We start from the raw sequence: 230686 nt of genomic DNA, 5'->3' as shown, positions 1-230686 counted from the left end.
TTTTTTGTATCTGTAGTAGTCCGAGGATATCCACCTGAAACCAGCGTCTATTGGTATACGAATTGGTATACGCTAAGATGTATACCAATAAACGTATACCAATTACAGGGAAGAACCTTGCATGGCGCGGACTACACGCCCCCTCACCCACACCGAAGTACAAAAAGCAAAAGCCATAGATAAAGACCTAACTCTCCATGATGGTGATGGCTTATTTTTGTTAGTCAAAACCACTGGCAAGAAAATTTGGCGTTTCCGCTATCAGCTTCCTAACAGTAGTAAACGCACTATGATCAGCCTCGGCGCTTACCCTGCTCTATCCCTTGCTGATGCCAGAGAGATACGCGCAGAGAAACTAGCGATGTTAGTCCGAGGAACAGATCCCCAAGCAAGGGCTGGTGAAGAAGCTGAAAAGCTCCAGATAGCGGAGGAAAGTATTTTTGTGAATGTCGCCCGCAAATGGTTCGAGTTGAAAGAAAGCCACGTTAGCGCAGCCCATGCGAAAGATATTTGGCGTTCTATCGAAAAAGACATCTTACCCAGCATCGAAAATATTCCCGTCCAAGAACTCAAAGCACGTACACTAATTCAGGTATTAGAGCCAATCAAAGCACGTGGGGCATTAGAGACGGTCAGGCGATTGGTGCAACGTATAAACGAGATAATGATTTATGCGGTCAATGTAGGTTTGATTGATGCCAACCCAGCATCAGGCATTGGTAATGCGTTTGAAAGGCCTAAAAAGCAGCATATGCCCACCATAAGGCCAGAAGAACTCCCCAAGTTAATGCGTACTATTTCAATGAGCAATCTCTCGATACCAACCCGCTGCCTACTTGAGTGGCAATTATTGACACTAATACGCCCAGCTGAGGCATCAGCGACAGCATGGTCAGAGATTGATATCGATAAAAGAGAATGGTGTATCCCTGCCGAACGCATGAAAGCTAAACGAGATCACATAGTTCCCCTTTCAGATCAGGCATTATATATTCTTGAAATAATGCAACCTATAAGCGGAAATCGTAAGCATGCTTTTCCCAGTCGAAATGACCCAAAGAAACCGATGAACAGCCAAACAGCCAACGCTGCATTAAAACGTATCGGCTATGGCGGCAAACTGGTCGCTCATGGTTTACGTTCTATCGCTAGTACTGCTATGAATGAGGCTGGATTTAATGCTGATATAATTGAGGCAGCACTTGCTCACAGTGATAAAAATGAGGTTAGAAGAGCATATAATCGTTCGACTTACCTACTACATAGACGTGAGCTCATGGAATGGTGGGGAACGTATGTTTACAGAAATCAAGCGACTTAATGAACAGGAGAGTTTAGATAATGTCTACATTTCTTGATACTAAAACAAGTATGATAGTTTATGCATTAGAGAAAAGCTTAGGCTCTTATATAAAAAGAGATAATGGTAGTAGAAATGTAGATTTACTCCAAGAGCATTTTGATGCTAGATCGGCAGAGGAGATAGAAAAAGGCAGAGGTGTAATAAATAACACTTCAGCTCTAATTGAAGCTAGTTATATAAGTGATATATTTAATTATGCATTAATAATATCAAAAGGTTCTAGTGATTATGAAAAACTAAATGAGCTAAAAGATTTTTGCATTAAGATCAACTTATTCTTTATTAGAAACCAAATAAGTCATCCGAGCAGAACCTTCCATGACCATTATTGGTACTGTGCTGCTGCAATCGCATCTCACCCGATGATTGAAGCTCTGCAACTTAACCTAGTGCAAGAGTCATTTTATGCCGCTTTGAGTGGCCAACTGAAAGAACCGCCAGAAGAATGGTTAAAACAAGTTAGCTGGGAGATTGAAAATAATCTCCCAGAAAAATTTGATCATGATATAACATCGTTAATAGGTCGAAAAAACGAGAAAAAAGAAGTATTAAAAGCCATAAATAACAAAAGAATTAATTTCATTGCAATAGTTGCGCCCGGCGGAGTTGGTAAAACAGCTTTAGCATTAGACTTTTTAAAAGAATTAAGCTTATCCCCTGATGCTCGAAATGAGTTTGGTCGTATTTGTTATGTAACACTAAAGAAACATCACTTAACTGTTGATGGTATCAAAGAACTTGAAAATGTAGATTCCATCATTGAAATAAAGAAAGAGATTTTATACTTTCTTGAACCTGAGAGTAACTTATCTGATGATGGAATTGACAGTTTATTCGAAAATACGATAGAAAAGCAAAATAGTAGTAATATTCTCCTATGTATAGATAATCTAGAAACTCTATTACGTGACGGACCAGAGGAATTTATTAGATTCCAATATAGCTTGCCAAGTAATTTTAAAGTAATGGTTACCAGCCGAGTAATGGTTGACGGAGCTTACCCTATCATATTAAAAGAACTTCAGTCATCAGGAGCAGAACATTTAGCTCGGTCTTACTCTGATAAAAAAGGGATGATGAATATAACTCATCAAGAACTAGTAAAAATAGCAAAATTCTCACATTATAACCCTTTGGCAATACGATTAACTATTGACGCAGTCCATTCAGGGGTTCCAGTACCAGATTCAATCGAGAAAGCAAAGAAAGACATAGCTGCATTCTCTTATAATAATTTAATAGAAACACTATCTGACGAAGCTGTACTTATTCTTGAATGCCTATTTATTAGTGGAAGTGTTTCCCGAAACTATTTATCGCATTTTCTAGAAATGGACCAAGATTTGAGTGCCAGAGCAATAAAAGAGCTAGCTAATACATCTCTGATTTCTCGATCTAGCTCATCAAATGGAGAGGATCTATTTTCGCTTAGTGAATCAGTCAAAGAGCTTCTGATGCTGAATCCTAGGAATACAGCAGCACGTTCTCAATTAGCCGAAAAAGAAAGAAAACAGAGACAATCTTTATTACATTTACAAAAATTCCAGACAGATAAAGAAATCCATAAATTTGATTATAGGTACATACCTCATAGCTGCCCTGAATCACTACAGATTTTAATAAATGAAACAAACAGAATCTTAGTTCCAAAGAATCCAAACAGAGATAAAATAATATTAAGCTATGAGAAATTTAGAACATTGCAACAAATCTATAACAAGGAAGCTATTTTTTTAAGGACATACTCAAGGTTACTCGCTGCACTGGGGGATTATCCAACAGCTATAAGCACCATCAAATCGGCAATTAAACTTGAGGAGGAAAATCCTTTAAATAAATTAACCCTTGTTTATTTCTTTAAAGATTGGGGTGACTTTATTGAAGCTCAGAATACTGCACAAGAATTAATAAATGAAGGATTTGATGATCCAGATAAATCAGGAAGTATTTTTTCAGCGACAATAACAAAAGAGTATCTTGGAGTTCATTTATATGGAAAAGAGTATAGTGATGTAATCGAATATACAAATGATTGGAAAAAGTCTAATCATATACAAGAAGTTAGTTACTTTAGAGTTGCTGCTTTAAAAAGAAGCATAGAAAATACATACAAGATAGATCTAGGTAATGTAATAACTCATTTGAGAGAAATAATTTACATAACTGAATTTATATTTAATAATTATGAGCTAAATGAGCGCCTAGCTGATGAAGGTATAAAAGCTATATATTTAGTTGAAAATATAATTACCGAAGGTGTTTTTTATCCACAAGAATTCATTAATGACATGATTTTATTCGCTGAAAAAAATCTATCTGAAATGACAAAATACTCTAAATCATTTAACATGAAAAGTAAGGATGTAATTAAAATAATACGTACATTTATGATGTATAAAACACCTAACAATCCATTCAAAGAGAAAAAATGGATGGATTTTACAGATGCTGAAAATCAAATTGACTTCGAGTTGAAAACATGGGAAAGAAACGGATATATAATTGTTGAGATTTATAATGATCTAACAATTGATAAAGGTTTTGTTTTTGCTAAGAAAAATGATGGAGAAGAATTTCTAATCCATATTGATAGCTGTATAAATATAAATAAAAGTAAATGGACTGAATTTAAGAAAGGAAGAAAATTGGCCATTAAATTTACTAAAACCAAAAAAGGTTTTGCTTCTAGCGAAACTCATCAGGTTTAGTTGCCAAATGATATAGCCATGTCCAGCGCGCAATGGTCCCCCGCCTACGCGCGCTGACTTTGTCATGCACTTTTCATGCATGACATAGAGAGTCTACAAGCCCTTGTGGCGCGGTGTTTCAGGTGTTTTGATGCCGGGGCGTTGCATGCAAAATCATGCACTATATGCATGCAGTGCTCTTTTTGGCAGGCTAGCCAGAGAAAAAGCCCTTAAACGGCAAGAGCGAAGTGGTGATAGTCGGAGAAAAAACCCGCCTTGAGAGATTACAGGCGAGGTAGATTTATTAATGAATTCGCGCGTTAGAGCCGTAGCGATTTAATATTTTCCGCTCTGGTAGAATAACCGTTGGTATTACTTCAGGTTCTTTAATCGGAGGTCGAGTAATAATTCTGTCAACACTCTCAACCGATTTAAAGGTGCAAGAACATTCTATATTTTGGCACTGATAATAGGCCTCTTTTGTCTGCTCTGATAAATATCGACTAGAGCGCGTATGAGATGCATGTTTACATACCGGACAACGCATCATAATTATTGCTCCCCAGTTGGATTGAGTTTCTTCCTTTTTGCCTTAATTGCTTCAGTTAGCCGTGTTCGTGTTATCGGACTATTGTTCAAATCAGAATCCACGTAACCCGGTTGTGGCCGCTCTATGGTCAGTTCAGCCAGAATGGTCTCTTTTGCCATGTTTAAGGGATACAGGGTGGCGACGGCAGTGGCGGCAGTAATGAGTAGACCCAGCATACGCTCTGGTGATTCATTACCGTAAATCTCGTTAACGACCATTTTAATTTTTACCGCTCGCATGAGTTCTGGTGACAAGGTATTCAACGCAGCTATCATTTCCTCTTTAGCGTAAGCCATTAGAGCTTCCCGATGGGCATCTTTATAAGGTTTTGCTGACGCGCACAGTTCCAGCAGGACTTGACTCTTATCCAACTCCAACTCTTCAATCAGGTGCCCGAATTCCTGTGCCAGCTCCCGCTGTGAAATCCGGCGGATATGTTCGGTTTGCAGTTCCTCGGTCATTTCACCGCGCAGGCTGCGAAACAATTTTCTCCAAGTGCCGTCAGCCTGTTGACTCTGGTTTTCGGCGTCGCGCTGCTTTTGCTGACTGCGGGTAATGGAGGCAATAATTTCTTCGTAGGTTTTTTCATTTTTCAGGTGTTGCGCTTTTGCCGCTTTAAAACTTTCAAGGGCGGGTGTAACTGGGTGTGGGGTTGTTTGGCTCATCTAGTTATAACTCCGTCTCAGTCAAGGTGGAGTCATTTTGCAAGCTCTCACACAACGTCTCAATCAATGCTCGTTGTACCATTTCCCATACAACACATGCTCTATATCAGCCTAAACAAGGCCATAAAAATAATAGTTCTATCAAAACTGTTCACTACTCTTCACTTTAAGAAAAAAGTATTAATAATCAATAAATAAAAGGGTGAGCAGTTCATTTAAAACTATTCACCAAGTGTTCACTACTGTTCACTGGGTTAAAAAGAGCCTTTTCTCTGGCTAGCTTAAAAAGCAGGCAAAACCCTCACTATTGTGTTCAAGTACCCTCACTCTTTTTAGAGCATTTTAATATCAATCAATGCCTTTTAATTCTTTTTATCGCTAATGCCTCAGTATGAAAAAACACCCTTTTCACACATATACCCGAATACACCCACATACACCCGGAACGGCAAATACAGTCATTTTTACACGTATTCGTAGTGGTGAATCACACAACAATGGCTTGTTGCATCAGGTAAAAATATTCTCACAATAGGGGGCTACCCAACTGAATCCCAGCAAACCCGGCGGTATATGGCCGGACAATAACAAGGTAGCTTTACATGCTTGCAATGACACAACAGGCTTTATCCAATGCACCGCCCCCAATGGCAACACACTACCCGCGTGACCGCTTTATGCGTCTGCCGGAAGTGATTAACACCACCGCTTTATCCCGCTCGACTATCTATGAATTGATTAGCCGTGATCACTTCCCCGCACAGATTTCCCTCGGCGGTAAGAACGTCGCATGGCTGGCCTCTGAGATTGAGGGCTGGATGGCAGAGCGTATTGCTAACCGTCAGGGGGTATCAGCATGATCACCCTAAAAATCGGCGAGCAATTTTTCACTCTGAATGAGGGCGACGTGCAATACATCGCTGAGGCGTTTCAGATTGCACAGCAACAACCCGGCCTTGCTTTACCCAAGTACCGCAGCCAGCTAAACGGCGTGGTGCAAGTGATGTCGGGCAATACGCCGAGTACGCCAGCACAGGCCAATTTCTACTCCCGTGCTCCTACTCAGCCCAAGCCTGATATTCAGACTGATTGTTAAACCGATGACATTCATCCCGCAAAAAGGGCTTTTCTCTGGCTTGCATTTTTTGCAGGCCTTGCGTTATAGTCGCCGTGCTGTCGCAAAATCGGCAGCCGGGCGTAGGAACCCGTGTTTAACAAAGGCGACACAACACGCGCCAGGCGTGTTTTTTTATGTCGTGGCCTCGGCCTACCAGTTTTTTGCACAGTGGTTTCTACACCGCTGTCGCTATCAAGCAATGGTGGCTCAGGCGGGGCAGCCTTCGGGCTGGCCGGTTTCCTTTGTTGCCGGTATTCCTACCCCCGTCTGGGCTACCACCCATGAGTGTAGGAACTCCAGTGGTAGCTGTAACCAGCTAACAAAGGAGGCCATGATTATGGCTACGACCCTATCGTCACAATACCCGCAATTTATCTATCTGTTTGCTGCTGTTCGCCGTACAGAATTAACGGCGCGTCCCTGCATGCTGCGTACTACCGCCAGCAGTGAGAAGAATGCCCGCCTGTGTTTAACCCGTGACTACATCCTGTCGTTTGCTGGCCGTCTGCCACTGGGGGAAGTCGCATGAATACCCTTGCCGCCCGTTATGACTGTGATACACAGTACAGCATCCCTCACGCCGATTTCTTACGCCTCCAGCATGCACACAATGTCGGTGTGACATTCCTCGATATGCTGGAAACGCAAAGCAGCCTGTTGCACGGCATTACCCCACCGTCGCCTGAATCGTTCGCCTCAATGGTGGCGCTACTGACTGACCAACTCGGACAGGTAATGAACACCTGCGAATCACAAATCTTATCCCGCATGGAGGCACCTATCGCATGAATACCCTAAATCAATCCTGTTTGCCCGTTGAAGTCCGTACCGCTGTTTATCGCCGTGCGTTAGCCCATGCCTATCTGGATACCTGCGTGTCTCACGGGGTACGCCTTGGTTACTCGCTGGATGAATTGCAAATGGCGATTGCGATGGATATTGAGGGCTACTATGTGCGCCGGCATGGGCCAGAGGCCGGTATGGATATGGCCTGCACCATGCTCAGTGACATGGTACAGCCGGATATTCTGCTGGCTCCGCCGCGCCTGACGGTATTGGGGCAAAAAATGATGGATGAACTGTGCCAAGCGCAGATAACCACAACCAGTCAAACCACCCTGCACTGAGGAGAAACAGAGAATGACAACATTAATCGTTTCACACACCTCACATGCAGCCACCGGCCAGTGGCCGGTATTGCTGCCCGCGCTCGGTATTAACATCACCGCTGGCGGTCGGGCGCAGCCCTGCCCAATGTGTGGCGGTAAAGACCGTTTTCGCTTTGATAACCTGCAAGGGCGTGGCACATGGTTTTGTAACCAGTGCGGCGGCGGTGATGGCCTGAATCTGGTTGAAAAGGTGCTGGCGGTCACTCCCAAGGAAGCCGCCTGCAAAGTGGCCGAGGTGTTAGGGGAACCACTATCCCAGCCATTACCGGCACACAATGCCGGGCAGGAAGCGCAGGAGAAAGCGCAGGCACGGCAGCGGGCCGCAGAACAGGCCAGACAGTTACTGACTGTCGCCCAATCACTGGCCGAGAATGCCTATCTGACCGCCAAAGGCTGGCCGGAGTTGGAGACGCTGACATTACACGGTCAATCGTTGCATGTGGGCGGTATTACCTATCAACCCGGCGACCTGTTATTCCCCCTGACCGACAACACCGGTGAGGTAGTCAACATCCAGTTGATTAACGCCAACGGTGACAAGCGCACACTGGCCGGAGGACAGGTGAAAGCCGCCTGTCATTTCTTAGCCGGACAGGATAATACCGTTATCTGGCTGACCGAGGGCTATGCTACCGGCCTAACGGTGCATCACCTGACCGGGGAAAGTGTGTGTGTTGCGCTCAGTGCGAACAATCTGCCCGCGCTGGCGCAACAGTTGCGGACTCACTACCCGGATGCACTGCTATTGCTGGCCGCCGATAATGACGAGAACGGCACCGGCCAGACCCGCGCAACCGAGGCCGCCCAAATGAGCGGCGGTAAGCTGGCGTTGCCGCCGGTTGTCGGTGACTGGAACGACGTTTATCAGCAGCAAGGCAAACTGGCTACCCTGACCCAGTTACAGGCATTCAATCAGCCGCAACAGCCTAGCCCGTTCGATACGCTCAGTGATGCCGACCTGAAAGCCATGAGCGCCAGTGAAAAGGCCGAACTATTAGCAGAGCACTATCAACACTTGTTGGCCGTGCCACAGGTGGGTGAAGACCTGTGCCGTTATGAGAACGGGGCGTGGCAGGTGCTGCCGTATCGGGTACTCAGCCGGGAAATTGCCGCCTTGTTCCATAAAATCCGCGCCCCGTTCTCAGCATCCGGGATAAACAGCGTACTCGATACGCTCAAGCTGATGGTGCCACAAATGGGAACACCCGCTCGGCACTTGATAGGTTTTCGTAACGGGGTATTTGATACCACTACCGGCCAGTTCAGCGCACACCAGAAAACGCACTGGCTACGCACGGTAAACAGTGTCGATTACACCCCGCCCAAAGCCGGGGAAAATCTGTCTGACCATGCCCCGCACTTTTGGCGCTGGTTAACGCGGGCCGCCGGGCAACAACACGAGAAACAGGCGCGTATTCTCGCGGCGCTTTATATGGTGTTGGCGAACCGCTATGACTGGCAACTGTTCCTCGAAGTAACCGGGCCGGGCGGCAGTGGTAAAAGCGTGATGGCCTCCATTGCCAGCTTGCTGGCCGGTAAAGACAATACCACCTCAGCTACTATCGATACGCTGGAGTCATCGCGGGAACGTGCTTCTGTGGTGGGCTTCTCTCTGATTATCCTGCCAGACCAAGAGCGCTGGAGCGGTGACGGTGCGGGTATTAAAGCCATCACTGGCGGTGATGCTGTCGCCATAGACCCAAAATACCGTGATGCCTATTCCACTCATATTCCGGCGGTGATTCTGGCCGTCAATAATAACCCGATGCAGTTCAGTGACCGCAGCGGCGGCGTCTCCCGTCGCCGGGTTATCCTGCCGTTCCCGGAAGTTATCCCGGCCAATGAGCGCGATCCGCTATTACTGGCGAAAATTACCGGTGAGCTGGCGGTGATTGTGCGCCACCTGATGCAACGTTTTACCGTTCCCAATGAAGCACGTGTGTTACTCGAAGCACAGCAGAACTCGGATGAAGCACTGGAAATTAAACGCGGTGCTGACCCGCTGGTTGATTTTTGTGGTTATCTGCTGGCGGTTAATGCGCCCAATGGCCTGTATATGGGGAATGCTAATATTATCCCGGCCAACCCGCGTAAATACCTGTATCACGCTTACCTGTCATTTATGGAGGCGCGCGGCCATCAACGGCCAATGAGCCTGACCGCATTCGGGCGCGCTGTGCCACAGACCTTGAGCGAATATGAAATAGCCTTGTTGAAACGTAAGACCAATCAGGGGATGCAAACCAATCTGATATTAAGTGAAGACTGCGAAGCCGACTGGCTGCCTAAATGTGAGGCATATTGAATAAACAGCATCACGATCGTTTCTACCGATCAATATGCTGTTATTGATCTGCCTAACCCATTGGACGCTATCAGTTACGACGCTTATAGTTGCGTTGTACAAACCTCATACATCCAACACCGGGGAGCAATGTATCAGTGTGTACTCGGGCCTGCTTGCAGGCCTTTCTTTTATCCCCAATTCTGCCCCACAACTCTTGGCACCTCAAAACAATCACACCGGCCTAGGCCGGTGTTTTTGTATTCAATGGCCGACTGTTCACAGCAAGTGACTAGTTAGGATAAACTCGTCACTAACTCATCACCACTTAATCTATTGTATTTAAATGATTAAATTCAAAAGTGAACAGTGTGAACAGTTTTTCTATAAATCTTTTTTTTCGCAAACAGGCATGTAAAAGACCAATATCAAATCGCATTTCTTATTTGCTCGGAAATGACCAACAAAACCCATGACTTCAAGTAATTGGTATACGCTTAGGTATACGAAACAAAGTTGAATTCAATTTTTACCAATAAAAACAATAGATTGATTAATCTATTCAGCGTCCCCCAGCACCAAATTCTTGGTTGATGGTTACCAGAACCATCCAACGAAGTCCTAGAAGCCCTGCGGGCTTTTTTGTGACTTCAATTTGTCCCGCGAAATCTGAAGCCAACTAATTAAATCCAAACCTTTTAGGCACCTCGTAAAGCATTATTGTTTATGAGGTGCCTAAAATTTTGGAAACTCGGCAATGGCAAGGCAAACAAAACCTCTTGCCGTTAAGGGGATCGAATCAGCCAAACCAAAGGAAGCGGACTACTATAACGGTCAACTAAAACGGAGTATTTACACTTATTGTCATTTGTTATGACTTAATCATAAAGTGAAATACCCATAGCAATTATCCGTAAGCAATCTCATGACTTAATAATTTAACCGATAAGCGCATGAACTGAAATTCAACAATCGAGATACGATCCCAAACGGTAACCACGATCGGCAATAATTTGTTTTAAAATCGGGGAGGTTAGGACTTCCAGCTCAGTTAGTCGTTGGTAGCAATAACTGCTAGCCATCAGAATTTTGTCGATAAACGCTGGGTGGCACATCACCTCAACAGAATTAATCGCATTCTCGTCAGCGACGTCCAACAGTTGCAAAAATGACTGTTCCGTCAAATCTTTGCCATAAAAACCAGCATCAAACCATTCAGTGCTGCGGGGGTTGTTAAGCACAATCTTTTGCTGTTGCACCGCATGGCGATCAATACGTAATGGCAGTGACTTTTCGTGGGCAAAAGATTCAATCAGCGGATAAATCTGAGGCAACATATGGACATGGTGATGGCTATCAATATGCGTGGGGGGACGGCCAAAAACAGCGATAAATTTATCAAACTGCGCGACCAGCTCTTGGACAATTTCATCCAGATTTAATTCACCCGTTTCGGCCCGCTCCCATAGCCATTTACCCAGTTCTCCCTCTGCATCAACCAAAGACGGCATAGCCGTTAAAGGCCGGCCATAAGTTAGAACAAAGTGCATACCCACTGGCAACAATGGGTTCTGCGTGCTGAGTTCTGCGGCATGATAAATATCCGCGCAATTTATCATCGCTGTAGTTGATGAGACAATACCATGCCGAAATGCTTCAATGATCCCGTAACTTTGACCTTTGCATAGACCAAAATCATCTGCATTAACAATAAGTAACTTTTCCATTGAGCGTGCCTTGTGGGTCTATTCCGGTAGCAATTATCTGACCGGAGACTAATCGGATAAACCCTCTCTGACGCAATTGAATTTCTTACGATAATTTCCTGGCGTAAAAGAGGTCAATTTCTTGAAGTTTTTGATAAATAACGTGGTATCGCTGTATCCCGCTTCAAAGGCAATGTCCGAGACAAAATAATTCGTCACCTCAAGCTGCGTTTTGGCAAAATTGATTCTAATTTCATTAATAATTTGCATCGGTGTTTTCTGGTAATAACGCCGGGTTGCACGAGTCAGATACTCTTGAGTTTTGCCCGAAAGTTGAATCATATTCACCAGCGCTTTTTCACCAAACATCGATTTATCGTGCATTTTGTCGATGCTGGTTTTTAGCCATAGCGGAATATCGTCATTGACCTCAGTCTCTTTATAATGACTGATGCGGTTAGTGACATAAAAGGTCAGTAACTCGACCAATTCTGTCAACTCGTCTTCCCTAAAGTGCGGTGTAGAAATAGCTGATTCAATATAAGAAAGAAAATCACCTTTCAGGCGGTAGGCTTGCGAGGCAACAATAGGTCTGGAGAGCAGATGAAAATAATGCTCTTCAAAGAAAGACTTTCTGATCCCCACATTTAAAATTCGCGTGGCACCAAAGTCGTAAAAACTTTGATGATGGGAGCCCATGGGGATAAAAACGAAATCACCGCGTTCTAAAAAGACACGCTTGCCATTGATTTCCTGATAACACATACCGGTTAATATCAGTGTATATTCATAGTAATCGTGCTGATGTAAACCAGTCGCACTCTCCGTTTTGTTATAAATAAACAGATGGAATTCTTTTCCGTTAAAAAAGTCTTTTTCACGTACTAATCTGACTTCCATCTTATTTACCTTCACTCTCTTATTTAAAACAACGGATAGATTGGTGTGGATCAGCTGAGCTTTTGATGTAATTCAATCAGCTCTGCAATTAATTCTCGGGCTAACATTGCATTCATCAAATGATCCTGAGCATGTACCAATACTAGAGTGACACGGGTTTTCCCCTCACCTTGGTCAGTTTCAATAAGCCGAGTCTGTACCAGATGCGCCTCATTCAATGCTGCACGAGATTGCGCCATCAGCTCTTCTGCTTGGGCAAAATCACCTGTTTTGGCATGTTTCAACGCTTTATAGGCCAAACTCCGCGCCTGACCGGCGTTAATAATTAACCCCATGACCACATCTTCTAGTTCATCAGTAGGTTGCGCTTCATCAACGATTTTGTCTAAATCAAACATACTGTTGTTACTCCGTAAATTAATACTGTTAATTAAAGCCGTTTTGCCTTGCGACATCTGCAAACCAATAACCACTTTTCTTTATCATCCGCGACTGATCCACGATATTCAACCGTACTAATCCATAGCGGTTTTTATAAGCATTGAGCCAAGACCAGCAATCAATAAACGTCCACAGGTGGTAACCTTTGCAATTACTGCCCTCTTGTAACGCACGATGTAACCATTTTAAGTGCTCGCGAATAAACTCAATGCGATATTCATCATCAACCTGACCTGACGGGGTAATAAATTGCTCTTCCCCCTCAACACCCATGCCATTTTCAGAGATATAACATGGGATATTGCCATAATTCTGTTTCAGGTCTGTCAGGATGTCATACAGGCCTTTTTCATAAATTTCCCAGCCACGATGTGGGTTCACTTTCCGCCCTGGCATCTCATAGAAACTAAACAAGTCTTCCGGCGTTTTCACCTGCCCCCGAGGGGTTGGAATATCTTTCGCCTTAACTCTTCTTGGCTGGTAATAGTTAACCCCTAATAAATCGACAATGCCATTGGCAATAAGCTGGCAGTCACCAGATTCAATATGTGGTAACAAATCGTGCTCGCGCAGCAATGCTATCAACTCATCCGGATAAACACCTTTCGTGACAGGGTCAAGAAAGCTGCGGTTAAGTAGCAAATCTGCGCAGTTAGCGGCCGATTTGTCAGCAATACTGTCAGAGCGAGGATACGTCGGGGTGAGATTCAAAATGATGCCAATATCGCCGCCCAGCATTAGTTCTCGATATTTTTCAACGGCTTTGGCGTGCGCTAGTACACTATGGTAGGCCACGGTCACCGCGCGGCTAAAATCCACCACACAAGGATAATGTAAGTCACTCAGGTAGCCCGCTTCGACCGGCACAACTGGCTCGTTAAAGGTAAACCAGTGTTTTACCCGGTCACCAAACAGGGTAAAACAGATTTTGGCATAGCGAGCATAAGCATCCACTACCGCGCGGCTTTCCCACCCCCCTTTCTCTTGCATACACAGTGGCATATCAAAATGGTAGAGGTTGATAAACGGTGTGATGCCATTCGCTAATAAAGAATCAATTACCGCGTTATAAAAGGTGACGGCTTTAGGGTTAAGCTCACCGTCACCACTTGGAATCAGTCTCGACCATGAAATCGATGTCCTGAAAGTATTATGTCCTAATGCTTTTAACAGCAAAATGTCCTGCTGATAATTATCGTAAAAGGTGGAGGTGTTTTCCGGGCCAATTTGACCATGAAAACGTTCTGGAGCAATATCATACCAATAATCGAAAATATTTTGGCTCTTACCATCCTGCAATGACGCCCCTTCAGATTGGGTTGCAGAAGTGGCACTACCCCACCAAAAACTCTCGGGAAATTGATATTTCATTCCAGCCTCCAACCTCGTACGTTAAATGGGTTTTACAATTAGAATTTCAAGCTATCAGCTATTTCTTCTTCGCTTTGAACTTCACGATCTATTTCGTTTTGTGCTTTATTGGCAATAATCACAAACGGCAGATAAATCATTGTTGCAATGCCGAGGTTGAACAAACTTAATAGCATTGCAGCGATACTGCCGTTGGTGTTAAAGAAAGCCCCCAACCCGACAGGCATTGTCCACGGAGCAATATTGGTAATTGGCGGAATAAAACCGGTGTAATACGCAATGGAAGTGATGATGGCTAATACCGGTTGAACCAGAATAAACGGAATGAAGAACAGCGGGTTCATAATAACCGGTAAACCAAACAGAATCGGTTCGTTAATTTGGAAAATACTTGCCGGTGCCCCCAGTTTTGCCACCTGACGATAATCTTCACGGCGGGAACCAATAAAGATAGCAATAACCAGACCAAGTGTTGCCCCAGTGCCGCCGAGGAAGATATAAGAATCAACAAAAGGTTTAGCCCACATATGGAATTCTTTGCCAGCAGCCAATGCCGCAGCAACTGAGCCATATTGGGTATAAGTTGCCACGTTTTCCAACGCAAACGGCATCATAATGCCACTTTCCAGCGCAGATAATGCCATCGCGCCGTGTATCCCGAAGAACCACAGCAGTGAGGAACACATCACATACACCCAACCCACAACACTGCCCATTTTAGATAACGGAGCTGAAATGGTGTCCATAATGATCTGGTGGAAGTTGGTGCCATGCAACCCAAGGGCATAAGCAATCACGCCCATGAAAGAGAGGATGATAAAACCAGGAATCAATGCAGAGAAAGAACGAGAAACTGAAGTCGGCACACTATCAGGTAGACGGATAACCCAGTTGCGGCGCACGATGAAAGCGAACACCTCTGCAACCACCAAGCCGATGATAATACCGGAAATAATATTCGCGCCGCCCAACCAGTTAGCACCCACCGCATAAGCATCGCCCACACTGTATGGGGTCACGGTCATAAAGGCAGCAATCGCCAACAGTGCCGAAGCCAGAGGATCGACTCTTTTCTCTTCAGCCAAGGCCATACTGATAAAGAATGGCGTCATTAACGACATGATTCCAAGGGTACCGTTATAAACATTGCCACCTATTGCTTTAAAACCATTGAGCGTGGTGATGGTATCCGCATCCAAACGGATACCCATAGAGAAAAAGAATGACCCTTCACCAAAGCTTAAGAAAACGTTATTTATAAGGACAAACATGGCCCCTGTTAGGGTTAACGGCATCAAACGGATAAACCCATTTTTGATAGCATTAATATGTTGCTGTTTGCCAATTTTAATGGCGAAGGGCAATATGGCCCTTTCCAGTGAATTAATAAATGCGCTCACAGTGCTCCCCTTATTGTTTTGCTTTTTTTATTGCGGCAACAGCAGCTTTTAATACCCCTAAACCATCAACTTTTCCGTACAGAATTGAATCAATCACTTCGACGGGTTTGTTAGGGAACATTTTGGTGACCTCGGGCAACATGTAAGCAATCTGCGGCCCTAATAGGATCACATCTGCTTCAGTGCCATGCTGTGCTGCCAGCGCTTCCGGGTAAGCATTGATTATCACTGGCACTTCATACTTCTCTGCTTGCACTTTCATTTTGGAAACCAGTAACGATGTAGACATACCAGCAGAGCAAAATAGATAAATTTTTTTCTTTTCCATACCCAACACCTTTTGATGTTCAAAAGACACAAGTTATTCATATGCCAGTGCAATGGTGAATTCCCTTTATCTGAACTTTATCGTGCCCCTTGCCCAGCTCCATTGTTTCTGGTTGTCGGCAGTATACGGAGTTGACAGCCAATACAGTAATCCTAGCACAAGCATAATCGTCTCTAATTGACTTTCCACATTGATAGCCTTCACATTTCTTAGTTATTACAATGTGATGGTTATCGCAAAATGATTATTTTTTTGCTCGGCGAATTAAGTTTAATTCATTTGTATTTCAGGTGGTTAGTTTTTATTGAAGGATTTTGGAACAACAAGGGATAGCGATAAAATCTATTGAAACCTATAAAAAGATAAATTAGGGAATCTTATTGGTTTGATAATCGTTTCATCCAGACTTTCTCACTTTTAGCCTGAGTTCACCCCGTCAGCTTTATTCGTGAAGCGAAGTGCATAGCCACTATTCTCTTCTCCACACACGGTTTAGAGGCAAAAATAGCCGATTTCTACTTAATACTCTAAAGTTAACAGGTGTTTGCATATTTATGGAGTGGCTAATGACGTTATTAGGATATAAAACACCAACTTCTCGACTGCCTTTGCAGGTATTAAAATTCCTCATACTCAGTGTGTTTATCTCGACACCAGTGATAGCAGCCCCTCCCACCACAGTGACCGTCGCTGAACTGCAAGATGGGCTGGATCATCCCTGGTCCCTGGCATTTTTGCCGGAAAATGGAGGGATTTTAATCACTGAGCGTTCCGGGCAGTTACGATTATGGCAGCAAGGAAAAGCGCTATCAGAGCCCTTAAAAGGGGTGCCTGCGGTGTATGCCAAAGGGCAAGGTGGCTTACTTGAAGTGGCATTATCACCGAAGTTTGCTCAAGATAGGCGCATTTATCTCAGTTTTGCCGAAGAGGGAAAGGATGGGAAAGCCGGTACAGCAGTCGGCTATGGTCGCCTTAATCCGCAAGGAACTGCCATTGAAAACTTCACTGTCTTTTTCCGCCAACAACCCAAATTATCAACTGGCAACCATTTTGGCGGTAAATTAGCTTTTGATGAACAAAACCATCTCTTTATCACCCTAGGTGAAAATAATCAGCGCCTGACAGCTCAGGATTTGAGCTTGCATCAAGGTAAAGTTGTCCGTCTAACCCTCGACGGTAAGGTATCAAAAGATAATCCCTTTACTAATAAGTCACCGGCAAAACCAGAAATCTGGTCCTACGGCCATCGCAATCCGCAAGGGCTGGCACTTAACCCATGGAGTGGCGTGATGTGGTCTAATGAACATGGGCCGAAAGGTGGCGATGAAATAAATATCCCCGAGGCTGGAAAAAACTACGGCTGGCCATTAGCAACGCATGGCGTGAATTATTCTGGTTTGCCGATCCCTGAAGCCAAAGGTACGCATCTTGATGGGACTGAACAGCCCGCTTATTACTGGGAAAAATCGCCAGGTATCAGTGGGATGGCATTTTATAATGCCGCTCGATTCCCAGCCTGGCAACACTCACTATTCATTGGAGCATTAGCGCAAAAAGAGTTAATTCGCTTGCAACTGGATGGCGATAAAGTCATTGCCGAAGAGCGCCTGCTGGGTTCGCGCGGCGAACGAATCCGCGATGTGCGCATCGGACCTGACGGCTATGTTTATCTGTTGACGGACGAGAGCGATGGTAAGTTACTAAAAGTCGGCCTTGCGACTAATCCATAATTTCCCAATATATCTCCGACAAAAAGCCGGAAAATCTTCCGGCTTTTACATGATTACTGTCAGTGACGAGTTATAACAAATTAACGATCCGAAGAAGCCTGCCACAAATTGAGCTGCCCATCGGCAACATGCTGATCAATCGCACGTAATTCTTCTGCACTGAAGTTCAGATGACCCAAGGCGGCGCAGTTTTCCTCCAATTGCTCTGGGCGGCTAGCACCAATTAAAACCGATGTAACGCGATTATCTTTCAACAACCAACTTAATGCCATCTGCGCCAAAGACTGCCCACGTTGTTCAGCTAATTCATTCAACAATTTGATGCTGCGCAGATTTGCCTGTGACAGCATATTTTCTTTCAGCGATCCGCCTGCTTCTTTCTTCATTCGGGAATCATCCGGAATACCATTGAGATATTTTCCAGTTAATAATCCCTGTGCTAGAGGTGTAAAAGCGATACAGCCGACACCCTGTTTATCCAAAGTATCTAATAGGTTTGTCTGCTCAACCCAGCGGTTGAGAATATTATATGAGGGCTGATGGATAAGCAGAGGGACTTTCCATTCTTGCAATAACTCCGCCATTTTGGCAGTCCGCTCAGAAGAATAGGAGGAAATTCCGACATACAGAGCTTTACCGCTTTGTACTGCCTGCGCTAATGCTGATGCAGTTTCTTCCATCGGCGTATTTTCATCAACACGGTGGGAATAGAATATATCCACATAATCCAACCCCAGACGTTTTAAACTTTGATCTAAGCTGGCAAGCAGATATTTCCGCGAACTACCGGCACCATAAGGACCGGGCCACATGTTATAACCAGCTTTAGTCGAGATTATCAATTCATCACGATAAGGTTTGAAGTCGTCTTGCAACAACTTACCGAAATTTTGTTCTGCCGACCCCGGTGGTGGCCCGTAATTATTGGCTAAATCGAAATGGGTAATTCCCAGATCAAAAGCTTTACGCAGTAATGTACGTTGTGATTCTAATGTATTGTTAAAGCTAAAGTTATGCCAAAGTCCAAGTGACAGTGCCGGAAGCTGCAAGCCACTTTTTCCACAAAAGCGATATTGCATTTGGTTATATCGGGAAGGATCTGCGTTGTAAGGCATGATGGCTTCTATCTCCATTTATTGTATTTTTGAAACAGCATTCCTATTTTAACCCTATCTTCTACCACTGCAAGCACCCCGCCCTTTCTGCATCAAATCTTACTCTATAATTCATATATCCGAATGCTGCCATGGCTTATTTGTACTACAATTATTGCCACTCTAATGAATAACTATGGAGGGTTTTTTATGACTGCAATCGATGTCATGTGGGTTGGGCTAGGTGGTGGGATCGGCTCACTATTACGATGGTGGATAGGGCTCGGTGTCGGCAAAATATATAAAGGTAATTTCCCCCTCGGCACTTTTCTAATTAATATTTCGGGGGCATTTGTGATTGGTTATCTGAGCATTCTTTTTAGTGTCGACTGGCGCGATCGCTATGGTGACCTCATGAATGCAGCCGTGTTAACCGGTATTTTAGGCGGCTATACCACTTTCAGTAGCATGCAATTAGATGCGGCAAAACTGTCTACAACCCGAGGCAGAGCTATTGCTGCTGGATATCTGATTATCTCTGTATTAGTCGGTTTAGCGGCAGCCGCGTTTGGTGCATGGCTGGCTTATTAGTCAGAGGACTAATTTATTAATCGGAGAGAATTGTTATGCCGAATCTTATTATTTTAGTTTTTGTTGGTGGTGCTTTTGGTGCCATGTGTCGTGAGTTTATTATGTTATCAGTACCGCGACTGGCCGATGGCTTCCCGATGGATATCTTTGCAGCCAATATCATCGCCGCATTTTTATTAGGGCTAGCCACCTCCTTCTTTAAAAACGGTAAAATTAACCAATATGTCCATTTGATGGTGGGTACCGGCATCATGGGTGGCCTGTCGACATTTTCCAGTTTCGTATTTGGTGCCGTCGAAATGATGAAAACCCCCAGTGGCATTCTAGTGTCAATCTGTTATTTGGTTGCTAGTTTAATCGTTGGTTTTATCGCTGTTGAATTGGGTTTAATGGTCGGCCCCAAAGAAAAACCTAAAGATCCACAAACCACCACAGAATAAGAAAGTGTAGGGATATTTTGAGGTATAAAAACACCCTCATCATGAGGGTGTTTTTATGCGTATTTGCTGATAATCCAATAGCGTTAATCTAATTTCTGACAATTACCAAAGAACATTTCGGTAATAAGAGAGTTATTAATCGTATCGCCATTTAAGGTCCTGACCAGCAGTTCACTCCCCAATAATGGCAGTGAGAACACCATATCAGGGTTAACCCGTTTCACTTTCTTCATATTCTGTGTTTCATTGACTAATGCCAGTGTTTTCGTCCCTTCACCAGCAATTTCTTTCGCTGCCAAAATAGTAAAGGTGTTGTCGGCATCATTGTTGCACAATGCAATAATATATTTTGCCTTGGCGGCACCAGCCAGTTTCAGTGTTTCTACTGAAGAGGGATCTCCCTCGATAACATCCGCATGTGGAGGAAAACTGTGTTGGCTACCTACCGAGCAAACAACAGTGACATCATCACCTCGGTCACGCAGGCCATTATAGACATTGAGTGCCAAAGAATTGGAACCGACAATAATAAAATGATTTTTACGTTCCACGTGATAGATCCTACCTTTAACAATGCGTTTAATATTATTACTGATTATCGGGCCGGCAATAGAAGCAATCGAAGTAGCAAAGACTGTAATACCAGCAATAATCACCGTAAGAGTGAACATTCTCGCCACAGTGGTATGCGGAATAATATCCCCGAAGCCCACTGTTGACATACAAACAATCGCGAAATAGAACGCAGTAGGTAAATCGGTCACTGCCGGTGCGAACTCATCGCCCATGTAAAGTGTACCCAGCATGCTATAGACGATTAATGAACAAATACTCGCGATCGCAAAAAATGTTGCACTGCCGAGACTGTAATGATCAAACTCACGCCAATAAAATAGCAGCGCAACAACGACAATAAGGGAATAAGTCGTCAGTTTATTCTGATCTTTTAGAATAAAGATATTGATAGCAACGAGAGTAAACAACAATAATACCGTAAGAAACCATGCAGTACGGATTTTCATCGCGACTGAAAATGCCATTAATATCAATAGCAACCCAATCATAAACCTTGGAATTTCCAATAATTCGAGAAAACTTAGCGCCTCCTTCCAAGTACTGAAATTGCTCATCGCATCTGTTGAATGAGATAGTGCCCGGAAAAGCACAGGGCTTAACACCAAATACCCATTAATGGCGACCAAAATAGCCAATAAAAGTGGTATTGATACTTTAGTTTTAATTTCCTGTAATATTTTCATCAATAGAGTGACTAAAATTGTTATAGGTGAATCAAGTATAGATAAAAAATGATAAAAATCATGGTCAAATATGATTATTTTTGACCAAAATCAAATGATAATTCGGTTATCCTTATAAAGACAACATCACTCTGGTCATTTTACATTTTGTAAAGTTATCCATACTCAATAATGAGTAAAATAATAATCCTATAGTTGGCATTAATCCCATTTTGGTTAATAATATACAGGTTCATTGGCATATCGGAAATGCCAATGTTCGTAGACTTGAGTGATATCTATCACCCTTAATTTAAGTGTCTTAAATATTCCATCATATTTAACAGATAAATAAGGAAATAAGCATGTCCTACAAATCACTTCGTAATATTGCATTGACTGGTTTATTACTTTCCGCTGCCGCCACAAGTTTTGCAGCAACCACTAGCACAACAGCGACTACCCCGAGTGATATGACCTGCAAAGAGTTCCTGGATCTGAATCCTAAGTCATTTACTCCTGTCGTTTATTGGGTAATAAATGATGATACTCAATATAAGAAAGGTGATTATGTTGACTTGCACGAGACTGACACTATCGTGACACCGAAAGTGGTCGAAGTCTGCAAGAAAGCACCTGAAAGCAAACTCTCTGAAATTAAACAGGATATTTTAGGTTTTGCTAAAAAACACATGTAATCTGTAAATGTTTATCTTATAAAAAAGGCGCTTGATAAGCGCCTTTTTATTTTATTAAATTATAACTAACGAGTAATACTTAATTTATCATAACCACGAACATAATAATTAACCGCAGAAATTATCCAGCACAGGATAAACATACCAATAATCCAGTAACCTATCTCACCTAAGTTTTCACTGATATTATTTATTGGTGTCCAAAAGCCACCGGTCAAATTAAGTTTATCTGCAATTAACCCTAATGCTTCAATCCCACCAATGAAGAATGCGATGATAACTGAAGCTGCCGTGATAGTAATGTTGTAATACAATTTACGTACTGGTTTAGAAAAAGCCCAGCCATATGCGCCAATCATAACAAAGTTATCAAGTGAGTCGATCAATGCCATCCCGGAAGCAAATAAAATAGGGAAGACCATAATTGACCATAAATTCATACCGTGGGTGGCACTTGCAGCTGAGATTCCTAAGGAAGGTGCGAATAAGCGGGGAAATTCTTCTCGGCTGACTCAGTCATTTCATTTCTTCATGTTTGAGCCGATTTTTTCTCCCGTAAATGCCTTGAATCAGCCTATTTAGACCGTTTCTTCGCCATTTAAGGCGTTATCCCCAGTTTTTAGTGAGATCTCTCCCACTGACGTATCATTTGGTCCGCCCGAAACAGGTTGGCCAGCGTGAATAACATCGCCAGTTGGTTATCGTTTTTCAGCAACCCCTTGTATCTGGCTTTCACGAAGCCGAACTGTCGCTTGATGATGCGAAATGGGTGCTCCACCCTGGCCCGGATGCTGGCTTTCATGTATTCGATGTTGATGGCCGTTTTGTTCTTGCGTGGATGCTGTTTCAAGGTTCTTACCTTGCCGGGGCGCTCGGCGATCAGCCAGTCCACATCCACCTCGGCCAGCTCCTCGCGCTGTGGCGCCCCTTGGTAGCCGGCATCGGCTGAGACAAATTGCTCCTCTCCATGCAGCAGATTACCCAGCTGATTGAGGTCATGCTCGTTGGCCGCGGTGGTGACTAGGCTGTGGGTCAGGCCACTCTTGGCATCGACACCAATGTGGGCCTTCATGCCAAAGTGCCACTGATTGCCTTTCTTGGTCTGATGCATCTCCGGATCGCGTTGCTGCTCTTTGTTCTTGGTCGAGCTGGGTGCCTCAATGATGGTGGCATCGACCAAGGTGCCTTGAGTCATCATGACGCCTGCTTCGGCCAGCCAGCGATTGATGGTCTTGAACAATTGGCGGGCCAGTTGATGCTGCTCCAGCAGGTGGCGGAAATTCATGATGGTGGTGCGGTCCGGCAAGGCGCTATCCAGGGATAACCGGGCAAACAGACGCATGGAGGCGATTTCGTACAGAGCATCTTCCATCGCGCCATCGCTCAGGTTGTACCAATGCTGCATGCAGTGAATGCGTAGCATGGTTTCCAGCGGATAAGGTCGCCGGCCATTACCAGCCTTGGGGTAAAACGGCTCGATGACTTCCACCATGTTTTGCCATGGCAGAATCTGCTCCATGCGGGACAAGAAAATCTCTTTTCTGGTCTGACGGCGCTTACTGCTGAATTCACTGTCGGCGAAGGTAAGTTGATGACTCATGATGAACCCTGTTCCATGGCTCCAGATGACAAACATGATCTCATATCAGGGACTTGTTCGCACCTTCCCTAATACTCCAATTTCAGTCGCGGTATCAAAACCCAGGCCAAATAAAAATCCCACCGGGTACATATGCCAGCTTTTACTCACCATATTAAATACACGTTTGAATATTCTGGCGAGAAAACCACCATTATTCGTCACCAGCAGGTCAAGCTCTTCGTCTTTATAGACATGCCCCGCTTTGACCTGTTTGAATTTTTTATAGACTGAAATCAGGATGGTTAAATTAAGGAAGCCAAATAACAATAAAAACAGAGATGAGACTAATGTTCCAATCAAACCTCCCGTTTCATGGAACCATGCCATATTATTTTTAAATGCCATCGCGGTCGCGGCGATGGCAAGTGACGCTAATATGACAATGGTGGAATGTCCAAGGGAGAAGAATGTTCCCACTGCAATCGGGGTTTTCCCCTGCTGCATAAGTTTGCGGGTAACATTATCAATGGCCGCAATATGGTCGGCGTCAACAGCATGACGTAAACCAAAGCTATAAGCCAGGAATGCCATTCCCATCAACACCGCATTATCATTAAATTCAGTAAAAGCCCAAAGCCATGCCAGCCCATTAACAACCAGTAATCCTATCAATAAATAAATAGCACGACGTTTAGTTTGCTGGTTGCCAAACGCGCTACGTTTCTCTATTCCAGTTGTCATGTTGGTGCTCCAGAATAAAATCGTTATTGTCTATGTGCTGGCATTACATCTTTATTCGGAACCAGGAACAACCATGAAGCGAGAACAAAAGGCATCGTTAATGTAGGAATACCAATAGGGGATAAGAATATATTTAGCGCACCCTGTACGATGACCGTAAAAATAACCCCGATGATGGTATAAGCCAGCACACGCCAACTGGGTTTATTAAATGTTGAACCTAAAGCAATCGCTGTTAATACCGCACTGAATGCATAAAGTCCGGCATCAATACTGCTAGGATTTGCCCCAAGAAACATAGCGGTGAGAAGTGCCAAGAGCGTTCCCCCCAGTGCAAAAATCGCCGCCCAAAGCGATTCAACCGCAAGCCCGATGACAAAAAGAATACCGCCAATCAAACTGCTGAATAAGAATACCTGCGAAATACCATTAAACATGCTGACGACAATATTGCCACCAGCCGCCACGGCACTCGCGTCTAAAACGAGTGGATGGGGAAGTGCTGGCGTCGGTAATCCACTGCTATGCAAACCGGCAAAGGCGTAGCTGGCCAGTAATATCATCCAAGTGGTGAGAACAAAAGGTGCTGTTAACGCCGCGACTTTCCAGGTTTTTAAAATATCCGCGATGCAGGCCATAACAATGACCGACACGATACTGCCCAAAACAATACAGGCCCAGACCACTGGCGTGGCAACCAAAAATGTCGGTAATGCCGTCCCCACCAAACAGCCGTTATAACCGTATAATCCTGAGCGCCATGATTTACGGTCGCGCATGGTTAACCCGGTGAGTGTGGCCACTACAGTTCCTAGCACACAACCATAGGCCACCGCCGGATTTCCCTCACCAAAGGCTCCGACAAATATCGCGATAAAGAAGAATAACCCGGTTAGAGGGTTATTCTGGAACATGACTTGAGCACAGCCGCGCAGCGTTGTATCGATAAATTCAATGAAAACATTTGAAGCACTCAGTTGTGCCCAGCCGGATTGATTGCCCGTTTTCGCATTCATTATTTTACCCTTCTAACTTGAAGCCGCAGCTGTGTTAGCTGCTCTCATGTGTAGTTGCACTTACTGATTGTTACAGCGATGCTTTGCTGCAACACCGTATGACATTGAGCAACACCTTAGCGCCATAAGAATTTTTCTGGCAATGTCACACCGAGAATCTCCTCACGCGCTATTTTCCAGAACTGTCGGATTTCATCCTTAACACCCGCACTGTCAATGCCCAAGGCTTTAAATACCAGACCGCAATCATTGGGTAAGCGCGTCGCGCCACTGGCAATCCCCCCTTTCATATCAAAGTGGGCGGGTACCCGCGCCAGAATGCGGTCATGGTGCTCTTTGGGGGTTAATAAGATGACATTGCCAAATGCGTCAAATGATTGCATTACCCCAATGGCATCAAGACTTTCTGTCTTCGGTTCCAGCACATACTTTTCAACAAATAGCTCTTTACCGGCCAAATTGTGCGCAGCCACTCTGGATGAATAAACATCAAAACCAAAGCGTTCGTCCGCATGGTGATATTTACGCCCAGACATCAGCACCTCCGAATAAATCGCAGTCGCCGTAGGATGAATATTAATGGTGGTATCAGTAATAAAGCGCGAATTACGGTGTGGAATAAGGGGGTCTGGCATAAACTCCAGATAGCCGCCCTCTTCTATGGTGAAATTCTGTATCTGCGACGCATAGTTCGCATTCATCATATGGACTTTGGTCGCCGACTGGGTGGTGACATGGGCACAAGCGCCCGCCTCCACAATCACATCAGTGGCCAGCCGGTCCCCTTGTAAAATGCACCCCGACGTCGAAATCATGGTTACACAAGGCAATTCGGGCATTTCTTCATCCCAATACAGCGCCTTTTGCACCATTGATGGCACGCGTCTTTCCATTTCTGCCAAAATACTGCGATGCTCGCGTTTGGCGAATCTTAGTTTGAGATAGCCGCTTTTCCCTATGGCTCCGCTACGCATTTGCGCCGGTTCATCTTGATATTCCGCTAATTCCGGCGCGTTAACACCTAATGCGTGAGCGCGAACCCGTGAAGGAGTTTCCACGATATTCTGGCTCTGCGATGTCATGCATGTTCTCCTTGCGGCTCAACATGGGTAAATAGGAAATCGCGCATAATCATATTGACCAACTCTTCAATACCCTGACCGGTTTTGCAGTTGGTCAGAATATAAGGCCGCTCGCCACGAACCACTTTGGTATCACTTTCCATCACATCCAGGCTGGCGCCCACATAGGGTGCGAGGTCAATTTTGTTAATAACCAGAATGTCGGCCTGAACCAAACCAGGGCCATTTTTACGCGGGATTTTTTCCCCTTCCGCTACATCGATAACATAGATATAGAAGTCGGCCAGTGCCGGGCTGAAGGTCAATGTCAGGTTATCACCGCCACTTTCAATCATTATCAGGTCGCTATCAGGGAAGCGCTCTTCCATCTCCTCCACTGCGGCAATATTCATGCTCGGGTCTTCACGCACTGCGGTATGCGGGCAAGCCCCCGTTTCTACCCCTAGGATCTTCTCTTCATCCAGAATACCTTTAAGGGTGCGTTTCACCTGTTTGGCATCCTCGGTGGTGACGATGTCATTGGTAATGATCAGTGGCTTAATACCCCGGTTGATCAGAATCGGGGTGATCACTTCGATAATGGCGGTTTTACCTGAACCTACCGGGCCACCAATACCAATGCGGGTAATCTTTTTGCGTTTATCGGTTGAATGGCTATTCACGGGGTAATCCTCTTAGTTTTATCTGATATTGGCTAGGTACTTGGCGAATAAAATGTATGTGATTAACAAACCCGCCCAGCACTCAGAATTCATTTTTATCGATCAGTTACTAAAGAGGCGAACGTGTGCTTTCACATGCACCGCCGCCAACACATCCACAATAGGCACATACGAAGACATCTGCTCAATATCACCAATTTCGGCGATATCACAGAATGTCTCGATGTCGTGGTTTAATTCAAACAAGATATGCTGTGTATCGAAATGAGTAACGCGCATCAAACGCATGGCTGCACTTAATATCGTCATCGCCACACCATATTGGTGCATCACCACCACTTCCCGCTGCCCAATCCCCTGCGCGGCCATGACCACCGCCTGAGTGACCGGATAGGTCCCCGCGGTATTGCCGTTTTTTATCTGCGCCAGCCACCAGCTAATCAGAGGATGTTCCACTACATGGATTGACATCTCCGCCAGTTTTTTCCCCATTCGGGTAGCCATCAGGCGGCTTTCTTCATTTAACTTGCGATTATTCACGGCCCAATCGGCACGGATGATACCGTCGCGATCATCGGCCATCACTGCCCGGTGGGCAGCAACAACCCCCATTCCATCACAACTGGCGGCCTGCTTTAACGCCGTAAAAACAAAGCCTTTTAGCGTCGGCACGTCATGCACAACGCCAGTTTGAATGGCGGATTCCACACCATTAGAAAACGTAAAGGCCCCGACCGGCAGTACGGAATCACCAAATTGCATGATACGAATGAGATCTGATGCATTCATTGCGCTGCCTCCCTGCGTGAATCAGTGTTTATGGTCGTGGTCGTGGTCGTGATCGCCGTGGCTATGACTGTGGTCATGGCTATGCGAATGCCCGTCACCGTGGGAATGAATCGCGTGAACATGTAAGCCGGAACCATGGGGTTCATCTAATGGACTGGCGACATGAACATGAGTATCGGTATCTTCAGCCCCGCCAAACAACAGTCGAGCTTCAGAATTACTGAGCAGCGGTAGAATTTCCGCGCCCTTAACAAAACGGAAAGGCAAATGCTGGAAACCATGAGTTCTCATGACAGAATCCATCATGGTGGTTGCCACCGTCAGAGGGACATACACCTCATTATTTTTTGTTACCGCCTTCCAGTGCTGGTTGCCCAAAGCATGCCCCAGCTCAAAGCAGGTTTTAATCAATTCATCCGGTGAGCGGCTTTTCAGCTCACTCAGGTCAATCACCATGACATCACGTAAGTTTATCTGTACCACCACGGCGACACGGTTTTTTTCATCCCATGTCAGCACATCACCATCAGCAAGAACAACGTGTCGGTCGAGCGAAATACCGAGATCCAACCCCTGAGAACTGAGTTTACGGCAGCGGCTTTTTTGCGCTTCCCTTTGATCCAAAACCAAAAGATCAAAAGTGGCGTCTTTGAGCTTCTCCTGCCAAACCGGATCTTTCTTCACATTGCCAAGAATGTGCTCTATCAAAATCATGTTATTGACTCCTTGCCTCTATTTTTGGCAAAAGCCAGTTTGCCCACAGTAATGAAATCCGTTTCTATGCCACTCATCCCTGTGATTGTTCGTAGCGCATCCTTGAGCCAAGTGACACTTACCATGGGCAAGCTGAAGACTTAATAAACTGAGTCTGTTAAATGAATACGCGCCCAGACTCCGTTATTAACCAAACCCTTTACTAACTAAGTCCTTTACTAACCAAAGAAATAGCGTTGGTTCATTGACGCGGTCTCAATAGGCTCGCAGGTGGCATGTACGCCATCTACTTTCACCGCAAAGGTTTCAGGGTCCACTTCAATGTTTGGCGTTTGGTCATTGCGTACCAAGTCATGTTTGGAAATGGTACGACAGTTTTTAACCGCCATAACTTGCCGCTCTAACCCTGCTTTTTCCTTCACGCCATCATCAAGTGCGGCCTGAGAAACGAAGGTGACGCAGGTGTCTTGCATGGTTTTACCCATGGCACCAAACATTGGGCGATAGAACACCGGTTGTGGTGTCGGTAATGATGCGTTCGGGTCACCCATTGCAGCCCAGTTGATCATGCCGCCTTTGATAACCAGTTTAGGTTTCGCACCGAAGAAACGCGGATCCCACAGTACCAGGTCGGCCATTTTGCCGATTTCGACAGAACCGATAACATGGCTAACACCTTGTGCAATCGCGGGGTTAATGGTGATTTTTGCCACATAACGCAGAACACGGAAGTTATCATTACCTGGCGCATCTTCTGGCAATTTGCCGCGTGATGCTTTCATCGCGTTTGCCGTTTGCATCACACGTAACCAGTTTTCTCCTACGCGCCCCATAGCTTGTGAGTCACTGGAGAACATAGAGATAACCCCCATATCGTGCAGAACGTTCTCTGCCGCGATAGTTTCTGGGCGCACACGGCTTTCGGCGAAGGAGACGTCCGCAGGCACATTCGGGTTGAGGTTGTGACACACCATAATCATGTCAAACAGTTCGGCTTGACTGTTAACACCGTATGGCAGGGTTGGGTTGGTCGAACTGGGTAATACGTTAGGTTGGCTGGCGACGCGAATGATGTCTGGCGCATGGCCACCACCTGCACCTTCAGTATGGAAGGTGTGAATAGTGCGGCCTTCGAAGGCATCAATGGTATCTTCTACATAGCCACATTCGTTCAGACTGTCGGTATGCACAGAAACCTGAATATCCAATTCATCTGCCATCCGCAATGAATGGCGCAGGGCGTTAGCCGTCGCACCCCAGTCCTCGTGAACTTTAAACCCGACGACACCGGCGATCGCTTGTTCTAACAATGGGCCTCGGCCGTAAGAGTTACCTTTGCCCAGAATACCGATGTTGACAGGTAAACCTTCGACTGAGCGCAGCATCTGGCGAATGTTCCATGGGCCGGGTGTTACCGTCGTCCCGTTGGTGCCATCGGTTGGCCCAATCCCGCCACCGAAGAAGGTTGCCACGCCATTAGATAATGCATGATAAGCCTGTTGCGGAGAGATCAAATGAATATGGCTATCAATACCCGCTGCGGTCAGAATTAAATGTTCACCGGAGATAGCATCGGTACTTACGCCAACGACCATTCCGGGTGTCACGCCATCCATCACACCTGGGTTACCACTTTTGCCGATACCGGCAATTTTGCCATCACGGATACCAACGTCAGCTTTGATAACCCCTAAGCGGGCATCAACAATGGTGACGTTAGTAATCACCAAATCCAGTACGCCATTATCACGAGTCAGTTGGTTATTTGCCCCCATCCCGTCACGTAATGACTTACCTCCCCCATAAACTGACTCTTCACCATATCCACGCAGGTCTTTTTCGATTTCGATAAACAGATTGGTATCACCCAAGCGGATTTTATCGCCAGTCGTTGGGCCGAATAGACCCGCGTATTCTTGCCGAGAAATTTGAGGCATCTGTCGCTCCTTTCTTTTTCCGGTGCGTGTAACCGTTTATACCCTTCATCTTTCAAATTATAGGTGTGTTGGCTCTCGCTCCCCCGAATCACTTACCTGTGTAAGTTCACCGAGACTCTTTCGTTTGCCGCCTTCCTGCATCTTGAAACCGATTGGGTATCGCTAATTACACGTATGCGAATTTTGATGATTTTTATTGAGATAAGGTGTCATTTAGACGATTTAAAACCACGCTCTGCCGCACGGCGGATAGCTTCTAGCTTATCCGGGCGTTCGCTATTAGGAACCACGCCTTCACCGGTCCAACCATCCACCAGGTTGTTAAAGCCATACAGTGTTTGCTTGCCACCAAAAGGTATCAGCGGAACTTCGGTTTCATCACCAGGTTCAAAACGGATTGCGGTTGTTGAAGAGATATTCAGCCTTTTGCCAAACGCCGCAGCACGGTCAAACTCCAGTGCGCGGTTAACTTCAAAGAAGTGGAAATGTGAACCCACCTGAATTGGCCGGTCACCGGTATTACGGACTTTCACTTTGGTAACGGGTTTATTTTCATTAAAGGTGATTGGGGTATCAGCTAAAATGCAACCACCGAGTGGGGTATTTTGTTCTGCATTATCTTTAGTGCTTTTCTTCGCGCTCATGCTTTAATCCTCTGCAATATTCAGTTCAGGTTTTACTCGCATGTTGCCGTCACTCATTTAATTGGGTCGTGTACTGTGACCAAACGGCTGCCGTCAGTAAAAATTGCTTCGACCTGAACATTCGGAATCAGATCAGCTACCCCGTCCATCACATCATCTTTAGTGAGAACTTTACTGGCTTCTTTCATCACATCTTCTACGGATTTGCCATCTCTGGCCCCTTCCATTGCAGTCACTGTGATAATAGAAACGGCTTCCGGATAATTGAGTTTCAAGCCACGCGCTTTGCGTTTGAACGCCACATCAGACAGCGTGTAGATCATGAGCTTTTCAACTTCTCTTGGGGTGAGCTGCATAAGCCCTCCTGTGTCATGTTAAGAAAGTGAAAGTGAGAAAAACAACCTACTAGCCCTATAACTAGCCTTGTTTATAAAGGGTTATCCCTTGTTATTACTGATAAAAATTGTTTTTTTGATGCTTGCTAATGAGAACATTTCAGAATTTAAGCGCATCCTCCTGTCTATCTTGTTAGATTCTTCGTTTGAATTCTGATTTAACATTTTAATTACCATCAATCTGCTGTCAGATATTTTTTCTACCATCTTCAATATCGAAAAAATCATTGAAGACAATAGGGCTTCAGCCCCATAGCAGATGACTGCAATTAGGAGATAAAGACGATATCCCATTGAATTTATTTGTATGATATTTTTTTCAGGTAGGTATTTTTTACCGCGTTTAGTTATCTCAAGCAATAAAGAAAGAGTATTCATTAATATTTTTTTACTAAAATAGATAAGAGCCACTGTATTTACACACAGTGAAAAATACATAGAAAAACCAATTAACCGTTTGCGTTCTATAGCTAATGTCATAGCTACTGAATCCCTGTATTTAACACCCATTTATAGTCTATTTTTTTGTAGCAGAGATGCCTGTAAATCAATAAATTGCTATAAAAAAACCACCTCTAATCAATATAGACCAAAACCTGAAAAATTCATCATTAATTGCAAATTTAAGATAAATGACTATGTGAAACATGACAAAAAACAATTATAAACATATAAATCAATGAGTTAATCTAATTATCTTATGAGCTTACATTTGACAAGAATAACGTTTTTGAGGAGGGTTTTTCGCGATATTTTATGTTAAAAAAATAAGACAAAAGGTGAGTGATGTAAATCACAAGAAAAGACAACCCCGTAAAATGAGGGTATGAAAAAACATCCAGAAATTATTATCATATCTAGAGTTAAAGTTAAATTCATCACAAATGAATATTTATAGACACATCATATCAAGTGGCAAAACTTATCAATCTGTAGAAGTTATGACTATTTTCCTATCTGATAGATATTTACTATTTGTCATTTTAAAATAACATGATCTTAATCAAGATATTTATAACTTAAAATCCATTAAAGCCCCAATACCCGATGGTAAATTATCACGCCACATTATTACTCCATTGTTAAGATCCTATGTATTCCTTATTATTCACCCTGTTTTTATCATTGCTAATCCGAGATGAGGCTTGACCAGACGGTGGTGGATAAAGAGGCTTTATACTCTCTCTTTCCGGGATCCAGATACGCGAACACACCTTTTCTAATAAGGATTTATTGTGACTGAAAACAATTAATCCCAATGGCCGCCTGACAGACTCCTCCAATAAGACTTGCCAAATTTGTGCTTGAATGTGCGCATCCAGTTGCGCGGTGACTTCATCAGCAATCAAATAGCGAGTTCGAGGGTCTAAAGCCCGCAACAGAGCAATACGCGCTAATTCTCCCCCGGATAATTCATCAGGGCGGCGTTTTAGCCAATCAGGATTAACAACCATCCGCTCAAGCCACTGGGCATCGGGGCGCCAGGCATCATGCAAACTTTCCCCGGTTGTCCGGTAAGGATTGAAGCTTTGTTCGGGATGCTGGGGCACCAATTGAATGGGGCAATAGCCTTTTTTAGCCAGCGGCGCACCGTCTATTAAAATTTGCCCTGATGTTGCCGACTGCCATTGCGCTAACACCCGCCCCAAGGTCGTTTTGCCAAAACCACTGGGCGCTGAAATCCCCAATCGCTCTCCCGGCGTCAACGAAAATGAGACACAATCCCACAGACATTTCCCGCCTTGTTCAATGGTCAGGTTGTCGACACTAAACATATTCTGCCACCTCCATCGGCGACATCGGCTGGCTGACAAACTGCTGTTCCGGCAAGGCCGCCCACAATGATTGTAACCACGGGCTACCTCCGTTATTTTTCAGCTCATCAGCGCTCAATGTTTCGTGCAATTCACCTTTATGTAACACCGCAATTTTGTCGGCAAACCGCGCCGCCAGCGCCAAGTCATGTGTGACCCATAAAATACCGCGCCCTTGCTGACAAAAGGCGCGCAAATGAGTCAGTAACTGGCAGGCATGCTCGTCATCCAGCCATGAAGTCACTTCATCCGCTAAAATATAGCGGGCATTGGTCAAGGTAGCACAGCTGGTCAGCACGCGTTTTGCCATACCACCGGAGAGTTGCCGGGGAAAATCATGGACTAAGCCCGGCGCAAGATTGTAGGTTTGCAACTGCATCGCGACATCTTCGAGCCGTAGCTTAACACCGCTGAGTTGCGCCGCTCGGGTCATTTGCGAACCCACTTTTATCAAAGGATTCAGGGCACTAACCCCTTGCGGGACATAACATAAGGTTTTGCCACGCCGCTCGATTTTATCTTGGGCACACAAGACTTCTCCATCGAGGATAATCTCGCCATGGCAGCGCATATTTTCCGGCAATAATCCCAGTACACTTTGCAGTAATAAACTCTTACCTTCACCACTGCCACCGACAAGTGCGACCAATTCTCCCGGATTCACCTCCAAAGAAATATTGCTCAGTAAGGGATGCCAAGTTTTTCGACCTAGCCAGCGATAATGGGCAACATCAATGGCAAACCTTGAAAATTTCAACATCAGGCTATCCTCACCCAGAGTTGTTGTAGTGACCGGGCAAACTGGTCAAATATCAGGACCAACCCGACCAAAATCAGGCCGGGGAAAAATGCCAGCCACCATGCTCCACTGCTCAGATAACGCAGGGCATCTGCCAATAAAATCCCCAACGACGGCTCATGAGGTGACAACCCAAATCCCAGAAAACTGAGCGCCGCACTGTGTAACACCGCATGGGGGAACATCAGCAGCGTTCCCACAATCCATTGTGGTAGTAATAACGGTAGCAGATGATGACGCCAACGGTAAAAATTGCTGTTACCTAACCGGTGCGAGAGCATCACATAGTCGGTCTCACGGATACGTAAAATCTCGGCCCGTAAAATCAAGGCAAGTTTTGGCCAGTGAGTGAGTGCCACCGCCAGGATCACACCGTTTTTTCCTCCCCCTAATGTGAAACAAATCAGCACCAACAACAATAAATGCGGTAAGGCCAGCATACTGTCAATTAACCCGCGAATCAGATAATCCAACGTTTTATTGACTGAACATAAGCTGGCGGTAAGCATCGCCAGCACCCCGCTGGCAAAAGCCGCAACCAAGCCAATTTGTAAGCTGGTGGTCATTCCCTGAAAACAGCGCAACCACAGGTCGCGACCTAAACTGTCTGTACCAAACCAATAGGCCACTGACGGAGGTTGGCGGCGAGCCATTAAATCCATTGGAATTTCAATTGGATATATCGCCCAGCCGTAGATAACCAAAATGGATAATAGTGCCAATGAAACGAAAAGTCGGAACAAAGCCCGGTTTGGGTTATAAGTCATAATTGTCGCGCAGCCCCCCTATTCAAGCGGTGTAACAGTGCGTTGGCAATACTATTACCGCAAAAGACCAAGACGGCGCAAAACATCACAATCCCCATCAATAACGGAATATCGCCGTGCAACCCGGCATCAATGGTGGCCTGTCCCAACCCAGGGTAAGCAAAAACTTTCTCTGCTAATAAAGACCCGCCCAATAATTCGCCCACTGAGGCAAATTGCAGACACAGCGCCGGCGTAATGGCATGGCGCAAGATATGGAAATTAACCAATGGCCATCCTTTATCCCCCTGCGCTTGCGCGTAGCGAATAAACTCACTGTTCATCACTTCAGCCACTCGGGCACGGGTATGCAAAGCAATATTCCCGACGCCTAGTAATCCTAACGCTAACATCGGCAGGATGAGATGATGCAGCTTGTCACTCCAGCTGGCCGTTTCCGCGTTACTCCCGGGAGTCCATGCACAGCAAATAGGAGCCCAATTCAGTTTCACTGCAAATAATGACAAGAGTAATAAACCAATCCAGAAAGTCGGCAATGACGCCAATAAATATGACAAGCTTGAAATCACCCGATCCGGCCAACGATTAAGATAGCGGCCCGCCGTCAAGCCCATCAATAACCCGACTATGCCCGAGAATAACCATGCCGAAAATAGCAATGCGAATGAGGTAGCAAAACGTTCACCAATGACTTGTGACACTGGCGCGTTGTACAGCATCGAGTAACCGAAATCCCCTTGTAAAACTTGGGTAAACCAGTGCAAAAAACGCTGCCATAAAGGTAAATCCAGCCCCCAACGAGCGGCAATCAGTGGATATTGCTCCGGTGGTACGTGTAGCAAATCACTGCCGATATAGGCGCGTATCGGGTCAACTGGCGAGAAACTCAGTAGCGTGAACGTGCCTACTGCTGTCACCAGCAGCAGGCAAGCTAAACGCAGGGTAAATAGCGAAACCCCTTTCATTACTGACAGGTCCATTTCCAGCTATCGAGGCTATTAAGCAGTGACCAAGACCCGTGAATCTCTGGCGCTCCCTTACCTAAATCGACACAATTATTGGCCAGATAAGTATGCTGTATATTCAGCAGCCATGCCCAGGCAGCATCACCTTGGATTCCGGCACCGGTCGTCCCATCCCAGTCCACTTTCTGCCAGAATGGCACTGCTTGCTGCCAAGTTGGAGCATCCAGCGCTTGCTGCAAATGTTTATCAACAACAGGGTTCTGGTAGTAGCCCGGATTATAATATTCCACACCGGCGGCTTTGCTGCTGTAGTGGTGATAAAGCTCCATCGGGTCTAGGCTACCCCAGCCAAATAGGGTTGGATTGGCGTGCATATTACGCTCTACGGTTTCCCAGCTACCGGATTTCAAATCAACCTCAATTCCAATCGGTTTAAGCATGGAACGTATTGCTTGTGCCAAATCACGGCGAGTGGTATCTCCGCTGGTATACCAAAGTGTGATTTTGGCAGGAACACCATTTTTCTCTCTAATACCCGCGCTGTTCAGCTTCCAGCCCGCCTGCTCCAATATTTGTTTGGCTTTTTCAATATCACCGTCTTTGATAGCGGAGTTCGGGTTATTCCATGGCAGCCCCTGCACCCCGGTATAAGCAGGAATGGCATGGCCCTCCATGATTTGGTCAGCTAAAAGTTGGCGGTTGATGGCATAGTTAATGGCGCGGCGAATCGCAACATCGGCGGTAACATCATTCCCAATCGGGTAGCCGTGCATATCCTTTTTGCCTGCCGGAGTGGTCGGGAACACAATGCCCCGGTTTTCCACACTCGGTCTGACCCATAACTTCATGTTATTCACAGCGCCAACCGCCATAGACGGAGGAATGCGAACTACGCCTAATTGCCCACTTTGGGCCGCAGCAAATGCACTGTCTTCGTCAAGGAAGACAAAAATTAGTTTGTCGAAATCATTTTTATTGCCCGCATAGTAAGGGTTTGCTTCGACAATCATTTGTTGACCCGGCTGGAAACTGACTAAGCGGTACGGGCCGGCACCAATAGGTTTTTGCGCATAGGTTTTAGCATCGTATTTATCTGCTGAAACAATACCCAGTGAGCCTAACACGTTCACAAAGGTGCTTTGTGGCGCTTTTAGTTGAATACGAACATTGAGGGGGTCAATTTCTTCTGCACTGAGGAAGTTCCCCATATCGACCTTGCCGCCGCTGGCAGCCGCATTATTGTAGGTAAATACCACATCTTTGGCAGTCAAAGGGGAGCCGTCAGAAAACTTGAGGTCAGGTTTGAGTGTCAGAGTCCAGGTTTTACCGTCGTCACTGGTTTTATAATCACTAAGCAAAAAACCATTCCAGCTGAGATCTTCGTTTTGTTTGAGTAGAGGGCTATGCAGCAGCAGATAACTGCCATGACTCCACCCTAACATAGGGTCAAAACCCTCGGTCGGCTCATCACCGATAGCCAATTGTAGTGTGTGAGTTGCAGCACTGACTGGAACAGAAAAAGCACTTAATAGAGCGGCTGTTAGCAAGGTATTTCGGAGCCATAGACGTTTAGACATGAATCATCCTTTGATAAATTAGCTAGCGAATATAAGGCAATGCCTGTCAGACAAAGATTCAATAAGTAATTAAGCGTAGCACTAAACATTAACATGGGTAATACGTATCTTGTTTAGCATTAATGACTGATTTTCTCTTCACATATTAGGGTTTTAAAGTGCTTATGTGATAAATGTCAGATTTAGATGAGGCAAATCAAAAAAAACCAAGATAGAAATAAAATTCATTATAAATAAAATTGATCTACATCTATAAAAGTCGCAAAAAATAGAAAGATTAAAATAGCAGAAATAATCTTTATTATGCGACTTAACAACAAGATTTGCCTATTAGTTCTTGGCTACCAAGAGACTTGGCCTATTGGTTAGGCTGCTTATTAGTTAGTGATATTTAATCAGGATACAGGATGATATTTTAAACCCGTTGATTATGATTATTTTTATAAATAATCATAAAGAGCAAAAAATAATAAGATAGCCCTAACAACATATGATTATCCGCTGATTGAAACCTATCATAACAGGAGAGAGAAGAGAGTGATTAGGTAGACATTCCTGAATATAGGAATGTCTTTAATGACCAATATAAAATTGATTATTTTTTATTCGCCACCCAACATCGAACGTAAAATAGCGCCAGCATCGTTAGGGGAGAGTTTCAATATTTGGCTATACATATCGATGGCCATATCACAGATTTTTTCGCGATCGACTTCAGGAGCCGCAGGGTTCACAAACATCTGCAAATCATGACCATATTGCTGCTGCAATTTTCCCACGATAGCATTGAGCTTATTCTCATACTCTTGATTTTCTGGCTTTATTAATCCTCCCGTAGAGGAGGTAAACAAGCTATTAATCGAATCCAAATCTCGCATAAGCAGCTCTTTAGGTAAAACTTTAGTGGCATTAACCCCGCCATTCACTTGCGGGAACAACGCCTTAAAACAGAGATGTTCACTACGATTATTAGTCTGATAATAACGCAGCTCATCCAAGATAACATTCATATAATCGATAACATTTTTATCGGGTGCATGCCGGATCCGTTGCACAGTTAACTCTGCGATAGACTGTTTCATTTCATCAATCCGTTGCTGCTCAGAGTGCCCTTCTTTCTTTGACTTGAGGAAGTTATCGATCAGCTGTGTATAAAGAGTCGGCTCTTGCTGTTTCAGGGTTTGGAACACAGGGAAGCTCTCGAGTGATTGTTCTATTTGTGCTCGATCATTCCCACGTAATCCATTCGGATTAATATATTGGTAATAAATAATATTCCCAGCAATAATGGGAATAATAACCCATAAAATGGCACCAATCTTGCCCAATTTATTTCGGTTACGTAATCCTGTTGTGATAACGCCCAAAATCGCAGCAATACCCGCAGATATCAAAACCTCCATCCAATTCACAACCTACTCCTTTATGTTATAAATATTAAAATAGTGAAACTATTTAGCAGTGACTTATATTAAAAATATTAATATACCGCAAATACCTCGAAATCAGAGCTAGTGACTGAAAAATTTGCTGGGGTTTAATACGTCATTTCGTAAAAATAATCACTAAATGGCAGCTCATAAATGGCATGAGTACTGTCTAATAATGGCGAAAGGATCCTGGACTCACAGCGTTCAGAGTCTTCAGTTGGGTATTCGCGCTGGCAGTAACCCCGAGGGCTATCAATAAAACCCATTTTAGGCGTCCGTTTAAGCACCAAAACTTTACCTTCGCTAACATCCGTCTGCGGTTCAATGAAAAAAAAGCTGAGCTGAGATACGAACGCAGTGATGCCAATAGCCACCACGACTACCCACAGATAAACAGAGCGCATACAGAATTCCTGTAATGAATAAAACCGCTAATACTCTACCAGCTAATTCACCTTCAGTGCCAAGAATAATAGCAAGTGATAACCACCAGCCCTATCGCACCGAGTCATATTTATAACAATAAATTAACCCTTGGGCTGGAGATACCATATTCACTGGTTGCAAGACTCTTTTTTTGCAAGTTGCCCGTTTAGCTTCGCGATATAGTTGATTAAAAGTTCTCCATTCACATGGCATATTAATGAGGAAGCAATAAATGAGTAATGCACTGGGTATATCCCATTCAATCCACAGCAAAATAGCGCTGTTTAACCACTTGAGTAGCCAATCCAAGCAAAGTGATACCAAGCCCGCTGGTTCCAAACTTGCTCATAAACTGATCGGCTTGAGTAATACAATTACACCTCAGCCGAGTGCGGTTAAAAAAATAACATTTCATTCCATACAAAAAAATAATACCTCACCGAAAGTGAGTCTCTTCAAAACAGATAATAAAGAGAAAGCACTCAGTTCTGTGGCAAAGATGATGATAAATAAAATAATGGCCGGTTTGCCCCAGATTAAAGGGCAAACCGCTGTAGATCGTTACGCCCTTGCTCTCAATCAATATCAAAGACATACAAATAAAATAGAGGCGGTAAAAATTAGCACAGCAATGCCAACCATTCCTCGTGCTGAAAACACCGTACTGCCGCCATCACCGCCTATAGCCGCTGTAAAGCTTAACCTTGATGTAAAATCGGGAGGCATTCCATTGCCGCCGCCGCTACCATTGGATCCAGTTGTAACCCAATATGTGAGGCAAGAGGTAAAACCGGCCAGTCGACAAGAACTTGAGCAAAAGGCAGCAGAGCAACGAAGTAAGACGGCGAAGAAAGATCCGGTGAAAAACCCATACAGAAGTGAGAATTCTGAATCAGTCATAGCCGAACTCAAACAGCGGCTTGCAGCACGTAATATGCAGGGCTAACAATGCAATATAAATCAAAGCCCTAAGTCATAGACTTAGGGCACCACCAGCCAGTGTAGTTATCCAGCGTGATACTTTTAAATATGACACCCGCAGCTCACCGCATCCCCGGTTTTATTAACAGTATCACTCATGGGTAGCCCCTCATCACGCCAGCCTGTCACTCCACCAATCATCTCTTTAACCGCATACCCCAGTTGACTTAGATTGACCGCAGCGCGATAGACACCATTACAGTGTGGTCCCGCGCAATAAATCACAAATAACGTATTCATTGAGTAATGAGCGAGCAAAGAGGCATCCATCAATAGGTGAGGAATATTGATAGCGCCGGGCACATGTGCCAATGCAAATGCCGCCTCGTTGCGCACATCTACCAACACAAAGTCTACTGTTCCCTGCTGCTGGCAGTAGTAAACATCCGAGCAATCAGTTTCAAATGCCAAACGCTGAGAAAAGTGCTGCAATGCCTGTTCAGGAGACGCGGGGGGAATCTGGCTAACAATACTGCTCATATGTTTTCTCCATTAAATATTCTGAAGAATCACTTTATGAAATGGAGTTAGCTCATTACAGTGGCGGATATGACAATAAACCACTGAGATACGCCAATGACTCATTCCGCTCCCCCTAAACTTCACCAAGGGGTGAAACAAGATCCCGGTTTGGTCGCTACCTTGGCTTATGATGGCCTCTGCCTATTTGAATTTGGTATTGCGCAGGAAATATTCGGTCTAGCTCGCCCGGAGTTTGATTTCCCCTGGTATCAACATCAGGTGGTCGCAGTGGATAAGCACATTTCCACAGCCAATGGCAGCCTCCATATTCACGTTGATGCAGGGATAGCACTGCTGGAACAGGCCAAAACCATTGTAATCCCCGGCTGGAGCAGCCCTGAGACTCCTCCCTCCGCCGCCCTTGTTGATGCGCTACAGCAAGCAATCACACGAGGTACACGCATAATTACCATTTGTTCAGGTGTCTTTGTGCTGGCAGCAGCTGGGTTATTGCACGGCAAAAGCGCCACCACTCATTGGCGCTATACCGATTATTTGGCGCAACGCTACCCCGAGATTCATGTCGATCCGAATGTGCTGTATGTCGATGAGGGGCAAATTATCACCTCGGCGGGTAGTAGCGCCGGAATAGATGCCTGTTTGCATCTCATCACCCGCGATTTTGGCACTCACATCGCCAACCAGGTGGCTCGACGATTAGTCATGGCCCCGCAACGCCGTGGTGGGCAACAGCAATTTATTCCCGCGCCCGTCGCCAAAGAAAACCACCGCGATATGGCAAAACTGATGGAACAGGTGCGCGGGCAATTGGGACAGAATTGGACAGTTAGTCAGATGGCGGCAAAGTTAGCGCTCAGTGAAAGAACCTTTTTACGGCATTTTTGCGCAGCTACGGGTCAAGCGCCAAAAATCTGGTTACAACACGAAAGAATGCATAAAGCGAAGGAATTACTGGAGCAAGATAACATCAATATGGCGGGAATAGCTGAATATTGCGGGTTTCAGACTATTGAAGGTTTTAGGAACGCGTTTCGTCAGATAGTGGGTATTACACCCGCAGTATATCGTCGACAGTTTAAATATAATTAACAGAAAATATTTTCGTGAATACTCATTTATGGCTAACAGTAGAAAACAAAAAACCCCGCCATGGCGAGGTTTTTAGGATGTTGGTCATTTTATTAAATACAATTTAATGCAAATAATATCATTGATGATTTCATTGTCTGCTCCGGCTTATGCCATCATCGCGATCACAACTATTCTAATCAATTATTTGACCAACAATAAATCTGGCCTAAACCAAATTTAATGACAGCGAAAAACTCATTGCAGCAGTATTAATTACAGCGCAACTACGTTTACAGCTGAAGGGCCTTTCTGGCCTTGCTCGATGCTGAACTCTACGTTCTGGCCTTCATCAAGAGTTTTGTAATCATTACCCTGGATTGCAGAGAAATGTACGAATACATCTTTGCTGCCATCTGCAGGAGAAATAAAACCAAAACCTTTACCAGCATCAAACCATTTTACTAAACCAGTCATTTTAGTAGACATAGAGGTATTTCCTTCATTATTTTGTGCCAACGAGTGGCAATTGAGGTCTGCTTATCAAGAGTTACTTATGGGGGCACTAAAGAAGGAAATTCGTCGGAGAAGTGATGTCTAAAAATATCGCTTTAACTAGGAACTGCTTTACTTAAATGGCTTACATAAATAGGTCTGTGCTACAAACCGATGACGTCATTAACGCATGCTGAGATATTAATAGCAAGGCTTATTTATTTCGTGCATTAATAAATGATAAAAACAAATTATGATAAAACTCGCTGTTGTGGCAGCCTGCATCTGCAATGAAAGACACACTCTAGCAGATGAGCTTATGCTCAGATTTCGCTATACTGCCACTGAAAATCGGAAGCCGTGATAAAGGAAAAGCAATGACAATGCGTGAGCTTGAAGTGAAGTTTCTTAATGCAATGAGTGAGTTGCAATCAACTTTTGAGAAGCAGCACCAGACATGGCAGGCAAGTTACAATGCACTGCAACATGAGCTGGAGCAGTCAAAAGCGCGGGAAACAGCATTGCGTGCGAAAAATGATATGCTGCTGAGAAAACTCAATACAGCGAACACTTTGCCCGAGCAACATTCGCTGGTCAGGCAGATCAAAATGCTTGGCGCACACCTTGATGCACTGGCAAAAGATGCCGCCGCGTTTAATCATCATCTGAATAATCAGCAGAAAAATAGCGATAATTTCAGTGGCGATAATCAGTAAGTACTTCGTTTATTTATCAAAATCGGCGATTTAACAGCCAGATAATTTTACGTTGTCAATTTCACCTTTTATGGCGCAAAGAAACATTACATGACGTGGATAATTATTGCTGTTTTGATCGTGGTTTTTATTGTGGGTTATCGTGTATTGACGTCAGATACCCGCAAGGCCGTGGATACACTGGCTAATTTACTGAAGATAAAACCAATTTATATTGAATCAATGCTGCAAGAGATGGGGCAGCGCCAAACACAAATGTTTATTCGCTCCACCAGCAATGGTTATGCTGAAGATGTCAGAAAAGCGGCTTATCTGGTATTTATCTACCAAACCTTTATCAAAGATCCTTCCGATGAAAATGTGATGCAATGGCGAAATACGCTAATTCGCTCGCATATCTCCCCAATGCTAACAGCCGAACATACTGAAGCAGCTTTGTTCTATTTCGCTGAACTGGATTTAGATGCCTTTGAATTAGCGCAATTTCGCCGCAATTATAATCTGCAATTTAACCAACAAGCGGATGCCGTATTGCATTGAAAATGGCATTACGGCGCAATGAAATTAATTGTGGCGGGGGGTGAGCAAATTTACGGGAACATACTGTTCAGGTAGCGCAATAACATTTCTCTTGAGCTAAATCCGTGAGCAATACCGTAGCGGTCTTCTGTTTCTCCGGCGAGATAAAGCGGAAACTCAACATACTTATCACTGATACGAAGTGTTGCCGTGGGTGTAGCAAACAATAAACTCTTATCTTTTTGCGCCGGGTGGATAACCAATGCTGTCCTGCCCATGCGGGCTTCCCGGTTGACATACACGTAATGCCCCGCTTTCCGATAACCGTAAGCCTGATCAACCGTATAATCCCGATCAAAACCGGCATTCTCCAGGACCTTAGCCACTTCATCTGGCCGTAAATACATTTATTTCCCCTCTTTTTAGCTACTATTGAGCGACCTTACCGTAATAAATAAGGGAAACCACGTCTTTATTGGCTCAAAGTGACTATTTCGGAATAGTCTACATGCTATCAAGCCGAGCGGCGTTATCCCGGTGCTGTTGCTGCGGCGATAACCGTAAGGTGAGCAACACACCGATAAACTTTCCTGCTGAATCAGATATGTATAATAAATATTCGTGGCTTATTCTTCCGTGCCCGCTGACCGCTTACGTTCACGCCACAGTGACGGTGTCATGCCCTTAACCCGCATAAACTCACGATTAAAATTGGATTTAGTTTGAAACCCTGCCTCCAGCATAATATCGACCACCGGAATCTCCGTCGTCACTAATAGCTGCGCCGCCTGTTCAATCCGCAACTGATTGACATATTGCGAAACATTTTGCCCAGTTTGTTGATTAATCGCCTGTGACACTTTGCGCGCGGGGACGCCCACTTTGCGTGCCAATTTTGATAAGTTGAGTTGGCTGTCCAGATATAACTTATTGTGTTTTAAGGTTGATAAAATAATAGTGAACAATTCATCCAGCGGTTCACTCTCCGGCTTATTTTCCAACTGGATTTGCGCTTCGATAATAGGTTCTTTTCGATGAGCGCTGGTGAACAGCGTGTAATACATAACCAATGTAATCAATAAATTACTGGCACTGACTATCTTTCCAGCTTGATTCCCGGCAAAAAAGGCATAATCCACGCTGATAATAATGTCACCCAACCCAGAACCCATGAGTAAGATAGCTAGCAGCAACCATAAACGGTAACTGAGCCAACTTTTTTCTAATGAAACCTGCTGTAAGCGGTCCTCACCTGGGCGCAAATAAAGCAGTATCGCAATGCCATATGACAGATAGCTGATAATCACAATAGCATCGAGCCACTGTGGTGCCAGCCACACACAAATTACGGTGCCAATAGGCGCTAAGCTGTGTTTCCACCATGAGCTGACGCCCACCCTCTCTTTCGTAGCACTCAATAAAGCTAAATAGGTTAATGGCGGGATAGTCATGGCAACTATAGGTTGCAGGCCATTAAACAGTGTTACGTGATAACCATATCGCAAACCAATCAGTGCGCTTTGTATGGCACAAATCAGCAATAGTTGCAGCAGGAAGCCCCCCTGCTTTTCGGTTTTAATGAAATATAGAAACAGGCCAAAACATAATAGAGACAGCAAAAAAGAGACGGGAATTAGCGGCATATACCTTTGCCTTAACAAATAGATATCGTGAATAGCTGTTTTGCAGTGTAGACAGCCAGATGATTGAAAACAAGCAAGATCAGGGACTGGATCGTGATCGAGGTCGCGGCAATTTTCATCCCCAACTAAGGTGGCGAGAAGCTCAATCAATCAGGATGTTACACAATGAAAAAACTGTTTTTATCTCTCAGCCTTTTGCTGTTTTTTCCACTCACCAGTTATAGTTGGCAAACAGCAATCACTCACATTTCCTTCAATGATCTCCAACGCCATCGCCAACTTGATAGCGTGATTTATTACCCTACAGCTGAGCAGGGAAAAACGCATCTGCTGGGCGATAATGCTGTTTTCCAAGGTATTTCTGTTTTACCGGATGCCCCCCTTGCTAAGGGGCAATTTCCTCTACTGATACTTAGCCATGGCAGCGGGGGTAACAATACCAGTCTGGCGTGGCTGGCTGATAAGCTGGTGCAGCAAGGTATGGTGGTCATTGCGGCTAATCATCCAGGCAGCACCACCGGGGACTCAATCCCTGGGCAATCGGCTCAGTTATGGTTACAGACTGAAGATATCTCTTTTATCATCAGCGACTTACTGCCAGACCCACACTGGAAATCAGCATTAGATAAACAGCCGATTGGCGTTATTGGTCATTCAAAAGGCGGCTACAGTGCTATGGCGGCGTTAGGTGCCACACTTTCATTTCCGCGCTTTATTACCGGCTGCCAGCAACAACCTGATCAACCTAACTGCCAGTTTTACACCCGCGCCGACGTAAAACTCAATCAGTTATCTGCGGTGAAATTTGAAGGTAATTATGCAGATAAACGTCTGGATTTCGCGATTGCCCTAGACCCAGGAATGATTCCTTTTTATCAAAATAACAGCTTGCTGCACTTAAGTGGACCACTACTACTGATTAACGCCCATTATTTTATTTCGCCAAATGAGTCACTGAATCTGGGCGGGGAAACTTGGGTAAAACAACTGAATCAACCTGACATCACCGCCGTGACATTAGCCAATAGTGGACATTTTGATTTCTTGCCAATATGTAAACCGGCGGCGGGTGAGATTCTGGCGGCAGAAGGCGAAGCTTTTATCTGCGCGACGCCAGCAGTAGAAAGAGGAAAGTTACATCAACAAACAGTACAACAAATAATAACGTTCCTCCATCAGCAGCACATTTTGCACTGATGCTAGATGACCGAATCGGTGAGAAACAGCGCGCAGGCAAGCAATACACCACACAGAGTCATCACACTGAAAATCAGTTCGAACAGATAGCGATTTAACATGATGATTAGCCTATAAAAAAACACCCGGTATTAACCGGGTGTCTGGAATTGGCTAGACTGTGCGGTGCGCTGTGGCCCGCATTCCGGCGTTATTATGCAGCTGGAGCAGTTGCAGATTTTTTAGCGGCTTTATGATGTTTTTTAGCAGCTTGTGCTTTTTGAACTGGCGCTTTTTTCACGTGTTTTTTAGCAGCCTGTGCTTTTTGAACTGGTGCTTTTTTCACTTGTTTTTTAGCAGCCTGCGCTTTTTGAACTGGTGCTTTTTTCACTTGTTTCTTAGCAGCCTGTGCTTTTTGAACTGGTGCTTTTTTCACTTGTTTCTTAGCGGCTTGTGCTTTTTGCTCGGTAGTTTGTTTAGTTGCTTTGTGTTTTTTATGATGAGTTGCTTTAGCCGGTGCAGCTTTTTCTACAGCTGGAGCAGCAGTAGTGCTGGTTGCAGCTGGTGCTGCTGTAGCGGCCGCAGTTGTTTCAGCAGCGAAAGCAACAGAAGACAGACCCATGGTTGCAGCAACGATCAGCGCTAATACTTTTTTCATTTTAAAATCCTCAGAGTTTGTTTCGCTAAGCCCCCGGTGGGGCCGTTGAAAGAATCATAGAGGAATGGATTTTCTCTTTCCGTGAGTCATTGGTTTCGTTGAGTAACCAAATGTACAAAGTCATAGTGATTATTATTTGCACTATTCAATTAGGGATATATCCATTTACAATCAGCCCCTATCAAGCTGGCGTATCATGGTGCGAAGCCCGTTACGCTAAATACGCGACTCATGCTTTTTCGCCGCAGTCGGCTAAGTCCCTGATTCGGATTACTCCTGAAGCTACTTCACCGGCGCTGTGATGGTCTATGCTTAACGCTCATCACATAAAACGGAGAGTCAAATGTTCAAGAAATCAGAAAAAGTAGAAAGAGATCTCGATCAGGACGTGACCCTTCTGGCGGATACTCTCGACGATGTATTGCGCTCATCAGGTGACAAAACAAAAGAGGAACTCGCCAAAGTGCGCCACAATGCCGAAGGGGTATTACGCGATGCTCGAGCGCGTTTTAGCGGCTCGACCAGCTTGAAACAACATGCACGTGATGTTGCCGGTAATGCCGATAATTATGTGCACGACAAACCCTGGCAAGGCGTCGGTATCGGTGCCGCAATAGGTCTTGTTCTGGGTGTGCTACTCGCGCGCCGCTAAAAGTTATAACCAATAATAGTTCTAGCCGTTCCCCCCTCAATTGCTGTGTCTACTGTTGATTTATCGGTGGCCCAAGTGCGAGCAATATTCACTGTGGGCCACTTTTTTATCACAGCAATCATTTTATCGCGCCAAACCCATTTTCAGTTTGCCGATAAAATGACTTTTGCCAGCTTTGCTACCTGCTGATCTGCTTCCATTTCAGAGGTGAAATTGGTAAACCCCATCAGCAATGCATTGTCCTCTCTTCCTTTTTTTTCCAATAGCCAATCTGATACAGCTTCAATGGCCAGCCCTTCGTTTTGTGCTCGCGCCGCCACGATATTGTCAGAAAAACGCCGGTCCAATTGGGCTAACAACTGTATTCCTCCCGCCTGCTGTTCAACCTCCACAACTCCCGTCAGTTGGCGCATTAGGCTGGCTGACAGCATTTCACGGCGCTCAGCATATAAATGGCGCATACGTTTCAGATGACGATAAAAGTGCCCTTGGCCAATAAATTCCGCCACACTGGCCTGTATTAATGGCGGACTGGCGCAACTGCGCAATTGGCAGCGATGATTAAAAACAGCCACCAGCTCAGGCGGCACCACCAGATAAGCCAGCCTCAGGGCCGGAAACATTACTTTACTGAATGTTCCGGCATAGAGTACCCGCCCGTGTCTATCCAGACTTTTCAAGGGGGGAAGTGGTCGCCCGTGATAGCGAAACTCACTGTCATAATCATCTTCAATAATCCATGACTGCTGTTGCTCAGCCCACTCCAATAGCGCAATGCGCCGCGCTAAACTGAGCGCGATCCCCAGCGGGCTTTGATGTGCTGGGGTAATGATAGCAAAGCGTGCATTCGGGCAATCATTAATAGCCGCCATCACATCCATACCATCACTGTCTACATTAACGGGACACGGGATAAGGCCAGCCTCACGGATCAATTGCTGAGTTGCGGGATAACCGGGGTTTTCTAACCAACCAATATCCCCCGGCTTCAATACTGTATTGACCACTAAATCCAATAAAGACTGATAACCGGAACAAATAAATACCTGCTCAGGCTGGCAACTGAACCCGCGAGAAAGCTGCAAATAGTGGGCAATTGACTCACGTAAAGCCGGTAATCCGGCAGCGGGAGGATGCCCAAGTGAAGTGGCGGTGAGGTTATGCAACTGTTTAGCCATGATCCGCCCCCACTGTGCCCGTGGGAAAGCATCCAGCGCGGGCAGCCCCAATTGAAAGGGCCGCGCCATCATACGTTCCGCTGATAAAGAATGATTAACCACAATGGGTTGTTTATGTTTGTCGGCCATATTCAAGGGCAATAGAGGCGCATCAAGCAGTTGCGCGGAAACATAAGTTCCCCCCTGCCCACGGCTTTGCAAGAAACCTTCGGCAATCAATTGGCCGTAAGCATTTTCCACGGTTCCGCGCGCCACACCAACTTCGCTGGCCAACACCCTCACCGACGGCAAGCGCGTATCAGGTAACAAGGTTCCCTGGACGATCGCCTCTTTTATACGCTGATAAATCTGGCGATACACCGGCTCCTTATGTTGGCGATCCAACTTAAGTAGATGTGAAAAGAGCTTCATTATGATGGCCCATTAAAAAAAGTCATTTATGGCCCTATAGTATAGGCCATGGTGTTGCTAGAGTAGCTCATTATTGAATGGGTAAACATCACAGGTACATATCATGGTTGAACAACGTCTCTTTTATTCTGAACTTTCCCCGGCCACTTACAAAGCACTGGTGAGTGCCTCTCTGACCCTGGATAAAAGTTCATTGCCAAAGGCATTGATAGAAATGATTTTTATGCGGGTTTCGCAGATTAATGGCTGCGCATTTTGCCTAAATATGCATGGCAAATCCTTGCGGGACAGCGGTTTAAGCAATGCCAAAATAGACATGATCGCCGGGTGGCGGGTCAGCAGTGCATTCAGCGAAGCAGAAAGAGCGGTATTGGATTGGGCAGAAGCGGTCACTTACATCAATACCAGTGGCACACCAGATAGCACTTTCGATGCATTAAAAGCACATTTTACAGATACCGAAATTTCTGACTTAACATTTGCCATCAGCATTATGAATGCATTTAACCGGTTAGCTGTCAGCATGCGCCAGTAAGCAGCCCTTGGTTATCGGGCAAGAAAAATATTTTCCCTCCCCTTTACTGCCAGAATCTACCGCCAGCCCTGTGCTGGCGGACTTGTCTCTGAATCGTGCATTCCTTGCGGCCAAATAACTACATGTAGTGTGGTTGAATTATATAAACACTAGATATAGTATTTAATTTATCACCTGCGAGAATGAAATCGGGGCTGATAATCAGGGGCAGATGGTCGAGACTCACTAACAATCTGCTAAATCCGCCTTTTCTTACGATATCCCCTAAATAATTCCAGTTGCAGCGGCCTTGCAAAGGCGAGGCCCATGAGCGGGCCGAGTCACGAACGCAGCCAACACATAGGCAACTTGAAGTATGACGGGCAAAAAGGTAAATGCGAATCATGAGTATTATTATTTACAGTAAACCCAACTGTGTCCAGTGCAACGCAACCTACCGTGCGCTAGATAAGCAAGGTATTGCTTATCAGGTTGTTGATTTAACTGAAGATTCACAAGCTTTAAATCACGTGAAATCTCTTGGTTATCAGCAGGTTCCTGTGATTATTGCAGGTGATGAGCATTGGTCTGGCTTCCGTCCTGACAAAATAAATGCGCTGGTTCAGGCCGTCGGCGCCTGATGAGGGCACAGAAATGAATCCGCTGGTGTATTTTTCCAGCTCTTCGGAGAACACCCATCGTTTTGTCGGGAAGCTGGAGCTCCCGGCAATACGTATCCCCATTGCTGGTGCGCGGGAAAAACTACGGCTGGAACAGCCCTATATTTTGTTAGTACCCAGTTATGGCGGGGGCAGCCCCGTCGGGGCCGTGCCCATTCAGGTGATTAGATTTCTGAATGACCCCCATAACCGTTCATTGATTCGCGGAGTCATTGCTGCGGGTAACACTAATTTTGGCGACGCCTATTGCCTGGCGGGGAAAATTATTTCCCAAAAATGCCAGGTTCCTTATCTGTATCGCTTTGAACTACTGGGTACAGCAGAAGATGTGGCAAACGTGCGCAAGGGAGTAACAGAATTTTGGCAACAACAGAACTGAGAATCACCGACCCATCCAACAGTGAACTGGACTATCACTCACTGAATGCGATGTTGAACCTCTATGATGCCGACGGGCGCATCCAGTTTGATAAAGACCGGCTGGCGGCACGGCAATATTTCTTGCAACACGTGAATCAAAACACCGTGTTCTTCCATAATTTACAGGAAAAACTCGATTATTTGGTTGAAGAGGGATATTACGAAAAAGAGGTGCTGGAGGGGTATGATTTCAGCTTTATCAAGAGTTTATTCCAACAAGCCTACAGCAAAAAGTTTCGTTTCCCTACTTTCCTTGGCGCATTTAAATACTACACCAGCTATACCCTGAAAACCTTTGATGGTAAACGCTATCTGGAACGCTATGAAGATAGGGTTTGCATGGTTGCCCTGACATTAGCTGCCGGTAATCAGCAAGTTGCACGGGATTTGGTGGAAGAAATCATTTCTGGCCGCTTCCAACCCGCCACCCCCACATTTCTCAATTGCGGCAAAAAACAGCGGGGCGAACTGGTCTCCTGCTTCCTGCTGCGCATCGAAGACAATATGGAATCCATTGGCCGTTCCATTAATTCAGCACTGCAATTATCGAAACGTGGCGGCGGAGTCGCTTTCCTGCTGACCAATATCCGCGAAGTCGGCGCGCCGATTAAGCGCATTGAAAATCAGTCATCTGGCGTAATACCCATTATGAAAATGCTGGAAGATGCTTTTTCCTATGCCAATCAACTCGGCGCACGACAAGGTGCAGGAGCGGTATATCTCCATGCTCATCATCCGGATATTTTGCGTTTTCTTGATACTAAACGCGAAAATGCCGATGAAAAAATACGGATTAAAACCCTGTCTCTTGGGGTCGTTATCCCAGATATCACTTTTGAGTTGGCGAAGAATAATGAGGAAATGTACCTGTTTTCTCCTTATGACGTAGAACAGGTATACGGCGTCCCCATGTCTGAAATCAGTATCAGCGAAAAATATCGTGAGATGGTTGACGACAAGCGCATCCGAAAAAGCAAAATCAAAGCGCGTGAGTTCTTCCAGATTCTGGCAGAGATCCAGTTTGAATCCGGCTACCCCTATATGATGTTTGAAGATACGGTTAACCGGGCAAACCCGATCAAAGGCCGGATCAATATGAGTAACCTGTGCTCAGAGATCTTGCAGGTTAATTCACCAACTGAATACAACGACGACCTTAGCTATCGCCATATTGGCAAGGATATCTCCTGTAACCTTGGTTCGCTGAATATCGCCCAAACCATGGATTCACCAGACTTTGGCAAATCGATTGAAACCGCCATTCGTGGGCTAACTGCAGTCTCTGATATGAGCAATATTCGCTCGGTGCCATCAATTGAAAAAGGCAATCAGGAATCCCATGCTATCGGCCTTGGGCAAATGAATTTACACGGCTATCTGGCGCGCGAACGTATTTTTTACGGCTCAGAAGAAGCGCTGGATTTTACCAATATCTACTTCTACACCGTGGCGTATCACGCCATTCGCGCCTCCAACCAGTTGGCGATAGAACGCGGTAGTCACTTTAAAGGCTTCGACCAATCCACTTATGCGTCGGGTCACTATTTCACCAAATATATAGAACAGAGCTGGCAACCTAAGACCGCCAAAGTTCAAGAACTGTTTGATAAGTCGAGGATTTACATCCCAAACCAACAAGATTGGGCGGCTTTACGCCAGTCCGTGATGGAACACGGGATTTATAATCAGAACTTGCAAGCCGTACCGCCTACCGGCTCGATTTCGTATATCAATCACTCGACATCCAGCATCCACCCGATTGTCTCTCCGATTGAAATCCGCAAAGAAGGCAAGATTGGCCGAGTGTATTATCCCGCACCTTATATGACTAACGATAATCTTGAGTATTATCAGGATGCTTATCAGATAGGGCCGGAGAAAATCATCGATACCTATGCCGAAGCTACCCAGCATGTGGATCAGGGGCTGTCACTGACACTGTTCTTCCGTGATACCGCCAGTACCCGCGATATCAACAAAGCACAGATATATGCCTGGAAAAAAGGGATTAAAACTATTTATTACATCCGACTGCGTCAGATGGCGCTCGAGGGCACGGAAGTTGAAGGGTGTGTTTCCTGCTCGCTGTAATACGCACCACTGAATGAACAGAATCGGGTTAATAAGGAAGTCAGCTATGAATGCAATAAAAACGACAAAACACGTCAGCGCCATCAATTGGAATAAAATTGAAGACGATAAAGACTTGGAAGTATGGAACCGTTTGACTGCTAACTTTTGGTTGCCGGAAAAAGTCCCGCTATCAAATGATATTTCCTCTTGGGCCAAGCTAACCGCCGCTGAGCAACAACTGACTATTCGAGTTTTTACTGGCCTGACCCTGCTGGATACAATCCAAAATACACTGGGTGCCCCGGCGCTAATTAAAGACGCGATTACCCCGCATGAAGAAGCGGTATTTTCAAATATCAGCTTTATGGAAGCGGTGCATGCGCGCTCTTATAGCTCTATATTCTCTACTCTTTGTATGACATCGGATGTAGATGAGGCCTACCGCTGGAGTGAAGAGAATGGCCCACTTCAAAAGAAAGCCGATATTATCCTCCAGCATTATAATAATGACGACCCACTAAAGAAGAAGATTGCCAGCGTATTTCTGGAATCATTTCTATTCTATTCTGGATTCTATTTGCCCATGTATTGGTCCAGCCGAGCCAGATTAACCAATACTGCAGACCTTATTCGGTTAATTATTCGTGATGAGGCAGTACACGGGTATTATATCGGCTATAAATTCCAGAAAGGATTAGAAAAAGTTGATAATACGCGCCGACAGGAAATAAAGAATTTCGCCTTCGATTTGTTGCAGGACTTATATGACAATGAAGTGCATTATACTGAGAGCCTTTATGATGGGGTTGGTTGGACTGAAGATGTCAAAAAATTCCTTCATTATAATGCGAATAAAGCACTCATGAATTTAGGTTATGAAGCCTTATTCCCTGCTAGTCAGGCCAATGTCAATCCCGCTATTTTGGCGGCATTATCGCCCAATGCGGATGAGAATCACGATTTTTTCTCCGGCTCAGGATCATCATATGTGATAGGCAAAGCGGTCAATACTGAGGACGAAGACTGGGATTTCTAAACTTTACTGACCTGTATAACCTCCCCCTTTTCGATGACATGACAAAGGGGGCTTCTCTCCTGCTGGTGAGCATAGCAGGCTGAGCAGCCTCAGCCGTCAAAATCTAAATTTTCATTGGCTCCCTATTTGGCTACAGGCCAGAGTATCAGGGGGATCCGGCGTTATCATCGAAGGAAATACACCCCTTAATAATATTGGAAATATATTGCTGATATATGGGCAATATTCACACTATTAACTCCCCAATTAGCAATTAGGTTCATTAGCGATATTAGGCAACTCATCAAAATAAAAAAACCACAATATTAACGTAACTAAATTAGCCCGTTTAAAAGTTATATATTGAGATGAAGACTATTGCAAACTTGACTATAAGAACATTGAGGGTTGTCTCAGATTCTCATTGTGTTAGGGTATATGGCGCTCTATTTTTTCATCAGGATAACATCGATCGAATAAACATAATTAAAAATTAACAGAGGAATACACCAGCTGCATGGCAATTAAACTCGAAGTAAAGAACTTATATAAAATATTTGGTGAGCATCCAGAACGTGCCTTTAAACTACTTGAATCAGGTAAGAATAAAGAGCAAATATTTGCCAAAACTGGTTTGTCCGTTGGCGTTAAAGATGCCAATCTGGCCATTGAAGAAGGCGAGATATTCGTCATCATGGGGTTATCCGGTTCCGGTAAATCCACCCTGGTACGCCTTCTCAATCGTCTGATAGAACCTACTCGTGGTGAAGTGCTGATCGACGGCGAAGATATTGCCAAAATATCTGACAGTGCCCTGCGCACTGTGCGCCGTAATAAGATAAGCATGGTCTTCCAATCCTTTGCATTAATGCCCCATTTGAATGTGCTCGATAACACTGCATTCGGTATGGAATTGGCCGGCGTGCCGCAACAGGAACGTCACGAAAAAGCCTTGGAAGCATTACGCCAAGTGAGTCTGGAAAGTTACGCGCACTCTTATCCCGACGAGTTATCCGGTGGGATGCGTCAGCGCGTGGGTTTAGCCCGCGCCATGGCAAATAACCCCGATATCTTATTAATGGATGAGGCCTTTTCAGCGCTCGACCCGTTAATCCGTACTGAAATGCAAGATGAATTGGTCAAGTTACAGGCCAAACATCAGCGCACTATTGTCTTTATCTCTCATGATCTGGATGAAGCCATGCGTATTGGTGACCGCATCGCCATCATGCAAGGTGGCGAAGTGGTGCAAGTCGGGACTCCGGATGAAATCCTTAATAATCCGGCTAACGATTATGTGCGCACTTTCTTCCGTGGCGTCGACATCAGCCACGTCTTCAGTGCCAAAGATATCGCGCGCCGTCGCCCGGTATCCTTGATCCGTAAAACACCGGGTTTCGGCCCTCGTTCGGCGTTAAAACTGCTTCAAGATGAAGACCGCGATTACGGCTACGTGCTGGAACGCGGGCAGAAGTTTATTGGCGTGGTATCGATAGATTCACTGAAAAAAGCATTGGCAGAGAACCAATCACTGGACAGCGCCTTATTGGCTGACCCAGCACCCGTTCCTGCCGACATGCCCCTCAGTGAGTTGATTTCACTGGTGGCACAGGCTCCGTGCGCGGTTCCTGTGGTCGGTGAGGACAACAGCTATATCGGTATTATTTCCAAAGCCATGCTTTTGCAGGCCTTAGATAAGGAGACGCCAAATGAGTGATCAAATCCAAAGCGGCACCCCCGTAGACAGTAACCCGTGGGCAACGGATGCGGTAACATCAGCCGCACCCGCAGCGACAGACACCGCCCCTCAGACTTTATCAGCCGCCGCTGACCCGTGGGGAGCAAGCATGGCCGAGGGTAGCCATGCCGCAAGCACTGCCGGCCATGAGGTTACCTCTCAGGCCGTTCAGAGCCAAGCCGCACAAAGTACCGATTGGCTAAATAGCGCTCCGGCAGCCGCTCCTGAACATTTCAGCCTGATGGACCCGTTCCACACCACTTGGCTACCACTGGATTCTTGGGTCACCCACGGCATTGACTGGGTAGTGCTGCATTTCCGCCCACTGTTCCAAGGTATTCGTGTACCCGTTGATTTTATTCTCAGCGGTTTCCAGCACTTATTGTTGGGGATGCCCGCGCCGGTAGCGATTCTGGTGTTTGCGCTGATCGCGTGGCAGTTCTCAACCTTAGGGATGGGAGTGGCAACATTGGTGTCACTGATTGCCATTGGTGCTATCGGCGCATGGTCGCAAGCCATGGTGACACTGGCGCTGGTTCTGACCTCGCTATTCTTTTGTATCCTAATCGGGCTACCGCTCGGCATATGGTTGGCCCGAAGTAATAACGCCGCACGAATCATTCGGCCATTACTGGACGCGATGCAAACCACTCCCGCATTCGTCTATCTGGTGCCTATCGTCATGTTATTCGGTATTGGTAATGTCCCAGGAGTCGTGGTGACCATTATCTTTGCCCTGCCGCCGATCGTTCGCCTGACCATTTTGGGTATCAAACAGGTGCCGGAAGATCTCATCGAAGCTGCGGAATCCTTCGGGGCTAATCCACGCCAGATGCTATTTAAGGTGCAATTACCGCTGGCGATGCCCACCATCATGGCCGGTGTCAACCAGACCTTAATGCTCGCACTGTCGATGGTTGTTATTGCGTCAATGATTGCCGTTGGCGGCTTAGGTCAGATGGTATTGCGTGGTATTGGCCGCCTTGATATGGGGCTAGCAGCAGTCGGTGGGGTCGGTATCGTGATTCTGGCGATTATCCTTGACCGTCTGACTCAATCATTAGGCCGTGACCGCCGCAGCAAAGGCGTTGGTCGCTGGTATACCACTGGCCCTATTGGGCTTATGACCAAACCATTTCTAAATACCAAGTAATTTCAAATAATTACGCTCAATTTTAAACGTAATTGTCACCGACGGTTTGAACATGGGCAGCACTGCCCTTGTTCAAACTGGCAAGTAAAATAGCTTAAAAAGGAAAAACTATGCGCACGACAGGAATCTGGGCCTTGGCCCTCACCACACTGATCAGCACTCAGTTATCCGCCGCAGAATTACCGGGCAAAGGCGTCACTGTCCAACCACTGCAAAGCACCATTTCGGAAGAAACCTTCCAGACCTCGCTGGTCAATAAAGCACTGGAGAAACTCGGTTACGACGTCCAGCCGACCAAGGAAGTTGACTACAATGTCGCCTATTCTTCTATTGCCGCAGGGGATGCCACTTATCTGGCGGTTAACTGGGAACCGCTGCATAACGACCAATATAATGCCGCTGGCGGCGATGCCAAATTCTACCGTCAGGGTAACTATATTGAAGGGCTGGCACAGGGGTATTTGATCGACAAAAAAACTGCCGATAAGTACCATATCACCAATATCGAGCAGCTAAAAGATCCGAAAATCGCCAAATTGTTTGATGCCAATAATGATGGCAAAGCCGACCTCACCGGTTGTAACCCTGGTTGGGGTTGTGAAGCGCCCATTAACCATCAAATTCAAGCTTATGGTTTGAGTGACACAGTGACCCATAATCAGGGTAATTATGCCGCGATGATTGCCGACACCATCACTCGCTACAAAGAAGGCAAGCCAATCCTGTATTACACGTGGACGCCGTATTGGGTCAGTGATGTGCTGGTTCCCGGCCGCGATGTTGTCTGGTTGCAGGTGCCGTTCTCTTCCCTGCCGGATAAAACCATTGACACCAAACTTTCCAACGGCGCGAACTACGGCTTCCCACCCAGTGTGATGCATATTGTTGCCAACAAAAAATGGGCCGAAGCTAACCCAGCAGCCGCGAAACTGTTCTCTATCATGAAATTATCAATTAATGATGTGAATGCTCAGAACATGCGGATGCATGCTGGCGAATCTTCAGATGCGGATATCGAACGTCATGTAAATGGCTGGATCCAAGCGCATCAGGCGACCTTTGATGGTTGGGTAAAAACTGCCGCAGAAGTGGGTAATACTAAAGCTGCACAGTAAATTCAATGGCTTTGCTGATGTGTTACTTGAGGGGGTGACATTTTGTGCCCCCGAAGCATCAAGAGCTATGAGTATCCCTAAAGTCATTGGCGTTGCAGGGAGTCGGCAAGCGAATTCATTCCAATGAGCTTGCTCAAGTCAGCGATTTGGCTAAGTGATTGCAGCTAGCGGCCTTGTGGCTTCAAGTACGAAGGGGAAATAAATACAACGAAGCCCTGAGTTATTACTAACTCAGGGCTTCTGAATGTTGGCGGTGCGGACGGGACTCGAACCCGCGACCCCCGGCGTGACAGGCCGGTATTCTAACCGACTGAACTACCGCACCACGCTGCTGTTCCGGTTAAGAACGAGTCGAATATTACGTATACAATCCAATCTCGTCAACACTTTTTCCTGTAAAATAAGCCGTTTGCGCAGTTTTTTATCTGGAAATCGTATTATTCCGCGTCGGTGTGCTCTTGTGTCTCGTGAGGCATCCGCCACAAGCAACTCCCGCCCTTCTTCATCACTAAATCCAGGCGTGACTCATGGGCAGCTATCTCATCCTCAGCAGCATAAATTATTTTCAATCCGGATGCTGGCCGAGTAATACGTTGGATATCTTCTGAAGATTCATTCTGTGACTGATCACCTTCCATTGAAAAAGAAAGTGACGTCTGGCCGCCAGTCATCGCCAGATAAACTTCCGACAGAATTTCGGCATCGAGTAATGCGCCGTGCAATGTTCGCTTAGTATTATCTATCTGGTAGCGGTCACACAGTGCATCGAGGTTATTTCGCTTGCCGGGGAACAGGCGGCGCGCCAGCAACAAGCTATCTGTAATAGTACAGAAGGTTTCAGTTTTCGGGATGTCCTGCTGTAACATCCGGAATTCATAATCCATAAAGCCGATATCAAACGCCGCGTTATGGATGACTAATTCAGCGCCACGAATAAACTCGAGAAACTCCGGGGTGATATCCGCAAATGTGGGTTTATCCGCCAAAAACTCATCGCTAATACCATGAATACCATAGGCTTCCGGATCGACCAGCCGATCAGGTTTGATATAAACATGAAAGTTTCTGCCGGTCAGGCGACGGTTGATCACTTCAACTGCGCCGATTTCAATAATCTTATGGCCTTCATAATGAACGCCCAGCTTATTCATACCGGTGGTTTCAGTATCCAGAACAATTTGTCTGGTGGGGGTAACTTGCATATTGCCAGTGCTCATAGCGCTCGTTTATGTCAGACTTAACGTTTAATGAAACAGATAGGAAGAGTCTACCAGAGATGACTAAACAGGTAGAAATTTTCACCGACGGATCTTGCCTTGGCAATCCTGGCCCCGGTGGTTACGGCGCAATTTTGCGCTACAAGCAACATGAAAAAACCTTTAGCGCTGGCTATTTCCTGACGACAAACAACCGCATGGAGCTCATGGCCGCTATCGTGGCACTTGAGGCTTTGACCTCACCTTGCGAAGTCACACTCAGCACTGACAGCCAATATGTGCGCCAAGGTATTACTCAGTGGATTCATAACTGGAAAAAGCGCGGCTGGAAAACCACTGACCGCAAACCGGTGCGTAATGTTGATTTATGGCAACGTCTGGATCTGGCTATCCAAACCCACACCATTCAATGGGAATGGGTAAAAGGCCATGCGGGTCACCCAGAAAACGAACGTTGCGATGAACTGGCCCGCGAAGGCGCTAACTCACCGACGTTAGAAGATACCGGTTATAACCCCGACTAACCCTTCAGACTTGACGTTGCGGTAGCGTCAAGGTTGATCGCGATAACTTTTCGTCGCCCCAACAGCTCGGCTGAACCACGGTTTACGCGCACCGAACTTCATTGGATTAAACGTCAATGGGATAGTGCGCTTACGGGCAACAATCAAGCTAACACAACCCAATGCTGGCAGATGGGTGCTGATAAAGCGCCCACCTTCTTTATGCCACGGCAACACGTGAAAACGCGATAAATGTAATACTTCATAATTCAATAAGCTCAGCCAATCCAACAGGCGCATTTGAGTAAACATGCGGCTAACATGGGGCTGTCGCTGGCGTAATAGCGGCACCAACTTCCCAGCACCTAATATACTCATTGGATTAAAATTACTGATAACCAGCCAGCCGTCATCAATAAGCACACGATCCACCTCACGTAAAATACGGTGCGGATCAGCAGCATAGGCTAAAGTATGAGACAACAGGCAAGCATCTACAGATTTCTCAGCAAAAGGTAACTGATATGGGCTGGCAAATACTTGCATATTTTTGCCCCTCTCCCCCACATTAACCTGGTGGGAGATAGCACATTTATCGCTAGCGATTTCAGCGCTCAAGTGACCTATTTTCAATAAGTGAAAACCAAAGAATTTCGGCCACCAGGGCTGCAACTGCTGCTCAATCGCCGCACGATAATACTCTCCCCAAGGTAACTCAGCCCAAGATGCGGGCACATCGATTTTTTGGCGTGTCTGCGCTGGTTTCATGTTTTAACATCTTCTTTCAAACTATTGCCAATAAAAGAGGTATCTAATGAATCTTATCAGTATTCCGGCATTTCAAGACAATTACATTTGGCTATTGGCCGATGCACAAAAACACTGTGTCATTGTTGATCCCGGTGAATCAGCTCCCGTGCTCACAGCATTGAGTCAAGGTCAGTACCTTCCGCAGGCCATATTATTAACCCATCACCATAACGATCACGTCGGGGGAGTTGCTGATTTGCGCCGCCATTACCCAGACATTCCCGTTTATGGACCGCAAGAAACTGCCAATAAAGGGGCGACAATCATTGTAAATGGGGGTGATAACCTGACAATTGGCACTCAAAATTACCGTGTTATGGCCGTCCCAGGGCATACTCTTGGACATATCGCATACTACAGCGAACCTTATCTTTTCTGCGGTGACACGCTATTCTCCGCAGGTTGCGGCAGACTATTTGAAGGCACTCCAGCGCAAATGTACACGTCAATTCAACAGCTCGCACAACTCCCTGACGAAACCTTAATTTGTAGCGCGCATGAATATACTCTCGCAAATCTTAAGTTTGCCCGTTTTATTCTGCCCTCAGATCAAGACATTGCCACATATCAACAGAAAATCATGCAATTACGAGCAAAAAACCAACCTAGCTTGCCCGTAAAATTGCAAACTGAGCGAAAAATTAATGTTTTTTTACGATGCAATGACATTGATTTACAAAGAAAAATAGGAGTAATCTCACCACCAGACTCACTTGTCTCAGTTTTTTCCGAATTACGGGCGCAGAAAGACCGCTTCTGAGCTTTTAGTTGTGTTTTTTATCGAAGCAAAGTATGATTGCTCGTCTTTTAAGCAACTACATTGACACACACATGAAGACCAAAGCGATATTTCTCGCCTCAGTCTTGCTTGTTGGGTGCCAGACGTCCAAGGTGGGCGTTCAGGCTCCTGTACAGCATGCACAGAGTTTGTCTTCGGCAGGTCAAGAAAGTGAAGCAGGAGAGTACACAAATAGCGCCCGAGAGGGCAGCGCGCGATGGCTTGATAGTGAGAGTGGCCTCGCGCAGCAAGATTTGTGGAACTTCATTAGCGACGAGCTGAAGATGAAGGTTCCGGAAAATTCTCGGATCCGTGACCAGAAGCAAAAGTACTTAAAAAATAAGAGCTATCTCCACGATGTAACATTACGGGCAGAGCCGTACATGTACCTGATAGTCGAGCAAATTAAGAAACGTAAGATGCCGATGGAATTGGTACTGCTACCCATAGTGGAGAGCGCTTTTGACCCACACGCGACATCATCCGCCAACGCCGCAGGGCTGTGGCAGATAGTGCCAAGTACCGGTCGAAATTATGGCTTGAAACAAAACCAATGGTATGACGGCCGCAGAGACGTGGTTGCTTCTACCAAAGCAGCGCTTGATATGATGGAGCGCCTGAACAAGATGTTTGACGGTGACTGGTTGTTAACAGTCGCTGCTTATAACAGCGGTGAAGGCAGAGTCATGCAAGCGGTGAAAGCAAATAAGGCAAAGGGTAAACCGACGAACTTTTGGGCATTGTCGCTTCCTCGTGAAACGTCAATTTATGTTCCAAAAATGCTGGCCTTGGGTGACTTAATCAAGAACAGCAAAAAGTACGGTATAAACTTGCCGGATACTGACAAAGACCGTGCACTAGCGCGAGTTGATGTTGGTCAGCAGATAGAGCTAACTCAGGCGGCTGAGATGGCGGGGATGTCACTGACAAAGTTGAAATCCTTTAACTCTGGGTATAAGCGCAATGTAACGGCACCAGCTGGACACGGTCCTCGTTATATCATGTTGCCGAAAGCCCATGCTGAGCAGCTTAAAGATTCATTGGCAGATACTGACATTGCCGCCGTTCAGCCAACCAAGTTGGCACAGAACAGCACAAAATCAGCATCAAGTTCGCAGTATAAAGTTCGCCCCGGCGATACCTTATCTACGATTGCCAAGCGGTTGAATATCAAGACCAGCGATTTGCAGAGTTGGAACAACTTACGTGCCAAGAGCACCTTAAAAGTTGGGCAAACCCTGCAACTGGCAAGCAATACAACCAGCAGCAACAGCATCACCTATCAGGTTCGTAAAGGTGATTCGTTTGCCAGTATTGCCAAGCGTCACGGTGTAAACACCGACGATGTGATGCGATGGAATTCGGTAGTCAGCAAAGCTAATAAATTGTTGCCAGGTTTGAAATTGACGCTGTTCGTTAACGGCAAATCAACCCCGGACGCATAAAGTCAGAATCGCATTATAAAGCTGTTAAAAAGCACCCTTTGGGGTGCTTTTTTTATGGCTGAAACTCAACCAGTAGTGGATTGTGATCGGAGGCGCGAGTCACTAATACCGAGGCGTCTGCCAGTGTAAGACCGCGGTAAAACACAAAATCGAGAGGCTTGCCAAAAGCCCGGCTACGATTATCTGTGTGAAATTCAACTTCCTCCAGGCCAGAACCCTGTGCAAAGCGTTGCAAAGCATTAACCCGCTGACGACTCCAGGCATTGAAATCCCCAGCCAAAATAACGGGTCCACGGTGCAGAGCAATTTGTTCACCGATCGGCTCTAACTGTTTACTGTAAACATCGACACCAAGACTAAAATTCACGGCGTGAATGTTCACAACCATCAATAAACGACCATCGTGTATGGGATAAACAGTGATTAATGCTGACTTAGATAAGCGCAGCAGCGGCTCTCGCTCTCGTAATGGGCAACAGTAAACTGGATGGGTAGCAGCTAACGTCATCACGCCTGAGGGGTGCTGAGGAAGCGCAAAAGCAGGGACCTGATCCGCCGCCTGATAGTGGGACGTAGCAAATCTCACCAGCTCAGGTGTTGTTTGTGCTTCTTGCAGTAACATCAGTTGAGCATCACGCCCAAACTCTTTGAGCACAGACAGCCATTCAGCCCGCTGCTGCTTAAAGATGTTCCACACCATCACACGCAGAAATTCTGTTGTCGGCAATGGTGCGCCGGGCGGTAGCCCTTGCCCCAATTGTTTAGCGGAGCCTGGGAAAATCTGTTCAACCGGTTGACCTGCAACATACCGCATTGCATATGTTCGTTTCGGCACTTTGATGGCCTATTCCTTATTCGAAATCACTGTGGCTTGTAAGATAACTGCAGTGGTCGTTCAGTGATTATACGCTCAGATGTTCCCGTCAGTAATGTCTTTTACCCACGTCGTACTTCCGATATTGAGATACACCGGGATAGATTCAATCTATCTTATTCATAATGCACTAATAAGGCTTCTATAAACAAAAAAGCCCGCAATGTGGGCTAAAAATGAAAATTTTAAACCTCAGATAATTACCCCTAATACAATCCCTACATTAAATGCCGCAATATTCAAACCAGACGCGACAGAAACACCCAGTTGTTCGGCTATAGTCGGCAACAAACTCCGTGGTGCCAATAGCAAATGCACTGATGGTCAACGCCAGTAAAGCGCATGGTTTTATCTACTCCAGAAAGCAGTCAATTTGATAGCGGCTATTATGGGCCTATGCTTAAATGACAAAAATGCTCAAAATATTTTTGCGGGAAATGGCTACGGCAGAGAATGAATGACTAGACAACCAATTGAATCCTAAATGATTATTTCGTATTGATGTGGCGATGCCGTAGTTCTACATATTCTCGCCCCCTGATGGCTGAATTTCGTCAGCGCTATCTAAAAAACCACCTCATATGAGGTGGCTTAATCGGTGGCGAAAACTATTAGTCCCACTTTGGTGCTAAACCATCAGGGCTGACTAACCGCTCATCACTATCCAGAGTAGCAATTATCGCCATCTCCTCCGCGCTCAAATGTAAATCCTGAGCCAATAGGTTACTGGCTAAATTAGCCACTTTAGTTGATGAAGGAATTACGCTGTAACCCAATTGCATCGCCCAACTTAAAATGACCTGGGCAGGAGTTGCACCATGTTGCTCAGCAATAGTCTTGATGACAGGCTCTTCTAATGCTTTACCATAAGCCAGCGTCATATAGGAGGTGATTACAATGCCATTTTCCTTTGCAAAATCAACAACTTTACGATTTTGCAATAATGGTGATAATTCAATTTGGTTAGTTGCAATTGCCTCAGCACCCACTGCTGCTATAGCCTGTTTCATTAAATCAATAGTGAAGTTAGAGATACCAATCTGACGAGTTAGCCCCAGTTCTTTGGCTTTCATTAATTCAGACATAAACTCAGCAACCGAGACTTCATCATTTGGTGATGGCCAGTGAATCAATGTTAAATCTACATAATCAGTTTTCAGCTTCTGTAAGCTCTCTAACAGACTCGGAATTAATTTCCCATGAGCCAAATTCGCAATCCAAATCTTGGTCGTGATGAACAGTTCATCGCGTTTTACACCACTTTCCGCAATAGCCTGGCCCACTGCTGCTTCATTTTCATATATTTGTGCTGTATCGATAGCACGATAACCCAATTTCAATGCCTGGCTAACTGAATCTATAACGATTTGATCTTGAAGGCGAAAAGTTCCAAGACCGAATGCAGGTATACTCATCATAATTCCTCATTTCTGATAATAGTTTTGTCTTTAGATGTAATTAACAATTTTCATTCAGCCGTACAGATAGGCCTGGTGAAAAACTGAGTTGATTATGACAAGAGTTTTATCGACAAAAAATGGTGCATTAGGCACAATACTTCTGATTAAAAATCAAATATAGTGTCAAAAAGTGCTAAATATATTCAATAAGTTGAGCCAGCAAGGTTAACAATAAATTAAGTATTTAATGACTAAGATAACAAAGTGCCTGGAAATGGAGAATCTCGGGAGGGTAAGTAAGACTAAGGAGGAAAGTTATTAATAATACTAAACTACGAATGCAAAAAAGCCCCGAATCAGAGATTCAGGGCTTTTGCAATAAGTGGCGGAACGGACGGGGCTCGAACCCGCGACCCCCTGCGTGACAGGCAGGTATTCTAACCAACTGAACTACCGCTCCACCGATTCTTTTACGTGTATCATCCTGATACCTACCCTTAAAGGGCCAGCACTCCTCGCTGTGCAAAACCGCCTTTGGCGATTTTGTCAGTCACCAGATGTGCCTGGCAGTGTCCTACTCTCGCATGGGGAGACCCCACACTACCATCGGCGCTACGGCGTTTCACTTCTGAGTTCGGCATGGGATCAGGTGGGTCCACCGCGCTATGGCCGCCAGGCAAATTCTGTTTCAATTAACCCGCTATACGATTATTTTACCGTATAGCCAGCCAATCCAATCTCGGAACGTCGCTGAAAATTTCTCTCAAATCACCAAAACACCTTCGGTGTTGTAAGGTTAAGCCTCACGGATCATTAGTACTGGTTAGCTCAATGCATCGCTGCACTTACACACCCAGCCTATCAACGTCATAGTCTTTAACGTTCCTTCAGGGGGCTTAAAGCCCCAGGGAAGACTCATCTCGAGGCAAGTTTCCCGCTTAGATGCTTTCAGCGGTTATCTCTTCCGAATTTAGCTACCGGGCAATGCCATTGGCATGACAACCCGAACACCAGTGATTCGTCCACTCCGGTCCTCTCGTACTAGGAGCAGCCCCTCTCAATCTTCCAACGCCCACGGCAGATAGGGACCGAACTGTCTCACGACGTTCTAAACCCAGCTCGCGTACCACTTTAAATGGCGAACAGCCATACCCTTGGGACCTACTTCAGCCCCAGGATGTGATGAGCCGACATCGAGGTGCCAAACACCGCCGTCGATATGAACTCTTGGGCGGTATCAGCCTGTTATCCCCGGAGTACCTTTTATCCGTTGAGCGATGGCCCTTCCATTCAGAACCACCGGATCACTAAGACCTACTTTCGTACCTGCTCGAGCCGTCACTCTCGCAGTCAAGCTAGCTTATGCCTTTGCACTAACCTCACGATGTCCGACCGTGATTAGCTAACCTTCGTGCTCCTCCGTTACTCTTTGGGAGGAGACCGCCCCAGTCAAACTACCCACCAGACACTGTCCTCACCCCGGATTACGGGGCCGAGTTAGAACATCAAACATTAAAGGGTGGTATTTCAAGGTTGGCTCCACGCAGACTGGCGTCCACGCTTCGATGCCTCCCACCTATCCTACACATCAAGGCTCAATGTTCAGTGTCAAGCTATAGTAAAGGTTCACGGGGTCTTTCCGTCTTGCCGCGGGTACACTGCATCTTCACAGCGAGTTCAATTTCACTGAGTCTCGGGTGGAGACAGCCTGGCCATCATTACGCCATTCGTGCAGGTCGGAACTTACCCGACAAGGAATTTCGCTACCTTAGGACCGTTATAGTTACGGCCGCCGTTTACTGGGGCTTCGATCAAGAGCTTCGCCTTGCGGCTGACCCCATCAATTAACCTTCCAGCACCGGGCAGGCGTCACACCGTATACGTCCACTTTCGTGTTTGCACAGTGCTGTGTTTTTATTAAACAGTTGCAGCCAGCTGGTATCTGCGACTGGCTTCGGCGCCGAGAGCAAGTCTCTTTACCTAATGCCAGCGTGCCTTCTCCCGAAGTTACGGCACCATTTTGCCTAGTTCCTTCACCCGAGTTCTCTCAAGCGCCTGAGTATTCTCTACCTGACCACCTGTGTCGGTTTGGGGTACGATTTAATGTTACCTGATGCTTAGAGGCTTTTCCTGGAAGCTTGGCATCAACTACTTCACCACCGTAGTGGCTCGTCATCACACCTCAGCGTTGATAAGCAACCGGATTTACCAAGTCACTCCGCCTACATGCTTAAACCGGGACAACCGTCGCCCGGCTAGCCTAGCCTTCTCCGTCCCCCCTTCGCAGTAACACCAAGTACAGGAATATTAACCTGTTTCCCATCGACTACGCTTTTCAGCCTCGCCTTAGGGGTCGACTCACCCTGCCCCGATTAACGTTGGACAGGAACCCTTGGTCTTCCGGCGTGCGGGCTTTTCACCCGCATTATCGTTACTTATGTCAGCATTCGCACTTCTGATACCTCCAGCAACCCTCACAGGTCACCTTCAACGGCTTACAGAACGCTCCCCTACCCAACAACACCTAAGTGTCGCTGCCGCAGCTTCGGTGCATGGTTTAGCCCCGTTACATCTTCCGCGCAGGCCGACTCGACCAGTGAGCTATTACGCTTTCTTTAAATGATGGCTGCTTCTAAGCCAACATCCTGGCTGTCTATGCCTTCCCACATCGTTTCCCACTTAACCATGACTTTGGGACCTTAGCTGGCGGTCTGGGTTGTTTCCCTCTTCACGACGGACGTTAGCACCCGCCGTGTGTCTCCCGTGATAACATTCTTCGGTATTCGGAGTTTGCATCGGTTTGGTAAGTCGGGATGACCCCCTAGCCGAAACAGTGCTCTACCCCCGAAGATGAGTTCACGAGGCGCTACCTAAATAGCTTTCGGGGAGAACCAGCTATCTCCCGGTTTGATTGGCCTTTCACCCCCAGCCACAAGTCATCCGCTAATTTTTCAACATTAGTCGGTTCGGTCCTCCAGTTAGTGTTACCCAACCTTCAACCTGCCCATGGCTAGATCACCGGGTTTCGGGTCTATACCTTGCAACTAGACGCCCAGTTAAGACTCGGTTTCCCTACGGCTCCCCTATTCGGTTAACCTTGCTACAAAATATAAGTCGCTGACCCATTATACAAAAGGTACGCAGTCACACCACGAAGGTGCTCCCACTGCTTGTACGTACACGGTTTCAGGTTCTATTTCACTCCCCCTCGCCGGGGTTCTTTTCGCCTTTCCCTCACGGTACTGGTTCACTATCGGTCAGTCAGGAGTATTTAGCCTTGGAGGATGGTCCCCCCCATATTCAGACAGGATGTCACGTGTCCCGCCCTACTCATCGAGTTCACAGCAAGTGTGTTTTTGTGTACGGGAGTATCACCCTGTACCCTGCGACTTTCCAGACGCTTCCACTAACACACAAACTGATTCAGACTCTGGGCTCCTCCCCGTTCGCTCGCCGCTACTGGGGGAATCTCGGTTGATTTCTTTTCCTCGGGGTACTTAGATGTTTCAGTTCCCCCGGTTCGCCTTGCATGGCTATGTATTCACCATGCAATAGTGCAACGAATTGCACTGGGTTTCCCCCATTCGGGTATCGTCGGTTGTAACGGTTCATATCACCTTACCGACGCTTTTCGCAGATTAGCACGCCCTTCATCGCCTCTGACTGCCTAGGCATCCACCGTGTACGCTTAGTCGCTTAACCTCACAACCCGAAGGTGTCTTTACAGACATCGTCGTATTGCGATCATTTGAGAGACTCTAATACAGGTTAATCCTTATCTCAGTACTTCTACGGAGAGATAAGTTTCAGCTGTATTGTTTCAATTTTCAGCTTGTTCCAGATTGTTAAAGAGCAATATCTTAAACACGACTCGTTAAAGTCATCTTTAAGATATTTTCAGTTCATAAAGAACCGGTGATAATGTCTTTCACACATTATCGGAGTGGCGTCCCCAAGGGGATTCGAACCCCTGTTACAGCCGTGAAAGGGCAGTGTCCTAGGCCTCTAGACGATGGGGACACAAAAATCCGATTAAATCATTCAACTTAATCGTTTTTGCATCAGCATGAGTCGAAACTCACAACATCAACAGGTGCTCTTGCTCGTTTACATTCATCAGACAATCTGTGTGGACACTGCGCAATGCGTATCGTTAGGTAAGGAGGTGATCCAACCGCAGGTTCCCCTACGGTTACCTTGTTACGACTTCACCCCAGTCATGAATCACAAAGTGGTAAGCGCCCTCCCGAAGGTTAAGCTACCTACTTCTTTTGCAACCCACTCCCATGGTGTGACGGGCGGTGTGTACAAGGCCCGGGAACGTATTCACCGTAGCATTCTGATCTACGATTACTAGCGATTCCGACTTCATGGAGTCGAGTTGCAGACTCCAATCCGGACTACGACAGACTTTATGTGGTCCGCTTGCTCTCGCGAGTTCGCTTCACTTTGTATCTGCCATTGTAGCACGTGTGTAGCCCTACTCGTAAGGGCCATGATGACTTGACGTCATCCCCACCTTCCTCCGGTTTATCACCGGCAGTCTCCTTTGAGTTCCCACCATTACGTGCTGGCAACAAAGGATAAGGGTTGCGCTCGTTGCGGGACTTAACCCAACATTTCACAACACGAGCTGACGACAGCCATGCAGCACCTGTCTCACAGTTCCCGAAGGCACTAAAGCATCTCTGCTAAATTCTGTGGATGTCAAGAGTAGGTAAGGTTCTTCGCGTTGCATCGAATTAAACCACATGCTCCACCGCTTGTGCGGGCCCCCGTCAATTCATTTGAGTTTTAACCTTGCGGCCGTACTCCCCAGGCGGTCGACTTAACGCGTTAGCTCCGGAAGCCACGCCTCAAGGGCACAACCTCCAAGTCGACATCGTTTACAGCGTGGACTACCAGGGTATCTAATCCTGTTTGCTCCCCACGCTTTCGCACCTGAGCGTCAGTCTTTGTCCAGGGGGCCGCCTTCGCCACCGGTATTCCTCCAGATCTCTACGCATTTCACCGCTACACCTGGAATTCTACCCCCCCTCTACAAGACTCTAGCTTGCCAGTTTCAAATGCAGTTCCCACGTTAAGCGCGGGGATTTCACATCTGACTTAACAAACCGCCTGCGTGCGCTTTACGCCCAGTAATTCCGATTAACGCTTGCACCCTCCGTATTACCGCGGCTGCTGGCACGGAGTTAGCCGGTGCTTCTTCTGCGAGTAACGTCAATCACTGCAGTTATTAACCACAATGCCTTCCTCCTCGCTGAAAGTGCTTTACAACCCGAAGGCCTTCTTCACACACGCGGCATGGCTGCATCAGGCTTGCGCCCATTGTGCAATATTCCCCACTGCTGCCTCCCGTAGGAGTCTGGACCGTGTCTCAGTTCCAGTGTGGCTGGTCATCCTCTCAGACCAGCTAGGGATCGTCGCCTAGGTGAGCCGTTACCCCACCTACTAGCTAATCCCATCTGGGCACATCCGATGGCGTGAGGCCCTAAGGTCCCCCCACTTTGCTCTTGCGAGGTCATGCGGTATTAGCTACCGTTTCCAGTAGTTATCCCCCTCCATCAGGCAGTTTCCCAGACATTACTCACCCGTCCGCCGCTCGCCGGCAAAGTAGTAAACTACTTCCCGCTGCCGCTCGACTTGCATGTGTTAGGCCTGCCGCCAGCGTTCAATCTGAGCCATGATCAAACTCTTCAATTTAAGATTTGTTTGATTTGCTATGAGTTAACATAGCGATGCTCAAAGATTACTTTCTGCAAATATGCATTCGAACCGAAGTTCAAATGTGTACTGCTTTGGTCACTCTTCAAGACTTTGATATTGCTTCTGCCTGCCGAAACAGGCTTCGATATCGTCTTGCGAGTGCCCACACAGATTGTCTGATAAATTGTTAAAGAGCGTTCGTTACCCGTTTGCCTTGCGGCGAATCTTACGGTAACGCGGGAGGCAGATAATACGCTTTCCCGCTGAAGAGTCAAGAGTTTATTTGTTTTCTTTCGAAGTCAAAGTCTATCTTTTCTCTTCCTGACCCGGCGAAGTATGTTTCGTTGTTCCCGGTCAGTGGAGGCGCATTATAGGGAGTTCCTGACAGCCTGCAACCCCTAATTTGAAAAAACTTTTCAACCGCTCACTATTGCGGCAAAAATGCAAAATACGGTGAAAAAGACAACAAAAAGGGGACGATTTCTCGCCCCCTCAAGGATTTATCATTATTGTTTGGCAATGATATGCCCATTTTCCACATCAAGAGTCACTGGGACTCCCGGTATTAATTTGCCGGAAAGTATCTGTTGCGCCAGCGGATTCTCGATTTCCTGCTGGATAGCGCGTTTCAATGGCCGCGCACCATAAACAGGATCGAAACCGGTTTCACCCAAGAACTCCAGCGCAGGCTGAGTAATAGTGACCTGATAGCCACGTTCTTCCAGCCGTTTGTACAACCGTTCCAGTTGGATGCTGGCAATTGAAGCCAGATGCGCTCGGCCCAGTGGATGGAAGACAACAACCTCATCTATACGGTTGATAAATTCAGGGCGGAAGTGATGAGTAACGACTTCCATCACCATTTCCTTCATTTCGGTATAACTTCTTTCACCAAAACGTTCCTGAATCAAATCTGAACCGAGGTTAGAGGTCATGATGACCACCGTATTACGGAAGTCCACTGTTCTGCCCTGCCCGTCAGTCAAACGACCGTCATCCAACACCTGTAAAAGAATGTTGAATACATCCGGATGCGCTTTTTCTACCTCATCGAGCAAAATGACAGAATAAGGACGACGGCGCACAGCTTCTGTCAGGTAACCCCCTTCTTCATAACCTACGTAACCTGGAGGCGCACCAACCAACCGAGAAACGGAGTGTTTTTCCATAAACTCGGACATATCAATACGCACCATGGCATCGTCACTGTCGAACAAGAAGGTTGCTAGCGCTTTACACAACTCGGTTTTACCAACCCCTGTTGGCCCTAAGAATAGGAAGGAACCAATTGGGCGGTTCGGATCTGATAACCCAGCGCGACTACGGCGGATAGCATTGGATACGGCTTCAACAGCTTCATCCTGCCCAATCACGCGTTTATGCAGGTCCTGCTCCATGCGCAGCAACTTATCACGCTCACTTTCCAGCATGCGCGATACCGGAATGCCGGTCCAGCGCGCCAGCACTTCAGCAATCTCGGCTTCCGTCACGCGGTTACGCAGCAACTTCATGGTTTTTCCTTCAAGCGCCGTTGCTGCCGCCAGCTGTTTTTCCAGCTCAGGAATTTTACCGTACTGAAGTTCTGACATCCGTGCTAAATCACCCACACGACGAGCTTGCTCTAAGGTGATTTTGGCTTGTTCCAGTTCCGTTTTAATATTCTGAGTGCCAGTGAGAGAAGCTTTCTCTGCTTTCCACTCTTCTTCCAGCTCTGAATATTCGCGTTCTTTCTGCTCTAACTCTGTATTGAGCATTTCCAGACGCTTTTTGCTGGCATCATCAGATTCTTTCTTCAATGCCTGCTGTTCCAGTTTCAATTGGATAATCCGCCGCTCGAGGCGATCCAATGATTCCGGTTTTGAATCCATCTGCATACGGATACTAGAACCGGCCTCGTCAATAAGGTCGATAGCTTTATCCGGTAACTGGCGATCCGAAATATAGCGGTGCGACAGTGTTGCCGCAGCCACAATTGCCGGGTCAGTTATCTGCACATGGTGATGCAGTTCATAACGCTCTTTCAGCCCGCGCAAAATGGCAATAGTGTCTTCAACAGTCGGCTCCGCCACATACACTTTCTGGAAACGCCGCTCTAGCGCCGCATCCTTCTCTATATATTGGCGGTACTCATCGAGTGTTGTTGCACCAACGCAATGCAATTCACCGCGCGCTAATGCAGGTTTCAGCATGTTGCCGGCATCCATCGCCCCGTCGCCTTTCCCGGCCCCGACCATGGTATGCAATTCATCAATGAACAAGATCACACTGCCTTCTTGTTTTGATAAATCATTCAACACGCCTTTCAAGCGCTCTTCAAACTCACCGCGATACTTCGCACCCGCAATCAGTGCACCCATATCTAATGAAAGCACACGTTTATGCTTCAGGCCTTCCGGCACTTCGCCGTTCACGATTCGTTGTGCCAGACCTTCAACAATGGCTGTTTTACCGACACCAGGCTCACCAATTAACACCGGGTTATTTTTGGTCCGGCGTTGTAACACCTGAATAGTGCGGCGAATTTCTTCATCACGGCCAATAACCGGATCGAGCTTGCCTTGTTCCGCCCGCTCAGTCAGGTCGATAGTGAATTTTTTCAATGCCTGGCGCTGGTCTTCAGCTCCTTGGTCATCAACTTTGTCACCACCACGCATATCTTCAATTGCCTTATTTATTTTATCTTTTGTTGCACCTGCGGCCTTTAACATGTCAGTTAATGTACCGCGGTCTTCAAGTACTGCCAGAACGAACAGCTCTGAAGAGATAAATTTATCTGCACGTTTTTGCGCCAATTTGTCGCAAAGATTCAGTACACGAACCAGCTCATTTGATGGTTGAACATCACCACCGGTCCCTTCAACTTGTGGAAGCCGACCTAATGCTTGCTCAATGTCGCTGCGCAAACTGGCGACATTAATCCCCGCCGAGGTCAACAATGGGCGAACCGTCCCCCCATCCTGATTGAGCAGTGCGCTCATCAAATGTAACGGTTCAATAAATTGGTTGTCGCGCCCAAGAGCTAAAGATTGGGCATCGGCGAGGGCTAACTGGAATTTGCTAGTAAGACGATCCAGACGCATAACACCTCCAATATTGGTCAAAATTGCTACTGGAGATTAGATGAGGTCATCCCTCAAATTTTCAAGGTTATTTCGACACTATATTTAAAGTAAAACGTTATGCGCCAGCGGATCGTCCTAATTCAATAGGTTATATCAGCCAGATTAAACTTGCCATACGTCCAGTGATTCCATCGCGCCGATAAGAGAAAAAATGTTGTTTTTCAGTCACTGTGCAGTGATCGCCACCATATATAGCGTGAATACCAGCGGCCTGTAGCCGCAATCGAGCTAATAAATAGATGTCGGCGAGATATTTAGAGCCGGAAGGAGTGAACGCAGCCGCGGATTGTGCGTCAATTTGGATAAATGCCTGTTTAACGTCTTCACCCACTTCGAACTGCTGCGGGCCAATTGCTGGACCTAACCAGGCAATAATAGAACGAGGGCCAGCATTGAACTGAGCTAATGTTTGCTCCAGAACTCCGGCACAAAGGCCACGCCACCCTGCATGGGCGGCGGCCACTTCATCACCGGCTGACGAGCAAAACAGCACTGGCAAGCAATCTGCTGTCATTACCGCACAAACTTGCCCAGCGACGCGGCTATAAACAGCATCCGCCTGTACATCAGAAACAATCTTACCATCCAAATGCAGGACACGCGTGCCGTGCACCTGCTCTAGCCAGACCGGCATTTGCGGCAATTCCGCTTGTTCCACTAAATATTGACGATTGGCGGCCACACTGGCGGCGGTATCCCCCACATGAGTGCCAAGATTTAATGAATCATAAGGGAATTCGCTGATACCACCATGACGGGTGGTGCTGCATGCCTTGACACGAGCAGGCGCTGGCCAATCGGGAAGTATCAGCTTGTTCATTACCAATCCATCTGATCTTTGAATTCTTCGGTATCTGCCTTCAGTGCATTAATCAGCTCAACCATATCTTCTGGTAATGCTGCATGCCATTCCATTTGAATGCCACTGATTGGGTGATACAAACGCAGCATAGTTGCATGCAGCGCCTGGCGATCAAAACCACGTAAAATAGAAATAAAGGAGTCAGATGCGCCGCGTGGCGGACGTGGGCGGCCACCATAAAGCTGATCACCCACCAGCGGATGGTTGATATGGGACATATGCACACGAATTTGGTGCGTACGACCGGTTTCTAAGCGCAGGCGCAAGCGAGTATGGGCACGGAAATGCTCCATAATCCGGTAATGAGTTGTCGCCGGTTTACCCATCGGGTGTACAGCCATATGTGTGCGCTTGGTAGAATGGCGAGAAATAGGCTCGTCAACTCTGCCGCCTGCGGTCATATTGCCGATGGCCACCGCTTCATATTCACGGGTGATTTCGCGTGCTTGCAGTGCTTCAACCAAACGAGTTTGTGCTGGAACGGTTTTCGCCACGACCATCAAGCCCGTGGTATCTTTATCCAGACGATGTACGATACCCGCACGTGGGACATCCATGATTTCTGGGTAATAATAGAGCAATGCATTCAGAACTGTGCCATCAGGGTTACCGGCGCCAGGATGAACGACTAAACCGCGGGGTTTATTAATAACTAAAATATCGTTATCTTCATAAACGATATCCAGTGGGATTTCTTGAGGCGCCCAGCGGGCATCTTCCTCAATTTGCGCGTCAATTGCGACGAGCTCGCCACCCAACACTTTTTCTTTAGGCTTGTTAATTGTTTTACCGTTGACTGTGACCCTATCTTCCAAGATCCATTCTTTTATGCGAGATCTTGAATAATCAGGGAACAATTCGGCCAAAGCCTGATCTAACCGTTGACCGAGTTGTGATTCGGCCACCGTTGCGCTGAGTTGTACTTGTTGTGCCATATGCAGCTTCTTGTTCGTTAACGTTGGGTTTTGACGGCGATGCCGTTTAATATAATGTGCTATTGTATCTAGATCTTTGTCGGGAGCTTAACGGACAGTCTCCCGGAATAACACTTCGAGGATAATCAAAACGTCATGACGCGTATGAAATATCTGGTGGCTGCCGCCACGTTGAGCCTGGTGCTGACCGGTTGCTCCAGTAACAAGGACGTGGTTCCCGATAACCCGCCTTCTGAGCTCTATGCTACCGCTCAGCAAAAACTGCAGGACGGTAACTTTAAGGGAGCAATTACGCAACTAGAAGCGTTAGATAACCGCTATCCTTTCGGGCCTTACTCCCAACAAGTTCAGCTTGATTTGATTTATGCGTATTATAAATCTGCTGATCTGCCGTTGGCGCAAGCCTCAATCGATCGCTTTATGCGCCTCAATCCCACACATCCTAACATCGATTACGTATTATATATGCGTGGTTTGACTGACATGGCTCTGGATGACAGCGCATTGCAAGGCTTCTTCGGGATTGATCGTTCAGACCGCGATCCGCAACATGCTAAGGCCGCATTCCGCGATTTTAACCAGTTGATTCAAAGCTATCCGAACAGCCAATACGCAACTGACGCGCAAAAACGTCTGATGTTCCTGAAAGATCGTCTGGCCAAGCATGAACTGGCCGTGGCGCAATATTACACTAAACGAGGCGCTTACGTCGCGGTAGTTAACCGTGTAGAACAAATGCTGAGAGATTATCCTGATACTCAAGCAACTCGTGCTGCGTTGCCATTGATGGAAAATGCTTACAAGCAATTGCAACTGAATGCTCAAGCAGACAAAGTTGCCAAGATAATCGCGGCGAACCCAGCCTAATATTGTCTAAGATAATAAAATAACAAACGGCAGCTCAGGCTGCCGTTTTCAATTCTGCCTTTTAGCCATAAATCGACGTGATTCATGCTTTCAGACTATCGCGCTGGTATCCGAACTAAAACACAAAAATAATGCGCTTTTTCACCATATCCAGACGATATAACTTATCAATAATGCGGCATTCTGGCCAATGATTCAAGCCCTCAGCACCTATTCCTGACGTTAAATCACAGTTCCCACGACCTTTGCAAAAGGTGACAAAAATAAGTGATCTTGATCATACATTTTGTGAAAAAGAGAGGTATGCTGAAGTTATCCAAGATGGAGTAGACAGAGAGGTAAGTCATATGACAGTCAACATCACCAGTAAACAAATGGATATTACCCCAGCAATCCGTAAGCATGTCGAAGACCGTCTCACCAAACTGGATAAATGGCAGGCCCAGTTGATAAACCCACATATTGTACTGTCCAAAGATCCACAAGGATTTGTTGCAGATGCAACCATCAGTACACCAATGGGCCCCTTGGTTGCCAGTGCCAAACATGATGATATGTATGCTGCAATTAATGAACTGATCACCAAACTAGAACGCCAATTAAATAAAGTGCAACACAAAGGTGAAGCTCGTCGAGCAGCAAGCAGTGTTAAAGAAGCTAATCTGGAGTCAGTAGATGTAGAGGAAGAAGAATCCGAGCAGGAACAATAGCCGGCAATCCATCTCATTTCGGATCTAACGCGCCTTTGGGCGCGTTTTTTATTGACAGCAATTCAGACTGGCGGTTAGTTTAGAGGCTGTTTATTTTGGCTATAACATATCGTCCCGGTCAGCATCAAAAAATAGGTAACCAACAACGATGATCAATAAAGTGTTTTTCTTCGCATTCTTTTTTACCTTCCCCTGATTGGGAGGCGTTTCGTCGTGTGATAAAGAATGCGAAGACGAACAATAAAGCCTCCCAAGCGGGAGGCTTTTTTTATGCATAAATACCCGTCATACTTCAAGTTGCATGTGTGTTGGCATCCTTGGCTCTCCCCAGTCACTTACTAATGTAAGCTTCTAGGGATTCGCTTAGTTACAGCCTTTCTGCGACTCGAATTATTTAGGGTGTAATCATTCAGGAAGATAATTAAGGCAAATCCCTATGAGCGATAATCCATTACTGGTGCTACGTGAGCGCATCAGCGCACTAGATTTAAAACTGCTGGCCTTGCTGGCGGAGCGGCGTGAATTGGCAGTGGAGGTTGCTAAAGCAAAGCAACTCCATCATCGCCCAATTCGTGATAAAGAACGTGAGCGTGATTTGCTGGATGCGCTCATCACTGCCGCCAAACCCTATGATCTTGATGGATTCTATATCACCCGCCTGTTCCAACTGATTATCGAAGATTCAGTATTAACGCAGCAGGCACTGTTACAGCATCAGTTAAATCAAACCGCTAAGCATTCTGCTCGTATCGCCTTCCTGGGGCCGAAAGGTTCTTACTCACATTTAGCCGCGCGCCAATATGCAGCTCGTCACTTTGAGCACCTGATTGAATGTGGTTGCCAAAAATTCCAGGATATTTTTACTCAGGTAGAAACCGGCCAGGCGGATTACGCCGTATTACCCATAGAGAACACCAGCTCAGGTTCTATCAATGACGTATATGATTTGCTGCAACACACCAGCTTGTCAATTGTCGGGGAAATAACCAATCCTATCGACCACTGCGTGCTGATCGCCACCGAAACTGATTTAAGCCAAATCAAAACAGTCTATAGCCACCCACAGCCTTTCCAACAATGCAGCCAGTTTATTAACCGTTTCCCTCATTGGAAAATCGAATATTGCGAAAGCACTGCTGCGGCAATGGAGAAAGTGGCACAGTTGAACTCACCAGAGGCGGCTGCATTAGGCAGTGAAGCCGGTGGCGCGCTTTATAACTTACAAGTGTTGGAACACAATCTGGCAAATCAGCAGCAAAATATCACCCGCTTTATTATTCTTGCCCGTAAAGCCATTGATGTCTCTGATCAGATACCGGCAAAAACCACCTTAATTATGGCGACAGGCCAGCAGTCTGGGGCATTGGTTGAGGCGCTACTCGTGCTGAGAGATAACGGAATCATCATGACGAAGCTTGAATCACGGCCAATTAATGGCAATCCGTGGGAAGAGATGTTTTATCTAGATGTACAGGCCAACTTGCGTTCGGAATCTATGCAAAAAGCCTTGGCAGGCCTGACGCAGATAACCCGGTCATTAAAAGTATTGGGTTGTTACCCGAGTGAGAACGTAGTTCCGGTCAACCCGAGTTAGCCTTTCAGTATTTGTCGCTAAGCGTAAGAATAGAGAGCAAAAAGTCACCCCGACACTGTCGGGATGACTTTTTAAAATAAAACGGATTTACTGCCGGTTGTCGTTCGCCTGCCGCAGTAACGAACGGCTCTCCACCAAGAAGCGCTCGGCATAATCGCCAAACCAATGCTCCACTTTCTGGAAACTTTGCACAAAGGCTTGTTTGTCACTTTGCTCCAGCAAAGTAATCGCTTCACCAAAACGTTTGTAATAGCGTTTAATCAGCGCCAGATTGTCTTCCGATGACATAATAATATCGGCGTAAAGCTGCGGATCTTGCGCAAATAGCCGCCCCACCATCGCCAATTCCAGCCGATAAATGGGTGAAGATAGCGCCAGCAGTTGCTCCAACTGCACATTTTCTTCTGCTAAATGTAATCCGTATGCAAAAGTCGCAAAGTGGCGTAATGCTTGAATAAACGCCATATTCTGGTCATGTTCAACAGCACTAATACGATGCAATCGCGCGCCCCATACCTGCAACTGCTCTAGCAGCCACTGATATGCTTGTGGGGAGCGGCCATCACAATACACGACCACTTGCTTTGCCAGACTACCGACATCTGGCCCAAACATTGGATGTAAGCCGACAACCGGCCCTTCATGGGCGGCAAGCATAGCTTGCAACGGTTTATTTTTGACTGAAGCCAGATCCAGCAAAATGCAATCTGCCGGTAATTTTGGCAAACGGGCTATCACTTCTTCAGTGATATGAATCGGCACACTGACAATCACCATTCCGGCATCTGCCAGAATAGATTCAGCCTGTGGCCAGTCCTCTTGTTCCAGCGTTTTGACCTGATAACCGGACAGTGTGAGCATTCGGCTAAATAATCGCCCCATCTGCCCCTCACCCCCGATGATAACGACCGGGCGCAATTGTGGACATAGCGTCTTAAACCCTTTGTCATTCTCGCTGGTATAAGACTCTCGCATTATCCGGCGCAGCACATCTTCAATCAAATCAGGTGGCACACCAAGAGCCTCGGCCTCCTGCCGGCGTGAGGCCAACATCAAAGCCTCGCGGTCTGGAACATAAATAGGCAAACCGTAGCGGCTTTTAACTTCACCTACTTCTGCAACCAGATGCAAGCGCTTAGCCAGCAAGTCCAGCAATGCTTTATCGACTTCATCAATTTGATCGCGCAAAGCGGTCAGTTCAGCCACCATACTTACTTTTCCTCTGCAGTCCGTGCCGCCAGCGCTGAACGTAATTCCTGGTGCATACCACGTAACAAGGTTTCGGTACTTTCCCAATCAATACAAGCATCAGTGACTGAAACACCGTAGCGCATATCAGTACGTGGCTGCTCAGATGATTGATTCCCTTCATAGATGTTACTTTCCAGCATCACACCAGTGATAGAACGATTGCCAGCCTTGATCTGTTCAACAACAGATTCAGCGACCGCAGTCTGGCGACGGTAGTCTTTGTTCGAATTACCATGACTGCAATCTATCATTAAGGATGGAACGAGTCCCGCATCCTGCATCTGTTTTTCACACTGAGCAACATCTTGTGCACTGTAGTTAGGGGTTTTACCACCACGTAAAATCACATGGCCGTGTGGATTACCCTGAGTTTGCAGTAAGCAAACCTGACCTGACTGGTTAATCCCCATGAAACGATGTGGCATAGCAGCCGCACGCATCGCATTGATTGCCGTACCTAAACTACCGTCAGTGCCATTTTTAAACCCAACTGGCATAGATAAACCTGAAGCCATTTCACGGTGAGTTTGTGACTCAGTCGTACGAGCACCGATGGCCGACCAACTGAATAAATCACCTAAGTATTGTGGGCTGTTCGGGTCTAAAGCTTCCGTCGCCAGAGGCAGCCCCATGCCCACTAAATCCAATAACAATTGACGAGCAATATGTAATCCTCTTTCTACATCAAAAGAGCCATCCATTGCCGGGTCATTAATCAGGCCTTTCCAACCAACAGTCGTTCTCGGTTTTTCAAAATAGACACGCATGACGATATACAGGCTGTCACTCAATTGTGCAGAAAGAGTTTTCAAACGACGCGCATAATCCAGAGCAGCATCCACATCGTGGATAGAACATGGGCCACAGACAACCAACAGGCGGGGATCTCGCCCCTGAATAATATCAGCAATAGTTTTGCGGGCAGTTTCAATTGCATACTGATCATTATTGCTCAATGGAAACTGTTTTTTCAGTTCTTCCGGCGTTATCAATACTTGTTCGGCACTGATATGGACATTATTGAGCGCATCTTTTTGCATGATCATATTCTTTACCTATCTCTGTTTATCGGATGTCATTTAGCGTGTTTATCGTTTGAGGTCTCCACAATACCACGACGTGTAAACTTTTCAATCCATATGTGTAAATAAATAATTACCAGTCAATTTGACGGCATATTCTTGTCTGACTTTTGCGGTAAGTCGCAGTTTCTGCAGATGGCCCCAACCTCTCTTGGAGGCCATGATAAAATGCGGAAAATTTGTGGAGGCCGTATGTTAAGAGTCATCATCGTCGACGATGAACAACCCGCGCGTGAAGATTTACGCGAAAGATTAAGTGAAGAACATGACATAGAGATCGTCGCCGAATGCAGCAACGCACTGGAAGCCATCCCCTCTATTCAGCGCCTGCAGCCCGATGTAATATTTCTCGATATCCAAATGCCGAGAATTAATGGCCTGGAATTAGCTTCAATGCTGAACCCGGAAAATATGCCGCATATCGTTTTTGTCACCGCTTACGATGAGTATGCAATCCGAGCCTTTGAAGAACATGCCTTTGACTATCTGTTAAAACCTCTCGACCATCAACGTTTAGCAAAAACGTTAATACGCTTAAGAAGAGGCCTTGGTGTAAATAATAATTTACACAAAATAACAGAGCCAATGCTGCGCCATATTCCCTGCTCTGGTCACAATCGTATTTTCTTGCTGAAAATTGAGGAAGTCGAATATCTCAGTTCAGAGTTAAGTGGTGTGCATGTTGTCGGAACCGTGCAATCAGGCTATACCCAGCTATCACTCAAAACTCTGGAAGAGAAAACCCCTTTTATTCGCTGCCATCGGCAATACATGGTCAATACCGAACAGTTGGGCGAGATACAACTTATGGATAACGGTTCTGCCGAAGTGATTACCCGTAGTGGTAAACATATCCCCGTGAGTCGCCGTTACTTAAAATCTCTAAAAGAGAAATTAGGAATTAACTGAATGATGCAACAAAGTTGATATATTGCTCCGATGAGTGACGATCTTGTTGATTATTTTGATGAGCAATCCGAATTAACCATTAATAAAGATAACCGACAATTAATTAAATCAAAACAATATTCACACATTAACTTTACAATTAAATTGTGAATTCTAAAATACCTGTATAATTCCACTTTAATTAATTATAAAAGTCCAATCTGATATAAAAATAGAGGCAGATCTCAGATTTGATTAGTTACATAACTGAACAATATAGCCTTGATATTAGCAAGGTTTTATCAATGCAACATTAGGCTCTGATAGATAAAACGAATAAGAGCCCTGTTCATTGCTTAAAACAGCCAATATCCAACCGAATTTTATTCATGTTGGAAGCAAGGTAACGTTATGATAACACTACAATTTATAATTATAATTCTCTGCCTATTAGTTGGTACTCGCTATGGTGGCATGGGGCTGGGGTTAATAAGTGGTATTGGTTTATTTATCCTAACCTTTATCTTTGGTCTCGAACCAGGAAAACCACCTGTTGATGTAATGCTGACAATATTAGCCGTTATTGGTTGTGCTGCTGTATTACAAACTGCCGGTGGGTTAAATGTCATGATGCAATTCGCTGAGCGATTATTACGGCGACATCCTCAGCATATTACGCTACTAGCACCATTCACAACTTGGTCATTAACCTTTCTATGCGGTACTGGGCATGTTGTTTACACCATGTTCCCTATTATTTCCGATATTGCCATTAAAAAAGGTATTCGCCCGGAACGACCAATGGCGGTGGCCTCCGTTGCTTCACAAATGGCAATTACAGCGTCCCCTGTATCGGTTGCGGTAGTGTCATTAGTGTCAATTATTGGTGCAAATCACGGTATAGGCCATGCTTATAGCATTCTGGAGATTCTGGCTGTATCCGTTCCGGCTTCTTTAGTTGGGGTGCTGATGGCCGCATTATGGAGCTTACGCCGCGGTAAAGATCTGGATAAAGACCCTGATTTCCAGGAGAGAATCAAAGATCCTGAACAGCGCGATTTTATCTATGGCTCAACCGACACATTGTTAAATCAGGTTTTCCCGAAACAAGCTTATTGGTCAACTTGGATATTTTTCGCTGCTATCGCACTGGTGGTATTACTGGGTGCATTTGCCGACCTGCGCCCCGCTTTCGAAGTTAAAGGGAAAATGCAGTCATTATCAATGAACCTGGTTATTCAGATGATGATGCTGATTGCCGGTGCAGTCATTCTTATTGGTTGTAAAGTTAAACCCAGCGATATCTCTAACGGTGCGGTATTCAAAGCTGGCATGGTTGCCATCTTCTCAGTATTCGGTGTTGCCTGGATGAGTGATACCTTCTTCCAAGCCCACATGGGTGATTTGAAACTCGTATTGGAAGATGTGGTAAAAGGCCATCCCTGGACCTATGCCATTGTTCTGTTCTTAGTATCAAAACTGGTCAATAGCCAGGCAGCAGCGCTGACCGCAATCGCCCCAATGGGATTACAGTTGGGCGTTGATCCGAAAATGCTGATTGCATTCTTCCCAGCAGCTTACGGCTACTTTGTTCTGCCGACCTACCCAAGTGATCTTGCTTGCATCGGTTTTGACCGCTCTGGCACCACCAAGATTGGTAAATTTATTATTAATCATAGTTTTATCATTCCAGGACTTATCGGTGTTATCTGTTCGTGCATCACCGGTTACCTGCTCGTAACGACTTTTATGTAATAAATTGAGTAAGACCCATACCGAGGGCCAGAACTCTTCTGGCCCTTTTAATTTCTTCCTTTCGCCAGAATTCAAATACATATTCTTTTCTATTTATGACCTTTTAAGAATGAACTCATCAAAAAAAACCTCTTATTATAATTAATTATTCAATCTGAAATATCTTATGAGCAAGTGGGATCACAACTGCTACAATGCGTGCCGCATCACAAAAATCACCCTTTTCACCATGGACCTATTATGTTTTCTTTGCGTCATACCAGGGCGTTGCCGTTTTATATCAGCACACTCGCTTTATCCCTAATCAGCACCTCAGCGCTTGCTGACGCGACTGTTTTTACAGCCTTAGACGATCCAGCCACAGCCAAAAAGAGCTTCGATGGTACCGTAGAGGCAGGTTATACCGCACAATCAGGCAATACGACCAATTCAACATTGACCGCTAACTCAACGCTAACTTGGTTCCAGCCTAACACTGCGTATAGCTTGTGGGGAGCGGCTCGGAATACCAGCGCTAACGAGCAGCGCTCTTCTGAGCGTTACCAGCTAGGTGGCCGTACTCGCTATAATCTGACAGATAGAAACTATCTGTTTGGGCAAGCCAGTTGGTTGAATGACCGTTATAATGGTTTTGATTCCCGGTCTGTTTTGACCACCGGTTATGGTCGCCAGATTATGACCACACCATTGCACAATCTGCGGGTGGAATTTGGTCCCGGTGTTCGCCATGATGAGTTTTATGAAGGTGGCCGTGCGACAAAAGCATTGGCCTATGCAGGTGGTAACTATACTTACCAACTGACCGACAATACCGTTTTCAGTGAAGGTGTTTCAGCACTGGCAAACGAAGAAACCACATTGAACTCAGAAACAGCATTGAGCGTCGCTATCAATAAAAGCTTCGCATTGCGTTTAGCCTATGTGGCGACCTATAACACCAAGCCACCGGCCAGCGCACCAAAAAACACTGACACCACAACATCAGTGACTCTGGTTTACGGTTTGTAAGTATCTATAGCGTGGTGTGATGCCACGCTAATTCCCTCGACTACCCTTTCTATTTCCTTCGGTGCTGCGATCTATACCGCTATTATGTTTCTATTAACATAAAAAAAGGGGTTAGCACATGGCTAACCCCTTCATAACTATTAACTTTTGGATGAAGCCTGAGCTTATCTTAGTTAGTACGGTTAAGACGCTCTTTGATACGAGCAGACTTACCAGTACGCTCACGCAGATAGTACAGTTTCGCTTGACGAACGGCACCACGACGTTTAACAGTAATGCTGTCGATTACTGGGGAGTGAGTTTGGAATACACGCTCAACACCTTCGCCGTTGGAAATTTTACGAACGGTGAACGCAGAATGCAGACCGCGGTTACGAATAGCGATAACCACGCCCTCGAATGCCTGCAGACGCTTTTTAGAACCTTCAACAACCCATACCTTCACTTCCACGGAATCACCCGGACGGAATGCAGGCACGTCTTGCTTCATCTGCTCTTGTTCGATTTGCTTGATAATATTGCTCATAATAAGTCTCTTACCCTAGGTAAACTGATATATCAGGAAGTTGGCACGCGGCACAACATTCCTTTCATAGTTCTGTTGCTTCAGGGCTTGTGTTCGCGTTGGAACTCAGCCAGCAACACCATTTGCTCGTCAGTCAGAGCTAGGCTTTCTAGAAGTTCAGGTCTTCTAAGCCAGGTACGGCCCAGCGACTGCTTTAAGCGCCAGCGACGAATCTCGGCATGGTTACCCGACAGTAAGACTGGCGGTACCTCCATCCCTTCTAACACCTCAGGACGAGTGTAGTGTGGGCAATCTAGCAATCCATCAACAAAGGAATCCTCCTCTGCTGAGGCCTGATGACCCAGCACGCCCGGAATAAAACGGGATACTGAATCTATCAGAGTCATTGCCGGCAGCTCGCCACCGCTGAGGACGTAATCTCCAATTGACCATTCTTCATCAATTTCGGTTTTGATTACGCGCTCATCAACTCCTTCGTACCGACCACACACCAGAATCATCTTCTGATTAGTCGCCAGTTCGCAAACACCCTGTTGGTCCAGTTTGCGCCCTTGAGGTGACAGATAAATCACCTTTGCTCCCTCGCCTGCCGCTGCTTTTGCTGCATGAATGGCTTCCCTTAGCGGTTGCACCATCATCAACATTCCCGGGCCACCGCCATATGGGCGGTCATCCACGGTACGATGCCGATCGTAGGTAAAGTCACGAGGACTCCAACACTGCACGCTCAGCAGGCCATTTTTTACTGCCCGGCCAGTTACCCCGTAATCGGTTATTGCGCGGAACATCTCAGGAAACAGGCTAATAACACCAATCCACATTGTTTTGTTCCGCTCATCTTTGCCGTTTAATTCGGAGGTCAAAAACCAGGATCCCAATCTACTTCAACACGTTGAGCAGTGAGATCGACATTCTTGATAACCTGCCCATGAAGAAACGGGACCAACCGCTCCTTCATACCGAATGCATCTTTCAGGTTTGCTTTCACTACCATCACATCGTTAGAACCGGTTTCCATCATATCGATGATTTTACCCAGTTCGTAACCCGCGGTTGTTACTACCTGACAGCCCATAAGGTCTTTCCAGTAGTAATCATCCTCTTCCAGTTCAGGCAGTTGTTGGGAATCGACGACAATTTCGCAATTAGTCAGTAGATTCGCAGCATCCCGATCATCAACACCTTTGACCTTAATGATCAGATCCTGACTGTGGCGCTTCCAGTCTTCCAACTCGACATGCTGCCACTTACCACCCTGCTGGATAAACCACGGCTGGTAATCAAAAATGCTTTCGGCGTTCTCGGTGGATGAAAATACTCTGAGCCAACCGCGAATGCCGTAAGTTGAACCCATTTTACCGAGAACAATCGGTTGTTCGGGAACCACTGGATTGAGTTGCTTGCTCATAATAACCACCACCGCGACAGATTAAGCTGCTTTCTTAGCGTCTTTGATCAGCGCAGATACGCGATCAGAAACTGTTGCACCCAGGCCAACCCAATGTTCGATACGGTCCAGGTCCAAACGCAGAGCTTCAGCCTGACCAGATGCGATCGGGTTAAAGAAGCCTACACGTTCGATGAAACGACCGTCACGAGCATTACGGCTGTCGGTCACTACTACTTGATAGAACGGACGCTTTTTAGCGCCGCCACGAGCCAAACGAATTGTTACCATAACATCCTCTTTAGTTAATAAAACAACTGGACCCCATCGGGGAACGGGGTCCAGTTGCAATATAAAAAGCCCGAAAATTTTACTCATTTTGGCGCAAAAAGCAATCTAAAGCGTAGATTCCTGTGCGCTAGTTTTGTAATGAGCACAATTTTCTTCGTTTACCGCTGTTTTCAGCGGGAAATCTTTACTCATATCGCGCCGGTTAACATCACAGTGCGAAATGACATTTAACGGCCTGGGAAACCCGGTGGCATCATACCTTTCATGCCACGCATCATTTTGGCCAAACCGCCATTTTTCATTTTCTTCATCATGCGCTGCATTTCGTCGAACTGCTTGAGTAAGCGGTTAACATCCTGCACTTGCACACCAGAACCGGTGGCGATACGGCGTTTGCGCGAACCTTTAATGATTTCTGGCTTAGCGCGCTCTTTCAGCGTCATCGAGTTGATGATAGCCTCCATCCGCACGGTTACCTTGTCATCCATCTGCGATTTTACATTCTCTGGCAACTGACCTGCGCCCGGCATTTTACTTAGCATGCTGGCCATACCGCCCATATTGCGCATTTGCTTCAACTGATCAAGGAAGTCATTGAGGTCAAAACCATCGCCTTTTTTCAGTTTGGTGGCCAGTTTTTCGGCCTGCGCGCGGTCAACTTTGCTCTCAATGTCTTCAATCAGGGAGAGAACGTCGCCCATCCCCAGAATACGTGACGCCACGCGATCTGGATGGAACGGCTCGAGCGCTTCAGTTTTCTCACCGACACCAAGGAATTTAATTGGCTTGCCGGTGATATGGCGGATAGATAACGCAGCACCGCCACGAGCATCACCATCAACTTTGGTCAGTACAACACCCGTGAGGGGTAATGCTTCGTTGAAAGCTTTAGCTGTATTCGCGGCATCCTGACCCGTCATGGCATCGACGACAAACAGTGTTTCAACCGGATTAATCGCGGCATGAATCTGTTTGATCTCATCCATCATCGCTTCGTCGACGTGTAAACGACCGGCGGTATCGACAATCAGCACATCGTAAAACTTAAGCTTCGCCTGTTGCAGAGCACGATTAACAATATCAATCGGTTTTTCTTGCACATCAGACGGGAAGAAATCAATGCTAACCTGTTGTGCCAGCGTTTCTAACTGCTTGATCGCCGCAGGGCGATAAACGTCAGCAGAAACCACCAGCACTTTTTTCTTCTGTTTTTCTTTAAGGAACTTACCCAGCTTGGCCACGCTGGTGGTTTTACCAGCACCTTGCAAGCCGGCCATTAACACTACTGCTGGCGGTTGTGCTGCCAGATTCAGTTCGTTATTGACCTCGCCCATTGCGGCAATAAGTTCATTTTTAACGATTTTGACGAATTCCTGCCCTGGCGTAAGGCTTTTATTCACCTCATGCCCGACAGCGCGCTCTTTTACCCGGTTGATAAAGTCACGAACAACCGGCAGAGCTACGTCAGCTTCCAGTAACGCCATACGCACTTCACGCAGCGTTTCTTTAATATTTTCTTCTGTCAGCCGGCCACGGCCGCTGATATTGCGCAGTGTGCGCGACAATCGATCAGTTAAGTTCTCAAACATTGTCTCATACTCAACGTGGAAACAGGCCGCTCTGGCGACACAATGGGGGGATTATAACACGAAGCTTAAACGATCTCTGCCCTCACATCGGAGAACGGTTGGAGAGGGACGCGCTCGACGCTATACTGGCTATCTAATTCACTTAGCCGATGCCCATATAACGCTATGCCCGTGTTCTCTATTTTGGCTTTGATCGCATATTCGCTCAGCTTGGGCTTGATTGTCCCAAGTCTGGTGCAGAAAAATAGTGCTTACCGGCGGTTAGCGCTGGTTTCTGCCGTCGTAGCGCTAGTGTGCCATGCTATTGCTCTGAAGCATCAGATTTTTGATGTCGGCGGAGGGCAAAACCTCACTTTATTGAATATCGGCTCCATTGTCGGGCTGATGATCTGCACAATCATGACTATCGTCGCCTCAAGAGGCCGTGGCTGGTTCTTACTGCCGATTGTCTACAGCTTTGCCATGATTAATTTGGCGCTGGCCAGTTTGCTACCGGGTGAGTTTATTACCCATTTAGAAGCCAGCCCTGCTATTTTTGTCCACATTGGACTTGCCCTGTTTGCTTACGCCACACTCATCATCGCAGCACTGTATGCCCTGCAACTGGCTTGGCTCGATTACCAGTTAAAGAATAAAAAAGTCACCTTTAATGCTGATATGCCGCCCTTAATGAGCATTGAACGTAAAATGTTTCATATCACCCAAATTGGGGTGGTTTTGCTGACATTAACACTGTGTACTGGCCTGCTTTATATGGACGATATCTTCAGTAAAGAAAACGTCCATAAAGCTGTGTTATCGATCATGGCCTGGTTTGTCTACATTGTTTTATTGTGGGGCCATTATCATGAAGGCTGGCGCGGGCGTAGAGTCATTTGGTTCAGTTTTGCAGGGGCATTTTTGCTGACTCTGGCCTACTTTGGCAGCCGTCTGCTACAGGAAATCATGATCTCTTAGCCGTCATTACAATCATCCGCACATAGCCCTGTTGAATCCGCAGGGCTTTTATCGTTACTAAGGAACACTGTGTTGGATCACGTCTCAACTAGCACGCTTATCATCATTCTGGTCATTATGGTCGTGGTTTCGGCTTATTTTTCAGCTTCAGAAACCGGCATGATGACACTCAACCGCTACCGCCTACGCCACTTGTCCAAACAGGGTAATCGTGCCGCGCGCCGAGTTGAAAAGTTATTGCGCCGCCCTGATCGCCTAATAAGTTTGGTATTAATCGGCAACAATCTGGTCAATATTCTAGCTTCGGCGCTCGCGACAATTGTTGGTATCCGGCTCTATGGCAACGCGGGGGTCGCCATAGCCACCGGCGTATTAACTTTTGTGGTCCTCATTTTTTCTGAGGTAATGCCGAAAACCATCGCCGCCCTTTATCCTGAGCGTGTTGCCTTCCCCAGCAGTGTTTTACTGGCCCCGTTGCAAAAAATCATGCTGCCGCTGGTGTGGTTACTCAATATCATTACCCGCGGGCTAATGCGCCTGTGCGGTATTCGCGGCAATGTGCGCCGCAGTGATGCCGTTAGCCAAGATGAATTACGCAGTATCGTGAATGAATCCCACTCACAAATTTCTCGTCGTAACCAAGATATGTTGATCTCAGTGCTGGATCTGGAGAAAGTCACCGTCAGCGATATTATGGTGCCGCGTAATGAGGTGGTAGGGATTGATATCAATGATGATTGGAAATCAATCATGCGCCAGCTAACTCACTCGCCACATGGCCGAATTGTGTTGTACCGCCAATCCTTAGACGACGCCATTGGCATGTTGCGCGTGCGAGAAGCCTATCGGCTGATGACGGAGAAAAAAGAATTCAACAAAGAGAATCTGTTACGCGCCGCCGATGAAATTTATTTTATTCCCGAAGGTACGCCATTAAATGTGCAGTTAGTGAAATTCCAGCGCAATAAAGAGAAAGTCGGCATGATTGTCGACGAGTATGGTGATATTCAAGGGTTAGTGACAGTCGAAGATATTCTGGAAGAAATTGTGGGGGATTTCACTACGTCAATGTCCCCGACACTTGCCGAAGAGGTCAATCCGCAGAGTGACGGGTCAGTCCTGATTGATGGCAGCGCCAGTGTCCGTGAGCTGAACAAAGCATTCAACTGGTCGCTTCCTGTAGATGCCCGTACTATCAATGGCATGCTATTGGAAGAGCTTGAAGATATTCCGCAGGTAGATGCTCAGGTTCGTGTTGGAAATTATCTGATTGACGTGCTGGATGTGCAAGAAAATATGATTAAGCGTGTACGAGTCACACCTATTCTGCCCGATAACCGCCCCAGCTAGTCGTCCTTTCCTGCATTTAGGGTGGGCCATAAAAAAGACGCTTTTCAGCGTCTTTTTGCATTTATCTACTCAATATCAGAATTCAATGACTGAAACTAAATGTGGAGCTCAGTCAGTTTTTCTTTCGGTAATGCCAACTCTTCGTTGTGGTTGATGCGCACACCCCGGTCAATAATACCCTTGGCGATTTCCTGCGCTTCTTCCAGCGAGTGCATATGATAAGTTCCGCACTGATATTCATTCAGCTCAGGAATTTTGCGCTGATCTGTCACTTTCAGCACATCAGCCATAGCGGCTTTCCATGCATCAGCAACTCGCTGCTCATCCGGCGTGCCAATCAAGCTCATGTAAAAACCGGTACGGCATCCCATTGGGGAGATATCGATAATCTCAACACCATTACCATTGAGATGGTTGCGCATAAAACCAGCAAAAAGATGTTCCAGAGTATGGATTCCCTTCTCTGGCATCACTTCTTTATTTGGCACACAGAAACGCAAATCAAACACCGTTATCTCGTCGCCATGAGGGGTTTTCATCGTCTTAGCAACGCGCACAGCGGGTGCTTTCATAATGGTATGGTCTACGGTAAAGCTATCCAATAATGGCATTTAGTCACCTCCTCATAAAAAAATAATTTTTTATTCGATCTTTTTTTGCAACCCGTGAAACTTTTTTCTATCTCGCGCGTCTTAATATGTGAAAGACGCGCATTTGTTATCATCATCCCTGTTATCAGAGATGTTAATTTGGCCACAGCAATGTGGCCTTTTCTTTTTATTGGCCACCGTGAAGCACTAAATACTCTTCAAAGCTTAGCTTATCTTTGAGTTCTATCTCGCGTTGACGCACCCAAGAGGCCGCTCCCTCTTCGGATAATTGCTCTTCAGTGAGTAACTCCAAAGGTTCACTTTGAAGCATTTCTCTGTAGCGCTCGGCCAGCTCAAGGCCAACACCACCAATACCACCTTCTTTCATCGCTTGCAAAATACGCGCAGAGAACGTCAAACTTGGGTCATCAAAGAACGCGACAAGTTTGTCACAAACCTGTTGATATTCAGTGCTCTCTTTACCATCTAATACTTCGGCAACACGGCGTAAGTCTGCAAACAAGTCTTTACCCACTTTTTCCAGCGGTTCACGCGTATCGTTACATCCCATACCGATAGTCTGCCCCGGTTTACGCCCTTCCAAAATGACCCGATTCCAGTTTTTACGGGTACACAGCAATTCGTCACTGCTCATTTCAGGCGCATCCGCCAACACACACCAAATCAAGAATAGATCAAGAAAACGCGCTTGCACGGCATCTACACCAATCGGTGAGAATGGGTTAATGTCCAAGGAACGTACTTCAATATATTCAATACCACCGCGCAGCAAAGCATCAGATGGTGATTCGCCGGCTTGGGTAACTCGCTTAGGCCGAATCGGAGCATAGAGCTCATTTTCTATCTGTAACACATTGGTATTCAGTTGCAGATGACGGTCACCGTCTTTTAGCCCTAATGCCGCATATTCTTCTGATGGCGTTTGAATTGCGCGTTTCAGAGCAGCAACATAGGTGTGCAGGTCATTAAACGTAATGCCCAAATTGCTTTGTGATTTATTGGTATAACCCAAATCACTCAAGCGCAATGAGGTGGCATATGGCAAATAACACATTCCTTTGTCATTGCGCTCAAACGGCAATGCCGTCTCACGCCCTTGCAGGAATGATGAGCAAATGGCCGGCGAAGCACCGAACAGATATGGGATAACCCAGCCAAAACGATAATAATTGCGGATTAGACGGAAATAACCTGCTGAAATCTCTTCCTTGCCACTTTTTTCATCGGTCACACCGGCCCATGCCTGCCAAAACTCCAGCGGCAAAGAGAAGTTATAGTGCACACCAGAAATCGTTTGCATCAAAGCACCGTAACGGTTTTTTAATCCTTCACGATAAAGTGTCTTGAAGCGGCCAATATTAGAAGAGCCATATTTAGCCAGCTCGATATCCTGCTCAGCACCAATAAAGCAAGGCATGCTAAGTGGCCACATGCGCTCATCGCCCAGTTTACGTGCGGTATAGCGGTGGATATCACGCAAAAAAGTCAGCAGATGGTCGATATCGCCATCAACAGGAGTAATGAATTCCAGCAATGCCTCAGCAAAGTCGGTGGTAATCCACTGATGTGTCAGTGCAGCACCCAATGACTCTGGATGGCCCGTCGAGGCTAATTGGCCATCGGCAGTCACTCTCAATGTTTCCCGCTCGATACCGCGGCGGATACCTTTTAGGGCTTTAGGGTGCGCTTCCAACCAAGTTAGCGCGTGTGATACATCCGGGATCAAATCGACCTCCCGCTCTTGAAAACCATAACTCGCCAGCATACTGAAACTGCATAGATGTGACTACGTAAGTTTGTCACATTCTTTACTGCCACCAGGCAATCCCTTGTAACGTAATTACCGTTAACACGATATAACGCAATGCTTTTCCCAGACACAGAAAAAAAGCCACAAGACCCCAAGGCATACGCAACCAGCCTGCCAACACACACATCAAATCGCCCACGACCGGTAGCCAGCTCAATAACAAAGCAGCCGGGCCAAAACGCTGAAGCCAGCCAAGAGCTGTGCTCATCCCACGTTGTGGTTTTAGTTCCGGTAATAAACGGCCAATAACAACATTAGTTAGCCCCCCAAGGGTATTCCCAATGGTAGCAGACAACACCAGCATCATGGCCGGCGCACTGCTTGCCGTTAAGAGGGTGACTAACAGAATTTCAGAATTTCCGGGTAAGAGCGTCGCGCTGAGAAAGCTACTCCCAAATAATGATGCAACAGCTAGCGTACTACTCACAGTAGGCGCACATCAACTATTGCCATATTCGCCCTTTTGGCCGCCTCAACACCAAAATCAGCATCTTCAAAGACCACGCACTTGTGTGCGGGCACACCGAGTAATTGTGCGCAGCGCAGGAATGTCTCCGGCTCTGGCTTATGCTTGGTGACATCATCAGCGCCGACAATAACGTCAAAATAGTCACGTAAGCCCAAATGGCGTAAAAGCAGCTCAGCCATGGCGTGCTCGCTTCCGGTACCCACAGCCATAGGTTTACGCCCATGATAACTTTTAACCACGTCTATGAGCGGCAGAGGCTTCACATTATCCAACAACATAGATTTAAACAGTTCAGTTTTCTCAGCGGCCAGTAAATGGGGATCCAGGTCTAATTGATGATTAGCAATAATTACGCGAGCAATCTGCCACGTCGGCGCACCATTCAAAGCCACCAAAGCTTGCTCGTCAAATGCCATGCCATAGGGCGTAAGCACTTGGCGCCAGGCCTGACGATGCGTGGGCTCAGTGTCCAGGATGGTGCCATCCATATCAAAAATTAAGCCTTCATAGCGATCGTACATCGTGACCCCGCGACCAAGGAGAAAATGAAAAGCTACTTTATCGCAAACTAACCAAATTGTCGCTCACTCTATAATCAACTGAATTTACTGGAAAAAATACCATTTCCAATAGGAAATAATGCTATCCAGCATAGTAAAAATCTGCGATTTGGGGGGAGCAAGATATGAGGACTAAAACATTCGAATGGCCGAATAGCACAAACCTAAAAGCAGAAAACCCCGCCGTAGCGAGGTTTCTTAATATGGTGCACCCAGGAAGATTCGAACTTCCGACCGCTCGGTTCGTAGCCGAGTACTCTATCCAGCTGAGCTATGGGTGCAGTTTTGTATTGCTAATTTTACGGGGACGTTTCAACAAGTGAAACTTAACAACAAGATTGATGACCTAGAAGATGGTGCACCCAGGAAGATTCGAACTTCCGACCGCTCGGTTCGTAGCCGAGTACTCTATCCAGCTGAGCTATGGGTGCAATTAATTCTTTGACACTACCTGATGTTCATTTGACTATTTCACCATACTGCAAAATATGGTGCACCCAGGAAGATTCGAACTTCCGACCGCTCGGTTCGTAGCCGAGTACTCTATCCAGCTGAGCTATGGGTGCATAGTAAATGGCGGTGAGGGAGGGATTCGAACCCTCGATACAGCTTTTGACCGTATACTCCCTTAGCAGGGGAGCGCCTTCAGCCTCTCGGCCACCTCACCATACGCTTCTTTCGAATTGTACCTAACTTGCTTTTGAAGAAGCTCATCGGCACTGCGTGGCGCACATATTACTTTCCCGCACTTATAAGTCAAACAATTTTTCCCAACTCACGTTCATTTGCACAATTCACACGCAACATGACCAGTTTGACGTCAAAAAGAGTGTTTTATCAACAGGCAAGACAGTGTTAATTACGCCATCCCCACAGGGCAAGAAAAAAGAAATAATCCTGATTGCTCAATTAAATTAGTCGCGGACAGAAAATTATGACGGGAATAAGAACACAGAGAGGGATAAATGGCGAAATACGAGAGGAATAAACAGCAGTAGCGCCTCGTGTAACACGAGACGCTTCTTCAAAATCAGTAAGTCGTCGGTTGAGACTTTTCTGCTTGGATGCGCTGGTAGATTTCTTCACGGTGAACAGAAACTTCTTTCGGAGCATTTACACCAATTCGAACTTGGTTGCCTTTAACCCCTAATACAGTAACCGTAACCTCATCGCCAATCATGAGTGTTTCACCAACTCGACGAGTCAGAATAAGCATTCTTTGCTCCTTGAAAAATTAAAAGAGTCGGGTCTCTCAGTTTCCCCGCCATTATCCATCATACACCGTGAAAACGTAAGCCATCACATTCACATAAAATGTAAGTAGCTTGGTCAAGTCTCTAACTAATACAAGTTTAGCTGAAGCAAATAACTTTGCGTTTAACTTTGTTTTCGAACTATGACAGGAAAATTGAAAAACGCCATACCCAACATAGAGATATGGCGTATTGATTTAATAGATAATTACTTACTTATAATCGAGATGCAACCCATGCTTCAACACTTGCTAATGCTGACGGCAATGCTTGCACATCGGTACCGCCCGCCTGAGCCATATCCGGGCGTCCACCGCCTTTACCACCAACTTGCTGAGCAATATCAGCGATTAACTCACCTGCTTTTACTTTGCCAGTGAGGTCTTTAGTGACACCAACAATAAGGCTGACCTTATCTTCTGCTGTCGTTGCCAGCACAATAATAGCGGAGCCCAGTTGATTTTTAAGATCATCAACCATCGTACGCAACATTTTTGGCTCAACGTTATCCAACTGACTAACGAGAAGTTTCACACCATTGACCAATTTAGCATTGGACGATAATGAGGCACTTTCCTGAGCAGCTTGCTGAGCTTTTAATTGCTGGAGTTCACGCTCAAGCATTTTACTGCGATCCAATACCGCGCGGACTTTATCTGCCAGATTATGGGTATCACCTTTAACCAGATGAGCAACATCCTGAAGCAGATCATTTTCCTGATGCAACAGTGCAATAGCCCCTTCGCCTGTTACAGCTTCAATACGGCGAATCCCAGCGGCAGTTCCTGATTCAGATAAAATGCGGAACAGACCAATATCACCGGTACGGCTGGCATGGATACCACCACATAGCTCGGTTGAGAAATCCCCCATGGTCAAAACTCGCACCTGGTCATCATATTTCTCGCCAAACAGAGCCATTGCACCTTTTTCTTTCGCCGCATCCAACTCCATAACTTCAGTTTGGACTGGCATATTACGGCGAATCTGCTCGTTAACCAGGTCCTCGACCTGACGAATTTGTTCTGGCTTCATTGCTTCAAAATGAGAGAAATCAAAACGCAGATATTTATCATTAACTAACGAGCCTTTCTGAGCAACATGGTCGCCCAATGTCTTACGCAATGCGGCGTGCAATAAATGAGTTGCTGAGTGATTCAAACGAATACGGTTACGCCGCGCAACATCAACTTGAGCATCAATACTGTGATTAACCCGCAATGTTCCATGAGTCAATTGCCCAAGATGGCCGATAGCCTGACCATATTTCTGCGTATCACTCACAGCAAAAGTAGCGGTCGCATTTTTCAGCTCGCCTCTATCGCCAACCTGCCCACCCGATTCTCCGTAGAATGGCGTTTGATTCAGTACGACAACAGCTTCTTCACCTTCGTGAATCTCATCCACAGCTTCGCCATTACGGAACAGCGCGGTGACAGTGGCCTGTTGGTGGACATGGTCATAGCCAGAGAACTGGCTTGCGCTATCAACACGAATCAGGCTGTTATAATCCGCACCAAAGCCACTGGATTCACGAGCACGACGGCGCTGAGCTTCCATTGCTTGCTCAAAACCAGCCTCGTCTACTTTCAGATTACGCTCACGACAAACATCAGCGGTTAAATCAACGGGGAAACCGTAGGTGTCGTACAGGCGGAAAGCTGTCTCACCATCAAGAGTATCACCTGTTAATTTGCTAAGTTCTTCATCCAATAGTGCCAGGCCGCGCTCTAATGTCCGCGCGAACTGCTCCTCTTCAGTTTTCAGAACTTGCTCAACCATGGCCTGTTGTTGTTTCAACTCATCGGCAGCAGAGCCCATAACAGCAATCAGCGGAGCAACCAGTTTGTAGAAGAAGGTCTCTTTCGCGCCCAGCATGTTGCCATGTCGGATAGCACGACGAATGATACGGCGTAAAACATAGCCACGATTTTCATTCGAGGGAATAACACCATCTGAGATAAGGAAAGCACAAGAACGGATATGGTCGGCAATAACTCGCAACGACTTGCTAGAAAGATCAGTCGCACCAGTAACTTCCGCTACCGCTTTAATCAAATCGCGGAACAGGTCAATCTCATAGTTGGAGTTAACATGTTGTAACACCGCAGCAATACGTTCAAGCCCCATGCCGGTATCAACCGATGGCTTAGGCAATGGCAGCATAGTGCCATCAGACTGGCGGTTGAACTGCATGAAGACGATGTTCCAGATCTCAATATAACGATCGCCGTCTTCTTCTGCCGACCCTGGAGGGCCGCCCCAAATATGGTCACCGTGGTCAAAGAAAATTTCTGTACATGGGCCACAAGGGCCAGTATCACCCATTTGCCAGAAATTATCTGATGCAAAGGCACTGCCTTTATTGTCACCAATGCGAATAATACGCTCACGAGGGATACCAATATCATTGGCCCAGATCTCATAAGCCTCGTCATCGGTTTCGTAAATGGTTACCCAGAGTCTTTCTTTCGGTAGATTAAACCACTGTTCGCCAGTTAATAACTCCCAAGCGAAACTGATGGCATCATGTTTGAAGTAATCGCCGAAGCTAAAATTACCTAACATTTCGAAGAAGGTATGATGACGCGCGGTGTAGCCTACGTTCTCAAGGTCATTATGCTTACCACCTGCTCGCACACAGCGCTGAGAGGTCGTCGCACGGGAGTATGCCCGTTTATCCAAACCTAAGAAAACATCCTTAAACTGGTTCATCCCGGCATTGGTAAACAACAGCGTAGGGTCATTATTGGGGACCAAAGAGCTGCTTGATACAACCTGATGTCCCTTGCTATGGAAGAAATCGAGAAACGCTTGACGAATCTCAGCGGTGCTCTTGCTCATAATTGTCCCGGAAACAAGCTAAAAGAATAGCCCGCAAGCAAATTGTATTACATAAAACGGTAACACAATGGGTAAGCTCACGAACAAAAAGTGGGACTAAGATAAATTTTCTTCGAGGGGAAGTAAAATCCTGTGTGCATTCATTCGACAAAATCATTGTAAATCGACTGAATTTCCTCCTGGAAGAAACCACGATACATAAGATAGCGCTGAACTTTGGCTTTCTCTTTCCATTCAACTGGTAAAATTTCACTAAATTTACGCTGCGCGACTTCTTTTGCGAGCAAGCACCAATCTATTTCACTGATTTCAAAAGCAGCTTGAATGAGCTCTTTATCAACACCCTTTTGCATCAATTCAGAACGGATACGCTGTGCACCATATCCTTTACGGCTCCGACTATTAATGTAGCTGGTAGCAAAGCGGGCATCATCCAGCCAATTATGTTGGTAGCAATAAGTAATCACCTGCTCAATAACTTTCGGATCAATATCTGCGACGGGTTCTCCATCCCCATTGCCTGTGCGCTTTCCCCAGTGACCTTTTGCCGAAAATGGCTGTAATGCAAGCTTACGACGTAATTCAGATTCACTATGGTCACGTTGAGAGAGGAGCCTCATGGCACGGCTTAGTAGGTCATTCATACATAAATCCCCTTATTGCATGAAGCCTCAAAGGTGTTAGCTTCATTCATTACTCGGCCCATCCTTGAGTTGGACCTCTACCAGACCGCTGCTTGCTGTCTTATGGCAACTCCAATCATGCCGAAATGAACGTAAATTGAAGAACCTATACACCACTGTTTACTAAAACGGCCCACTAATAAGTGAGCCGTTTGTTAACTGCTTAATTTGCTAACTAAATTTATGATCGTGTAAATTAAAACTCTTCACTGGTTTCATCTGTTTCATCAGCAAATGCTGCTGTTGCAACAGGTTGTTCGCCATTACCACCATTGAGGAGCATTTCACGTAATTTTTTATCCAACTCAGCCGCAACTGCTGGGTTTTCTTTTAAGTAGTTACTGGCATTCGCTTTGCCCTGACCAATCTTGTCACCGTTATAGCTATACCAAGCACCTGCTTTCTCAATCAGTTTATGCTTAACACCTAAATCAACAAGTTCGCCATTAATATTGATACCTTCACCATAGAGGATCTGGAATTCAGCTTGTTTAAATGGTGCTGCAATTTTGTTTTTCACTACTTTAACGCGAGTTTCGCTACCAACAACCACATCACCTTCTTTTACTGCACCAATACGACGGATATCCAAACGTACGGATGCATAAAATTTAAGGGCATTACCGCCAGTTGTGGTTTCAGGGTTACCAAACATGACACCAATTTTCATACGAATCTGGTTAATGAAGATCAACAAGGTATTAGCGTTCTTCAGGTTACCCGCCAATTTACGCATGGCTTGGCTCATCATACGTGCTGCAAGCCCCATGTGAGAATCACCGATTTCACCCTCAATTTCAGCTTTTGGTGTCAGTGCAGCTACGGAGTCAACGATGATGACATCAACAGCGCCAGAGCGAGTCAGTGCGTCACAGATCTCCAGTGCTTGTTCGCCAGTATCTGGCTGGGAACACAGCAGATTATCAATATCTACACCTAATTTTTTAGCATAAATTGGATCAAGAGCATGCTCAGCATCGATAAAGGCGCAGGTTTTACCTGCACGCTGTGCAGCAGCAATAACCTGTAAGGTCAGTGTTGTTTTACCGGATGATTCTGGGCCATAAATCTCAACAATACGCCCCATTGGCAGGCCACCCGCCCCCAATGCAATATCAAGAGAAAGGGAACCGGTAGAGATGGTTTCAACATCCATTGAGCGGTCTTCGCCAAGACGCATGATAGAGCCTTTGCCGAATTGTTTTTCAATTTGGCCCAGTGCTGCTGCTAACGCCTTTTGTTTATTCTCATCAATAGCCATTTTTACTCCCTCTCTGGGATGCCGGGTTGCCCCTGTCATCACCACTGAATGTTGTTTTTGTGCAGGAAATTACCACTAATTATACTGTACAATCATACAGTATCAAGACTAATTTTGCAGAAAATTATCTAATAGCGTTTGTAGTGCGAAAACAGCCGCTTGCAGCCTCACAGCATCACGATCGCCGTAAAAAAGTTGATGACTGACCAAAACCTGACCTTCATGTGATGCAAAAGCAAACCATACCGTTCCAACCGGTTTCTCTGCGGTCCCCCCATCAGGCCCAGCCACGCCACTTATAGATACCGCAAAGTCCGCGTTTGCTTCTCGCAATGCACCCAATGCCATTTCTCGAACTACGGCCTCACTGACTGCGCCATGCTTTACCAACGTGCTTTCTTTTACACCCAGTAAATCGTGTTTTGCCGCATTACTGTATGTCACAAAGCCCCGGTCGAAATAGGCTGAGCTGCCTGCGATATCAGTCAAGGCCTTGGCCACCCATCCCCCCGTACAAGACTCAGCACAGGTAATCCAGGCCGCACGCTCTTTTAGCTTATTACCTACCGCAGTACTGAGCTGACGTAATTGTATCTCGCACATTATTGCCCCTACTCGAATGAAATCTGCCGCTACCGATAGTAGCACTTCTTTAGGCCGTAACGACAACAGCTGTTAGTTATGCGAAGCGCCCCGCAAGGTGTCATGAAAAAAAGCACATTGCCCTACAAAGCTTTACCTCAGGGACTCAGCTGTTAGTATCAAAATAAAGAAGATGCGGCTGGCAACATCTGTCGTACCGGTAATTTATCCGGGATGATGAACTAAGGACGTGGCAGTGAAAAAAATTCTTAACGCCTTCTTCCCTCTTTATAGCGCCACCGTGCTGATGCTATTGGGTTCAGGTTTATTGACCACTTATATCTCGTTACGGTTGACCGCCATCCATGTCTCTGGCGCATTAATTGGGGCAATCATTGCCGCAAACTATATTGGTTTGGTTATCGGAGGTAAGGTAGGCCATTTCCTGATTGCTCGAGTGGGGCATATCCGTGCCTATGTGGCCTGTGCGGGTATCATTACGGCGGCGGTACTAAGTCATGGGTTGACTGAATACATCCCCGCCTGGGTGGTCTTACGCTTGATTATTGGCCTCTGCATGATGTGCCAATTTATGGTGCTGGAAAGCTGGCTTAATGATCAAGCTGAGTCTAACCAGCGCGGCACTGTATTTGGCTTTTATATGGCCGCGACCTATGCGGGTATGGCATTGGGTCAAGTGGTATTGATGCTTCAACCCGAGTTGGGTCTGAGCACACTCATGATTATTGCTTTGTTTTTTGCTCTTTGCCTGGTGCCAGTTGCACTGACGACTCGCAGTAATGCCCAACAGATGTCACCAGCCCCTATGGAGCTGAAATTCTTTATCAGTTCGATCCCCAAAATACTGGCATCGACATTAGTTATTGGCATGATTGTCGGGTCGTTTTATGGGCTGGCACCGGTCTATGCCAGTTTGCAATCGCTTTCCACAAAAGAAACTGGCCTGTTCATGGCGCTGTCTATCTTTGCCGGTTTGGTCGCCCAGCTCCCACTCAGTTGGTTATCTGATCGTTATAACCGCACACTGTTACTCCGAATTAACGCATTATTATTAGCATTAACAGCCCTCCCATTGGCGCTAGTGCCCCATATATCGTTCCATTTTTTATTGGGCTTGGGCTTTATCGTTAGTATGTTGCAATTTACGCTTTATCCGTTGGTCGTTGCGTTAGCCAATGACCTGATTGCGCCAGAAAGAAGAGTTTCTTTAGCAGCGTGTTTACTGATGTCATTCGGGGTCGGTGCCAGTATCGGCCCACTTGCCGTGGGTGCATTAATTGCGCCGCTGGGAGGCAATATTCTGTATGCGTTCTTCTCTCTCTGTGGTTTAAGTCTGATAGCATTCAGCAGAACTGTAAAACAGGATCAAGATGAGTTTGTTAATGACGCTCCGGTGCCACATATGGCAATACCTGACAGTTTGGTCAGTTCCCCACTGTCACCAGCGCTAAACCCCAGTTTTGATGAACAGTTGATCCACGACATTATGCCGCCACCAGATCAATCCGAAGCAGAAGAAAAAGAACTCGTGGAAACTCCCTCAGAGGATGAGTCTCAACCGCAGTAATAGCTAGGTGTCTTTGTTCATTACTGGCTCAAAAAGGCTATAGCTCGGTACTGCTTGTTATTTATTCGGCTTTGAATAAAAATACCAGCATCAGGTATTTAGCGGGATGGAACCATGTCGAGACAAGATGAACAACGGTTGCTGGTGAAAATAGCTACGCTGTATTACACCGAAGGCATGAAGCAATCTGAAATTGCTGACAGCCTGCATTTATCTCAGTCTTTTGTCTCACGTGCGATAACCCGCAGTGTCAAAGAGGGCGTGGTTAAAATCAGTGTTATCCAACCGCCTAACATGTTTATTGGCATCGAATCGCGGATCCAAAAGCACTATGGAATTGACCAGGCTATTGTGGTCGATATCTCTGACGACGCCAGTTCGGCCCAGATAAAACAGGCAATCGGTTCTGCCGCAGCTCACTATATGCAAACCAGTATTCGCCCTAATGATATGGTGGGTATTTCTTCATGGAGCAGCACTATTCGGGCAATGGTTGATAACCTTCATCCGCTTAACGTCAAAACCAGTGGTGTCATCCAATTATTGGGGGGGGTCGGCCCCAACGGGAATGTGCAGGCCACATTGTTAACGCAATCTCTGGCAAATATTTTGAATTGTCCGGCCTACTTGCTGCCTGCGCAAAGCATCGAGCGCTCGACCGAAGATCGCGCCCGCCTGATATCCAGCGGCGAAGTTGCTGATGTAGTGAATAAATTTGCTGAAGTTGACCTCGCATTAGTCGGTATTGGCGATCTGGAGCCATCACAATTATTGAAAAATTCTGGTAACTATTACCATGAAGAAATGCTGAAATTACTGGCGGAACGTGGTGCGGTGGGCGATTTATGTTTGCATTATTTTGATGCGGCCGGCAATGCCGTGCTCTGCGACGAAGAGGATCCGGTGATTGGCATGTCATTGCCGCAATTGCGGGCTTGTCCACGGGTAGTGGCACTGGCGGGTGGCGTGGGCAAAAGTGCCGCCATTCGCGGCGCGCTGACAGGTAATTATATTGACGTATTAATTACCGACAGAATTACCGCTGAGACATTACTGTAGCCATATGATTAACCGCACCGTCCTTGGTGCGGTATGACATGAAAGCCCTACTTAGCATGCCAGTAGCAATCAACACCCAGATATTTGCTGAATGCTTCTTGTAGAACTTTAGCTGTAGCCGAATGATTCATCGCCACATGATGCTCAAAACCATTGTTACAGATATGCGTAAGTAAACTTTCCAACTGCGGCACTTCCACCACAGCACGGCAGCCAACTGTATCCAGCTCATCACTGACAGAGCGCCCTTCTCCAACATAGGCCCGAACCTGACCGGTAAAATCATCGGAAGAGAGACGGAAATAGGTCAGTGGCCCAGACTTCATACGGCCATGTACCGCACCGCAGGTATTCTCACAACCCACTGTTGTTCCGATAATATCTGCGGTACCCATGGTTGAGCTTTCCAAACTTTCGCTGGCAAAGTTACCGCAATGGAATAGCACACATTTATCTCGCTCTTCGCCAAAATTATTGTTCCAGTCAGCAATTGAGGCTGGAGCCAGCGAGCAACTCGCCAGCGCGTACATTGATAGCGCGCCCATCACATCCACTTCACAAGCACTTGGCATTAATTGTCCGGACATCACACTCATAATGGAGCAGACGTTGATCCCCAGATTCTGTTGCAGCGAAGTCCAGCACTGCATTGCGGTGGTATCAATATCATTGGCAATAATCCACTCACTGATAACCACGAACAATTTTGCCATTTTGTGGAGTTTATCTTGCGGGATGGCACTGGTGTCACCATTAGCTTTTAATAACGCCAATTTTTCGTCGACACGAATATCATTATCACTGAGGTTAGCCACGCGGAAAAACACTTCGGATAAATCCAGGGTTTCAACCGTAATCCCCAAATTCTCTAATAATTTTTCGCTGTAACGCACAGTATTAAAGTTAGTCGGGCGCGCACCAATAGCCCCGACTCGCACCCGTTTCATGGCATGAACCACACGGCACAGCTGTACAAACTGTTCAACATCACGGCTGAATATATCACTGTTCAGGCTGCAAACATGCTGCTGAGTCAATGTGAAGGGAATGCCATATTGGCGCAGGTTATTACACAGTGAGATTTTACCGCAGAAGCTATCACGCCGTGTCGCCAGCCCCATTTTGTCTAGGGCATCTTCTTCAGCCTGCACCAGCACCGGCACTTTCAGGCCAGAAAGACGAATTGCATCGGAAACACTCTTTTCATCGCCAAAGTTAGGCAGAATCACGACCACACCGTGGATTTCTTCGCTGTGTTTACGGAATAACTCGGCGCACACTTTAGCATCACGCCAGTTTTCTACCCCACCGAGTGGCGTTTGCTCTTCATTAAGCATGATGATATTGATGCCTAAGCGGTCAAACAGCGCTTGGGCATCGCGGCGCGCGTCTGCGACCAAATAGCTTGGGAAGAAACCCCGGTTGCCGATAATCACCGCGAAAGTTAACTTACGAGGTATTGCTGACATATGCTTACTCCTAGTGTGGGTTATTTCGGCTGAAAACGCGCGCGCGCGATGGCCGTTTGCCAGAGGCTATAGTTATCTTGCATCTCCGCACTTTGAGCGCGCGGTTCGATGTATTCCACTTCGCGAGGGAGTGCGGCCAATTGCTGGCTATCGTGCCACCAGCCAAGGGTTTTCCCTCCTAAATAGGCCGCACCCAATGCCGACACTTCTGCGGTATGGTTGCGTATCAGAGTGCGCTGCAACAGGTCGGCTTGGAATTGCATCAGCCAGCGGTTACTGGTGGCACCACCATCAACCCGCAGCCGCTCAAGGCGGTGATGACCCGCCTTTTCCATCGCAAAAAAGACATCTGCAATTTGATAAGCGACAGACTCTAACCCAGCGCGGGCCAGTGCTGCCGGTGTGGTGGCATCCGTCAGACCGCAGAACAAACCGCGCGCCTGGCTATCCCAATAAGGTGCGCCCAAACCTGATAATGCCGGGACAAAATAAACACCTTGATTACCCGCCTGGCTTTGCGCCATTTCAGTTAGGCGGGCCAAATCAGTGATTCCCAACATGCGCGAAACCCACGCCACACCCGAGCCGGTGTGAGTGATATTGCCTTCGAGGGCATAACGTAACTCGCCATCATGCCAGGCAATAGTGGTACTCAGGCCGTGACTCTGCGCACTGGCTTGTTTCAGTGTGGTCATCAGAGAAGAACCCGTGCCATAAGTGGCCTTAATTTCGCCCGCACGATCACCGCCCTGCCCATAAAGGGCGGCATGTGAATCACCAATTTGAGCGACAATCGGCACCCCCTGACTTAAGCCAATGATACCGGTATTGCCGGTATGTCCATGGACAGCTGCCGAGGGTAAAACTGCGGGCAGGCAAAGGCTCGGAATGCCAAATAATGCCAACAGGTCAGGGTCCCATTGCCCGGAATGAATATTGAATAGCTGAGTACGCGACGCGTTGGAAAAATCAGTCGAGAAACTTTGGCCGCCACTGAGCTGCCAGGTGAGCCAGCAATCGATAGTGCCAACACACAATTCACCATGGGCTGCGCGCTCAACACCTTGGGGAATTTCCGCTAGCATGCCGTGGATTTTAGCCGCAGGGAACAAGGGATCAATTTGCAAACCCGTGCGTTCGGCAATCATTGCCGCTTCGGGTAACTGACTTAGCGCCTGACAGAAAACCTCCGAGCGCCGGCATTGCCAACTCACAACTCGAGTCAGTGGAATACCAGTGTCCCGCTCCCAGATAAGCACTGATTCGCGCTGGTTACTGATAGCAATACCGGCAACCCGCGCCCCAACCAATTGACTCAGACAATCTTCGATGGCCAGAGAAACCGCCTGCCAGATAGCCAACGGGTCCTGTTCGGCCCAGCCGGGCTTTGGATGCTCGAGTTGGAGTGGTACCGAAGCTTTTGCCCGTATCTGCCCGGCAGTATCCACCGCGATAGCCTTGGCATTGGTCGTACCTTCATCAATGGCCAAAATAATCGGTGTCGATACCGCCTGTCTGCTCGGCGTTAACATGCTCAGTGTCAACATAATAGTTACTCTCCCCGGCAAAACCGCAGAGCACGAGCCACAATGCCTGCTGCATCAAAACCATGATAGGCGCGCATATCCGCCCTATCGGCAGCAATCGCATATCCGCCATCAGGAATGCCTAATCTCACCAGAGGAATACCGCTGCCCGCTTCGGACAGCACTTCAGCGACCAGACTCCCGACACCGCCATTAATATTGTGCTCTTCGATGGTAATCACCCGCTGACTGTTTTGAAGGATAGCTAACAGCTGCTGAGTATCACATGGGCGAATTGAAGAAACATTGACCACCGCAGCAGAAACATTGCTGTCTGCTAGTATTGCCGCCGCGCTGACAGCCTCATGAACTGTAGAACCCATCGATACCAGAGTAATATCCCGCCCTTCCTGTAAAACATCAATTTGACCGGGGACGAACTGGTAGTGTTCGTCATGAAGTTGTGGCAAAGATTTACCGTCCAGACGGATATAAACTGGCCCGATATGCGCCAGAGCATAATCAATTATCTGACGGCACTCTTGCGGGTCTGAGGGCGCATAGATTTCAATATTGCCAAAGCCGCGCAGGATGGCGATATCATCGATGCAATGATGAGTACTCGCCAGTGGCCCATAGCTGGCCCCGGAGTTAAGACCAAATAGTTTTACATTGCTGTTGTTGTAGCAAACATCAATTTTGAGCTGTTCATTGGAGCGCGAAATCAGGAATGGCGCAGCATTACAGGTCACTGCCACTTTCCCGCCCATGGATAACCCCACCGCAGTGCCGACCATCGCTTGTTCGGCAATACCGACATTGACCACTCGGTCGGGGAAGCGGGTGATAAATGGCCCAATTTTCGCCGTCGAAGTCGAATCGGCGACCACAGGCACCAGATCCACGCCGTTATCCACTGCTTTAATAAACTGCTCAACCATCACTGAAGCCAAATGTTCTGCGTTACTCATCATTTAATTCCTCCAGTGCCAGATCAATTTCAGCACCTTTCGGCACCCGGTGGTGCCACTCCACACGCCCTTGAATAAAGGAGATTCCGGCCCCTTTTTCGGTGTTAGCAATCACCACATTGGGTTTACCGTTTTGTTGCAGCCCTTCCAGTGTTTCCACCACCGATTGCATATCATTCCCCTGACATTCAGTGACTTGCAGACCAAATGCCTGCCACTTATCCGCCAGCGGATCGGTATTCATAATCGATTTAGTGGTACCCGCCAGTTGGAGTTTATTTTTGTCATTAATGATTATCAGGTTGTCTAGCTGATAGTGAGCAGCCACTAATGCCGCTTCCCAGTTACTGCCTTCAGCCAGTTCACCGTCGCCGGTCAAAACGAATACCCGCCGTTTGCTATTAGAACGTTTGGCCGCCAGGGCAATTCCCACCGCAACCGGTAAGCCGTGGCCTAACGCGCCGGTATTTAATTCAATGCCCGGCGTTTTATGTTTGACGGGGTGCCCCGGCAGATGGGAGTTGGCATGTTGATAAGTCGCCAACCATTCTTCTGGGAAATAGCCCGCTTCAGCCAGGCAGCAGTAATAGCCGCCCACCGCGTGACCTTTGGACTGCACATAAATATCGCGCTCGGGATCTGTGAGCCGGTCTGGCGCACAATTTAGGATGCGGAAATAGAGTGCTGTCAGAATCTCTACTTGCGAAAGATCAGCGCCGGTGTGCCCCCCTGCGGGGCTGTTCGCGTTAAGCAGAACTATCCGGCGGCGGATAGCCCGTGCCTTTTTCACCAGCTCATCGACTGACAGTGAATACGGATTCATGACATTACCTCTCTTAATTTTATCGATAAATGAATTTTTACTCATTACCGAATATTTATTCCTGATGGTGCTAAAAAATAGCTTTCATCAAGCCTGTCCGGAAATCTCCCTCCGGCGTGACATCTTTCGTGTTCAGTGTCTGACAGGCTGCATCTGCCTGATTAGACTGTTCTTTATGCTTGTTCGCTCTTCTCGATTTGCGGCACCGCAGTAGCCTTTTGCGAAACAATCGCGGCCTTGTGCTGCATCCGGTTTTGCATCTGGTCGATAATGACCGCCACAATAATCACGATACCTTTGATAACCATTTGCCAGAATTCGCTGACCCCCATCATCACCAAACCGTCAGCCAGAATGCCGATAACAAATGCGCCAATCAGCGTACCGAGAATGGTGCCGCGCCCCCCGGCCAAAGAAGTCCCCCCCAGTACCACGGCAGCAATAGCATTCATCTCAAAACCACTGCCATTGGCCGGATGACTGGCGACCAATTGAGCAGAAACAATTATCCCGGCAATCGCAGCGCAGAAACCCGAGATGGTGTACACCCACACTTTGACTTGCCGGACTTTGACACCTGAAAGCTCGGCGGCCCTTTCGTTATCACCAATGGCATAGACATGGCGGCCAAACGGCAATCGGCGGGCAACATAGGCAATAACCAGTGCCAAAATGAACATAATCCAGATGGCAATTGGTAAGCCCAGTAACGTGCCAGACCCCAGCAAATCAAAACCGGTATTCCCCAACTGTGGATTCCCTTGCAAACCAGGGAAAGTTTCACCGCCGGAAATCAGCATTGCCGCACCTCGAACCACATACATGGTGCCAAGAGTGCAGATGAACGGGGCGACGTTATAGCGGGTAATTATCCAACCATTTACCGCGCCAATAAGTGCTCCGATAATCAATACCACCGGAACCACCACCCAAACACTGGGGAAGATGGCAATACCAAACATCGGTAAAACAATACCTTGAGTAATCATCCAGCCAGCAATCATGCCGCATAACCCCAATGTCGCCCCGATGGAAAGGTCAATCCCGGCGGTGATAATGACAAACGTGATGCCCAGAGCGAGGAAGGCATTGATCGCGATATGCTTCACCATAATGATCAAGCTACCGGTCGCCAAAAACCCCGGAACCATCACAGAGAAGAAACCCAGGATCAGGAACAGGGCAATAAAGGTGCGCATCTTTAGCAGAAGCAGCAGCATATTTTCCCGTGACCACGACGACCCACCGGGCTGGTGACTCGCCAACGCAGTGCCAGTTGTTGCTTTCATCATTCAAACCCTTGTGCGCTTGCCGTAACCAATGCCGATTCACTGGCCGACTGACGAGAAACATTTGCGGTCAGTTTGCCGTTCGACATCACCAGAATGCGGTCTGATACCGCCATGATTTCTTTCAGATCTGAGGTGGAAAACAGAATCGCGATCCCCTGTTCAGAGAGTTTCACCATCATTTCAAACACATCCGCTTTCGCGCCAACATCAATACCCCGAGTCGGTTCATCCAGTAGTAAAATGTTCGGGCTGGTCAGTAATGAACGGCCAATCACCACTTTTTGCTGATTACCGCCGCTAAGCGCTTGAATTTCCACGTCCGGTGATGAAACTTTGATAGACAAATCGCCAATAACTGACGCGACCACCTGCGACTCGCTCTCCTGCCAGATAGCGAAGCTGTGTTTTAACCGACGCCATAAGCTGGAAATAGTCAGGTTATTGGCAACAGATGACACCGGGAAAATGCCCGTTTTTTTACGATCTTCCGGCACTAAACTCATGCCAAGGCGGATGCGTTCTGCGGTTGAAGTTTTGGCACTGATTGCAGTGTCATTGAGCCGAATTGCCCCGAGATAGCTCTGTTGAGTGCCTAACAGACACTCAAACAACTCAGTTCGTCCCGCCCCCATCAACCCATAAATACCGACGATTTCACCAGCACACACCTGTAGCGAGACTTGATTTACCACCGCATTACCGGACTCATTGATTAAAGTGACGTTATCCACTTCCATCATTGGTGCCCCGAAAGTCCGGCCCGGATGAAGGAAGCTGGAAACCGGGTCACTGCCCAGCATTTCACGTACAATCCACGGCACATCAATGTCTTTAACGGCAGCTTCGGCCTGGAAACGACCATCGCGCAGAATGGTGATGTAATCACCAATCGCCATCAACTCTTCCAATCGATGCGAAATGTAGACGATAGAAACCCCTTGGCGAGTCAGTTCGCGAATCACCCGGAACAGAATGTCGACTTCAGTTTTACTCAGAGCGGAGGTCGGTTCGTCCAGAATCAAAATGTCTGCCTGCTCAGCCAAAGCCTTAGCAATTTCAATCAATTGCTGCTGACCGACTTTCAGGTTTGACACCATTTCCTTCGGTGAAATGGCCTGGTCAAGGCGTACCATAAGTTGCTCAGCAATCAGTTCCTGTGCTGCCTGATTAATGGGCTTCAATCCTTGCTGAATCTCACGGCCCAGAAAAATATTTTCCGCGACATTGAGATTTTCTGACAGATTCAACTCCTGATGCACCATGCCAATACCGAGCGCGGCGGCCTCACGAGTATTGGCAATTGTTACCGGCTGCTCATTAAGGTAGATCTGTCCGGAAGTCGGTTGCTGCACACCAGCCAGAATCTTCATTAATGTTGATTTTCCGGCACCATTTTCCCCAATAATCACATTTACTTTGCCGCGATAAACATTATAACTGACGGCATCTAACGCCAATGTGCCGGGAAAACGCATCGAAATGTCCTCAGCACGCATGACGATGTCAGGTCTGTGGTCCATTAGTGAGTCTCCTTATTCAAACTGAGCGGCACAGCATTATTCAGACCGCCAGGAGCTAATGTCACCGCAGCCAATACCTCGACTTGCTGGCCGACCCAACTGGCATCGGGTTTGGCCACATCCTGCAAAGCACGTTTGCTTAGCGCCTTGGAAAGTTGGGCATATTGCACTTGGTTTTTAAAATCCTCGAAGCGGATAAAAGTCGAGGCATCACGAATGGCATTACCTTTGACGATAGGCCCCAATTGCAGCACTTGTTCATCACCCTCCACTGCGATTTTCATCGTGCCTTCCCGCCCTTCTGTTTCTACCGCCATCACTTTGCCGTTAAAACGGACAAAATAACTTTTGCTGTTTTTCCCTGCTGCTGGCTGACTTTGTTGCTTCACTTGTTGCCAACTGAGCGCATTGCTGCTGGCAAATGGCATCACTTTGCTCACCCAAATGGTGGAGGCGACTTTGTCCGATGGCTGGTTATAGTCACTGACGACCGCATTTGGATCGACCGGCAGAATCGGTTTGCCGTTTTCATCCAAATCCACCACAGTACACGCCACCAGCACTGTGCTGATAACCAACAAACCGCCTGCTTTCGATAGGGCACTGAACCACATACTGCCTCCTGTCAGGAGGGGCTGATACGCCCCTCATTGCCTTTTAACACGCGAGCTAGCCAACCGCGCTAAAGGCATTACTCTTTCAGCGCAAAGACATTCAGGTTTTTGGCATTGTTTTCATCAATCAATACGCAGTCCATCAGCTGTTTTTCTTCTTGCCCGGTGGAGCCGGTTTTCAGATATTTATCAGCTTGAACCACTGCCATCTGGGCTTGAGCCCACCCCGGCTGGAGTACGGTGGCTTTGATATTGCCTTTGTTGATGATGGAATCACGCACATAGTCACTGCCGTCAAAGCCCACCACAATCACATCATTACGGCCTGCGGCTTTTAACGCGGCTTCAGCCCCTAATGCCATGGTGTCATTACCTGAAATCACCCCAGTGATATCCGGGTTAGCCTGCAAAATGGACTCCATGCGGTTGAAAGCTTCAGTCTGGCTCCAGTTTGCAGTCTGCTGAGCAACCATCTTCATGTCGCTATGTTCGTCGATTACGTCGTGATAACCCTGTGAACGTACGTGTGCGTTGGTATCTGATTCGCGGCCCAATAATTCAACATATTTCCCTTTGCCCCCCATCAGGACGACAAACTTCTCAGCACCCAGTTGTGCTCCCTGATAGTTGTTGGACACAATTTGCGACACCGCAATGCCGGTTTCATTGATTTCACGGTCAATCAGGAAGGTGGGAATACCTGCTGCTTTGGCTTTTTTCAATGGCCCAATCGTGGCATCAGAACCTGCGTTATCCAGGATAATTGCCTTGGCTTTACGCGCAATGGCGGTTTCCAACAATTGGTTCTGTTTATTCACATCATCATCATGAGAAGCGACCAGCACGGTGTATCCCAGCTCCGTCGCTTTCGCTTTGGCACCTTCGGCTTCCGCCTTGAAAAACGGGTTATCGTGGGAGGGGGTGATAATGGCGATCAGGCCGTTACTGGCAGCACCAGCAACACCCGCCATTGAGATCAATGCTGCGGTAAGACAGGATTTCAGTAGGGTATTTTTCATTATTTTTCTCCGCATTGAATATATATTCACTATTAAATTTATATTCAACCTAATAATACAAACGCCCTACGGCTTGTCCAATATGAGAGCAAGGAAAATAGAAGCCGGTCACAAATTAGTCTATGGGGGAGGCAATATCTTTACTGACTTGGTTTTTTGATGCTAAGTCCGCTCAACTACTGGCTGAGTCAAATCAAGCTTTAGCAATGGAAAAGCGCTGATGACATCAGTCGCAAGCTGGATAAAATCAGAGGGAATACGGCAAGTGGGCGCGGCCACATTATGACATGTGTCGCGCCCAAGATTTTCAGATGTGATTAATCAAAAATCAGAGAAATTCACTTTTGATTCATTAAGTTGTATGACGAGCAATATTGGCAAAAAAGTGATACTTAGGATTGAGTAAATAATGAAATGCTGACTCAGCGATACAACTTAACCACTGCTGGAGTCACCTGTAATTCATGCTGCCAATGGGTCAGTGTTAAGGTCGCTAACTGGGCCAGCCCCTGATAGAACGGATGCGCGGCATCGGATTGCAGTAAATCCAGATAGCGGTAAGCCCAAGTGAGTAAGTGTTCCGCCAGCAAATCCGGTAACTTTTCGGGTTGGTTTTCGGCCAACCACGCCACCATCATCAGCAATAAACCGAATTGATCTTCCGGTTCTTCTGTATCCAGGGTGACTTCCACGTGCTGCTCGGCCATCCAATTCCGTAGTTTTAGGGTTGAATCCCCGAACAGCACATTTTCTTTATCCAGGTAGACTGACCCCCAAGGTGGGGCGGGCAAAGCGTAAGGGCCAATAAATAGCCGCTGCCAAGCCTCTTCCCGTGTTTCCTGTGCAGCCGATTGCGCCAGTAAAGCGGCAATCGGGGCCAGTTTCTCTTCACGCCCATAAGGCCATTGTGCCACCCAAGAGCCACTGCTCAGTTGCGCCACAATATCACTGCATGCCGGGCTGTCTGGCTCACAATAAAACAGCGCGCCGAGCACCCGACCAGTGAGCGCAATATCTTGATAAGCAATATTTTTTTCAACCATTAAATATTATCCTGAATAATAGCGGGTTCAGATTGAGACGGCGTGAGTCAAGCCATTCTGAGCACGCCCAGAATGGCAAAACACAACAATCGTCAGGATATAAATTACCCGCCGACTGCCATTCCTACCGTCATATGCAGCCCATAAAATACGGCTCGGCCAATTAATTCACCGACAATAACCAATAGCATGGCAAAAATCATCCCGAGAGTCATTGGCATGCGGCCACGGATTAGCGGGCAAATCCAGCACCCTAACCCCAACACCAACAGCACCAAGCGCCAGACCATCAACATGCCGTAGTTAGGAATGAGTTCGGATGCTTGCTGTACCGAGCTGTAAATTATCGACAAACTCGCCGCCTGCATAATGACACTGGCGATACTGATAATCAGCGCCAATACACTAATCATCGGCAATTGCAGCATTGCTCGGCCATTAATATCAGCTAATTGCAGTAGCAAGTAACCCAACATTGGCCCGCCGATAAAGACCGTCAATACGAAGCCCAGCGGCGTGTAGAGATTATCCCAAGTGGGCACCGTATCAATGGAGTAAACCCGACACATGGCGTAGACAAATACCACGCCCAGCACCATGGCTATCACCAACCAGATCTTACCCAGCACTGCGGGCAGCTTACCCAAAACTGCCAGCAACCAGTAGAAACCGGCCACAGCAAAGAACAGTGAACCGGCTGCTATCTCATTACTCAGCGCCGACTCTCCGACCCGATTTAATGAGTTGAAAGCCCGCATCGGCGAGCCTAAATGCAGTGTCGAGGCAATAAAAGCCAACGCCATCAGCACCCATAAGACAAACATGCTGCGGTGAACTCGTTGTTGCTGGCCGCGACTCAAATCGCCAAATATCAGTGCCAATCCGAGGACAATAAAGCCCCCAACCACGCACTGCCCCAGAACCGTAAAGACCATTAATGGCCATTCATGCCATCCCATGCCCATGTTATACCTCCTTCGGATTTGCCAGATGACCGGTGGTATCTCTGACCGGGCGACTGTTGGCATTTGGTTTCACGACGATATTCGGTAATGTGAAGTGAGCGGCGGGCAGTGGCGCAATTTCGGCCAATTCCCCATATTTTTCGCGCAGTTCATCGATAGGGGCCATATCCAATGCCCGCAGCGGGCAGGAATCGACACAAATCGGTTTTTTGCCAGCGGCAACCCTTTCATAGCAGCCGTCACACTTGGTCATATGCCCTTTGGTTTCGTCATATTGCGGCGCACCGTAAGGACAAGCCATATGGCAGTAGCGGCAACCAATACAAATATCCTCATTTACCACCACAAAACCATCATCGCGCTTATGCATCGCGCCAGTCGGGCATACTTTGGTGCAGGCGGGGTCACTACAGTGGTTGCAAGCAATAGAGAGATAGTAAGCAAACACATTCTGGTGCCATGCGCCGTTATCCTGTTGCCAATCGCCTCCGGCGTATTCGTAAATGCGCCGAAAACTGACATCGGTTGATAAGTTTTTGAAATCCTTGCAGGCCAGTTCGCAAGTTTTACACCCCGTGCACCGGCTGGAGTCGATGTAAAAACCATATTGCGTCATCAGTTAGCTCCTTAAGCCTTGGTTACTTGAACGAGGTTGGTATGGGATGGATTCCCTTTCGCCAACGGAGAGGGGCGCTGCGTGGTCAACACGTTAATACTGCCCGCCCGGTCAATACGTTTCTCATCAGGGCTGTACCAAGCCCCTTCCCCCAGAGCCACCACTCCCGGCATCATGCGCGGGGTCACTTTGGCATTAATCTGAACTTCGCCACGGCCATTAAATATCCGCACGATATCGCCATTGTTGATGTCGCGTTCTCTGGCATCTATTGGGTTAATCCACATTTCCTGACGGCAGGACGCCTTTAGCACATCGACATTGCCGTAAGTAGAGTGAGTTCGGGCTTTATAATGGAAACCCGTAAGTTGCAGCGGATATGTCTGGTTAAGCGGGTCGTCAAAACTCTCGAAACCAGCGGCATATACCGGCAGCGGATCAATCACATCATCTGACTGCAATTCCCACGTGGCGGCAATGTGTGCCAATTCAGCAGAGTAAATCTCGATTTTGCCCGATGGGGTGGTTAACGGGTTGGCGACCGGATCGGCCCGGAATTCTTTATAGGCGACATGGTGCCCTGCCGGGTCGCGTTTTTTGAAGATGCCCTGCTCGCGGAACTCCTCGAATGATGGCAACTCAGGAATGGCCTGCTGCGATTGCTGATAGAGATGGCGCAGCCAGCCCTCTTGGGTGCGCCCTTCGGTAAATTGCTGTTCAACCCCCATGCGTTTTGCCAGCTCAGTGGTCATTTCATAGATGTTTTTGCACTCAAAGCGCGGTTTGATGACCTGATCAGCAAAAATTACATACGCCATGTTGCCACTGGACGCATCCAGACAGAAATCCATTTGCTCCGAAGCAGTACAGTCCGGCAGGATAATATCGGCATACTTAGCTGACGAGGTCATGTGGTTATCAATGACCACAATCATTTCGCATTTCTTATCATCTTGCAGAATGTCATGGGTGCGATTGATTTCCGCATGCTGATTAATCAAGCAGTTACTCGCGTAATTCCAGATAAACTTGATGGGCACATCCAGCTTATCTTTGCCCCTTACGCCATCACGGGTGGCGGTCATTTCAGGGCCGCGCTCAATGGCATCCGTCCACAAGAACATCGAAATACTGGTTTTAACCGGGTTTTCCAGAGTTGGCATGCGGACGAACGGCAGACCATAGGAACCTTCGCGAGCACCTGAATTGCCGCCATTGATGCCAACATTGCCGGTCAGAATAGCCAGCATCGCAATAGCGCGACTCGTGTTTTCGCCATTGGCATGGCGTTGTGGCCCCCATCCCTGCGCGATATAGGCGGGCTTGACTGAGCCAATTTCCCGCCCCAATTTAATGATTTTTGCCGCTGGGATCCCGGTAATGGCCTCCGCCCATTGCGGCGTTTTAGCTGTTTTATCTGCACCTTGCCCTAAAATATAGGCCTTATAATGGCCATTTTTCGGTGCGCCTTCTGGCAAGGTTTTCTCGTCATAGCCGACGCAATATTTATCAAGGAATGGCTGATCCACCAGATTCTCGGTGATCATCACATAAGCCAGTGCAGAGGCGAGTGCAGCATCTGTCCCTGGCCGCAGTGGGATCCATTCATCCTCACGCCCCGCAGCGGTATCTGTATATCGCGGGTCAATAACAATCATCTTGGCATTGGATTTCTCCCGCGCCTGTTCCAGATAATAAGTGACACCGCCGCCGCTCATCCGGGTTTCACCAGGGTTGTTACCAAACAACACCACCAACTTACTATTTTCAATATCTGATGGGCTATTGCCGTCGGCCCAGCCGCCATAGGTGTAATTCAAACCCGCGGCAATCTGCGCGGTGCTGTAGTCGCCATAATGATTGAGATAACCACCACAGCAATTCATCAGCCGCGCCAATAAGGTTGAACCCGGTGGCCAAGAGCGGGTCATGGTGCCGCCCAACGTGCCTGTGCCGTAATTCAGATAGATGGCTTCGTTACCATATTCCTTGATGATGTTTTGCATGCTGGCGGCGAGAGTATCAAAAGCTTCCTCCCATGAAATACGTTGGAACTTGCCCTCGCCACGTGCGCCCACACGTTTCATCGGATATTTCAATCGGTCGGGGTTGTACACCCGGCGGCGCATGGAGCGGCCCCGTAAACAAGCACGCACCTGATGCAAACCGTCGAACTGGTCGTCCCCGGTATTGTCAGTTTCAACATATTTAATTTCACCATCAACCACATGCATACGTAATGGACAGCGGCTACCGCAGTTAACGGTGCAAGCACTCCAGATCACTTTGCCATCGCTGGCATTGCTTGGATTAATGGCGGATTGAACAGCTCGGGCGGTACGGGAAAACGGCAGCGAGAACGCCCCGGTTGCCACGGCAAGACCGCCGACCAGTGTGGTTTGGACCAGTTTTCGGCGCGTGACTTCTGCCGTTAACAGTCGGGATTCATTGGTCTCTTTCATAAGATTCCCACTTGGTTGCATTCCAGAAAATGGAGGACATCGCATTGGATGACATCCGATTAATTCAAAAAAATGAGTAATTCAGCGGGAAGGAGAAGTTGAGGCGGAGCGCGAGGCCCAGTAACAGCAGTTGTTATAGTTAGGATAATAAATATACCGTCCCGCGCAGTAACCCTACCTCTTTTGGGTAGAGCGGGAGTTGTTTGGCATCAATAAAGTCATGGGGATTAAAACCGCCCCATGACTTTCTGGTGGATTTGTGACAAGTAACCGTTTTGTTCAACAGGCTTGATGATAAAGCGCCATAATTTCATCAACCGAGGTTTCCCGTGGGTTCCCCCCCGTACAGACATCAGCCAATGCTGCTACTGCCAGCGCGGGAATATCGTCAGCCCGCATCCCGACATTGCTCAGGGCTGCGGGAATGCCAATATCACGATTTAGTGCAAATACTGCCTGGACAGTTTGCTCACGGACTTGTTCCAGTGGCGCATTCAGTGCATTTTCCAGCCCCATAGCCAAGGCAATCTGACGGAAACGCTCACCGGTAAAAGTGGCGTTATAGCGCATGATATAAGGTAATAAAATGGCATTGGCTACGCCATGTGGCATGTTATAAAACGCCCCGAGCGGGTGAGCCATACCGTGCACTAACCCAAGGCCCACATTCGAAAAGCCCATACCGGCAATATACTGCCCGAGTGCCATATCCTCAGTCGCAGCGGCATCCCCTTTTACTGATGCCCGCAAGGAACGGCTGATAACCTCAATGGCCTTGAGATGCAAAGTATCAGTCAGTTCCCACGCGCCTTTCGTCAAATAACCTTCAATAGCATGAGTCAAAGCATCCACACCGGTAGCCGCTTTCAGCGCTGCGGGCATGCTGTCCATCATATCTGCGTCAATAAATGCCACGGCTGGAATGGCATGAGGGTCGACACAGACAAACTTGCGCCGCCGCTCTTCGTCAGTAATCACATAGTTAATGGTCACTTCCGCGGCCGTCCCCGCAGTCGTTGGGATAGCCAAAATCGGTACGCCAGGTTTACGTGTATCGGCGACCCCTTCCAAGCTGCGCACATCGGCAAACTCAGGGTTATTGATAATGATACCAATAGCTTTACAGGTATCTTGCGGTGAACCGCCCCCCAGAGCTATCAGATAATCCGCCCCACTTTGACGAAAAGCAGCGACCCCTTGTTGCACAATACTGATGGTCGGATTGGGTTTAACCGCATCAAAAACAGCGAAATCCAGGCCAGCCTGTGCCAAACAACTCGTTAGGCGGGTTGCCACGCCACATTCGAGCAATATTTTATCTGTAACCACTAATGCTTTTTGGTAACCCCGCCGTGTGACTTCATCGGTCAGAGCCCCTAGTGAACCACGACCAAACCACGCCGTTTCATTTAAAATCATTCTGTTCATGATTGATTCCTCAGTGTTTTAATCCAGCGGCTATTTTTGCCCACCAGTTACTCTTCGACCCGCAAACCGTAGGTTTTGAATTTCTCCAATACCACACTGATTTCTTCTTTGGATAACACCGGCACTTCGTCAACAATCGGCAAAATAGCCAGCAGCAGTGTCGCCAAAACCTCCACTTCATGAGCTAGCCACAGTGCTTTTGGCAGATTTTCTTCACACGCTATCAGCCCGTGATGTTGCAAAAGCGTGGCTTTACGGTTTTTCATCGCCACCGCAACATGCTCTGAAAGTGCTTTGGTGCCAAAAGTGGCATAAGGCGCACAAGGAATATCATCGCCACCCGCGGCGGCAATCATGTAATGAATGGCAGGAATCGGGCGATTGAGAATAGAAACAGCCGTGCAGTGAACAGAATGATTGTGTACTACCGCATTGGCATCAGGTCGGGTTTGATAAACCGCCTGATGAAAGCGCCATTCACTGGACGGGACTTTACCCACTTCGTGATGGCCGTCCGCATCAATATAAACAATGTGCGATTCGGTCAGTTTGTCGTAGGCAATACCCGATGGCGTAATCAGAAATCCATCCTGATAGCGCACACTAACATTGCCAGCGGTGCCATGGTTAAGGCCTAAGCGGGTCATTTCCAGGCAAGTATTAATAATATCGCGCGCCAATGCTTCTTTCTTCATTTTTTCCTCTCTTAGGATGCAACTACCTAAATATAAAACGCATTAAATAATGGATGTGAGCTAACAAACGTTAATGATGAATATGCGATATATTTTTCGCTTATTTAATTAAAGTAAAAAATAAAGCATACAAAAACGTGAACCCGATCATGACTATTCATCACTTTGTGGCAATTTAACTCTTATTTACTTTTATAAAATGTCCGTTTGAAAAACCAATATGATTAAACGGTCAAATCCATTACCCACCAGATAAATATATCCATTTCCAATGTGAATTGACCGTTTGTGTCGGAAATAAAAAAATCGGTCATTACGGTTGTGTGTTTGAAACACAATTCATTTCAAACGGTCATGAATTGTTTTTATTTAAAGTGACTATCATCACAAAATATTAGCATTGAGTTACCAATGTGATTCAGCTCATACTTTTTGGTGATTTTTACCTTATAAAGAACAGGACTTAACGCAATGAATATATTTTGTTTTCCACTCTAACGGTTTATGTCAGTCAGAGAAAAATATCATTCATTAAATAAAAGACTTCCGTCGAACATTCCGTATTTCAAGACGAGTAGAATAAGTGCAACATCTGACGAGGGCATCATGGGAAATATTTTAATACAAACAGATAGCACCAAAATTTCCGCCTCGGTAACTGACGAGTCGGCAAATAAAAAAAGATATCTGATTCCTTTCGCACTGCTGTGCTCACTGTTCTTCCTTTGGGCAGTAGCAAACAACTTGAATGATATTTTATTACCACAGTTTCAGCAGGCATTTACTCTGACCAATTTCCAGGCCGGGCTGATTCAATCCTCTTTCTATTTTGGTTACTTTTTGATTCCCATTCCCGCTGGGATCTTAATGAAAAGATTCAGCTATAAAGCAGGGATCATTACCGGGCTACTGTTCTACGCCTTTGGCGCTGCCTTATTCTGGCCTGCCGCTGAAACAATGAATTACACCTTGTTTTTAATCGGTTTATTCATCATTGCCGCAGGTTTAGGCTGCCTTGAAACTGCCGCCAATCCCTTTGTGACAGTATTGGGGCCGGAGAAAACTGGCCATTTCCGTATCAATCTGGCGCAGACTTTTAACTCCTTTGGTGCCATTATCGCCGTAGTATTCGGGCAAAGTTTAATCCTCTCTAATGTCCCCCATCAGACACAGGAAGTATTAGATAAATTGTCTGTTGAGGACTTGAATAGCTATCACCATAGTTTGGTCAAAGCCGTACAATTACCTTATTTGATTATTGTGGCAGTAGTTATTTTTGTTGCGCTATTAATTCTTATCACCCGTTTCCCTACAATAAAAAGTGAATCTAACGATACACAAAACGGCTCTTTCTTTGCATCACTACCGCGCTTATTAAAAATAACTCACTGGCGCTGGGCAGTATTAGCACAATTTTGTTATGTTGGTGCACAAACCGCATGTTGGAGTTATTTAATTCGTTACGCCATTGAAGAGTTGCCAGATGTTACACCGGGATACGCAGCAAATTATTTAACGGCCACCATGGTATGTTTCTTTATTGGACGATTCAGCGGGACCTGGTTAATTACCCGCTTCGCGCCTGAGAAAGTATTAGCCGCCTATGCTTTAATCTCAATGCTACTTTGTATTATTTCAGCCGCCTTTGGCGGGCACATTGGGTTATTAGCACTGACATTATGCAGTATGTTTATGTCAATACAGTATCCAACTATATTTTCTCTGGGCATTAAGAATCTAAATCAAGACACCAAATATGGCGCATCCATTATTGTGATGACTATTGTTGGTGGCGGTATTGTAACACCGATTATGGGGCTGGCCAGTGATGCTGCGGGAAATATCCCGACAGCAGAACTTATTCCGGCACTGTGTTTCGCTATTATCTTTATTTTCGCCAAGTTCAAAACTGTACCTACGAATTAAATTCGCGGTGAACTGATAAATTAAATTTGCTACAGAACATAAGGATCTATTATGAAAAAGACAATTCAATTACCAAAGATTGGTATTCGTCCGGTTATTGATGGCCGCAGAATGGGTGTGCGTGAATCCCTGGAAGAGCAAACCATGAAGATGGCTCGCGCCACCGCAGAATTCCTGCAAGAAGTGGTCCGCCATCCTTGTGGAACCCCGGTTGAGTGCGTCATTGCTGACACCTGCATTGCCGGAATGGCAGAGTCTGCCGCCTGTGATGATAAATTCAGCGCACAGAATATCGGGCTGACTATCACCGTGACACCGTGCTGGTGCTACGGCAGCGAAACGATTGATATGGACCCGTTCCGCCCGAAAGCAATTTGGGGCTTTAATGGTACCGAACGCCCTGGCGCGGTTTATCTGGCGGCTGCATTAGCAGCACATAATCAGAAAGGGCTGCCCGCCTTCTCTATTTACGGCCATGACGTACAAGATGCCAATGACACCCGCATCCCTGCCGATGTGCAAGAAAAACTGCTGCGTTTTGCCCGTGCGGGGTTGGCTGTCGCCAGCTTGAAAGGCAAAAGCTACCTCTCACTGGGTGGAGTATCGATGGGGATCGCCGGTTCCATCGTTGACCATAATTTCTTTGAATCTTGGTTAGGGATGAAAGTGCAAGCGGTTGATATGACTGAACTACGCCGCCGTATCGATCACAAAATCTATGATGAACAAGAACTGGAATTGGCGCTGTCATGGGCTGATAACAACTTCAAATTTGGCCCAGATAAAAATGCCGAGCAATATCGCCGCTCACCACAAAGTAGCCGCGCAGTGCTGCGTGAAAGCCTGCAAATGGCCATTTGTATCCGCGATATGATGCAAGGCAATTCAAAACTGGCCGCCAAAGGTTTTGGTGAAGAAGCATTGGGTTATAACGCTATTGCAGCCGGTTTCCAGGGGCAGCGCCATTGGACGGATCAATACCCGAACGGTGATACCGCCGAAGCACTATTGAACAGTTCATTTGACTGGAACGGAGTGCGAAAACCTATGGTTATCGCCACCGAAAATGACAGTTTGAACGGCGTGGCAATGCTGTTTGGCCATACCCTGACCGGCACCGCACAAATCTTTGCTGATGTTCGCACTTATTGGTCGCCAGAAGCCGTACAGCGCGTGACAGGACACCAACTTGAGGGCGTGGCCGAGCACGGTATTATCCACCTAATTAACTCGGGTTCTGCTGCATTGGATGGCACTTGTTGCCAAAACGATGCACAGGGTAAACCAACCATCAAACCACACTGGCAAGTCAGTCAGCAGGAAGCCGATGCCTGCCTGGCGGCAACTGAATGGTGCCCAGCGATTCATGAATACTTCCGTGGCGGCGGCTTCTCTTCTCGCTTCCTGACCCGTGGGGGCGTGCCATTTACCATGAGCCGCATCAATCTGATTAAGGGTATAGGGCCGGTATTACAAATTGCCGAAGGCTGGAGTGTTGAATTGCCAAAATCAGTACATGACACTCTGGATAAACGTACTGATTCAAGCTGGCCAACCACCTGGTTTGCGCCACGTTTGACCGGTAAAGGGCCATTCAGTGATGTGTATTCAGTGATGGCGAATTGGGGGGCTAACCACGGTGTTCTGACCATCGGCCATGTAGGCGCAGACTTAATTACATTGGCGTCAATGCTGCGTATTCCGGTTTGTATGCATAACGTGGAAGAGGAAAGTGTATACCGGCCAACGGCTTGGGGCGCGCACGGTATGGATATCGAAGGGCAGGATTATCGCGCTTGCCAGAATTACGGCCCGTTATATAAAAAATAATGTGATGGTTGAGAAGGGCCGCAGGGAAGCGCTCTTCTCAGGCGGCTAATAATATCAAACCAAGGGGAAAACACCCCTTGGTGCGAGTGACAGGAGCCTTTATGAAGCGCGATGTGGTCATCGTTTTAGATTGCGGCGCAACCAACATCCGGGCGATCGCGGTTGACCCTCAAGGTGTCGTGGTTGCTAAAGCCGTGCTACCCAACCACAGCCAGCCTGACCCGACCAATCCGCAATGGCAATTGTGGCCGTTGGACGGCATTTTGCACAGTTTTGTACAGTGCTGCCGCCAGTTACTGCCGCAGATCCATCAATGCAGGATTCACGCGGTGACCGTGACCACCTTTGGTGTGGACGGGGCCTTAGTGGACGCCAGCGGTAACATGCTGTACCCGATTATTAGTTGGAAGTGCCCGCGTACAGTGGCAGTAATGGAAGATATCTCTCGCTATATGTCTGCCGGGGAATTACAGCAGATATCCGGCATTGGTCAGTTCAGTTTTAACACATTATATAAACTTATCTGGCTACAAGAGAATCGGCCGGACTTAGTCGAGCAGGCGCACGCCTGGCTGTTTATTTCATCATTGATTAACCAGCGCCTCACCGGGGAATTTACCACTGACCGCACCATGGCGGGCACCAGCCAACTGCTGGATGTGAAACACGAGCAATTTAGCGGCGAGATTTTACAAAAAATAGGTATTCAGGCCGATTTATTCCCACCCATGGTCGCCGCAGGTGAAATTATTGGTCAGTTATTACCGGATATTGCTGCTGATTTGGGGCTGCCGGCGGGTTTACCGGTAGTTTCTGCCGGTCACGATACACAATTTGCTTTATTTGGCTCCGGGGCGGATTTAGACCAACCGGTGCTGTCATCCGGAACTTGGGAAATCCTGATGGTCCGCACGCCAAATGTGAATACCGTCCTATTGCCACAATTTGCCGGTTCAACTTGCGAACTGGACAGTTGCCCGCGCTTATTTAACCCAGGGTTGCAGTGGCTGGCCTCAGGGGTGTTGGAATGGGTTCGCCAACTGTACTGGCGCGATGATGCCTGTGCCAATGTTTACCAACAAATGATTGCTGAGGCGACGGACATAGCACCAGGTGCTGACGGCGTGCGCATGGATTGTAATTTGCTGGGAAACGCGCGCCATCAGTTGTCCGGCGGCTGGCAAGGGGTATCGCTGTCAAGTGGTCGGGGGCACTTTTACCGCTCCGCATTAGAGGGCCTTGCCTGGCAATTGAAAAATAATCTGGCGGTGCTGGAAAGGATTGGTGAGTTCCGGACTCGGGAATTACTGCTGGTCGGTGGCGGTAGCCGCAATGCTCTGTGGAACCAGATCAAAGCCGACGTGCTCAATCTGCCCATTAAAGTCATTGATGAATCTGAAACAACAGTGCTGGGGGCGGCACTCTTTGCCTGGTATGCGACGGGTTACTACACCAGCGCCGAAGAAGCTCGCGCTCAGGTCAATTATCACTATCAATATTATCAACCGGGCGAGCAGCAACCACTTTATCAGGCGCTCACAGTAAATCCGGAACCGATAACTGAATCCATTGCCTTGAAAGGAGAATGTCATGCTTAAAACCATCTCGCCGCTGCTATCACCACAATTGCTAAAAACATTGGCAGAAATGGGCCACGGTGATGAAATTATTTTCTCTGATGCCCATTTTCCCGCCCATGCCATTGGTAAAAACGGCGGGCCGCAAGTGATTCATGCCGATGGGCTATCCGTCAGCGCCTTATTGGAGGCCACTATTCCTTTATTCGAATTAGACAGTTACGCCCCACCACTGGTGATGATGGCGGCAGTCGACGGTGACACGCTGGATGCTTCAGTTGAAGAACGCTATTTACACGCACTCTTCGGCACAGAAAAAACCCTGCCCGTTGAGCGCATTGACCGCTATGCCTTTTACCAACGCGCCGAACAAGCATTTGCGATCGTCATCACAGGGGAGACCGCCAAGTATGGCAATATTCTGTTAAAGAAGGGGGTAACGCCTGTTTTTTAAATTGATGATCACGTAACCTCACGCCTTTAGCCATGTATTTCGTGCTGGTATTCGTCAGACATGAAATACATGGCTTTGCTGATGGAGAGGATCATGAAAGCGTCCCGTCACCAGGAAATACTGCAACACATCAAACAGCATGAAACACTGACGACGGCAGACCTGGCAAACTTACTCGCGGTCAGTCAGGAAACTATTCGCCGTGACCTGAATGAGTTACAAGCGCAGGGATTGATCATCCGTCAGCACGGACGAGCTAAAAGCATTAAACGCGCCACCAAAGACAGCGGCGATCCTTTCACTACGCGCCTGAAAAGTCACCTGTCCAGCAAAGCCAGCATTGCCGCGCATGCTTTGTCTTTAATTGAAAGTGGAATGGTGATTGCGCTGGATGCCAGCTCAACCTGTTGGTATTTAGCCAAAAAACTCCCGGATATCGATATCACCGTGTTTACCAACAGTGTGCGGATTTGTCAGGAATTGGCGAAACATCAAAATATCGAGCTGATCAGTGCCGGGGGGCGGCTACAGCGAAAATATGCCTGTTATGTTAATCCAGCACTTTTTTCGCTATTAAAAACCCTCGAAATTGACCTGTTTATCTTCTCATGTGAGGGCATTGATACTGATGGCATTATGTGGGATTCCAATCCATTTAATGCCGAATTCAAAACCATGCTGCTCAAGCGCGCCACACAATCCATTTTACTGATCGACAAAAGTAAGATGTGCAGAACTGGGGAAGTGAAAATCGGTACACTTGATGATGTTGAGCAAGTTATATCGAATGTGGATGCTGAGTAACTCACCGGAGGCGTAGACAGCATATTTACGCCTCCATGTAGTCATTACTGGCCGTAATAAGCTTTAGCGCCATGTTTACGCAGATAATGTTTATCCAACAAAGTTTGCTGCATGTCGGCCACCGCCGGTTCAAGCTGATGAGTGAAGAGATTCATATACGCTATTTCCTCCAGCACCACCGCGTTATGCACGGCATTATCCGCATTACTGCCCCAGGCAAATGGGCCATGGCCATTGACCAATACCGCCGGAATTTGTACCGCGCTCAAGGCAAGATTGGCAAAAGTTTCGACAATGACATTGCCAGTTTCATGCTCATAATCTCCGGCAATTTCCTCATCCGTCATCAGGCGAGTGCAAGGAATGGGGCCATAGAAATAGTCGGCATGAGTTGTGCCTAATGCCGAGAGTGACTTACCGGCTTGTGCCCAAATAGTGGCGTGGCGGGAATGAGTGTGGACAATGCCGCCAATATCCGCGAATGCACGATATAGCACCAGATGAGTATCAGTATCGGAAGAGGGTTTTTTATTGCCTTCCACCACCTTGCCAGTGGCCAAATCCACCACCACCATGTCATTAACACTCATTACATCATATTCAACACCGGAAGGTTTAATTACCACCAATCCGCGCTCGCGATCAATACCACTGACATTCCCCCAGGTAAAAGTCACGAGCTTATATTTCGGTAACGCTAAATTAGCGTCAAAAACCTGTTGTTTTAACTGTTCTAACATGATGCCACCTCATGAAATAATATTCAGCACGGCAATTAACAATCAGAAAAACTGGCCTCATTTCATCATAATTATTAAGCAGCCGAATTTAAACAAGCAACGCGTTATAAAAATTTTTCATTGGTAATTGAACTCATTAATCAGAAAAGTCATTAATTAAAAACAATTATTAACTGAAAATCTTCATTCAAACACCATTATTTGCCGGGGAGTCATATATTCCAAACATAATACCCGGATGCAAACTAACCTAACCTTATTTATGGCTAAATTAAAGAGGATGGAAGGCCAACTCATTATCAATCAGAAGAATTCAATCAGATTCGGGCAAATTCGGTCATACTGCTAATGCCCGAGTTTGTGTTTTTATTACCAGCCTTGACTATTTTCAGGGTGAAGAAGTCCTTTATATGAGATTAAAATCACATTTATAGTGAAATTTAAAGCAACATCAAATCAGATTATGCTGCGAAAATCACATTAACTCAAAGCAAAACACCACTTAAAGCAATACTTGAATTCAGTCACTGTATAAACAGCAGATAAATACCAATATAGCAGCATGAATGTTACAGGTGCTTTTTAGCTTTAAGCACGAAGACAAATGTTGAGGTAAACATGTTACAAGCCGAACGCTATAAAATCATTTGTAACCATGTGCAGCAACAAGGCTCGGCGCTGGTGACTGAGTTATCTGTCTTATGCCAGGTCTCGCAAGAAACCATTCGTCGCGATCTGACAGTGCTAGAAAAAAAGCAAAAACTGATCCGTAGCTTTGGGGGGGCAGTGGCACTGGATGGCCCTGACCTTTCCATCATTGATATCAAAGAGACTCACTACAGCCTTAATGCTATTGACAGAGCCGAGTCATTCCGCAAGCGTACGGAGGAACATCCTGATATTAAAATGAAAATTGCTAAAGCCGCATTACAATTCATTCATCCGGGTGACTGTATTTTATTGGATAACAGTAGCTCTTGCTGGTTTTTGGCGCGGCAGATACCGGATATTGAAATTACCGTCGTCACCAATTCAGTGAAGATTATTCAAGCTCTGGCCTGCCGTGATAAAGTTCGAATTATTGGCATTGGTGGTGAGTACTCGGCCCGCCATGATGATTTCCATGGCCCCGTGGCAGAAAATGCTATACGCAACTTCCAGATAAATACCTTTTTCTTTTCTTGTCAGGGTATTAATCAGGAAAGTGGCGTGCGCGACGGAAACGATATTAATGCGAAATTAAAGCAAGTCATGTTACAAGTCTCGGGGCAAAAAATATTATTGGCAGACTCCAGTAAATTTGACCAATACGCTTTTTGTAAAATATGCATGTTAGATGATGTCGATATTCTTATTACTAACCGATTAAGTTCACAAAATTATCGTAGCGATAATCCCAAATTAAATATCATTGAATCAGATAAGTAACAAAATTATTCATCGGAATAATAGCGTCAACACCAGAGAAATAGTCACACAATAAGAATAAGCCAAGTTGCCTTATATATTTAATATAAGGCTGGATGTCTTGATGCTTACCAATGGTTCTTTTAGAGGATTTAATAATGAAAAAGTTAATCTTACCCTGCTTAATAACCGCATTATTTGCTTCCCACGCAGCCTGGGCTGATGACAGTAAAGTTCCACAAAAAGCCAATAAGCCATTCACGATGGGCGTTGTGGTCAAAGTGGGGGGTATTCCTTGGTTCAATGTGATGGAACAGGGCATTAAAGAAGAAGGTCAGGCCTTGGGCGTCAATGCCTGGCAGGTCGGGCCAACCACCGCAGACCCTGCGGAGCAAGTCCGTGCAATTGAAGACTTAATTGCCAAAAAAGTCGATGTCATTGGTGTTGTTCCGAATGATGCCAAAGTGCTGGAACCGGTGCTGAAACGCGCTCAGGAAGCAGGAATTAAAGTTATCACTCATGAATCACCAGGCCAAATCAATGCAGACTGGGATTTTGAATTGCTCGACACCCAAAGCATGGGTGCTAACCATATGAAAGATATGGCGAAATGCATGGGTGAAGAGGGCAAATATGCCATGTTCGTTGGTAGCCTGACAGTGCCATTGGTCAATGAGTGGGCTGATGCCGCTATTGCTTACCAAAAAGCACATTACCCGAAAATGGTCCTGGTTGAAGACCGTTTCGGCGTAGCAGAGTCAGTGGATGATTCCATGCGCACAGCTAATGACTTGCTATCTAAACATAAAGATCTGAAAGGCATTATGTCATTCGGTTCACAAGGCCCGATTGGTGCTGGCCGAGCCATTGATAAACGTAAGAAAAACGACACCACTTGCGTATTCGGAACCTTCACTCCGGGCCAGGGGATCAAGTTGTTAGAGAAAGGCGCTATTGACGGTGGTTATATTTCCAACCCAATGGTAGCCGGTAAGGTCTTCGTACAAGTCGCCACCGCCATGATGAACGGCGAACCCATCAAAGATGGCGTCAAACTGGGTGATATGGGTGAAATCAAAACCAAGGGGAACACTATCCTCAGTGATAACCCGGAAAAACTGGATGTAGAAAACACCAAACGTCTGGTCAAGCTGGGGCTGTAAGTCACACAATACGCTAAAAAAGTATCGCCGGGTACTAACCTGCCCGGCTCTTATTTCGGCCCGCTGTCTTAAGGCCGTTTTCCGGGGAACTGCACGATGACTTATATTTCTGATGCTGATAAAGGAGTGCCGCTTATCACGCTGAAAGAGCTATCAAAAAGCTTTGGCGGACATCAGGCACTTAAAAATATCACTCTGACGTTGAATAAAGGCGAAGTGCACTGTTTGGCCGGTGCCAATGGCTGCGGCAAAAGTACGCTAATAAAAACTATCAGTGGCGTATATGCCCCTGATGACGGTAGTGAAATTATTATCGACGATAAATCACACTCGCGTTTAACCCCAGATCGCGCCCGCGATTTAGGTGTGCAAGTTATCTATCAGGACTTGTCGCTGTTCCCTAACCTGACCGTTGCGGAAAACATTGCCTTTGAATACAACCTGAAAGGTTACTTCGGTTGGTTCAGCAAGACCAAAATCAGACAGAAAGCCTGCCAGATTTTACAAGAACTGGCATTTACCATCGACCCTGATGCGCTGGTGCAAAACTTACCTATTGCACAACGCCAGCAAGTCGCCATCTGCCGCGCGCTGGTTGCTGATGCCCGGTTGGTGATTATGGATGAGCCGACCGCGTCTTTGACTCGAACGGAAGTGAATCAGTTGCTGCGCACGGTGAATTATCTGCGCGACAAGAACATCACCGTGGTGTTTGTCAGCCATCGGCTGGATGAAGTGAAAGAGATTTCAGACCGCATTACTGTCATTCGTGATGGTGAGAAAGTCGGTACCTGGCCGGCGAGTGAACTGTCTGTGGGGCGAATTACTGAGCTAATGACCGGCTTAACTATTACCCACGAACAGAAATTACCGAATGCCGAACTGGGCAAAGTGGTACTGCAACTCAATAACCTCAGCCGCAAAGGGCAGTTTGAAAATATTTCCTTGAGTTTGCATCGCGGTGAGGTTTTGGGATTGTGCGGTTTACTCGGCTCCGGGCGAACTGAGCTGGCCTTAAGCCTATTTGGCATCACTCACCCTGATAGTGGCGAGATTGCTATTGATGGCAACCGGGTTCACATCAAAGACAATACCCGCGCCATTGAGTTGGGTATCGGCTATGTCTCTGAAGATCGCCTGACACTCGGTGCAGTGCTGCCGCAATCAGTCGCCGACAACATGATGCTGTCAATTTTGCAACGCATTCGCACCCCGCTCTATCTGATTGATGAGACTAAAAAAGAGGCCTTGGTACAAGAGTGGGTAAAAGATTTAGACATCAAAGTGACCAACCCGGATAACCCGCTGTCGACCTTATCCGGCGGTAATCAGCAAAAAGTGGTGCTGGCGAAATGGATTCTAACCAAGCCGAAAGTATTAATTCTTGATTCCCCGACCGTGGGTGTCGATATCGGCGCGAAAGACAGTATTTATAAACTGATTCACCGCCTGTCTGGCGTGGGCATCTCAGTGCTGCTTATCTCCGACGAAGTACCCGAAGCCTATTACAACTGTGACCGTATCCTGCATATGAAGCAGGGACGCATCGTCAATGAATTGATCCCAAATCAAATGACTGAACAACAGCTTGCGGAGGCCATCAATGCCTAATATCAGCAGACTCAAACCGCAATCCGTTGAAGGATGGCTGGCCTGGGTTATCGTCATTATGCTGGCCCTGTTCTCCCTGCTTAGCAGTGAGTTTTTGTCGATACAAAACCTACTGGACCTGACGGAAAGCTATGCCGTTACTGGCGTCTTTGCTTTGGGCCTTTTCGTGGTGCTGGTCACTGGCGGTATTGATATCTCCTTTGCTGCCGTGGCCTCGGTAGTGCAATACGTGGTGGCATCCTTGCTGCTCAATGATGTGATTGCCAGCCCGGTCTTGTGCTTGGTTATTGCCGTCTCCATCGGAATATTGCTTGGATTCGTTAATGCGGTACTTATTTACTACCTGAATATTGTTTCCATCATTATCACCATAAGTATGCAATCACTACTGTTTGGCATGCTGATGTGGATAACCAATGGTCACAGTATTTATGACTTACCGGACTGGTGGATAACCCAGCGCTCCATTCTGCCCTTTACCTTTAATGGCGAGAGTTATCAGATTGGTTTGCCACTGGTCATCATGCTCGCCATCGCCCTGCTCACCTGGCTACTACTGAATAAAACTCATATCGGCCGACAATTGTATGCCGTCGGCGGCAGCCCGGAATCTGCGCGCCGCATCGGCATTCGTGTGTCACTGATTTACCTGTTCGCCTATGGCTATTTAGGAGCAACAGCAGCCATCGGCGGCATGTTACAGACCTATCGGATGAGTGAAGTGGTGCCAAGCGCGCTGGTGGGCGGCGAATTAGATGTTCTGGCCGCAGCAGTCTTAGGCAGAGCCAGTTTGTCCGGTGGCCGTGGCTCGGTGATTGGCACACTGATGGGCGTCTTCCTGATTGGTATCCTGAAAAATGGCCTCAACCTGATCGGCGTTTCCAGTTATTTCGTCAACATTGTGATTGGCGTGGTTATCGTCGCCGCCATTTGCGTCACCCATTACAAAAAACGCAAAGAAACTGATGTTGGCTTTGTCTGACAGGGGCATTTTATGAAAAAGAATACGTTTTTCCATATTGACGGCACCATCTCTGGCTTACTGAGTATTTGCGCCCTGGCAACACTGGCGTTCAGTTTGGCGATGCCCGGCCGCTTCTTTACCGAAAATACCTTTTTAAGCATTGCTTTCCAGTTGCCGGAGCTGGGGCTGCTGACCTTTGCCATGTTTGTGCCCATGCTCAGTGGCGGGCTAAATCTGTCCATCATCGGCACGGCTAACCTCACTGGGCTGTTTATGGCCTGGCTGCTTATCCAATATGTTCCTGCCGATGCCAGCACCGCGACTCAACTGATGTGGCTGGTCATTGCCCTGCTGGGGGCCGCGATGATTGCCGTCATTATAGGAACATTGACCGGGTTGATGATTTCCCGCATCGGCGCTCACCCGATTCTGGTGACATTAGGCAGCATGACCATTATCAGCGGGATTGGCGTTTATCTGACTAAAGGGGCGGCACTCAGTGGTATGCCGCCGATTGTCCGCAGTATGGGGTCTGAGGTGGTGATGGGCATTCCTATCCCCATGATTATTTTTGTCGTCGCCTCACTGGTACTGGCGCTGATATTAGGCAAAACCCGGCTGGGGAAAACCATTTATATGTGTGGCAGCAACATCAACGCCACCTGGTTCAGTGGCATCCGCACTGACCGCGTGATGATTGCCATCTACTCCATTTCCAGCCTGTTATGTGTGTTGGCTGGCTTGATTATGATGTCGCGTTTTAACTCAGCGCGCATGGGATATGGCGACTCTTATCTGTTACTGACCGTGTTGGCTATTGTTCTGGGCGGCACCAACCCATTCGGCGGTGTAGGGAAAGTCAGCCATGTATTTTGTGCGCTGCTGGTGTTGCAGGTCATTGCTACCGGACTGAGTCTGCTGGGCGTCAGCCTGCACTTCAATCTGGCGGTTTGGGGGATAACACTTATCTTCGCACTGGCCTTTAAGTTCTTTAAAGAGAAATGGAAAGCAAAACGCGCCATGAAACATAACCGATTGAAACACTTTAGTAAGATTGCAATAGGGAAAACAGAATAATGCGAATTCACCCATTAGGAATCTATGAAAAAGCGCTGCCGGCGGGCACCAGTTGGGTTGAAAAGCTGGCTGTAGCGAAATCCTGCGGTTTCGACTTTGTCGAGATGTCTGTTGATGAAAGTGACGAACGGCTGGCGCGGTTGAATTGGAGCCGCGAGGAGCGCATGGCCGTTATCACCGCCATCCAGCAAACAGGGGTGAGAATTCCCACACTTTGCTTGTCAGCACATCGCCGCTATCCGTTTGGCAGCCGTGATGCCCAGACCCGTGAGCAAGCACGCACTATCATGTTGCAGGCCATTCGGTTGGCGCAAGACCTTGGTATCCGCACCATTCAATTGGCCGGTTATGACGTTTATTACGAACCACAAGACAGCGAAACCATAATCCGTTTTGAAGAGGGCATGGCGTGGGCAGCACAACAAGCAGCGGCGGCCCAAGTGATGTGCGCGGTAGAAATCATGGACACCCAGTTTATGAACTCCATCAGCAAGTGGAAGGCGCTGGACAGTAAAATTGGCTCGCCATGGTTTACCGTGTATCCCGATATTGGCAACCTCACCGCATGGGGTAATGAAGTGGATTCAGAACTGGCGAGTGGCATTGACCGCATTGCAGCCATCCATCTGAAAGATACTTTTGCTGTTACCGCAGATTGTCCGGGGCAATTTCGTGATGTGCCTTTCGGCGAGGGCTGTGTCGACTTTGTTAATCTGTTTAAAACCCTGCGGCGTCTGAACTATCGCGGTACATTTTTGATTGAAATGTGGACTGAGAAATCGGCCGAACCTTTGTTAGAAATCATTCACGCCCGCCACTGGATTGAAGACAAAATGCGCCTGGCGGGCTGGGATCACAATGCTTTACCGGCTACGCGCTAAGGAGCCATCATGAGCCACTATTTTCTCGGCATTGATCTTGGCGGCACGGTAACCAAAGCCGGGGTTTACACCGCCGAGGGCCGCGAGATGGCGGTGACAGAACAGGCGCTACCGGTGCTTAGCCCACAAGCAGGATTTTGTGAGCGCAATATGGAAGCGCTGTGGGCGGCGACTTGCCAGGTTATCCGCCAAACACTCAGTGATGCACAAGCTGTGGCTGGCGTATCAGCTGAACATATTCATGGCATCAGTTTTTCTGCTCACGGCAAAGGGCTGTATCTGGTGGATAAACAAGGCCAGCCAGTGCGCCATGGCATTGTTTCCTCCGATTCGCGCGCGCAAGCTTTGGTCAGTCGCTGGCAAAAAGAGGGCAAAGCTAATCAGGCTTATGAACTCAGTTTGCAACAATTGTGGCCGTCACATCCGGCGGCTCTGCTGCGCTGGCTCAAAGAGAATGAGCCGGAAAACTATCATCGCAGCGGTTATGTGTTAATGGCGCATGATTATATCCGCTACCGCCTAACGGGTGAGTTCACCACCGAAGAAACTAATATCTCTGGTAGCAATCTTTATAATCAATACAGCGGCAGTTTTGACCCGCAGTTGATGAAAATCTTCGCCATTGAAGAGGTCGCCGAGAAAACGGCCCCCATTATCGGTTCGGCAGATTTGGCCGGATATGTCAGCCAACAAGCCGCACAAGATTGCGGCTTAAAAAGCGGGACTCCGGTGTTCGGCGGCATGTTTGATGTGGTCGGCGCGGCATTAACCTCTGGCTTACATGACAGCCACCAGCTCAGTGCAGTGGCGGGAACTTGGTCAATTGCCACCCGAGTATTCGAGGGTATTCAGCCATCCGACTACCCTTATGTTTGGGGGAAATATTGCATCCCCGGCACCTATTTTGTCCACGAAGGCAGCCCAACTTCCGCCAGTAATCTGGCTTGGTTTGTGAAGCAATTCTTACCAGATTTACCAAACAGCTATCAGACACTGAATCAATGGGCAGAATTAGGTTATGAAAAGTCGGAAGATATTCTGTTTTTCCCGTGGCTGTACGGCTCCAATCACAGCGCCAATCTCAGCGGCGGCCTGCTAGGGCTCAGTGGGCACCACACGACTCAGGATATTGTTTGCGCGATTTATCAGGGAATTGTCTTTTCACATCTGTTGCATCAGGACAAAATTCTGGCGCTGGGTGATAACACTGACTGCATTCGCTTTACCGGTGGCCCGACTCATTCCGCCATCTGGATGCAAATGTTTTGTGATGCCAGTAATTTGCCATTGGAAATTGTTGATATTCAGCAATCTGGCTGCCGAGCTGCGGCCCTGTGCGCGGCGGTAGGAAGCGGCTATTACCGCGGTTTTGAGCAAGCCATTGCCGCCAGCCCGCCGCCTATCACTCGCCTGCTACCCAATGCTGAAAAGCATCAGATACTCAGAGCGCGTTTTGACAAATTTAAGCGCGTCGCCAAGGCTCTCAGTACAGCCATGTAACGGCGAGACATGCGGAGTTTAGCGATGAAAAGCGCTGTTATTGCAGTGTAATATACTGGCGGTCGGCCAGTGTCCCACCATCATCCTGTCAGAGCCATCGATAAGTGCGGAAAATGAGACCCACCCTTTATAAAGAGGGTGGGGCCGTCGCCTCGCACTGACAATCTATAGTAAAATCCTTGTTAAAGTCATATCCCTAAAGAAATGGGTGCGCGGCTAACGGCTCTGCAACTTCAATTCGAAGGGGATAGTAAAAAAATATCGACTTGGTTCCGCTAACGATTGTTTCTGTTATCGAACACTTTCGCTAACTGATGTTGAATGTGAGAAAAATATGTCAAACAAACCGTTCCACTATCAGGATCCCTTCCCGTTAAAGGAAGACGATACTGAGTATTACCTTGTCAGTAATAATCATGTCTCGGTAGCACAGTTTGAAGGCCACGACATTCTTAAAGTCGAGCCAGAAGCCCTGACCCTCCTCGCCCAACATGCTTTCCACGACGCCTCATTCCTGCTCCGCCCCGCTCACCAAAAACAAGTTGCCGCGATTTTGGATGACCCGGAAGCCAGCGAAAATGACAAATATGTTGCTCTGCAATTCCTACGCAATTCGGAAATCTCAGCCAAAGGGATTTTACCGACCTGCCAGGATACCGGCACCGCCATTATCGTTGGGAAAAAAGGCCAACGCGTCTGGACTGGCGGTAACGATGCTGAAGCCCTGTCACGCGGCGTGTATAACACTTTTATTGAAGATAACCTGCGCTACTCGCAAAACGCGGCGCTGGATATGTACAAAGAAGTGAACACCGGCACCAATCTGCCCGCGCAAATCGACCTTTACAGCACTGAAGGTGAGGATTACAAATTCCTGTTTGTCACCAAAGGCGGCGGTTCAGCAAATAAAACCTATCTGTATCAGGAAACCAAAGCGCTGTTGTCACCGGGTAAGTTGAAAGACTATCTGGTGGAGAAAATGCGCACCTTGGGTACAGCGGCCTGCCCGCCCTACCATATTGCTTTTGTTATCGGCGGCACCTCGGCTGAAAGCACCCTCAAAACCGTCAAATTGGCCTCGACCAAATATTATGATGGCCTGCCGACACAAGGGAATGAGCACGGGCAAGCTTTCCGTGATATCGCGCTGGAGCAAGAGCTGCTGGAAGCTGCACAAGACTTGGGCCTTGGCGCGCAATTTGGTGGCAAATACTTTGCTCATGATGTTCGCGTTGTGCGTCTGCCTCGCCACGGCGCATCCTGCCCGGTCGGAATGGGCGTTTCCTGCTCTGCTGACCGAAATATCAAAGGCAAAATTAACCGCAAAGGTATCTGGCTGGAAAAACTGGAGCAAAACCCAGGCAAATATATTCCCGAGCATTTGCGCCAGAGCAACGAAGGCAAAGTGGTTAAAATCAACCTTAACCGCCCAATGGCCGATATCTTAAAAGAGCTGTCGCAGTACCCGGTTTCTACCCGTCTGTCATTGACCGGCACTATTATTGTTGGCCGTGATATTGCCCACGCCAAGCTAAAAGAGCGGCTGGATAATGGCGAAGGTTTGCCGCAATACATTAAAGACCATCCAATCTACTACGCGGGGCCAGCCAAAACCCCAGAAGGTTATGCTTCTGGTTCACTTGGCCCAACCACCGCAGGGCGCATGGACTCGTATGTTGATCTGCTGCAATCCCATGGCGGCAGCATGATCATGCTGGCGAAAGGCAACCGTAGCCAGCAAGTGACCGATGCCTGTCACAAACACGGCGGCTTCTATTTAGGCAGTATCGGCGGCCCGGCCGCAGTCTTAGCGCAAAATAGCATCAAGAGCCTGGAGTGTGTGGAATATCCTGAATTGGGTATGGAAGCCATCTGGAAAATTGAAGTGGAAGACTTCCCGGCCTTTATCTTGGTAGATGATAAAGGTAATGATTTCTTCCAGCAGATTCAGGCCTCGAAATGTAACCGCTGCGGTTAATCTCAATGCCCCTCCGGTGTCCTCACCGGAGGGGCGTGACTAATAAATTTTTGAATATTTTTTAAGCACTCCACTGGTGCAATTAATTAACCTCGTTTGCCCGCTCCCGTCATGCCTTTCCCGACGATTTTGCCCTTTCCCCTTTTTTCACCCACTGTCAGCGCCAATGATCAGTTGCCAAATCAATGAGCTATTTTTGTGCAACTGAAAGCCCCGATTTAGTGCAACATTTTTCAATTTTACTATTTGATTTTTATTGAAAATTCTTCGTTGACAATAACGCGAATTGCTTTTTATAGTGACCCTGACTTCTCCGCAAGAACGCCAACGTTGTCGGCTTGTGGTTATGGCAATAGAGCCCTCGCAATGTCTTTCAGACTTTGCCGGGCTTTTTTTTTGGCTTTTTTTCAGACCTACCTTTTAACCAATGCCAGGGGTACTTATGTTCATCACAAAATGGTCCAAAATAAAGTGTCATCACACCACACTCTCAATCGCGCTGGCCGCTGCATTTGCCGTGACTTACTCAGGGATGTCGATGGCGGCAGAAAATCCGGTAAAAATTGGTTTGCTGGAAGATGCATCCGGTAACTTTGCCTTGCCGGTTATCCCCAAAATTCATGCCACAGAACTTGCTGTAGAAGAAATTAATGCCAAAGGCGGCATACTCGGACGCCAAATCGAATTGGTTAAATACGATACGCAATCTGATAACACCCGTTTTCAACAAATGGCCCGCCGCTTAATTAAAAATGACAAAGTGGATGTAATATTCGGGGCATTTTCCAGTGCTTCACGCGAAGCTATCCGCCCCATTATGGATCGCGAAAAACAACTTTATTGGTATAACAATCAGTACGAAGGCGGCGTCTGCGACTCCAATGTTTTCGTCACTGGTGCCGTGCCTGAACAACAGTTCTCAACCTTGATTCCGTGGATGATGGAGAAGTACGGCAAAAAAGTTTACACCATCGCCGCCGACTATAATTTCGGGCAAATCTCGGCTGAATGGGTGCGTAAAATTGTGGAAGAGAATGGCGGCACCATGGTGGGCGAGGAGTTTATCCCGCTGAGTGTCTCGCAATTTGGCCAAACCATTCAAAACATCCAAAAAGCCAAACCTGATTTCGTGATGACCTTGTTGGTTGGGGCCAACCAATCCTCTTATTACGAGCAACAAGCCGCAGCAAAACTCAATTTGCCGATGGGTAGCTCCGTCAATGTTGGCCAAGCCTATGAACACAAACGCTTTAAAGCGCCAGCACTGAAAGATATGTATATCACCGCTAACTACATTGAAGAGGTGGATACCCCAGCCAGCAATGACTTCAAACAGCGCTTCCACGCCAAATTCCCGAATGAGCCTTACATCAATCAGGAAGCGGCCAATGCTTATGACGCGGTTTATCTCTACAAAGCCGCCGTAGAAAAAGCAGGTAGCACTGATATGGAGGCGGTGCGTAAGTCACTGGAAAGCGGTGATATTTGTACAGATGGCCCTTCAGGGAAGGTCTGTATCGATCCAAAAAGCCACCATTTGAGCCACACCATCTATCTGGCCCATGTGAAAGATGACCACTCGATTGAAATCCCGAAAGTGTGGACGGACATCAAACCGTATTGGTTGGGTGAAGCCGGTTGTAACTTGCCGGTGAAGCCGGATAACAGCCAGTACACGCCGTCATCTCCGCCGAAAAAAGCCTAAATTTGGCGACTTTGGAGGGAAGTGACCGCCGGTGGCGAGCTTCCCTGTGTTCTCCATTTTCAATGGTGTCATTCAGGACACTCGGGATTGCCAAACGATGTTAACGCTATCCTTTCTTTATTCGGTGATTTATCAGTTTGGCGATAACTTCGCCTATCTGGTGCTGGCAGCACTGGGGCTGGCGGTTATTTTCGGCATGATGGGCGTGATCAATCTGGCACACGGCGAATTCATTATGTGTGGTGCTTATGTCACCATCCTGATGAATAAAGCGGGCCTGCCACTGCCTTTCGCCATGCTGGCCGGAACCTTGGCAGCGGCGTTCTTCGGCGGAGTGGTCGAGCGCTTGGTCGTACGCCATCTCTATGGCCGTTTATATGATTCGGTCGTGGCAACCTGGGCTATCAGTCTGATTGTTCAGCAAAGTATGTTACTAATTGCCGGCCCATCATTGGAGGGGTTGTCTACCCCGTTCGGCTCTTTCACCCTCGGTGAATACTCTTTTGCCACTTATCGCGCTTTGCTGCCCTTCTTCGCTATTGCCATCTTAATGGTGCTCTATTGGCTGTTCTTCCACACCAATTACGGCGTCTGCGCCAGAGCCACCATTCAAAACGCCCGTATGGCCTCCTGCCTGGGGTTAGAAACTGACCGTATTTATACACTGACATTCGCGCTAGGCGCAGGGCTGGCCGGATTGGCAGGAGCCATTTATGCCCCAACATTGACCGCGGTTCCCACTATGGGCAGCAGTTTTATTGTTCAAGCCTTTGTTTCCGTGGTGGTTGGTGGTGCAAATGTTCTTGTTGGCACCATTCCTGCAGCGATTGCATTAGGCGCGATACAAACGGGGCTGAACTCCTGGTATGGGCAACTAGCCGGGCAAATTGGCTTACTGGTCACCGCCGTATTGGTTATCCGCTTATTGCCAAACGGTGTTGGCAGCCTATTTACCCGTAACCGCTAGGAGCTGAATGTGACAACGACTTCTCTTAATTTATCGACGGCAAAGCAGCGCTCGCCGTCCACAACTCGTCTGGCGGCACTGCTTATTCTGGCGGGCGCACTCGCACTGCCGTTAGTCGTCGATAGTGCCATGATAGGCGATTTCTCCTACTTCCTACTGTGGACTTTCTGTGCTATCGGATTGGCTGCAATGTGGGGGCATGGCGGTATTTTATCTTTCGGGCAAACCGCGTTCTTCGGCCTTGCCGGTTACACCTACGGCGTGATGACGCTGAATTTTGGCGATGGCGTGCTCTCCACTTGGTCGGGTTTAGTCATGGCACTGCTGGTCGCGGCCACCGTGGCAGCGGCATTGGGGTATCTGATGTTTTACGGCGGGGTGACCGGTATTTTTATCGGTATTGTGACCCTGTCCTTCACCTTGGTATTGGAAACCTTTATGTCGCAAACCGCAGGCCCGCAATGGGCTATCGGCAGCGCGCGACTGAATGGTTTCAATGGTATGTCAGGTATGCCGCCGCTCTCCCTGCCGTGGTTTGACGGTAAATTGCTGGCACTGGAGGGCAATGCCTTTTATTACCTGATTATCCTGCTGCTTGCCGGTGTTTATTGGGGTGTTCGGCGGCTATTGCGCTCTAATTTTGGCCTGACACTGGCCTCTATCCGTGAGAATCCGCGTCGGGCAGAAATGCTCGGTATTGATATCCGCCGCTATCAATTATTGGTGTTCGTGCTCGGCGGTGTGCTCTCCGGCTTATCGGGCGCGCTGTATACCTTGTGGGGTTCTTATATTACGCCGTCCTCGATGGGGCTAACTGCCGCGGCTATGCCGGTTATCTGGGTGGCGACCGCTGGGCGTAAGAATATTTTCGGCACCGTGGTTATTACCGCTCTGCTGGTGTGGTTATCTCAATGGTTGGCAATCTATGGCAGCGAATACGCCATGATCCTGCTAGGGGCCATTCTGCTGTTTGTGGTGCTGGCCGCACCCAATGGTTTATTACCTTGGCTGGCAGAAAAAATCAGCCGTTTGTCTGCGCCACGTCGGAAAAAAGGGGAATCGCTATGAGTCAGGTAGCACAAGATTTGATCCTCGAAACCCGTGGCCTGAGCAAGCGCTTCGGTGGCATTCAGGTTATCAATCAAGTTGATTTACAAATACGTCGCGGTGAAGTGCGCTGTGTCATTGGCCCGAATGGCGCAGGTAAAAGCACCTTTTTCAAATTACTGACTGGCGAACATACACCAAGCGATGGGGATATTCGCTTTTTCAATCGACGGCTGAATACCTTAGCGCCCTTCCAGCGCATTCGGATGGGCATGAGCATTAAATTTCAGATCCCCGGCATCTTCCCTGAACTGACGGTTGAACAACATTTGCAGTTGTCACTCAGTCACTTACGGCCTGAAGTTCGCTCACAAGCGGCCAGTGTCGATGAGCTACTCGAGCGCTTTAAGCTCAGCGCTGAATACCACCAACTGGCCGGTAATTTGTCTCACGGCAAAAAACAGTGGCTGGAAATTGCCATGGCGGTGTCACTGCAACCCACTTTGTTGATGCTCGATGAACCCGTTGCGGGCTTATCTATCGATGAAACCTATCTCACTGGCGAGCTGATTAAGCAGATGCAAAGTGACGGACTGACACTGATGGTGGTGGAGCACGACATGACATTCGTGCGCCAAATTGCCTCACAGGTCACCGTCCTCCATGGTGGGCAAGTTTTTGCTGATGGCAATGCTGCTGAGGTGCTGGCGCGTGAGGATGTCGCGGATATCTATTTGGGGAAAGCGGTATGAATAACGTGGTTTTACAAATAGAGGGTCTGACCGGCGGTTATGGCGGCGGGCAAGTGCTCAATGGTGTCACGCTGCAACTGCATGCGGCGGAAGTGTTGGGTCTGATTGGCCGCAATGGGGTGGGGAAAACCACACTGATGCGCACCTTAATTGGCGCGGTGGCCACGAAACAAGGCAGCATTCTGCTGGGCGAAATCGACATCACTCAGGCCTCGCCGCAGCGCCGCGCCCGTTTAGGTATTGGTTACGTCCCGCAAGGGCGAGAAGTGTTTGCTGGTTTGACCGTGGCAGAGAATCTGCAAGTCGGCATGCAGTTTGTCCGTGAACACCGTGAGTTTGCTAAAGATGTACTGGAGCGGGTGCTCGATTACTTCCCGATTTTGCGCCAAAGACTCAAACAAAAAGCCGGCACCATGAGTGGCGGCGAGCAACAGCAATTGGCTATCGCCAGAGCGTTGGTCGGTTCGCCCAAAGTATTACTGCTCGATGAGCCCTCTGAGGGGGTTCAGCCCTCTATCGTCAACATCATTGCCGATACCTTGGTCCGCATTGCTCGCGAACTGCATGTGGCCGTGATTTTGGTTGAACAGGATATCGCGATGATCCAGCGAGCTGCGCAACGTTGTGCGGTGATGGATAAAGGCCAAGTGGTAGAAACCCTTTCACAACAACAACTTTCTGATGATCTTTTAATGCGCCGTCATCTGGCGCTGTAACCCGATGCCCTTATTACATGGAGAATTGCTAATGAAATGGCTGGAAGAATCAATCATGGTAAAACGCGGAGTCGGTGCCGGACGTAAACCGGTTACTCACCATTTGACGGAAGAAATGCAAAAAGAGTTTCACTACACCATCGGCCCCTACTCGACGCCAGTTCTGACAATTGAACCCGGTGACCGGGTGATTGTAGACACGCGAGATGCTTTCGAGGGAGCGATTAGCTCAGAGCAAGATATCCCGAGCCAACTGCTCAAAATGCCGTTTCTCAACCCGCAGAATGGCCCCATCATGGTCAATGGTGCTGAGAAAGGGGATGTGATTGCAGTCTATATTGAATCCATGTTGCCGCGTGGTGTTAATCCGCACGGCATCTGCGCCATGATCCCCCATTTTGGTGGGCTGACCGGCACAGATTTGACCGCCATGCTCAATGACCCACTGCCAGAAAAAGTCCGCATGATTAAGCTGGACTGCGAAAAAGTCTACTGGAGCGAGCGCCACACCCTGCCCTACAAACCGCATATTGGCACCCTGAGTGTGTCGCCGGAAATTGACTCAATCAATTCACTGACACCGGATAATCATGGCGGGAATATGGATGTGCCAGATATCGGGCCGGGCAGCATTACTTATCTGCCGGTACGCGCCCCCGGCGGCCGCCTGTTTATTGGTGATGCCCATGCCTGTCAGGGGGATGGGGAAATTTGCGGCACCGCCGTGGAGTTTGCCTCAATCACCACCATCAAAGTGGATTTGATTAAAAACTGGCAGCTCTCCTGGCCACGGATGGAAAACGCCGAAACCATCATGAGTATTGGTAGCGCACGTCCGTTAGAGGATGCCACCCGCATTGCTTACCGTGACCTGATTTACTGGTTGGTGGCCGATTTCGGCTTCGAGCAATGGGATGCCTACATGCTGCTCAGCCAATGCGGCAAAGTGCGGCTGGGTAACATGGTCGACCCCAAATACACCGTCGGCGCGATGCTTAACAAAGAGCTATTGGCACAATAATCCCTATCCCCGGTATACGCCGGGGTGTTATGCGCATTCGCACAATCATCCTTTTTAATAGTGTAAGCAGGTGCATATGGGCTCAGATACACCGGTCAATATTGGCTTACTGTACTCCTTCAGTGGTGTCACAGCGGCCCAAGAACTGTCGCAATGGCGCGGAGCGACACAGGCTATTGCCGAAATTAACCAAAATGGCGGCATCAATGGCAGGCCACTAAAAGCAATTCATTTTGACCCACAATCTGACGATGCGCAGTTCCGTGCCCTCGCCGAGCAATTAATCGTCGAGCATGAAGTGAATGTGATCTTTGGCGGTTACACCTCCAGTAGCCGCAAAGCCATGTCACCGGTGGTAGAGAAATATCGTCGGTTGCTGTTCTACTCACAACTGTATGAAGGATTTGAGTTTTCAGAGAATATTTTCTATGGCGGGGCCGCACCCAACCAAAATTGTGTCCAATTGGCGGATTACCTCACGGGGCAGTTTGGCGCGCGGGTTTATTTGATTGGCTCGCGCTATATTTACCCCTACGAATGTAATCGCAATATGCAGGAGTTAATTCTGCAACGCCATGATGGCGCGGTGATTGGCGAGCGCTATCTTGATCTGAATGCCCCGTATGAAGCTTTTCTGCCCATCATCGAGGAGATAACCAAAAAGCAGCCAGATTTCATCTTCAGCACAGTGGTCGGGCAGACGGTTCCCTTCTTGTATCAAGCTTATCAGGCGGCGGGCCTCGACCCTGCCCGCATGCCCATTGGTAGCCTGAATACATCAGAAACTGAGATTGCCATTATGGGGGCGGAAGTAGCACGAGGCCATTTCAGCTCAGCCCCCTATTTCCAAAGCATTTGCACTAAAGCTAATCAAGCGGCACTCAAACAATTCCATCAACAATTCGGGCCAGAACTCACCACGGACATGAATTGGGAAGCCACTTACAGTCAAGTGCATCTATTTGCCAAAGCCATGGTCGAGTGTGACAGCGACCATATTTATCCGCTTTCTGCTGCACTGCGCGGGAGCCAATTTGATGCCCCACAAGGTCGCATTCGTATTGATCCGCTGAATCAACATACCGGGTTATATCCCCGCATTGGCATGGCGAATGAAAGTGGGCAATTTACCATCGTGCAAGAATCTCGCCGTATCGTCGAACCCGACCCCTATATGACGAACCAGATTCAGGGCGATTGGGTGACGAAGCTCACGACAGTGGGGTATCCGCATGCGACCTAGCGACAGCAGAATCAGTGCGACAGCCTTATTACTCAGCCGTGGGGTGCGTTGCGTGGTATTACACCCCGATGACGAAGACGGCGAAACACTCACCAATCATTTGCGTCGGATGGGGTTTAAGGTGCAAGCCTTCTGGCCCATCCCCGAGCAACTGCCCGCCGATACCGACCTGATTTTCTATGCATTACAGTCAGATAACCCGGAGCCAGACGTGTCGTGGCTCAATCCGAACAAACACGCCCTGATAGCGGTTATCACTTATGAGAACCCAACATTTATTGATCAAGCACTCAACATGGGCGCGGGCACCACGATAACTACGCCCATTCGGGCCTCAGGATTATTGTCGGCCATGGTGTTTGCTTTGCACCACGCCCAACAGCAACGGCAAATGAGTGACCGCATCGAACGGCTAGAGAAAAAAGTACTGGGCGTCCGCCAGGTCAGTGAAGCCAAAGCCATCCTGATGCGGATGCACAGTATTGGTGAAGAACAAGCCTACGAAATCCTGCGCCACCAGGCCATGGACAAGCGCATTACCGTCGAAGAGATCTCATGCGCACTGATTCAGGCCAATGATATTTTCTCTTGGACAACACCCGGCACGGCCAACAGCCGAAAGAATTGAGTGTGAATTGCCCGGTATTTTTCAAACACAGCATTCATTATTTATGAGGATAATCATGTCAATAACCCCTTTCCTGGCAGCCGCCATTCAGTTTGAACCCCTCATGTTTGCCAAAGAAGCAAATTTGCGTCAATTACTGACATTAGTTGAACAGGCGGCACAGAAAGGTGCTCGCCTGATTACCACGCCAGAAATGGCGACGACGGGCTACTGCTGGTTTGATAGGCAAGAGATTGCCCCCATGGTGGAAACCGTCCCCGGTGATAGCACTGCTCGTTTTACTGAGTTAGCTGAGCGTTATCAATGCCATATCGTTTTAGGCATGCCAGAAGTGGACCCGCAAACAGAGCTGTATTACAACAGTGCGGTCCTCATCGGGCCACAAGGTGTTATTGGCTGTCATCGTAAAAGTCACCCCTATATTTCAGAACCCAAATGGGCGGCCGCTGGCGATGTCGGGCACCAAGTTTTTGAAACGCCTCTGGGGCGAATTGGCATGCTGGTCTGTATGGATATTCATTTTCCCGAAACCGCACGTTTGCTCGCTCTGGACGGTGTTGATGTCATTTGCCATATCAGCAACTGGCTGGCAGAGCGCACTCCCGCCCCTTACTGGATGAGCCGGGCAATGGAGAATGGTTGTTATCTGCTGGAAAGTAACCGCTGGGGATTAGAGCGCGGAGTTCAATTTAGCGGTGGCAGTTGTATCATTGAACCCGATGGCAATATTGCTGCCGTGGTGGATAGCGGCGATGGGATTGCCTACGCCGAGATTGACATCAACCGCAGCCGTCAGCGCCAAGTGTTGGGCGAGTTGGTATTCGAGCAGCGCCGCCCAGACCATTATCACACGCTTTTAAGTGACAGTTTTTTGTGGAACCCACAAGATTTCTTTGGGCTTTACGGGCAGCAGCCTTTGCCGCCGGGCAAACAGAGCCGCATCACAGTGGCGCAATTCTCACCAACTGAACAGGTAGCAGACAATCTGGCGACCATTACCGCCATGACAGAAGAAGCCGTTTCACAACAAGGTAGCGAGCTGATTGTCTTCCCAGAATTAGCCCTGACCGGTGAGCACTCTGGTGCAGCCCATGCTCAAACCCAGGAAAGTCCAGCAGTGCAGGCGTTAGCCCGCTTGTCTATAAAATTGCGCGTATATCTGGTAGTGGGAATGGCCGAAAAACAGCAGGACAAATGCTATAACACCCAGATTCTGTTTGGGCCAGAGGGAATGATTGGCTGCTACCGGCAAATACATCTTTCTCATGCACGTCAACAATGGGCCAGCGCCGGAGAACACTGGCGCGTATTTGATACCGCCCTCGGCAGAGTCGGATTACTGTTGGGCAATGATGCGCTGCTACCCGAATCAGCACGTATTCTGGCCCTAATGGGATGCGATATTATTGCCTGTTCCGCAGCAATTTCGACCGGTTTCACCGCCGCGCATGCGGGTAGCGCCGTCGTGCAAAATTACCCCATCCCCACAGGGGCCGACCCGCTACACTGGCATTTGTTCCGAACCCGTGCCGGGGAAAACAATCTTTATTTGGCCTTTTCGAATGCTATTGATAACACCACTGGACAAGGGGGATATAGCGGAATATTCGGGCCAGAAACGTTCACATTCCCTCGCGTTGAACGGTTACTTTGGCAAGAGCCGCTAGCGGTCACGCAAGTCATGGATACGCGATCTCTTGAGGGCAGTGCTTATCCAACTAATGTGGTGCGCCGTAAAGATTTGGTCGCCATGCGCCAACCCCATCACTATAAACCGCTCCTGAATTAAGCCCTTCCCGTGACAACTCTCGGTTTATTATGCCGAGAGTTGTTCAGCAACACACTTAATCTGCACATATGTGCAAAACCCACCATATCACGCAAAATAAAAATGTGATCAAAATCCAAAATTTGTTCAGAATAAAGTAGATAAACACAAAAACCACTTTCCCATTTATTTAATATAAATCAATCCATTAAAGATTTCTGCACACTTGTGCGATATCTGAAATTAATTCCAGTGCATGTATTAGTGAATTATTGTGCAGTTTTGATGGGGTTCGTTATTTTGTGCTTTTGACTTAAAAAATAGAAAATGATTATATCAAGTCATAGATAACTTAATGACATTTGCACAAATGTGCAAGAGGCTGAAATGGAAAAGAGCGATGATCTGCGCCTGATGGTGAAAATTGCACAAATGTATTACGAGCAAAATTTCACACAAGCTGAGATAGCGCGAGCGCTGGGAATTTACCGCACCAGTATCAGCCGGATGCTTAAAAAAGTACGTGAACAAGGCATCGTGACTATTTCAATCAACTATAACTATAACGAGAATTTGTTATTGGAACAGCAGTTAAAGTCGCGTTTTAAATTACGAGAGGCAATTGTCGTCTCTGCCGAGCAGGACTCATCGCCGGAACAGCAATTGATACTGATGGCCAAACAATGCGGCGCATTGTTGAATAGAATTATTGAAAATGGCGATATTCTGGGCTTCTCTTGGGGCAGTGCGATTGCCACATTGGTTGAACAAATGGATACTTCGCCGGTGTCACGCCAATTAACCTGTATTCCGATGGTCGGTGGCCCTTCAGGTAAATTGGAAAGCCGCTTTCATGTGAATACGCTGGTCTACAGTGCAGCTATGAAATTAAAAGGCGAATCATTACTGATCGACTTCCCGGCAATTCTGGAAGAAAGTGTGATCCGCGATGGTATTGTTCAATCTCAGCATTATCAGGCTATTGCAGATTATTGGCAGCGGCTGGATATCGCTATATTCGGCATTGGCTCACCCAATATTTCTGGTAATTCTACCTGGCGCGCCTTTTACGGTAGCGATGTTATTGACCACTTTAATGACCGACAAGTGGCGGGTGATATCTGCTCACGCTTTTATGACTCACAAGGTAATCAGGTTGAAACTTATATTTCGGATAAAACAATTACCATTCAGTTAGACAAAATTAAGAAAGCCCGTTATTCCATTGGGATTGCACACTCCCACGAAAAAATCAGCGGGATCATCGGCGCTATTAAAGGAAAGTATATTAATAGCTTGGTGACTACGAAAGAAACCGCCGAGGAGATATTAAAACTAACGGAGTAATTTGTTCATTAATATATTAAGGGGATCAGCACCCCCTTAGAATTCAACAACAACTTAATAAACCGCACTTTTAAGTGTGTGGCCGAGTATTACCCAAAATTAGATAGACAGGAAAATATTATGAGCGATTGGCTAAATTTAAAAGATAAAGTCGTTATTGTCACCGGTGGTGCATCAGGGATTGGTTACGCAATTGTAGAAGAATTATTGGCTGCGGGGGCCAAAGTACAATTAGCCGATGTTAATCCGCTTGAGGGTGAGATTAAAAATAATCCTCAGTTGAATTTTATTCAGCTCGATATTTCTGACCGTAATAGCGTGCAAACAGCAATAGATAATATTCTGACTCAACATGGGCATATTGACGCACTGGTTAATAATGCAGGGATTAATCTTCCGCGTCTGCTGGTCGATCCTAAGCAAAGTCATAGCCAATATGAACTGAAAGATAATGAGTTTGAAAAAATGGTCAATGTGAATCAGAAAGGCGTGTATTTGATGTCACAGGCGGTGGCGCGCAATATGGTGCAGAACAAAAGCGGCGTCATTATTAACCTCTCTTCAGAAAGTGGATTAGAAGGTTCAGAAGGCCAAAGTTGTTATGCTGCGACCAAAGCCGCGCTATATAGCTTTACTCGTTCATGGGCTAAAGAACTTGGGAAATACGGTATCCGTGTCGTGGGCGTCGCGCCCGGTATTCTAGAAAAAACCGGGCTGCGAACTCTCGATTACGAAGAAGCACTGGCCTACACCCGCAATATCACGGTAGAGCAATTGCGAGACGGTTATACCAAGAATGCTATTCCAATTGTCCGGGCAGGGAAACTATCCGAAATTGCTGATTTCGTGACTTACCTATTATCCGAACACGCCAGCTATATCACTGGAGTGACCTATAACATTGCTGGCGGCAAAACTCGCGGCTAACAGGAGGCATAATGGTTAATGTCATTTTTTGTGCTCACGGCGATTTAGCCGTTTCGATGCTCAATTCCGTCAATATGGTGTATGGCGAGACACAAAATATTACTCCACTGCTGTTTAACCGTGGTGAAAACGCCGAAGACTTAGTGAAAAAAATGCAGGATGTTATGGCAAATAATCAAAATGACGCCTGGCTGATTGCGGTGGACTTACAAGGTGGTAGCCCTTATAACGCGGCAGCACGTCTGGCATTCAGTGATAATCGTATTCATGTTGTTAGTGGATTATCGCTACCTTTAGCACTGGAAATTGCTGATAACCAGCAAGGAATGGCGGCAAAAGAACTGACTGAATATTTACTCGATATCGGTACGCAGTGTGTGCAGTCATTCCGTCACCAACAAAATAGCGAAGAAGAAGAGGCCGACTTTATATGAAAATCAATCTGGCAAGAATTGACGACCGGCTGATTCATGGTCAGGTCACCACGGTTTGGGCTAAAGAAGCCAAAGCCGAGCGTATTATTATTTGTAGCGATGAAGTTTATAACGATGAGATCCGGAGAACACTACTAAAACAGGCGGCCCCTCCGGGAATCAAAGTTAATGTCGTCAATATTGAAAAAGCAGTAGCTGTTTATCACAACCCAAATTATGTTAATGATACTGTTTTTTATTTATTCACCAATCCAACTGATGTTTTACGACTGGTGGATCAGGGGGTAAAAATTGGCGTAATTAATATTGGCGGCATGGCATTTAAACAAGGGAAAACACAATTAACCAAAGCGGTATCTGTTGATCAAAATGATATTAACGCTTTTTATGCATTAGCGGAGCGTGGCGTTCATTTAGATTTACGAGTGGTCACATCTGACCCTAATGTGGATGTGATTAAAAAATTACGCGAGCTGGAGTCTAAATAACAACATCTCAATTGAAAGATAAATAATAACTCATGTTTTATTAAACATTTAAATCCGATTACTTAATCTGGGCAATACAGCTATTTAATTATGCTCTACGACCACACCCCAAATAATGCAAATTGCAGGAAGGCGGCAACTGAGTGAAAAATGGGTTAAAAACCATTTTGAGCAGCGCTTACGCTGGCCCGTAAGGTGAGCAAAAGCAGCCAACGCACATGCAGTTTGCAATATAACGGGTATATGAGTGAGTTGTATTGTCCAAAGGGGTCCACCATGGAAATAAGTTTACTACAAATAATCTTAATCTTTATTTTCTCATGTATTGCCGGTATCGGCAGCGTGCTGGATGAATTCCAAACTCACCGGCCATTAATCGCTTGTACGATTACCGGCTTGATTCTTGGCGATATGACTACCGGCGTTATCCTCGGCGGTACGCTGGAATTAATTGCTCTCGGTTGGATGAATGTCGGGGCCGCGCAATCTCCTGATTCCGCCCTTGCCAGTATTATTTCAACCATTTTGGTTATTGTCGGTCACCAGAATATCGCCACCGGGATCGCCATTGCCCTGCCAGTAGCTGCCGCTGGCCAAGTTCTGACAGTTTTTGCCCGCACAATCACTGTAGCGTTCCAACACGCAGCAGACAGAGCGGCGGAAAAAGCCAATTTTGCCATGATTGATTTTATGCATGTGTCGGCATTGCTGGTTCAGGCCATGAGAGTCGCCATTCCGGTATTGATCGTTTCTATCTTTGTCAGCGCCGATACCGTCAGCCATATGCTTAACGCAATTCCAACTGTGGTGACCCATGGGTTGCAAATTGCTGGCGGATTTATCGTCGTCGTCGGTTACGCCATGGTACTTAACATGATGGGCGTAAAATATCTTATGCCATTCTTTTTTCTCGGCTTTATTGTCGGAGGTTACCTCGGTTTCAGTCTGCTCGCATTCGGCGGTATCGGTCTGATTATTGCCTTGCTGTATATCCAGTTAAACCCGCTTTATCAGAAACCGGCAGCGCCTGTAGCCCAAGCTAGCCAAGCCAAACTTGATGAATTAGAAGACTAGGAGATGCCGACATGACCATATTAAACAAACGATTAACCCGGTCTGATCTGTTTAAAATGTTTTTACGCAGTAACTTACAACAGGCCTCTTTTAACTATGAACGTATTCACGGTTTGGGCTTTTGCTATGACATGGTGCCAGCAATTAAGCGCTTGTATCCGCTGAAAGAAGACCAAATTGCCGCCCTGAAACGCCATTTAGTGTTCTTTAACACGACCCCGGCAGTCTGTGGGCCTGTGATCGGCGTCACTGCGGCAATGGAAGAAGCGCGCGCCAATGGCGCAGATATTGATGAAGGGGCAATAAATAGTCTGAAAGTCGGGCTGATGGGGCCGCTGGCGGGGGTCGGTGACCCGCTAATTTGGGGAACTTTGCGCCCAATAACAGCTGCGTTGGGGGCTTCGCTGGCACTGAACGGCAATGTGCTAGGGCCAATTTTATTCTTCCTGTCCTTTAACTCTGTGCGCCTGGCATTGAAATGGTTCGGCCTGCAATACGGTTTCGTCAAAGGGATCAATATCGTCAAAGACCTTGGCGGGAATTTGCTACAAAAACTGACCGAAGGTGCCTCCATCCTGGGCTTGTTTATCATGGGGGTATTGGTCACCAAATGGACAAGTATCAATGTGCCACTGGTGATATCGAAAACACCCGGCCACGACGGTACAACCGTGACCATGACCGTGCAAAACATTCTGGATCAGCTTTGCCCTGGTTTGCTGGCGCTAGGGCTGACTCTGTTAATGATGCGCCTACTCAAACGCAAAATTAACCCTATCTGGCTTATCTTCTCCCTGTTTGGCCTCGGAATTGTAGGCTCATGGCTTGGCATTCTGTCTTGATTTAATGCCGGGGAGTTTTTTTATTCGACCTGCTGTTTTTATATTTAAAAAATAATTGAGGTGGTTCCAAATGAAAACTAAAGCACTGCGTTTGTATGGCAAAAATGACCTGCGGCTGGAAAGCTTTAATTTACCGGAAATGGGAGATGATGAGATTTTGGCAACGGTTGTGACCGACAGTATTTGTCTCTCTTCGTGGAAAGAAGCTAATTTGGGTGCTGACCATAAAAAAGTGCCAGATAATGTGGCGGAAAATCCGATTATTATTGGCCATGAATTTTGCGGCGATATTCTTCAAGTCGGTAAAAAATGGCAACATAAATTTAAACCCGGTAGCCGTTATGTCATTCAGGCTAATCTGCAATTACCCGACCGCCCAGATTGCCCCGGATATTCATTCCCTTATGTGGGGGGTGAAGCTACCCATGTGATTATTCCCAACGAAGTCATGGAACAAGACTGTTTACTGCCGTATGGAGGTGAAAGTTATTTTGAAGGTTCACTGGTAGAGCCACTTTCTTGCGTTATCGGCGCATTTAATGCCAATTACCATCTGGTTCCCGGTACTTATCAACATAAAATGGGTATCAAACCGGGCGGTAATGTGTTGATTCTTGGCGGCACCGGCCCAATGGGATTATTAGCCATTGATTATGCTTTGCACGGGCCGGTTAATCCGCAATTATTGGTCATTACAGACCGCCATCAGCAAAAACTGGACTATGCCGCCCGCTTGTATCCAAGCGAGTCACAGACTCAGGTGCATTACCTTAATACTAAACAAACTGATGACCAGTTTGAACGTTTAATGGCCCTGACGGATGGTAAAGGCTATGACGATATATTTGTTTTCGTGCCTTCAGCTGAATTAGTCACATTGGCATCTAGCTTATTGGCACCAGATGGTTGCTTTAACTTCTTTGCTGGCCCGCAGGATAAGAATTTTATGGCGTCGGTTAATTTCTACGATATCCATTATTCCTTTACCCATTATGTCGGCACCTCTGGGGGCAATACCGACGACATGCGGGAAGCAGTGAAGTTAATTGAAGCGAAGAAGGTTAATGCCGGGAAAGTGGTCTCTCATATTCTGGGGCTAAATGATGCGGCGGAAACCACATTGAACTTACCGCAAATTATTGGTGGTAAGAAGTTGGTTTATACCGGCAAAAACATGCCACTGACGTCATTAAGTGAACTGATGAGTACTGATCAAGATTCGCCATTATTACAAGAACTACAGATTATTTTGCGTAAAACAGATGGATTGTGGTCAAAAGAAGCGGAAGACTTTGTTTTGGCGCAGGCCCAAGAGATTTAGTTTTTAAGCAAGGGCGGTAATACACCACCGCCCACGACTCATTCCTCTGGCAAATGTTTTGCCGTCGACTCATCGGTGGTTGCATCATTGGCCACCGCATTGAGCAGCACATCCAACAAACCGGGGAAACGGGCATCAATATCATCGCGCCGCAGTGATAACAAACTCTCACGTCCACAGGGCCGTTGCCAGATAACGCCACTTTCGCGCAGCACGCGCCAATGGTGGGTTAACGTCGATTTAGACAGCCCCTGCACCAGAGTGCCACAAGCATGTTCGCCCCCTGCCGCCAACCTACGCACCACAGCCAGTCGTAGTGGATTACCTAAAGCCGTCAGCACATTTTCCAAACGGATCTGCTCACGCTCAGGGTGATTTGCAATCATAGTGTTCCTATTAATATGTGACAGCTAACGGGTAAATTCCCCACCAAACTGCCGGGTTAGGCTATATCGAGCCACCTTAGGCGGGCGGCAATATAGCCTATACTCCATTTTGGCCCTACTAATAATTCTAGTGTAATGATGAAAGCCCCCTCAATCATTACCCACCTCTATTATTGCACAGTTTCAGAACAAATAATTAAATTGTACGTGTATATTCGTACAATAGGACTATACTGATTGCGATCATCTGTTGATCAACACTAATGCACAACTTAAACCAACAACTTCCCGGCAGAGCATCAAACCGCCCGCCCCGAAATTGCCATCATCACTAAGGACTTAATATGGCACGTAAAACTCCTATCGAGCGCTATCGCAACATTGGTATCTCAGCCCACATCGACGCCGGTAAAACGACCACTACCGAGCGTATTTTGTTCTACACCGGCGTCAGTCATAAGCTGGGTGAAGTGCATGATGGCGGCGCGACTACTGACTGGATGGCACAGGAGCAGGAACGTGGCATTACCATTACATCGGCTGCCGTGACCTGCTTTTGGAAAGGTATGGACAGAACCTTACCCGAGCACCGCATCAACATTATCGACACCCCTGGGCACGTAGATTTCACGATAGAAGTGGAGCGGTCCATGCGGGTACTCGACGGCGCTGTCATGGTGTATGACGCGGTAGGTGGTGTGCAGCCGCAATCCGAAACTGTCTGGCGTCAAGCTAATAAATACCGCGTTCCGCGTTTAGCATTCGTCAACAAAATGGATCGCCCCGGCGCTGACTTTTTCCGTGTACGCCAGATGATGATTGATCGTCTGAAAGCCAATCCAGTGCCTATTGTTATTCCGATCGGCAGTGAAGAGCACTTCACCGGCGTGGTCGATTTGCGGCTTATGCGCGCCATTATTTGGGATGAAGCTTCTCAGGGCATGACTTTTAGTTACGAGCCAATTCCGGAAAACTTATTGGCAACCGCCAATGAATGGCGCGAGAAAATGGTCTCCGAAGCGGCTGAAGCTTCTGAAGCGCTGATGACAGAATATCTGGAAACCGGTGACCTGACAGTGGATGAAATCACCCAAGGTCTGCGAATTCGGACCATTGCCGGCGAAATTCAGCCAATGATGTGCGGCAGTGCCTTTAAGAACAAAGGCGTGCAGCGCATGCTGGATGCGGTGGTTGAATTGATGCCATCGCCAGTTGATATTCCGCCCGTCAGTGGTACAGATGAAGATGGCAACGAAGTGAGCCGTAAAGCCGATGATAATGAAAAATTCTCGGCGCTGGCGTTCAAACTGATGACCGATCCGTATGTCGGGCAGCTAACTTTCGTGCGTGTTTACTCTGGGGTGCTGACCAAAGGCGACAGTGTTTATAACCCGATTCGGGGCAAAAAAGAGCGTATTGGCCGTATCGTTCAGATGCACGCTAATAACCGGATTGAAGTAGATGAAATCCGTGCCGGTGATATCGCCGCGTGTGTTGGTTTGAAGGATGTTACCACCGGAGAAACGCTGTGTGACCCGGATGCAGTGATTACTCTGGTGCGCATGGAGTTCCCTGAGCCGGTCATTTCGCAAGCGATTGAACCGAAGACTAAAGCTGATCAGGAGAAAATGGGGATCGCACTGCAAAGACTGGCATCTGAAGACCCGTCGTTTCGTATCCGTACTGACGAAGAGTCCGGCCAGACTATTATTTCCGGCATGGGTGAATTGCATCTGGAAATCATCGTCGACCGCATGAAACGTGAGTTCGGTGTGGAAGCCAACATCGGTAAACCGCAGGTGACTTACCGCGAAACAGTGCGTAAAACCGTGACAGATGTTGACGGCAAATTTGTTCGTCAGTCGGGCGGTAAAGGGCAATATGGCCATGTGGTCTTTACCCTCGAACCACAGGAACCGGGTAGCGGCATTGCCTTTGTCGATGCGACTAAAGGCGGCGTGGTGCCTCGTGAGTTTATCGGAGCAGTCGAGAAAGGGGTGCTTGAGGCGACCAATACTGGGGTTCTGGCCGGTTATCCGGTAGTGGATGTGAAAGTGACCCTGACATTCGGCTCCTATCACGAAGTGGATTCATCAGAACTGGCGTTTAAAATGGCCGCCATCTTTGGTTTCAAAGAAGCTGCCAAACGCGCTTCTCCGGTAATTCTGGAGCCTGTAATGAGTGTCGAGGTGGAAACTCCTGAAGAGTACGCCGGTAACGTGATGGGTGACCTTTCCTCTCGCCGTGGCTTGGTGCAAGGAATGGAAGAAATGGTCGGTGGCGGGAAAATAATTCGTGCGGAAGTGCCGTTATCTGAAATGTTTGGTTACTCCACGACATTACGCTCTATGTCACAGGGCCGTGCAACTTATACGATGGAATTCAAACATTATGCAGAAGCACCGCGTAATGTTGCTGATGCCATTATTGCCGCGCGAGGCACGAAAGCCTAACTCAATACGCCAAGTTGAGTCACACACCAAACCGCCAGTGGATAATCATTTCGCTGGCGGTTTTTTATTGATGTTATCAGAATCAACGCCCCAAAAATCAGTGACAGTAATCCCAGAATAATCATGGGGATCGGGTCGGTCTAATCACCCGTGTGACCGCCACATCCGCAATTTGAAAGATAACGAGATTAGAAAGTTACTGGCGTATTCACCCACAACACTTTTGCAACTGACTCACCAATATTGCGATAACCGTGAGGCACATTGCTGGGGAAATAAAAGGAATCGCCAACAGCAAGGGTGTAAGTCTCTTCACCTAAAAAGAGTGCAATTTCCCCTTCCAGCACATAACCCATCTCCTCGCCATGATGCTCTATCTGCCCGTCACTGGCGACACCGGGCTCAATGATATGAATATTTCCCTGCAATAACCCCCCTTTATGATGATGAGTCAGGTTTTCCAGTGCAATACCGCCTTTCTTGTTACGATGGACAAATCGTTTACGAACACGTTGTTCTGGCTTCAATACTGGTGAATCCGCCACCCAGCTTTCTGCCATCAAATCAGAAATATTGGTTTCCAGAGCACTGGCCAGCCGGTGCAGCATGGCCAAAGAGGGAGAAGCCACCTCATTTTCCAGTTTCGATAATAAACTCTCTGAGCACCCCACCTTAAGTGCAAGCTGCTTTAGCGTGATGTCCTGCGCTAAACGAGCATGACGTAAACGCATCCCTAAATCAGATAAAACAAAACCGCCGTTATCGCCGTTTTTTTTCATAAGTTGATATCTACTGCTCAAAGAGAGTCAAACACCCGGCATATCCCTGCCGGGCACTTTTCTATATAGGTATTTCCCATATAGATAAAAAGGATGATTACTCCGCAACACTAAAATGCACATCCTGCGGATTACAGCCATTGATGGGCACAATGTCTTGCGGGCAAGCTGACATCACAACAATGCAATCCAGCTCGGCTCGGATCTCGACATAATCGCCCGCTTTGCTCACCGTCGGTAACCAGGAAATAGTGTAATCCGAATTAACTGGCGTATTCATCCACAGGTTCAAGGGCTGTGGCACCTCACGCGCGCGCAGCCCAATGGCATTCAACGCCAAGCGCATATTATCAGCACAACTGTCGTGGTATTCAGTGATCCCCATATTGCTATAGCGATAAAGGTCACAGGCCGCAATCAGGGTGTCATGCACGCCCGGTGATGTATCCGTCAGCAGTGTCCCGATAGTACGGCGCTGATTAGTGACCAATGCATCCCCAGGCCGAGGAATAATTTTATCAATAAATGCACGAGTATGTTCCATTGATGAGAACTCACTCAGATCGGCACTATTGAATAGCCATGTATCACACACCTGACTCCCAGGGGTGTTAATAATGCGGATAACTTGCCCTTTGCTTAAGCGTACCGCCCGACCACAGCGGGCAGGAACGGTATATACTTCGCCGATAACTGGCGTCCCGTCAGCAGAAATGGGAGAGGATAACGTGGCATTAGTGCCCAGCGCGCTACCGTTGTCTTTTTCACAGCAAGCAGGATAAGTGTGGGTGCTCATGGGTAACTCCTATGGGTTGATTTGCTAGTTCTGTCAGGCAACAGGCTAATGCCTTTGCGCCAATGTACAGATACTGAGGGTCTGTATATTCAGCCGGGTTATGGCTGATGCCGTTATGGCTGGGGACGAAAAACATACTGGTCGGGCAATGACTGGCCAGATGCATTGCATCGTGGAATGCACCGGATGTCAGGGTCGCGGTTTCTATCTGCAACGCCTGCGTACAAGCATATTGCTGTGCTAACAGTTGAGTATTGAACGCCACTGGCGAGTGACTGAATATGCATTCGACAATCACGTTTTCAGCAGAGATTTGCTGCATCCAGTCATCAAACTGCGCTAAGACCGCAGGATTTTCGTGACGAAAATCGAGAGTGAACGTCGCTCGACTGGCAATCGTATTGATGGCATTCGGCTCGATATCCCAGCGGCCAAAAGTCAGCCTTAATTGGTCAGCGGGCAGAGTTTCCGCCTGTTTTTCCAGCTGTTGTGCTGTTTGGCGTGCCAATGACATAGCATCTTTGCGATCCGCCATAGGCGTGGTGCCAGCATGGGCTGATTGCCCTAAACAAGTCACCTGATACCAGCGCACGCCCTGAATGCCTTGCACCAGTGCCAACGGCTTATTGGCTTGTTCCAGCACCGGCCCCTGTTCAATATGCAGCTCAACAAAGGCGGTCATCGGCAAAGCGGCACGACGCGGTAAGTGGGGAAAACGCTGGTGACAGCGCGCTAAAGCCTGTGCCAAAGTCACACCCTGTGCATCCTGATTATTCAGGTAATTTATTAAGCGCTGCGGCTGGACAAAGGCACTCGACCCCATTGCGCCGGGGGAGAAGCGGCTACCCTCTTCATTCATCCATACCGCCACTTCAATCGGGCGCAACGTGGTGATCCCCGCCTGAGCTAAGGCTCTCAAGCATTCCATTCCGGCTATCACGCCATAACAACCATCAAGATTGCCACCGCTGGGTTGAGTATCAATATGACTGCCGGTCACCACTGGCGGTAAATCCTCAAGACCGGCACGGCGAATAAACAGATTTGCGCAATCATCGGTCATGACTTCACAACCCAATGTATAGGCCCAGTCAATGAGCCAGGCGCGAGCATCTAATTCCTCAGTAGATAAGGCTTGCCGATTAACGCCACCCTGCTCCAGTGCACCAAATCGCGCTAATTGCGCCAATTTATCCATCAACTGCTGCTGGCTAATATGGCCGGCTAGCTCAATACCAGCGCCATCAAGCATGCCCGACCTCCGGTTCATCCAATTGCAGCGGGCGTTTAAACCACGGTGCAAGAAATGATTTCAACCGGTCAGTCTGCGGTTGGCGGAATAAGGTGGCGGGAGAGCCACTTTCAATAATTGAGCCGTCGGCCATAAACACCACGCGGGAGGAGATTTTGGCGGCAAACGACATTTCGTGTGTCACCATCACCATCGTCATGCCGCCGTTTGCCAGCACTTTAATCACATCCAACACCTCTTCGACCCGTTCAGGGTCAAGGGCCGATGTCGGTTCATCCAGCAACAATAATTCCGGCCCCAATGCCAATGCTCTGGCAATTCCGACCCGCTGCTGTTGCCCGCCAGAGAGTCGCGACGGACGAGCTTGCGCCTTGTCCGACATACCGACCTGTGCCAATGCTGCCGCCGCTTTTTTGCGAGCTTCATCACGCGGCATTTTTTTGCCCAGAATCAACGGCGCACAGACATTTTCCAGCACTGTCATGTGCGGCCACAGATTAAATTGCTGAAATACCATCGCCAGTGGACGGCGTACCTCAGCAATTAATGCCGCACTGTCGCGATGTTTTCGCTCGCGCCCGGTGCTGCTGTAGCCCAGTAATTGCCCCTTAATCAGGACTTCACCTTCGTCATAGGCTTCGAGAAAATTCATGCAGCGCAATGCCGTGGTTTTCCCTGAGCCCGAAGGGCCAATCAAGGTGACAATTTCACCGGCGTCGACTGTCAGATTAATCCCCGCCAATACCCGATTGGCCGCAAAGGATTTACCCAGATGGCGTAATTCAATAATGGGTTCGTTACTCATTATATTATCCCTCAATGGCCTGACGGCTGAGTAAGCGCACACCAACACTGACACCTTGTGCCAGCAACCAATAACTGAGGATCAGCAAGGTATAAGGCACAATGTAGGTGTAGGTATTCGCGACTATCTGCCCGGTGGTCATCGTCAACTCAGGCACGGTGATAATCGACGCCACGGCACTCTCTTTAATGGTCAAAATAAACTGGTTCCCCAGCAACGGCAGGCTGAAGCGCAACGCTTGCGGTGTTTGGATGTACCAAAAGCTTTTCCAGGCTGAAATATCATGTACTTGCGCGGCTTCCAATTGCCCCTGCCCAATGCTTTTCCATGCGGTGCGGAAGATTTCGCTAAAATACGCAGAACTGTAAATGGCCAGTGATATTACCGTGGCTTCGATAGCACTCAACGTCACGCCAATGGCGGGTAAACCAAAATAAAACACCGCCAACTGCGCCAAATAAGGTGTGCCGCGAATCAGCCACACATAAGTGCGCCACGGCCAAAACAACCAACGGCTATCACGGCATACGGCTTGCAAGATAAACCCGGCGAAGGCCCCGATGACCGCCGCACTCATGCTTATCCCTAGCGTGACCCCCAATGCGCGCGCAAAGTCTGGCAGATAAAGGAAGAAATCGTTCATCGGTTCTCCTTGTGCCAACGCCGTTCAACATAACCACCTAACAGTGCCAGTAAGCTGGTCAGCACCAAATAAGACAAAGCAATCGCGACATAAACCTCTAGTGGGCGATAGGTCGCCGAGGCCAATTGCTGGCCCACCCGCATCAAATCAGTAATCGCTATCACTGACACCACTGCTGAGGCCTTAATCACATCGATTAATTCAGAAATCAGTGACGGCATGGTCAGGCGCAATACTTGCGGAATTTGGATGTGCCACAGAGTCTGGCGTGAGCTTAATCCACACATCGCCGCCGCTTCTAACTGCCCCGGCGCGATAACATCAAAACCACTGCGCAAGATTTGTGATTGATAGGCCGCCGTATTGAGTGTCAGGGCCATCACTGCCGCCAAATAACCCGGCAGTGACAAACCCAGCTCTCCCGGCAAGTAAAAACACAATAAAACCTGAGCCAAAACCGGGGTGCCACGGAACAAACTGATATAGACACGGGCAAATCCTCTGCCAAATCGTGAGTGGCCGCTTTCCATCAGGTAAATCACGACGCCGATAAAAAAACCGGCAACAATGGCCACGATACACAGCGAGGCGGTTGTCACCGCGCCGTCTATCAACATCGGCAGCCAGGATCTCAGCAATTGGAAAAATTCCCCCATCATCAGCCCTCTTATAAACTTGGTGCCGGCATTTGGTCAGCCGGGACATCCATCACGAAGCCGAACCATTTCTGTTGCAATGCTTTCATGGTGCCGTCACGGTTGGCTTCACTGATGCCGTCGCTGAACAGTTTCACTAAGGTCGTGCTGTCATCCCCCTTGCGCCCAACCCAACCAAAATAGGTGGTCGGCCCTAACATCGGCTTCAAGGTGTTAAAGACTCCCGGGCGGGTTTTGATTAGTGGGCCAAGGTTAGCCAATGACTGGGCTACACCATCCAAACGCTGGTTCGCTAGATCGGCATAGGCTTCGTCGAAAGAGACATACTGTTTGATTTCTTTGATGCCCGGCTTGCCACTGGCTTTCAGTTTTTGATTAAATTCTTGCAGCACTTGCAGCTGACCCGAACCGGCCTGAGAACCCACGACCTTGCCACTTAAGTCATCTAATGTATTGATAGAATTATCATTTTCACGTTTCAGCAGCGCCACGGTAGACTCAGCAATCGGGACCGTAAACGCGAAGTGGTCCATGCGCTGCTTATTCACAGTCACTGCGGTGACGACAAAATCGAATTTCTTGGCATCAAGGCCAGGCAAAATGCCCTGGAAAGGTAAATCAAGTTGCTTAACCTCAACGCCCGGCAGTTTTTTCTGCAAAATATGATTCATTAAATCAACGTCATATCCCACAATCTTGCCGTTTTCTACTGACTCAAAAGGCGCATAACGCGCTTCTGTGGCAATAGTTATCGCCTTGTCAGCTTTAATCTTGTCCAGCAAGTCTGCGCTATGAGCCGTGGCAGAGAATACGCTGGCAGCACACAGCATTGCCCAGCACAAAGGTATCGCCTGTTTACGTCGTGTCATGATTGCCGCCCCATTTAAAGTGATGTGAAGTGTATTCAAGTAACTTGAATGCAATGACATCAGCATGAACTGTGCCAACTGATATAAAGTGAAAGTTGAAGTGAATGAATTTCTTATAACAATATGTAATTAAAGAAATATTTTTATTTATAACTCAGTGCTGAAGAGTGGGGGAAATAGCGGAAGAACAGGAAAGTGACTTGGCGTGATGCCCAAAACGCACAGAAAAAGTGCAAATTTGCGCTTTTTCTGTGCAATGTGATAATTGATGAGGCCACCCGTCGAGCTTGACCGGCAGCCACATTATTTAGGGTCACAAAAATAGCCCGCAAAAAAATCAGATCTTAGCGGCAGCGAGATACTTTTCCATCTCCTCAACCGGCACCATACCCCCGCCTGTCGCCCAGACCAGATGGGTCGCATTGCGCATTTTTTCCGGGCTTAACTGTTTGTTTTTTAAATAATCCGCACTGTTGCTCACCCTTGCTGGGCCGGGCATTCCTGCTAATGCCGACGGCTCTAGTCGGATACTTTCATGACGATTAAGCAGCCCGAGCAAATCATACATTTCTGCATCACTTAAGGTATAAAAACCATCCAGTAAATGCTCCATGGCGCGGCCAACAAATCCGGATGCCCGTCCTACGGCTAAACCATCTGCGGCAGTAATATTATCGATGCCGATATCCTGCACAGAAATATCATCATGCAAACCGGTATAGACGCCCAATAACATACAAGGCGAATGCGTCGGCTCAGCAAAAATGCAATGAACATGGTCCCCGAATGCCAACTTCAAGCCGAAAGCCACGCCACCGGGGCCGCCCCCCACACCACACGGGAGATAGACAAATAACGGGTGGTTTTCATCAACCACTATCTGCTGCTCGGCAAACTGTTTTTTCAGTCGACCGCCCGCCACCGAATACCCCAAAAATAGAGTGGGTGAATTTTCATCATCGATAAAGAAGCAATTTGGATCAGATTCCGCCTGTTTACGCCCTTGTGCTACCGCAACGCCATAGTCCTGCGCATACTCCACCACATTGACGCCATGTTCGCGCAATTTGCGTTTTTTCCATTCACGGGCATCTGCTGACATATGCACACTGACACTGAATCCCAATTTGGCACTCATGATGCCAATAGACATTCCCAGATTGCCGGTGGAGCCAACCGCAATGCGGAACTGGCTGAAAAACTTGCGGAAATCATCGGAAAACAACTTGCTATAGTCATCGGTTTCCGCCAATAAGCCAGCTTGTAGCGCCAGTTTTTCCGCATGTGTTAAGACTTCATAAATGCCGCCACGCGCTTTAATAGAACCGGAAATCGGCAAGTGGCTGTCTTTCTTTAACAGCAGGCGGCCGGTAATTTCCACCCCATAGCGCTGTTGCAAAGCATGTTGCATGGCTGGGATAGCCACAATGTCAGACTCGATAATGCCTTTTGTCTGCTGTGTTTCAGGAAATGCCTGACACAGATAAGGGGCAAAACGCTGTAATCGAGCTTCGGCATCTGCAACATCACGTTGCGATAGCCCGACGTAAGGTAACCCCTGATCTACTGTTGTCGCCAGTGGGTTTAACCACATAACCTCCTCTAAATTGATAAGATTTTTGACCAAAGGATAGTCGGTAATTAATTTATCAATTTCAGTGCTTTTCATAGAATGTCTCTTTTCGATCATATGATGTAAGAAAGTAGGAAAGTGGTGCCCAATGCTATTACCGACGCGATAAAGGTCGCGGTCGTATAATATTTAAATGTCTCACTCAGTGTTGCGCCGCAATATTGTTTTACCAACCAGAATAGCGAGTCAGTGACAATGGTGAAACCAATTGCGCCAGAGCCAATAGCCAGAGTAATAATTTCGGGACTGACATTGGGATACATGGGTAATATTGGGGAAACAATGGCCGTTGCCCCCATCATCGCGACTGTCGCAGAGCCAACCGCTGCATGTAGAATCAGCGCCACCAACCATGCCAGTAGAATCGGGTGCATATCCAGATTTGATAAAATCACCGCTAATGAGTCTGCTAGCCCGCTGGCTTTTAATATTCCGTTGAATGCCCCACCAGCACCGATGATTAACAGAATATTGGCAATAGAAGAAAAACTCTCTTCAGTTTTTGCCAGCAGTGTACTCATGCCCATATTTTGTCGGATGCCTAATGTGTAATAGGCAACAAACGCCGCAATAAACATGGCGGTAATCGGGTTACCGATGAACTCTAATATTAAGTAAGCCGTCGTACCCTTCTCCATATTCAGCTCAGCGGCTGTTTTCGCCAGCATCAGAATAATGGGCAGTAATACAGTAAATAAGGTGGCACCTAATGACGGTAATTCGTCCTCATTACGCACTTTCACTTCAGAGAATGCTGGCGGTACGGTTTTAAAGGGCAGTCGCTTACCCACAAGACGCAAGAACAATGGCCCGCCGATTAATGACGCGGCCAACCCAACGACCAGCCCGTAGACAATCACAGTACCAATATCAGCGCCTAAAGCATTGGTCACATACATAGCCGCCGGATGTGGCGGCACCACGCAATGCACCGCCATCAACGCCGTACACAGCGGGATGGCTAATTTCAGTAGTGATGTATTGGTTTTTTTCGCAATGGAAAATGCTAATGGAATCAATAAGACAACACCCACTTCAACAAACAGGGTGATACCGCAAATTAACCCAACCAGCACCATGGTGACATCCGGTGATAGCCAGCGGCAGCGCTGTAAGGTGATACCGATGCGCTCAGCTGCACCGGATATTTCCATCATTTTCCCTAAGATAGTCCCCAGCCCAATCACTGCCGCCAGGAAGCCCAAAGTGCCGCCAATTCCGCCTTCAATGGAATTCACCATTTCCAGCGGGTTCATGCCCATTAATAATCCGACATAAAAACTGGCTAATAGTAGTGCAAGGAAAGGATGTATTTTCAGTTTTACAATGGTGAAAATAATAATAATGATGCTCGTTAATAACGTCCCCACTACCCATATTTGTGAGTCCATAGCCAACCTCTTCTAATAATAAGTTCTGCCATCATTGAATAAGAATTAGCCGGTGCTGACAAATGATAATAAACAGCTTTCAGATGAGCCAGATTGAATCAAACATGCAATATTGGTCAAAGTTTTGTAGGTAACTCAGACTTGCATCACATTAGATAACCCTAAGCGCGTATTTTGCTAACCATTGCGGTATGCTATTTAGACAAATAAGAGTGTTTGAGAAGCTGCTATGTACCCAGGAAAAAGCTATATCACCCGCAATAAATTATTGAATGGCTATCAGTTGTCTAAACTCTACACATTTGAAATTGCCGCGCGACATAGCTCGTTTGCACTGGCAGCCGATGAGTTATCAATTAGCCCCAGTGCCGTTAGTCACCGGATTAATAGCCTCGAAGAGGAATTAGGCTTCAAACTGTTCCAGCGTTTTCATCGCAAAGTCGAGCTTACCAGTGAGGGCGAACGGGTATTTTGGGTACTGAAATCTTCATTGGAATATCTTAATCAGGAGATTCTGGAAATAAAGAATCAGGAATTGTCTGGCACTCTCACAGTTTATTCTCGCCCCTCAATTGCCCAATGTTGGTTGGTGCCCAAACTGGCCGATTTCGCCCATCACTATCCCGCCATCAGCCTGAATATTCTGACTGGTAATGAGAATGTCAATTTCCAAGGTGGCGGCATTGATTTGGCTATTTATTTTGATGATAAAACACCGGAAAAATTGTCCTACCAACACTTGATGGATGAATCAATGGTGCCGGTATGCAGCCCGGAATATGCAGAAAAACACCAGCTTTATGGCAATTTGAATAATCTGCGGCAATGTACTTTGCTGCATGACCGGCAAGCCTGGAGTTATGATTCCGACAGTCGCGAGTGGAATACCTGGAGCCAACAAGCAGGTTTTGATATCGACCCTATGCAGCGCAGTATGGGCTTTGACCGCTCCGATTTGGCAATTATTGCCGCTATTAATCATGTGGGCGTTGCCATGGGGCGCAAAAAACTGGTGACCAAACGGTTGGAAAACCAAGAGTTGATTATGCCGTTCACCGGCATGGAGGTGAGGTGTGAGCAGCGCTACTATATCTCGACCCTTTCTGACCGGCAGTGGCCTAAAATTAATGCTTTTATTCAGTGGCTAAAGAAGATGGCTGAAGAATCTTGAAAATTAGGCGCTCCTTAACACAAGCGCCCGAGAATATTATGACATTTGGGCCGCTTTCTGCGCCAAGTCTCGGCTGTACTGACGGCTGGCATCCACCAGCATATGGGTATAGGCCGTTTTTTCGCAGTCGGTGGTTAAATCTGCGGTATTCAGAGTTTCCAATATTCGACCATGTTGCATCACTGCAACGCGGTGACACAGATGCGCGATAACGCCCAGATCATGAGTTACCATCAAATAAGTGAGCTTCTCCCGCTGCTGTAACTCCGCCAGCAAATTTAGAATTTCAGCCTGTACTGACACATCCAGTGCCGAAGTGGGTTCATCCAGCAGCAAAACACGCGGCTCAAGGATTAACGCCCGCGCGATAGCCACCCGCTGGCGCTGCCCGCCGGAAAGCTGATGCGGGTAACGCTGACGAAACTGATTGTTAAGGCCCACTTTCGCCAAAATACTGTCAATCCGTTGGTCACGATCCCCTATACCATGAATAATGAGCGGCTCCGAGAGGATGTATTCGATAGTATGCCGCGGGTGTAGCGAACCATATGGGTCTTGGAACACCATCTGGACATGACGACACCGGTCGCGTTCAATTCGGTGCGCCAGAGGAATTTGGTTCAACGTTAGCTGCCCTGTCCAATGGTTAAATAACCCCGCGAGGCATTTCAGCACCGTAGTTTTACCCGATCCAGACTCCCCCACTAAACCAAAAATTTCGCCGTCGTTCACCGCTAAATTCACATCAAATAGCACCTGATTTTGCTGGCTACCCTCGCCAAAGATAAGGTTAAGGTTATTGATTTCAATCATCGAATTTGCAGACATAACAGACTCCTTAACCATTCATCCAAGCGGGGTCGCGCACCATCACCGGTAAACGATCGCGGCGATTGTTCAGATCCGGCAGTGCATTGAGCAAGCCACGGGTATAGGGGTGCTGCGCATTATCAAGATCACAAGCGGCAATAGACTCCACCACCCGACCGGCATACATCACCAGCACACGGTCGCAGAAACTACGTACCAGATTGATATCATGACTAATAAAAATCAGCCCCAACCCACGCTCTTGTACTAAATCATCCAGCATCGCCAACACTTGCAACCGCACCGATACATCCAGTGCCGAGGTGGGCTCATCGGCGATCACCATTTCCGGCCCGGTGATAAGCATCATAGCAATCATGATCCGTTGCCCTTGACCGCCAGAAACTTCATGTGGATACAGGTTATATACCCGCTGCGGTTGGCGAATACGCACCACTTCGAACATGGATAACACCCGCTCCCGAGCCTCCTGACGCGACACTTTATGGTGCGCCAGATAAGCCTCTGCCACTTGATCACCGACACAGACCACCGGGTTCAGTGAATATTTGGGATCTTGCATAATCATCGACATCCGCTTGCCGCGCACTTCACGCATTTTCGCTTCACTGGCGTGCAGTAAATCCACTTCTGCAAAGCGCAATGTATTGGCATGAATCTGCGCACTGGCCGGGTGCAATTTAAGTAGCGCCCGTCCCACGGTGGATTTCCCTGAGCCGGACTCCCCCACAATCGCCAGTTTCTCTTTGCCAAGCGCGAATGAAACTCCGCGCACCGCATCAGTCACCTGTTTACCATTGACGAAGCTGACCCGCAGGTCATCCACTTCCAACAAGGGCACTGATTTATTCTGTTCTGGGGTCGAGAATGTCACGTAGGCCATCTCCTAAGAAGTTAAATGCCAGACTGTTGAGCAAGATCGCCAAACCAGGAATAGTAACCAGCCACCAGCACTCCATCATGTAACGACGCCCACTGGAGATCATCGCGCCCCACTCCGGATCCGGCGGCTGAGCCCCCAAACCGAGGAAACCGAGCCCCGCAGCGGTCAAAATAATTCCGGCCATATTCATCGTGATTCGGATAATGACCGACGGCAGGCACAGGGGAACAATGTGGCGCAGTAAAATACGCAGTGGCGATGCGCCTTGCAATTTCACTGCCGAGACAAAGTCCGCATTGCGTAAAGAGAGTGTTTCAGCCCGTGCCAGGCGAGCAATTGGCGGCCAAGCGGTCAATGTTATTGCTATAACCACATGCTCCAGACCTGGGCCTAAAGCGGCGACGAACGCCAGTGCCAAAACCAAACTGGGAAACGAGATGAAAATGTCGGTAATGCGCATCAAGATACTATCGACCTTCCCCCCGAAGTAACCGGCAACCACACCGAGTAGCAACCCAATGGGCCCGACAGTCACTGACACCAGAGCCACAATATATAAAGTGGTGCGCGCACCATAAATCAGCCGGCTGTATTGATCACGGCCAAACTCATCCGTGCCAAACCAGTGTTGACTCCCCGGGGCTTGCAATGCATTGCCGAGATCCTGCGCCAACGGGTCATGGGTGGCTAACCACGGGGCAAAAAAAGCCACGACTAACAACAAACCGATAATAGACACGCCAATGGCGGTCAGTGGATTTCGCATTAAGGTATGGAAGAAATTAACGACCCGCCGTAGCCCGCGCTTCCAGCCCTGAGTTTTCACTTCAGGACGCGCTACGACATTATCGGGTTCAGAGGAAAGCATCATTGATTCGTCCTCGGGTCAAAGATCTGATAGAGCATGTCGGACAGTAAATTCAGTGAAACAAAGATAAGTCCAACCAATAAGACACAGCCCATCACCGCGTTCATGTCGCCGAGCAATAAGCTGCCCGTCAAATAAGAACCAAAACCGGGCCAGGAGAAGACGGTTTCAATCAATACCGCGCCTTCCAGTAATGAACCGTAAGCCAGCGCCACCACAGTCAGTAATTGCACCAAAATATTGCGGAAGGCATGGCCCCATAACACCTGAAACTCAGACAAACCTTTCACTTTGGCGGTAATAATGTATTCCTGTGATAACTGCGCCAGCATAAAGCTGCGGGTCATGCGACTGATATAAGCCAATGAGTGGAATCCCAGAATAGTGGCGGGCAGCAATAGGTGGTTAACGGCGCTGCGAAATACCTCCCATTCACCCGCCAGTGCGGAATCAATCAGCAATAATCCGGTGCGGCGATCGACTAAACCGTCATAGGCCATATCTACCCGTCCGGCACCGCCGACCCAGTTAAGCCAAGCGTAGAACACCAGTAAACCCATCATCCCCACCCAGAAAATGGGGGTTGAATAACCGGCCAGGCTAATAAAACGCACCATATAATCAGCAAATTTACCGCGTCGTGCTGCCGCCATCACCCCTAATGGGATACCGAGGCCCGCGCCGACCAGAATCGCCATAGTTGCCAACTCGATGGTGGCTGGGAACACGCGGATAATGTCATCGACTACCGGCCGGCCAGTCAGCAAAGCATTGCCGAGGTCTCCGTGGATGAGGGAGTTAAAGTAGATAAAGAACTGTGCCCATAATGGTTTATCCAGCCCCAATTGCAGATAAACCTGTTGATAAGTACTTTGATCCGCATCCTGGCCTACAATCGCCAACACCGGATCAATCGGCATCACCCGACCAATAATAAAAGTCAGAATCAATAAGCCAAATAGGGTCACGGCCACCTGCAAAAAGCGCTTGGATAAACGCCGCGCAATACCATGCGGTGCAAACCAGTCTGAAACCTTCATGCTATCCTCCCGAAACGGGCAAAGCACACGATACTCTGCCCACGGTTTAGGTTACGTGCAGGGAATTATCGCTGCTTATACACCTGTAGCAGGCGGGTAGTGGTTGATGGGTGCGGCACGTAATCGACGATATCTTTGCGCACAACAACCGAATCAACCATTTGTGACATCGGCAAAATGGCTGGGAACAGAGCGTCATAGCGCTCCTGAACTTCAACATACATTTGCTTTTGTATGGCCGGGTCTTTCTCGATTAATGCGTTATCAATCAAATCATTCAGTTGTTTATCGTAGAAAGAGGTACGCCAGCCTTGGAAGTTGGTCAACTTGGCGGCATCACTGTTATCCGGGTTATAAGCAATTGAACGCAGGCTGGAGTGTGGATGCGGGTCAACACCGCCACCGCCACGGCCGACGAGCATGTCGAACTGCCGATCACGCATTGCGCCATAGACTTGGTTACCTGTGCCGGTCAGTATTTTGGCCTGAATCCCCGCTTGGGCTAGAGTGGATTGCACCGAAGTCGCAACATTGATAAATGGCGGATCTGACAACACCCGTAGGGTCGTGGTGAAGCCGTCTGGATAACCCGCTTGCGCTAATAATGCTTTGGCTTTTTCTATATCGAGTTTATAGCCCGGATCCGGCAGTGTGACATCCATTCCTTTCTGGATTGGGCGTTGATGGAAAATCCCATAACCCGGCATTATGGTTTTATTAATTCCATCATAATCAATTAAATAGCGGACCGCTTCGCGCACTTTCGGATTGGCAAAATGCGGTTCTTTCAAGCTCATGGCCACATAATAAATGGTGCCGCGCTGCACTTCGTCTACTTGGATTTCAGGGTTATTTTTCAGTGCGTTGATATCAGGCACAGACATGCCGCTGGCAATATCAATATCCCCTTTTTCTATCATTAATCTCAGCGCCTGTGACTCCGTCATATGGCGGAATATCACTCGCTTCATTTTTGCATCACCCTGCCAATAATCGTTTACTCGGCTGATACGCAAAACATCTTTCGCCTGCCAGACATCCAACTTGAAGGGGCCAGAACCGGCTTCATTGGTTGTTAGCCAACCATTACCCCAGTCGCCGTTTTTCTCATTTTGCATGACAGTGGCGCGGTCCAGAATCGACCCACTGCCTAAGGTCGCCAGTGAATAAATCACCAGTTTCGGGTCGGTCGGTTTCGGTAGCTCAATTTCCACGGTGAGTGGATCTTTGGCACGAATCAATTGCTCCACATTCTCGGCGGTAAAACCGTAGGATTTCCACGTAGTCGCTTGTGCCAAATTCAGGTGCATCAGGCGGTTCATTGACCAGGCAAAGTCGGCTGCTGTCACCGGGTTACCTGAGTGGAACTTCATACCATCGCGCAAGGTAAAGGTAATTAATTTGCCGTCATCACTGATTTTCCACTCTGTCGCCGCGCCCGGCAAAACTTTGCTGGGAGTGTGTGAATCTAATTCCACCAACGAGTCATACATATTAACAATGATTGAAACTGCATCATTACCCGTCATCGCCGCAGGATCGAGTGACAGTAAGTTATTCATATTCATGCCAACAATCAGTTGGTCATCGGGTGTTTTGGCCATACTGACGCCAGTCGACGTCAGTGTGATCAGTAGGGTAAGGAGGAGTGTTCTAACTATTATTATCGCGTTCATGGACCATCTCCAGTAAGAAAAGGCTAGATCTGAATGCTTGTTTTTATAGGTCGATACCACATGTTATATTTCCCTTAAGTCCTTGGTGTTGCAGCGAATATCAGGCTGCATCAAGAATGAAGGGTATGAGCTTCGATATAGTCGAAATTAATATCCTCGCCGAGTCCCGGACGGGTCGGTAAGGAGACATAGCCATCGTTGTCCATCGGATCAATGATGCTATTTAGATAAGCGGCTGGCTCATCGTAATCGAGGAATGGATGCAGCAGCCCGCGCTCATACCAACGGCAATTACGGATAGCCCCGACGACCGCCAGATTAGGCGCGCCATTACCGTGGATTTCACAATCCATACCGAAAGATTCAGCTAAATGCGCCACTTTCAGGCAAGGGGTAATCCCGCCCACGCCCTGAACACCGGCACGTAAAATGTCGCAAGCGCCTGCTTTCACCCAATCAGCACGGCTAAAGTATTTACCCGCCAGACTTTCCGGCCCAACAATGTCAATTTGTAGGTTTTCTCTCAGCCAACAATAAGACGCCATACTTTGTTCTTCCATCGGCTCTTCAAACCAACTGAAATTCAACTTTTGTAATTCGCGGCCAATATAAAGTGCATCACTACGGCTATACCAATGGTAACCATCCAGCATCAGCGCAATATCAGGCCCGACAGCTTCGCGCACCGCCGCACACGCCCGAACATCCATTTGTGGACTTGGCGCAAAGGAGACCGGTGGCATCCAGGTATGCAGCTTGATACCCTTATAACCACGCGCGACCAACTGCTCAGCAAAGCGCGCATATTCATCCGGCGTGGATAACCCCCCAACGAGCTCATCACCACACATGGTGCTGCCATAGGCCAATACTTTGTCGCGATACCCACCCAGCAATTTATAAACCGGCTGGCCTAACTTGCGCCCCAGCAGATCCCAGATGGCCTGCTCGGCAATCGCCAGCGCCCGGTCGGTTAACTGATTGGCACTGCCCCGCTGCCAATGCACCAAATCATTCCACAACCGCTCGCGATCAAATGGGTTCTGCCCTATCAAGACTTTTTTAAAGAAGCTGTTGATAATGTGCGGACGAATCACTTCCGGTGGTGCAAATGCATAACCACAATCACCTTCATCTGTGATCAAAGTCAGCATGGCCATTTTGGCCAGTGATTCCTCTCCGGGATGCGAATGCCCTGCGGAATCGGAAACACGGCGGGTTGGATAAGAAAAAACGGTTACATCTACGGATATTATTTTCACCTGATTACCTGCCTTTAAAGTTCATCTGATTTCAGTCAGCTCAGGAGTCACTTCACTGATTTTTTCTGACTAAAAGGTCGCTATCCCTGTGAGTTCGAAAAACTAATCCCTTATTTTTAATAATGTTTTAATCACCTAAATTATTAGAACGTCAGATCTTTTAAAATGGAATGTTATTTCACTCAACCAGTATTGGAGATAACGGTGAATTAGTCATTAGGAAATTGGCTGCAAAAAAGGCTAAAAAAGCAGGGTTTTTTGGGCAAATGCATAAATTATTGTGAGCAGCATCACGATGAACTGGGAGGAGAGTGTCAGACATCACAAAATCTGACCAAACAGTGTCTGTTGTTGCTACTCGCTATTTTTATGTTGAGCCACTCCTTCATCATCAATAGACCGAGGCTATCTCAACGATAGGCAAAGCTGCCCTACTAGCTTGATAAAGGTCAACCATCACTCAGCACAGGCCAGAGATAATTCCACTTTATAAATAGGGTTATTAACAGGATAAAACCATCAATGTGAAAGCGACTTATCGCTTTCCACACAACAAAGGAGTGCTGCTGTGATAAGAAAATGGCTAATTGGCGGAGGAATATTGGTAGTTGCAGGTTATCTGGGTGTAGCGGGTTATATTTACATGGCAGATAACGCACGCAGTAAGACATTAATCAGCGAGGAAAAACAATTAACCGACGTTGCAATCTCCTCAGTGAGCAACACAAAAATATCCCATCAACAGATCAGTAATCTGTTTTATCAAAAGGGCTGCGATTATTGTCACACTAGCAGTGCCTCCTTGCCGTTTTATGCCGCCATTCCGGGGGTAAAACAACTAATGGATTACGATATTCAGCAAGGTAGCCAATATTTCTCACTGGAACCGACCTTACTGGCAATTAAAGAAAATCGCGCTGTACCCGAAGCAGATTTAGCTAAAATCGAATCGGCTATTGTTCGCGAACAAATGCCACCACAACGTTTTGCTGTTTTGCACTGGTCTTCAGGTATTAATACCCAAGAAAGAAACCAAATTCTCGATTGGGTTAAATCACAGCGAGCGGAATACTACCCTTCCAATAGCAGCAGTGACATGCAACACCTGACATTGCAACCGCTGCCAGATACATTACCCGTCGACAATCAAAAAGTAGCACTGGGTTCCCGTCTATTCCATGACCCGCGTTTGTCCAGTGATAACACCGTTTCTTGCGCCAGCTGCCATCTGCTCTCAAAAGGTGGAGTCGATAATCTGGCAACTTCAACCGGTGTTAATGGTCAGAAAGGCGGAATTAATGCGCCGACAGTATTCAATGCCGTATTCAATGTGAATCAATTCTGGGATGGCCGCGCCGTTGATTTACAACAGCAGGCCGGAGGCCCCCCATTAAATCCGGTGGAAATGGCATCAGCGTCGTGGGATGAGATCATTAGTAAACTGCAACAGGATGCGCAACTCACACAGGAATTTGTTCAAGTTTATCCGCAAGGCTATTCCGAACACACTATCACTGATGCTATTGCCGAATTTGAGAAAACACTAACCACACCAAATAGTCCTTTTGACCGCTATTTGAAAGGTGATGCCAATGCCCTAACGGCTAGCCAAAAAAACGGTCTGGCACTATTCCAAAAAAATAAATGTGACACCTGCCATGTAGGTAAGAATATTGGCGGGCAATCCTATGAGCTGATGGGATTAAAAGGTAATTATTTTGCTGACCGGCCAAAAGATCTCACGGCCGATGATCACGGGCGCTTTAATGTCACCAAAGATCCTCGCGATAAGCACCGTTTTAAAACTCCGGGCCTACGTAACGTGGCTTTGACAGCGCCTTATTTCCACGATGCTCAAGCCGAAGATTTAAATCAAGCAGTTGAAATGATGTTGAAATATCAGGCGGGTACCAGCCTGCCACCACAAGATATTAAAGATATTGTTGCTTTCCTCGAAAGCCTTACCGGAGAATATATTACACATCAATAACAAGATGTCATAGAAAAAAAATATCCGTGGCGTCGTTTAACTGCGGATATTCCCTACCCAATACATATCAAAAATAGTCCTTAATATAACTGTGCTAAATTAAGCTCAGCCTGAATACAGTTAAATTGATCTGGATCATCCTCACACCAGCCTAAGAATTTTCCTACAAATATGGGAATGGGTTCCCATACCCGGCCATAAATTAGTTTGTTACTATCTCCCCACTGATTTAGTGATATCAATATTCATTAATTTGAATTTATAAATCATCCCAAATACCCATAATTATATTAGTTATGAATCCTGCGCATGAAATTAATAAATACCTCCAAATAATAACGTATCAAATGAGAATACGTAAACACCAGTGAATTCATAGAATAACCAGGAATCTTACCGTAATGAATACCCATATAAAAAGAACCTATCTGAGCATTGCTATTTCATCTATTATTTACGCAGCAAGTACAGCAAGCGTCACTGCAGCGCCTTGTGTAGGCTATACCGTCACTGATATTTGCGAACAAACAAAATCTGGGGCTGGCGAATTTCACAGTATTTCTCTAGGCGATGGCGTAACAGCCGGGACAGAAGATCACCATTTTATCTTTAATGGCGAAGGATATGAATTATATAAACCTCATGATTATTTCTCTAGCGCAGTAGCCCTAGGCACTATTCGCTATACCGAGGTCAACAATAGCCGTTTCACTATCACTGGCACCCATTATCAAGGCGGTGCAACCTATGAAGGTCGGGCGGAAAATACCACACTAAATAATAGCTTGATGTGGGTAATGACATCGGCAGACCAAACTATTGCTAAAGGTAATTCCGCAGTAGTGGTTTCCACACAATTCGCAATGAATGGGAATACTTATACTGAGACTGCCGAGGATGGCAGTATTGAGTTCGACCCGTACATTACTAATAGCCGCTATCAAGATACGTCTTATGAAATGTTATGGGGCAGGAAAGACGAGTCAAAAAACTGGGATACCAAAGCCACATCGTATAATTCTGAATTTGTAGATTCCAGCCGTCAGGTTGTCGCAGCCAATGGTCATAGTGTTGATGCAATATTTTACGATAAGGCCTACCAGCGTATTGATGACACCGGGCTCGCTAGCGCTGCAATATTTAAAAACACCTCTTACCAGAATATTTACGCTGGCGGAGAGTCACAAGATACGACCTTATTTGATAATGCTTACTCTTGGGTTCGGGCCGGAGGAAAATTAACTGGGTTAACACAAGTCAATAATGCGGCCTCTGTTTATCTTGATACGGCTGAAACCAATGGCGCTTATGCACAAAATGTCGTTCTTAATGGTGAAAATACCCATTTAGTGGTGCGATATAATGCGTCTAATAATGCCTCTGCAACTGTTGATGATTTAATTTTGAATGGAGGTGAGGTTGCATTCCAGTCAGGTACTGGCAGTAATTATACTTCATTAAATATTGGGACGCTTTCTGGCTCAGGTTCTTTCCTGTTCAATACGTCTATTGCTGAAGGCAAAGGTAACTTTGTCACTATCGCGAATGCCAGCGGCTCGCACAAGGTGATGGTAAATGATTCAGGAGCTGAGATAACCGCGCCAGGCGAAACTACATTGGACCTTATTCACGATCTCAGTGGTCATGCACAATTCACTCTCGCCTCATTCACCGGTGCCAACATTACTGAAATTGATGGTGGCACCTATGTCTACGGCTTGAAAAAATGGGATAACTCGGCGCGGGCCGGGGGAAACTTATGGTATTTAGGCAGCACTTTGGATGCGGGTCTTGAACCTGAAGTGCCTGTAACCCCTGTAGAGCCGGAAGTGCCTGTAACACCTATTGAGCCAACACCAGAAACAGGAATGAAGACAACACCATCCACTGATGCGGTATTAAGTATGGCCTCAGCAAACCAGTTTATTTTTGATGGCGAATTACAGAATTTGCGCTTACGTAAAGGTGATTTAAATAACAGTAAAGGTGATAACGCCAGTGTTTGGGGCCGCTATTTGACCAATAATACTCGCGTCAGTGCCGCACATGATGCTGCATATCGTTTACAGCAAGATGGCTTTGAAATAGGTGCCGATAAAATATTTGGTTTGTCTTCTGGCCAATTAGTCTTAGGCGGTTTTACCTCTTATAGCAATAACCGCGTAAAACATGCCCGTGGTGGAAACAGTTCGATTGATAGTTACAGCCTGGGTGCTTATGGCAGTTATTTTGATAACAGCGGCTATTATATTGATACTGTTCTTAAAGCTAACCGCTTTAAGAACTCACTAAATGCAAATATGACGAACGGCGGTTCAGTACAAAGTGATTACAACCAAAATGCTGTGGGCGGGTCACTTGAGGCTGGTTACCATTACAAACTTTCTGATAATTGGTTTGTAGAACCCTATGCTCGTGCCAGTTATTTCACTGCACAGGACAAAGATATTGCGCTCAACAATGGTATGAAGGCGAATATTGATAATAATCGGTCAGCCAAAGGCGAATTAGGGACCCACGTTGGGACGAAATTTGATCTGAAAAATGGCGCGATTATTCGCCCTTACGCTAAAGTTGCGATTGAACGAGAGTTTATTACATCCAATACAGTGACGATTAACCAGGCTAATGATTTTAATAATGATTTTTCTGGTAATACAGCTAAATATGGGTTGGGCATGGATGTTAACCTGACCAAGCAAACTACGGTTTATGCTGAAGCCAATTATCGCAAGGGCACAAATGTCGAGTCACCTGTGATGGCCAACATCGGCTTCCGAGTTAATTTCTAAGTAAAGAGTCTGATATAGGGCTTCTCGTGGTCACGCGGGAAGCCCATTTTTTATTCACCAATAAAACCATTGGTTAAAAATACGACATCACGTTATTCTCATTTTGAATTTCATAATAAAAAAGGGATGAAAATGAAAAAGTTACCTCTGGGAATGATGATTTTGGCATTAATCAGTAGTCAACAAGTGTTGGCGAAAAGCTGGCAAGAAATTAAACAAAGCGGAGAATTGCGTATTGGTGTTCCCGGTGACTACGCGCCTTTAGCCTTTCACGATAAACAGGGCCAATTGGTAGGCTACGATATTGATATGGCAAAATCCCTAGGTGAAAGCCTAAAGTTAAAAGTCAATTTTGTAGCCAGTAGTTGGCCAACTCTGTCTGACGACTTAGCGGCAGACAAATTTGATATTGCCATGGGCGGTGTCACTCAAACGCCCGGGCGTGCAGCACAATTCGCATTATCCAGCCCAGTGGTTAAGAATGGCAAAATTGCTTTAGCCAATTGTCAGCAATCCAAAAAATTCCCCACGTTAGAATCTATTGACCGTGAAACAGTGAAAGTTATTGTCAATCCGGGAGGGACTAACCAGTCTTTTGTCGATACTAATATCAAACAAGCACAAATCATCCGCACTAAAGATAACGTGGCTAATTTGCAGGGTGTCCGAGATCACAGTGCAGATATTATGTTTACTGACTTAATCGAAGGGGATTATTACCAAAGCAAAGAACCGGGCGTATTTTGCGTCGCGACTCCGGAAATATTACCCGGCACAGGCAGTTATAAAGTGTATATGATGGCGAAAGATAATCAGCCGTTACTCAGTGAAGTAAATCAGTGGCTGAATGGCAAGACAAAATCCACATTAGCCCATAAATGGAATATTTCCGAATAAGTCATTTCTGTCTGCCAGCTCACAGGGCTGGCAATTCTGTAGCCTTGCAATTTAATTGCCGTCCATGGCAACTCTTATCACTTTAAGCCGTTAATCCGCCATCTAACACTAAGGATTGGCCGGTCATATAGCGGCTGTCATTGCCTATCATAAAGGCGCTGACACGAGCAACTTCTTGCGCATTACCCAAACGTCGTAATGGGATCTGTTTACGTAATCCTTTTAAGGCCTCTGGAGGCATATCGCGGGTCATATCACTGTCGATAACCCCTGGTAGCAAGCAGTTCACCCGAATATTAAAGCGCCCCATCTCAAGTGCCAGCGAACGGCCAAGACCCATCATTGCCGCTTTACTGGCGCCATACGCGCTTTGCCCAATATTGCCTTTGATTGCGGTCACTGAAGACATCAACAAAACTGCCCCCTCGCCCTGCATCATCATTTGCGGCAATACATGCTTATTCCAGTAGAAAATAGCATTAAGATTGGTGTCCAAAACATTGCGCCAGTTATCACCATTTTGCTGGATATGTAAGCTATCACCGGTAATGCCCGCGTTATGAATGACCGCGCCGGGTGGGCCATATTTTTCTAACAATTGCGGTGCCAGCGTATCAACATCCGCTTCATTGCTGCCGTCACAGCGATAGCTGGTCACCATACCGGGTAGCCCTTCACAGCTATCAATGACATCACGGCTCTGCTGTTCGCCATTGCGCCAGGTAAAAACAACATCCCACTCTTTGGCCAGTTCTTCGACCAATGCGCGGCCAATGCCACGGCTACCCCCCGTAATTAACACCCATTGCCTGCTCATAATATTATTTCTTCTGCTCGGCCAACTTCTGGCAAAGCTCACCTAAAGTCATGTCTGGGCTTTCCATAAACATCTCAGCATTTAGCGTGGCGCCAAATTCACGTTTTGCCAACACCATCAGTTCAACATAATCGAGGCTGTCGAGTTTTAACTGGTGCAGTGGCATATCTGGCGACAATGCCGACATTTCTAAGTCTTTGGCGTCACACAACATTTCACATACGGTGTCATAAACGTGTTGATACTTTTCCATGGTCTTATCCTTTTTTAATGCGCGGCTAACGGCCACGTTTTCAATGTTACAGCTGTGGTAATTAATGGCCCTAAAGCTGAACGGGCCGCAATAGCCGCACGCAAGACCCAGCCATCATCAGGGTTGCCGACGATCAATGTCGGTTCGATGGCGTAGTGCAATGCACTGCGGACAAATATATTCGGGTTATTAATGCGCAGTAAATCCGCACTAAAATGCACATCATGATGAGTCTGGATAACCGGCACATACTTGAAAACGTCAATCAGAGTCTCGGCTTCAATCCCCGGTAACACCTGTTTGGCGGTTGCCAGTGTTTGCGGCGCGGCCACCAGCAGTTTAAACAATAGCGCATCAAAAAATCCCCAGCATTCAGCTGGTTGCGATGCATCGCCCGAGAATTTCTGACTCAATTGAAAAACGTCATCCGCCGTCAAAGAAGCCCATTGTTCATGGTCGGCCTGCACCAATGTTGGCGCACTGCGCAGCTTGCCGGTAAAACAACTTTCACCGCTGCCAACATCAATCAGATTACCGCTCGCCTGCCCTGCCGCTTCTCCGACTTGCAGTTGATATGAGGTATGACATTGTACGGGTTGGCGTAATCTGGCGTTAAAACGCAGAAATTCTGCCGGCGGTAATGCCGGTAATAACGCGGTGCTGAGCTGATATTTAATATCCAGCATCGCGCGCATCCCGTGGACGGTTAGTTGTTGCAGACCCAAATGCTGCGCATGTTGCAGATCAAAATGAATCGGGTTGTAATCACCGGAAAATTCAGCCCAGCGTTCTGCATCACTAAGGCTGTAGTTGTAGTGACAAATCATATTCAATCCAGCCCAATAACCAATGCGGCATTCGCCCCACCAAAGCCAAAGCTCAGGTTTAGCGTGTTACGCAAAGCTTTTGGCCGATGCCCTTCGCTGATGTAATCAAGGTCACATTGCGGATCAGCATTTTTCAGATTGCAGGTCGCGGGCATCATCTGATGTGCAAGCGCTTGCAAACAAATAATGGATTCAAAGCTGCCCGCAGCCGCAATTAAATGCCCAGAATAAGATTTGGTACTGGACAGTGGCGTGGTATAAGCCGCTTCACCAAAGGCCTGTTTAATTGCTTGAGTTTCATTCAGATCGTTAAGCTGAGTCGAGGTGCCGTGCAAATTCACGTAATCAATCTCGTCAGCGCACAAACCCGCTTGCTGCAAGGCATGCTGGATAGTTTTGACCCGAGCCACTTTATCTTCCGCAGGTGCGGTGAAATCAAATGCATCGGAATAGTTACCGTAACCTTTAATTTCACCAAGAATATTGGCACCGCGGGCGATGGCCCCTTCGCGCTCTTCCAGGCACAACACCGCCGCCCCTTCGGAGAGAACAAAACCATTTCGGTCCAGACTGAATGGGCAACTGGCTTTACTGGCATCTTCTTGCTCGCGCGCCAATGCACCTAAAATATCAATATTCCATACTGCCGCATCACTGCGCAGAGATTCGCCAGCCCCTGCCAACATCATGGACGCTCGCCCGCTGCGGATGATTTCAAATGCATCGCCAATGGCGATAGTGCCAGTCGCACAGGCGGCAATGGGTGAATTCTGGTAGCCTCGCAATCCCCAATACAAACTGCATGCAGCAGTACCGGCATTCGGCATCGACAAGAAACAGCCGAACGGTGTGCCCAGCCCGGTTTCCAGATAACCTTCATAGTTATCATGAGTTTCATCCTGACCGGCCCAGCCGCTGCCAATGATGGTGCCGCAATCAAGCAAATCATAATAATCCGCCACTGATTTCTCAGCGAATGCCATCGCCATCGCGTCTCGGGCGGCGGCCAGTGCCAGTCGGGCATAACGCGGCAGACGGCGGCGAATGGCGGCAGGAACTGACTTCAGATTAGGTTCAGCATCCAGCAGGCCAAAAAAGCGCGATTTGATCCCCTGCTCAGATTTATCGTAATAACGATAACCCAATTTGTAATCCATAATGGCGGCCCAGCTTTGCTCCGCTGTCATGCCCATCGGTGTCACACTGCCGTAACCGGTGACAACAACCCGGCGCTGTTTAACTGTATTCGTCATGATTTAATTCCTTTACTGTCCCTGCTGTTATCAACACCGCCACCCAGTGCTAACCATAATTTCATGGTGGCATTCAGATAGTTATATTGAAGTTCAAGCAAACTGGTTTCACTGGTCAGCAGGGCATCCTGCGCATCCAGTAAGGTCTGAAATGAAATGGCACCGGCTTGATATTGGCTGTTCGTCAGGCTGAGCCGGCGCTGACTGAGTTGCAGGTTCTGCCACTGATTTTGTTTTTGTTGCTGATAACTCAGCCGCGCCGTCATTGCGTCATCGACATCTTTAAGCGCGCTGTAAACCTTGCTGCGAAAATCTACCGCTGCCAATTTCACATCCAGCTTTGACTGGTCGATGGTGAGCTGCACAGTGTTCCACTGTAAGAAAGGCAATGCGCTGTTGGCACTGAGTGTTCTGCTCGGGTTGCTAAACCACTGTGAAAATACCGCACTCCCGGCATCCAGCGTCGCGCCCAAAGAGAGTGTCGGGTAGAAATTCAGTTTCGCCACATCCGAACCGGCTAATGCCGCGCGCAAGCGCCACTCGGCGGCCTGCACATCTGGGCGCTGAGCAATGACTTGTAATGGCACACTTTCCGCTATCGCCACCTGTTGCTGTAAATCCAAAGATTTGCGCTCGGCCTGACGATAATCAGGCGCACGGTTAAACAGCAATGCCATAGCATTACGTGCAGCTTCCCGCTGTTGTTCCAAATTTTGATACTGATTCTGGCGCTCCAACAGGGCTTGTTGCGCCTGCAACAACTCAATTTCACTGGCATCCCCCGCCGCCAATCGTGAGCGCACGATATTGAGCGTATCTTGTGAGATAACCAGCGCGGCCTGCTGGTAGCCCATCTGCTGATTGAATTTAGCAATTTGCCAGTAGAGATCGGCGGTGGTTCCAATCAGTGACAGCGCAGTTTCCTGCCTGTCCTGTTCGGTTGCATTGACCAACCAGGCCGATTGCTCTCGGGCGCGGGCCAGTTTGCCCCACAGATCCAGTTCATAACTCAGCCCAAGCGAGGTGCTGTAATTCTCTCGCGGCTGAGTATTTTCATTCAGCGAGCGGGTATTACTGCCCATTCCGGTCAATGTGACATTCGGGGTCAAATTGGTATTGGTCAACCCCGCCGTCAAACGCGCCTGCTGTAACTTCAAGCCCGCAGCGGCCAAATCGTTATTACTGACTAACATGCTGCTGATGCTTGCAGACAGTTGTGGGTCATCGAAATTCTCCCACCAGTGCACACTGTGATGCAGGTATCCGCCGCCCGTATCTTTAGTCCGCCATTCATCAGGAACTGACAGCATTGGCCGCTGATATTCGCTTTTCAGTAATGAACCGCAGCCCGCCAGCACTAAGCTGCTCAATAATAAGGCGATAATCCTGATGTTTATTAATTTCATCATTCTCGAGCCAATGCCTCAGTGGGATGCAAACGAGCGGCATTGCGCGCCGGGAAAAAGCCAAATCCTAACCCGATAAGCGCGGAGAAACTGCACGCCAACACCAGCGGCGGCCAAGTGAAAATCATGGTGAATTCTTGGGTGACCCATGAGAAAACCACTCCCGCCAGCGCCGAGCCAACAATCCCAATCAGGCCACCGAGGGTACAAATCACCACCGCTTCAATCAGAAACTGGGTCATGATGTCGCTTGGGCGCGCACCGACCGACAAGCGAATGCCAATTTCATGGGTACGCTCAGTCACCGACACCAACATGATATTCATCACGCCCACCCCGCCCACCAATAGTGAGATAGCGGCTATCGAGGTGATCAACAGGGTCATCGAATCAGATGTTTTTTGAATCGCTTTACTCATCTGGTCATTACTCAGAATGAAAAAGTCCCGCTGCCCGTGGGCGCTTTCCAGCAGCTTTTCAACATCACGCTGCACATCATTCAGCACGTAACCATCGCGTATCCGCACGGTTATTGATTCCAATGGAATATCACCTGAAATGCGTTCAGTCAGTGAGGTATAAGGCATCCAGGCTGCCAATAACCCGCCAAATGACGACCCGCCGCGTTTGGCGACGCCAATTACTCGCAATGGAATACCATCGAGTTGAACAATCTCCCCAATTGGGTTTTCCCCAGCGGCAAATAGAGTGTCGCTGAGTTCAGGTTGCAGGATAACCACCGGCTCACGCGCATTGACGTGGCTCTGGGAAAAACTATCGCCCGCCATAAAACTCAACCCTTTCACCTGAAAGAAACCGTTACTGACCCCAGAAAGTGAAATCATCACTTGTTTGTCGCCGCGAACGGCGGCAACCATTTTACTGACGACTGGAGACAGGCTGTCGACGTAAGGTTGGCGGCGTAACAATTCAACATCCGCCTGCGAAAGAGAACGCTCAAAATCAGGGCGCGGCTTATCCCACCCTAACCCCGGGCGAACTTCCAAATTACTGGTTCCCAATTGACTAATTTCATTGAGAATTTCCTGACGCGCGCCCTCACCCACGGCCATTGAGGAGACCACCGACGAAATGCCGATAATGATGCCAAGCATCGATAAAAAAGCACGAATTCGGTGCCCAAGCAGAGCGCGCCACGCCATTTTGATGGCCTCTCGAACACTCAACCACCAGTGTGGGCGGCCGGTAGCTACCGGGTTGGGCAATGCGGTCTGAACGGCCGTCGTACCAACAGCCTCATTATTGCGGTCAGCAATAATTTCACCGTCACTAATTTCGATAATGCGCTGCGCCTGATTGGCAATATTGCGGTCGTGAGTGACGATAATAATGGTGTGACCGGACTGATGCAGGCTATGCAAAATCCCCATGAGCTCCTGACCGCTGCTGCTATCGAGTGCGCCAGTAGGTTCATCAGCCAGAATAATACCGGCACCATTCATCAAGGCACGGGCAATACTCACCCGCTGCTGTTGTCCTCCCGACAACTGCGCCGGTTTATGCAGTAAATGCTGGCCCAGCCCCAAACGGCGTAACAGATATTCCGCCCGCTCCTGACGCTCGGTAGCGGTCATCGCGGTATAAAGTGCCGGGATAACCACATTCTCAGTGGCGGTTAAATACGGCATCAGGTGGTAGCGCTGAAAAATAAAACCGATGTACTGGCTTCGTAATTGCGCCAGTTGTTCGCTGCTGGCCTGCCGCGTCGAGATATTATGAATCGACATCTCACCTTGCGTTGGCTTATCCAAACAACCAATTATATTCATCAGTGTTGACTTACCAGAGCCTGAAGCCCCAATAATTGCCACCATTTCACCACGGCGAATCGACAATGAGATGTTCTTGAGCACCGCCACAGACTCTGCGCCAGACGCAAAATGGCGATAAATCCCGCTGAGTTGAATCAACGGGTTACAGTCGGAATCCGCCGGATGAACAGTATTAATGTTCATTTTTAGCCTCCGTCGGTGTCCCCAACAGCAGCACCTGCTCACCTTGCTCCAGACCCTCTTTCACTTCGGCAAATTGGCTATCACGCAGGCCAACAGAGACCCAGCGCACAGACGTCTGCTTGTCTTTGATAACCAGAACACGATAGCGCTTATCCGGTTGCTGCTCACCCAATGCTGACAGTGGCACCCGCAGCACATTTTTCGCCTGTGCGGTAATGATGAATACCTGAGCAGTCATTGACGTGCGCAATAGCCGCGCAGGGTTGGCAATGTTGAATATGCCGTTGTAATACACTGCGGAAGGTTGCTGGCTATTCACTGAACCGGAACTGTCCTCGCGCAAACTTTCTGCCGAGGCTTCCTGAATCGCATCCATTTGGCTTTCATAACGGCGTTCGGGGTCAGCGACCACATAGAACCACAGCGGCTGCCCAACTTTGACTTTAAGAATATCGGTTTCTGAAATGCGCGTGTGCACCGTCATGGTATCGACATTCGCCAACACCAAAATGGTCGGTACAGTTTGTGAAGAGACAATGGTTTGCCCCTCTTTGGTGACAATGCCCAGCACCTCGCCATCAATCGGCGCCATGATACGCGTAAAGCCCAAATTGGCTTTTGCCGTTTCCAATGCCATTTGGCTTTGCACAATTTGTGCTTCACTAACATGCAATTGCGCTAGCTGGCTGTCGTATTGCGCTTGAGCTTTTTCCAGCGCACTTTTGACACCGGAACCTTCCTTTGCCAAGGTTTGCTGACGTCGAAACTCAAGCAGGTATTGGCGTAACAAAGCTTGGCTCGCCTGCTTCTGGGCTTGTGTGCTCTGTAATTCTGCTTCTGATTTGCGCAGCTCGTTTTGCTGCAAAGTCGGGTCTATTTCAGCTAATAATTGACCACGGGTAACCCGGTCACCCTGTTTGACATAGAGTTTGGTTAACTGCCCATTGACCTGCGCCCCAACATTAACCTGCAATGAGGGTTTTAAACTGCCTGTGGCCATGACATTTCTTTCTATATCACCGTGACCAATGGTTTCAGTTAACTGCGGCACATCTTGCTGGCTACCCGATAGTGATAGTGCAATAACGCCGCTAATTATCAGCAGCAATATAATAAACAAGGCCAGAATGAGTTGCTGTTTCTTGTTGGTCAGTTTGATACGCATCAGTTAACCGCCGCAGGTGTCAGGCGGCTTGATGCCACAGGTTGAGAATAACGCACCAATTGGCCGTCATTTAACCGGAAAACACGGTCAAACATCGGCAACACACTTTCACTATGAGTCACGGTAATCAGCGTTTTTTGATATTCACGGCAATGGGCAAGCAAAGCCTGCATCACCTGCTGGGCAGTGTTTTCATCCAAATTAGCGGTGGGTTCATCCAGAACCAAAACCGGGCAGTCGCTGTACATGGCGCGCGCCAGTAATAACCGCTGACGCTGCCCCAAAGAGAGCGCTGCATGACTTTCGCGCACCAGCGCGCTGACACCGCCAGGCAACTTATCAATGACATGGGTTAATTGCAGCCCTTGCAATGAGCGCTCAATCCGCTGGCGCTTTTCGGTGTCAATATGCCCATCAAACAAAGTGATATTTTGTAATACCGAGGCATTAAACAAGATATCTTCCTGACTTTGTAGGAAGAACAGCGCATGCGCCTGTTGGAAATCAACGGCTTCCCCATCGACCAATACCTGTCCTTGTTGTGGCGGCATCAACCCTGCCATGACTTTCAGCAAGGTACTTTTTCCGGCACCAGATTCACCAATGATGGCCACACTCTGGCCGCGTGTCAGTGACAGCGACAAATCGCGCAATACCGGCTGGCTGGCATCATAGGCAAAACGAATGTCCTGATAGACCAGCGAATGCGCAAATGTCGGCGGCGCTTTTGGCATTGATGAGCTTTTCTCCGACGGAGTTGACTGCCCAACAGGGAACAGATCGCGCGCGCGGATATCAATGACATGCAATTGGTTTTTCTGCAAAATCGCATAGAAAATTTTGGTGATGTACGAGGTAAAAATCTCGCGCACAAAACTGTAGGCAAAGAATTCGCCCAGGCTCAGTGTCCCTTGCTTCAATAGCGGCAACGCCAGCAGCATAAAGAACACCATTTCCAGACTGCCGATCAGCTGATACAGGCTATTTTTAACCTGATCGTAGATTTTCTTCTTCTGTAACGTGGTAAACAGTGACAGTGCCAAGCCGGCAAATACGCCCTGGCGCTGGCTGGACAAACCGGCAGATTTAATGGTGGAAAAACCCTGAATGGTTTCCAGAATAAAATCACTTTGCTCGGCACTTTTTACCTGCAACTGCTGGGTGTAATAGCGGTCACGGTAAATAGCCCAAATACTGATAAGGCCCATTAGCATGACGCCGATAGCAGATACCATCGCTAACAGTGGGCTCATATAGCACATCACGGCCAGCGCAATAGCGCCGATTATCCAGTCAGTACGCAGGCCGTTATCCAGTTCTATTTTTTGGGTAGCAGCCATCTGCCAGTTTGAAAACCGGCTGAAGATGTCACCCGGCGCTCGCTTATCAAAGAAATTAAGCGAATGGCTCAGCAAGCGGGAGAACCCCGCGACACTGTTGAGCACCACAAAGTGTTTAATATAACGCTCAGTGATGTAACGCACACAAAAAGCGAGTGATGTGGAGACCACAAAGGCCAGAAGAAAATAGAAATAAGGGAAATCTTTATCACCCGCCGAGGAGAACACGTCATTAATGGCACTGCTAACCATGGTCGGCATAATAAACAGTGTCAGCGAGATCAAAAATGCCAGCGTCATCAGCCAGTAGATACCGCGAATACTGGCGGTTTCTTTCAAGCTCATGCAGTCAAGCGCACTGAGCCGCTGGCTGTGTTCAATCTTCTTCACTGCATCAGATGAGGCTGGCGTTTCTGTGTCCAGCACCAGCGCATAACCACTTATCTCTGCTTTTAATGCATCCATCGGCAATAATTGCTGCCCGATAGCTGGATTCATAACACAGACATAATTACCTTTGCGATAAGCCAGTAACACATAATGGTTGGCACCATAATGCAAGATAGCTGGCAGCGGTAAAGCCGACAGTTCCTGATGCTCAAACACCACCGGATAAGCCGGTATTGCCAACTCAGACAAAATAGTACAAAGCGTGGCCAGTGACGTGCCATGCCCAGAGGCAGGATAACGCTCGCGCAAGCTTTCCAGCGGTGCATTGATGCCTTGCGTCTCAGCGAGCATCGCAATACAGGCCAAACCACATTCATTGGTTTCGCTTTGAAAAACTAGCGTTGGGATTATCTTTTCCATTTTCTACTATTCTTCGTCAGTGACATTATTCATTAATAAAAAATAACGAATGTGAGTGCCATAACAGCCAATCCTGCGGATGCTGCGTCATTGATGTTTCAATCAATTCAGGTAATTTATTTTTCACTTCTCGCGCACTAAGTGCAGGATAAATTTGTATTTTTATTTCTTTGTCGTAATACAGGTAATAAAAAACCACCTGCGCAGAAAGTGCTCTGGCAAGGCGAATAATGCCGCTGTGTAAATTGGCCGGGCGATTAAACAGTTGGCAGGCCATTTTTGCCGTTTCTGCTGGCTGGTTATTGACGGTGTAATCCGGCGTAATATCGGGAAAAATCATAATATTGCGCTTATGCTCCGCGGCTTCCATGATGGCATCCATCAGGTTACCGGCGATTGCACGGCTGTCAGCATGAATGGAACAATAGGAAATATTCACCCCGCCCATTTGCCGCGCCTGCTCTTCATAGGCCTCAGCACTGGCTGAAACAACCACAGTTGCCTGCCCCGGATAAGCATTCGCGCCCACCATGCCAGCCAGTACATCTGAGACCATGTGCAATGGCGCGAGAATGACCGGCGACCCCGATTCATGCAGTGCTTTTACCTGACTGTCTAACTGCTGAGTACACGCCGCTAACTGGGCTAAAACCTGCCGATTTTGGCCATAAGTTGCGGCCAGTTCTAACACCTGCCGGCGCTGTGCGGTACGAATAAAATTCGATACAGATAGGCTATTTTTGCCACTTAATAAGCACTGGCTGTTAGCCGCTGCCACTCGCGCCAGATTTTTCTGATGCCGTGAAGCTAAACCTAAAGCCCAGCGCAAAGCACCGAGCATCAGTAAGAAACGATAATCACCGTGCCGTAACAACCAGATAGCTATATTGGCCTGCCCGCGGGCGAGTAAACGCCCACTAAAAGCCAGCTTATCGAGCTGGTTTCGCCAGGCAAAATAACCCCATACGGCTAACAGTCTCATTATTTCTCCAGCGCCTTATCATGCTCGAGTAATGACAAGAGATGGTCCGAGAATGCTGGGAACTCACGGTCTTGTAGCGCTATCCATTTTTTGCCAACAATAAAGGATGGGGTCGCATCTATCTTGTAATGTGCGGTCACTGCCGTCATGTACGCGATCAATTCTTTGACTTCAGCCGACTGGCTCACTTGCTGATATTGAGCGACATCAATGCCATTGGCTTTTAGCCAGGTTTCTAATTGGCTGTTATCACTCAGGTCGATGTTGTCTTCGAGTACCGCTTTATATGCACTTTGGCGATGTTGCGGTTCAATACCCATGACGGATAAAGTGGCGAAAATAGGTGAAAAACGCCCCAAACCGGTGGTTTTATCACTGCTGATATGCAGGCGAATAAAACGAGTTCCTTTCGGCATGCGATTTTCTAATTGGGTGACATTCTCTTCATTAATGGCGCAGTAGTGACAGCCATAAGAGAAGATCTCGATAATGCTTTTATCGTCTTTAATTGGGCTGTTTTCAATGTCACTGCTGCTGACAGATAATAAGCTTTCCTGCGCATCCTGATTGAGGACGAAGTAGTGGAAATAGGCCGTTGTTATCAATGAAGAAATAAGGATAACTAACAGTGTGTAGCCTATAAAGAATCCCTTACCCCTAAACATATTTTTTTCAGTAGACATAGTCAGTTTTATTCACAATCAGAGTTCAGGTAAGACATAAACACCATCAAATGACATGTATGCCCGAGAAGTAATTTTCTCACATTCAGTTAATGCGAAAATTCTTGAATTTAAGTATCGATGGCGCTTTTAAAAAAATAATTCAGGCAAGTACAGTAATACCTCCCACACTTGCCTGGGATACGATTAAATATCGATAAAAACTAACGAATACTTAATTAACGGCAGTTAGCAATGTTGCTAGGTGCAGAAGTAGTGCTTAATACTTTACCGTGTTTATCAGTACAAGTAGTTACTGCCATGCAAGTTGCAGTTGTACCGCTAGTCTGCCACTGGAAAGTATCTTTACAAGTTTGACCAGTACCGCCAACGATTGTATTTGCAACTGCCATGTTCATCTTTTTCATGAGAAGATCCTTAAAAGAAAAATAAAAAATTATAGCCTATTTATTTAATAGCCCATTGAAGTATGCGTTTCATCTTTAGGTTAAAGCCTAATACCCAATTAATCTAACGCAACAGATTTATACTATATTAACGTAACACATTACAACCTAAAAATAGTATTTATTTAATATAAAATCATACACAAATAAATACCACAGGGCATCCCTGCCATATATAAATAACAGTACACGCCCTACTTAATGAATATAAAAATAGCAAATTTAAAATGCTATTTTATATTCATGATAATTATGCACTCAGTTAATGAGTGCATATAAATCTCAATTTAATAATATGACATAATCACCACGCCGCTACCGGAGAAGTTGCCTGCATCAGGTAATGCGGGAGCATGAAGTGTTGACTCAATCGGGAAAGGCGTATTCCCTACTCCGGCGGTTACCGAAACACCATTAGACAAATCTTGGCCTGATACTTTCAGTGTCGAGGTTAGGTTACCATTCTGCCCAAGGTTAATACTTTTTCCGCCCACCAGAGTTAATTTCACTGTTGTTCTGACCGTACAATTGATAATGAGTGGCTCACTTTTTATTGCGCCATTAACATCTTGCTGGTTAAGTGAACCGTGGTTGATGTAGACATCACCGGTAACTTCGCAGGTTTCTGGCGTTGGCGGAACCGCCCCACAATAAGAGCCTGGAATTAAATTCCCGTTAAAGTTTAAATCGCCAGCACCTTGCCAATATATGATGCCAAAACAAGTATTTGATGAACTCAAAACAGGTGTCGTGGTACTCCAACTCCCTGAGGGACCATTGCGACTAACAAATGCATCTCGCATGGTTTTCGCCGTTGCTCCTTGAGAAACAATGACTCGCGTTGATGCCGCACTCGGGTTAAGACACCGTTCAGCTTCAAGACTGGAGTAGTGACAAATCGCCACAGAACAAGATGTGGATGTACAAAGTACGTTGGTCATTTCCTCTGTCGGCCAGGAGAATGTTCCAGTATATTGACCGCTAATTCGCGTTTGCGTCGAAACCCAGGCACTGGCCTGGCTATAAAGCGGAAATAAAAACAGCACGCATGCGATTAGCCAGCAATATTTATGACTTAATCGCATATTAGGCTGTTCCATTCGTTTAAGTTCCATTGTCTCTATCCGCATTTAATCTGTTGATAATGAATTTCAGCGTTAACATATTCGTATTGAAATAAGATTAGAGGGGGTGACCCATTAATAATATTGCAGATTAAATGTTGCGACTGCATTGAACTCACCGCGCTTAATAGTACGTTGAGATATCGCCTCGGGTTCGCCTCGAACATAAGCCTTCAAGGTGATAATATTATTACCGGTATCAAGTGCGATATCGTCACTCGACTGATTCAGATACAAAGGTTTCCCTGCCATTGTTTCAAGACCAATAGCTATCCCAACATCACTTCCGTCAACGGCCAATAACCCAGGTAAATTAATGCTATCATTGCCCGTAAACATAATATTAGCCGTCGTACCCAAGCTGATATCACAATCTACCAGATGTATTTGAAACTGTTTTCCCAAGGTGCGCTGATTCGAATACAAGTATTTATCGACAACAGTACCAAAGTTCAAACTAATAGCTTCATCACCAGGGCGAATGGTGCAAGGTTCGGCCACTAATGCGCCATGAAAACGCATATTGTCAGCTGCTGATACGGGTATTGTGCTCAAAACATTCAGAATTAGAACGCTTAGAATAATTCGTCCATGGCGCATCAGTAGATTTAAATTAGCCATCATTTGATCCTATTGATAATCCACTAATAATGTAGCGGTAGCCTCAAAGCTGCCTTCACTTAATGTTGCGCCCGTAGATTTAACAGGTACGGCTTTAAGTACCGGCGGGTTATTTTTGTCATAGCTAATACGGGTGTTCAGTGCAAAAGGGACACCATTTTTTAGTATTCGAATCCCCAGATTCGGAACATCGCTTTGTATTGCAGCGGGATCAAATGTAGTGACTGACGCACTCACTATTGTCAGGCCTAATTCCAAACTGCTACTGACCGTTTCACAAGTCATGCTGTAAGGCACATTCTGGGTATAATTGATGCCGTCAATCTTGTTCACGCCCAGATTTTCCCCGAAAGGCACATCTATCGTATTCCCCCCATTAATTACACAAGGGGCGGGATTGATTAATGTCCCCATGAACAACATGTCATCCGCGTATACCCACGAGCTACTCAGTATCAGTACCAATGCAATGGAACAACGCGATACCAGAGATCCGTTTTTCATTACTGATACTCCACAACCATGGTCGCGGTACCGTAAAACGCTCCCGCACTCAATGTTGCTCCGGGTTGTTTGACCGGTACGGCCTTCAACACTGGGATAGTCGGATAGGAAAAGGTGAACGCAGTATTCAACCCTAATGCTTGCTCATTGCGTAGCAGTTTGATCCCCAGAGCCGAATTGTTGGTGCTCAAGACACTGGTATCAAAACCGGCACCATTACCCTTAATCGTCATTTTCAGTGCATTGGAGACTGCGCCAGTGCAATTCAATGTATAAGTCACCGGCTGCATATACTGAGTGCCATCAACACGCGAAGTCAGAACATCATCACCAAATCCGACGAGGATGGTGCCAGTATTGTTAATCACACAAGGCGGCGGATTAATTAATGTGCCGGAAAACAGCATGTTATCCGCATAGGCCAACGTGCTGCCGAGAGCCAACACCACCGCAATAGAACAACGCGAAATCAGTGAATTAATTTTCATTACTGGTACTCCACAACCAAGGTTGCTGTGCCGGAGAAATAGCCCGTGCTCAACGTGGTATTTGTTTGTTTAACCGGTACTGCCTGCAATACAGGAATATTTGGATAGGTAAAATTGGATGTCGTGTTAAGTGCAAGTTGCTGTCCATCGCGCAGCAATTTGATCCCCAAAGCTGAGTTACTCGTTCTCAAGACAGTGGTATCAAAATTCGCACCATTACCTTTGATACTCATTTTCAGCGCATTCGATGCTGCCGAAGTACAGTTCAACGTATAGGTCACAGGCTTTATATAATTAGCACCGTTAATATTCGTCGTCAGAAGGTCATCACCAAAGTTGACATCAATCGTGTTATTGCTGTTAATCACACAAGGCGGTGTAGCTAAAATAGTGACCGAGACATTGACTGTCGCAGACTTATTTAATGCCCATGCTGAGCTACTCAAAAATGTCGCCGTGGCTACGATGGCTGTCATCCCTATGATGGACATCATGGCCATCGGAGCCAGCCGGGTAACTATTCCCCTACAAACAACAGTCATCCCATCTTCCTTATTCATCGTTCAGCCTGACATCCGCCCAGTCTTCTTATGCCGCACCTTCGAAACACACCGTTATTTGATGCTTTCGACCACGGAACATGTGCTACCCGTGCAGCCAAATATCAGTTTTGGGCGGCCACCGAAATCATTGACATAAGTCAGCACTGGTTTGCTACCTAACGCAGCGGCACTGACATCCAACATGCCCTGCGCTTTCGGTGCGATCATCAATGGCTTAAAGCCTGCTGCCGTTTTACCCGTTTTGCTCTCACTGGCATCAACCAGCGTGATGTAATATGGCGTCGGGTTATTAACCTGATAACGGTCGCCCTGACGAGTCAGCTGTAACTTTTCCTGCCAAGGTGTCGACATATCGGCCTTTTGCGGCACGATGCTGGTTGGACGGTAGAAAAGTTTGATGCGCGTTTGCAGTGCAATCTGCAAAGTATTGGGCTTGTCCGAGCGTGGTGGAATTTCACGCAGATTAAAATAGAACAAGGTTTCACGGTCTTGCGCCAATTGACTCACCGCAGGCAAAGTTTGCACTTTTAACTGACTCATCGCGCCAGGTTCTACACGCTGAACCGGCGGAACCACCGTCAGCGGTGAATTGATCTTGTTACCCTGCTCATCTTCAATCCATCCCTGCGCCAGATAAGGCAGTTGCTTATTCTGGTTGCTAATGTTCAGGCTGATCGACTTATCGCCGCCATTAAGGATGACTCGGGTTCTGTCCAGTGCAATCGCTGCTGTTGCTTGCTGAGTCATCAGTGCCGTCACCAAAATGGTGGTGATACGCAATTTGTTATTCAATTTCATTACCTTTTCCTTCGAATTAATCTTGTCAGAACCTGGTGGCGCCGATCGTTTTCTGTATCTCTGAACGGGCGGTTATCCGCAGGTTCATACCAAACCTTTCTACTGTTGTGATGCCGGAGGCTTATCCCCCGCCGCTATCGGCTGGCAAGGCAACAACAGATTCGCCAGTACTGCTGGAGAAATTGCCTTCGGTAGGGTGATGCTGCATTGCGCCTTCCCATTCCAGTGTACTGACATGGTTTCACCGGCTTTGATCCCACTGAGGTAGGTAGAACCATCGTCGTTAACAATGCCGGTCTCTTGCTGATTTTCATTTAACACAGTGGCCCCGAATGGCGGTGATGTGCCATCCGCCATGCGAATCATGGCCATCGCTTTTTCGCCGGAAATCACATTAAAGCGGCGATAACCAATAGCACCTTCAGTCAGTGTGACTTGTGCTACGGTTCCTCTGGCCTCAACATCATCGGCCAGGTTATCAATATCTATGCTGGCGCGGTTGCGGTAATAACTATTCACATCACCGACCACCGCTTTACCAAATTGGTTAGTACGTATTGATGAGCCATATCCCTGCACTGGCACACCGGATACACCTTGGGTATCAAGCAACAACCGGGTTCCACCAAGGGTATTCACCCGATGCAAAGCCCCGCCTTCAGCTGTGATAGTTGCCCCGCCCTGAACACCTAAACCGACAGAAGAGTATTGCCCTTCCTGATAACTGGCATTGGCGTTAATGTCCGCACTATTGCCAATGTGGTTATAGTTACCACTAACCAATGCGCCGCTACGTGCTACGCCGGTATTGATCTGATAGTTGTTGTGAGCATCCAAACGATCGGCATATCCCACTCGCTGGCTGTTTTCACGACCACTCACCGTCGCGCTATAACTGATTGTTGCGCTGTTACCGATTGGCATAGACATGGACAAATACACCCCATCATCATTGCTGTCGTTATAACGGTTGCGGTACGCCGAGAATGTCATACTGACGTTTTTCATTTTGCCGATATCAAAATAGCGAGAAAGCGACAAGTTATAACGGTCATTCGCCGAGCGATCCCAATACGTCTGATGGCTATAGTTCAGATACGCACTCAGTCCCAGATCCTGAAATTGCTGGTTGAAACTGATGGTGTACATCTCTTTATTGCCGCCCACGGCATTGTTGCGATAACGCGCGTCGAGATATTCGGTCATGCTCATAAAGTTACGTTCAGAGAAACGATAGCCAGCGAACGTCACCTGACTGCCTGTTTCCTGAAAGTTTTTCGAATAGTTGACTCGATAAGAGCCGCCACTCAAGGTGCCTTGCTGAGGTAATGTTGCCCATGATTGGGTCATATCAACTGACACAGCACCAAATTCCATCAAATCTCGGCCAATCCCCATGGATGCCGCTTGATATTCGTTTTCACCACTGATCCCGCCACCAAACAGTGACCAGCCGCTGTTGATCCCCCAGGAAAATTCCCCGGTGCCAAACACTGGCCCTTCAGACCGATGCCCGATATCCGACGGTTTACCCGCAGCTACGCGGTAGCGCACCATGCCAGGGCGGGTCAGATAAGGAATACTGGCGGTATTCACTTGAAATTGTTGAACTTGTCCGTCAAGTTCTTCGACTCGCACATCCAATGTTCCAGAAACAAAACTATTCAAGTTCTGAATACGGAAAGGGCCAGCAGCAACCAGCGTTTCACTCAATACACGCCCTTGCTGGCTGACAACAACCCGCGCATTGGTCCGTGCAACCCCGGTTATCTCAGGTGCATAGCCACGCAGATTTGGCGGTAACATATTGTCATCCGTCGCCAGGCTAGCACCGCTAAAGCGGAAGCTATCAAAGATGGCCGAGTTCAGAAAATCCTCACCCAACGTCAACTTGGCGCCCAAACTTGGGATAGCTCGGTAAGCGTAATAACGGCTCCAATCCCATTGACGTTCTGTCGGCGAACCAGAAACCTGATCAACACGCGTCTGCCAATCAGCACGGAACCGCCAGGCACCTAAGTTCGCGCCGGTAGTCCCGTTCCCGCTCAACGTGTTATTACTGGTATTGTTGGTCTGCTGGCGGTTCAACTGCCCTAACAGGTTGTAGTCAAACAGCACACCTGAAATACCATCCTCCCAGCGCGAGGGGGGATCCCAATCAGGTTCGCTGTATTCCAGCCAAGCTTGCGGCACACTTAAGTGCAGCGATGAAGTCGCTAAATCGCCTTCGACGGTCAGACCGGGTAAGCTGCTGATATCCAGACATTCCCCATCACGCCACCAAGTCAGCTTCTTCAAGTTGTCTTCTTTCAACGCCAGTAACTCAACTAACTGGGGTGATAAACACGCCTCACTTTTTTTAGGGTCATTCTCTGAGGCGTAGAACACAACCGGTTGCTCGCTGAGTTCCTGTTTATTCATACTAACCAACAAGTTATAGTTCCCAGGCATGATATAGCCGCGTTGGGAAAACTGACTCAGGTCAAAATTGGCGCGATCCTTGGTATCTAGCACATCGGTATTAAACTGAATATCATCACTGGCAAATACGCCATAAGCATTGCCACTTAATGCAACTGCAATCAAAATTCGCAATAAATCACGACTGGCAAAACCGGAGGTGATGGAACGAGCGGATACCATGGGATATGTCACCTTACTCATTGAAATCAGTAATAATCCAATTTGAAACGAACGCTAGAATGATAAGTTCCAGCACGCAGCGTCTTGCCATTGCCCACTAACCGCAGGGCATAATTGAGTTTCATATCAGCAGGGATAATATTTATTGCCGGTGATGGCACCCCAGGAGTTGAAGCATTGCCTTTATCATCAATGATTTGCATTGCTATCCCTTCGGCTTCACCGTTAACCTCAAAATTATTACCATCCGCAGCTCCGTCAAATGTCACGACAAAATGCTGCTGGTTAGATTTGTCTGGATCCGGGTGGACTATCGTGCAATCCAACAAACGAATCTCAAACGGGTGATCATCTCCAACACCGTTCTGAACCAATTGACCAATTGGCAAAATCGCCATATCAATGGTCTGTTCCAAACTTCCTGGATCTATCGCGCAAGCAGTATCAGCAATACTTCCTTCCATACTCACGCGGCCCCAATTTGTTTTCATGGGATCTGCCATTACCGGTAAACTCAGCAATGACGCCATCAGTAAGGAAGGAGGCACTATCAAAAAAAATGATCTGGACATAAATCACCTAGCTCACCCAACACGTATCTTTCTCAAGACGAAAAGACATGCGGAAATATCCGCATGTCCAATTAGAAAAGGATTGCTTATTGGTAAGCCAGGGTGAAGTCAGCAACGCTTGAGAAGCTACCTGGTTTGATTGCATCAGATGCAGTGCTGCCCTGCAGGTAAGCAGAGAATGCCAAGGTGTTGTTACCAGTAACCAGAGTCTGCTCAGCAGTTGCGGTGCCCAGTTTAATAACAGAACCAGAACCATCAACGATTGCGATACCAGCGCCTTCAGCAACACCAGTGATACCCAGCAGACCAGGTACTGCAGCTGATTCCATACCGCCGAAAGTGGTGGTTACAGTTTTCAGAGTAGTGGTGTCACAGTTTTCCAATTTGATTTTGAAATCATGTGCAGATGATTTGCCGCCGTTCTGCAAAGCAACGTTAGAGATCTGGCCCATTTCAACAGTCTGTGCATCTGAACCTGCTGCGATTGAGCAAGGAGCATCAATGATTGAACCATTGAAAGTCACAGTACCTTGGCCTTGATCAGCCGCGTTAGCCATAGAAGCAAAACCTAATACCAGACCAGCAGCCAAGATAGTTTTATTCAGTTTCATTACGTGATTCCTTTATACACAATTAAAATTTTGCCCGCTGAATTACCTTAATAAAATCAAGGCAAATACCGCATCGAAGTAGTTTGAAAATAAAAATTCATGCAGTTTCTTATCGTTGAAATACGAAAAGATAAACCGCGAACTGCATAGAGCCATAAAGTTAACATGGAGACATTGAAGAATGCCTACATCTTAAGAAAATATTTAAATAACGATAGAGCCCTTTTTGTTCGACGCAGATAATACAAATATAGTGCTCAAGTTCATAGTCATTTAATTCAAATAACTAAAATTCAGAGTGTTTAACTTAATTAACTAAATTAAAACAATAATATCGATAACTTTGATCGATAAACAATACACCTTCGACACATACTACTACAAAAATGAGCAAATCGACACATTAGATCGCTAAAAGTCGTTTTTGCGAAATTAAAGATTGCTTATTCCATAAGTCAAATTATACTCGATATTAAATCCTTGTTATTTTAACGTTAAAAGCAGAAAAAGCTTAACAGTAATACATTAAAACCTCGCCAATTCTTTTATAACCTTCATAGATAAGCGAGGCTTTTCTATGTGATAAATAACACAAAACACTGAATTTTATGAAGTATTTTCATGTAAATAAAATCGTTACTTTAGCGATAAAGGAAGGTATTTTATTTTCTAGCAGAATTAAAGAAAATACTTACTCAACACATCATTAGGGCCTGACTGTTAAATTTATGACTGTCCAAAATTAAGGGTTAAAATAAGAATGACAAAAATAATAAAAAATAAATAAGAAGAAATACCTTATTGTGTATGAATTGTCTTTTTATATGTAGGAAGAATCATACAAGCAAGTAGGAAATATAAACTCAACAATGAGAATATAAGAAACGAAAAATAATATATTCTTAAAATATAAACATCATGAGGAATTAATAAATGAAACCTAAGGACCAACGTAAAGAAGAAGTCATGGGTATATTAGAAGAACAATGTAATGTTCTAAAAGAGCAGTTCACTGAATCTCCTCCTCCCGTTATCAATTGGCCAAAAACAAGAGAGCTTGCCGATAAAGCGCAGCTGGATATTTATACGGCAAGGTTAGTATTAATGAAGCTGGTCGATGAAAACAGGGTAAAAATGTCAGAAACCAAAGTGATGAACTCATTACGCTGGTTTATTGCTCACCCGACTGAAAAATAAATTCGGCCACTCTTATTGAGTATCTATTATTCAAGATGCCGATTAACCGGTGAATTCGAGAGCAGCGAACTCAGTGTCATAAAAAAGTAACCAATTGAAAATAATGAAATTATCATTTATTGCATCCAGTAAACCTGTTCTTTCAGCGAAAAAAGTTAACCTTATTGTTTTGGTGCTCTTGACTGTTACGTTTGCCACCATGATGCACTATGAAATCAATCGAGGCGGAGCCGGGCTTCACCTTCCCCATAACATTGTCATCTGGGCCATGATGGCGTTGTTGGCAATAGCACTCTATTTGCCACAAAGTGAAGAGGCCCATACAGGAAAGGCTCCAGGTAATCTGTGGTTGCTGTTCGGCGCGCTGCTGATAACTTTCCCAGGGTTGTGGCCCGCTTCGTTGCAGCATGTTGGGGCCTGGCTACCTCGAATTCTCGGCTTATGGGGCGGGATAATACTGTTGCTTGGGCTGTTTCGGCTGAAGATAAATCAGAGCGCGCGACAGAGCTGGCTGCTGCTCATACTATTGTCGACGTGGGGTCAGGCCATCCTGACATCATTGCAATGGTTTGTTTTTACAGCAAATAATTGGATGGAATTTGATATTACCGAGCGCCCTTATGGCATTTTCCAGCAAACCAATATTCTGGCCAGCTATCTGGCGACCGGTTATGCCATCGCAATCTATCTGTTTATGGTATCGGGCAATCGGATAATTCGTGGTATAAGCACCCTAACGCTGCTGATTTTTCCTGGCATGTTGATGTTATTGCAATCACGAATTGGCTGGCTTGGCGGGGTCATAACCTTGTCATTGCTTTCCCTCTATTACTGGCGTCAGCGCAAAATGGCCTGGTTATGGCTATGCGCCCTGCTCAGCCTATTGGCAGCTTTTTATCTACAAGAACAATTGATAAACGGCATGTCGGTATCAAAAGACAGCAGTAATAAAGATCGCTGGTTAATACTCGAATACACCTGGCGCATGATACAGCAGCACCCATGGCTAGGTTGGGGTTACGGTAGCTTTGAATCGACCTTTGCCCAAACACTCGCGCAGGCCGGAGCTGTACCTAATCACTATACATACCCATCTCACCCACATAATGAAGTGCTTTATGGATGGGCTGAGGGCGGCATCGTGGCTCTGGTGGGGATGTTAGTATTAGCTGTCGGATATATAAAGCCGCTATTGATTCAGCCAAGAGCTGTTTTCCCTCTTTGGGTGCTGACCTTACCCATAGCTTTGCATCTGATGACCGAGTTGCCTCTTTATCAATCTGCGGGTCACTGGCTGGTGCTTATCTTACTGGGCCGGTTGATGATGCCCGAGAGTCTGTTGTCATCAACCATTTCCCCACCTACGCAATGGCGGCGTTGGTTGCATGGCCTGATTGTACTCGGCGCATTATGCACCCTGCTATTTATGATGACGGGCTTCAAAACCGGCCGGGTACTAACATTGAGTGAAAGGAGTGGTTTGGTTGACATGCACCCATTAGATAGCTTGATAAATCCCTATATTCAGTGGGAAAGATATCAATACATTCGGCATATCAATCTGTTACTGCAGTTTAACCAAAACCCTGACCCCGCCTTGCTGACGCAGTTCAAAGTGTGGGCCGAGCAGTACATTCAATTACATAATGATCCGAATGTTTATCAAAGCCTTATCATGATTACTCAGTATCAAAATGATCTCGCTCAAGCTCATCAACTGCGCCAAACTGCACATGCACTGTTCCCCGAAAATCCTGTTTTCAAGTAGTCCGCATTCAATCAGCGGGCAGATAACCTCCTCGGATGGAGGGGGTTATCTGCTTCGTCTGCGCAAGATCTCAAGTTTTTAGGTATGTCAGTTTTCGAGCTGCTGGGCTAGTATATCCGCTGGAAAAAGGACTTAACTAGAAAACATAACCGCATGAATAATACTGAGAAGCTAGATTCCCACACCCCGATGATGCAGCAGTATCTTCGGCTCAAAGCCCAACACCCTGAAATACTCCTGTTTTATCGGATGGGAGATTTTTATGAGCTGTTCTACAGTGATGCCAAACGCGCATCGCAGTTGCTGGATATCTCACTGACGAAACGGGGGGCTTCTGCCGGTGAACCTATTCCTATGGCCGGAGTTCCCTATCATTCGATAGAAAACTATTTGGCAAAGCTGGTTCAATTGGGTGAGTCAGCGGCTATCTGCGAACAAATCGGCGATCCCGCCACCAGCAAAGGGCCTGTTGAGCGTAAAGTGGTGCGCATCGTCACCCCTGGCACGGTAAGTGATGAAGCTTTGCTGCAAGAACGGCAAGATAATCTGCTAGCCGCTATCTGGCAGGATGCGCGTGGGTTTGGTTATGCAACACTGGATATCAGTTCAGGGCGCTTTAGGGTTGCAGAACCCGCAGACCTCGAAACAATGGCTGCCGAGCTACAACGTACCAATCCAGCTGAGTTACTTTATCCAGAAAACTTCGAGCAAATGTCGTTAATAGAGCATCGACATGGCTTACGCCGCCGCCCATTATGGGAGTTTGAGCTGGAAACAGCCAAACAGCAGCTTAATCTGCAATTCGGCACTCGCGATTTAATCGGTTTTGGTGTCGAACAATCTCATCAGGCACTGCGGGCCGCGGGCTGCCTGCTGCAATATGTCAAAGATACCCAGCGGACATCCCTGCCGCATATCCGTGGATTGACCATGGAGCGCCAGCAAGATGGCATTGTTATGGATGCCGCGACCCGCCGAAATCTCGAACTGACCCAAAACTTATCTGGTGGGGTCGAGAACACACTCGCCGCGATTCTTGATTGCAGTGTGACCGCGATGGGCAGCCGCATGCTAAAACGCTGGCTGCATGCGCCAGTCCGTGACATCAAAGTGCTGACTGATCGCCAGCAAGCCATTAGTGGTCTGCAAGACATGACGGCAGAGTTGCAAACCCCATTGCGCCAAGTCGGTGATTTAGAACGTATTCTGGCCCGTCTGGCTCTGCGGACTGCACGTCCGAGAGACCTGGCAAGAATGCGCCATGCTTTTCAACAATTGCCAGAAATTCATCGTTTATTGCAACCGGTAAATGTTCCCCATGTCCAAAATTTACTGTCACAAGTCGGCCAGTTTGATGAGTTAAAAGACCTACTGGAACGCGCCATTGTTGAAGCTCCGCCAGTATTAGTGCGAGACGGCGGCGTCATCGCCCCGGGATACAATGCAGAATTAGACGAATGGCGAGCACTGGCTGATGGTGCGACCGATTACCTCGATCGCCTGGAAATTCGTGAACGCGAAAAGCTGGGGCTGGATACACTAAAAGTCGGTTTTAATGGTGTGCATGGCTATTACATCCAGGTGAGTCGTGGCCAAAGCCATCAAGTACCTATTCATTATGTCCGCAGACAAACCCTGAAGAATGCCGAGCGCTATATCATTCCTGAGCTGAAAGAGTATGAGGACAAAGTTCTGACCTCGAAAGGAAAGGCTCTGGCGATTGAAAAAGGGTTGTATGAAGAGATTTTCGATCTGCTGTTACCGCATCTATCTGAATTGCAAACCAGCGCCAATGCGCTGGCTGAACTCGATGTGTTGGCGAACTTGGCCGAACGAGCAGAAACACTTAACTATAACTGTCCTGTTCTGAGTGACAAACCGGGGATAAAAATTACCGGTGGTCGTCATCCGGTGGTGGAACAGGTGCTCAGTGAGCCTTTCATTTCTAACCCGCTGACATTATCACCTCAACGGCGCATGTTGATCATTACTGGCCCCAATATGGGCGGTAAAAGTACTTATATGCGCCAAACGGCATTGATCGTCTTACTGGCACATATGGGAAGTTATGTTCCTGCGGATCAAGCAACCATAGGGCCGGTTGATCGCATTTTCACCCGTGTCGGCGCGGCTGATGATTTGGCATCAGGTCGTTCAACTTTTATGGTCGAAATGACCGAAACAGCCAATATCTTGCATAATGCTACCGAGCAAAGTTTGGTGCTGATGGATGAAGTGGGTCGCGGCACCTCAACTTATGATGGTTTGTCATTGGCTTGGGCCTGTGCTGAAAATCTGGCCAACCGTATCAAAGCCATGACGCTATTTGCGACCCATTACTTTGAGCTAACAACCCTGCCGGAAAAAATGGAAGGTGTGGTCAATGTTCATCTTGATGCACTGGAACATGGCGAAACCATCGCCTTTATGCACAGCGTGCAAGATGGCGCGGCCAGCAAAAGTTATGGTCTGGCCGTGGCTGCACTGGCCGGTGTACCGCGGGATGTTATCAAGCGCGCGCGGCAAAAGCTGAAAGAGCTGGAGTCTTTGTCTAATAATGCGGCAGCAAGCAAGATTGATGGTTCGCAACTGACGCTATTAAATGAAGAGGTTTCACCCGCAGTAGAAGCATTAGAAGCCCTTGATCCCGATACACTTTCACCACGCCAGGCACTAGAGTGGATTTACCGCCTGAAAAATATGGTGTAACGACGCACTTCAAACACCCCAAACCGCCTGTCATTCACCAAACGGCAGATAGCGGCCATAAAAAAACGGTGAACATCAGTTCACCGTTTTTGTGTTTCATAGCACCCTTAACTCGTTTGCAAACAATTAGCCACTGCGTGTGCTTTCCGGACTCTTACATAAGTAAGGGGCTGGGGCGAGCGAAAATAGCCAACGTACATGCAACCTAAAGTATGACGGATATATTTATTCGCGGAACAATGCTTCAATGCTCAGGCCCTGTGCTTGCAGAATTTCCCGCAAACGACGCAGACCCTCAACCTGAATCTGGCGAACACGTTCACGTGTTAAACCAATCTCACGGCCAACATCTTCCAACGTTGCTGCTTCATATCCTAACAGACCAAAACGACGAGCCAGAACTTCGCGCTGTTTTGCATTCAATTCGAACAGCCATTTAACGATACTTTGCTTCATATCGTCATCTTGCGTGGTGTCTTCTGGGCCGTTTTCATTTTCGTCAGACAGAATATCTAACAAAGCTTTCTCTGAGTCGCCGCCTAAAGGTGTATCAACAGAAGTGATACGTTCGTTAAGGCGTAACATACGGCTCACGTCATCGACCGGCTTGTCGAGTTGCTGAGCAATCTCTTCCGCGCTCGGCTCATGATCTAATTTATGAGAAAGTTCTCGTGCTGTACGCAAATAAACGTTTAATTCTTTAACGATATGGATAGGCAAACGAATAGTACGGGTTTGGTTCATTATCGCCCGTTCAATTGTCTGGCGTATCCACCAAGTGGCATAAGTGGAGAAACGGAAACCGCGTTCAGGGTCAAATTTTTCCACTGCACGGATCAGGCCGAGGTTACCCTCTTCAATCAAATCCAGCAGCGCTAAACCGCGATTACTGTAACGGCGGGCAATCTTCACTACCAACCGCAAGTTACTTTCGATCATACGCCGACGTGAAGGCACATCTCCGCGCAATGCACGCCGGGCAAAATAAACCTCTTCTTCTGCGGTCAACAACGGCGAATAACCAATCTCACCGAGATAGAGCTGCGTCGCATCCAGCACTCGCTGGGTAACACCTTGCGCCAACAGCTCATCTTCTGCTAACTCGCTTTCAGTAGGTTCATCTTCTACTAATGCTTTTTCGTCGAAAATTTCAGTTTCCGTACTGTTTTCATCAAAATCAGCATCTTCATGTAACTCGTTAACTTTCAGCGTATTTTGGCTCATATGCTGCTCCTACCCGTGAATCCGGCGAGCAGAATACAGCGTATTCTGCCCAATCTATCGCTGCGGAAGGTAACGCAGCGGGTTTACGGATTTCCCCTTGTAACGAATTTCAAAGTGCAATCTTACTGAACTGGTTCCGGTGCTACCCATGGTTGCTATTTTTTGACCCGCCTTCACTTCTTCTTGTTCCCGGACCAGCATTGTATCGTTATGAGCGTAGGCGCTCAGGTAATCATCATTGTGTTTGATGATGATAAGATTACCATAACCACGCAGTGCGTTCCCGGCATACACAACTCGCCCATTTGCTGTAGCGAAAATTGGTTGCCCGCGAGAACCGGCGATATCAATCCCTTTATTACCCCCTTCGGAAGCAGAGAAACTATCGATCGTTTTACCTTCAGTAGGCCATTTCCAGTTACTAACTGGGCCACCATTACTGGTAGGGTCACTGATGGGACTGCTTGGCGCGGTAACAGGTGCGGTTGTAGCGACAACTGCTCCTGACGATGGCAACATTTTGCCAACATTCTGTTTACCCGAGTCTTCAGAATACGCGCTAGTTGATTGAGAATCAACCGTTGTAGTTGTGTTCTGAATATTTGCTGGCGGTTTTGCTATTCCACCTGATGTGGCATCAGTTGCGGCTAACATTCCACCGCCAGAACCATTGCCCAACTGAATAGATTGCCCCACATTCAGGCTATAAGGCTCAGCAATATTATTTTTCGCAGCCAGATCACGGAAGTCACTCCCGGTTATCCAGGCAATATAAAACAGTGTGTCGCCACGCTTAACAGTATAGGTATTACCGCTGTAGCTTCCTTTGGGAATATTGTCGTAACTACGGTTATAAACGATGCGCTCACCCGAACTATTGGTGTCCGAGCCACTCAGCATACCGCCTGAACGATCACCACCGACACTGCTGATTGGCGCAGATGTTGTATTATCATTGCTACAACCAACCAACCATAAACTCATAACCGTACATGCCGCTACCCGGCGTAATGTAATCATTGGGCTTCCCGTGCTCATGCTTCCCCCATGACAGCAATATTAAGCGATATATCCAATATAGATGCGCGCATGCTATCAATAGCGCCCCTGCCATACCATAAAATTTATGTTACTGATTTTTGTCCAATCTTCAGCACAAAGAAACTGCACTTCGACTTTAGTCAAAGATTAAGACTGAATATACCCAAATAATTCGAGTGACAGGAAGGCGGCGATTGAGCAAATCCCCTAGAGCTTACAGGAGTAAGTGATTGGGGTGAACGAAAGCAGCCAACACAGATGCAGCTTGAAGTATGGCGGGTATAAAGGTATTTGCTTACGCCAACTCCCCTTTAACCAGAGGAACAAAACGCACAGCTTCTACCGTTTCAACCTGGAATTCATTATTACGGCGCTGCACATATTTCAAGGTTTGCGCCTGTTCTCCCACCGGCAGAACCAATATCCCACCCTCATCCAGTTGCTCAAGTAAAGCATTCGGTATTTCTGGTGGAGCAGCGGTCACAATGATCGCATCAAATGGCCCGCGTGATGCCCAACCTAGCCAGCCATCACCATGGCGAGTAGAGACATTATGCAGATCCAGTTGTTTCAGGCGGCGTTTTGCCTGCCACTGTAACCCTTTGATTCGTTCAACTGAGCATACATGTTCGACCAAATGCGCCAAAATAGCGGTCTGATACCCTGATCCGGTGCCAATCTCTAATACGCGCGAAGTCGGTGTCAATTGCAACAACTCCGTCATTCGCGCCACCATATAAGGCTGAGAAATAGTTTGCCCAGAACCTATTGGCAAGGCTGTGTTCTCATACGCTTTATGGGATAACGCCTCATCAACAAAACGCTCGCGCGGCACCGCTTCGATCGCCTGTAACAAGCGCTCGTCCTGAATACCTTGCTGACGTAACAGCATCAACAATGTTTGCATGCGTTTATTTACCATTCCCCGTCAACCTCATGTTGGTTAATCAGTCATGCTGGCTAACCAGTTTTCAACCACGTCTTGAGCCCCATAGGCCGTTAAATCAACCTGCAACGGCGTGATAGACACATAACCTTGCTCAACCGCTGCAAAATCAGTGTCCTCCGCAACATCGAACTTCTCCCCTGGGGGGCCAATCCAATAGAGATCTTGCCCGCGCGGGTCTTGCTGACAAAATACCTGCTCTGCCGGATGACGGCTACCACAACGAGTCACCCGAATGCCTTTAATTTCAGATAAGGGTAAGTCAGGTACATTAATATTCAGTATCTTGCCCGTGCGCAACGGTTTCTGCTGTAAGGCGCGCAATATTCGGCAAGTGACCGCTGCTGCCGTAGCATAATGTTGATGCCCATTGAGCGAAACCGCCAAAGCAGGGAAACCCAAATGCCGCCCTTCCATGGCGGCCGCCACAGTACCTGAGTAGATAACATCGTCCCCCAGATTAGGGCCAGCGTTGATGCCGGAAACCACAATATCAGGCCGTGGGTGCATCAAGGCATTGACTCCCAGATAAACGCAATCTGTCGGCGTACCTTGCTGTACGGCAATATCGCCATGAGATAATGTGGTAATGCGCAAGGCGCTATCGAGTGTCAATGCATTAGAAGAACCACTACGATTGCGGTCCGGTGCCACAATTTGCACCTGTGCAAACTCCCGTAATGCGGCGGCGAGCGTCTGTATGCCCGGCGCAGTAATTCCATCATCGTTACTCAGCAATATCCGCAGCATCGGCATTATCCTGATTCATAATTTCCCGCACGACACTGGTGGCAAAACTGCCAGCAGGTAACCAGAAGCTGAGTTCTAAAGTGACCTCATCCCACCAGTTCCACGTCATATTCTGCGGTTTCAGCAAAATGGCCCGGCGTGCCCCTTCGACACGTTCGCGTTTAATCAGTGCCAGTAACTCAATTTGATCCGCTAAACATGACTGCTCGAAAGCTAATGCCGCGCCCTGAGTACCCAGTTCACCATCACCGGGCAATGGCGCAGTAATATTCAGTTCACCCGCATCAACCCGCTGCTGTAACAAGGCCAACTCATCAGTTGCGGCCACAAACCAGCTGCCGCGGCCCGAGAGCTGTAATGCATCGCCTTCCAGTACAGTCGTCGCCTGCTGTTGCGCCAAACGGTCACTGCTAATCAGGTTGAACATGGCGCTGCGGCTGGCGGATAAGTAAAAGCTGCGTTTACTGCGCTCTTTCACCCGAATTTCATTATTCGCCCACAAACGCGCCTGCACCAGATTATTACCACCACGGCCAAATCGTTGGCTACCAAAATAGTTGGGTACACCATGCACGGCAATCTGCTGCAATCGCTGTTCGACGTCCTGGTTATCAGTGATGTGGCGCAACACCAAGGTAAAGGCATTGCCCTTCAATGAACCAATACGCAGTTTTCTTTTTTGGCGCACGGACTCAAGCACTTCACAGCCTTCCAGCTCGAAAGTAGAAAGATCCGGCGCTTCTTTACCCGGCAAGTGTAAGCAGAACCACTGCTCGGTGACAGCGTGACGATCTTTCAAACCCGCATAGCTCACCAGCCGTGGATGGATCTTGGCGAAACGCGCCAGATAATCCGCAACAAATTGAGTATTACAGCCATTTTTGCGAATACGAACCAATAGATGCTCGCCTTCACCGTCCGGCTCAAATCCCAAATCTTCGACCACCACAAAGTCTTCTGGATTGGCTTTTAAAATGCCACTCGCTTTGGGTTTGCCGTGCAGCCAGGTCAGATTATCCATATCCATCAGTTATGCCTTAAACCGGTTCAACTTTAATTAATAGCGCCACGGCTTCGCACGCAATACCTTCACCACGACCGGTGAAACCGAGCTGTTCAGTTGTGGTGGCTTTTACATTGATATCATCCATATGACATTGTAGATCTTCCGCCAAATGAACGCGCATTTGTGGGATATGGGGAGCCATTTTAGGGGCCTGGGCGATAATTGTGATGTCCAAGTTCCCAAGCCGATAGCCTTTCGCCAGAATGCGGCGATACGCTTCGCGCAATAACTCGCGGCTGTCAGCACCTTTGAATGCTGGGTCTGTATCGGGGAATAGCTTACCAATATCACCTAATGCTGCGGCACCCAGTAATGCATCAGTGGCAGCATGCAATGCAACATCGCCATCTGAGTGTGCCAATAATCCCTTTTCGTAAGGGATGCGCACACCACCAATAATCAGTGGGCCACTGCCATTTTCACCAAATTTATGAACATCGAAACCATGACCAATTCGCATTAATTGCACTCCAATGAATTTGGGGATTGCCGTTGGGTTAAATAAAACTCTGCCAGCGCCAAATCCTCTGGGCGCGTCACCTTGATATTATCCGAACGGCCCGAAACCAGTATCGGATGATAGCCGCAATGTTCTAATGCCGAGGCTTCATCAGTGACCACCGCGCCATCTTGTCGGGCACGAGATAAGCACATTTTTAATAACTCAAGCGGGAAAAGTTGAGGTGTAAGGGCATGCCACAGCGCTTGGCGATCCACGGTATGAGCAATGGCTTGCACACCGGCCTCACTGCGCTTCATGGTGTCACGAACCGGGGCGGCCAAAATGCCACCGACCTTGCTATGCCCGATAATCGCCAACAGTCTTTCAAGGTCATCTGGGTGCAGGCAGGGGCGGGCCGCATCATGAACCAATGCCCATTCGGCCTGCCCGGCCTGTTGCAAACCCGCCATCACAGAATCAGCTCGCTCATCACCGCCGTGAACAACACTGATGCGGGGATCCTGGGCGATAGCTAACGTAGAAAATTGTATGTCCTGCGGATGTATCACGACAATAATCCGCTGAATTCGTGGGTGGCTAAGCAAAGAAAAAATAGCATGTTCAATGATTGTCTTGCCCCCTGCGATTAAATACTGTTTAGGGCAATCAGCCTGCATTCGGCTGCCAATACCCGCCGCCGGTAATACGGCGACGATTTCAGGAAGGGAAACTGCGAAATTACTCATTATTTATTGTTGTGCGTTATTTTGCGTCGAAGGGATACTCGCATTGCGTCTGGATTGGTCAGGAACCAGACGATAGAAACTTTCGCCGGGTTTAATCATACCCAGCTCGTTACGTGCGCGTTCTTCGATCGCCTCCTGACCACCGTTTAAATCATCGATTTCAGCAAATAGCTGATCGTTTCGAGCTTTAAGTTTGCCGTTATTGACCTCTTGGAGCGCCACGTCATCCTTAACCCGAACAAAATCATGAACACCATTCTTGCCCAACCACAATGAATACTGTAGCCAGCCAAGTAAAATCAGCAATAGTAGCGTAAGTTTTCCCATTCCCGCCCCCTGAAAAACTGCCTAATCATCCCACAACTTTTCGTCGGACTCCACTCTGTGACGGAAATAGGCCACAAGGTGCAGATCAAGGACGATTTCCGGCAAAAATACCACGTAAATCTACAAAATGTCATTAAATGCTAATTTTCCGCACACTTTCACCCCACCATGGCTGATAAGTAACCGGGCAACACCGCGTAGAGATAAACACTGGAAAAATTGTTTTTGCCATTAGCTTATGCCACTCATCAAAATAAATGTGCATATTTAATATCGCCATAAATAAATAATCCCTATCACAGTTGAGTTTACATATATAAAAGTTTATTTTTATGCACTCAAACTGCATAAATAAAAAATCATGCTTTCATTCATCTTTACCTTTTAACCGGGAGATTCACATGTTTAAACGTTTAATGTTGGTCGGGACTTGCCTGGCAGCGGTGTTATCTGCAAGCACCGCTATTGCCGCCGAACCGACTTATGTGGTTGGCTCCGGGGGGACTTATCGTCCTTTCGAGTATGAAAATAGCCAAAAACAACTGGAAGGTTTTGATATCGATATCATTAAAGCTATCGGTAAAGCTGAAGGTTTTCAGGTCAAACTGGTCAATACGCCGTGGGAAGGTATTTTTGCCACACTCGGCTCAGGTGACCGCGACATCATCATTTCCGGCATTACCATTACCGACAAGCGCAAACAAATGGTTGATTTTTCAAACCCCTACTTCCCAGCCGAACAAACTATTGTTGTCCCTAAAGGCTCTAAAGTGGATTCCATTGCGGCCTTAAAAAACCTGAATGTTGGCGTCGTGAACTCCAGCACTGGGGATATCGTGGTATCCGATGTTTTGGGCAAAAATAGCACAGCAATCAAGCGCTTTGATAACACGCCGTTAATGCTGCAAGAGTTATATGAAGATGGTATCGCCGCTGCTGTTGGGGATGTGGGTGTTGCCAAATTCTATCTCAAAACCCATCCAGAGAAAGCCTTTGAACTGGTGGCTGATGATAAGTTTGAGCGCCAATATTTCGGCATCGCCGTCGCGAAAGGTAACGAAGAATTACGTAGCAAAATCAATGGCGGCCTGCAAAAAATCGTGGCTGACGGCACTTACGCCAAAATCTATGAAAAATGGTTTGATGCTCAGGTACCCACACTGCCAGCCCAATAAATTTTTTTAATACACTTTTTAGACCCAAAGTCATTGGCGTTACCGCAAGGCCAGCAAATAACGCCCGAATCACAAATCTACTCAGTGATTCGGGCCTGGAGCGCGGCTAACAACGCAGTAACGTCAAGTACCAAGGGGATTTGGATTTCATATGTCAGGATTTCGCTGGGAAATCATTCAGGAATATGCCCCGCTGTTTATGGATGGCGCCTGGATGACAATAAAGTGCACGATTATTTGTGTGATTCTGGGAACCAGTTGGGGCTTAACCCTAGGGCTGGGGCGGTTGGCACAGGCACCTCATGGTATCTGGAAGCCCGTATTGTATTATTTTGTTCAATGGCCGGTTCGTATCTATATCAGTGCCATTCGTGGAACACCGCTCTTTGTGCAGATAATGGTGGTGCACTTTGCTTTGGTGCCGCTATTTATCAACCCACGTGATGGTATTCTGGTCACCAATGGCATTATGTCCTCTGATTTTGCCCGAATGCTGCGGTCTGATTATGGTGCGTTTTTATCCTGTATCGTGGCTATCACGATGAACGCTGGAGCTTATGTCTCTGAGATTTTCCGTGCCGGTATTCAATCTATTGATCGCGGTCAGATGGAAGCCTCCCGCTCACTGGGTATGAGCTACGGTAAAACCATGCGCAAGGTCATCCTGCCGCAAGCTTTTCGCCGTATGTTGCCGCCACTGGGCAACAATGCAATCGCCATCGTGAAAGATTCATCACTGGCATCCGCCATTGGGCTGGCTGACTTAGCCTATGCCGCGCGTACCGTTTCCGGTGCCTATGCCACTTATTGGGAACCCTACCTGGTTATTTCAGTGGTTTATTGGGTTATTACATTCTTACTTTCGCTGTTAGTGCGGCATATGGAAAAGAGGTTCGGTAAAAGTGATTCACGTACATAACCTGCAAAAACAATTTGGCGAAACCCATGTGCTGCGCGGAATTTCATGCGAAATTCAGCCAAAAGAAGTGGTCTGCATCATTGGCCCATCCGGGTCCGGGAAAAGTACATTTTTACGTTGTATTAATGCATTGGAAACCTTGTCCGGTGGCGAAATAACCGTAAATGGCTTTGAGATCCATAACCCCAAAACAGACCTCAACCGTATGCGTGAAAGTGTCGGCATGGTATTCCAACGCTTTAATCTGTTCCCACATATGACGGTGCTGGAAAACCTGATTATGGCACCAATGGATGTCAAAAAACTGCCACGCGCACAGGCTATTGAACGGGCTGAATTGTTACTGCGTAAGGTCGGTTTATTAGACAAAATTGATGCTTATCCTAGCAGCCTGTCAGGTGGACAACAGCAGCGAGTGGCCATTGCTCGGGCACTGGCGATGGAGCCGAAAATCATGCTGTTCGATGAGCCAACCTCGGCGCTTGACCCCGAATTAGTGGGAGAAGTGCTGGCGGTAATGAAAGCATTGGCTCTGGAAGGGATGACCATGGTTGTTGTCACCCATGAAATGGGCTTTGCTCGCGATGTTGCCGACCGAGTATTGTTTATTGACCAAGGGGTGATACAGGAAGAAGGCAAACCGGAAGACATCTTTACTGCTCCGAGCAACCCGCGCACTCAAGCATTCCTCAGCAAGGTACTTTCCGCACAGGGGTAAGTGGCGACAGATTTAACAGATAATGGCCCTGAATAATTCGAGTCACTAAAAAGTTTCAAGCGATTGATTCAATGGGTTTTTAACACAAAAAACGCACATGCAGCTTAAGTATGACGAGGAGTCAATAGAAGCGGGCTGTTCTGAGGTCAAATCACACAGCCCGCTGATTCAGCGCTCACCAACCGGTGAGAAATGAAAACAGCATCCAGAATAAACACACCACCGCAACCCCTGTTCCTCCCACGGTAATGAGCACATTGCCGCGCGACAGCATACTCAGAGTAATCCCGATCAAGACCGAAACCGGCATCAAGGCCAAAAAGAACGGCCAAGTATAGAGCAAGAAAAAGACTGTGTTGGGGCCATAGACAAAGAAAGGGATAGCAAACGCCAGCCAATAGAAAACAAAGCCAGTGACACCCCCGAGAAAGGAGTATGACGGCTCCTCCCGATCCCGCTGTTCATCAATAATAATCTGGGTGATATTCTGCATACAAATCCTGTGGGCACAGTTTAATACCGGCACGCTCTAAGGGCGTTTTGCCTGTAATAACAAGACTATAGATACCCAAGCTATTGGCGTTATAGGTAGGCGGTAAGCGAATCAATCCCGATGCGCTGACTCAAGTCAGTGATTCGGGTAAATGCGCACAACTAACAACCCTGTAGCTTCAAGTACAAAGGATATACATTTAGGACTTGATAATAGCTCTACCACGCAGCACGTCTAACAATTGTTCAATCAAATTTGTTACTAATTGTTCACCTTGCAAATGAATATCAGGATGCTCAGGAGATTCATAAACGGAGTCAATACCGGTGAAATTTCTCAGCTCACCGGCACGGGCTTTTTTATACAATCCTTTAGGGTCACGGGCTTCGCAAATCTCTAGCGGCGTGTCCACAAACACTTCAATAAACTGGCCTGAGGCCAGCATATCTCGTACCATTTTGCGTTCTGTCCGATGCGGGGAGATAAACGCGGTTAACACCACCAGACCGGCATCCACCATCAATTTGGCGACTTCCCCAACCCGACGGATATTCTCGCGCCGGTCAGTATCAGAAAAACCCAAATCACGACACAAACCGTGGCGAACATTATCGCCATCAAGTAAGTAAGTGCTGACACCGCGGGCAAACAGTGCCTGCTCCAGCGCACCGGCCACTGTCGATTTACCGGAGCCAGATAAGCCGGTAAACCATAGCACTACGCCCTGATGCTTATGTTGTTGCTCACGATCCTCTCGGGTCACGGCATGAGGATGCCAGACAACATTTTCGTCGGCTGGCGCGCCGTCCCACTCATTTACGCCCACATTATTAGCTTGATCGGCGTGCACGCTATTTTCCCCCTAACAGATCACGCGCACCCCAGTGTGGGAAGTGGCGGCGAACCAGCGCATTCAGTTCCAATTCAAACGCACTGAACTCCGTATTTTCCTGATAAACCGACGCCAGAGTTTCACGGATCAAGCCAGCACCGACGGTGACATTACTTAACCTGTCGATAAAGATCATACCGCCGGTATCTCGATTACGTTGATAGCTGTCCAGCACCAGCGGCTCATCAAACGCCAACTCAACCAAACCAATACCATTAAGTGGCAGACTTTCAACAACACGCTGTGTTAATGAGTTGATTTCGACTTGATATTGAATATTTTCAACTCGCGCACGCGTCTTTTTCCCGGCAATTTTGATGTCATAACTTTGCCCGACCACCAATGGCTGCTCCGCCATCCATACCACGTCGACCAGTGCATTTTGGGCGGATGTTAGGGTGTCGCTGGCATCAACCAATAAGTCACCACGGCTAGTATCCACTTCATCCGTCAATACCAATGTAATAGCTTCGCCGGGGGCCGCTTGGGCCAAATCGCCATCAAAGGTGACAATGCGCGCAACAGTGGATTCCACTCCTGAGGGCAATACTTTTATTTTTTGCCCGACTCGCACGACACCGGCAGACAAAGTGCCCGCGTAGCCGCGAAAATCCAGATTTGGCCGATTAACATATTGCACCGGGAAGCGCAGCGGCTGCTGACGACTGGCATTGACCACATCAACACTTTCCAATACTTCCAATAATGTCGGCCCGGAATACCAATTCATTCTCTTACTTGGAGAAGCCACGTTGTCGCCATCTAGCGCAGACAGTGGGACAAATTTAATATTCAGGTCTGTTGGTAACTGCTGGGCAAAACTCAGGTAATCTTCTTTAAATTGTTCAAAGACGCTTTCCTGATAATCGACCAAATCCATTTTGTTCACGGCCACCACCAAGTGGCGGATACCCAGTAACGTGGCGATAAAACTGTGGCGGCGGGTTTGGTCCAAAACCCCTTTGCGCGCATCAATCAACAAAATCGCCAAGTCACACGTCGAAGCACCGGTTGCCATATTGCGCGTGTATTGCTCATGCCCTGGGGTGTCTGCAATGATAAACTTGCGTTTCTCAGTCGAGAAGTAGCGATAGGCCACATCAATGGTAATGCCCTGCTCACGTTCAGCTTGCAAGCCATCCACCAGCAATGCCAAGTCCAGTTTTTCACCCTGAGTACCCATGCGCTTGCTATCAGTGTGCAGTGTTGTGAGTTGATCTTCGTAGATCTGGCGGGTATCGTGCAACAAACGGCCAATCAGCGTACTTTTGCCATCATCAACACTGCCGCACGTCAGAAAACGCAGCATGGTTTTATGCTGCTGTGCATGCAGATAAGCTTCCACCCCACCTTCATTGGCAATTTGCTGGGCAATAGAAGTGTTTTGTAAAATCATTGAGTTGTGTTCCAAAATTGGCTGATTTTCTGCCACAGATTGGCTTTGAAATTTTGTGCTCATCGGGCGCTCCTCAGAAATATCCCTGACGCTTTTTAAGCTCCATGGAGCCGGATTGATCGCGGTCGATCATGCGACCCTGGCGTTCGCTGGTTGTCGAGATAAGCATCTCTTCAATAATGGCAGGCAAGGTTTCAGCCTCGGACTCAACCGCGCCCGTCAGTGGCCAGCATCCTAAAGTACGAAAACGCACCATTTTCTGGGTAATCACTTCGCCCGGTTGTAAATCAATCCGGTCGTCATCCACCATCAGCAGCATCCCGTCGCGCTCCACCACTGGCCGTGGTTTCGCTAAATACAGCGGCACAATGTCGATTTCTTCCAAGAAGATATATTGCCAAATATCCAGCTCCGTCCAGTTGGACAGCGGGAAGACGCGAATACTTTCGCCCTTGTTAATCTGGCCGTTGTAGTTGTGCCACAGTTCTGGGCGCTGATTTTTGGGATCCCAGCGGTGGAAACGGTCACGAAAAGAGTAAATACGCTCTTTGGCACGAGATTTCTCTTCATCACGCCGCGCGCCACCAAAAGCAGCATCAAAACCGTATTTGTTCAGCGCTTGCTTAAGGCCTTCCGTTTTCATGATATCGGTATGTTTAGCGCTGCCGTGAACAAAGGGGTTTATCCCCATTGCGACACCTTCCGGGTTGCGATGCACCAGTAATTCGCAGCCGAACGCTTTGGCCGTGCGGTTACGGAATTCGTACATTTCGCGGAATTTCCAACCGGTATCCACATGCAATAATGGGAAAGGCAAATTGCCCGGGAAGAAGGCTTTGCGGGCCAAATGCAGCATCACAGAAGAGTCTTTACCGATGGAATAGAGCATCACCGGGTTACCGAATTCAGCGGCCACTTCACGGATGATATGGATACTCTCCGCCTCCAATTGCCGCAAATGAGTGAGTTTTTTTTCGTCCATAACAGATCCTTTATGCCAAATTCACGACTGACGGGCTGATGGCCTGCTCAGTCTGCGGTTGTTGCCCAAACCAGGCAATTTGATGATGTAAATCCACCACTTCACCGATAACCAGCAGTGCTGGCGTCGGGGCCTGATGCGCTAATGATTCCAGTTCTGCCAATGTCCCGGTCAAAACTTGCTGATCGGCACGTGTCCCCCGCCCAATCACCGCCACTGGCGTGGTACTGGCTCGACCATGCATTATCAATTGTCGGCTGATTTCAGCCGCTTTCACTGTGCCCATATAGATAGCCAAAGTCTGGTGACCACGGGCCAGTGACTGCCAATCCAAATCGTCACCATCAGCACGGCAATGCCCGGTAATAAATGTCACACTTTGCGCATGGTCACGGTGGGTCAGAGGGATACCAGCATAAGCCGTCGCCCCACTTGCTGCCGTTACCCCCGGAACCACCTGAAACGGAATGCCTGCGCGCGCCACAACTTGCAGCTCTTCACCGCCACGGCCAAAGATAAAAGGATCGCCCCCTTTTAGCCGAACCACTCGTTTCCCGCGCTGCGCGAATGTGACCAATAATTGATTGGTTTCTTCCTGTGCAACCGAATGCGACCCTGCCCGCTTGCCGACACAAATACGCTCAGCATCACGGCGAACCAAATCCAGCACTTCTGGGCTGACTAAATGGTCATATAAGACCACATCAGCTTGTTGAATAACTTGCAGGCCACGTAAGGTCAATAAACTAGGATCTCCGGGGCCGGCCCCTACCAAAGCCACCTCCCCCTGAGTGCTGCTTTGCCCCTCTAATGACTGTTGCAGAGCTTCTTCGGCCTGCGCTAACTGCCCACAACTGACAAAACTGGCAAAGCGGCCGCTGAAAGCGTTTTCCCAAAAACGACGGCGTTCTCCCATCGTAGCTATCTGCTGTTTAACCCGACCGCGCCAACGCCCGGCAATAGCCGCCATTTCACCCAGACTGCTGGGCAACAAAGCTTCCAGTTTCTCGCGCAGTAAGCGCGCCAGCACCGGCGCTTGACCGGCGGAGGAAATCGCCACCACCAGCGGGGAGCGGTCGACAATTGATGGGAAAATAAACGAGCAGCGGGGCTGGTCATCAACCACATTAGCCAAAAGATGCCGCTCATCTGCCGCCGCGAAAACCGCCGCGTTCAATGCAATATCATTAGTCGCGGCAATCACCAGAAACACCTCATCCAACTGCTCGGGCAAGAAATCTTTTGCCAGCCAGTTAATTCGGCCATCCTGATATTGTTGTTCGAGTTCCGATGAGAGGGCTTGTGCCACTACCCGCACCTGTGCGCCCGCGCGGTGGAGTAAGTCAATTTTTCGCGCAGCAACTTCACCGCCGCCAACGACCAATACAGGGCGTCGTTTCAAGTCGGCAAAAAGAGGTAGATAGTCCACAGCATCCTTCAATTACATAATAAGCGTAGGGTGACTATAGGGGGGGGTTATGGCCTTATGAAATGACGAAAAGTAATTACAAGTTCCATAATGATATATAGGCGTGATAGTAAGGTTCCCAGCTATGTTAGCCAATTATCGTTATGAGTGGTTTTCTTATTTGCTGACATAAATATCTGCACTTTAGGAGCCATACGGATTGTCTATTAGACATAACAATCCCATACTAATGACGTTATCTATACCAACAGGTATGACGCAGACTTTAACAAGGATATTTCGGTATGTTTCCCCGCCGTTGCCTAAAGTGGGCACTATTTACGCTGAGTTTAAGTACCGTCCTGCCACTTCAGGCAGCGACATCGCCAGCCACCGGCCAAATTGCTGAACAGCAAGTTCGCCATATTAGCACCTACTTTCCCGGCCGTATGGCGGGTAGCCCCGCAGAGTTGCTGGCGGCTGAGTATATCAATCATCGTTTTCAGCAAATGGGCTATCAGAGTAATTTACGTGGTTTCAATACGCGTTATCTCTATACCAGTAAAAATGGTAAGCAAAGCTGGCGAAATGTCAGTGCCACGTCGGTGATTGCTGCTCGCAACGTATTGGCAAATAAAGAAGATGTGGCCGGCAAAGCTGATGACCAGAAGCAGATAATCATCATGGCGCATTTTGATACCTATACCCCGAAAAGTGACAAAGATTTAGATAAAAACCTGGGTGGCCTAACATTACAGGGTGTCGATGACAATGCGGCGGGTGTAGGTGTGATGCTAGAGTTGGCGGAGCGCCTCAAAGACACACCGCTACGCTATGATTTGCGTTTTGTCGCACTCAGCGCCGAAGAAATCGGAGCCCAAGGAACCGAAAACTATCTGCAACGTATGAGCTCAACAGAGAAAACCAATACATTGTTGGTGATCAATTTGGATAATCTGATTACCGGCGATCGCCTCTATTTTAATGCCAATAATCAGCCCGCAACCCTTGCGGCAAAGGATCAAGCGCTAACACTGGCTCGCCGCTATGGTATTACGGCCTCGACAGTAAAAGGCCAGGTCACCTCCCCATGCAAGGCAGAGAAAAACGCTTTTGATGCCGCCGGAATGGCGGTGTTATCCGTTGAGGCCAGTAATTACACCTTAGGAAATAAAGATGGCTGCCAACAACGGGCTGTCAGCAAGCATTTCCCACAAGGAACTACCCGCCATCAAAGCCAACTGGATAACTTAAATTATCTGGATAAGTTCTTGCCCGGCCGTATCACTAAACGCACACACGACACAGTGCAAATCATGTTGCCCTTGGTTCAACAGTTAGCTGGCGCTAAAAAATAGCCTACCGCAAAAATCAAGGGCGCTATTAGCGCCCTTATTCTGTGTCGGCCACATTCAGCTTTCATGCAAACCGCATTCACGTTTTAAGCCAAAGAAGCGCGTTTCCTCTTCGCTCATGCCCGGTTCCCATTTACGAGTCGTATGGGTATCACCGACAGAGAGATAACCCTGCTCCCATAAAGGATGGTAACTCAGGCCATTTTGCGTCAAATACTGGTAAACCTGACGGTTATCCCAATCAATAATAGGCAGCAATTTGAAGACACCGCGCGCAATCGCCAAAACCGGTAACTTTGCACGACTACCCGATTGCTCGCGACGCAGGCCAGCAAACCAAGTTTGAGCGCCCAGAGTTTCCAGTGCGCGATTCATCGGCTCAACTTTATTCAGGTCGTTATAGCGCTCAATCCCCTCAACACCCTGTTCCCACAGTTTGCCATAGCGCGCTTCTTGCCAGGCGGGGCTGTGCTGCGCGCGAAACACCTGCAAATTGAGCTGCAGTTTTTCAATCAGAGAATCAATAAACTGATAAGTTTCTGGGAATAGATAACCGGTATCAGTGAGAATCACCGGGATATCAGGTTGCTGACGCGTGACCAGATGCAAGCAAACTGCGGCCTGAATACCAAAACTGGAAGAGAGCACAAACTCACCGGGCAGATTTTCCAATGCCCAACTGACACGCTCCTGCGCGGTTAAAAGCTCCAATTGCCCATTAACCAGCGCCAATGCCGCCGCTTGTTCCACTTTCGGCAGCGCGTTAAGTTCATTGAGATTAAATTGGCTCACACCGCCTCCTGAACATCATAAAAGTCACGAGCTGAATCTATTACCGGAGCAATAACACCGACGCGAATAACAAAATCACCGAAACCTTCGTCAGTATGACGTTCCTTAGCCCAACGCCCGACCAATTGATCGGTAATCGCCAGTATTTCATCTTCGGTGATGTTTTCACGATACATCCGCGGTATTCGCGTGCCTTCGCGGTTACCGCCCAGATGCAGGTTATAGCGCCCCACGGCTTTCCCCACCAGCCCAACTTCAGCCAGTAAAGCTCGGCCACAGCCATTCGGGCAGCCGGTGACTCGCAGGACAATATGTTCATCAGCAATACCGTGCTGCTGTAAAATCCCTTCAACCCGAGTCACAAACTCCGGTAAGAAACGCTCCGCTTCAGCCATCGCCAATGGGCAGGTTGGGAATGAAACACAGGCCATAGAATTTTCACGTTGCGGGCTGACACTGTCATCCATCAAGCCATGCTCACGGGCTAATGCTTCAATGCGCGCTTTATCTTTTTCCGGCACCCCCGCCACAATCAGGTTCTGATTAGCCGTTAAGCGGAAATCACCCTGATGGATTTTGGCAATTTCTGCCACACCTGTTTTGAGGCTACGGCCTGGGTAATCCAGCAAACGGCCATTTTCGATAAATAAGGTCAAATGCCATTTTTTATCGATCCCCTTTACCCAGCCGATACGATCACCACGACCCGTAAATTGATAAGGTTTGATGGCCCCGAAACTCACGCCCGCGCGCTTTTCAACTTCGGCTTTAAAGACATCAACACCGACTCGTTCCAGTGTATATTTGGTTTTGGCATTCTTGCGATCAGTGCGGTTGCCCCAATCACGCTGAGTGGTTACAACCGCTTCAGCAATGGCCAAAGTGTGTTGCAATGGAATATAGCCAAATTCACTAGCTTTACGTGGGTAAGTATTCTTATCACCATGGGCAATGGATAACCCCCCGCCCACCAGCACATTAAAGCCGACTAACTTACCTTTCTCCGCTACTGCAACAAAATTAAGGTCATTGGCATGGAGATCGACATCATTTTGCGGCGGAATAACCACTGTGGTTTTAAATTTGCGAGGTAAATAAGTCGCACCGAGGATTGGCTCCTCATCCGTGGTCGCCACTTTCTCCGCATCCAGCCAGATTTCAGCATAAGCACGAGTCCGTGGTAGCAAATGCTCAGAAATCTTCTTCGCCCATTCATAAGCTTCCTGATGGAGTACGGACTCCACCGGATTCGAGGTGCAAAGCACATTACGGTTAACATCATTAGCCGTTGCCAGTGCATCCAGCCCCAATTGATTGAGCAACTGGTGAGCCGGCTTCACATTCCCTTTCAAAATGCCATGGAACTGGAATGTTTGGCGGTTAGTGATACGGATGCTGCCGTATAATGTGTTATCTGCGGCAAACTTATCAATGCCCAACCACTGTTGTGGGGTAATAATCCCGCCGGGCAAACGGCAACGCAGCATCATGGCATGGCGTGGTTCCAGCTTCTGCTCCGCGCGTTCAGCACGGATATCGCGGTCATCTTGCTGATACATTCCATGGAAACGGATCAGCAGAAAATTATCGCCGTTGAAGCCGCCGGTCAGCCCATCATTCAAGTCTTGTGCAATTGTCCCGCGTAGGAAATTGCTTTGTGACTTCATTCGCTCGCCGTCGGAAAGTTTCCCCGTCACGACCAGTGGCCCTGGGTGTTTTTCATTCATCAGTACACATCCCGCTGATAACGGCGCGCCAGGCGCAGCTCACTCAAATATTCATCAGCTTGCTCGGCATCCATCGCACCGTGCAAAGCCACCACATCCAGTAAAACCTGCTCAACGTCTTTGGCCATGCGATTGGCATCACCGCAGACGTAAATATGGGCGCCTTGTTGGATCCAGCTCCACAGGTCTGCGCCTTGTTCGCGCAGTTTGTCTTGTACGTATATTTTATGGGCTTGATCACGCGACCAGGCCAAATCAATGCGAGTCAGCAAACCGTCTTTGACATAGCGCTGCCATTCCACCTGATAGAGAAAATCTTCAGTGAAATGTGGGTTACCGAAAAGTAGCCAGTTTTTACCTGTGGCCCCATCAGCTTCGCGTTGCTGCATAAAGGCGCGGAAAGGCGCAATACCGGTGCCCGGCCCAATCATTATCACCGGTGTTTCTGGATTAGTCGGTAAACGGAAGTTATCGTTATGTTCAATAAAGATGCGGATATCGCCATCCACTTCCAACCGGTCAGCCAGATAACCTGAAGCACCACCTGTACGGGGGCGGCCATCAATGTCATAGCGCACCACACCGACAGTGATATGCACTTCATTTTCGGTTTCAGCTTGTGAAGACGCGATGGAATACAGGCGAGGAGTCAAAGGCCGTAACAACGCGACCAGTTGGTCGGCATTCAAGTCAGATGGGGCCTGACGCACCATATCGACAATCGGAGTATTCTTCGCATAATGTTGCAGCGCCGGTTTATCTGCCAGCAATGTAATCAATTTTTCATCACGTGAGAGCGCGGCGTATTTATCGACAATCACAGTGGTATTTTGTGTCAGTTCAAGATGGCTGCGCAGTGCGCGCGACACTGGCATATTCTGCCCATCAATACTGACTGGCTCATCACCTTTGAGCCACAAAAGCGCCAACAACTCGTCAACCAGCTCCGGGTCATTATCAAACCAAACACCGAGCGCATCTCCCGGCTGATAGCGCAGCCCGGAGTCTCCTAAATCAATTTCAATATGGCGCACATCTTTTTCAGAGTTGCGGCCCGTCACTTTTTGCTGCACTGATAACTGGGCGGTCAGTGGCGCAGCCTTGCTGTAGGGGCTGGAAGTGATTTCATCAATCGCACCGCTTTGTGTTACTACCGCCGCGGCCGTCGATTGCGCGGGGACTCTTGCTTGTAATGCCGCCACAACTTGTTGACGCCACTGTTGTGCTGATTCTTGATATTCAACATCAGCATCCACCCTCGCCAATAATCGCTCTGCACCTAACTCAGCTAATTTGTTGTCGAAATCTTTACCTGCCTGACAGAAATGCTCATAGGAAGTATCGCCCAGACCAAATACCGCGAAAGCTGTCTCTGGTAATTTCGGGGCTTTTTTAGAGAATAAGAATTTATGCAGTGCCACAGCCTCTTCGGCGGGTTCACCTTCACCTTGGGTAGAAGCAACAATCACCAGCAAGCGTTCTTGCGCAATCTGTTTAAACTTATAATCACCGGCATTGACCAGATTGACGTTAAGTTTGGCGGCCAAAAGATCATCGCGTAACTGCTCCGCCAGACGCCGTGCATTGCCGGTTTGAGAAGCAGAAATCAGGGTAATAGATACTGGCGCAGAGGCCGCCACAGCAGCGCCAACAACCGCTCCGGGTTGCTGGTTAACCAAGCCCCAAAAGTAGCCAGATAACCATGCCATTTGGGTTGGGGAAAACTCACCAACCGCCGCCTGTAAGCGGGCTAACTGCTCCGGCGATAGCGGGAGTAAAGAAGTAGGAGGAACCTGAGTCGTCATTGCAGTACGCATTCCCTTAAGCTTTAGCCAGTGTCAGTCGAATGTTTTCAGCACAAAATTCTTAATATTTGTAAGGGTAACCATCCCGATAATAACAATTAAAGAAGCGATGGAAATAATAAATAACCAAAACGACTAAGCGGTTTTTCAGGTAATGGATATGAGTTAAAGTGCTCAACTTATTAGGAAAGTTTTTGCTCACTGACATTGCGCCATAGATTGATTTAATCCGAATATAAATCAGTAGATTACAGAAAATAAAGTGAGATATTTCAGGCCAGACAGCACGCGCCATTATGCACATTCATAGCCAGCACCAGTGCTTTCCGGTACTATGCGGCGGTTTTTTGAGTCAATAAGGTCAAGATTATGAGTACCACCCTATTTAAAGATTTTCAGTTTGAAGCCGCCCACTTGTTGCCCCATGTCCCTGAGGGTCACAAATGTGGTCGTCTGCACGGCCATTCATTTATGGTTCGTATTGAGGTCACAGGTGAAGTTGATGCTCACTCCGGCTGGGTGATGGATTTTGCTGATCTCAAAGCTGCATTCAAACCAATTTGGGAACGTTTGGATCATCACTATCTGAATGATATTCCCGGTCTGGAAAATCCAACCAGTGAAGTGCTGGCAAGCTGGATTTGGCAGCAGCTTAAACCGCAATTACCAGAACTGAGCACAGTCATGGTGAAAGAGACCTGTTCGGCGGGTTGTGTTTATCGCGGGTAATAAAATTGCTTCGTCAGGGCGCTACCACGCCCTGCGTCTCAAGCTATATTCAAATACTTGTGTGTCTGCATTGAGAGTCGCCAGTTGTTGGCAATGCAAGTCTCAATACAGAGTTTGGTAGCCTCGTCTTTCTGGCTGATCGGTTGCAACGCAATAATCCGCTTTTTGTCATCTGTCAGTGTTACCAGTAGAGCTTCCAGTGCTTCGATATCCCGTAAACGCCCCACGGGATGCTTAATTTCATCTGCGCGCTGTAATGCTTGTGGTAATACTTTTAGGCCGCCGCGCATATTCACTTTTGGCGAAACCGTCACCCACGTGGCCGGCGAACACTGTATTTCGTGAGTGCCACTGGTTTCAATCTGGCAACTGTAGCCGGCGTGTTCCAACTGTGACGTCAAAGGGAATAAATCATAAATAGCAGGCTCGCCGCCAGTTATCACCACATGGCGAGCGGTATACCCTTGTTGACGGAAGATATCCAGTAGCTGCTGTTCACTGGCCGTTCCCCAAGCATCACTTTCAGCAGTTTTCACCATAATGCGCTGCATGTCGACTTCACGATCAGCTGCTTTTTCCCAAGTATGTTTGGTATCGCACCAACTACACCCGACGGGGCAGCCCTGCAAGCGCACGAAAATCGCCGGCACACCGGTGAAGTAACCCTCGCCCTGCAAGGTCTGGAACATTTCATTAATCGGGTACAGCATCAGTATCTCTATCGTCATTCAAACCAATGCGCGATTATCGCAGATTCCCTGGCGGTGACCAAACTGGTAACGCCGAGGCCACCAGTTTGTTTGTATCAGGCCGTTACTCGATGACACCACAGGCCATTCGAGCACCGCCGCCGCCCAGGGGCATCGGGTGGTCAGCATAGTTATCACCACCCGCATGGATCATTAAAGCATGCTGTTTCAGTTCCGCTAAAGATTTCAGACGCGGGGCTAATACCTGATAGGTCGCCGTGCCATCAGCATTAACCACTAACCCCGGCAAATCCCCCAGATGTCCTTTATCGCTATATGGCCCAAGGTGTGCTCCGGTTTTTTGCGGATCAAAATGCCCACCAGCAGCCAATGCTGGCACGGTTTTGCCCTCTTTTTGCCCCGGCGCGCAACTTGGTTTTTCATGGAGGTGGAAACCATGAATTCCCGCCACCAGTCCGGTCAGATTTGGCGTAAACAGTAAACCATAAGGAGTTTCGGTCACGGTAACAGTACCCAGCGCCGGGCCATTGCCAGTTGGCAGCGCCTCATTCATTGTGACGGTAACATCTGTCGCCAATAAACTGCCGGAGAAAAGCATCGCCGGTAACAATACGTATTTCAGTTTCATTGGTTATCTTCCTTTATGAATTATTATTGAATCATTCAAGTACTCATTAAGGATAACGGCTGATAAGTTATCTGCACGGCAGCAGTGTGATAGATGTGATTCAGACGGGGGTTACAAACGAGATTCAGATTATTCTCGATAAAATAAGTAATTAATAACAATAGGTTAATTGGAAAATAGCAAACAACCCCGTTTAAATTAGAAATGCAAAAGATGAAAGTGTCGCCATCACGAAATAAAGAATAGTGAGGACGGCAATGAATCGCCCTTTGGCACATAATGGTGGTCATTTATTGAATAATTCGGTGAAATCCACACCTCACTACAGGTATAAAAAAACCCGCCGCAGCGGGTTTTCAATCAACTTTTACAGAAGACAAAGCGCAGTAATTACTGGCCTTTAACTTCTTTCAGACCGTGGAATGGTGCGCGGTCGCCCAGCGCTTCTTCGATACGGATCAGTTGGTTATATTTAGCAACACGGTCAGAACGGCTCATAGAACCGGTTTTGATCTGGCCTGCTGCGGTACCCACTGCCAGATCGGCAATGGTAGCATCTTCAGTTTCGCCTGAACGGTGAGAGATAACCGCGGTGTAACCTGCATCTTTCGCCATCTTGATAGCAGCCAGAGTTTCGGTCAGAGAACCGATCTGGTTGAATTTAATCAGGATAGAGTTAGCAACACCTTTCTCGATACCTTCTTTCAGGATCTTGGTGTTGGTTACAAACAGATCATCACCAACCAGCTGGATTTTGTCACCCAGAACTTCGGTCTGATATTTGAAACCAGCCCAATCAGATTCGTCCAGACCGTCTTCGATAGAGACGATTGGGTACTGTTTGGTCAGGTCTTCCAGGAAGTGAGTGAACTCTTCAGAAGTGAAAGCTTTGTTGCCTTCGCCAGCCAGAACGTATTTGCCATCTTTATAGAACTCAGATGCAGCACAGTCCATAGCCAGAGTAACGTCTTTGCCCAACTCGTAGCCAGCCTGTTTTACCGCTTCAGCGATAACAGCCAGTGCTTCGGCGTTAGAACCCAGGTTTGGCGCATAGCCACCTTCGTCGCCTACTGCAGTGCTCATGCCTTTAGCTTTCAGAACTTTAGCCAAAGTATGGAATACTTCAGAACCGATGCGAACCGCTTCTTTCAGAGTTTTAGCGCCAACTGGCTGAATCATAAACTCTTGAATATCAACGTTGTTATCAGCATGCTCGCCACCGTTGATGATGTTCATCATCGGCAGTGGCATAGAGAATTTGCCTGGGGTGCCATTCAGTTCAGCAATGTGCTCATACAAAGGCATGCCTTTAGATGCTGCTGCTGCTTTCGCTGCTGCCAGAGAAACAGCCAGGATGGCGTTAGCACCAAACTGGGATTTGTTCTCAGTACCGTCCAGATCGATCATGATTTTATCGATATTAGCCTGATCTTTGGCATCTTTACCGATAACTGCCTGAGCAATTGGGCCATTTACTGCTGCAACGGCTTTCAGAACGCCTTTGCCCAGGAAACGGGATTTGTCACCGTCACGCAGTTCCAGTGCTTCACGGGAACCAGTAGAAGCACCTGATGGTGCCGCAGCCAAACCAACAAAACCGCCTTCCAGATGAACTTCGGCTTCTACAGTTGGGTTACCACGGGAGTCGATAATTTCGCGACCGATGACTTTAACGATTTTGGACATTAGATTTTCCTCAGTACAAGTTAAACTAAAACTCCAGACAGAGGGGGCGACATCGCTGCCGCCCCTTCTACCAAATATTTTATTTCACCTGGCGCTTCTGATACTCACCAGCCGCTTTCACAAAGCCGGCAAACAACGGGTGACCATCACGTGGCGTCGAAGTAAATTCTGGATGGAACTGGCAAGCCACAAACCATGGGTGGTTTGGCAACTCGATGATTTCCACCAGTTTGTTATCCGCAGAACGCCCTGCCACACGTAACCCGGCGGCTTCAATCTGCTTCAACAGCATGTTGTTGACTTCATAGCGATGACGATGGCGCTCAACGATGGTTGGTTCGCCATACATCTGACGTACCAGGCTACCGTCGGTCAGGTGACATTGTTGCCCACCCACACGCATGGTACCGCCCAAATCGCTTTCTTCCGTACGCACTTCAACGTTGCCGTCTTCATCACGCCATTCGGTGATTAATGCAACCACCGGATACTTACAGTCTGGCACAAATTCTGTAGAGTTCGCGTTTTCCATCCCCGCAACATTGCGGGCAAACTCCATCAGTGCAACCTGCATACCCAAGCAAATGCCCAGATAAGGAATATTGTGTTCACGGGCATAACGTGCCGCCAGAACCTTGCCTTCCACACCACGGTAGCCGAAACCACCCGGGATAAGGATAGCATCCAATCCTTTCAGCATCTCTTCGCCGCGAGTCTCAACATCTTGCGAATCAATCAGCTTGATATTCACCGTCAGGCGATTTTTCAGCCCACCGTGTTTCAAGGCTTCAATCACAGATTTATAGGCATCGGGCAATTCTACGTATTTGCCAATCATCCCAATGGTCACTTCGCCACCTGGATTCGACTCTTCGTATAATACCTGTTCCCATTCTGCGAGATTTGCTTCAGGACAAGTTAAGCTGAATCGTTTACAAATATAATCGTCAAGGCCCTGTGATTTCAATAGCCCTGGAATTTTATAAATGGAATCAACATCTTTTAGTGAGATAACCGCTTTTTCTGGCACATTACAGAATAATGCAATTTTAGCCCGTTCATTAGCAGGAACCGCGCGGTCAGAACGGCAAATCAGCACATCTGGCTGAATACCGATAGAAAGCAGCTCTTTTACCGAATGTTGCGTTGGCTTAGTTTTCACTTCACCGGCAGCAGCCAGGTAAGGAACTAATGTCAGGTGCATATAAAGTGTATGCTCACGGCCAACATCGACCGCCATCTGACGGATAGCTTCCAAGAATGGTAAGGATTCGATATCACCTACGGTACCACCAATTTCAACTAATACGACATCGTGGCCTTCGCCGCCTTCGATGATACGTTCTTTGATTGCATTGGTGATATGAGGAATAACCTGAATAGTCGCACCCAGATAGTCGCCACGGCGTTCTTTACGCAGAACTTCAGAGTAGATACGGCCAGTGGTGAAGTTGTTACGGCGGGTCATTTTAGTGCGAATGAAGCGCTCGTAATGCCCTAAATCCAGATCGGTTTCAGCACCATCTTCGGTGACAAAAACTTCCCCGTGTTGTGTCGGGCTCATGGTGCCCGGATCCACGTTGATGTACGGGTCCAGTTTCATGATGGTAACGTTGAGGCCACGGGCTTCAAGTATAGCCGCCAGAGAGGCTGCGGCAATGCCTTTACCCAGAGAGGATACGACCCCGCCGGTCACAAAAATATAATTAGTTGTCATGCTGAACCTGAGAGTTTAGGTTTAAAGACGATGGAAGAACCAAGACGGGAAAGTAGTATACCCGAACCTTGGTTTCGCTACAAACTATCTCCGCGACGGTGGTTGTTTTCACCCTTTTCACTGCACGGAACACCGTCCTGCTATCCGTTATAATTCAATATATTAACGCAATTAAAATTCAACAACCATCGGTCAAATGAATTAAAACACCTTACATTTCAGTTTCTTGCTTTTTAACTTGTTGCCAGGCAGATTCCATCTCATCGAGTGTTGCGCTCTCCA

The 230686-nt window shown here is 47.4% G+C and carries 208 protein-coding genes, 7 tRNA genes, 3 rRNA genes, 6 pseudogenes and 1 other annotated feature (1 of these 225 running past the window's edge); of the genes and pseudogenes, 83 read left to right on the top strand and 141 right to left on the bottom strand.

Features of this window, described 5'->3' with window-relative positions; translation table 11 throughout:
• The first annotated feature begins 121 nt into the window (after positions 1-121).
• The gene (locus tag F0T03_RS05360) at positions 122-1321 is read left to right on the top strand and encodes an integrase domain-containing protein (RefSeq protein ID WP_159677391.1); all 1200 of its coding nucleotides are present in this window, start codon (positions 122-124) and stop codon (positions 1319-1321) included.
• 20 nt (positions 1322-1341) lie between these two features.
• Positions 1342-4071 (top strand): tetratricopeptide repeat protein, encoded by a 2730-nt coding sequence (locus F0T03_RS05355; protein ID WP_159677390.1) that lies wholly within the window; start codon positions 1342-1344, stop codon positions 4069-4071.
• Positions 4072-4354: 283 nt separating this feature from the next.
• Here the strand turns inward: F0T03_RS05355 and F0T03_RS05350 are convergent, their stop codons facing one another.
• Together F0T03_RS05350 and F0T03_RS21660 are read right to left on the bottom strand one after the other, a co-directional pair.
• On the bottom strand, positions 4355-4600 hold the full coding sequence (locus F0T03_RS05350; protein WP_005161896.1) for an ogr/Delta-like zinc finger family protein: 246 nt from the start codon (positions 4598-4600) through the stop codon (positions 4355-4357).
• Positions 4601-4602: 2 nt separating this feature from the next.
• Positions 4603-5304, bottom strand: a complete 702-nt coding sequence (locus tag F0T03_RS21660) for an aldehyde dehydrogenase (protein WP_246169928.1) — start codon at positions 5302-5304, stop codon at positions 4603-4605.
• A 602-nt stretch (positions 5305-5906) separates the two neighbouring features.
• Here F0T03_RS21660 and F0T03_RS05340 point away from each other — a divergent pair.
• The 7 genes and pseudogenes from F0T03_RS05340 to F0T03_RS05310 all read left to right on the top strand — a co-directional run.
• Entirely contained in the window at positions 5907-6164 is a 258-nt protein-coding gene (locus F0T03_RS05340) for a helix-turn-helix transcriptional regulator (protein ID WP_057651282.1), read from the top strand.
• Positions 6161-6400, top strand: coding sequence for a hypothetical protein (locus F0T03_RS05335; RefSeq protein WP_005172887.1), 240 nt, complete (start codon positions 6161-6163; stop codon positions 6398-6400). Before F0T03_RS05340 ends, F0T03_RS05335 begins: the two co-directional genes overlap by 4 nt.
• 4 nt (positions 6401-6404) lie before the next feature.
• Positions 6405-6950, top strand: a complete 546-nt coding sequence (locus F0T03_RS05330) for a host cell division inhibitor Icd-like protein (protein ID WP_159677389.1) — start codon at positions 6405-6407, stop codon at positions 6948-6950.
• On the top strand, positions 6947-7210 hold the full coding sequence (locus tag F0T03_RS05325) for a hypothetical protein (protein ID WP_005172893.1): 264 nt from the start codon (positions 6947-6949) through the stop codon (positions 7208-7210). The genes F0T03_RS05330 and F0T03_RS05325 overlap by 4 nt, the downstream gene beginning before the upstream one ends.
• On the top strand, positions 7207-7548 hold the full coding sequence (locus F0T03_RS05320; RefSeq protein ID WP_159677388.1) for a DUF5375 family protein: 342 nt from the start codon (positions 7207-7209) through the stop codon (positions 7546-7548). Before F0T03_RS05325 ends, F0T03_RS05320 begins: the two co-directional genes overlap by 4 nt.
• A gap of 13 nt (positions 7549-7561) precedes the next feature.
• Complete coding sequence (locus tag F0T03_RS05315; protein WP_159677387.1) at positions 7562-9895, top strand: primase-helicase zinc-binding domain-containing protein; 2334 nt, start codon at positions 7562-7564, stop codon at positions 9893-9895.
• Positions 9896-10631: 736 nt separating this feature from the next.
• Positions 10632-10709: pseudogene (locus tag F0T03_RS05310) on the top strand (integrase arm-type DNA-binding domain-containing protein); the annotation flags it as partial.
• A 130-nt stretch (positions 10710-10839) separates the two neighbouring features.
• On the opposite strand, the gene chbG reads toward F0T03_RS05310, so the two are convergent.
• The 6 genes from chbG to F0T03_RS05280 are packed head-to-tail and all read right to left on the bottom strand — an operon-like array spanning position 10840 to position 16020.
• On the bottom strand, positions 10840-11601 hold the full coding sequence (chbG, locus tag F0T03_RS05305) for a chitin disaccharide deacetylase (RefSeq protein WP_159677386.1): 762 nt from the start codon (positions 11599-11601) through the stop codon (positions 10840-10842).
• 48 nt (positions 11602-11649) lie between these two features.
• Entirely contained in the window at positions 11650-12495 is an 846-nt protein-coding gene (gene chbR, locus F0T03_RS05300; protein ID WP_281347277.1) for a transcriptional regulator ChbR, read from the bottom strand.
• A 35-nt stretch (positions 12496-12530) separates the two neighbouring features.
• The gene (gene chbA, locus F0T03_RS05295; protein ID WP_145555037.1) at positions 12531-12878 is read right to left on the bottom strand and encodes a PTS N,N'-diacetylchitobiose transporter subunit IIA; all 348 of its coding nucleotides are present in this window, start codon (positions 12876-12878) and stop codon (positions 12531-12533) included.
• Positions 12879-12906: 28 nt separating this feature from the next.
• Positions 12907-14292 carry a glycoside hydrolase family 1 protein gene (locus tag F0T03_RS05290; RefSeq protein ID WP_159677384.1) on the bottom strand — a complete coding sequence of 462 codons (1386 nt, stop codon included), beginning with the start codon at positions 14290-14292 and terminating at the stop codon, positions 12907-12909.
• A gap of 38 nt (positions 14293-14330) precedes the next feature.
• On the bottom strand, positions 14331-15692 hold the full coding sequence (gene chbC / locus F0T03_RS05285) for a PTS N,N'-diacetylchitobiose transporter subunit IIC (RefSeq protein WP_145555039.1): 1362 nt from the start codon (positions 15690-15692) through the stop codon (positions 14331-14333).
• Between the two features lie 10 nt (positions 15693-15702).
• A complete protein-coding gene (locus F0T03_RS05280) occupies positions 15703-16020 on the bottom strand; it encodes a PTS sugar transporter subunit IIB (protein ID WP_050076468.1) in 318 nt (105 codons plus the stop codon).
• A gap of 566 nt (positions 16021-16586) precedes the next feature.
• On the opposite strand from F0T03_RS05280, the gene F0T03_RS05275 reads away from it, so the two are divergent.
• Entirely contained in the window at positions 16587-17750 is a 1164-nt protein-coding gene (locus F0T03_RS05275; protein ID WP_159677383.1) for a PQQ-dependent sugar dehydrogenase, read from the top strand.
• Positions 17751-17830: 80 nt separating this feature from the next.
• On the opposite strand, the gene mgrA is transcribed toward F0T03_RS05275, so the two are convergent.
• Entirely contained in the window at positions 17831-18865 is a 1035-nt protein-coding gene (gene mgrA / locus F0T03_RS05270; protein WP_145555041.1) for an L-glyceraldehyde 3-phosphate reductase, read from the bottom strand.
• Positions 18866-19054: 189 nt separating this feature from the next.
• On the opposite strand from mgrA, the gene F0T03_RS05265 reads away from it, so the two are divergent.
• Together F0T03_RS05265 and crcB are read left to right on the top strand one after the other, a co-directional pair.
• Positions 19055-19435 carry a fluoride efflux transporter FluC gene (locus F0T03_RS05265; protein ID WP_087768817.1) on the top strand — a complete coding sequence of 127 codons (381 nt, stop codon included), beginning with the start codon at positions 19055-19057 and terminating at the stop codon, positions 19433-19435.
• A 35-nt stretch (positions 19436-19470) separates the two neighbouring features.
• Positions 19471-19875 (top strand): fluoride efflux transporter CrcB, encoded by a 405-nt coding sequence (gene crcB / locus F0T03_RS05260; RefSeq protein WP_145555042.1) that lies wholly within the window; start codon positions 19471-19473, stop codon positions 19873-19875.
• An 83-nt stretch (positions 19876-19958) separates the two neighbouring features.
• On the opposite strand, the gene kch is transcribed toward crcB, so the two are convergent.
• Entirely contained in the window at positions 19959-21134 is a 1176-nt protein-coding gene (gene kch, locus F0T03_RS05255; RefSeq protein ID WP_145555043.1) for a voltage-gated potassium channel protein, read from the bottom strand.
• A 344-nt stretch (positions 21135-21478) separates the two neighbouring features.
• Between kch and hdeB the strand changes: the two genes are divergently transcribed.
• Positions 21479-21811 (top strand): acid-activated periplasmic chaperone HdeB, encoded by a 333-nt coding sequence (gene hdeB / locus F0T03_RS05250; RefSeq protein ID WP_145554451.1) that lies wholly within the window; start codon positions 21479-21481, stop codon positions 21809-21811.
• A gap of 65 nt (positions 21812-21876) precedes the next feature.
• Here the strand turns inward: hdeB and F0T03_RS05245 are convergent.
• From F0T03_RS05245 to F0T03_RS05155, 19 genes and pseudogenes are all read right to left on the bottom strand, one after another.
• Positions 21877-22284 (bottom strand): annotated as a pseudogene (locus tag F0T03_RS05245) (HoxN/HupN/NixA family nickel/cobalt transporter); the annotation flags it as partial.
• A gap of 146 nt (positions 22285-22430) precedes the next feature.
• Positions 22431-23411, bottom strand: a complete 981-nt coding sequence (locus F0T03_RS05240; RefSeq protein ID WP_000019403.1) for an IS5-like element IS5 family transposase — start codon at positions 23409-23411, stop codon at positions 22431-22433.
• A 66-nt stretch (positions 23412-23477) separates the two neighbouring features.
• Positions 23478-24134: pseudogene (locus F0T03_RS05235) on the bottom strand (HoxN/HupN/NixA family nickel/cobalt transporter); the annotation flags it as partial.
• A gap of 23 nt (positions 24135-24157) precedes the next feature.
• Positions 24158-25150 carry an urea transporter gene (yut, locus tag F0T03_RS05230; protein ID WP_159677382.1) on the bottom strand — a complete coding sequence of 331 codons (993 nt, stop codon included), beginning with the start codon at positions 25148-25150 and terminating at the stop codon, positions 24158-24160.
• A 116-nt stretch (positions 25151-25266) separates the two neighbouring features.
• Entirely contained in the window at positions 25267-26232 is a 966-nt protein-coding gene (locus tag F0T03_RS05225; protein ID WP_159677381.1) for an urease accessory protein UreD, read from the bottom strand.
• Positions 26229-26894, bottom strand: coding sequence for an urease accessory protein UreG (ureG, locus tag F0T03_RS05220; RefSeq protein WP_145554455.1), 666 nt, complete (start codon positions 26892-26894; stop codon positions 26229-26231). The genes F0T03_RS05225 and ureG overlap by 4 nt, the downstream gene beginning before the upstream one ends.
• Before the next feature lie 102 nt (positions 26895-26996).
• The gene (locus F0T03_RS05215; RefSeq protein WP_159677380.1) at positions 26997-27683 is read right to left on the bottom strand and encodes an urease accessory protein UreF; all 687 of its coding nucleotides are present in this window, start codon (positions 27681-27683) and stop codon (positions 26997-26999) included.
• 21 nt (positions 27684-27704) lie between these two features.
• Positions 27705-28397, bottom strand: coding sequence for an urease accessory protein UreE (gene ureE / locus F0T03_RS05210; protein WP_159677379.1), 693 nt, complete (start codon positions 28395-28397; stop codon positions 27705-27707).
• 218 nt (positions 28398-28615) lie between these two features.
• Entirely contained in the window at positions 28616-30334 is a 1719-nt protein-coding gene (locus F0T03_RS05205) for an urease subunit alpha (protein ID WP_145554458.1), read from the bottom strand.
• Between the two features lie 209 nt (positions 30335-30543).
• Positions 30544-30978, bottom strand: a complete 435-nt coding sequence (gene ureB / locus F0T03_RS05200) for an urease subunit beta (protein ID WP_145554459.1) — start codon at positions 30976-30978, stop codon at positions 30544-30546.
• Between the two features lie 53 nt (positions 30979-31031).
• The gene (locus tag F0T03_RS05195; protein ID WP_002215288.1) at positions 31032-31334 is read right to left on the bottom strand and encodes an urease subunit gamma; all 303 of its coding nucleotides are present in this window, start codon (positions 31332-31334) and stop codon (positions 31032-31034) included.
• Positions 31335-31415: 81 nt separating this feature from the next.
• The gene (locus F0T03_RS21655; RefSeq protein WP_246169927.1) at positions 31416-31853 is read right to left on the bottom strand and encodes a hypothetical protein; all 438 of its coding nucleotides are present in this window, start codon (positions 31851-31853) and stop codon (positions 31416-31418) included.
• Positions 31854-32481: 628 nt separating this feature from the next.
• Positions 32482-33148 (bottom strand): annotated as a pseudogene (locus F0T03_RS05185) (ATP-binding cassette domain-containing protein).
• Positions 33141-33947: an ATP-binding cassette domain-containing protein gene (locus tag F0T03_RS05180; RefSeq protein ID WP_159677378.1), complete on the bottom strand. Its 807-nt coding sequence runs from the start codon at positions 33945-33947 to the stop codon at positions 33141-33143. Before F0T03_RS05180 ends, F0T03_RS05185 begins: the two are co-directional and overlap by 8 nt.
• Complete coding sequence (locus tag F0T03_RS05175; protein ID WP_159677377.1) at positions 33947-34753, bottom strand: ABC transporter permease; 807 nt, start codon at positions 34751-34753, stop codon at positions 33947-33949. Before F0T03_RS05175 ends, F0T03_RS05180 begins: the two co-directional genes overlap by 1 nt.
• Complete coding sequence (locus F0T03_RS05170) at positions 34750-35718, bottom strand: ABC transporter permease (RefSeq protein ID WP_145554545.1); 969 nt, start codon at positions 35716-35718, stop codon at positions 34750-34752. Before F0T03_RS05170 ends, F0T03_RS05175 begins: the two co-directional genes overlap by 4 nt.
• On the bottom strand, positions 35718-37295 hold the full coding sequence (locus F0T03_RS05165; RefSeq protein WP_159677376.1) for an ABC transporter substrate-binding protein: 1578 nt from the start codon (positions 37293-37295) through the stop codon (positions 35718-35720). Before F0T03_RS05165 ends, F0T03_RS05170 begins: the two co-directional genes overlap by 1 nt.
• Before the next feature lie 602 nt (positions 37296-37897).
• A complete protein-coding gene (locus F0T03_RS05160) occupies positions 37898-38707 on the bottom strand; it encodes a DNA gyrase (RefSeq protein ID WP_159677375.1) in 810 nt (269 codons plus the stop codon).
• 125 nt (positions 38708-38832) lie between these two features.
• Positions 38833-39129, bottom strand: coding sequence for a DNA-directed RNA polymerase subunit beta (locus tag F0T03_RS05155; RefSeq protein WP_145562925.1), 297 nt, complete (start codon positions 39127-39129; stop codon positions 38833-38835).
• Positions 39130-39383: 254 nt separating this feature from the next.
• Here F0T03_RS05155 and F0T03_RS05150 point away from each other — a divergent pair, with 254 nt between their 5' ends.
• Entirely contained in the window at positions 39384-40097 is a 714-nt protein-coding gene (locus F0T03_RS05150; protein ID WP_159677374.1) for a hypothetical protein, read from the top strand.
• A gap of 77 nt (positions 40098-40174) precedes the next feature.
• On the opposite strand, the gene F0T03_RS05145 is transcribed toward F0T03_RS05150, so the two are convergent.
• Positions 40175-40612: a rhodanese-like domain-containing protein gene (locus F0T03_RS05145; RefSeq protein WP_159677373.1), complete on the bottom strand. Its 438-nt coding sequence runs from the start codon at positions 40610-40612 to the stop codon at positions 40175-40177.
• Between the two features lie 96 nt (positions 40613-40708).
• Between F0T03_RS05145 and ftrA the strand changes: the two genes are divergently transcribed.
• Positions 40709-41704 (top strand): transcriptional regulator FtrA, encoded by a 996-nt coding sequence (gene ftrA / locus F0T03_RS05140; RefSeq protein WP_162526879.1) that lies wholly within the window; start codon positions 40709-40711, stop codon positions 41702-41704.
• Positions 41705-41959: 255 nt separating this feature from the next.
• Here ftrA and cspE read toward each other — a convergent pair whose 3' ends face one another.
• Positions 41960-42172, bottom strand: a complete 213-nt coding sequence (gene cspE / locus F0T03_RS05135) for a transcription antiterminator/RNA stability regulator CspE (RefSeq protein WP_042547968.1) — start codon at positions 42170-42172, stop codon at positions 41960-41962.
• Between the two features lie 383 nt (positions 42173-42555).
• On the opposite strand from cspE, the gene F0T03_RS05130 reads away from it, so the two are divergent.
• Together F0T03_RS05130 and F0T03_RS05125 are read left to right on the top strand one after the other, a co-directional pair.
• Positions 42556-42894: an MbeD/MobD family mobilization/exclusion family protein gene (locus tag F0T03_RS05130; RefSeq protein ID WP_145556238.1), complete on the top strand. Its 339-nt coding sequence runs from the start codon at positions 42556-42558 to the stop codon at positions 42892-42894.
• Between the two features lie 90 nt (positions 42895-42984).
• Positions 42985-43434: a DUF1198 domain-containing protein gene (locus tag F0T03_RS05125; RefSeq protein WP_145556237.1), complete on the top strand. Its 450-nt coding sequence runs from the start codon at positions 42985-42987 to the stop codon at positions 43432-43434.
• Positions 43435-43484: 50 nt separating this feature from the next.
• Here the strand turns inward: F0T03_RS05125 and F0T03_RS05120 are convergent, their stop codons facing one another.
• Together F0T03_RS05120 and F0T03_RS05115 are read right to left on the bottom strand one after the other, a co-directional pair.
• Complete coding sequence (locus F0T03_RS05120; protein ID WP_145556236.1) at positions 43485-43820, bottom strand: DUF2002 family protein; 336 nt, start codon at positions 43818-43820, stop codon at positions 43485-43487.
• 219 nt (positions 43821-44039) lie between these two features.
• Positions 44040-45056 (bottom strand): helix-turn-helix domain-containing protein, encoded by a 1017-nt coding sequence (locus tag F0T03_RS05115; protein WP_159677372.1) that lies wholly within the window; start codon positions 45054-45056, stop codon positions 44040-44042.
• Positions 45057-45221: 165 nt separating this feature from the next.
• Here F0T03_RS05115 and F0T03_RS05110 point away from each other — a divergent pair, with 165 nt between their 5' ends.
• Positions 45222-46253 (top strand): alpha/beta hydrolase family protein, encoded by a 1032-nt coding sequence (locus tag F0T03_RS05110; protein WP_246169926.1) that lies wholly within the window; start codon positions 45222-45224, stop codon positions 46251-46253.
• A 193-nt stretch (positions 46254-46446) separates the two neighbouring features.
• Here F0T03_RS05110 and asr read toward each other — a convergent pair whose 3' ends face one another.
• Complete coding sequence (gene asr / locus F0T03_RS05105; protein ID WP_159677371.1) at positions 46447-46890, bottom strand: acid resistance repetitive basic protein Asr; 444 nt, start codon at positions 46888-46890, stop codon at positions 46447-46449.
• A 343-nt stretch (positions 46891-47233) separates the two neighbouring features.
• On the opposite strand from asr, the gene F0T03_RS05100 reads away from it, so the two are divergent.
• A complete protein-coding gene (locus F0T03_RS05100; RefSeq protein WP_159677370.1) occupies positions 47234-47542 on the top strand; it encodes an ElaB/YgaM/YqjD family protein in 309 nt (102 codons plus the stop codon).
• Positions 47543-47685: 143 nt separating this feature from the next.
• Here the strand turns inward: F0T03_RS05100 and pdxR are convergent, their stop codons facing one another.
• On the bottom strand, positions 47686-49134 hold the full coding sequence (gene pdxR, locus F0T03_RS05095) for a MocR-like pyridoxine biosynthesis transcription factor PdxR (protein WP_159680691.1): 1449 nt from the start codon (positions 49132-49134) through the stop codon (positions 47686-47688).
• 100 nt (positions 49135-49234) lie between these two features.
• Here pdxR and F0T03_RS05090 point away from each other — a divergent pair, with 100 nt between their 5' ends.
• The 8 genes from F0T03_RS05090 (at position 49235) to proX (ending at position 57839) form a co-directional block, all read left to right on the top strand.
• Entirely contained in the window at positions 49235-49666 is a 432-nt protein-coding gene (locus tag F0T03_RS05090; protein ID WP_159677369.1) for a carboxymuconolactone decarboxylase family protein, read from the top strand.
• A 383-nt stretch (positions 49667-50049) separates the two neighbouring features.
• Complete coding sequence (locus F0T03_RS05085) at positions 50050-50286, top strand: redoxin NrdH (protein WP_159677368.1); 237 nt, start codon at positions 50050-50052, stop codon at positions 50284-50286.
• A 13-nt stretch (positions 50287-50299) separates the two neighbouring features.
• Positions 50300-50704: a class Ib ribonucleoside-diphosphate reductase assembly flavoprotein NrdI gene (nrdI, locus tag F0T03_RS05080; protein ID WP_145556227.1), complete on the top strand. Its 405-nt coding sequence runs from the start codon at positions 50300-50302 to the stop codon at positions 50702-50704.
• Complete coding sequence (gene nrdE, locus F0T03_RS05075; RefSeq protein ID WP_159677367.1) at positions 50686-52836, top strand: class 1b ribonucleoside-diphosphate reductase subunit alpha; 2151 nt, start codon at positions 50686-50688, stop codon at positions 52834-52836. Before nrdI ends, nrdE begins: the two co-directional genes overlap by 19 nt.
• 46 nt (positions 52837-52882) lie before the next feature.
• Positions 52883-53854 (top strand): class 1b ribonucleoside-diphosphate reductase subunit beta, encoded by a 972-nt coding sequence (gene nrdF, locus F0T03_RS05070; RefSeq protein ID WP_145556225.1) that lies wholly within the window; start codon positions 52883-52885, stop codon positions 53852-53854.
• A gap of 496 nt (positions 53855-54350) precedes the next feature.
• Entirely contained in the window at positions 54351-55550 is a 1200-nt protein-coding gene (proV, locus tag F0T03_RS05065) for a glycine betaine/L-proline ABC transporter ATP-binding protein ProV (protein WP_145556224.1), read from the top strand.
• Complete coding sequence (gene proW / locus F0T03_RS05060; RefSeq protein WP_159677366.1) at positions 55543-56724, top strand: glycine betaine/L-proline ABC transporter permease ProW; 1182 nt, start codon at positions 55543-55545, stop codon at positions 56722-56724. The genes proV and proW overlap by 8 nt, the downstream gene beginning before the upstream one ends.
• 110 nt (positions 56725-56834) lie before the next feature.
• The gene (proX, locus tag F0T03_RS05055; RefSeq protein ID WP_145556222.1) at positions 56835-57839 is read left to right on the top strand and encodes a glycine betaine/L-proline ABC transporter substrate-binding protein ProX; all 1005 of its coding nucleotides are present in this window, start codon (positions 56835-56837) and stop codon (positions 57837-57839) included.
• A gap of 248 nt (positions 57840-58087) precedes the next feature.
• Here the strand turns inward: proX and F0T03_RS05050 are convergent.
• Both F0T03_RS05050 and dnaQ read right to left on the bottom strand, forming a co-directional pair.
• A tRNA-Asp gene (locus F0T03_RS05050) sits at positions 58088-58164 on the bottom strand.
• 112 nt (positions 58165-58276) lie between these two features.
• Positions 58277-59041, bottom strand: coding sequence for a DNA polymerase III subunit epsilon (gene dnaQ, locus F0T03_RS05045; RefSeq protein WP_145556243.1), 765 nt, complete (start codon positions 59039-59041; stop codon positions 58277-58279).
• 74 nt (positions 59042-59115) lie between these two features.
• On the opposite strand from dnaQ, the gene rnhA reads away from it, so the two are divergent.
• Positions 59116-59580: a ribonuclease HI gene (rnhA, locus tag F0T03_RS05040; protein WP_145556221.1), complete on the top strand. Its 465-nt coding sequence runs from the start codon at positions 59116-59118 to the stop codon at positions 59578-59580.
• Between the two features lie 27 nt (positions 59581-59607).
• Here rnhA and F0T03_RS05035 read toward each other — a convergent pair whose 3' ends face one another.
• A complete protein-coding gene (locus F0T03_RS05035) occupies positions 59608-60327 on the bottom strand; it encodes a class I SAM-dependent methyltransferase (protein ID WP_159677365.1) in 720 nt (239 codons plus the stop codon).
• Positions 60328-60373: 46 nt separating this feature from the next.
• Here F0T03_RS05035 and gloB point away from each other — a divergent pair, with 46 nt between their 5' ends.
• Entirely contained in the window at positions 60374-61129 is a 756-nt protein-coding gene (gene gloB, locus F0T03_RS05030) for a hydroxyacylglutathione hydrolase (protein ID WP_159677364.1), read from the top strand.
• Between the two features lie 71 nt (positions 61130-61200).
• Positions 61201-62592 (top strand): murein transglycosylase D, encoded by a 1392-nt coding sequence (mltD, locus tag F0T03_RS05025; protein ID WP_145556242.1) that lies wholly within the window; start codon positions 61201-61203, stop codon positions 62590-62592.
• Between the two features lie 52 nt (positions 62593-62644).
• Here the strand turns inward: mltD and F0T03_RS05020 are convergent, their stop codons facing one another.
• The 11 genes and pseudogenes from F0T03_RS05020 to rluD all read right to left on the bottom strand — a co-directional run bounded on the left by F0T03_RS05020 (position 62645) and on the right by rluD (position 75491).
• Positions 62645-63427, bottom strand: coding sequence for an endonuclease/exonuclease/phosphatase family protein (locus F0T03_RS05020; RefSeq protein WP_145556218.1), 783 nt, complete (start codon positions 63425-63427; stop codon positions 62645-62647).
• A 243-nt stretch (positions 63428-63670) separates the two neighbouring features.
• Positions 63671-63818, bottom strand: a pseudogene (locus tag F0T03_RS21650) (MFS transporter); the annotation flags it as partial.
• A gap of 259 nt (positions 63819-64077) precedes the next feature.
• Positions 64078-64881, bottom strand: a complete 804-nt coding sequence (gene dkgB / locus F0T03_RS05010; protein ID WP_159680689.1) for a 2,5-didehydrogluconate reductase DkgB — start codon at positions 64879-64881, stop codon at positions 64078-64080.
• A gap of 368 nt (positions 64882-65249) precedes the next feature.
• Positions 65250-65326, bottom strand: a tRNA-Asp gene (locus F0T03_RS05005).
• A gap of 101 nt (positions 65327-65427) precedes the next feature.
• Positions 65428-65543: ribosomal RNA gene (rrf, locus tag F0T03_RS05000) — 5S ribosomal RNA — on the bottom strand.
• 115 nt (positions 65544-65658) lie between these two features.
• Positions 65659-68568, bottom strand: a 23S ribosomal RNA gene (locus tag F0T03_RS04995).
• 242 nt (positions 68569-68810) lie between these two features.
• Positions 68811-68886, bottom strand: a tRNA-Glu gene (locus F0T03_RS04990).
• 138 nt (positions 68887-69024) lie between these two features.
• Positions 69025-70569: ribosomal RNA gene (locus F0T03_RS04985) — 16S ribosomal RNA — on the bottom strand.
• Together the 16S, 23S and 5S rRNA genes with 2 tRNA genes alongside form the textbook arrangement of a ribosomal RNA operon.
• 509 nt (positions 70570-71078) lie before the next feature.
• A complete protein-coding gene (gene clpB / locus F0T03_RS04975) occupies positions 71079-73652 on the bottom strand; it encodes an ATP-dependent chaperone ClpB (protein WP_145554135.1) in 2574 nt (857 codons plus the stop codon).
• 130 nt (positions 73653-73782) lie between these two features.
• A complete protein-coding gene (gene yfiH / locus F0T03_RS04970) occupies positions 73783-74514 on the bottom strand; it encodes a purine nucleoside phosphorylase YfiH (RefSeq protein ID WP_159677363.1) in 732 nt (243 codons plus the stop codon).
• Positions 74514-75491: a 23S rRNA pseudouridine(1911/1915/1917) synthase RluD gene (gene rluD / locus F0T03_RS04965; protein ID WP_145554131.1), complete on the bottom strand. Its 978-nt coding sequence runs from the start codon at positions 75489-75491 to the stop codon at positions 74514-74516. The genes yfiH and rluD overlap by 1 nt, the downstream gene beginning before the upstream one ends.
• Before the next feature lie 135 nt (positions 75492-75626).
• Between rluD and bamD the strand changes: the two genes are divergently transcribed.
• From bamD to pheA, 3 genes are all read left to right on the top strand, one after another.
• Entirely contained in the window at positions 75627-76358 is a 732-nt protein-coding gene (gene bamD / locus F0T03_RS04960) for an outer membrane protein assembly factor BamD (protein WP_159677362.1), read from the top strand.
• 347 nt (positions 76359-76705) lie between these two features.
• Positions 76706-77068, top strand: a complete 363-nt coding sequence (gene raiA / locus F0T03_RS04955) for a ribosome-associated translation inhibitor RaiA (RefSeq protein WP_005166518.1) — start codon at positions 76706-76708, stop codon at positions 77066-77068.
• Positions 77069-77215: 147 nt separating this feature from the next.
• Positions 77216-77340, top strand: a sequence feature (Phe leader region).
• Positions 77341-77504: 164 nt separating this feature from the next.
• Entirely contained in the window at positions 77505-78662 is a 1158-nt protein-coding gene (gene pheA, locus F0T03_RS04950) for a bifunctional chorismate mutase/prephenate dehydratase (RefSeq protein ID WP_159677361.1), read from the top strand.
• 87 nt (positions 78663-78749) lie between these two features.
• Here pheA and tyrA read toward each other — a convergent pair whose 3' ends face one another.
• Both tyrA and F0T03_RS04940 read right to left on the bottom strand, forming a co-directional pair.
• A complete protein-coding gene (gene tyrA, locus F0T03_RS04945) occupies positions 78750-79871 on the bottom strand; it encodes a bifunctional chorismate mutase/prephenate dehydrogenase (RefSeq protein ID WP_145554127.1) in 1122 nt (373 codons plus the stop codon).
• Between the two features lie 2 nt (positions 79872-79873).
• Positions 79874-80953, bottom strand: a complete 1080-nt coding sequence (locus F0T03_RS04940; RefSeq protein WP_145554137.1) for a 3-deoxy-7-phosphoheptulonate synthase — start codon at positions 80951-80953, stop codon at positions 79874-79876.
• 234 nt (positions 80954-81187) lie between these two features.
• Here F0T03_RS04940 and btsR point away from each other — a divergent pair, with 234 nt between their 5' ends.
• From btsR to F0T03_RS04925, 3 genes are all read left to right on the top strand, one after another.
• Positions 81188-81904, top strand: coding sequence for a two-component system response regulator BtsR (gene btsR / locus F0T03_RS04935; protein WP_159677360.1), 717 nt, complete (start codon positions 81188-81190; stop codon positions 81902-81904).
• Positions 81905-82294: 390 nt separating this feature from the next.
• Positions 82295-83638, top strand: a complete 1344-nt coding sequence (locus F0T03_RS04930; RefSeq protein WP_145556944.1) for an anaerobic C4-dicarboxylate transporter — start codon at positions 82295-82297, stop codon at positions 83636-83638.
• 240 nt (positions 83639-83878) lie between these two features.
• Positions 83879-84646 carry a DUF481 domain-containing protein gene (locus tag F0T03_RS04925; protein WP_159677359.1) on the top strand — a complete coding sequence of 256 codons (768 nt, stop codon included), beginning with the start codon at positions 83879-83881 and terminating at the stop codon, positions 84644-84646.
• Between the two features lie 169 nt (positions 84647-84815).
• On the opposite strand, the gene rplS is transcribed toward F0T03_RS04925, so the two are convergent.
• The 5 genes from rplS to ffh form a co-directional block, all read right to left on the bottom strand.
• Positions 84816-85172: a 50S ribosomal protein L19 gene (gene rplS, locus F0T03_RS04920; protein ID WP_004393427.1), complete on the bottom strand. Its 357-nt coding sequence runs from the start codon at positions 85170-85172 to the stop codon at positions 84816-84818.
• Between the two features lie 80 nt (positions 85173-85252).
• On the bottom strand, positions 85253-85993 hold the full coding sequence (gene trmD, locus F0T03_RS04915; protein WP_004393426.1) for a tRNA (guanosine(37)-N1)-methyltransferase TrmD: 741 nt from the start codon (positions 85991-85993) through the stop codon (positions 85253-85255).
• Between the two features lie 38 nt (positions 85994-86031).
• On the bottom strand, positions 86032-86580 hold the full coding sequence (gene rimM, locus F0T03_RS04910) for a ribosome maturation factor RimM (protein WP_075339262.1): 549 nt from the start codon (positions 86578-86580) through the stop codon (positions 86032-86034).
• Between the two features lie 21 nt (positions 86581-86601).
• Complete coding sequence (gene rpsP, locus F0T03_RS04905) at positions 86602-86850, bottom strand: 30S ribosomal protein S16 (RefSeq protein ID WP_004712517.1); 249 nt, start codon at positions 86848-86850, stop codon at positions 86602-86604.
• Positions 86851-87077: 227 nt separating this feature from the next.
• Positions 87078-88439, bottom strand: a complete 1362-nt coding sequence (gene ffh / locus F0T03_RS04900; RefSeq protein ID WP_145556946.1) for a signal recognition particle protein — start codon at positions 88437-88439, stop codon at positions 87078-87080.
• Between the two features lie 165 nt (positions 88440-88604).
• Between ffh and F0T03_RS04895 the strand changes: the two genes are divergently transcribed.
• Positions 88605-89396: a cytochrome C assembly family protein gene (locus F0T03_RS04895; RefSeq protein WP_145556947.1), complete on the top strand. Its 792-nt coding sequence runs from the start codon at positions 88605-88607 to the stop codon at positions 89394-89396.
• A gap of 72 nt (positions 89397-89468) precedes the next feature.
• A complete protein-coding gene (locus tag F0T03_RS04890; protein ID WP_162527016.1) occupies positions 89469-90746 on the top strand; it encodes an HlyC/CorC family transporter in 1278 nt (425 codons plus the stop codon).
• A 95-nt stretch (positions 90747-90841) separates the two neighbouring features.
• On the opposite strand, the gene luxS is transcribed toward F0T03_RS04890, so the two are convergent.
• The 13 genes from luxS to pncC all read right to left on the bottom strand — a co-directional run bounded on the left by luxS (position 90842) and on the right by pncC (position 100840).
• On the bottom strand, positions 90842-91357 hold the full coding sequence (gene luxS, locus F0T03_RS04885; protein ID WP_145556949.1) for an S-ribosylhomocysteine lyase: 516 nt from the start codon (positions 91355-91357) through the stop codon (positions 90842-90844).
• 166 nt (positions 91358-91523) lie between these two features.
• The gene (gshA, locus tag F0T03_RS04880) at positions 91524-93122 is read right to left on the bottom strand and encodes a glutamate--cysteine ligase (RefSeq protein ID WP_181952495.1); all 1599 of its coding nucleotides are present in this window, start codon (positions 93120-93122) and stop codon (positions 91524-91526) included.
• Positions 93123-93165: 43 nt separating this feature from the next.
• The gene (locus F0T03_RS04875) at positions 93166-93594 is read right to left on the bottom strand and encodes a YqaA family protein (protein ID WP_145556950.1); all 429 of its coding nucleotides are present in this window, start codon (positions 93592-93594) and stop codon (positions 93166-93168) included.
• Positions 93591-94157, bottom strand: coding sequence for a fructose-1-phosphate/6-phosphogluconate phosphatase (gene yqaB, locus F0T03_RS04870; RefSeq protein ID WP_145556951.1), 567 nt, complete (start codon positions 94155-94157; stop codon positions 93591-93593). The genes F0T03_RS04875 and yqaB overlap by 4 nt, the downstream gene beginning before the upstream one ends.
• Before the next feature lie 243 nt (positions 94158-94400).
• Positions 94401-94477: transfer RNA gene (locus F0T03_RS04865), tRNA-Arg, on the bottom strand.
• 73 nt (positions 94478-94550) lie between these two features.
• A tRNA-Arg gene (locus F0T03_RS04860) sits at positions 94551-94627 on the bottom strand.
• 58 nt (positions 94628-94685) lie between these two features.
• Positions 94686-94762 (bottom strand) — tRNA-Arg (locus F0T03_RS04855).
• A gap of 8 nt (positions 94763-94770) precedes the next feature.
• Positions 94771-94863, bottom strand: a tRNA-Ser gene (locus tag F0T03_RS04850).
• 363 nt (positions 94864-95226) lie between these two features.
• Positions 95227-95412, bottom strand: a complete 186-nt coding sequence (gene csrA / locus F0T03_RS04845; protein ID WP_002209449.1) for a carbon storage regulator CsrA — start codon at positions 95410-95412, stop codon at positions 95227-95229.
• A gap of 253 nt (positions 95413-95665) precedes the next feature.
• Positions 95666-98293 (bottom strand): alanine--tRNA ligase, encoded by a 2628-nt coding sequence (gene alaS / locus F0T03_RS04840; RefSeq protein WP_159677357.1) that lies wholly within the window; start codon positions 98291-98293, stop codon positions 95666-95668.
• A 140-nt stretch (positions 98294-98433) separates the two neighbouring features.
• Positions 98434-98937, bottom strand: coding sequence for a recombination regulator RecX (gene recX, locus F0T03_RS04835; RefSeq protein WP_159677356.1), 504 nt, complete (start codon positions 98935-98937; stop codon positions 98434-98436).
• Positions 98938-99172: 235 nt separating this feature from the next.
• Entirely contained in the window at positions 99173-100237 is a 1065-nt protein-coding gene (gene recA / locus F0T03_RS04830) for a recombinase RecA (RefSeq protein ID WP_145556954.1), read from the bottom strand.
• A 108-nt stretch (positions 100238-100345) separates the two neighbouring features.
• Positions 100346-100840: a nicotinamide-nucleotide amidase gene (gene pncC, locus F0T03_RS04825; protein WP_159677355.1), complete on the bottom strand. Its 495-nt coding sequence runs from the start codon at positions 100838-100840 to the stop codon at positions 100346-100348.
• Between the two features lie 235 nt (positions 100841-101075).
• Between pncC and F0T03_RS04820 the strand changes: the two genes are divergently transcribed.
• Together F0T03_RS04820 and F0T03_RS04815 are read left to right on the top strand one after the other, a co-directional pair.
• The gene (locus tag F0T03_RS04820) at positions 101076-102407 is read left to right on the top strand and encodes an MFS transporter (RefSeq protein WP_159677354.1); all 1332 of its coding nucleotides are present in this window, start codon (positions 101076-101078) and stop codon (positions 102405-102407) included.
• A gap of 114 nt (positions 102408-102521) precedes the next feature.
• Complete coding sequence (locus F0T03_RS04815) at positions 102522-103466, top strand: sugar-binding transcriptional regulator (protein WP_159677353.1); 945 nt, start codon at positions 102522-102524, stop codon at positions 103464-103466.
• Between the two features lie 47 nt (positions 103467-103513).
• Here F0T03_RS04815 and F0T03_RS04810 read toward each other — a convergent pair whose 3' ends face one another.
• The 8 genes from F0T03_RS04810 to F0T03_RS04775 all read right to left on the bottom strand — a co-directional run bounded on the left by F0T03_RS04810 (position 103514) and on the right by F0T03_RS04775 (position 112700).
• Positions 103514-104935 (bottom strand): L-fucose/L-arabinose isomerase family protein, encoded by a 1422-nt coding sequence (locus tag F0T03_RS04810; protein ID WP_159677352.1) that lies wholly within the window; start codon positions 104933-104935, stop codon positions 103514-103516.
• A gap of 20 nt (positions 104936-104955) precedes the next feature.
• A complete protein-coding gene (locus F0T03_RS04805) occupies positions 104956-106467 on the bottom strand; it encodes an FGGY family carbohydrate kinase (RefSeq protein ID WP_159680687.1) in 1512 nt (503 codons plus the stop codon).
• 20 nt (positions 106468-106487) lie between these two features.
• Positions 106488-107432, bottom strand: a complete 945-nt coding sequence (locus tag F0T03_RS04800) for a transketolase family protein (protein ID WP_159680685.1) — start codon at positions 107430-107432, stop codon at positions 106488-106490.
• Entirely contained in the window at positions 107425-108255 is an 831-nt protein-coding gene (locus F0T03_RS04795) for a transketolase (protein ID WP_145556959.1), read from the bottom strand. The genes F0T03_RS04800 and F0T03_RS04795 overlap by 8 nt, the downstream gene beginning before the upstream one ends.
• A gap of 173 nt (positions 108256-108428) precedes the next feature.
• Positions 108429-109544, bottom strand: a complete 1116-nt coding sequence (locus tag F0T03_RS04790; protein ID WP_425511052.1) for an ABC transporter permease — start codon at positions 109542-109544, stop codon at positions 108429-108431.
• Positions 109544-111067: a sugar ABC transporter ATP-binding protein gene (locus tag F0T03_RS04785; protein ID WP_159677350.1), complete on the bottom strand. Its 1524-nt coding sequence runs from the start codon at positions 111065-111067 to the stop codon at positions 109544-109546. The genes F0T03_RS04790 and F0T03_RS04785 overlap by 1 nt, the downstream gene beginning before the upstream one ends.
• Complete coding sequence (locus F0T03_RS04780; protein WP_145556962.1) at positions 111067-111681, bottom strand: DUF2291 family protein; 615 nt, start codon at positions 111679-111681, stop codon at positions 111067-111069. The genes F0T03_RS04785 and F0T03_RS04780 overlap by 1 nt, the downstream gene beginning before the upstream one ends.
• Before the next feature lie 77 nt (positions 111682-111758).
• Positions 111759-112700 (bottom strand): D-ribose ABC transporter substrate-binding protein, encoded by a 942-nt coding sequence (locus F0T03_RS04775; RefSeq protein ID WP_019080371.1) that lies wholly within the window; start codon positions 112698-112700, stop codon positions 111759-111761.
• An 82-nt stretch (positions 112701-112782) separates the two neighbouring features.
• Between F0T03_RS04775 and F0T03_RS21875 the strand changes: the two are divergent.
• Positions 112783-113106, top strand: a pseudogene (locus F0T03_RS21875) (XRE family transcriptional regulator).
• Positions 113107-113122: 16 nt separating this feature from the next.
• Here the strand turns inward: F0T03_RS21875 and dmsD are convergent.
• From dmsD to F0T03_RS04745, 6 genes are all read right to left on the bottom strand, one after another.
• Positions 113123-113743, bottom strand: coding sequence for a Tat proofreading chaperone DmsD (gene dmsD, locus F0T03_RS04770; RefSeq protein WP_208787093.1), 621 nt, complete (start codon positions 113741-113743; stop codon positions 113123-113125).
• Between the two features lie 104 nt (positions 113744-113847).
• Positions 113848-114708 (bottom strand): dimethyl sulfoxide reductase anchor subunit family protein, encoded by an 861-nt coding sequence (locus F0T03_RS04765; RefSeq protein WP_159677349.1) that lies wholly within the window; start codon positions 114706-114708, stop codon positions 113848-113850.
• Between the two features lies 1 nt (position 114709).
• On the bottom strand, positions 114710-115327 hold the full coding sequence (locus F0T03_RS04760) for a DMSO/selenate family reductase complex B subunit (RefSeq protein WP_145556965.1): 618 nt from the start codon (positions 115325-115327) through the stop codon (positions 114710-114712).
• Positions 115328-115335: 8 nt separating this feature from the next.
• On the bottom strand, positions 115336-117786 hold the full coding sequence (gene dmsA, locus F0T03_RS04755; RefSeq protein WP_145556966.1) for a dimethylsulfoxide reductase subunit A: 2451 nt from the start codon (positions 117784-117786) through the stop codon (positions 115336-115338).
• A 279-nt stretch (positions 117787-118065) separates the two neighbouring features.
• On the bottom strand, positions 118066-119214 hold the full coding sequence (gene fucO / locus F0T03_RS04750; RefSeq protein WP_159677348.1) for a lactaldehyde reductase: 1149 nt from the start codon (positions 119212-119214) through the stop codon (positions 118066-118068).
• Positions 119215-119261: 47 nt separating this feature from the next.
• On the bottom strand, positions 119262-119909 hold the full coding sequence (locus F0T03_RS04745) for an L-fuculose-phosphate aldolase (RefSeq protein ID WP_159677347.1): 648 nt from the start codon (positions 119907-119909) through the stop codon (positions 119262-119264).
• Between the two features lie 606 nt (positions 119910-120515).
• Between F0T03_RS04745 and fucP the strand changes: the two genes are divergently transcribed.
• From fucP to fucR, 5 genes are all read left to right on the top strand, one after another.
• Complete coding sequence (gene fucP, locus F0T03_RS04740; RefSeq protein WP_159677346.1) at positions 120516-121835, top strand: L-fucose:H+ symporter permease; 1320 nt, start codon at positions 120516-120518, stop codon at positions 121833-121835.
• Positions 121836-121886: 51 nt separating this feature from the next.
• On the top strand, positions 121887-123665 hold the full coding sequence (gene fucI / locus F0T03_RS04735; protein WP_159677345.1) for an L-fucose isomerase: 1779 nt from the start codon (positions 121887-121889) through the stop codon (positions 123663-123665).
• A gap of 101 nt (positions 123666-123766) precedes the next feature.
• Positions 123767-125263 carry an L-fuculokinase gene (fucK, locus tag F0T03_RS04730; RefSeq protein ID WP_159677344.1) on the top strand — a complete coding sequence of 499 codons (1497 nt, stop codon included), beginning with the start codon at positions 123767-123769 and terminating at the stop codon, positions 125261-125263.
• Positions 125256-125696, top strand: a complete 441-nt coding sequence (gene fucU / locus F0T03_RS04725) for an L-fucose mutarotase (RefSeq protein ID WP_159677343.1) — start codon at positions 125256-125258, stop codon at positions 125694-125696. Before fucK ends, fucU begins: the two co-directional genes overlap by 8 nt.
• 93 nt (positions 125697-125789) lie before the next feature.
• Positions 125790-126500 (top strand): L-fucose operon activator, encoded by a 711-nt coding sequence (gene fucR, locus F0T03_RS04720; RefSeq protein WP_159677342.1) that lies wholly within the window; start codon positions 125790-125792, stop codon positions 126498-126500.
• A gap of 44 nt (positions 126501-126544) precedes the next feature.
• Here the strand turns inward: fucR and F0T03_RS04715 are convergent, their stop codons facing one another.
• The gene (locus F0T03_RS04715) at positions 126545-127240 is read right to left on the bottom strand and encodes an L-ribulose-5-phosphate 4-epimerase (RefSeq protein WP_159677341.1); all 696 of its coding nucleotides are present in this window, start codon (positions 127238-127240) and stop codon (positions 126545-126547) included.
• A gap of 618 nt (positions 127241-127858) precedes the next feature.
• Here F0T03_RS04715 and F0T03_RS04710 point away from each other — a divergent pair.
• From F0T03_RS04710 to F0T03_RS04595, 24 genes are all read left to right on the top strand, one after another.
• A complete protein-coding gene (locus F0T03_RS04710) occupies positions 127859-128668 on the top strand; it encodes a DeoR/GlpR family DNA-binding transcription regulator (RefSeq protein ID WP_145556980.1) in 810 nt (269 codons plus the stop codon).
• 137 nt (positions 128669-128805) lie between these two features.
• Positions 128806-129810, top strand: coding sequence for a substrate-binding domain-containing protein (locus F0T03_RS04705; RefSeq protein ID WP_159677340.1), 1005 nt, complete (start codon positions 128806-128808; stop codon positions 129808-129810).
• A 96-nt stretch (positions 129811-129906) separates the two neighbouring features.
• Positions 129907-131421, top strand: a complete 1515-nt coding sequence (locus F0T03_RS04700) for a sugar ABC transporter ATP-binding protein (protein WP_159677339.1) — start codon at positions 129907-129909, stop codon at positions 131419-131421.
• Complete coding sequence (locus tag F0T03_RS04695; protein WP_159677338.1) at positions 131414-132403, top strand: ABC transporter permease; 990 nt, start codon at positions 131414-131416, stop codon at positions 132401-132403. Before F0T03_RS04700 ends, F0T03_RS04695 begins: the two co-directional genes overlap by 8 nt.
• A 12-nt stretch (positions 132404-132415) precedes the next feature.
• A complete protein-coding gene (locus tag F0T03_RS04690; protein WP_145556990.1) occupies positions 132416-133462 on the top strand; it encodes an ABC transporter permease in 1047 nt (348 codons plus the stop codon).
• On the top strand, positions 133462-134343 hold the full coding sequence (locus tag F0T03_RS04685; protein ID WP_159677337.1) for an L-ribulose-5-phosphate 3-epimerase: 882 nt from the start codon (positions 133462-133464) through the stop codon (positions 134341-134343). The genes F0T03_RS04690 and F0T03_RS04685 overlap by 1 nt, the downstream gene beginning before the upstream one ends.
• 9 nt (positions 134344-134352) lie before the next feature.
• A complete protein-coding gene (locus F0T03_RS04680) occupies positions 134353-135843 on the top strand; it encodes an FGGY-family carbohydrate kinase (RefSeq protein ID WP_159677336.1) in 1491 nt (496 codons plus the stop codon).
• Between the two features lie 334 nt (positions 135844-136177).
• Positions 136178-137821 carry a class I fumarate hydratase FumA gene (gene fumA, locus F0T03_RS04675; RefSeq protein ID WP_159677335.1) on the top strand — a complete coding sequence of 548 codons (1644 nt, stop codon included), beginning with the start codon at positions 136178-136180 and terminating at the stop codon, positions 137819-137821.
• Between the two features lie 538 nt (positions 137822-138359).
• Positions 138360-139526, top strand: coding sequence for an urea ABC transporter substrate-binding protein (locus F0T03_RS04670; RefSeq protein WP_181952502.1), 1167 nt, complete (start codon positions 138360-138362; stop codon positions 139524-139526).
• Between the two features lie 97 nt (positions 139527-139623).
• Positions 139624-140493, top strand: coding sequence for an ABC transporter permease subunit (locus tag F0T03_RS04665; protein WP_050100518.1), 870 nt, complete (start codon positions 139624-139626; stop codon positions 140491-140493).
• Between the two features lie 9 nt (positions 140494-140502).
• Positions 140503-141561, top strand: coding sequence for an ABC transporter permease subunit (locus F0T03_RS04660; protein ID WP_159677334.1), 1059 nt, complete (start codon positions 140503-140505; stop codon positions 141559-141561).
• Positions 141558-142292, top strand: a complete 735-nt coding sequence (locus F0T03_RS04655; protein WP_145557004.1) for an ABC transporter ATP-binding protein — start codon at positions 141558-141560, stop codon at positions 142290-142292. The genes F0T03_RS04660 and F0T03_RS04655 overlap by 4 nt, the downstream gene beginning before the upstream one ends.
• Positions 142289-143008 (top strand): ABC transporter ATP-binding protein, encoded by a 720-nt coding sequence (locus F0T03_RS04650; RefSeq protein ID WP_145557006.1) that lies wholly within the window; start codon positions 142289-142291, stop codon positions 143006-143008. Before F0T03_RS04655 ends, F0T03_RS04650 begins: the two co-directional genes overlap by 4 nt.
• 31 nt (positions 143009-143039) lie before the next feature.
• Positions 143040-144029 carry an acetamidase/formamidase family protein gene (locus F0T03_RS04645; RefSeq protein WP_145557008.1) on the top strand — a complete coding sequence of 330 codons (990 nt, stop codon included), beginning with the start codon at positions 143040-143042 and terminating at the stop codon, positions 144027-144029.
• A gap of 76 nt (positions 144030-144105) precedes the next feature.
• Positions 144106-145272 (top strand): transporter substrate-binding domain-containing protein, encoded by a 1167-nt coding sequence (locus tag F0T03_RS04640; RefSeq protein ID WP_159677333.1) that lies wholly within the window; start codon positions 144106-144108, stop codon positions 145270-145272.
• A complete protein-coding gene (locus F0T03_RS04635; protein WP_145557012.1) occupies positions 145262-145900 on the top strand; it encodes an ANTAR domain-containing response regulator in 639 nt (212 codons plus the stop codon). The genes F0T03_RS04640 and F0T03_RS04635 overlap by 11 nt, the downstream gene beginning before the upstream one ends.
• 55 nt (positions 145901-145955) lie before the next feature.
• Complete coding sequence (locus F0T03_RS04630; RefSeq protein ID WP_159677332.1) at positions 145956-147689, top strand: nitrilase-related carbon-nitrogen hydrolase; 1734 nt, start codon at positions 145956-145958, stop codon at positions 147687-147689.
• A gap of 366 nt (positions 147690-148055) precedes the next feature.
• Positions 148056-149015 carry a sugar-binding transcriptional regulator gene (locus tag F0T03_RS04625; RefSeq protein ID WP_145557016.1) on the top strand — a complete coding sequence of 320 codons (960 nt, stop codon included), beginning with the start codon at positions 148056-148058 and terminating at the stop codon, positions 149013-149015.
• A gap of 120 nt (positions 149016-149135) precedes the next feature.
• Positions 149136-149942, top strand: a complete 807-nt coding sequence (locus tag F0T03_RS04620; protein ID WP_159677331.1) for an SDR family oxidoreductase — start codon at positions 149136-149138, stop codon at positions 149940-149942.
• Between the two features lie 11 nt (positions 149943-149953).
• Positions 149954-150376, top strand: coding sequence for a PTS sugar transporter subunit IIA (locus F0T03_RS04615; protein WP_145557020.1), 423 nt, complete (start codon positions 149954-149956; stop codon positions 150374-150376).
• On the top strand, positions 150373-150864 hold the full coding sequence (locus F0T03_RS04610) for a mannose/fructose/sorbose PTS transporter subunit IIB (RefSeq protein ID WP_145557022.1): 492 nt from the start codon (positions 150373-150375) through the stop codon (positions 150862-150864). The genes F0T03_RS04615 and F0T03_RS04610 overlap by 4 nt, the downstream gene beginning before the upstream one ends.
• Positions 150865-151140: 276 nt before the next feature.
• Positions 151141-151938, top strand: coding sequence for a PTS mannose/fructose/sorbose transporter subunit IIC (locus tag F0T03_RS04605; RefSeq protein WP_005165149.1), 798 nt, complete (start codon positions 151141-151143; stop codon positions 151936-151938).
• An 11-nt stretch (positions 151939-151949) separates the two neighbouring features.
• Complete coding sequence (locus F0T03_RS04600; protein ID WP_145557024.1) at positions 151950-152780, top strand: PTS system mannose/fructose/sorbose family transporter subunit IID; 831 nt, start codon at positions 151950-151952, stop codon at positions 152778-152780.
• A 70-nt stretch (positions 152781-152850) separates the two neighbouring features.
• On the top strand, positions 152851-154101 hold the full coding sequence (locus tag F0T03_RS04595; RefSeq protein ID WP_159677330.1) for a zinc-binding dehydrogenase: 1251 nt from the start codon (positions 152851-152853) through the stop codon (positions 154099-154101).
• 38 nt (positions 154102-154139) lie between these two features.
• On the opposite strand, the gene F0T03_RS04590 is transcribed toward F0T03_RS04595, so the two are convergent.
• The gene (locus F0T03_RS04590; RefSeq protein WP_004389154.1) at positions 154140-154487 is read right to left on the bottom strand and encodes an ArsR/SmtB family transcription factor; all 348 of its coding nucleotides are present in this window, start codon (positions 154485-154487) and stop codon (positions 154140-154142) included.
• Positions 154488-154831: 344 nt separating this feature from the next.
• On the opposite strand from F0T03_RS04590, the gene fusA reads away from it, so the two are divergent.
• Positions 154832-156940: an elongation factor G gene (gene fusA, locus F0T03_RS04585; protein WP_159677329.1), complete on the top strand. Its 2109-nt coding sequence runs from the start codon at positions 154832-154834 to the stop codon at positions 156938-156940.
• Between the two features lie 188 nt (positions 156941-157128).
• On the opposite strand, the gene F0T03_RS04580 is transcribed toward fusA, so the two are convergent.
• From F0T03_RS04580 to dsdX, 9 genes are all read right to left on the bottom strand, one after another.
• Entirely contained in the window at positions 157129-157719 is a 591-nt protein-coding gene (locus tag F0T03_RS04580) for a cupin domain-containing protein (protein WP_145557030.1), read from the bottom strand.
• Between the two features lie 97 nt (positions 157720-157816).
• Positions 157817-158515, bottom strand: a complete 699-nt coding sequence (locus F0T03_RS04575; protein WP_162526878.1) for a DUF1989 domain-containing protein — start codon at positions 158513-158515, stop codon at positions 157817-157819.
• Complete coding sequence (locus tag F0T03_RS04570) at positions 158484-159767, bottom strand: M20 family metallo-hydrolase (RefSeq protein WP_159677328.1); 1284 nt, start codon at positions 159765-159767, stop codon at positions 158484-158486. The genes F0T03_RS04575 and F0T03_RS04570 overlap by 32 nt, the downstream gene beginning before the upstream one ends.
• Positions 159760-160575, bottom strand: a complete 816-nt coding sequence (locus F0T03_RS04565; protein ID WP_145557082.1) for an amino acid ABC transporter ATP-binding protein — start codon at positions 160573-160575, stop codon at positions 159760-159762. The genes F0T03_RS04570 and F0T03_RS04565 overlap by 8 nt, the downstream gene beginning before the upstream one ends.
• A gap of 1 nt (position 160576) precedes the next feature.
• Positions 160577-161215, bottom strand: coding sequence for an amino acid ABC transporter permease (locus F0T03_RS04560; protein WP_145557033.1), 639 nt, complete (start codon positions 161213-161215; stop codon positions 160577-160579).
• Positions 161212-161874, bottom strand: coding sequence for an amino acid ABC transporter permease (locus F0T03_RS04555; protein WP_162526877.1), 663 nt, complete (start codon positions 161872-161874; stop codon positions 161212-161214). Before F0T03_RS04555 ends, F0T03_RS04560 begins: the two co-directional genes overlap by 4 nt.
• Positions 161875-161882: 8 nt before the next feature.
• Positions 161883-162740: a transporter substrate-binding domain-containing protein gene (locus F0T03_RS04550; RefSeq protein ID WP_159677327.1), complete on the bottom strand. Its 858-nt coding sequence runs from the start codon at positions 162738-162740 to the stop codon at positions 161883-161885.
• A gap of 337 nt (positions 162741-163077) precedes the next feature.
• A complete protein-coding gene (gene dsdA, locus F0T03_RS04545; RefSeq protein ID WP_159677326.1) occupies positions 163078-164409 on the bottom strand; it encodes a D-serine ammonia-lyase in 1332 nt (443 codons plus the stop codon).
• A 17-nt stretch (positions 164410-164426) separates the two neighbouring features.
• Positions 164427-165764 (bottom strand): D-serine transporter DsdX, encoded by a 1338-nt coding sequence (gene dsdX, locus F0T03_RS04540; protein WP_145557039.1) that lies wholly within the window; start codon positions 165762-165764, stop codon positions 164427-164429.
• Between the two features lie 229 nt (positions 165765-165993).
• Here dsdX and dsdC point away from each other — a divergent pair, with 229 nt between their 5' ends.
• Positions 165994-166935, top strand: coding sequence for a DNA-binding transcriptional regulator DsdC (gene dsdC / locus F0T03_RS04535; protein ID WP_159677325.1), 942 nt, complete (start codon positions 165994-165996; stop codon positions 166933-166935).
• 36 nt (positions 166936-166971) lie between these two features.
• On the opposite strand, the gene F0T03_RS04530 is transcribed toward dsdC, so the two are convergent.
• The 6 genes from F0T03_RS04530 to F0T03_RS04505 form a co-directional block, all read right to left on the bottom strand.
• Positions 166972-167748 (bottom strand): ABC transporter ATP-binding protein, encoded by a 777-nt coding sequence (locus F0T03_RS04530; RefSeq protein ID WP_145557086.1) that lies wholly within the window; start codon positions 167746-167748, stop codon positions 166972-166974.
• Between the two features lie 25 nt (positions 167749-167773).
• Entirely contained in the window at positions 167774-168649 is an 876-nt protein-coding gene (locus F0T03_RS04525) for an ABC transporter ATP-binding protein (protein ID WP_145557044.1), read from the bottom strand.
• Positions 168612-169517, bottom strand: coding sequence for an ABC transporter permease (locus F0T03_RS04520; protein ID WP_374757587.1), 906 nt, complete (start codon positions 169515-169517; stop codon positions 168612-168614). Before F0T03_RS04520 ends, F0T03_RS04525 begins: the two co-directional genes overlap by 38 nt.
• Positions 169517-170557 (bottom strand): ABC transporter permease, encoded by a 1041-nt coding sequence (locus F0T03_RS04515; protein ID WP_159677324.1) that lies wholly within the window; start codon positions 170555-170557, stop codon positions 169517-169519. Before F0T03_RS04515 ends, F0T03_RS04520 begins: the two co-directional genes overlap by 1 nt.
• Before the next feature lie 65 nt (positions 170558-170622).
• Positions 170623-172233 carry an ABC transporter substrate-binding protein gene (locus F0T03_RS04510; protein WP_159677323.1) on the bottom strand — a complete coding sequence of 537 codons (1611 nt, stop codon included), beginning with the start codon at positions 172231-172233 and terminating at the stop codon, positions 170623-170625.
• Positions 172234-172343: 110 nt separating this feature from the next.
• Entirely contained in the window at positions 172344-173495 is a 1152-nt protein-coding gene (locus F0T03_RS04505; RefSeq protein WP_159677322.1) for a mandelate racemase family protein, read from the bottom strand.
• Between the two features lie 568 nt (positions 173496-174063).
• Between F0T03_RS04505 and F0T03_RS04500 the strand changes: the two genes are divergently transcribed.
• The 3 genes from F0T03_RS04500 (at position 174064) to F0T03_RS04490 (ending at position 179174) form a co-directional block, all read left to right on the top strand.
• Positions 174064-175485, top strand: a complete 1422-nt coding sequence (locus tag F0T03_RS04500; protein WP_159677321.1) for a cytochrome c peroxidase — start codon at positions 174064-174066, stop codon at positions 175483-175485.
• A gap of 401 nt (positions 175486-175886) precedes the next feature.
• On the top strand, positions 175887-178277 hold the full coding sequence (locus F0T03_RS04495) for an autotransporter outer membrane beta-barrel domain-containing protein (protein ID WP_159677320.1): 2391 nt from the start codon (positions 175887-175889) through the stop codon (positions 178275-178277).
• A 132-nt stretch (positions 178278-178409) separates the two neighbouring features.
• A complete protein-coding gene (locus F0T03_RS04490) occupies positions 178410-179174 on the top strand; it encodes a transporter substrate-binding domain-containing protein (protein ID WP_162526876.1) in 765 nt (254 codons plus the stop codon).
• Positions 179175-179256: 82 nt separating this feature from the next.
• Here F0T03_RS04490 and F0T03_RS04485 read toward each other — a convergent pair whose 3' ends face one another.
• The 20 genes from F0T03_RS04485 to F0T03_RS04390 form a co-directional block, all read right to left on the bottom strand.
• Entirely contained in the window at positions 179257-179991 is a 735-nt protein-coding gene (locus F0T03_RS04485; protein WP_162526875.1) for an SDR family NAD(P)-dependent oxidoreductase, read from the bottom strand.
• 4 nt (positions 179992-179995) lie between these two features.
• On the bottom strand, positions 179996-180244 hold the full coding sequence (locus F0T03_RS04480; protein ID WP_145557060.1) for an acyl carrier protein: 249 nt from the start codon (positions 180242-180244) through the stop codon (positions 179996-179998).
• A 14-nt stretch (positions 180245-180258) separates the two neighbouring features.
• Positions 180259-181071: a MaoC/PaaZ C-terminal domain-containing protein gene (locus F0T03_RS04475; RefSeq protein ID WP_425511047.1), complete on the bottom strand. Its 813-nt coding sequence runs from the start codon at positions 181069-181071 to the stop codon at positions 180259-180261.
• A 2-nt stretch (positions 181072-181073) separates the two neighbouring features.
• On the bottom strand, positions 181074-182324 hold the full coding sequence (locus F0T03_RS04470) for a beta-ketoacyl-[acyl-carrier-protein] synthase family protein (protein WP_145557064.1): 1251 nt from the start codon (positions 182322-182324) through the stop codon (positions 181074-181076).
• Positions 182321-183730 (bottom strand): efflux transporter outer membrane subunit, encoded by a 1410-nt coding sequence (locus F0T03_RS04465; RefSeq protein ID WP_159680677.1) that lies wholly within the window; start codon positions 183728-183730, stop codon positions 182321-182323. Before F0T03_RS04465 ends, F0T03_RS04470 begins: the two co-directional genes overlap by 4 nt.
• Positions 183730-185706 carry an ABC transporter permease gene (locus F0T03_RS04460; RefSeq protein ID WP_159677317.1) on the bottom strand — a complete coding sequence of 659 codons (1977 nt, stop codon included), beginning with the start codon at positions 185704-185706 and terminating at the stop codon, positions 183730-183732. The genes F0T03_RS04465 and F0T03_RS04460 overlap by 1 nt, the downstream gene beginning before the upstream one ends.
• Entirely contained in the window at positions 185696-186871 is a 1176-nt protein-coding gene (locus F0T03_RS04455) for an efflux RND transporter periplasmic adaptor subunit (RefSeq protein WP_159677316.1), read from the bottom strand. Before F0T03_RS04455 ends, F0T03_RS04460 begins: the two co-directional genes overlap by 11 nt.
• Positions 186871-189021 (bottom strand): peptidase domain-containing ABC transporter, encoded by a 2151-nt coding sequence (locus tag F0T03_RS04450; RefSeq protein ID WP_159677315.1) that lies wholly within the window; start codon positions 189019-189021, stop codon positions 186871-186873. The genes F0T03_RS04455 and F0T03_RS04450 overlap by 1 nt, the downstream gene beginning before the upstream one ends.
• Positions 189022-189046: 25 nt before the next feature.
• Positions 189047-190003 carry a lysophospholipid acyltransferase family protein gene (locus F0T03_RS04445; protein ID WP_159677314.1) on the bottom strand — a complete coding sequence of 319 codons (957 nt, stop codon included), beginning with the start codon at positions 190001-190003 and terminating at the stop codon, positions 189047-189049.
• On the bottom strand, positions 190003-190686 hold the full coding sequence (locus F0T03_RS04440) for a DsbA family protein (RefSeq protein ID WP_181952499.1): 684 nt from the start codon (positions 190684-190686) through the stop codon (positions 190003-190005). Before F0T03_RS04440 ends, F0T03_RS04445 begins: the two co-directional genes overlap by 1 nt.
• A 218-nt stretch (positions 190687-190904) precedes the next feature.
• The gene (locus F0T03_RS04435; RefSeq protein ID WP_005167317.1) at positions 190905-191093 is read right to left on the bottom strand and encodes a DUF4762 family protein; all 189 of its coding nucleotides are present in this window, start codon (positions 191091-191093) and stop codon (positions 190905-190907) included.
• A gap of 326 nt (positions 191094-191419) precedes the next feature.
• Entirely contained in the window at positions 191420-192247 is an 828-nt protein-coding gene (locus F0T03_RS04430) for an MrpH family fimbial adhesin (protein WP_145556570.1), read from the bottom strand.
• A gap of 84 nt (positions 192248-192331) precedes the next feature.
• Entirely contained in the window at positions 192332-192877 is a 546-nt protein-coding gene (locus F0T03_RS04425) for a fimbrial protein (RefSeq protein ID WP_159680675.1), read from the bottom strand.
• Positions 192878-192886: 9 nt separating this feature from the next.
• Entirely contained in the window at positions 192887-193381 is a 495-nt protein-coding gene (locus F0T03_RS04420; protein WP_159677313.1) for a fimbrial protein, read from the bottom strand.
• Positions 193381-193869 (bottom strand): fimbrial protein, encoded by a 489-nt coding sequence (locus tag F0T03_RS04415; protein ID WP_145556573.1) that lies wholly within the window; start codon positions 193867-193869, stop codon positions 193381-193383. Before F0T03_RS04415 ends, F0T03_RS04420 begins: the two co-directional genes overlap by 1 nt.
• Positions 193869-194411 carry a fimbrial protein gene (locus tag F0T03_RS04410; protein WP_145556577.1) on the bottom strand — a complete coding sequence of 181 codons (543 nt, stop codon included), beginning with the start codon at positions 194409-194411 and terminating at the stop codon, positions 193869-193871. The genes F0T03_RS04415 and F0T03_RS04410 overlap by 1 nt, the downstream gene beginning before the upstream one ends.
• Positions 194412-194483: 72 nt before the next feature.
• Complete coding sequence (locus F0T03_RS04405; protein ID WP_162526873.1) at positions 194484-195230, bottom strand: fimbria/pilus periplasmic chaperone; 747 nt, start codon at positions 195228-195230, stop codon at positions 194484-194486.
• 99 nt (positions 195231-195329) lie between these two features.
• Positions 195330-197873 carry an outer membrane usher protein gene (locus F0T03_RS04400; protein WP_162526872.1) on the bottom strand — a complete coding sequence of 848 codons (2544 nt, stop codon included), beginning with the start codon at positions 197871-197873 and terminating at the stop codon, positions 195330-195332.
• A gap of 26 nt (positions 197874-197899) precedes the next feature.
• A complete protein-coding gene (locus F0T03_RS04395; protein WP_162527013.1) occupies positions 197900-198403 on the bottom strand; it encodes a fimbrial protein in 504 nt (167 codons plus the stop codon).
• A gap of 128 nt (positions 198404-198531) precedes the next feature.
• Positions 198532-199056: a fimbrial protein gene (locus tag F0T03_RS04390; protein WP_145556576.1), complete on the bottom strand. Its 525-nt coding sequence runs from the start codon at positions 199054-199056 to the stop codon at positions 198532-198534.
• Positions 199057-199989: 933 nt separating this feature from the next.
• On the opposite strand from F0T03_RS04390, the gene F0T03_RS04385 reads away from it, so the two are divergent.
• The 3 genes from F0T03_RS04385 (at position 199990) to mutS (ending at position 204730) form a co-directional block, all read left to right on the top strand.
• Positions 199990-200253, top strand: coding sequence for a FaeA/PapI family transcriptional regulator (locus F0T03_RS04385; RefSeq protein ID WP_145554237.1), 264 nt, complete (start codon positions 199990-199992; stop codon positions 200251-200253).
• A gap of 103 nt (positions 200254-200356) precedes the next feature.
• A complete protein-coding gene (locus F0T03_RS04380; protein ID WP_159677310.1) occupies positions 200357-202021 on the top strand; it encodes a PglL family O-oligosaccharyltransferase in 1665 nt (554 codons plus the stop codon).
• A gap of 153 nt (positions 202022-202174) precedes the next feature.
• The gene (gene mutS, locus F0T03_RS04375) at positions 202175-204730 is read left to right on the top strand and encodes a DNA mismatch repair protein MutS (RefSeq protein ID WP_159677309.1); all 2556 of its coding nucleotides are present in this window, start codon (positions 202175-202177) and stop codon (positions 204728-204730) included.
• A 225-nt stretch (positions 204731-204955) separates the two neighbouring features.
• Here the strand turns inward: mutS and rpoS are convergent, their stop codons facing one another.
• The 8 genes from rpoS to ftsB form a co-directional block, all read right to left on the bottom strand.
• Positions 204956-205954 carry an RNA polymerase sigma factor RpoS gene (gene rpoS, locus F0T03_RS04370; RefSeq protein WP_145554243.1) on the bottom strand — a complete coding sequence of 333 codons (999 nt, stop codon included), beginning with the start codon at positions 205952-205954 and terminating at the stop codon, positions 204956-204958.
• A gap of 54 nt (positions 205955-206008) precedes the next feature.
• The gene (gene nlpD / locus F0T03_RS04365; RefSeq protein WP_162527012.1) at positions 206009-206974 is read right to left on the bottom strand and encodes a murein hydrolase activator NlpD; all 966 of its coding nucleotides are present in this window, start codon (positions 206972-206974) and stop codon (positions 206009-206011) included.
• A gap of 316 nt (positions 206975-207290) precedes the next feature.
• Positions 207291-207917, bottom strand: coding sequence for a protein-L-isoaspartate(D-aspartate) O-methyltransferase (locus F0T03_RS04360; protein ID WP_145554247.1), 627 nt, complete (start codon positions 207915-207917; stop codon positions 207291-207293).
• Positions 207918-207938: 21 nt separating this feature from the next.
• Positions 207939-208691: a 5'/3'-nucleotidase SurE gene (gene surE / locus F0T03_RS04355; RefSeq protein WP_159677307.1), complete on the bottom strand. Its 753-nt coding sequence runs from the start codon at positions 208689-208691 to the stop codon at positions 207939-207941.
• Positions 208669-209718: a tRNA pseudouridine(13) synthase TruD gene (gene truD, locus F0T03_RS04350; protein ID WP_159677306.1), complete on the bottom strand. Its 1050-nt coding sequence runs from the start codon at positions 209716-209718 to the stop codon at positions 208669-208671. Before truD ends, surE begins: the two co-directional genes overlap by 23 nt.
• Positions 209719-209728: 10 nt before the next feature.
• Positions 209729-210217, bottom strand: a complete 489-nt coding sequence (ispF, locus tag F0T03_RS04345) for a 2-C-methyl-D-erythritol 2,4-cyclodiphosphate synthase (RefSeq protein ID WP_159677305.1) — start codon at positions 210215-210217, stop codon at positions 209729-209731.
• Positions 210217-210945, bottom strand: coding sequence for a 2-C-methyl-D-erythritol 4-phosphate cytidylyltransferase (ispD, locus tag F0T03_RS04340; RefSeq protein ID WP_145554255.1), 729 nt, complete (start codon positions 210943-210945; stop codon positions 210217-210219). The genes ispF and ispD overlap by 1 nt, the downstream gene beginning before the upstream one ends.
• Before the next feature lie 3 nt (positions 210946-210948).
• Positions 210949-211272, bottom strand: a complete 324-nt coding sequence (gene ftsB, locus F0T03_RS04335; RefSeq protein WP_005167289.1) for a cell division protein FtsB — start codon at positions 211270-211272, stop codon at positions 210949-210951.
• Between the two features lie 401 nt (positions 211273-211673).
• Between ftsB and F0T03_RS04330 the strand changes: the two genes are divergently transcribed.
• The 3 genes from F0T03_RS04330 to F0T03_RS04320 all read left to right on the top strand — a co-directional run bounded on the left by F0T03_RS04330 (position 211674) and on the right by F0T03_RS04320 (position 214084).
• Positions 211674-212447, top strand: coding sequence for a basic amino acid ABC transporter substrate-binding protein (locus F0T03_RS04330; RefSeq protein ID WP_159677304.1), 774 nt, complete (start codon positions 211674-211676; stop codon positions 212445-212447).
• A gap of 151 nt (positions 212448-212598) precedes the next feature.
• Positions 212599-213366, top strand: coding sequence for an amino acid ABC transporter permease (locus tag F0T03_RS04325; RefSeq protein ID WP_159677303.1), 768 nt, complete (start codon positions 212599-212601; stop codon positions 213364-213366).
• Positions 213350-214084, top strand: a complete 735-nt coding sequence (locus tag F0T03_RS04320) for an amino acid ABC transporter ATP-binding protein (RefSeq protein WP_145554262.1) — start codon at positions 213350-213352, stop codon at positions 214082-214084. The genes F0T03_RS04325 and F0T03_RS04320 overlap by 17 nt, the downstream gene beginning before the upstream one ends.
• A gap of 175 nt (positions 214085-214259) precedes the next feature.
• Here F0T03_RS04320 and F0T03_RS04315 read toward each other — a convergent pair whose 3' ends face one another.
• From F0T03_RS04315 to cysG, 5 genes are all read right to left on the bottom strand, one after another.
• On the bottom strand, positions 214260-214577 hold the full coding sequence (locus F0T03_RS04315; protein ID WP_145554264.1) for a DUF3561 family protein: 318 nt from the start codon (positions 214575-214577) through the stop codon (positions 214260-214262).
• Between the two features lie 199 nt (positions 214578-214776).
• Positions 214777-215427: an adenylyl-sulfate kinase gene (cysC, locus tag F0T03_RS04310; RefSeq protein ID WP_145554266.1), complete on the bottom strand. Its 651-nt coding sequence runs from the start codon at positions 215425-215427 to the stop codon at positions 214777-214779.
• A 1-nt stretch (position 215428) separates the two neighbouring features.
• A complete protein-coding gene (gene cysN / locus F0T03_RS04305) occupies positions 215429-216928 on the bottom strand; it encodes a sulfate adenylyltransferase subunit CysN (RefSeq protein WP_162526871.1) in 1500 nt (499 codons plus the stop codon).
• Positions 216929-216938: 10 nt separating this feature from the next.
• Positions 216939-217847, bottom strand: a complete 909-nt coding sequence (gene cysD / locus F0T03_RS04300) for a sulfate adenylyltransferase subunit CysD (protein ID WP_159677302.1) — start codon at positions 217845-217847, stop codon at positions 216939-216941.
• A 10-nt stretch (positions 217848-217857) separates the two neighbouring features.
• On the bottom strand, positions 217858-219276 hold the full coding sequence (cysG, locus tag F0T03_RS04295) for a siroheme synthase CysG (protein ID WP_159677301.1): 1419 nt from the start codon (positions 219274-219276) through the stop codon (positions 217858-217860).
• A 284-nt stretch (positions 219277-219560) separates the two neighbouring features.
• Between cysG and F0T03_RS04290 the strand changes: the two genes are divergently transcribed.
• Positions 219561-220613: an aminopeptidase gene (locus F0T03_RS04290; RefSeq protein WP_159677300.1), complete on the top strand. Its 1053-nt coding sequence runs from the start codon at positions 219561-219563 to the stop codon at positions 220611-220613.
• Positions 220614-220667: 54 nt separating this feature from the next.
• Here F0T03_RS04290 and F0T03_RS04285 read toward each other — a convergent pair whose 3' ends face one another.
• From F0T03_RS04285 to cysJ, 3 genes are read right to left on the bottom strand one after another with little or no spacing between them, the layout of a single operon-like run.
• The gene (locus F0T03_RS04285) at positions 220668-221402 is read right to left on the bottom strand and encodes a phosphoadenylyl-sulfate reductase (RefSeq protein WP_159677299.1); all 735 of its coding nucleotides are present in this window, start codon (positions 221400-221402) and stop codon (positions 220668-220670) included.
• Positions 221399-223129 carry an assimilatory sulfite reductase (NADPH) hemoprotein subunit gene (gene cysI, locus F0T03_RS04280; RefSeq protein WP_145554276.1) on the bottom strand — a complete coding sequence of 577 codons (1731 nt, stop codon included), beginning with the start codon at positions 223127-223129 and terminating at the stop codon, positions 221399-221401. The genes F0T03_RS04285 and cysI overlap by 4 nt, the downstream gene beginning before the upstream one ends.
• Entirely contained in the window at positions 223129-224934 is a 1806-nt protein-coding gene (cysJ, locus tag F0T03_RS04275; protein WP_159680671.1) for an NADPH-dependent assimilatory sulfite reductase flavoprotein subunit, read from the bottom strand. The genes cysI and cysJ overlap by 1 nt, the downstream gene beginning before the upstream one ends.
• 369 nt (positions 224935-225303) lie before the next feature.
• Between cysJ and queD the strand changes: the two genes are divergently transcribed.
• Complete coding sequence (gene queD, locus F0T03_RS04270; protein WP_159677298.1) at positions 225304-225663, top strand: 6-carboxytetrahydropterin synthase QueD; 360 nt, start codon at positions 225304-225306, stop codon at positions 225661-225663.
• A gap of 38 nt (positions 225664-225701) precedes the next feature.
• On the opposite strand, the gene queE is transcribed toward queD, so the two are convergent.
• The 5 genes from queE to mazG form a co-directional block, all read right to left on the bottom strand.
• Positions 225702-226373, bottom strand: coding sequence for a 7-carboxy-7-deazaguanine synthase QueE (queE, locus tag F0T03_RS04265; protein ID WP_145554280.1), 672 nt, complete (start codon positions 226371-226373; stop codon positions 225702-225704).
• 103 nt (positions 226374-226476) lie between these two features.
• On the bottom strand, positions 226477-227001 hold the full coding sequence (gene sodC / locus F0T03_RS04260; RefSeq protein WP_159677297.1) for a superoxide dismutase family protein: 525 nt from the start codon (positions 226999-227001) through the stop codon (positions 226477-226479).
• A gap of 390 nt (positions 227002-227391) precedes the next feature.
• Positions 227392-228687: a phosphopyruvate hydratase gene (gene eno / locus F0T03_RS04255; RefSeq protein WP_145554284.1), complete on the bottom strand. Its 1296-nt coding sequence runs from the start codon at positions 228685-228687 to the stop codon at positions 227392-227394.
• Positions 228688-228766: 79 nt separating this feature from the next.
• Complete coding sequence (pyrG, locus tag F0T03_RS04250) at positions 228767-230404, bottom strand: glutamine hydrolyzing CTP synthase (protein ID WP_145554286.1); 1638 nt, start codon at positions 230402-230404, stop codon at positions 228767-228769.
• Between the two features lie 211 nt (positions 230405-230615).
• Positions 230616-230686 carry the end of a nucleoside triphosphate pyrophosphohydrolase gene (gene mazG / locus F0T03_RS04245; protein WP_159677296.1) on the bottom strand. Its footprint extends 772 nt past the window's final position, so only the last 71 of its 843 coding nucleotides appear in the window; its start codon lies beyond the right edge, outside the window; it ends in the stop codon at positions 230616-230618.

The organism is Yersinia canariae (genome assembly GCF_009831415.1).
In the GTDB taxonomy this organism is placed as follows: domain Bacteria; phylum Pseudomonadota; class Gammaproteobacteria; order Enterobacterales; family Enterobacteriaceae; genus Yersinia; species Yersinia canariae.
This window is presented reverse-complemented; position numbering and strand designations above follow the sequence as displayed.

Bases quoted from the DNA above. Each gene is read 5' to 3' on its own strand.
- F0T03_RS05360 (WP_159677391.1), top strand. From the start codon at position 122: ATGGCGCGGACTACACGCCCCCTCACCCACACCGAAGTACAAAAAGCA.
- F0T03_RS05355 (WP_159677390.1), top strand. From the start codon at position 1,342: ATGTCTACATTTCTTGATACTAAAACAAGTATGATAGTTTATGCATTA.
- F0T03_RS05350 (WP_005161896.1), bottom strand. From the start codon at position 4,600: ATGATGCGTTGTCCGGTATGTAAACATGCATCTCATACGCGCTCTAGT.
- F0T03_RS21660 (WP_246169928.1), bottom strand. From the start codon at position 5,304: ATGAGCCAAACAACCCCACACCCAGTTACACCCGCCCTTGAAAGTTTT.
- F0T03_RS05340 (WP_057651282.1), top strand. From the start codon at position 5,907: ATGCTTGCAATGACACAACAGGCTTTATCCAATGCACCGCCCCCAATG.
- F0T03_RS05335 (WP_005172887.1), top strand. From the start codon at position 6,161: ATGATCACCCTAAAAATCGGCGAGCAATTTTTCACTCTGAATGAGGGC.
- F0T03_RS05330 (WP_159677389.1), top strand. From the start codon at position 6,405: ATGACATTCATCCCGCAAAAAGGGCTTTTCTCTGGCTTGCATTTTTTG.
- F0T03_RS05325 (WP_005172893.1), top strand. From the start codon at position 6,947: ATGAATACCCTTGCCGCCCGTTATGACTGTGATACACAGTACAGCATC.
- F0T03_RS05320 (WP_159677388.1), top strand. From the start codon at position 7,207: ATGAATACCCTAAATCAATCCTGTTTGCCCGTTGAAGTCCGTACCGCT.
- F0T03_RS05315 (WP_159677387.1), top strand. From the start codon at position 7,562: ATGACAACATTAATCGTTTCACACACCTCACATGCAGCCACCGGCCAG.
- chbG (WP_159677386.1), bottom strand. From the start codon at position 11,601: ATGGAAAAGTTACTTATTGTTAATGCAGATGATTTTGGTCTATGCAAA.
- chbA (WP_145555037.1), bottom strand. From the start codon at position 12,878: ATGTTTGATTTAGACAAAATCGTTGATGAAGCGCAACCTACTGATGAA.
- F0T03_RS05290 (WP_159677384.1), bottom strand. From the start codon at position 14,292: ATGAAATATCAATTTCCCGAGAGTTTTTGGTGGGGTAGTGCCACTTCT.
- F0T03_RS05280 (WP_050076468.1), bottom strand. From the start codon at position 16,020: ATGGAAAAGAAAAAAATTTATCTATTTTGCTCTGCTGGTATGTCTACA.
- F0T03_RS05275 (WP_159677383.1), top strand. From the start codon at position 16,587: ATGACGTTATTAGGATATAAAACACCAACTTCTCGACTGCCTTTGCAG.
- mgrA (WP_145555041.1), bottom strand. From the start codon at position 18,865: ATGCCTTACAACGCAGATCCTTCCCGATATAACCAAATGCAATATCGC.
- F0T03_RS05265 (WP_087768817.1), top strand. From the start codon at position 19,055: ATGACTGCAATCGATGTCATGTGGGTTGGGCTAGGTGGTGGGATCGGC.
- crcB (WP_145555042.1), top strand. From the start codon at position 19,471: ATGCCGAATCTTATTATTTTAGTTTTTGTTGGTGGTGCTTTTGGTGCC.
- kch (WP_145555043.1), bottom strand. From the start codon at position 21,134: ATGAAAATATTACAGGAAATTAAAACTAAAGTATCAATACCACTTTTA.
- hdeB (WP_145554451.1), top strand. From the start codon at position 21,479: ATGTCCTACAAATCACTTCGTAATATTGCATTGACTGGTTTATTACTT.
- F0T03_RS05240 (WP_000019403.1), bottom strand. From the start codon at position 23,411: ATGAGTCATCAACTTACCTTCGCCGACAGTGAATTCAGCAGTAAGCGC.
- yut (WP_159677382.1), bottom strand. From the start codon at position 25,150: ATGAATGCGAAAACGGGCAATCAATCCGGCTGGGCACAACTGAGTGCT.
- F0T03_RS05225 (WP_159677381.1), bottom strand. From the start codon at position 26,232: ATGACATCGCAGAGCCAGAATATCGTGGAAACTCCTTCACGGGTTCGC.
- F0T03_RS05215 (WP_159677380.1), bottom strand. From the start codon at position 27,683: ATGAATGCATCAGATCTCATTCGTATCATGCAATTTGGTGATTCCGTA.
- ureE (WP_159677379.1), bottom strand. From the start codon at position 28,397: ATGATTTTGATAGAGCACATTCTTGGCAATGTGAAGAAAGATCCGGTT.
- F0T03_RS05205 (WP_145554458.1), bottom strand. From the start codon at position 30,334: ATGCCTCAAATTTCTCGGCAAGAATACGCGGGTCTATTCGGCCCAACG.
- ureB (WP_145554459.1), bottom strand. From the start codon at position 30,978: ATGAGCGCGAAGAAAAGCACTAAAGATAATGCAGAACAAAATACCCCA.
- F0T03_RS05195 (WP_002215288.1), bottom strand. From the start codon at position 31,334: ATGCAGCTCACCCCAAGAGAAGTTGAAAAGCTCATGATCTACACGCTG.
- F0T03_RS21655 (WP_246169927.1), bottom strand. From the start codon at position 31,853: ATGACATTAGCTATAGAACGCAAACGGTTAATTGGTTTTTCTATGTAT.
- F0T03_RS05180 (WP_159677378.1), bottom strand. From the start codon at position 33,947: ATGTTGAAATTTTCAAGGTTTGCCATTGATGTTGCCCATTATCGCTGG.
- F0T03_RS05175 (WP_159677377.1), bottom strand. From the start codon at position 34,753: ATGACTTATAACCCAAACCGGGCTTTGTTCCGACTTTTCGTTTCATTG.
- F0T03_RS05170 (WP_145554545.1), bottom strand. From the start codon at position 35,718: ATGAAAGGGGTTTCGCTATTTACCCTGCGTTTAGCTTGCCTGCTGCTG.
- F0T03_RS05165 (WP_159677376.1), bottom strand. From the start codon at position 37,295: ATGTCTAAACGTCTATGGCTCCGAAATACCTTGCTAACAGCCGCTCTA.
- F0T03_RS05155 (WP_145562925.1), bottom strand. From the start codon at position 39,129: ATGCGCTCTGTTTATCTGTGGGTAGTCGTGGTGGCTATTGGCATCACT.
- F0T03_RS05150 (WP_159677374.1), top strand. From the start codon at position 39,384: ATGAGTAATGCACTGGGTATATCCCATTCAATCCACAGCAAAATAGCG.
- F0T03_RS05145 (WP_159677373.1), bottom strand. From the start codon at position 40,612: ATGAGCAGTATTGTTAGCCAGATTCCCCCCGCGTCTCCTGAACAGGCA.
- ftrA (WP_162526879.1), top strand. From the start codon at position 40,709: ATGACTCATTCCGCTCCCCCTAAACTTCACCAAGGGGTGAAACAAGAT.
- cspE (WP_042547968.1), bottom strand. From the start codon at position 42,172: ATGTCTACTAAAATGACTGGTTTAGTAAAATGGTTTGATGCTGGTAAA.
- F0T03_RS05130 (WP_145556238.1), top strand. From the start codon at position 42,556: ATGACAATGCGTGAGCTTGAAGTGAAGTTTCTTAATGCAATGAGTGAG.
- F0T03_RS05125 (WP_145556237.1), top strand. From the start codon at position 42,985: ATGACGTGGATAATTATTGCTGTTTTGATCGTGGTTTTTATTGTGGGT.
- F0T03_RS05120 (WP_145556236.1), bottom strand. From the start codon at position 43,820: ATGTATTTACGGCCAGATGAAGTGGCTAAGGTCCTGGAGAATGCCGGT.
- F0T03_RS05115 (WP_159677372.1), bottom strand. From the start codon at position 45,056: ATGCCGCTAATTCCCGTCTCTTTTTTGCTGTCTCTATTATGTTTTGGC.
- F0T03_RS05110 (WP_246169926.1), top strand. From the start codon at position 45,222: ATGAAAAAACTGTTTTTATCTCTCAGCCTTTTGCTGTTTTTTCCACTC.
- asr (WP_159677371.1), bottom strand. From the start codon at position 46,890: ATGAAAAAAGTATTAGCGCTGATCGTTGCTGCAACCATGGGTCTGTCT.
- F0T03_RS05100 (WP_159677370.1), top strand. From the start codon at position 47,234: ATGTTCAAGAAATCAGAAAAAGTAGAAAGAGATCTCGATCAGGACGTG.
- F0T03_RS05090 (WP_159677369.1), top strand. From the start codon at position 49,235: ATGGTTGAACAACGTCTCTTTTATTCTGAACTTTCCCCGGCCACTTAC.
- F0T03_RS05085 (WP_159677368.1), top strand. From the start codon at position 50,050: ATGAGTATTATTATTTACAGTAAACCCAACTGTGTCCAGTGCAACGCA.
- nrdI (WP_145556227.1), top strand. From the start codon at position 50,300: ATGAATCCGCTGGTGTATTTTTCCAGCTCTTCGGAGAACACCCATCGT.
- nrdF (WP_145556225.1), top strand. From the start codon at position 52,883: ATGAATGCAATAAAAACGACAAAACACGTCAGCGCCATCAATTGGAAT.
- proV (WP_145556224.1), top strand. From the start codon at position 54,351: ATGGCAATTAAACTCGAAGTAAAGAACTTATATAAAATATTTGGTGAG.
- proW (WP_159677366.1), top strand. From the start codon at position 55,543: ATGAGTGATCAAATCCAAAGCGGCACCCCCGTAGACAGTAACCCGTGG.
- proX (WP_145556222.1), top strand. From the start codon at position 56,835: ATGCGCACGACAGGAATCTGGGCCTTGGCCCTCACCACACTGATCAGC.
- dnaQ (WP_145556243.1), bottom strand. From the start codon at position 59,041: ATGCAAGTTACCCCCACCAGACAAATTGTTCTGGATACTGAAACCACC.
- rnhA (WP_145556221.1), top strand. From the start codon at position 59,116: ATGACTAAACAGGTAGAAATTTTCACCGACGGATCTTGCCTTGGCAAT.
- F0T03_RS05035 (WP_159677365.1), bottom strand. From the start codon at position 60,327: ATGAAACCAGCGCAGACACGCCAAAAAATCGATGTGCCCGCATCTTGG.
- gloB (WP_159677364.1), top strand. From the start codon at position 60,374: ATGAATCTTATCAGTATTCCGGCATTTCAAGACAATTACATTTGGCTA.
- mltD (WP_145556242.1), top strand. From the start codon at position 61,201: ATGAAGACCAAAGCGATATTTCTCGCCTCAGTCTTGCTTGTTGGGTGC.
- dkgB (WP_159680689.1), bottom strand. From the start codon at position 64,881: ATGAGTATACCTGCATTCGGTCTTGGAACTTTTCGCCTTCAAGATCAA.
- clpB (WP_145554135.1), bottom strand. From the start codon at position 73,652: ATGCGTCTGGATCGTCTTACTAGCAAATTCCAGTTAGCCCTCGCCGAT.
- yfiH (WP_159677363.1), bottom strand. From the start codon at position 74,514: ATGAACAAGCTGATACTTCCCGATTGGCCAGCGCCTGCTCGTGTCAAG.
- rluD (WP_145554131.1), bottom strand. From the start codon at position 75,491: ATGGCACAACAAGTACAACTCAGCGCAACGGTGGCCGAATCACAACTC.
- bamD (WP_159677362.1), top strand. From the start codon at position 75,627: ATGACGCGTATGAAATATCTGGTGGCTGCCGCCACGTTGAGCCTGGTG.
- raiA (WP_005166518.1), top strand. From the start codon at position 76,706: ATGACAGTCAACATCACCAGTAAACAAATGGATATTACCCCAGCAATC.
- pheA (WP_159677361.1), top strand. From the start codon at position 77,505: ATGAGCGATAATCCATTACTGGTGCTACGTGAGCGCATCAGCGCACTA.
- tyrA (WP_145554127.1), bottom strand. From the start codon at position 79,871: ATGGTGGCTGAACTGACCGCTTTGCGCGATCAAATTGATGAAGTCGAT.
- F0T03_RS04940 (WP_145554137.1), bottom strand. From the start codon at position 80,953: ATGCAAAAAGATGCGCTCAATAATGTCCATATCAGTGCCGAACAAGTA.
- btsR (WP_159677360.1), top strand. From the start codon at position 81,188: ATGTTAAGAGTCATCATCGTCGACGATGAACAACCCGCGCGTGAAGAT.
- F0T03_RS04930 (WP_145556944.1), top strand. From the start codon at position 82,295: ATGATAACACTACAATTTATAATTATAATTCTCTGCCTATTAGTTGGT.
- F0T03_RS04925 (WP_159677359.1), top strand. From the start codon at position 83,879: ATGTTTTCTTTGCGTCATACCAGGGCGTTGCCGTTTTATATCAGCACA.
- rplS (WP_004393427.1), bottom strand. From the start codon at position 85,172: ATGAGCAATATTATCAAGCAAATCGAACAAGAGCAGATGAAGCAAGAC.
- trmD (WP_004393426.1), bottom strand. From the start codon at position 85,993: ATGTGGATTGGTGTTATTAGCCTGTTTCCTGAGATGTTCCGCGCAATA.
- rimM (WP_075339262.1), bottom strand. From the start codon at position 86,580: ATGAGCAAGCAACTCAATCCAGTGGTTCCCGAACAACCGATTGTTCTC.
- rpsP (WP_004712517.1), bottom strand. From the start codon at position 86,850: ATGGTAACAATTCGTTTGGCTCGTGGCGGCGCTAAAAAGCGTCCGTTC.
- ffh (WP_145556946.1), bottom strand. From the start codon at position 88,439: ATGTTTGAGAACTTAACTGATCGATTGTCGCGCACACTGCGCAATATC.
- F0T03_RS04895 (WP_145556947.1), top strand. From the start codon at position 88,605: ATGCCCGTGTTCTCTATTTTGGCTTTGATCGCATATTCGCTCAGCTTG.
- luxS (WP_145556949.1), bottom strand. From the start codon at position 91,357: ATGCCATTATTGGATAGCTTTACCGTAGACCATACCATTATGAAAGCA.
- gshA (WP_181952495.1), bottom strand. From the start codon at position 93,122: ATGCTGGCGAGTTATGGTTTTCAAGAGCGGGAGGTCGATTTGATCCCG.
- yqaB (WP_145556951.1), bottom strand. From the start codon at position 94,157: ATGTACGATCGCTATGAAGGCTTAATTTTTGATATGGATGGCACCATC.
- csrA (WP_002209449.1), bottom strand. From the start codon at position 95,412: ATGCTTATTCTGACTCGTCGAGTTGGTGAAACACTCATGATTGGCGAT.
- alaS (WP_159677357.1), bottom strand. From the start codon at position 98,293: ATGAGCAAGAGCACCGCTGAGATTCGTCAAGCGTTTCTCGATTTCTTC.
- recX (WP_159677356.1), bottom strand. From the start codon at position 98,937: ATGAATGACCTACTAAGCCGTGCCATGAGGCTCCTCTCTCAACGTGAC.
- recA (WP_145556954.1), bottom strand. From the start codon at position 100,237: ATGGCTATTGATGAGAATAAACAAAAGGCGTTAGCAGCAGCACTGGGC.
- pncC (WP_159677355.1), bottom strand. From the start codon at position 100,840: ATGTGCGAGATACAATTACGTCAGCTCAGTACTGCGGTAGGTAATAAG.
- F0T03_RS04815 (WP_159677353.1), top strand. From the start codon at position 102,522: ATGTCGAGACAAGATGAACAACGGTTGCTGGTGAAAATAGCTACGCTG.
- F0T03_RS04810 (WP_159677352.1), bottom strand. From the start codon at position 104,935: ATGTCAGCAATACCTCGTAAGTTAACTTTCGCGGTGATTATCGGCAAC.
- F0T03_RS04805 (WP_159680687.1), bottom strand. From the start codon at position 106,467: ATGTTAACGCCGAGCAGACAGGCGGTATCGACACCGATTATTTTGGCC.
- F0T03_RS04800 (WP_159680685.1), bottom strand. From the start codon at position 107,432: ATGAGTAACGCAGAACATTTGGCTTCAGTGATGGTTGAGCAGTTTATT.
- F0T03_RS04795 (WP_145556959.1), bottom strand. From the start codon at position 108,255: ATGAATCCGTATTCACTGTCAGTCGATGAGCTGGTGAAAAAGGCACGG.
- F0T03_RS04790 (WP_425511052.1), bottom strand. From the start codon at position 109,544: ATGAAAGCAACAACTGGCACTGCGTTGGCGAGTCACCAGCCCGGTGGG.
- F0T03_RS04785 (WP_159677350.1), bottom strand. From the start codon at position 111,067: ATGGACCACAGACCTGACATCGTCATGCGTGCTGAGGACATTTCGATG.
- F0T03_RS04780 (WP_145556962.1), bottom strand. From the start codon at position 111,681: ATGTGGTTCAGTGCCCTATCGAAAGCAGGCGGTTTGTTGGTTATCAGC.
- F0T03_RS04775 (WP_019080371.1), bottom strand. From the start codon at position 112,700: ATGAAAAATACCCTACTGAAATCCTGTCTTACCGCAGCATTGATCTCA.
- dmsD (WP_208787093.1), bottom strand. From the start codon at position 113,743: ATGGTTGAAAAAAATATTGCTTATCAAGATATTGCGCTCACTGGTCGG.
- F0T03_RS04765 (WP_159677349.1), bottom strand. From the start codon at position 114,708: ATGGGCATGGGATGGCATGAATGGCCATTAATGGTCTTTACGGTTCTG.
- dmsA (WP_145556966.1), bottom strand. From the start codon at position 117,786: ATGAAAGAGACCAATGAATCCCGACTGTTAACGGCAGAAGTCACGCGC.
- fucO (WP_159677348.1), bottom strand. From the start codon at position 119,214: ATGAACAGAATGATTTTAAATGAAACGGCGTGGTTTGGTCGTGGTTCA.
- F0T03_RS04745 (WP_159677347.1), bottom strand. From the start codon at position 119,909: ATGAAGAAAGAAGCATTGGCGCGCGATATTATTAATACTTGCCTGGAA.
- fucP (WP_159677346.1), top strand. From the start codon at position 120,516: ATGGGAAATATTTTAATACAAACAGATAGCACCAAAATTTCCGCCTCG.
- fucI (WP_159677345.1), top strand. From the start codon at position 121,887: ATGAAAAAGACAATTCAATTACCAAAGATTGGTATTCGTCCGGTTATT.
- fucK (WP_159677344.1), top strand. From the start codon at position 123,767: ATGAAGCGCGATGTGGTCATCGTTTTAGATTGCGGCGCAACCAACATC.
- fucU (WP_159677343.1), top strand. From the start codon at position 125,256: ATGCTTAAAACCATCTCGCCGCTGCTATCACCACAATTGCTAAAAACA.
- fucR (WP_159677342.1), top strand. From the start codon at position 125,790: ATGAAAGCGTCCCGTCACCAGGAAATACTGCAACACATCAAACAGCAT.
- F0T03_RS04715 (WP_159677341.1), bottom strand. From the start codon at position 127,240: ATGTTAGAACAGTTAAAACAACAGGTTTTTGACGCTAATTTAGCGTTA.
- F0T03_RS04710 (WP_145556980.1), top strand. From the start codon at position 127,859: ATGTTACAAGCCGAACGCTATAAAATCATTTGTAACCATGTGCAGCAA.
- F0T03_RS04705 (WP_159677340.1), top strand. From the start codon at position 128,806: ATGAAAAAGTTAATCTTACCCTGCTTAATAACCGCATTATTTGCTTCC.
- F0T03_RS04700 (WP_159677339.1), top strand. From the start codon at position 129,907: ATGACTTATATTTCTGATGCTGATAAAGGAGTGCCGCTTATCACGCTG.
- F0T03_RS04695 (WP_159677338.1), top strand. From the start codon at position 131,414: ATGCCTAATATCAGCAGACTCAAACCGCAATCCGTTGAAGGATGGCTG.
- F0T03_RS04690 (WP_145556990.1), top strand. From the start codon at position 132,416: ATGAAAAAGAATACGTTTTTCCATATTGACGGCACCATCTCTGGCTTA.
- F0T03_RS04685 (WP_159677337.1), top strand. From the start codon at position 133,462: ATGCGAATTCACCCATTAGGAATCTATGAAAAAGCGCTGCCGGCGGGC.
- F0T03_RS04680 (WP_159677336.1), top strand. From the start codon at position 134,353: ATGAGCCACTATTTTCTCGGCATTGATCTTGGCGGCACGGTAACCAAA.
- fumA (WP_159677335.1), top strand. From the start codon at position 136,178: ATGTCAAACAAACCGTTCCACTATCAGGATCCCTTCCCGTTAAAGGAA.
- F0T03_RS04670 (WP_181952502.1), top strand. From the start codon at position 138,360: ATGGCGGCAGAAAATCCGGTAAAAATTGGTTTGCTGGAAGATGCATCC.
- F0T03_RS04665 (WP_050100518.1), top strand. From the start codon at position 139,624: ATGTTAACGCTATCCTTTCTTTATTCGGTGATTTATCAGTTTGGCGAT.
- F0T03_RS04655 (WP_145557004.1), top strand. From the start codon at position 141,558: ATGAGTCAGGTAGCACAAGATTTGATCCTCGAAACCCGTGGCCTGAGC.
- F0T03_RS04650 (WP_145557006.1), top strand. From the start codon at position 142,289: ATGAATAACGTGGTTTTACAAATAGAGGGTCTGACCGGCGGTTATGGC.
- F0T03_RS04645 (WP_145557008.1), top strand. From the start codon at position 143,040: ATGAAATGGCTGGAAGAATCAATCATGGTAAAACGCGGAGTCGGTGCC.
- F0T03_RS04640 (WP_159677333.1), top strand. From the start codon at position 144,106: ATGGGCTCAGATACACCGGTCAATATTGGCTTACTGTACTCCTTCAGT.
- F0T03_RS04635 (WP_145557012.1), top strand. From the start codon at position 145,262: ATGCGACCTAGCGACAGCAGAATCAGTGCGACAGCCTTATTACTCAGC.
- F0T03_RS04630 (WP_159677332.1), top strand. From the start codon at position 145,956: ATGTCAATAACCCCTTTCCTGGCAGCCGCCATTCAGTTTGAACCCCTC.
- F0T03_RS04625 (WP_145557016.1), top strand. From the start codon at position 148,056: ATGGAAAAGAGCGATGATCTGCGCCTGATGGTGAAAATTGCACAAATG.
- F0T03_RS04620 (WP_159677331.1), top strand. From the start codon at position 149,136: ATGAGCGATTGGCTAAATTTAAAAGATAAAGTCGTTATTGTCACCGGT.
- F0T03_RS04615 (WP_145557020.1), top strand. From the start codon at position 149,954: ATGGTTAATGTCATTTTTTGTGCTCACGGCGATTTAGCCGTTTCGATG.
- F0T03_RS04610 (WP_145557022.1), top strand. From the start codon at position 150,373: ATGAAAATCAATCTGGCAAGAATTGACGACCGGCTGATTCATGGTCAG.
- F0T03_RS04605 (WP_005165149.1), top strand. From the start codon at position 151,141: ATGGAAATAAGTTTACTACAAATAATCTTAATCTTTATTTTCTCATGT.
- F0T03_RS04600 (WP_145557024.1), top strand. From the start codon at position 151,950: ATGACCATATTAAACAAACGATTAACCCGGTCTGATCTGTTTAAAATG.
- F0T03_RS04595 (WP_159677330.1), top strand. From the start codon at position 152,851: ATGAAAACTAAAGCACTGCGTTTGTATGGCAAAAATGACCTGCGGCTG.
- F0T03_RS04590 (WP_004389154.1), bottom strand. From the start codon at position 154,487: ATGATTGCAAATCACCCTGAGCGTGAGCAGATCCGTTTGGAAAATGTG.
- fusA (WP_159677329.1), top strand. From the start codon at position 154,832: ATGGCACGTAAAACTCCTATCGAGCGCTATCGCAACATTGGTATCTCA.
- F0T03_RS04580 (WP_145557030.1), bottom strand. From the start codon at position 157,719: ATGAAAAAAAACGGCGATAACGGCGGTTTTGTTTTATCTGATTTAGGG.
- F0T03_RS04575 (WP_162526878.1), bottom strand. From the start codon at position 158,515: ATGAGCACCCACACTTATCCTGCTTGCTGTGAAAAAGACAACGGTAGC.
- F0T03_RS04570 (WP_159677328.1), bottom strand. From the start codon at position 159,767: ATGCTTGATGGCGCTGGTATTGAGCTAGCCGGCCATATTAGCCAGCAG.
- F0T03_RS04560 (WP_145557033.1), bottom strand. From the start codon at position 161,215: ATGAACGATTTCTTCCTTTATCTGCCAGACTTTGCGCGCGCATTGGGG.
- F0T03_RS04555 (WP_162526877.1), bottom strand. From the start codon at position 161,874: ATGATGGGGGAATTTTTCCAATTGCTGAGATCCTGGCTGCCGATGTTG.
- F0T03_RS04550 (WP_159677327.1), bottom strand. From the start codon at position 162,740: ATGACACGACGTAAACAGGCGATACCTTTGTGCTGGGCAATGCTGTGT.
- dsdA (WP_159677326.1), bottom strand. From the start codon at position 164,409: ATGAAAAGCACTGAAATTGATAAATTAATTACCGACTATCCTTTGGTC.
- dsdX (WP_145557039.1), bottom strand. From the start codon at position 165,764: ATGGACTCACAAATATGGGTAGTGGGGACGTTATTAACGAGCATCATT.
- dsdC (WP_159677325.1), top strand. From the start codon at position 165,994: ATGTACCCAGGAAAAAGCTATATCACCCGCAATAAATTATTGAATGGC.
- F0T03_RS04530 (WP_145557086.1), bottom strand. From the start codon at position 167,748: ATGATTGAAATCAATAACCTTAACCTTATCTTTGGCGAGGGTAGCCAG.
- F0T03_RS04525 (WP_145557044.1), bottom strand. From the start codon at position 168,649: ATGGCCTACGTGACATTCTCGACCCCAGAACAGAATAAATCAGTGCCC.
- F0T03_RS04520 (WP_374757587.1), bottom strand. From the start codon at position 169,517: ATGCTTTCCTCTGAACCCGATAATGTCGTAGCGCGTCCTGAAGTGAAA.
- F0T03_RS04515 (WP_159677324.1), bottom strand. From the start codon at position 170,557: ATGAAGGTTTCAGACTGGTTTGCACCGCATGGTATTGCGCGGCGTTTA.
- F0T03_RS04510 (WP_159677323.1), bottom strand. From the start codon at position 172,233: ATGAACGCGATAATAATAGTTAGAACACTCCTCCTTACCCTACTGATC.
- F0T03_RS04495 (WP_159677320.1), top strand. From the start codon at position 175,887: ATGAATACCCATATAAAAAGAACCTATCTGAGCATTGCTATTTCATCT.
- F0T03_RS04490 (WP_162526876.1), top strand. From the start codon at position 178,410: ATGAAAAAGTTACCTCTGGGAATGATGATTTTGGCATTAATCAGTAGT.
- F0T03_RS04485 (WP_162526875.1), bottom strand. From the start codon at position 179,991: ATGAGCAGGCAATGGGTGTTAATTACGGGGGGTAGCCGTGGCATTGGC.
- F0T03_RS04480 (WP_145557060.1), bottom strand. From the start codon at position 180,244: ATGGAAAAGTATCAACACGTTTATGACACCGTATGTGAAATGTTGTGT.
- F0T03_RS04475 (WP_425511047.1), bottom strand. From the start codon at position 181,071: ATGATTTGTCACTACAACTACAGCCTTAGTGATGCAGAACGCTGGGCT.
- F0T03_RS04470 (WP_145557064.1), bottom strand. From the start codon at position 182,324: ATGACGAATACAGTTAAACAGCGCCGGGTTGTTGTCACCGGTTACGGC.
- F0T03_RS04465 (WP_159680677.1), bottom strand. From the start codon at position 183,730: ATGAAATTAATAAACATCAGGATTATCGCCTTATTATTGAGCAGCTTA.
- F0T03_RS04460 (WP_159677317.1), bottom strand. From the start codon at position 185,706: ATGAACATTAATACTGTTCATCCGGCGGATTCCGACTGTAACCCGTTG.
- F0T03_RS04455 (WP_159677316.1), bottom strand. From the start codon at position 186,871: ATGCGTATCAAACTGACCAACAAGAAACAGCAACTCATTCTGGCCTTG.
- F0T03_RS04450 (WP_159677315.1), bottom strand. From the start codon at position 189,021: ATGGAAAAGATAATCCCAACGCTAGTTTTTCAAAGCGAAACCAATGAA.
- F0T03_RS04445 (WP_159677314.1), bottom strand. From the start codon at position 190,003: ATGAGACTGTTAGCCGTATGGGGTTATTTTGCCTGGCGAAACCAGCTC.
- F0T03_RS04440 (WP_181952499.1), bottom strand. From the start codon at position 190,686: ATGTCTACTGAAAAAAATATGTTTAGGGGTAAGGGATTCTTTATAGGC.
- F0T03_RS04435 (WP_005167317.1), bottom strand. From the start codon at position 191,093: ATGAAAAAGATGAACATGGCAGTTGCAAATACAATCGTTGGCGGTACT.
- F0T03_RS04430 (WP_145556570.1), bottom strand. From the start codon at position 192,247: ATGGAACTTAAACGAATGGAACAGCCTAATATGCGATTAAGTCATAAA.
- F0T03_RS04425 (WP_159680675.1), bottom strand. From the start codon at position 192,877: ATGGCTAATTTAAATCTACTGATGCGCCATGGACGAATTATTCTAAGC.
- F0T03_RS04420 (WP_159677313.1), bottom strand. From the start codon at position 193,381: ATGAAAAACGGATCTCTGGTATCGCGTTGTTCCATTGCATTGGTACTG.
- F0T03_RS04415 (WP_145556573.1), bottom strand. From the start codon at position 193,869: ATGAAAATTAATTCACTGATTTCGCGTTGTTCTATTGCGGTGGTGTTG.
- F0T03_RS04410 (WP_145556577.1), bottom strand. From the start codon at position 194,411: ATGACTGTTGTTTGTAGGGGAATAGTTACCCGGCTGGCTCCGATGGCC.
- F0T03_RS04405 (WP_162526873.1), bottom strand. From the start codon at position 195,230: ATGAAATTGAATAACAAATTGCGTATCACCACCATTTTGGTGACGGCA.
- F0T03_RS04400 (WP_162526872.1), bottom strand. From the start codon at position 197,873: ATGGTATCCGCTCGTTCCATCACCTCCGGTTTTGCCAGTCGTGATTTA.
- F0T03_RS04395 (WP_162527013.1), bottom strand. From the start codon at position 198,403: ATGGCGTCATTGCTGAGTTTACCGGTAATGGCAGATCCCATGAAAACA.
- F0T03_RS04390 (WP_145556576.1), bottom strand. From the start codon at position 199,056: ATGAAACTGAATAAAACTATCTTGGCTGCTGGTCTGGTATTAGGTTTT.
- F0T03_RS04385 (WP_145554237.1), top strand. From the start codon at position 199,990: ATGAAACCTAAGGACCAACGTAAAGAAGAAGTCATGGGTATATTAGAA.
- F0T03_RS04380 (WP_159677310.1), top strand. From the start codon at position 200,357: ATGAAATTATCATTTATTGCATCCAGTAAACCTGTTCTTTCAGCGAAA.
- mutS (WP_159677309.1), top strand. From the start codon at position 202,175: ATGAATAATACTGAGAAGCTAGATTCCCACACCCCGATGATGCAGCAG.
- rpoS (WP_145554243.1), bottom strand. From the start codon at position 205,954: ATGAGCCAAAATACGCTGAAAGTTAACGAGTTACATGAAGATGCTGAT.
- nlpD (WP_162527012.1), bottom strand. From the start codon at position 206,974: ATGATTACATTACGCCGGGTAGCGGCATGTACGGTTATGAGTTTATGG.
- F0T03_RS04360 (WP_145554247.1), bottom strand. From the start codon at position 207,917: ATGGTAAATAAACGCATGCAAACATTGTTGATGCTGTTACGTCAGCAA.
- surE (WP_159677307.1), bottom strand. From the start codon at position 208,691: ATGCTGCGGATATTGCTGAGTAACGATGATGGAATTACTGCGCCGGGC.
- truD (WP_159677306.1), bottom strand. From the start codon at position 209,718: ATGGATATGGATAATCTGACCTGGCTGCACGGCAAACCCAAAGCGAGT.
- ispF (WP_159677305.1), bottom strand. From the start codon at position 210,217: ATGCGAATTGGTCATGGTTTCGATGTTCATAAATTTGGTGAAAATGGC.
- ispD (WP_145554255.1), bottom strand. From the start codon at position 210,945: ATGAGTAATTTCGCAGTTTCCCTTCCTGAAATCGTCGCCGTATTACCG.
- ftsB (WP_005167289.1), bottom strand. From the start codon at position 211,272: ATGGGAAAACTTACGCTACTATTGCTGATTTTACTTGGCTGGCTACAG.
- F0T03_RS04330 (WP_159677304.1), top strand. From the start codon at position 211,674: ATGTTTAAACGTTTAATGTTGGTCGGGACTTGCCTGGCAGCGGTGTTA.
- F0T03_RS04325 (WP_159677303.1), top strand. From the start codon at position 212,599: ATGTCAGGATTTCGCTGGGAAATCATTCAGGAATATGCCCCGCTGTTT.
- F0T03_RS04315 (WP_145554264.1), bottom strand. From the start codon at position 214,577: ATGCAGAATATCACCCAGATTATTATTGATGAACAGCGGGATCGGGAG.
- cysN (WP_162526871.1), bottom strand. From the start codon at position 216,928: ATGAGCACAAAATTTCAAAGCCAATCTGTGGCAGAAAATCAGCCAATT.
- cysD (WP_159677302.1), bottom strand. From the start codon at position 217,847: ATGGACGAAAAAAAACTCACTCATTTGCGGCAATTGGAGGCGGAGAGT.
- F0T03_RS04290 (WP_159677300.1), top strand. From the start codon at position 219,561: ATGTTTCCCCGCCGTTGCCTAAAGTGGGCACTATTTACGCTGAGTTTA.
- cysI (WP_145554276.1), bottom strand. From the start codon at position 223,129: ATGAATGAAAAACACCCAGGGCCACTGGTCGTGACGGGGAAACTTTCC.
- cysJ (WP_159680671.1), bottom strand. From the start codon at position 224,934: ATGACGACTCAGGTTCCTCCTACTTCTTTACTCCCGCTATCGCCGGAG.
- queD (WP_159677298.1), top strand. From the start codon at position 225,304: ATGAGTACCACCCTATTTAAAGATTTTCAGTTTGAAGCCGCCCACTTG.
- queE (WP_145554280.1), bottom strand. From the start codon at position 226,373: ATGCTGTACCCGATTAATGAAATGTTCCAGACCTTGCAGGGCGAGGGT.
- sodC (WP_159677297.1), bottom strand. From the start codon at position 227,001: ATGAAACTGAAATACGTATTGTTACCGGCGATGCTTTTCTCCGGCAGT.
- eno (WP_145554284.1), bottom strand. From the start codon at position 228,687: ATGTCCAAAATCGTTAAAGTCATCGGTCGCGAAATTATCGACTCCCGT.
- pyrG (WP_145554286.1), bottom strand. From the start codon at position 230,404: ATGACAACTAATTATATTTTTGTGACCGGCGGGGTCGTATCCTCTCTG.